This is a genomic window from Pseudomonas sp. 2hn (assembly GCF_019646095.1).
In the GTDB taxonomy this organism is placed as follows: domain Bacteria; phylum Pseudomonadota; class Gammaproteobacteria; order Pseudomonadales; family Pseudomonadaceae; genus Aquipseudomonas; species Aquipseudomonas peradeniyensis.
The window spans coordinates 733,288-960,018 of record NZ_CP081016.1 but is presented as its reverse complement, the minus strand read 5'-3'; the positions used below and the strand labels follow the sequence as shown (position 1 = coordinate 960,018).

At 65.2% G+C, this 226,731-nt stretch carries 198 protein-coding genes, 3 tRNA genes, 3 rRNA genes and 5 pseudogenes (2 of these 209 cut by a window edge); 99 read left to right on the top strand and 110 right to left on the bottom strand.

Annotation, left to right across the window (positions count from 1 at the left end):
- The 5 genes from secF to queA form a co-directional block, all read right to left on the bottom strand.
- Window positions 1-813, bottom strand: the 5' portion of a protein-coding gene (gene secF, locus K2O50_RS04470; protein ID WP_110735797.1) for a protein translocase subunit SecF. 96 nt of this gene lie to the left of the window's left edge; the window shows 813 of its 909 coding nt (coding positions 1-813); it begins with the start codon at window positions 811-813; its stop codon lies off the left edge, out of view.
- A 10-nt stretch (window positions 814-823) separates the two neighbouring features.
- The gene (secD, locus tag K2O50_RS04465) at window positions 824-2,686 is read right to left on the bottom strand and encodes a protein translocase subunit SecD (protein ID WP_050704351.1); all 1,863 of its coding nucleotides are present in this window, start codon (window positions 2,684-2,686) and stop codon (window positions 824-826) included.
- A 64-nt stretch (window positions 2,687-2,750) separates the two neighbouring features.
- Window positions 2,751-3,086, bottom strand: coding sequence for a preprotein translocase subunit YajC (yajC, locus tag K2O50_RS04460; protein WP_050704350.1), 336 nt, complete (start codon window positions 3,084-3,086; stop codon window positions 2,751-2,753).
- Between the two features lie 43 nt (window positions 3,087-3,129).
- Window positions 3,130-4,245, bottom strand: coding sequence for a tRNA guanosine(34) transglycosylase Tgt (gene tgt, locus K2O50_RS04455; protein WP_023629281.1), 1,116 nt, complete (start codon window positions 4,243-4,245; stop codon window positions 3,130-3,132).
- 14 nt (window positions 4,246-4,259) lie between these two features.
- Window positions 4,260-5,309: a tRNA preQ1(34) S-adenosylmethionine ribosyltransferase-isomerase QueA gene (queA, locus tag K2O50_RS04450; protein ID WP_050704349.1), complete on the bottom strand. Its 1,050-nt coding sequence runs from the start codon at window positions 5,307-5,309 to the stop codon at window positions 4,260-4,262.
- A 108-nt stretch (window positions 5,310-5,417) separates the two neighbouring features.
- Between queA and K2O50_RS04445 the strand changes: the two genes are divergently transcribed.
- From K2O50_RS04445 to K2O50_RS04435, 3 genes are all read left to right on the top strand, one after another.
- Window positions 5,418-5,502, top strand: a tRNA-Leu gene (locus K2O50_RS04445).
- A 585-nt stretch (window positions 5,503-6,087) separates the two neighbouring features.
- Window positions 6,088-6,567, top strand: a complete 480-nt coding sequence (locus K2O50_RS04440) for a GNAT family N-acetyltransferase (protein ID WP_050704348.1) — start codon at window positions 6,088-6,090, stop codon at window positions 6,565-6,567.
- A 204-nt stretch (window positions 6,568-6,771) separates the two neighbouring features.
- Complete coding sequence (locus tag K2O50_RS04435; RefSeq protein ID WP_050704347.1) at window positions 6,772-7,662, top strand: bestrophin family protein; 891 nt, start codon at window positions 6,772-6,774, stop codon at window positions 7,660-7,662.
- A gap of 15 nt (window positions 7,663-7,677) precedes the next feature.
- Here the strand turns inward: K2O50_RS04435 and K2O50_RS04430 are convergent, their stop codons facing one another.
- On the bottom strand, window positions 7,678-8,796 hold the full coding sequence (locus tag K2O50_RS04430) for a polysaccharide deacetylase family protein (RefSeq protein WP_050704354.1): 1,119 nt from the start codon (window positions 8,794-8,796) through the stop codon (window positions 7,678-7,680).
- A 149-nt stretch (window positions 8,797-8,945) separates the two neighbouring features.
- On the opposite strand from K2O50_RS04430, the gene yaaA reads away from it, so the two are divergent.
- From yaaA to K2O50_RS04355, 15 genes are all read left to right on the top strand, one after another.
- On the top strand, window positions 8,946-9,725 hold the full coding sequence (gene yaaA / locus K2O50_RS04425) for a peroxide stress protein YaaA (RefSeq protein WP_050704346.1): 780 nt from the start codon (window positions 8,946-8,948) through the stop codon (window positions 9,723-9,725).
- An 852-nt stretch (window positions 9,726-10,577) separates the two neighbouring features.
- A complete protein-coding gene (locus K2O50_RS04420) occupies window positions 10,578-11,894 on the top strand; it encodes a nucleotide sugar dehydrogenase (protein WP_050704345.1) in 1,317 nt (438 codons plus the stop codon).
- A 71-nt stretch (window positions 11,895-11,965) separates the two neighbouring features.
- Window positions 11,966-13,447 (top strand): glycosyltransferase family 2 protein, encoded by a 1,482-nt coding sequence (locus tag K2O50_RS04415; protein ID WP_050704344.1) that lies wholly within the window; start codon window positions 11,966-11,968, stop codon window positions 13,445-13,447.
- 34 nt (window positions 13,448-13,481) lie between these two features.
- A complete protein-coding gene (locus K2O50_RS04410) occupies window positions 13,482-14,648 on the top strand; it encodes an alginate biosynthesis protein Alg44 (RefSeq protein ID WP_050704343.1) in 1,167 nt (388 codons plus the stop codon).
- A 12-nt stretch (window positions 14,649-14,660) separates the two neighbouring features.
- On the top strand, window positions 14,661-16,196 hold the full coding sequence (gene algK / locus K2O50_RS04405; RefSeq protein ID WP_256205964.1) for an alginate biosynthesis TPR repeat lipoprotein AlgK: 1,536 nt from the start codon (window positions 14,661-14,663) through the stop codon (window positions 16,194-16,196).
- Window positions 16,193-17,671, top strand: coding sequence for an alginate export family protein (locus tag K2O50_RS04400; RefSeq protein WP_050704341.1), 1,479 nt, complete (start codon window positions 16,193-16,195; stop codon window positions 17,669-17,671). Before algK ends, K2O50_RS04400 begins: the two co-directional genes overlap by 4 nt.
- A gap of 19 nt (window positions 17,672-17,690) precedes the next feature.
- Window positions 17,691-19,247: a mannuronan 5-epimerase AlgG gene (gene algG / locus K2O50_RS04395; RefSeq protein WP_050704340.1), complete on the top strand. Its 1,557-nt coding sequence runs from the start codon at window positions 17,691-17,693 to the stop codon at window positions 19,245-19,247.
- 13 nt (window positions 19,248-19,260) lie between these two features.
- Window positions 19,261-20,706: an alginate O-acetyltransferase gene (locus tag K2O50_RS04390; RefSeq protein WP_050704339.1), complete on the top strand. Its 1,446-nt coding sequence runs from the start codon at window positions 19,261-19,263 to the stop codon at window positions 20,704-20,706.
- A 7-nt stretch (window positions 20,707-20,713) separates the two neighbouring features.
- Complete coding sequence (locus tag K2O50_RS04385; RefSeq protein ID WP_050704338.1) at window positions 20,714-21,817, top strand: mannuronate-specific alginate lyase; 1,104 nt, start codon at window positions 20,714-20,716, stop codon at window positions 21,815-21,817.
- 177 nt (window positions 21,818-21,994) lie between these two features.
- The gene (locus K2O50_RS04380) at window positions 21,995-23,452 is read left to right on the top strand and encodes an MBOAT family protein (protein WP_050704337.1); all 1,458 of its coding nucleotides are present in this window, start codon (window positions 21,995-21,997) and stop codon (window positions 23,450-23,452) included.
- 10 nt (window positions 23,453-23,462) lie between these two features.
- Window positions 23,463-24,620: an alginate O-acetyltransferase gene (locus K2O50_RS04375; protein WP_050704336.1), complete on the top strand. Its 1,158-nt coding sequence runs from the start codon at window positions 23,463-23,465 to the stop codon at window positions 24,618-24,620.
- 20 nt (window positions 24,621-24,640) lie between these two features.
- On the top strand, window positions 24,641-25,288 hold the full coding sequence (locus tag K2O50_RS04370) for an alginate O-acetyltransferase AlgF (RefSeq protein ID WP_028689561.1): 648 nt from the start codon (window positions 24,641-24,643) through the stop codon (window positions 25,286-25,288).
- Between the two features lie 35 nt (window positions 25,289-25,323).
- On the top strand, window positions 25,324-26,778 hold the full coding sequence (locus K2O50_RS04365) for a mannose-1-phosphate guanylyltransferase/mannose-6-phosphate isomerase (RefSeq protein WP_050704335.1): 1,455 nt from the start codon (window positions 25,324-25,326) through the stop codon (window positions 26,776-26,778).
- A gap of 176 nt (window positions 26,779-26,954) precedes the next feature.
- Window positions 26,955-27,419, top strand: a complete 465-nt coding sequence (locus K2O50_RS04360; protein WP_050704353.1) for a hypothetical protein — start codon at window positions 26,955-26,957, stop codon at window positions 27,417-27,419.
- 125 nt (window positions 27,420-27,544) lie between these two features.
- Window positions 27,545-28,357: an SDR family oxidoreductase gene (locus K2O50_RS04355; RefSeq protein WP_050704334.1), complete on the top strand. Its 813-nt coding sequence runs from the start codon at window positions 27,545-27,547 to the stop codon at window positions 28,355-28,357.
- Window positions 28,358-28,428: 71 nt separating this feature from the next.
- On the opposite strand, the gene K2O50_RS04350 is transcribed toward K2O50_RS04355, so the two are convergent.
- The 4 genes from K2O50_RS04350 to K2O50_RS04335 form a co-directional block, all read right to left on the bottom strand.
- Window positions 28,429-29,823, bottom strand: a complete 1,395-nt coding sequence (locus K2O50_RS04350; protein ID WP_050704333.1) for an efflux transporter outer membrane subunit — start codon at window positions 29,821-29,823, stop codon at window positions 28,429-28,431.
- Between the two features lie 149 nt (window positions 29,824-29,972).
- Complete coding sequence (locus tag K2O50_RS04345; RefSeq protein WP_050704332.1) at window positions 29,973-31,034, bottom strand: HlyD family secretion protein; 1,062 nt, start codon at window positions 31,032-31,034, stop codon at window positions 29,973-29,975.
- Between the two features lie 27 nt (window positions 31,035-31,061).
- Complete coding sequence (locus K2O50_RS04340; RefSeq protein WP_050704331.1) at window positions 31,062-32,603, bottom strand: MFS transporter; 1,542 nt, start codon at window positions 32,601-32,603, stop codon at window positions 31,062-31,064.
- Between the two features lie 215 nt (window positions 32,604-32,818).
- Window positions 32,819-33,724, bottom strand: a complete 906-nt coding sequence (locus tag K2O50_RS04335) for a LysR family transcriptional regulator (protein WP_050704330.1) — start codon at window positions 33,722-33,724, stop codon at window positions 32,819-32,821.
- Window positions 33,725-33,965: 241 nt separating this feature from the next.
- Between K2O50_RS04335 and K2O50_RS04330 the strand changes: the two genes are divergently transcribed.
- The 3 genes from K2O50_RS04330 to K2O50_RS04320 all read left to right on the top strand — a co-directional run bounded on the left by K2O50_RS04330 (window position 33,966) and on the right by K2O50_RS04320 (window position 35,342).
- Entirely contained in the window at window positions 33,966-34,412 is a 447-nt protein-coding gene (locus K2O50_RS04330) for a universal stress protein (RefSeq protein WP_052896297.1), read from the top strand.
- Window positions 34,413-34,521: 109 nt separating this feature from the next.
- Window positions 34,522-34,848 (top strand): type II toxin-antitoxin system PrlF family antitoxin, encoded by a 327-nt coding sequence (locus K2O50_RS04325; protein ID WP_050704328.1) that lies wholly within the window; start codon window positions 34,522-34,524, stop codon window positions 34,846-34,848.
- A complete protein-coding gene (locus K2O50_RS04320; RefSeq protein WP_050704327.1) occupies window positions 34,845-35,342 on the top strand; it encodes a type II toxin-antitoxin system YhaV family toxin in 498 nt (165 codons plus the stop codon). Before K2O50_RS04325 ends, K2O50_RS04320 begins: the two co-directional genes overlap by 4 nt.
- 44 nt (window positions 35,343-35,386) lie before the next feature.
- On the opposite strand, the gene K2O50_RS04315 is transcribed toward K2O50_RS04320, so the two are convergent.
- The 4 genes from K2O50_RS04315 to K2O50_RS04300 are packed head-to-tail and all read right to left on the bottom strand — an operon-like array spanning window position 35,387 to window position 40,148.
- Window positions 35,387-36,247: an HlyD family secretion protein gene (locus K2O50_RS04315; RefSeq protein WP_050704326.1), complete on the bottom strand. Its 861-nt coding sequence runs from the start codon at window positions 36,245-36,247 to the stop codon at window positions 35,387-35,389.
- 10 nt (window positions 36,248-36,257) lie between these two features.
- Window positions 36,258-36,458 (bottom strand): DUF1656 domain-containing protein, encoded by a 201-nt coding sequence (locus tag K2O50_RS04310; protein WP_028689551.1) that lies wholly within the window; start codon window positions 36,456-36,458, stop codon window positions 36,258-36,260.
- Window positions 36,448-38,625 carry an FUSC family protein gene (locus K2O50_RS04305; RefSeq protein WP_050704325.1) on the bottom strand — a complete coding sequence of 726 codons (2,178 nt, stop codon included), beginning with the start codon at window positions 38,623-38,625 and terminating at the stop codon, window positions 36,448-36,450. Before K2O50_RS04305 ends, K2O50_RS04310 begins: the two co-directional genes overlap by 11 nt.
- Window positions 38,622-40,148 carry an efflux transporter outer membrane subunit gene (locus tag K2O50_RS04300; RefSeq protein WP_050704324.1) on the bottom strand — a complete coding sequence of 509 codons (1,527 nt, stop codon included), beginning with the start codon at window positions 40,146-40,148 and terminating at the stop codon, window positions 38,622-38,624. The genes K2O50_RS04305 and K2O50_RS04300 overlap by 4 nt, the downstream gene beginning before the upstream one ends.
- A 180-nt stretch (window positions 40,149-40,328) precedes the next feature.
- Here K2O50_RS04300 and K2O50_RS04295 point away from each other — a divergent pair, with 180 nt between their 5' ends.
- Window positions 40,329-41,276: a LysR family transcriptional regulator gene (locus tag K2O50_RS04295; protein ID WP_028689548.1), complete on the top strand. Its 948-nt coding sequence runs from the start codon at window positions 40,329-40,331 to the stop codon at window positions 41,274-41,276.
- A gap of 225 nt (window positions 41,277-41,501) precedes the next feature.
- Complete coding sequence (locus K2O50_RS04290; RefSeq protein ID WP_050706840.1) at window positions 41,502-42,476, top strand: D-glycerate dehydrogenase; 975 nt, start codon at window positions 41,502-41,504, stop codon at window positions 42,474-42,476.
- Window positions 42,477-42,529: 53 nt separating this feature from the next.
- Here the strand turns inward: K2O50_RS04290 and K2O50_RS04285 are convergent, their stop codons facing one another.
- Window positions 42,530-43,432 carry a DMT family transporter gene (locus K2O50_RS04285; RefSeq protein WP_050706841.1) on the bottom strand — a complete coding sequence of 301 codons (903 nt, stop codon included), beginning with the start codon at window positions 43,430-43,432 and terminating at the stop codon, window positions 42,530-42,532.
- 222 nt (window positions 43,433-43,654) lie between these two features.
- On the opposite strand from K2O50_RS04285, the gene K2O50_RS04280 reads away from it, so the two are divergent.
- Window positions 43,655-44,530, top strand: coding sequence for an AraC family transcriptional regulator (locus tag K2O50_RS04280; protein ID WP_050706842.1), 876 nt, complete (start codon window positions 43,655-43,657; stop codon window positions 44,528-44,530).
- A 284-nt stretch (window positions 44,531-44,814) separates the two neighbouring features.
- Here the strand turns inward: K2O50_RS04280 and K2O50_RS04275 are convergent, their stop codons facing one another.
- The 6 genes from K2O50_RS04275 to K2O50_RS04250 all read right to left on the bottom strand — a co-directional run bounded on the left by K2O50_RS04275 (window position 44,815) and on the right by K2O50_RS04250 (window position 51,131).
- Window positions 44,815-47,217: a TonB-dependent receptor gene (locus K2O50_RS04275; protein WP_050706843.1), complete on the bottom strand. Its 2,403-nt coding sequence runs from the start codon at window positions 47,215-47,217 to the stop codon at window positions 44,815-44,817.
- Between the two features lie 199 nt (window positions 47,218-47,416).
- Window positions 47,417-48,388: a FecR family protein gene (locus tag K2O50_RS04270; protein WP_050706844.1), complete on the bottom strand. Its 972-nt coding sequence runs from the start codon at window positions 48,386-48,388 to the stop codon at window positions 47,417-47,419.
- Window positions 48,385-48,936, bottom strand: coding sequence for an RNA polymerase sigma factor (locus tag K2O50_RS04265; protein WP_050706845.1), 552 nt, complete (start codon window positions 48,934-48,936; stop codon window positions 48,385-48,387). The genes K2O50_RS04270 and K2O50_RS04265 overlap by 4 nt, the downstream gene beginning before the upstream one ends.
- Window positions 48,937-48,940: 4 nt before the next feature.
- Entirely contained in the window at window positions 48,941-49,267 is a 327-nt protein-coding gene (locus tag K2O50_RS04260) for a DUF3325 domain-containing protein (protein WP_050706846.1), read from the bottom strand.
- Complete coding sequence (locus tag K2O50_RS04255) at window positions 49,267-50,829, bottom strand: PepSY domain-containing protein (protein WP_050706847.1); 1,563 nt, start codon at window positions 50,827-50,829, stop codon at window positions 49,267-49,269. The genes K2O50_RS04260 and K2O50_RS04255 overlap by 1 nt, the downstream gene beginning before the upstream one ends.
- On the bottom strand, window positions 50,826-51,131 hold the full coding sequence (locus K2O50_RS04250) for a DUF3649 domain-containing protein (protein WP_050706848.1): 306 nt from the start codon (window positions 51,129-51,131) through the stop codon (window positions 50,826-50,828). Before K2O50_RS04250 ends, K2O50_RS04255 begins: the two co-directional genes overlap by 4 nt.
- A 179-nt stretch (window positions 51,132-51,310) precedes the next feature.
- Between K2O50_RS04250 and K2O50_RS04245 the strand changes: the two genes are divergently transcribed.
- From K2O50_RS04245 to fecA, 3 genes are all read left to right on the top strand, one after another.
- Window positions 51,311-51,805: a sigma-70 family RNA polymerase sigma factor gene (locus K2O50_RS04245; RefSeq protein ID WP_050706849.1), complete on the top strand. Its 495-nt coding sequence runs from the start codon at window positions 51,311-51,313 to the stop codon at window positions 51,803-51,805.
- Window positions 51,806-52,018: 213 nt separating this feature from the next.
- The gene (locus K2O50_RS04240) at window positions 52,019-52,945 is read left to right on the top strand and encodes a FecR domain-containing protein (protein ID WP_050706850.1); all 927 of its coding nucleotides are present in this window, start codon (window positions 52,019-52,021) and stop codon (window positions 52,943-52,945) included.
- Between the two features lie 121 nt (window positions 52,946-53,066).
- Window positions 53,067-55,376: a TonB-dependent Fe(3+) dicitrate receptor FecA gene (gene fecA / locus K2O50_RS04235; protein WP_050706851.1), complete on the top strand. Its 2,310-nt coding sequence runs from the start codon at window positions 53,067-53,069 to the stop codon at window positions 55,374-55,376.
- A 182-nt stretch (window positions 55,377-55,558) separates the two neighbouring features.
- Here fecA and K2O50_RS04230 read toward each other — a convergent pair whose 3' ends face one another.
- Together K2O50_RS04230 and K2O50_RS04225 are read right to left on the bottom strand one after the other, a co-directional pair.
- On the bottom strand, window positions 55,559-56,041 hold the full coding sequence (locus K2O50_RS04230; RefSeq protein ID WP_050706852.1) for a glutathione peroxidase: 483 nt from the start codon (window positions 56,039-56,041) through the stop codon (window positions 55,559-55,561).
- 146 nt (window positions 56,042-56,187) lie between these two features.
- Entirely contained in the window at window positions 56,188-56,673 is a 486-nt protein-coding gene (locus tag K2O50_RS04225) for a peptidylprolyl isomerase (protein ID WP_050706853.1), read from the bottom strand.
- Between K2O50_RS04225 and K2O50_RS04220 the strand changes: the two genes are divergently transcribed.
- Complete coding sequence (locus K2O50_RS04220; protein ID WP_050706898.1) at window positions 56,672-56,974, top strand: DUF3565 domain-containing protein; 303 nt, start codon at window positions 56,672-56,674, stop codon at window positions 56,972-56,974. The two genes, K2O50_RS04225 and K2O50_RS04220, sit on opposite strands and share 2 nt — an antisense overlap.
- 32 nt (window positions 56,975-57,006) lie before the next feature.
- The gene (gene pta, locus K2O50_RS04215; protein ID WP_050706854.1) at window positions 57,007-59,097 is read left to right on the top strand and encodes a phosphate acetyltransferase; all 2,091 of its coding nucleotides are present in this window, start codon (window positions 57,007-57,009) and stop codon (window positions 59,095-59,097) included.
- Between the two features lie 145 nt (window positions 59,098-59,242).
- On the opposite strand, the gene K2O50_RS04210 is transcribed toward pta, so the two are convergent.
- From K2O50_RS04210 to K2O50_RS04200, 3 genes are all read right to left on the bottom strand, one after another.
- Window positions 59,243-59,962, bottom strand: coding sequence for an OmpA family protein (locus K2O50_RS04210; RefSeq protein ID WP_028689530.1), 720 nt, complete (start codon window positions 59,960-59,962; stop codon window positions 59,243-59,245).
- A 95-nt stretch (window positions 59,963-60,057) separates the two neighbouring features.
- The gene (locus tag K2O50_RS04205; RefSeq protein ID WP_050706855.1) at window positions 60,058-60,699 is read right to left on the bottom strand and encodes an MBL fold metallo-hydrolase; all 642 of its coding nucleotides are present in this window, start codon (window positions 60,697-60,699) and stop codon (window positions 60,058-60,060) included.
- A gap of 115 nt (window positions 60,700-60,814) precedes the next feature.
- Complete coding sequence (locus tag K2O50_RS04200; RefSeq protein WP_050706856.1) at window positions 60,815-61,834, bottom strand: Glu/Leu/Phe/Val dehydrogenase dimerization domain-containing protein; 1,020 nt, start codon at window positions 61,832-61,834, stop codon at window positions 60,815-60,817.
- Between the two features lie 123 nt (window positions 61,835-61,957).
- On the opposite strand from K2O50_RS04200, the gene K2O50_RS04195 reads away from it, so the two are divergent.
- A complete protein-coding gene (locus K2O50_RS04195; protein WP_050706857.1) occupies window positions 61,958-62,764 on the top strand; it encodes a SirB1 family protein in 807 nt (268 codons plus the stop codon).
- Here K2O50_RS04195 and K2O50_RS04190 read toward each other — a convergent pair.
- The 4 genes from K2O50_RS04190 to hmgA are packed head-to-tail and all read right to left on the bottom strand — an operon-like array spanning window position 62,753 to window position 67,393.
- On the bottom strand, window positions 62,753-64,102 hold the full coding sequence (locus K2O50_RS04190) for an aromatic acid/H+ symport family MFS transporter (protein WP_050706858.1): 1,350 nt from the start codon (window positions 64,100-64,102) through the stop codon (window positions 62,753-62,755). The two genes, K2O50_RS04195 and K2O50_RS04190, sit on opposite strands and share 12 nt — an antisense overlap.
- Window positions 64,103-64,153: 51 nt before the next feature.
- Window positions 64,154-64,783 (bottom strand): maleylacetoacetate isomerase, encoded by a 630-nt coding sequence (gene maiA, locus K2O50_RS04185; RefSeq protein WP_050706859.1) that lies wholly within the window; start codon window positions 64,781-64,783, stop codon window positions 64,154-64,156.
- Window positions 64,784-64,795: 12 nt separating this feature from the next.
- Window positions 64,796-66,088 carry a fumarylacetoacetase gene (fahA, locus tag K2O50_RS04180; protein ID WP_050706860.1) on the bottom strand — a complete coding sequence of 431 codons (1,293 nt, stop codon included), beginning with the start codon at window positions 66,086-66,088 and terminating at the stop codon, window positions 64,796-64,798.
- A gap of 3 nt (window positions 66,089-66,091) precedes the next feature.
- Window positions 66,092-67,393, bottom strand: a complete 1,302-nt coding sequence (gene hmgA, locus K2O50_RS04175) for a homogentisate 1,2-dioxygenase (RefSeq protein WP_050706861.1) — start codon at window positions 67,391-67,393, stop codon at window positions 66,092-66,094.
- A gap of 189 nt (window positions 67,394-67,582) precedes the next feature.
- On the opposite strand from hmgA, the gene K2O50_RS04170 reads away from it, so the two are divergent.
- A complete protein-coding gene (locus K2O50_RS04170; protein ID WP_050706862.1) occupies window positions 67,583-68,365 on the top strand; it encodes an IclR family transcriptional regulator in 783 nt (260 codons plus the stop codon).
- A 536-nt stretch (window positions 68,366-68,901) separates the two neighbouring features.
- Here the strand turns inward: K2O50_RS04170 and K2O50_RS04165 are convergent.
- From K2O50_RS04165 to K2O50_RS04150, 4 genes are all read right to left on the bottom strand, one after another.
- A complete protein-coding gene (locus tag K2O50_RS04165) occupies window positions 68,902-69,816 on the bottom strand; it encodes an SDR family oxidoreductase (RefSeq protein WP_050706863.1) in 915 nt (304 codons plus the stop codon).
- A gap of 116 nt (window positions 69,817-69,932) precedes the next feature.
- Complete coding sequence (locus K2O50_RS04160) at window positions 69,933-70,838, bottom strand: alpha/beta fold hydrolase (RefSeq protein WP_050706864.1); 906 nt, start codon at window positions 70,836-70,838, stop codon at window positions 69,933-69,935.
- 173 nt (window positions 70,839-71,011) lie between these two features.
- Window positions 71,012-71,698, bottom strand: a complete 687-nt coding sequence (locus K2O50_RS04155; protein ID WP_050706865.1) for an LrgB family protein — start codon at window positions 71,696-71,698, stop codon at window positions 71,012-71,014.
- Window positions 71,688-72,074 carry a CidA/LrgA family protein gene (locus K2O50_RS04150; RefSeq protein WP_050706866.1) on the bottom strand — a complete coding sequence of 129 codons (387 nt, stop codon included), beginning with the start codon at window positions 72,072-72,074 and terminating at the stop codon, window positions 71,688-71,690. The genes K2O50_RS04155 and K2O50_RS04150 overlap by 11 nt, the downstream gene beginning before the upstream one ends.
- Before the next feature lie 102 nt (window positions 72,075-72,176).
- Between K2O50_RS04150 and K2O50_RS04145 the strand changes: the two genes are divergently transcribed.
- Window positions 72,177-73,058, top strand: a complete 882-nt coding sequence (locus tag K2O50_RS04145) for a LysR family transcriptional regulator (RefSeq protein ID WP_050706867.1) — start codon at window positions 72,177-72,179, stop codon at window positions 73,056-73,058.
- 320 nt (window positions 73,059-73,378) lie between these two features.
- On the opposite strand, the gene K2O50_RS04140 is transcribed toward K2O50_RS04145, so the two are convergent.
- Window positions 73,379-73,834: a flavodoxin gene (locus K2O50_RS04140; RefSeq protein ID WP_050706868.1), complete on the bottom strand. Its 456-nt coding sequence runs from the start codon at window positions 73,832-73,834 to the stop codon at window positions 73,379-73,381.
- 184 nt (window positions 73,835-74,018) lie between these two features.
- Between K2O50_RS04140 and K2O50_RS04135 the strand changes: the two genes are divergently transcribed.
- The 5 genes from K2O50_RS04135 to K2O50_RS04115 all read left to right on the top strand — a co-directional run bounded on the left by K2O50_RS04135 (window position 74,019) and on the right by K2O50_RS04115 (window position 76,776).
- A complete protein-coding gene (locus K2O50_RS04135; RefSeq protein ID WP_050706869.1) occupies window positions 74,019-74,642 on the top strand; it encodes a hypothetical protein in 624 nt (207 codons plus the stop codon).
- Window positions 74,643-74,790: 148 nt separating this feature from the next.
- On the top strand, window positions 74,791-75,363 hold the full coding sequence (locus tag K2O50_RS04130; protein ID WP_050706870.1) for an antibiotic biosynthesis monooxygenase: 573 nt from the start codon (window positions 74,791-74,793) through the stop codon (window positions 75,361-75,363).
- 76 nt (window positions 75,364-75,439) lie between these two features.
- Window positions 75,440-76,132, top strand: coding sequence for a dihydromonapterin reductase (gene folM / locus K2O50_RS04125; RefSeq protein ID WP_050706871.1), 693 nt, complete (start codon window positions 75,440-75,442; stop codon window positions 76,130-76,132).
- A gap of 13 nt (window positions 76,133-76,145) precedes the next feature.
- Window positions 76,146-76,442 carry a DUF1244 domain-containing protein gene (locus K2O50_RS04120; RefSeq protein ID WP_050706872.1) on the top strand — a complete coding sequence of 99 codons (297 nt, stop codon included), beginning with the start codon at window positions 76,146-76,148 and terminating at the stop codon, window positions 76,440-76,442.
- Window positions 76,435-76,776, top strand: coding sequence for a HopJ type III effector protein (locus K2O50_RS04115; protein WP_050706873.1), 342 nt, complete (start codon window positions 76,435-76,437; stop codon window positions 76,774-76,776). Before K2O50_RS04120 ends, K2O50_RS04115 begins: the two co-directional genes overlap by 8 nt.
- A gap of 79 nt (window positions 76,777-76,855) precedes the next feature.
- On the opposite strand, the gene K2O50_RS04110 is transcribed toward K2O50_RS04115, so the two are convergent.
- The 4 genes from K2O50_RS04110 to K2O50_RS04095 form a co-directional block, all read right to left on the bottom strand.
- Entirely contained in the window at window positions 76,856-77,764 is a 909-nt protein-coding gene (locus K2O50_RS04110; protein ID WP_050706874.1) for an alpha/beta fold hydrolase, read from the bottom strand.
- Between the two features lie 183 nt (window positions 77,765-77,947).
- A complete protein-coding gene (locus K2O50_RS04105; RefSeq protein ID WP_050706875.1) occupies window positions 77,948-78,634 on the bottom strand; it encodes a GNAT family N-acetyltransferase in 687 nt (228 codons plus the stop codon).
- Between the two features lie 167 nt (window positions 78,635-78,801).
- Window positions 78,802-80,001 carry an enoyl-ACP reductase FabV gene (gene fabV, locus K2O50_RS04100; protein WP_050706876.1) on the bottom strand — a complete coding sequence of 400 codons (1,200 nt, stop codon included), beginning with the start codon at window positions 79,999-80,001 and terminating at the stop codon, window positions 78,802-78,804.
- Between the two features lie 230 nt (window positions 80,002-80,231).
- Window positions 80,232-81,092, bottom strand: a complete 861-nt coding sequence (locus K2O50_RS04095; RefSeq protein WP_050706877.1) for a LysR substrate-binding domain-containing protein — start codon at window positions 81,090-81,092, stop codon at window positions 80,232-80,234.
- A 134-nt stretch (window positions 81,093-81,226) separates the two neighbouring features.
- Between K2O50_RS04095 and K2O50_RS04090 the strand changes: the two genes are divergently transcribed.
- The 5 genes from K2O50_RS04090 to K2O50_RS04070 all read left to right on the top strand — a co-directional run bounded on the left by K2O50_RS04090 (window position 81,227) and on the right by K2O50_RS04070 (window position 86,783).
- Window positions 81,227-82,276: an agmatine/peptidylarginine deiminase gene (locus tag K2O50_RS04090; RefSeq protein WP_050706878.1), complete on the top strand. Its 1,050-nt coding sequence runs from the start codon at window positions 81,227-81,229 to the stop codon at window positions 82,274-82,276.
- Window positions 82,273-83,169 carry an N-carbamoylputrescine amidase gene (aguB, locus tag K2O50_RS04085; RefSeq protein ID WP_050706879.1) on the top strand — a complete coding sequence of 299 codons (897 nt, stop codon included), beginning with the start codon at window positions 82,273-82,275 and terminating at the stop codon, window positions 83,167-83,169. The genes K2O50_RS04090 and aguB overlap by 4 nt, the downstream gene beginning before the upstream one ends.
- 3 nt (window positions 83,170-83,172) lie before the next feature.
- Window positions 83,173-84,267 carry an extracellular solute-binding protein gene (locus K2O50_RS04080; RefSeq protein ID WP_050706880.1) on the top strand — a complete coding sequence of 365 codons (1,095 nt, stop codon included), beginning with the start codon at window positions 83,173-83,175 and terminating at the stop codon, window positions 84,265-84,267.
- A 4-nt stretch (window positions 84,268-84,271) separates the two neighbouring features.
- The gene (locus K2O50_RS04075; RefSeq protein WP_050706881.1) at window positions 84,272-85,393 is read left to right on the top strand and encodes an agmatine/peptidylarginine deiminase; all 1,122 of its coding nucleotides are present in this window, start codon (window positions 84,272-84,274) and stop codon (window positions 85,391-85,393) included.
- Between the two features lie 211 nt (window positions 85,394-85,604).
- Window positions 85,605-86,783, top strand: coding sequence for an acetyl-CoA C-acetyltransferase (locus K2O50_RS04070; RefSeq protein ID WP_050706882.1), 1,179 nt, complete (start codon window positions 85,605-85,607; stop codon window positions 86,781-86,783).
- A gap of 66 nt (window positions 86,784-86,849) precedes the next feature.
- Here K2O50_RS04070 and rimI read toward each other — a convergent pair whose 3' ends face one another.
- Together rimI and K2O50_RS04060 are read right to left on the bottom strand one after the other, a co-directional pair.
- The gene (rimI, locus tag K2O50_RS04065) at window positions 86,850-87,305 is read right to left on the bottom strand and encodes a ribosomal protein S18-alanine N-acetyltransferase (RefSeq protein ID WP_050706883.1); all 456 of its coding nucleotides are present in this window, start codon (window positions 87,303-87,305) and stop codon (window positions 86,850-86,852) included.
- Window positions 87,302-88,093: a hypothetical protein gene (locus K2O50_RS04060; protein ID WP_050706884.1), complete on the bottom strand. Its 792-nt coding sequence runs from the start codon at window positions 88,091-88,093 to the stop codon at window positions 87,302-87,304. The genes rimI and K2O50_RS04060 overlap by 4 nt, the downstream gene beginning before the upstream one ends.
- A 287-nt stretch (window positions 88,094-88,380) precedes the next feature.
- Here K2O50_RS04060 and mksB point away from each other — a divergent pair, with 287 nt between their 5' ends.
- The 3 genes from mksB to mksF are packed head-to-tail and all read left to right on the top strand — an operon-like array spanning window position 88,381 to window position 93,195.
- The gene (mksB, locus tag K2O50_RS04055) at window positions 88,381-89,670 is read left to right on the top strand and encodes an Mks condensin complex protein MksB (protein ID WP_050706885.1); all 1,290 of its coding nucleotides are present in this window, start codon (window positions 88,381-88,383) and stop codon (window positions 89,668-89,670) included.
- Window positions 89,660-90,367, top strand: a complete 708-nt coding sequence (gene mksE, locus K2O50_RS04050) for an Mks condensin complex protein MksE (RefSeq protein WP_011532174.1) — start codon at window positions 89,660-89,662, stop codon at window positions 90,365-90,367. Before mksB ends, mksE begins: the two co-directional genes overlap by 11 nt.
- A complete protein-coding gene (gene mksF / locus K2O50_RS04045) occupies window positions 90,364-93,195 on the top strand; it encodes an Mks condensin complex protein MksF (protein ID WP_050706886.1) in 2,832 nt (943 codons plus the stop codon). The genes mksE and mksF overlap by 4 nt, the downstream gene beginning before the upstream one ends.
- A 98-nt stretch (window positions 93,196-93,293) precedes the next feature.
- Here mksF and K2O50_RS04040 read toward each other — a convergent pair whose 3' ends face one another.
- The 5 genes from K2O50_RS04040 to rplU all read right to left on the bottom strand — a co-directional run bounded on the left by K2O50_RS04040 (window position 93,294) and on the right by rplU (window position 96,991).
- Window positions 93,294-93,740 carry a CreA family protein gene (locus tag K2O50_RS04040; protein WP_050706887.1) on the bottom strand — a complete coding sequence of 149 codons (447 nt, stop codon included), beginning with the start codon at window positions 93,738-93,740 and terminating at the stop codon, window positions 93,294-93,296.
- A gap of 23 nt (window positions 93,741-93,763) precedes the next feature.
- Window positions 93,764-94,882 (bottom strand): glutamate 5-kinase, encoded by a 1,119-nt coding sequence (gene proB, locus K2O50_RS04035; protein ID WP_050706888.1) that lies wholly within the window; start codon window positions 94,880-94,882, stop codon window positions 93,764-93,766.
- 87 nt (window positions 94,883-94,969) lie between these two features.
- Window positions 94,970-96,193, bottom strand: coding sequence for an Obg family GTPase CgtA (cgtA, locus tag K2O50_RS04030; RefSeq protein ID WP_050706889.1), 1,224 nt, complete (start codon window positions 96,191-96,193; stop codon window positions 94,970-94,972).
- 188 nt (window positions 96,194-96,381) lie between these two features.
- Window positions 96,382-96,639 (bottom strand): 50S ribosomal protein L27, encoded by a 258-nt coding sequence (gene rpmA, locus K2O50_RS04025; protein ID WP_003247464.1) that lies wholly within the window; start codon window positions 96,637-96,639, stop codon window positions 96,382-96,384.
- A 37-nt stretch (window positions 96,640-96,676) separates the two neighbouring features.
- Entirely contained in the window at window positions 96,677-96,991 is a 315-nt protein-coding gene (rplU, locus tag K2O50_RS04020; protein ID WP_003247466.1) for a 50S ribosomal protein L21, read from the bottom strand.
- Between the two features lie 244 nt (window positions 96,992-97,235).
- Here rplU and K2O50_RS04015 point away from each other — a divergent pair, with 244 nt between their 5' ends.
- The 3 genes from K2O50_RS04015 to K2O50_RS04005 all read left to right on the top strand — a co-directional run bounded on the left by K2O50_RS04015 (window position 97,236) and on the right by K2O50_RS04005 (window position 99,098).
- Window positions 97,236-98,204, top strand: a complete 969-nt coding sequence (locus tag K2O50_RS04015) for a polyprenyl synthetase family protein (protein ID WP_050706890.1) — start codon at window positions 97,236-97,238, stop codon at window positions 98,202-98,204.
- Window positions 98,205-98,359: 155 nt separating this feature from the next.
- Entirely contained in the window at window positions 98,360-98,701 is a 342-nt protein-coding gene (locus tag K2O50_RS04010; protein WP_023382397.1) for a zinc ribbon domain-containing protein YjdM, read from the top strand.
- Between the two features lie 151 nt (window positions 98,702-98,852).
- Window positions 98,853-99,098, top strand: a complete 246-nt coding sequence (locus K2O50_RS04005; protein ID WP_028691179.1) for a hypothetical protein — start codon at window positions 98,853-98,855, stop codon at window positions 99,096-99,098.
- Window positions 99,099-99,174: 76 nt separating this feature from the next.
- Here K2O50_RS04005 and K2O50_RS04000 read toward each other — a convergent pair whose 3' ends face one another.
- From K2O50_RS04000 to K2O50_RS03980, 5 genes are all read right to left on the bottom strand, one after another.
- Complete coding sequence (locus K2O50_RS04000) at window positions 99,175-99,792, bottom strand: FKBP-type peptidyl-prolyl cis-trans isomerase (protein ID WP_050706891.1); 618 nt, start codon at window positions 99,790-99,792, stop codon at window positions 99,175-99,177.
- Window positions 99,793-99,877: 85 nt separating this feature from the next.
- Window positions 99,878-100,183 (bottom strand): DUF6482 family protein, encoded by a 306-nt coding sequence (locus K2O50_RS03995; protein WP_050706892.1) that lies wholly within the window; start codon window positions 100,181-100,183, stop codon window positions 99,878-99,880.
- Between the two features lie 179 nt (window positions 100,184-100,362).
- Window positions 100,363-100,851: a TIGR00645 family protein gene (locus K2O50_RS03990; protein WP_050706893.1), complete on the bottom strand. Its 489-nt coding sequence runs from the start codon at window positions 100,849-100,851 to the stop codon at window positions 100,363-100,365.
- A 243-nt stretch (window positions 100,852-101,094) separates the two neighbouring features.
- On the bottom strand, window positions 101,095-101,433 hold the full coding sequence (locus tag K2O50_RS03985) for a hypothetical protein (RefSeq protein WP_023631147.1): 339 nt from the start codon (window positions 101,431-101,433) through the stop codon (window positions 101,095-101,097).
- Window positions 101,434-101,596: 163 nt separating this feature from the next.
- The gene (locus tag K2O50_RS03980) at window positions 101,597-104,035 is read right to left on the bottom strand and encodes a Lon protease family protein (RefSeq protein ID WP_050706894.1); all 2,439 of its coding nucleotides are present in this window, start codon (window positions 104,033-104,035) and stop codon (window positions 101,597-101,599) included.
- Between the two features lie 254 nt (window positions 104,036-104,289).
- Between K2O50_RS03980 and K2O50_RS03975 the strand changes: the two genes are divergently transcribed.
- From K2O50_RS03975 to K2O50_RS03960, 4 genes are all read left to right on the top strand, one after another.
- Window positions 104,290-104,778 carry a DUF3015 domain-containing protein gene (locus K2O50_RS03975; RefSeq protein WP_028691183.1) on the top strand — a complete coding sequence of 163 codons (489 nt, stop codon included), beginning with the start codon at window positions 104,290-104,292 and terminating at the stop codon, window positions 104,776-104,778.
- 78 nt (window positions 104,779-104,856) lie between these two features.
- On the top strand, window positions 104,857-106,710 hold the full coding sequence (locus K2O50_RS03970; protein ID WP_050706895.1) for a DUF4105 domain-containing protein: 1,854 nt from the start codon (window positions 104,857-104,859) through the stop codon (window positions 106,708-106,710).
- 170 nt (window positions 106,711-106,880) lie between these two features.
- A complete protein-coding gene (locus tag K2O50_RS03965; RefSeq protein ID WP_050706896.1) occupies window positions 106,881-107,237 on the top strand; it encodes a hypothetical protein in 357 nt (118 codons plus the stop codon).
- A gap of 69 nt (window positions 107,238-107,306) precedes the next feature.
- Complete coding sequence (locus K2O50_RS03960; protein WP_220689973.1) at window positions 107,307-107,804, top strand: GreA/GreB family elongation factor; 498 nt, start codon at window positions 107,307-107,309, stop codon at window positions 107,802-107,804.
- A 117-nt stretch (window positions 107,805-107,921) separates the two neighbouring features.
- Here the strand turns inward: K2O50_RS03960 and gdhA are convergent, their stop codons facing one another.
- From gdhA to K2O50_RS03945, 3 genes are all read right to left on the bottom strand, one after another.
- Window positions 107,922-109,262, bottom strand: a complete 1,341-nt coding sequence (gene gdhA / locus K2O50_RS03955; RefSeq protein ID WP_050706899.1) for an NADP-specific glutamate dehydrogenase — start codon at window positions 109,260-109,262, stop codon at window positions 107,922-107,924.
- Between the two features lie 288 nt (window positions 109,263-109,550).
- Window positions 109,551-111,218, bottom strand: a complete 1,668-nt coding sequence (gene ettA / locus K2O50_RS03950) for an energy-dependent translational throttle protein EttA (protein ID WP_050706900.1) — start codon at window positions 111,216-111,218, stop codon at window positions 109,551-109,553.
- A gap of 228 nt (window positions 111,219-111,446) precedes the next feature.
- The gene (locus tag K2O50_RS03945) at window positions 111,447-111,839 is read right to left on the bottom strand and encodes a hypothetical protein (RefSeq protein ID WP_050706901.1); all 393 of its coding nucleotides are present in this window, start codon (window positions 111,837-111,839) and stop codon (window positions 111,447-111,449) included.
- Between the two features lie 252 nt (window positions 111,840-112,091).
- Here K2O50_RS03945 and K2O50_RS03940 point away from each other — a divergent pair, with 252 nt between their 5' ends.
- The 3 genes from K2O50_RS03940 (at window position 112,092) to K2O50_RS03930 (ending at window position 118,542) form a co-directional block, all read left to right on the top strand.
- The gene (locus tag K2O50_RS03940; RefSeq protein WP_050706902.1) at window positions 112,092-115,922 is read left to right on the top strand and encodes a GGDEF and EAL domain-containing protein; all 3,831 of its coding nucleotides are present in this window, start codon (window positions 112,092-112,094) and stop codon (window positions 115,920-115,922) included.
- Between the two features lie 309 nt (window positions 115,923-116,231).
- Window positions 116,232-117,485: a serine hydroxymethyltransferase gene (gene glyA / locus K2O50_RS03935; RefSeq protein ID WP_050706903.1), complete on the top strand. Its 1,254-nt coding sequence runs from the start codon at window positions 116,232-116,234 to the stop codon at window positions 117,483-117,485.
- Window positions 117,486-117,906: 421 nt separating this feature from the next.
- Complete coding sequence (locus tag K2O50_RS03930; protein WP_156329668.1) at window positions 117,907-118,542, top strand: hypothetical protein; 636 nt, start codon at window positions 117,907-117,909, stop codon at window positions 118,540-118,542.
- 418 nt (window positions 118,543-118,960) lie between these two features.
- On the opposite strand, the pseudogene K2O50_RS26580 reads toward K2O50_RS03930, so the two are convergent.
- Together K2O50_RS26580 and K2O50_RS03925 are read right to left on the bottom strand one after the other, a co-directional pair.
- Window positions 118,961-119,116, bottom strand: a pseudogene (locus K2O50_RS26580) (GTP-binding protein); the annotation flags it as partial.
- A pseudogene (locus K2O50_RS03925) lies at window positions 119,092-119,301 on the bottom strand (carbon starvation CstA family protein); the annotation flags it as partial. The pseudogenes K2O50_RS26580 and K2O50_RS03925, both read right to left, overlap by 25 nt.
- Window positions 119,302-119,705: 404 nt before the next feature.
- Between K2O50_RS03925 and K2O50_RS03920 the strand changes: the two are divergent.
- The gene (locus tag K2O50_RS03920) at window positions 119,706-120,956 is read left to right on the top strand and encodes an aminotransferase class I/II-fold pyridoxal phosphate-dependent enzyme (protein ID WP_371263158.1); all 1,251 of its coding nucleotides are present in this window, start codon (window positions 119,706-119,708) and stop codon (window positions 120,954-120,956) included.
- Window positions 120,953-121,936: pseudogene (locus tag K2O50_RS26850) on the top strand (MFS transporter); the annotation flags it as partial. The gene K2O50_RS03920 and the pseudogene K2O50_RS26850, both read left to right, overlap by 4 nt.
- Window positions 121,937-121,974: 38 nt before the next feature.
- On the opposite strand, the gene K2O50_RS26575 reads toward K2O50_RS26850, so the two are convergent.
- The 4 genes from K2O50_RS26575 to K2O50_RS03900 form a co-directional block, all read right to left on the bottom strand.
- Window positions 121,975-122,250 carry a hypothetical protein gene (locus K2O50_RS26575; protein ID WP_050706907.1) on the bottom strand — a complete coding sequence of 92 codons (276 nt, stop codon included), beginning with the start codon at window positions 122,248-122,250 and terminating at the stop codon, window positions 121,975-121,977.
- A 63-nt stretch (window positions 122,251-122,313) separates the two neighbouring features.
- Complete coding sequence (yjiA, locus tag K2O50_RS03910; RefSeq protein WP_050706908.1) at window positions 122,314-123,306, bottom strand: GTPase; 993 nt, start codon at window positions 123,304-123,306, stop codon at window positions 122,314-122,316.
- A gap of 78 nt (window positions 123,307-123,384) precedes the next feature.
- Entirely contained in the window at window positions 123,385-123,582 is a 198-nt protein-coding gene (locus tag K2O50_RS03905) for a YbdD/YjiX family protein (RefSeq protein WP_050706909.1), read from the bottom strand.
- Between the two features lie 13 nt (window positions 123,583-123,595).
- Window positions 123,596-125,662: a carbon starvation CstA family protein gene (locus K2O50_RS03900; RefSeq protein WP_050706910.1), complete on the bottom strand. Its 2,067-nt coding sequence runs from the start codon at window positions 125,660-125,662 to the stop codon at window positions 123,596-123,598.
- 166 nt (window positions 125,663-125,828) lie between these two features.
- Here K2O50_RS03900 and K2O50_RS03895 point away from each other — a divergent pair, with 166 nt between their 5' ends.
- Both K2O50_RS03895 and K2O50_RS03890 read left to right on the top strand, forming a co-directional pair.
- Entirely contained in the window at window positions 125,829-126,197 is a 369-nt protein-coding gene (locus K2O50_RS03895) for a PilZ domain-containing protein (protein ID WP_028691346.1), read from the top strand.
- A 261-nt stretch (window positions 126,198-126,458) separates the two neighbouring features.
- The gene (locus K2O50_RS03890) at window positions 126,459-127,976 is read left to right on the top strand and encodes a nucleobase:cation symporter-2 family protein (protein WP_050706911.1); all 1,518 of its coding nucleotides are present in this window, start codon (window positions 126,459-126,461) and stop codon (window positions 127,974-127,976) included.
- Window positions 127,977-128,306: 330 nt separating this feature from the next.
- Here the strand turns inward: K2O50_RS03890 and K2O50_RS03885 are convergent, their stop codons facing one another.
- From K2O50_RS03885 to radA, 8 genes are all read right to left on the bottom strand, one after another.
- The gene (locus tag K2O50_RS03885; RefSeq protein WP_050706912.1) at window positions 128,307-129,644 is read right to left on the bottom strand and encodes a TolC family outer membrane protein; all 1,338 of its coding nucleotides are present in this window, start codon (window positions 129,642-129,644) and stop codon (window positions 128,307-128,309) included.
- A 4-nt stretch (window positions 129,645-129,648) separates the two neighbouring features.
- A complete protein-coding gene (locus tag K2O50_RS03880; RefSeq protein WP_050706913.1) occupies window positions 129,649-130,980 on the bottom strand; it encodes an HlyD family type I secretion periplasmic adaptor subunit in 1,332 nt (443 codons plus the stop codon).
- A gap of 4 nt (window positions 130,981-130,984) precedes the next feature.
- Complete coding sequence (locus K2O50_RS03875; protein ID WP_050706914.1) at window positions 130,985-132,751, bottom strand: type I secretion system permease/ATPase; 1,767 nt, start codon at window positions 132,749-132,751, stop codon at window positions 130,985-130,987.
- Between the two features lie 169 nt (window positions 132,752-132,920).
- Entirely contained in the window at window positions 132,921-133,538 is a 618-nt protein-coding gene (locus K2O50_RS03870) for a heme acquisition protein HasA (protein WP_050706915.1), read from the bottom strand.
- 82 nt (window positions 133,539-133,620) lie between these two features.
- Window positions 133,621-136,290, bottom strand: coding sequence for a TonB-dependent receptor (locus tag K2O50_RS03865; RefSeq protein WP_256206022.1), 2,670 nt, complete (start codon window positions 136,288-136,290; stop codon window positions 133,621-133,623).
- 204 nt (window positions 136,291-136,494) lie between these two features.
- Complete coding sequence (locus K2O50_RS03860; RefSeq protein ID WP_050706917.1) at window positions 136,495-137,484, bottom strand: FecR domain-containing protein; 990 nt, start codon at window positions 137,482-137,484, stop codon at window positions 136,495-136,497.
- Between the two features lie 68 nt (window positions 137,485-137,552).
- Window positions 137,553-138,056, bottom strand: coding sequence for an RNA polymerase sigma factor (locus K2O50_RS03855; RefSeq protein WP_050706918.1), 504 nt, complete (start codon window positions 138,054-138,056; stop codon window positions 137,553-137,555).
- 72 nt (window positions 138,057-138,128) lie between these two features.
- Complete coding sequence (gene radA / locus K2O50_RS03850) at window positions 138,129-139,496, bottom strand: DNA repair protein RadA (protein ID WP_050706919.1); 1,368 nt, start codon at window positions 139,494-139,496, stop codon at window positions 138,129-138,131.
- A 179-nt stretch (window positions 139,497-139,675) separates the two neighbouring features.
- Here radA and mscL point away from each other — a divergent pair, with 179 nt between their 5' ends.
- The gene (gene mscL, locus K2O50_RS03845; protein ID WP_050706920.1) at window positions 139,676-140,089 is read left to right on the top strand and encodes a large-conductance mechanosensitive channel protein MscL; all 414 of its coding nucleotides are present in this window, start codon (window positions 139,676-139,678) and stop codon (window positions 140,087-140,089) included.
- 68 nt (window positions 140,090-140,157) lie between these two features.
- Here the strand turns inward: mscL and K2O50_RS03840 are convergent, their stop codons facing one another.
- The gene (locus K2O50_RS03840; protein WP_050706921.1) at window positions 140,158-140,934 is read right to left on the bottom strand and encodes a ferredoxin--NADP reductase; all 777 of its coding nucleotides are present in this window, start codon (window positions 140,932-140,934) and stop codon (window positions 140,158-140,160) included.
- 216 nt (window positions 140,935-141,150) lie between these two features.
- Here K2O50_RS03840 and K2O50_RS03835 point away from each other — a divergent pair, with 216 nt between their 5' ends.
- Entirely contained in the window at window positions 141,151-141,855 is a 705-nt protein-coding gene (locus tag K2O50_RS03835; RefSeq protein WP_050706922.1) for an autoinducer binding domain-containing protein, read from the top strand.
- A gap of 78 nt (window positions 141,856-141,933) precedes the next feature.
- Entirely contained in the window at window positions 141,934-143,058 is a 1,125-nt protein-coding gene (locus K2O50_RS03830; RefSeq protein WP_050706928.1) for a methyltransferase, read from the top strand.
- Window positions 143,059-143,149: 91 nt separating this feature from the next.
- Here K2O50_RS03830 and K2O50_RS03825 read toward each other — a convergent pair whose 3' ends face one another.
- Genes K2O50_RS03825 through K2O50_RS03815 form a run of 3 tightly spaced genes read right to left on the bottom strand, consistent with a single transcriptional unit; the run spans window position 143,150 to window position 145,748 of the window.
- Window positions 143,150-143,290: a DUF2474 domain-containing protein gene (locus K2O50_RS03825; protein ID WP_036986195.1), complete on the bottom strand. Its 141-nt coding sequence runs from the start codon at window positions 143,288-143,290 to the stop codon at window positions 143,150-143,152.
- 12 nt (window positions 143,291-143,302) lie between these two features.
- Window positions 143,303-144,310 carry a cytochrome d ubiquinol oxidase subunit II gene (cydB, locus tag K2O50_RS03820; protein WP_050706923.1) on the bottom strand — a complete coding sequence of 336 codons (1,008 nt, stop codon included), beginning with the start codon at window positions 144,308-144,310 and terminating at the stop codon, window positions 143,303-143,305.
- A gap of 1 nt (window position 144,311) precedes the next feature.
- A complete protein-coding gene (locus tag K2O50_RS03815) occupies window positions 144,312-145,748 on the bottom strand; it encodes a cytochrome ubiquinol oxidase subunit I (protein WP_050706924.1) in 1,437 nt (478 codons plus the stop codon).
- Between the two features lie 343 nt (window positions 145,749-146,091).
- Here K2O50_RS03815 and K2O50_RS03810 point away from each other — a divergent pair, with 343 nt between their 5' ends.
- From K2O50_RS03810 to trmA, 3 genes are all read left to right on the top strand, one after another.
- Complete coding sequence (locus K2O50_RS03810; protein ID WP_050706925.1) at window positions 146,092-147,312, top strand: MFS transporter; 1,221 nt, start codon at window positions 146,092-146,094, stop codon at window positions 147,310-147,312.
- Window positions 147,313-147,592: 280 nt separating this feature from the next.
- Window positions 147,593-148,888, top strand: a complete 1,296-nt coding sequence (locus K2O50_RS03805) for an NCS2 family permease (protein ID WP_050706926.1) — start codon at window positions 147,593-147,595, stop codon at window positions 148,886-148,888.
- Complete coding sequence (trmA, locus tag K2O50_RS03800) at window positions 148,885-149,970, top strand: tRNA (uridine(54)-C5)-methyltransferase TrmA (RefSeq protein WP_050706927.1); 1,086 nt, start codon at window positions 148,885-148,887, stop codon at window positions 149,968-149,970. Before K2O50_RS03805 ends, trmA begins: the two co-directional genes overlap by 4 nt.
- A 352-nt stretch (window positions 149,971-150,322) precedes the next feature.
- Here the strand turns inward: trmA and pcaG are convergent, their stop codons facing one another.
- Together pcaG and pcaH are read right to left on the bottom strand one after the other, a co-directional pair.
- Window positions 150,323-150,928 carry a protocatechuate 3,4-dioxygenase subunit alpha gene (gene pcaG / locus K2O50_RS03795; protein WP_050706929.1) on the bottom strand — a complete coding sequence of 202 codons (606 nt, stop codon included), beginning with the start codon at window positions 150,926-150,928 and terminating at the stop codon, window positions 150,323-150,325.
- 11 nt (window positions 150,929-150,939) lie between these two features.
- Window positions 150,940-151,659, bottom strand: coding sequence for a protocatechuate 3,4-dioxygenase subunit beta (gene pcaH / locus K2O50_RS03790; protein WP_050706930.1), 720 nt, complete (start codon window positions 151,657-151,659; stop codon window positions 150,940-150,942).
- Window positions 151,660-151,858: 199 nt separating this feature from the next.
- Between pcaH and K2O50_RS03785 the strand changes: the two genes are divergently transcribed.
- From K2O50_RS03785 to K2O50_RS26840, 3 genes and pseudogenes are all read left to right on the top strand, one after another.
- Window positions 151,859-152,743: a neutral zinc metallopeptidase gene (locus K2O50_RS03785; protein ID WP_050706931.1), complete on the top strand. Its 885-nt coding sequence runs from the start codon at window positions 151,859-151,861 to the stop codon at window positions 152,741-152,743.
- Window positions 152,744-153,106: 363 nt separating this feature from the next.
- Window positions 153,107-153,988 (top strand): annotated as a pseudogene (locus tag K2O50_RS26845) (methyl-accepting chemotaxis protein); the annotation flags it as partial.
- Between the two features lie 39 nt (window positions 153,989-154,027).
- Complete coding sequence (locus K2O50_RS26840; RefSeq protein ID WP_371877790.1) at window positions 154,028-154,891, top strand: methyl-accepting chemotaxis protein; 864 nt, start codon at window positions 154,028-154,030, stop codon at window positions 154,889-154,891.
- 80 nt (window positions 154,892-154,971) lie between these two features.
- Here the strand turns inward: K2O50_RS26840 and ggt are convergent, their stop codons facing one another.
- The 3 genes from ggt to K2O50_RS03765 all read right to left on the bottom strand — a co-directional run bounded on the left by ggt (window position 154,972) and on the right by K2O50_RS03765 (window position 158,360).
- The gene (gene ggt / locus K2O50_RS03775) at window positions 154,972-156,639 is read right to left on the bottom strand and encodes a gamma-glutamyltransferase (RefSeq protein WP_050706933.1); all 1,668 of its coding nucleotides are present in this window, start codon (window positions 156,637-156,639) and stop codon (window positions 154,972-154,974) included.
- A 118-nt stretch (window positions 156,640-156,757) separates the two neighbouring features.
- Window positions 156,758-157,654, bottom strand: coding sequence for a LysR family transcriptional regulator (locus K2O50_RS03770; RefSeq protein ID WP_050706934.1), 897 nt, complete (start codon window positions 157,652-157,654; stop codon window positions 156,758-156,760).
- A 115-nt stretch (window positions 157,655-157,769) separates the two neighbouring features.
- Entirely contained in the window at window positions 157,770-158,360 is a 591-nt protein-coding gene (locus K2O50_RS03765) for an NAD(P)H-dependent oxidoreductase (RefSeq protein ID WP_050706935.1), read from the bottom strand.
- Between the two features lie 160 nt (window positions 158,361-158,520).
- On the opposite strand from K2O50_RS03765, the gene K2O50_RS03760 reads away from it, so the two are divergent.
- Window positions 158,521-158,835, top strand: coding sequence for a putative quinol monooxygenase (locus tag K2O50_RS03760; RefSeq protein ID WP_050706936.1), 315 nt, complete (start codon window positions 158,521-158,523; stop codon window positions 158,833-158,835).
- Here the strand turns inward: K2O50_RS03760 and K2O50_RS03755 are convergent.
- Window positions 158,825-158,914: pseudogene (locus tag K2O50_RS03755) on the bottom strand (sulfite exporter TauE/SafE family protein); the annotation flags it as partial. The gene K2O50_RS03760 and the pseudogene K2O50_RS03755 overlap by 11 nt on opposite strands.
- Window positions 158,915-159,015: 101 nt before the next feature.
- Complete coding sequence (locus tag K2O50_RS03750; RefSeq protein ID WP_028691320.1) at window positions 159,016-159,423, bottom strand: type II toxin-antitoxin system HicB family antitoxin; 408 nt, start codon at window positions 159,421-159,423, stop codon at window positions 159,016-159,018.
- A 412-nt stretch (window positions 159,424-159,835) separates the two neighbouring features.
- Here K2O50_RS03750 and K2O50_RS03745 point away from each other — a divergent pair, with 412 nt between their 5' ends.
- From K2O50_RS03745 to K2O50_RS03715, 7 genes are all read left to right on the top strand, one after another.
- Entirely contained in the window at window positions 159,836-160,441 is a 606-nt protein-coding gene (locus K2O50_RS03745; RefSeq protein WP_050706949.1) for a CDP-alcohol phosphatidyltransferase family protein, read from the top strand.
- A 30-nt stretch (window positions 160,442-160,471) separates the two neighbouring features.
- On the top strand, window positions 160,472-162,226 hold the full coding sequence (locus tag K2O50_RS03740) for a bifunctional alpha/beta hydrolase/class I SAM-dependent methyltransferase (protein ID WP_050706937.1): 1,755 nt from the start codon (window positions 160,472-160,474) through the stop codon (window positions 162,224-162,226).
- Entirely contained in the window at window positions 162,226-163,602 is a 1,377-nt protein-coding gene (locus tag K2O50_RS03735) for a phosphatase PAP2/dual specificity phosphatase family protein (RefSeq protein ID WP_050706938.1), read from the top strand. Before K2O50_RS03740 ends, K2O50_RS03735 begins: the two co-directional genes overlap by 1 nt.
- Entirely contained in the window at window positions 163,599-164,018 is a 420-nt protein-coding gene (locus K2O50_RS03730) for a hypothetical protein (protein WP_050706939.1), read from the top strand. The genes K2O50_RS03735 and K2O50_RS03730 overlap by 4 nt, the downstream gene beginning before the upstream one ends.
- 10 nt (window positions 164,019-164,028) lie before the next feature.
- Complete coding sequence (locus K2O50_RS03725; RefSeq protein ID WP_050706940.1) at window positions 164,029-164,652, top strand: lysophospholipid acyltransferase family protein; 624 nt, start codon at window positions 164,029-164,031, stop codon at window positions 164,650-164,652.
- A gap of 1 nt (window position 164,653) precedes the next feature.
- A complete protein-coding gene (locus K2O50_RS03720) occupies window positions 164,654-165,586 on the top strand; it encodes a phosphatidate cytidylyltransferase (RefSeq protein ID WP_050706941.1) in 933 nt (310 codons plus the stop codon).
- Between the two features lie 140 nt (window positions 165,587-165,726).
- Window positions 165,727-166,071, top strand: coding sequence for a cupin domain-containing protein (locus K2O50_RS03715; RefSeq protein WP_023631693.1), 345 nt, complete (start codon window positions 165,727-165,729; stop codon window positions 166,069-166,071).
- 116 nt (window positions 166,072-166,187) lie between these two features.
- On the opposite strand, the gene mmsB is transcribed toward K2O50_RS03715, so the two are convergent.
- Together mmsB and K2O50_RS03705 are read right to left on the bottom strand one after the other, a co-directional pair.
- Entirely contained in the window at window positions 166,188-167,078 is an 891-nt protein-coding gene (mmsB, locus tag K2O50_RS03710) for a 3-hydroxyisobutyrate dehydrogenase (protein ID WP_050706942.1), read from the bottom strand.
- Between the two features lie 10 nt (window positions 167,079-167,088).
- Window positions 167,089-168,615: a CoA-acylating methylmalonate-semialdehyde dehydrogenase gene (locus K2O50_RS03705; protein WP_050706943.1), complete on the bottom strand. Its 1,527-nt coding sequence runs from the start codon at window positions 168,613-168,615 to the stop codon at window positions 167,089-167,091.
- Window positions 168,616-168,746: 131 nt separating this feature from the next.
- On the opposite strand from K2O50_RS03705, the gene K2O50_RS03700 reads away from it, so the two are divergent.
- Window positions 168,747-169,697, top strand: coding sequence for a LysR family transcriptional regulator (locus tag K2O50_RS03700; RefSeq protein ID WP_031316500.1), 951 nt, complete (start codon window positions 168,747-168,749; stop codon window positions 169,695-169,697).
- 66 nt (window positions 169,698-169,763) lie between these two features.
- Here K2O50_RS03700 and K2O50_RS03695 read toward each other — a convergent pair whose 3' ends face one another.
- The 13 genes from K2O50_RS03695 to K2O50_RS03635 all read right to left on the bottom strand — a co-directional run bounded on the left by K2O50_RS03695 (window position 169,764) and on the right by K2O50_RS03635 (window position 190,431).
- The gene (locus K2O50_RS03695; RefSeq protein WP_052896095.1) at window positions 169,764-170,264 is read right to left on the bottom strand and encodes an OmpA family protein; all 501 of its coding nucleotides are present in this window, start codon (window positions 170,262-170,264) and stop codon (window positions 169,764-169,766) included.
- A gap of 3 nt (window positions 170,265-170,267) precedes the next feature.
- Complete coding sequence (locus tag K2O50_RS03690; RefSeq protein WP_050706944.1) at window positions 170,268-171,539, bottom strand: diguanylate cyclase domain-containing protein; 1,272 nt, start codon at window positions 171,537-171,539, stop codon at window positions 170,268-170,270.
- Entirely contained in the window at window positions 171,536-172,111 is a 576-nt protein-coding gene (locus tag K2O50_RS03685; protein ID WP_050706945.1) for a YfiR family protein, read from the bottom strand. Before K2O50_RS03685 ends, K2O50_RS03690 begins: the two co-directional genes overlap by 4 nt.
- Window positions 172,112-172,180: 69 nt before the next feature.
- A complete protein-coding gene (gene recD, locus K2O50_RS03680; RefSeq protein WP_050706946.1) occupies window positions 172,181-174,256 on the bottom strand; it encodes an exodeoxyribonuclease V subunit alpha in 2,076 nt (691 codons plus the stop codon).
- Window positions 174,253-177,924 carry an exodeoxyribonuclease V subunit beta gene (recB, locus tag K2O50_RS03675; RefSeq protein ID WP_050706947.1) on the bottom strand — a complete coding sequence of 1,224 codons (3,672 nt, stop codon included), beginning with the start codon at window positions 177,922-177,924 and terminating at the stop codon, window positions 174,253-174,255. Before recB ends, recD begins: the two co-directional genes overlap by 4 nt.
- A complete protein-coding gene (recC, locus tag K2O50_RS03670; RefSeq protein ID WP_050706948.1) occupies window positions 177,921-181,400 on the bottom strand; it encodes an exodeoxyribonuclease V subunit gamma in 3,480 nt (1,159 codons plus the stop codon). The genes recB and recC overlap by 4 nt, the downstream gene beginning before the upstream one ends.
- A gap of 251 nt (window positions 181,401-181,651) precedes the next feature.
- Window positions 181,652-181,767: ribosomal RNA gene (rrf, locus tag K2O50_RS03665) — 5S ribosomal RNA — on the bottom strand.
- 131 nt (window positions 181,768-181,898) lie between these two features.
- Window positions 181,899-184,791: ribosomal RNA gene (locus K2O50_RS03660) — 23S ribosomal RNA — on the bottom strand.
- A gap of 242 nt (window positions 184,792-185,033) precedes the next feature.
- Window positions 185,034-185,109 (bottom strand) — tRNA-Ala (locus K2O50_RS03655).
- A gap of 96 nt (window positions 185,110-185,205) precedes the next feature.
- Window positions 185,206-185,282: transfer RNA gene (locus tag K2O50_RS03650), tRNA-Ile, on the bottom strand.
- 87 nt (window positions 185,283-185,369) lie between these two features.
- Window positions 185,370-186,906: ribosomal RNA gene (locus K2O50_RS03645) — 16S ribosomal RNA — on the bottom strand.
- Together the 16S, 23S and 5S rRNA genes with 2 tRNA genes alongside form the textbook arrangement of a ribosomal RNA operon.
- 613 nt (window positions 186,907-187,519) lie before the next feature.
- Window positions 187,520-189,013 (bottom strand): CoA-acylating methylmalonate-semialdehyde dehydrogenase, encoded by a 1,494-nt coding sequence (locus K2O50_RS03640; protein ID WP_050703641.1) that lies wholly within the window; start codon window positions 189,011-189,013, stop codon window positions 187,520-187,522.
- 71 nt (window positions 189,014-189,084) lie between these two features.
- Window positions 189,085-190,431 carry an aspartate aminotransferase family protein gene (locus tag K2O50_RS03635; RefSeq protein WP_050703640.1) on the bottom strand — a complete coding sequence of 449 codons (1,347 nt, stop codon included), beginning with the start codon at window positions 190,429-190,431 and terminating at the stop codon, window positions 189,085-189,087.
- Between the two features lie 119 nt (window positions 190,432-190,550).
- Between K2O50_RS03635 and K2O50_RS03630 the strand changes: the two genes are divergently transcribed.
- The 5 genes from K2O50_RS03630 to K2O50_RS03610 all read left to right on the top strand — a co-directional run bounded on the left by K2O50_RS03630 (window position 190,551) and on the right by K2O50_RS03610 (window position 194,980).
- Entirely contained in the window at window positions 190,551-191,468 is a 918-nt protein-coding gene (locus K2O50_RS03630; protein WP_050703639.1) for a LysR family transcriptional regulator, read from the top strand.
- An 85-nt stretch (window positions 191,469-191,553) separates the two neighbouring features.
- Window positions 191,554-192,216, top strand: a complete 663-nt coding sequence (locus K2O50_RS03625; protein ID WP_023629633.1) for a TetR/AcrR family transcriptional regulator — start codon at window positions 191,554-191,556, stop codon at window positions 192,214-192,216.
- 9 nt (window positions 192,217-192,225) lie between these two features.
- Entirely contained in the window at window positions 192,226-192,810 is a 585-nt protein-coding gene (locus K2O50_RS03620) for a YigZ family protein (protein WP_050703638.1), read from the top strand.
- A gap of 445 nt (window positions 192,811-193,255) precedes the next feature.
- A complete protein-coding gene (locus K2O50_RS03615) occupies window positions 193,256-193,942 on the top strand; it encodes an SDR family oxidoreductase (RefSeq protein WP_050703637.1) in 687 nt (228 codons plus the stop codon).
- 87 nt (window positions 193,943-194,029) lie between these two features.
- Window positions 194,030-194,980, top strand: a complete 951-nt coding sequence (locus tag K2O50_RS03610; protein WP_050703636.1) for an adenosine deaminase — start codon at window positions 194,030-194,032, stop codon at window positions 194,978-194,980.
- Here the strand turns inward: K2O50_RS03610 and K2O50_RS03605 are convergent.
- A complete protein-coding gene (locus K2O50_RS03605) occupies window positions 194,977-195,687 on the bottom strand; it encodes a helix-turn-helix transcriptional regulator (protein WP_050703635.1) in 711 nt (236 codons plus the stop codon). The genes K2O50_RS03610 and K2O50_RS03605 overlap by 4 nt on opposite strands.
- A gap of 490 nt (window positions 195,688-196,177) precedes the next feature.
- On the opposite strand from K2O50_RS03605, the gene K2O50_RS03600 reads away from it, so the two are divergent.
- Entirely contained in the window at window positions 196,178-196,375 is a 198-nt protein-coding gene (locus K2O50_RS03600; protein WP_082337625.1) for a hypothetical protein, read from the top strand.
- On the opposite strand, the gene K2O50_RS03595 is transcribed toward K2O50_RS03600, so the two are convergent.
- A complete protein-coding gene (locus K2O50_RS03595) occupies window positions 196,326-197,507 on the bottom strand; it encodes a multidrug effflux MFS transporter (RefSeq protein WP_050703634.1) in 1,182 nt (393 codons plus the stop codon). The two genes, K2O50_RS03600 and K2O50_RS03595, sit on opposite strands and share 50 nt — an antisense overlap.
- A 247-nt stretch (window positions 197,508-197,754) precedes the next feature.
- Window positions 197,755-197,952 (bottom strand): heavy-metal-associated domain-containing protein, encoded by a 198-nt coding sequence (locus K2O50_RS03590; RefSeq protein WP_050703633.1) that lies wholly within the window; start codon window positions 197,950-197,952, stop codon window positions 197,755-197,757.
- Between the two features lie 146 nt (window positions 197,953-198,098).
- On the opposite strand from K2O50_RS03590, the gene K2O50_RS03585 reads away from it, so the two are divergent.
- From K2O50_RS03585 to cueR, 3 genes are read left to right on the top strand one after another with little or no spacing between them, the layout of a single operon-like run.
- Complete coding sequence (locus K2O50_RS03585) at window positions 198,099-198,485, top strand: hypothetical protein (RefSeq protein WP_050703632.1); 387 nt, start codon at window positions 198,099-198,101, stop codon at window positions 198,483-198,485.
- Between the two features lie 54 nt (window positions 198,486-198,539).
- Window positions 198,540-200,939 (top strand): heavy metal translocating P-type ATPase, encoded by a 2,400-nt coding sequence (locus tag K2O50_RS03580; protein WP_050703631.1) that lies wholly within the window; start codon window positions 198,540-198,542, stop codon window positions 200,937-200,939.
- Complete coding sequence (gene cueR, locus K2O50_RS03575) at window positions 200,936-201,340, top strand: Cu(I)-responsive transcriptional regulator (RefSeq protein WP_050703630.1); 405 nt, start codon at window positions 200,936-200,938, stop codon at window positions 201,338-201,340. Before K2O50_RS03580 ends, cueR begins: the two co-directional genes overlap by 4 nt.
- Before the next feature lie 159 nt (window positions 201,341-201,499).
- Here cueR and K2O50_RS03570 read toward each other — a convergent pair whose 3' ends face one another.
- On the bottom strand, window positions 201,500-202,276 hold the full coding sequence (locus tag K2O50_RS03570) for a helix-turn-helix transcriptional regulator (protein WP_050703629.1): 777 nt from the start codon (window positions 202,274-202,276) through the stop codon (window positions 201,500-201,502).
- A 48-nt stretch (window positions 202,277-202,324) separates the two neighbouring features.
- Window positions 202,325-203,602 (bottom strand): acetyl-CoA C-acetyltransferase, encoded by a 1,278-nt coding sequence (locus K2O50_RS03565; RefSeq protein WP_050703628.1) that lies wholly within the window; start codon window positions 203,600-203,602, stop codon window positions 202,325-202,327.
- Between the two features lie 117 nt (window positions 203,603-203,719).
- On the opposite strand from K2O50_RS03565, the gene K2O50_RS03560 reads away from it, so the two are divergent.
- From K2O50_RS03560 to K2O50_RS03530, 7 genes are all read left to right on the top strand, one after another.
- Entirely contained in the window at window positions 203,720-205,072 is a 1,353-nt protein-coding gene (locus K2O50_RS03560; protein ID WP_050703627.1) for a 3-oxoacyl-ACP reductase, read from the top strand.
- 2 nt (window positions 205,073-205,074) lie between these two features.
- A complete protein-coding gene (locus K2O50_RS03555; protein ID WP_050703626.1) occupies window positions 205,075-205,926 on the top strand; it encodes a MaoC family dehydratase in 852 nt (283 codons plus the stop codon).
- Between the two features lie 56 nt (window positions 205,927-205,982).
- Window positions 205,983-206,288, top strand: coding sequence for a MazG-like family protein (locus tag K2O50_RS03550; RefSeq protein ID WP_050703625.1), 306 nt, complete (start codon window positions 205,983-205,985; stop codon window positions 206,286-206,288).
- Window positions 206,285-207,034, top strand: coding sequence for a methyltransferase domain-containing protein (locus K2O50_RS03545; protein WP_050703624.1), 750 nt, complete (start codon window positions 206,285-206,287; stop codon window positions 207,032-207,034). Before K2O50_RS03550 ends, K2O50_RS03545 begins: the two co-directional genes overlap by 4 nt.
- Before the next feature lie 20 nt (window positions 207,035-207,054).
- Window positions 207,055-207,687 carry a DUF4136 domain-containing protein gene (locus K2O50_RS03540; RefSeq protein ID WP_050703623.1) on the top strand — a complete coding sequence of 211 codons (633 nt, stop codon included), beginning with the start codon at window positions 207,055-207,057 and terminating at the stop codon, window positions 207,685-207,687.
- A 19-nt stretch (window positions 207,688-207,706) separates the two neighbouring features.
- Window positions 207,707-208,267 (top strand): DUF4136 domain-containing protein, encoded by a 561-nt coding sequence (locus K2O50_RS03535; RefSeq protein ID WP_050703622.1) that lies wholly within the window; start codon window positions 207,707-207,709, stop codon window positions 208,265-208,267.
- 232 nt (window positions 208,268-208,499) lie between these two features.
- Window positions 208,500-210,449, top strand: a complete 1,950-nt coding sequence (locus K2O50_RS03530; protein WP_256205958.1) for a pilus assembly protein TadG-related protein — start codon at window positions 208,500-208,502, stop codon at window positions 210,447-210,449.
- On the opposite strand, the gene K2O50_RS03525 is transcribed toward K2O50_RS03530, so the two are convergent.
- Together K2O50_RS03525 and K2O50_RS03520 are read right to left on the bottom strand one after the other, a co-directional pair.
- Complete coding sequence (locus K2O50_RS03525) at window positions 210,434-213,019, bottom strand: PAS domain-containing sensor histidine kinase (RefSeq protein WP_050703643.1); 2,586 nt, start codon at window positions 213,017-213,019, stop codon at window positions 210,434-210,436. The genes K2O50_RS03530 and K2O50_RS03525 overlap by 16 nt on opposite strands.
- A 47-nt stretch (window positions 213,020-213,066) precedes the next feature.
- Window positions 213,067-213,510 (bottom strand): TadE/TadG family type IV pilus assembly protein, encoded by a 444-nt coding sequence (locus K2O50_RS03520; protein WP_050703621.1) that lies wholly within the window; start codon window positions 213,508-213,510, stop codon window positions 213,067-213,069.
- A 75-nt stretch (window positions 213,511-213,585) separates the two neighbouring features.
- Between K2O50_RS03520 and K2O50_RS03515 the strand changes: the two genes are divergently transcribed.
- Window positions 213,586-214,056, top strand: coding sequence for a prepilin peptidase (locus tag K2O50_RS03515; protein ID WP_028691368.1), 471 nt, complete (start codon window positions 213,586-213,588; stop codon window positions 214,054-214,056).
- Between the two features lie 113 nt (window positions 214,057-214,169).
- Window positions 214,170-214,952 (top strand): response regulator transcription factor, encoded by a 783-nt coding sequence (locus K2O50_RS03510; RefSeq protein WP_189657100.1) that lies wholly within the window; start codon window positions 214,170-214,172, stop codon window positions 214,950-214,952.
- A 138-nt stretch (window positions 214,953-215,090) separates the two neighbouring features.
- Here K2O50_RS03510 and K2O50_RS03505 read toward each other — a convergent pair whose 3' ends face one another.
- Genes K2O50_RS03505 through cpaB form a run of 6 tightly spaced genes read right to left on the bottom strand, consistent with a single transcriptional unit; the run spans window position 215,091 to window position 220,454 of the window.
- A complete protein-coding gene (locus K2O50_RS03505; RefSeq protein WP_050703619.1) occupies window positions 215,091-215,978 on the bottom strand; it encodes a type II secretion system F family protein in 888 nt (295 codons plus the stop codon).
- A 2-nt stretch (window positions 215,979-215,980) separates the two neighbouring features.
- Complete coding sequence (locus K2O50_RS03500; protein WP_050703618.1) at window positions 215,981-216,862, bottom strand: type II secretion system F family protein; 882 nt, start codon at window positions 216,860-216,862, stop codon at window positions 215,981-215,983.
- Window positions 216,859-218,115, bottom strand: a complete 1,257-nt coding sequence (locus K2O50_RS03495) for a CpaF family protein (protein ID WP_028691362.1) — start codon at window positions 218,113-218,115, stop codon at window positions 216,859-216,861. Before K2O50_RS03495 ends, K2O50_RS03500 begins: the two co-directional genes overlap by 4 nt.
- The gene (locus K2O50_RS03490; RefSeq protein WP_050703617.1) at window positions 218,112-219,302 is read right to left on the bottom strand and encodes a pilus assembly protein; all 1,191 of its coding nucleotides are present in this window, start codon (window positions 219,300-219,302) and stop codon (window positions 218,112-218,114) included. Before K2O50_RS03490 ends, K2O50_RS03495 begins: the two co-directional genes overlap by 4 nt.
- The gene (locus tag K2O50_RS03485) at window positions 219,299-219,487 is read right to left on the bottom strand and encodes a hypothetical protein (protein ID WP_156329575.1); all 189 of its coding nucleotides are present in this window, start codon (window positions 219,485-219,487) and stop codon (window positions 219,299-219,301) included. The genes K2O50_RS03490 and K2O50_RS03485 overlap by 4 nt, the downstream gene beginning before the upstream one ends.
- Window positions 219,488-219,506: 19 nt before the next feature.
- Window positions 219,507-220,454: a Flp pilus assembly protein CpaB gene (gene cpaB, locus K2O50_RS03480; RefSeq protein ID WP_050703616.1), complete on the bottom strand. Its 948-nt coding sequence runs from the start codon at window positions 220,452-220,454 to the stop codon at window positions 219,507-219,509.
- Window positions 220,455-220,743: 289 nt separating this feature from the next.
- Between cpaB and K2O50_RS03475 the strand changes: the two genes are divergently transcribed.
- On the top strand, window positions 220,744-220,926 hold the full coding sequence (locus K2O50_RS03475; protein WP_050703615.1) for a Flp family type IVb pilin: 183 nt from the start codon (window positions 220,744-220,746) through the stop codon (window positions 220,924-220,926).
- A gap of 47 nt (window positions 220,927-220,973) precedes the next feature.
- Window positions 220,974-221,381, top strand: coding sequence for a response regulator (locus K2O50_RS03470; RefSeq protein ID WP_050703614.1), 408 nt, complete (start codon window positions 220,974-220,976; stop codon window positions 221,379-221,381).
- Between the two features lie 127 nt (window positions 221,382-221,508).
- Here K2O50_RS03470 and K2O50_RS03465 read toward each other — a convergent pair whose 3' ends face one another.
- Window positions 221,509-223,179 carry a ShlB/FhaC/HecB family hemolysin secretion/activation protein gene (locus K2O50_RS03465; protein WP_050703613.1) on the bottom strand — a complete coding sequence of 557 codons (1,671 nt, stop codon included), beginning with the start codon at window positions 223,177-223,179 and terminating at the stop codon, window positions 221,509-221,511.
- 86 nt (window positions 223,180-223,265) lie between these two features.
- Entirely contained in the window at window positions 223,266-224,813 is a 1,548-nt protein-coding gene (locus K2O50_RS03460) for a collagen-like triple helix repeat-containing protein (protein ID WP_050703612.1), read from the bottom strand.
- Between the two features lie 645 nt (window positions 224,814-225,458).
- Between K2O50_RS03460 and K2O50_RS03455 the strand changes: the two genes are divergently transcribed.
- Complete coding sequence (locus K2O50_RS03455; RefSeq protein WP_050703611.1) at window positions 225,459-225,701, top strand: hypothetical protein; 243 nt, start codon at window positions 225,459-225,461, stop codon at window positions 225,699-225,701.
- A 119-nt stretch (window positions 225,702-225,820) separates the two neighbouring features.
- Window positions 225,821-226,084 carry a DUF3077 domain-containing protein gene (locus tag K2O50_RS03450; RefSeq protein ID WP_050703610.1) on the top strand — a complete coding sequence of 88 codons (264 nt, stop codon included), beginning with the start codon at window positions 225,821-225,823 and terminating at the stop codon, window positions 226,082-226,084.
- A gap of 144 nt (window positions 226,085-226,228) precedes the next feature.
- Here K2O50_RS03450 and pbpC read toward each other — a convergent pair whose 3' ends face one another.
- A protein-coding gene (gene pbpC / locus K2O50_RS03445; protein ID WP_050703609.1) for a peptidoglycan glycosyltransferase PbpC crosses the window boundary here: on the bottom strand, window positions 226,229-226,731 show its final stretch. It continues 1,846 nt past the right edge of the window; the window shows 503 of its 2,349 coding nt (coding positions 1,847-2,349); its start codon lies beyond the right edge, outside the window — the gene reads right to left on this strand; the stop codon is at window positions 226,229-226,231.

Here is a 226,731-nt window from a genome sequence, read left to right as displayed (position 1 = left end):
CGACGAGTAGGTACCCGCCATGACGCCGATGAACAGCGCCAGGGAGAAGCCGAACAGGTTGTCGCCGCCGAAGAACAGCAGCGCGGCGATGGCCAGCAAGGTCGACACCGAGGTGGCAACGGTCCGCAGCAGGGTCTGGGTGGTCGAGATGTTGATGTTCTCGATCAGCGAGGCCTTGCGCAGCACGCGGAAGTTCTCGCGCACCCGGTCGAACACGACGATGGTGTCGTTGAGCGAGTAGCCGATGATCGCCAGCACCGCCGCCAGCACCGTCAGGTCGAAGGTGATCTGGAAGAACGACAGGATGCCCAGGGTGACCACCACGTCGTGGATCAGCGAGATGATCGCGCCCACGGCGAACTTCCACTGGAAGCGGAACGCCAGGTAGATGAGGATGCCGCCCAGTGCCAGGAGCATGCCGAGGCCGCCCTGGTCACGCAGCTCCTCGCCCACCTGCGGGCCAACGAACTCGACGCGCTTGACCGTGGCCGGGTTGTCGCCGCCGATCTTCTGCAGTGCCTCGGCCACGCGGTTGCCCAACTGCGGGTCATCGCCCGGCATGCGCACCAGCAGGTCGGTGGTGGCGCCGAAGCTCTGCACCACGGCATCGTGGAAGCCGGAGCCGACCAGCTCGGTACGGACCTTTTCCAGGTCCGCCGGACGCTCGTAGGTGAGCTCGATCAGCGTACCGCCGGTGAAGTCCAGGCCGAAGTTCAGGCCCTTGTGCCACCAGCTGAACAGCGCCAGCACGGTGAGGAGCACGGTAATGGCGAACGCGACATTGCGCACGCCCATGAAGTTGATGGTTTTCATCGCAGCTCCCTCAAACCCACAGCTTCTTGATGTCACGCCCGCCGCAGGTCAGGTTGACCAGTGCGCGGGTCACCATGACGGCGGTGAACATCGAGGTGAAAATCCCGAGGGACATGGTGACCGCGAAGCCCTTGACCGGGCCGGTACCCATGGCGAACAGGATGCCGCCGACCAGCAGGGTGGTCAGGTTGGCGTCGACGATCGCCGAGTAGGCGCGGTTGAAACCTTCGTGGATGGCGCGCTGCACCGACATGCCGGCGGCGATCTCTTCGCGGATACGCGAGAAGATCAGCACGTTGGCGTCCACCGCCATGCCCATGGTCAGCACGATACCCGCGATACCCGGCAGGGTCAGGGTGGCGCCCAGCAGCGACATCAGCGCCAGCAGCAGGACCATGTTGCCCGCCAGGGCGATGGTCGCCAGCACACCGAAGGCGCGATAGATGGCGATGATGAACAGCGAGACGAACAGCATGCCCCACAGGGATGCATCGATACCCTTGGTGATGTTGTCGGCACCCAGGCTTGGGCCAATGGTACGTTCTTCAGCGAAGTACATCGGCGCGGCCAGGCCACCGGCACGCAGCAGCAGGGCCAGTTCGGACGATTCGCCCTGGCCGTTCAGGCCGGTGATGCGGAACTGGCTGCCCAGCGGCGACTGGATGGTCGCCAGGCTGATGATCTTCTTCTCTTCCTGGAAGGTCTGCACCGCGACTTCTTTCTCGACGCCGTCGACCACCTGCTTCTGGTAGCGGGTGACCGGCTTCTGCTCGATGAAGATCACCGCCATGCTGCGCCCGACGTTGGTACGGGTGGCGCGGCTCATCAGCTCGCCGCCGTGGCCGTCGAGGCGGATATTCACCTGCGGGCGACCGTGCTCGTCGAAGCTGGCCTGGGCGTCGGTGACCTGGTCACCGGTGATGATCAGGCCACGCTCGACCGCAGCGGAGCGGCCGCCTTCGCGGAACTCGAACACCTCGGTGGTAGCCTTGGACGCGCCCGGCTCGGCACCGAAGCGGAACTCCAGGTTGGCGGTCTTGCCGAGGATACGCTTGGCTTCGGCGGTGTCCTGCACGCCCGGCAGCTCGACCACGATGCGGTTGGCGCCCTGGCGCTGGACCAGCGGCTCGGCCACGCCCAGCTCGTTGACCCGGTTGCGCACGGTGGTCAGGTTCTGCTTGATCGAGTATTCGCGGATCTCGGCGACTTTCGCCTGGGTCAGCGCCAGACGCAGCACGGCGAGCTCGTTGCGCTCGGTGGTGGTCAGGTCGAAGTCATTGAAATTCTTGCGGATCAGGCTGCGGGCCTGTTCGCGGGTAGCATCGTCGGCGAAGCCCAGCATGATGCCGCCGTCCTGCTGGGGCAGGCTGCGGTAGCGGACGCGCTCTTTGCGCAGCAAGGTCTTGACCTCGCCTTCGTAGACTTTCATGCGAGCGGTCATGGCCTTGTCCATGTCCACTTCCAGCAGGAAGTGCACACCACCGGACAGGTCCAGGCCCAGCTTCATCGGGCTGGCACCCAGGTTGCGCAGCCACTGCGGAGTGGTCTGGGCCAGGTTCAGGGCCACGACATAGTCGTCGCCGAGGGTCTTGCGCGCCACATCCTTGGCCGGCAGCTGTGCTTCCTGGTTGGTCAGACGCACCAGCGCACTGCCCTTCTCGCCCAGGCTGCCGCCTTTGACGGCGATACCGGCATCGGTCAGCGCCTTGGTCACGCGATCGAGGTCGGCCTGGCTCACATGCAGGGCGGAGCTGGCGCCGCTGATCTGCACCGCCGGATCATCCGGATAGAGGTTGGGTGCGGAATAAATGAAGCCGACCGCCAGTACCACCACGATCAGCAGGTATTTCCACAGAGGGTATTTGTTCAGCATCACGCCGCCCGTTCAAGACGCGGGGCGCTTTGCGCGCCCCGACTGGAAAAATGAAACCGGTAACTCAGATAGCCTTGAGCGTACCTTTCGGCAGGGTCGCCGCCACGGCGCCCTTCTGGAACTTCAGCTCGACGTTGTCGGACACTTCCAGGACCACGAAGTCGTCGGCAACCTTGACGATCTTGCCGGCGATGCCGCCGGTGGTGACCACTTCGTCACCTTTTTGCAGGTTGCTCAGCAGGTTTTTCTGCTCTTTGGCACGCTTGGCCTGCGGGCGCCAGATCATCAGGTAGAAGATGACCAGGAAGCCGACCAGGAAGATCCACTCGAAGCCGGTACCGGCTGGGCCGGCGGCTGGGGCTGCTGCGTCCGCGTAAGCGGCGGGAATCAAGAAGCTCATTGGGCACTCCTAATGGATATTTTCTAATAATGGATGCGAACAGTCAGTCCAAGGGCGGCACAGGCAGCCCGCGCTTGGCGTAGAAGGCGTCGACAAAGGCGGCCAATTTACCCTGTTGAATAGCCTCGCGTAAACCGGCCATCAAGCGCTGGTAATGGCGCAAGTTGTGGATGGTATTCAGCATGCTGCTCAACATTTCGCCGCACTTGTCCAGATGATGCAGATAGGCGCGGGAGAAGTTGGTGCAGGTATAGCAATCGCAGGTCGGATCCAGCGGCGATTCATCGTGGCGATGGAACGCGTTGCGGATCTTGATCACCCCGGTATCGACGAACAGATGGCCGTTGCGCGCATTGCGCGTGGGCATCACGCAGTCGAACATGTCGACGCCGCGGCGCACACCCTCTACAAGATCTTCCGGCTTGCCTACCCCCATAAGGTAACGAGGTTTGTCAGCCGGCATCTGCGCAGGCAGGTAGTCCAGCACCTTGATCATCTCGTGCTTGGGCTCGCCCACCGACAGGCCGCCGATGGCCAGGCCATCGAAGTCGATGTTGACCAGCGCTTCCAGCGAGCGCATGCGCAGGTCCTGGTACATGCCGCCCTGGACGATGCCGAACAGCGCCGCGGTGTTGTCGCCGTGGGCGTTCTTCGAGCGCTGGGCCCAGCGCAGCGACAGCTCCATGGAGGTGCGCGCCACGTCGTGCTCGGCCGGGTACGGGGTGCACTCGTCGAAGATCATCACGATGTCCGAGCCCAGGTCGCGCTGGACCTGCATGGACTCCTCGGGGCCCATGAACACCTTGGAACCGTCCACTGGCGACGCGAAGGTCACGCCTTCCTCCTTGATCTTGCGCATGGCGCCCAGGCTGAACACCTGGAAACCACCGGAATCAGTGAGGATAGGGCCTTTCCATTGCATGAAGTCGTGCAGGCCGTTGTGTTTCTTGATGACCTCGGTACCCGGGCGCAGCCACAGGTGGAAGGTGTTGCCGAGGATGATCTCGGCGCCGATCGCCTCGATGTCACGCGGCAGCATGCCCTTGACCGTGCCGTAGGTGCCCACCGGCATGAAGGCCGGGGTCTCGACGGTGCCACGGGGGAAGGTCAGCCGGCCACGACGGGCCTTGCCGTCGGTGGCCAGCAGTTCGAACGACATTCGACAGGTGCGACTCATGCTTGATCCTCTGGGCCGCGTGGCGCCGGATTGCGGGTGATGAACATGGCATCACCGTAACTGAAGAAGCGGTACCCGTTCTCGACCGCTGCCGCATAGGCAGCCATGGTCTCGGGGTAACCGGCGAAGGCCGAGACCAGCATCAGCAGCGTGGACTCCGGCAGGTGGAAGTTGGTGACCAGGCAATCGACCACATGGAACGGCCGGCCCGGGAAGATGAAGATGTCGGTGTCGCCGCTGAAAGCCTTGAGCTCGCCATCGCGCGCCGCGCTCTCCAGCGAACGCACGCTGGTGGTGCCCACGGCGATCACCCGGCCGCCACGGGCGCGGCACGCAGCGACGGCGTCGACCACGTCCTGGCTGACTTCGAGCCACTCTTTGTGCATGGTGTGGTCTTCGATCTTGTCGACCCGCACCGGCTGGAAGGTGCCGGCGCCCACGTGCAGGGTGACGAAGGCGCGCTCGACGCCCTTGGCGGCGATCTTCGCCAGCAGCGCTTCGTCGAAGTGCAGGCCGGCGGTGGGCGCGGCCACGGCGCCGGCGCGCTCGGCGTAGACGGTCTGATAGCGCTCGCGGTCGGCGCCCTCGTCGGGACGGTCGATGTACGGCGGCAGCGGCATATGGCCGACGCGCTCGAGCAGCGGCAACACCTCTTCGCTGAAGCGCAGTTCGAACAGCGTGTCGTGGCGGGCGACCATCTCGGCCTCGCCACCGCCGTCGATGAGGATCTGCGTGCCCTCTTTCGGCGCCTTGCTGGCACGCACATGGGCCAGCACGCGGTGGCTGTCAAGCACGCGCTCGACCAGCACTTCCAGCTTGCCGCCGGAGGCTTTCTGGCCGAACAGGCGCGCCGGGATCACCCGGGTGTTGTTGAACACCATCAGGTCGCCCGGGCGCAGGTACTCGAGCAGATCGGTGAACTGCTTGTGGGCCAGCGTGCCGCTGGGGCCATCGAGCACCAGCAGGCGGCTGCCATGGCGCTCGGCCAGAGGGTGGCGGGCGATCAGGGAATCGGGGAGTTCGAAAGAAAAATCGGCGACGCGCATGATGATGTTCGGTTCGACAGGGCCGCAAAGTTTAGCCCAATGCGTGAAAATTGACCATGAAAGCCGATTGACCGACCCAAGGCACCTCTCTATACTGCGGCGCCACAAGCCCTGATGGCGGAATTGGTAGACGCGGCGGATTCAAAATCCGTTTTCGAAAGGAGTGGGAGTTCGAGTCTCCCTCGGGGCACCAAGATCCAGAAAAAACCGACCTTATGGTCGGTTTTTTTGTGCTTGTCGATTGCGGCATCCATCGCTTACGCGGCCCCTGTAGGAGATCATCCAGCCCTTCGGGCTACGCTGTCTCGCAGGTAACAGAGTTCCTGCGTGGGAGCGGGCTTGCCCCGCGATCACCGGCGCAGCCGGTGCCAAACGTCGCATCGCGGGGCAAGCCCGCTCCCACGCTGCCCCAGTCAAATCAAAGAATTGTGTTTTGCTCCATGAGAGCGGCCTTGTGTCGTGAAAGGGCTGCACAGCAGCCCCGGCGATTCCAGCGACATGATCAGGATCCTGGGGCCGCGCTGCGGCCCTTTCGCGACACAAGGCCGCTCCTACAAAAAACGTGCAAGCCTAGCGACTTCGAGCTCGTTTTACGCCGAGTACTCTAAGGCCTCCCCCACTCCCAGCAGTCCATTTCCCAAACCTAGCCAAGCCTTTACGACAGTCCTGACTGCACAGAAAATCACACTTGGTGCAATTTACTGTAGAGCCACAGCATTGACTTCATGTTACCGACCGCACAGGGTAAGTAGCTTCTAGCCCCATCGGAACATTCCCCGTGCCACTAAGCCATCGCCCTGTCCAACCTGCCGACATCGCCACGCTCTGTAGTTTCCCTCAAAGCGCGGACGAACTCTTCTATATGTTCCCCAAAGCCACTTACCCGCTCACATCCGCGCAACTGAGCGAAGCCATCGCCCAGCGCAGCGGTTCGACGGTGATCGAGGCTGACGGGGCGATCGTTGGCTTCGCCAATTTCTATAAGGCTGAATATGACGGAGTCTGCGCGCTAGGTAATGTGGTGGTGGCCCCGACCGCGCGAGGCCAAGGTGTGGCGCGCTACCTTGTGCAATGCATGATCGCCCTGGCTCGCGAAGATTTCGCGGCGCGGGAGATCTGGGTGTCGTGTTTCAACCATAACACCGCTGGGCTGCTGCTTTATCCACAGCTGGGTTTTGTGCCGTTCGGGATCGAGGAGCGGCGGGCGCCGGATGGGTCCCGGGTAGCGCTGGTGCAGATGAAGCAGGTGTTGGGCTGAGGTTGAGGTGGTTTACGGGGTGCTCGGTATGGCCTGGATTGGGGGTGCGTTGCAGCCCATCGCGGGGCAAGCCCGCTCCTACAATCGCCCGCGAAACCTTTGAGCGATCGGTAAATTCCCGTTACACCCTGCGTCAAATCCCACCGAACCTTGCCCCTCCCGCGACGTCGGAACCTGCATCCCCCGCATCGAGGTTCCCCCCACGTGAAAGCCCTCCTCGCCCGCAAATACCGCCTGGTGGTCAAGACCTTCGGCTACATCGGCTGGTCGCTGTTCTGGCTGCTGATCTGGGACGTGCTGGTCACCATCGACTTCATGCTGTTCTTCAACAGCAAGTTCAGCCTGCCGCTGATCCCGCTCACCCTGCTGGGCTCGGCGCTGGTGGTGCTGGTGAGCTTTCGCAACAGCAGCGCCTACAACCGCTGGTGGGAGGCGCGCACGCTGTGGGGCGCGCTGGTGAACAGTTCGCGCAGCTTCGCCCGGCAGGTGCTGACGCTGGTCGACGATCCGGCCGACGGGCCGAACCCGGTGAAGGCGACCTTGCTGCGCCGGCATATCGCCTACGTGAACTGCCTGGCGGCGCACCTCAAGGGCGAGCAGTGCCCGGATGAGCTGATGGCCTTCATACCACCCGGGGAGTTCGAGCGGCGCAATCGTTCGAACAATTTCGCCAACGACATCCTCGGCGGCTCGGCGGCCTTGCTGGCCCAGGAATACCAGGCCGGGCGCCTGGACAGCATTCGCCTGGCGCGGCTGGAATCGACCCTGGTGGACCTGTCCAACGCCCAGGGCGGGATGGAGCGGATCGCCAATACGCCGCTGCCCTATCCTTATGTGTACTTCCCGCGGCTGTTCATCACGTTGTTCTGCCTGATCGTGCCGGTGGGGCTGGTGGAGTCGCTGGGCTGGTTCACGCCGCTGGCCTCGACGGTGGTCGGCTTCATGCTGCTGGCCATCGAGCGGATCGGCACGGACCTGCAGAGCCCGTTCCGCTTCAGCGAGCACCAGATCCCGATGGACACGATCTGCGAGACGATCGAACGCAACCTGGAGTCGATGCAACGGGAGGCGCAATGCGGCGCCTTGGCGCACTGATCCGCCCGCTCTCCTTTATTCCCGCCGAGCATACTCCCGACAATCCTCCCAACCGATCCCGCTCTGGGCCGTGTGCTGCAACAGCCACTCCAGCGCCGGCTGCGTCTTGGGCTGGTTGTCGCGGAACTGGATCACGCCCTTGCGCCACAGCAGCATCAGCGTCAGCACCCGCTGTGCCGAGGCTTCGGCGGTCAGCGGCCCGTCATCCTGGGCATCGATGTCCCACAGCGAAACCTGCATCTGCTGGCTGTCCATGAATGCCTCGCCATCGGCGCGGCGCTGGCCGTAGGGCGGGCGGAACAAGGGCACGTACTGCTCCGCCAGGTCGGCCTGGACCCGCGCCTGGCTGCGCCGCAGCGAGTCCTGCCAGTCCTGCCACTGGGCGTGGGAGCGGTACTCCCACCCCTGGATACCCACGCACTGGCCGGCATACAGCTCATTCACCGGGCCGGCGTCGCGACGTTGCTGCAGGCGATTGCCGAGGACGAAGAATATCCCGTCGAGCTTCTGCCGCCGCAGGTAGTCAGCCACCGCATCGGTGCTGCCGCCCTGGGGCCCTGGGCCGCCGGCGAAGGTCAGGAGGAACATCCGGTCGTTGAGTTCCTCGCCATTGCGCTCGCGACCGGACAGCTTGGCCACCTCGCTGGTGGTCTGCGGGAACAGCGCGGCCTTGCGCAACTGCTCATCCAGGTATCGAGTGTGGAACTGGTGACTGGGCTCGACCCATCCGGTATAGAACGTGCCGACATCCTCGGCGAAAACGGCGGACTGCGTGCGCAGGTCGGCCATGGACTCGACCGGGTAGCAGAACGAGGCATCCTGCTCGCAACTCTTCTGCGCCTGTTGATAACTTGTCCACAGGCGCTGCCACAGACGTGCCCGTACGGCCCGCACGACGGTCAGGTTGATCTGACGCAGGCCCAGCCGGCTCTTGAGCGCCTGCTCGTCGAGCATCTCGCTTTCGTGCAGCACCCGGGCGAACGACAGGATCTCCGCCCGCGACGCCACGTCGAACAGCGTCGGGCTGTCCAGCTGTTCGGGCCACAGCTCACGGTCGAAACTGACGAAATCCGCCGGGGCCGCCTGCGCGCCCAGGCTGAGCAGCCCGGCGAACAGGGCAAACGCGATACGCACGATGAGCAATCTCCTTGAAGGCATGGCGCGCACTATAGCGCGACCGCCTGCGGTTTAATGTGGCGATGTTCGGTGACTATCGTCGCCATAGTTTGGCGTTGTGCCAGCGGCCCCGTAGAATTCGCCCGACGATTCCAGGAGCCGACCCGATGCTGACGGTGATTTCCCCCGCCAAGACCCTCGACTACGACACCCCGCCGGTAACCCAGCGCCACACCCTGCCCCAGTACCTGGACGATTCCCAGGAACTGATCGTGCAACTGCGCGAACTGGCGCCGGCGCAGATCGCCGAGCTGATGCACCTCTCCGACAAGCTCGCCGGCCTCAACGCCGCACGCTTCGGCAGCTGGACCCCTGATTTCACCCCGGCCAACGCCAAGCAGGCACTGCTGGCGTTCAAGGGCGACGTGTACACCGGGCTCGACGCCGAGAGCCTGGGCGAGGACGACTTCAGCTACGCCCAGGACCACCTGCGCATGCTCTCGGGCCTGTACGGCCTGCTGCGTCCGCTGGACCTGATGCAGCCCTACCGCCTGGAGATGGGCACCAAGCTGGCCAATGCCCGCGGCAAGGACCTGTACGCCTTCTGGGGCACGCGCATCAGCGAATGGCTGAACCAGGCCCTGGCCGACCAGGGTGACGACGTGCTGCTGAACCTGGCCAGCAACGAGTACTTCAGCGCGGTGAAGAAGAGCGCGCTGAAGGCGCGGGTGATCGACGTCGACTTCAAGGACCTGAAGAACGGCCAGTACAAGATCATCAGCTTCTACGCCAAGAAGGCCCGCGGGATGATGAGCCGCTTCGTGATCCAGGAGCGGATCAACGATCCGGAGCAGCTCAAGCGCTTTGATGTGCAGGGTTACTACTACAGTGCCGAGCAGTCGAAGCCGGATCATCTGGTGTTCCTGCGCGATCACGCTGAGGGCTGATGGCCCAGGGGGGCGCTTTGCGCCCCTTTCGCGGCACAAGGCCGCTCCTACAGGGACCGCGCTGTTCTCTGTAGGAGCGGCCTTGTGCCGCGAAAGGGCTGCGAAGCAGCCCCCCTCGCCCTGCAACAGGGCACGCTTGCGCTTGAAGATCGCCAAATAACAGACGCCAAAAAACCATCTACCCTATCCTTATTGCAAAACGCCATAAGACCGTTCGTAGTTTTTTGACGAAAATTGAAAAAAATTTTCGCATGCTGGCCTAAAACCATCCCCCTGCGATTTCGCCCTTTATATACGGGGACGAAACTGCCGCGTGCTATCAGATTGAAAGTATTTCCCTCTGAAAAAATATTTAGAAATCTTTCATCGTGACGAAACCGCCCCCGGAACTTCTGCCAAGGGAGATGGCTCATAGCACCCGTAACGAGTTTCAAGCGCCCGGCGTGAGAGATGACTTACAGATGACAAAGGGCCGCCATTCTCAGCCGGCCTGAAAACTTCAACGGCGGTACAGGAAGTGCCAAAAGCCATGATCCATGCAGGAGACAAGCGCCCCTAAAATTCGTCCTAGTGGTTGATTTCAAAGGATTTATCCACTTGAAAAAACAAGCACAGCACTTCACCAACGGTGAATTGCAATAAAGACGGCTGCATTTCAGGGCACGCCTTTTTAATACTGGCCTTTGACTGCCAACTTTGAGTGCATAACTTTTTGCGCTCCGGATTTATTCATGCCTGCGTTCGGTGAAGTGTCAATTCGCCATGGATCCGTGCGCCCGAAAACTGCTGGTCAATCAACCCGGTCGGCTCTTCGCTGAAGGGCTGGCGTGATAAACACACGAGGTGAATGCGATGCGTATCAGCATCTTTGGTTTGGGTTATGTGGGTGCAGTCTGTGCAGGTTGCCTGTCGGCACGAGGCCACGAAGTGATTGGTGTGGACGTGTCCAGCACCAAGATCGACCTGATCAACAAGGGCAAGTCGCCCATCGTCGAACCGGGCCTGGAAGAGCTGCTGCAGCAAGGCATCGCCAACGGCCGCCTGCGCGGCACCACCGACTTCGCCGAGGCCATCCGTGCCAGCGACGTGTCGATGATCTGCGTCGGCACGCCGAGCAAGAAGAACGGCGACCTGGGCCTGGAATACATCGAGTCGGTGTGCCGCGAGATCGGCTACGTGCTGCGCGACAAGGCCAGCCGTCACACCGTGGTGGTGCGCAGCACCGTGCTTCCGGGCACCGTGAAGAACGTGGTCATTCCGATTCTGGAAGACTGCTCGGGCAAGAAGGCCGGCGTCGACTTCGGCGTCGCGGTCAACCCTGAGTTCCTGCGCGAAAGCACCGCGATCAAGGACTATGACCAGCCACCGATGACCGTCATCGGCGAGCTGGACAGCGCCAGCGGCGACGTGCTGCAGGCCCTGTACGAAGAGCTCGACGCGCCGATCATCCGCAAGCCGGTCGAAGTGGCCGAGATGATCAAGTACACCTGCAACGTCTGGCACGCGACCAAGGTCACCTTCGCCAACGAGATCGGCAACATCGCCAAGGCCGTCGGCGTCGATGGTCGCGAGGTGATGGACGTGGTCTGTCAGGACAAGGCGCTGAACCTGTCGCAGTACTACATGCGCCCGGGCTTCGCCTTTGGCGGTTCGTGCCTGCCGAAGGACGTGCGCGCCCTTACCTACCGCGCCGCCAGCCTCGACGTGCGCGCCCCGCTGCTCGACTCGCTGATGCGCAGCAACGAATCCCAGGTGCAGAACGCCTTCGACATCATCGAGAGCCACGACAAGCGCAAGGTCGCCCTGCTCGGCCTTTCGTTCAAGGCCGGCACCGACGACCTGCGCGAAAGCCCGCTGGTGGAGCTGGCCGAACGCCTGATCGGCAAGGGCTACCAGCTCGACATCTACGACCAGAACGTCGAGTACGCCCGTGTCCACGGCGCCAACAAGGACTACATCGAGTCGAAGATCCCCCACGTTTCCTCCTTGCTCAATGCCAACTTCGAGCAGGTGGTGGACAACGCCGAGATCATCATCCTGGGCAACCGTGACGAGCAGTTCCGTGCCCTGGCCCAGCAGGCGCCGGAAGGCAAGCAGGTGATCGACCTGGTCGGCTTCATGAGCAAGCCGACCTGCGCCACCAGCCGCACCGAAGGTATCTGCTGGTAAACCCGGTCGGGCGGCGCGTCCCTCCCCAGCGCGCCGCCCGCCCTCCCCCGAATTCTCGACGGATGCCGAACATGCAAAGGTTCCAGACCATGCTGCTGCAATGCGCCGGCTGGCTGCTCTACATGAGCCTGCTCATGCTGATCGCCCTGGCCCTGCCCAGCGATATCTTCGACTCGCAGTCGAAGCACTTCATCTTCCTGGTCGGTGCCGTCGGCATCTGGCGTTACTCCATGGGCGCCACCCATTTCATCCGCGGCATGATCTTCCTGTACATCGTGTACCCCTACCTGCGCCGCAAGGTGCGCAAGCTGGGCCAGGCGGCCGACCCGTCGCACGTGTACCTGATGGTCACCAGCTTTCGCATCGAGGCCCTGACCACCGCCCAGGTGTACAGCTCGGTGATCCGCGAGGCGATCGACTGCGGCTTCCCCACCACCGTTGTCTGCTCGCTGGTGGAGAAGTCCGACGAGTTGCTGGTGAAAAGCCTGTGGGCCAAGTACAACCCGCCGTCCCGCGTGACTCTGGACATCGTGCGCATCGCCGGCACCGGCAAGCGTGACGGCCTGGCTTATGGTTTCCGCGCCATCTCGCGGATGCTGCCGGATGAAAACGCCGTGGTGGCGGTGATCGACGGCGACACCGTGCTGGCCGAGGGCGTGGTGCGCAAGACCGTGCCATGGTTCCGCCTGTACCCCAACGTCGGTGGCCTGACCACCAACGAGTTCTGCGAAGTCCGTGGCGGCTACATCATGAGCGAGTGGCACAAGCTGCGCTTCGCCCAGCGTCACATCAACATGTGCTCCATGGCCCTGTCCAAGCGCGTGCTGACCATGACCGGGCGCATGTCGATGTTCCGCGCAAGCGTGGTGACCAACCCCGAGTTCATCGCCGACGTCGAGAGCGACTCGCTGATGCACTGGCGCCTGGGCCGCTTCAAGTTCCTCACCGGCGACGACAAGTCCAGCTGGTTCAGCCTGATGCGCCTGGGCTACGACACCTTCTACGTGCCCGATGCCGCGATCAACACGGTCGAGCACCCGCCGGAAAAAAGCTTCGTCAAGGCCAGCCGCAAGCTGATGTACCGCTGGTACGGCAACAACCTGCGGCAGAACTCCCGCGCCCTGGGCCTGGGCCTCAAGCGCCTGGGACTGTTCACCAGCATCGTGCTGCTCGACCAGCGCGTGTCGATGTGGACCAGCCTGCTGGGCCTGACCGTGGCGGTGATCGCCAGCTTCAAGTTCGGCCTGCAGTTCCTGCTGGTGTACCTGCTGTGGATCGGCATCACCCGCCTGATTCTCACCGTCATGCTGCTGTGCTCGGGCCACAACGTCGGCCCGGCCTACCCGCTGATTCTCTATTACAACCAGATCGTCGGCGCGGTGATGAAGATCTACGTGTTCTTCCGCCTCGACAGGCAGTCCTGGACCCGCCAGCCCACTGCCCTCAAGCGCGACCTCGCAAGTTTTCAACAATGGTTCAACACCTGGTCCTCGCGGACCATGACCTTCTCGGCCGCGAGCATCTTCGTCGCCGTGCTGTTCATGGTCGTGTGAGCCCCCGGATCGGACAACAGGAACGAATATCGCCATGAATACCGCCGTGAACGTCAATGTCGTGCATGAATCCGAAGCGCAGCGCCAGCACGCCCGGGTGCGCATCCCCGCCAAGCTCCGCTACCTGGACGGCAACCGCGAAGCGCACGAGGTGAAGGTCGACGACCTGTCCGCCGGAGGCCTGTCCTTCCACGCGAAGAAACCGCTGCCTGAAGGCGAAGTGCTGCGCGGTCGCCTGCAGTTCGTGGTCGACAACCTCGGCCTGTCGATGGACGTCGAACTGCTGGTGCGTACCAGCAGCCGCGAGACCGCCCGCACCGGCGCCGAGTTCCAGAACCTCGAACCGCGCGACATCGCCACCCTGCGCCACATCATCACCAGCCACCTGTCCGGCGAGCTGATCAGCGTCGGCGACGTGCTCAGTACTCTGCAGCGCGACAACTTCACCAAGGCGCGCAAGCAGAAGGACGGTGGCTCGGGCCTTTCCGCCTTCGGCCGCCTGCGCGCGGTCAGCGTGACCGCCGGGGTGTTCGTGGTCGGCCTGGTGGCCTTCGGCTTCGTCGCCAAGTCGCTGTACGGCCTGTACTTCGTCAGCCATGCCGAGGCCGGCGTGGTCGCGGTGCCCACCACCAACGTCACCATGCCCCGCGACGGCAGTCTGCAGAGCCTGGTGGAAAGCGGCGCGACCGTGGCCAAGGGCGCACCGCTGGCGACCTTCAACACCAGCATGCTCGACCTGCTCAAGGGCCACCTGGACGACTCGCAGCTGGAGCCGGCCAAGGTCGAGGAGCTGTTCGGCAAGCAGCTCTCCGGCACCCTCACCAGCCCGTGCGACTGCGTGGTCTCGCGCCAGCTGGTGGATGACGGCCAGTACGCCAGCAAGGGCCAGCCGGTGTTCGCGCTGATCCCGCGCACCAGCGTCCCGACCATCGAGGCGCGCTTCAGCTATCGCCAGTTCGACGAAGTGAAGCCGGGTACCCGGGTCAACTTCCAGATCGCCGGCGAGGACGAAGTGCGCACCGGACGGATCACCGGCAGCTCCAGCCTGGACACCGACAACCTGGCCTCCGACATCCGCGTGCAGATCAAGCCCGACGGCGGCCTGCCGGCCGAGCTCGCCGGGCGCCCGGCCGCGGTCAACAGCGACCGTGGCCCGTCGCTGAACTGGCTGATCGACAAGGCCGTGGCCCGTGGGTTGTAAGAGGATCGGACGATGAAACCTTTGAATGGTTTTTCTCCTGCTGGAGTGGCGTCGCCTGGATCGCGGCACAAGGCCGCTCCTACAGGGACCGCGCCGCACCCTGTAGGAGCGGGCTTGCCCCGCGATCGAGCGCAAAGCGCTCGCCCCTACACCTGGTGCACCCTGGCCCTGGCCATCACCCTGGCCGGCTGCGCCGGCCTGCCCGACCAGCGCCTGGCCAATGAAGCGCTCAAGCGCGGCGACACCGCCACCGCCGAGCGCAACTACAAGGCCCTGGCCGACCTCGGCTACAGCGATGCCCAGGTAGGCCTGGCCGATATCCAGGTCGCCACCCGCGACCCGGCGCAACTCAAGGAGGCCGAAGCCACCTATCGCGCCGCCGCCGCCACCTCGCCCCGCGCCCAGGCACGTCTTGGCCGCCTGCTGGTGGCCAAGCCCGACAGCACCCAGGCCGAGCGCGAGGAGGCCGAAACCCTGCTCAAGCACGCCGCACAACAGGGCGAAAGCAACACCCTGATCCCGCTGGCGATGCTTTACCTGCAGTACCCGCAGAGCTTCCCCAAGGTCAACGCCCAGCAGCAGATCGACCAGTGGCGCGCCGCCGGCAACCCCGAGGCGGGCCTGGCCCAGGTCCTGCTGTACCGCACCCAGGGCACGTACGACCAGCACCTGGGCGATGTGGAGAAAATCTGCAAGGCGGCGCTGGCCAGCACTGACATCTGCTATGTCGAACTGGCTACCGTCTACCAGAAACGCGCCCAGCCCGACCAGCAGGCCGCCCTGCTCGAACAACTGAAGGCCGCCCATGCCCGTGGCGCCGTCCCGGCCACCCGGGTCGACAGCGTCGCCCGCGTGCTGGCCGACCGCAGCCTCGGCCAGACCGACGAGAAGACCGCCAAGGACCTGCTCGAACACATCGCCCCGGCCAACCCGGCCTCGTGGGTGAGCCTGGCGCAACTGCTCTACGACTTCCCCGAACTGGGCGACACCGACCAGTTGATGGCCTACATCGACAAGGGCCGCGAGGCCGAACAGCCCCGCGCCGAACTGCTGCTGGGCCGCCTCTACTACGAAGGCAAGACCGTGCCCGCCGACGCCCAGAAAGCCCAGGAGCACCTGCAGGCCGCCGCCGATGCCGGCGAGGTCAGCGCCGACTACTACCTCGGCCAGCTCTACCGCCGTGGCTACCTGGGTCAGGTCGAGCCGCAGAAGGCCGTGGACCACCTGCTGGCCGCCGCCCGCGGCGGCCAGAACAGCGCCGACTACGCCCTGGCCCAGCTGTTCAGCGAAGGCCACGGCATCCGCCCGGCACCGACCAATGCTTGGGTGTTCGCCCAGCTCTCACAGGTCAACCCGACCCCGCAGTCGACCGAACTGCTGCAACAACTCGACCAGCAGCTCACGCCCGACCAGCGCAGCCAGGCGCAGAACCTGCTGGCGCAGGAGAAGCAGGCACGCGGCAGCATGGCCCAGGGCGCCAACAGCACCCTGGCCATCGAAGCGCTGCAGGACGAGAAAGACGACGTAGACGCCGAGGATTCGCTATGACGCTCAACCCCTTCGTGAAAGCCGGCATCGGCCTGGGCTTCGCCCTGCTGTGGTCGATGCCGACCCTGGCGGCCGAAACCGCGCAGAAGAACTTCGGCCTCGACGTGAAGATCACCGGCCAGTCCGAGGACGACCGCGACCTGGGCACCCGCTCCGGCGGCGACGTCAACGGCCTGGGCCTGGACCTGCGGCCTTGGGTGTACGGCGAGCGCGGCCACTGGAGCGCCTTCGCCATGGGCCAGGCGGTGGCCGCCACCGACATCATCGAGACCGACACCCTGCGCCAGAACGACGACGGCACCACCAGCGACAACGGTGACGACAGCCGCAAGCCGGACAAGAGCTACCTGGCCATGCGCGAGTTCTGGATCGGCTACAGCGGCCTGACCCCCTACCCCGGCGAGCAGCTGCGCTTCGGCCGCCAGCGCCTGCGCAGCGACGACGGCATGTGGCGCGACACCAATATCGAGGCGCTGAACTGGACCTTCGACACCACCCTGCTCAAGGCCGACCTGGGCGTGGCCCAGCGCTTCAGCGAATACCGCACCGACCTCACCGAGCTGGCCCCGGAGGACAAGGACCGCACCCACGTCTACGGCAACGTCGCCACGCAGTGGACACCCGGCCACTGGGTCGGCCTGCGCGCCCACCACACTCATGACGGCGGCAGCCTGAAAAGCCCCGGCGAAACCGTCGACGCCCTCGACAAGACCCGCACGGGCGACCTGACCTGGCTGGGCCTGGAGGCCAACAGCGACGCCTACAACTGGCGCAACGACCATACCGTCAACTACTGGGGCAGCGTCACCTGGCTGACCGGCGATCGCGACACCCTCAGCAGCCAGGCGGTGGGCAACGACCAGGTCGCCACCGGCAAGCAGAGCGGCGACGTCAACGCCTGGGCCACCGACCTCGGCATCCGCCTGCGCCTGGACCCGCAATGGCAGGTCGGCGCGGCCTATGCCCGGGGCAGCGGCGGTGGCGGCAGCGACGGTTCGAACAACTTCGAGCAGACCGGCCTTGAGAGCAACCGCTCCAACTTTACCGGCACCCGCTCGCGCGTGCACCGCTTCGGCGAGGCGTTCCGCGGCGAGCTGGGCAACCTGCAGGCGGCCACCCTGTTCGCCTCCTGGCAGCTGCGCGACGACTACGACGCCAGCTTCATCTACCACAAGTTCTGGCGCGTCGACGGCAAGCAGAACATCGGCTCCAGCGGCATCAACGCGGTGGTCGATGACGGCGGCATCAGCCGTCCGCTGGTGCAGGGCGAGAAAGACCTGGGCCAGGAGATGGACGTGGTCGTCACCAAGTACTTCAAGCAAGGCCTGCTGCCGGCCTCGATCAGCCAGTCGATCGATGAGCCGTCGGCCCTGGTGCGCTTGCGTGCCGGCGTGTTCAAGCCGGGCGACGCCTATGGCAAAGAGGCCGACTCGTACATGCATCGCGCCTTCGTCGACGTGATCTGGCGCTACTGAGGCCGGGAGGGGATTTGACATGAACCTGCACCCGAACCTTCGCCACAGCCTGCTGGCCAGCGCCCTGCTGCTGGCCGCAGGCCTGGCCCAGGCCGCCGAGCCGGAAATGGCCAAGGGGCTGCAACAGGCCAAGACCTACACCGTTGCCAGTGCGCCGATCGAGCCGCTGCTGATGGACCCGCCCAAGCTGCCCGACCTGTCCGGCTACACCGCCGAGGCCGTGCAGAAGAAGATCGACCGCCGCCACAAAGGCAAGGTCAGCGTGCGCCGCATGCTCCAGGAGGACACCCTCAAGGAGTTCATCGGCGGCGACAACAAGGGCGCCGAGTGGGTGCGTCGCCAGCACGGCATTCCCCAGGCGATCTTCGTCGACGACGGGCATGTCGACCTGGTGGAACTGAGCAAAAAGGTGCCCGACCAGTACCTGCGCGAGACCGCGCCGGGCGTCTACCTCGCGCGCCTGCCAATCGTGGTCGGGCGCAAGGGCGTGCTGGAGATCGACGGCAAGGTCAAGGAACTGCGCCTGTCCGAAGAAGGTGGGTCGTTCATCGTCAACGACGGCAAGCTGTTCGTCAGCGATACCCGGGTGACCGGCTGGCGCGAGCAAGCCAACGGCCCGGCGACCTTCCGCAAGCCCGACGAATTCCGCCCGTTCCTGCTCAGCTGGGGCGGCACCGAGACCTATATCGTCAACAGCAAGATGGCCAGCTTCGGCTACGCCAAGTCCAAGTCGTACGGCGTGAGCATCTCGCAGTACACGCCGAACATGGCCAAGCAGATGGGCCGCCCGGAACCCACCGGCTGGATCATCGGCTCCGAGTTCAGCGACATGTGGTACGGCTTCTACTGCTACGAAACCCAGGACTTCGTGATCAAGGATTCGACCTACCGCGACAACATCGTCTACGGCATCGACCCCCACGACCGTTCGCACCGCCTGATCATCGCCGGCAACACCGTGTACGGCACCAAGAAGAAGCACGGGATCATCGTTTCGCGCGAGGTCAACGACAGCTGGATCATCAACAACAAGAGCTACGACAACAAGCTCTCGGGCGTGGTGATCGACCGCAACAGCGTCAACAACCTGATCGCCTACAACGAGATCTACCGCAACCACACCGACGGCATCACCCTGTACGAGAGCGGCGACAACCTGATCTGGGGCAACAAGCTGATCAACAACCGTCGCCACGGCATCCGCGTGCGCAACAGCGTGAACATCCGCCTGTACGAGAACGTCGCCATGGCCAACGGCCTGGTGGGCGTGTACGGGCACATCAAGGACCTCTCCGACACCGACCGCGACATCGCCCTCGACCCGTTCGACACCAAGGTGTCGCTGATCGTGGTCGGCGGCGAGCTGGCGGCCAACGGCTCCGGCCCGCTGTCGATCGATTCGCCCCTGTCGGTGGAGCTGTACAAGGTGTCGATGCTGATGCCGCGCAAGGCCAACGGCATCAGCTTCAACGGCGTGCTCGGCGAGCGCCAGGACGAAATCCTCGACCTGCTGGTACGCCAGCAGAAGGCCGTGCTGATCGACCCGGTCGAACGCCAGACCGAAATGATCGACTAAGGAAGCCCAGACCATGACTCCACACCTGATGAAACTGCTGGGCCTGTCCGCCGCCCTCCTGGCCATCAGCCAGGGCGTGCGCGCCGAAGAGGTCAAGGCGCCGACCTTCAGCGCCGAGCCCTGCTGCCAGCTGTGCCCCGAGGCCCACGACGCCAGCCGCTACACCACGCGCTACCAGCAGAACTTCACCACCCTGGTGCAGGCCCAGGGCGACTGGCTGTTCCGTACCCGCGAAGACCTGCGCACCGAGTTCGACACCACCCCGGGCGGCTACAAGCGCCTGCAGCAGGTGCACGACGCGTTCAAGAAGCGCGGCGTCGAGCTGGTGGTGGTGTACCAGCCGACCCGTGGCCTGGTGAACCGCAACATGCTCAAGCCCGAGGAGAAAGCCGCCTTCGATTACCAGAAGGCCCTGCGCAACTACCAGGCCATGCTCCAGCGCTTCGCCAAGATGGGCTACAACGTGCCCGACCTGTCGCCGCTGACCAACGAGCAACTGGCCGCGGCCGACCAGGGCAAGGACTTCTACTTCCGTGGCGACCAGCACTGGACGCCCTACGGCGCCGAGCGCGCGGCGAAGATCGTCGCCGATACCGTGCACCAGATGCCGGCCTTCGAAGGCATCCCGCGCAAGGAATTCGAGACCAAAAAATCCGGACGCATGGGCAAGACCGGCACCCTGCACAACGTCGCCGGCCAGCTGTGCGGCACCAGCTACGCGGTGCAGTACATGGACCAGTTCGCCACCGAACCCAAGGGCGGCGCCAGCGGCGGCGACGACCTGTTCGGCGATTCGGGCAACGCGCAGATCACCCTGGTCGGCACCAGCCACAGCGGCAAGAACTACAACTTCTCGGGCTTCCTCGAGCAGTACATCGGTGCCGACGTGCTCAACGTCGCCTTCCCCGGCGGCGGCCTGGAAGGCTCGATGATCCAGTACCTGGGCAGCGAGGAGTTCCAGAACAACCCGCCGAAGATCCTGGTCTGGGAGTTCTCCCCGCTCTACCGCCTGGACCAGGAAACCATCTGGCGACAGATCCTCGGCCTGCTCGACGACGGCTGCGACGACCGTCCCGCGCAGATGAGCGCCAGCGCCACCCTCAAGCCGGGCAAGAACGAGCTGATGGTCAACGGCAAGAATGGCGTGATCAAGGACCTGGTCAACCGCAACCACCAGCTCGACATCAAGTTCGAGGACACCTCGGTGAAAGTGCTGCAGGCCACCCTGTGGTACCTCAACGGCCGCCACGAGGACATCAAGATCGAGAAGCCCGAGACCTCCGACACCGATGGGCGCTTCGTCTTCCAGATGCGCGAGGACGAAGACTGGGCAGGCCAGAACCTGCTCGCCCTGGAGGTCCAGGGGCCGGAAAGCGGCACGCAGAAAGTCGAAGCCAAACTCTGCAAACGCAACAACTTCGCCAGCCCCGCGCAGCACACCGCGCAGGCCGGCCAGTGAGGCAAGCATGACAGCCATCCACCGCAAGACCGCACCCGCCCTGCTCGCCCTCGCCCTGTTCGGCGGGGCGGCGCAGGCCGCGCTGGTACCGCCCCAGGGGTACTACGAGGGCATCGAGAAACTGAAGACCGGCGACGGCAATTTCCGCTGCGAGGCCGCGCCCAAGCCCTACACCGGCGCGTTGGTGTTTCGCAGCAAGTACGAGGGGTCCGACAAAGCCCGGGCGACCCTCAATGCTGCTTCAGAAAAGGCCTTTCGCAAGTCCACCGAGGACATCACCACCCTCGAGAAGGGCGTGAGCAAGATGGTCGGCCAGTACATGCGCGATGGCCGCCCCGCGCAGCTGGACTGCGCCCTGACCTGGCTCGACACCTGGGCACGCGCCGATGCGCTGATGTCCACCGACTACAACCACACCGGCAAGTCCATGCGCAAATGGGCGCTGGGCAGCATGAGCGGGTCGTGGCTGCGCCTGAAGTTCTCCAACTCGCAGCCACTGGCCGCGCACAGGGCCGAGGCCGAGCAGATCGAGAAATGGTTCGTGCGCCTGGCGCGGCAGACCGTGCGCGACTGGAGCGACCTGCCGCTGGAGAAGATCAACAACCACAGCTACTGGGCGGCCTGGTCGGTGATGGCCACCGCGGTGGCCACCGACCGCCAGGACCTCTTCGACTGGGCGGTGAAGGAATACAAGGTCGGCGCCAACCAGGTCGATGAACAGGGCTTTTTGCCCAACGAGCTCAAGCGCCGCCAGCGCGCCCTGGCCTACCACAACTACGCCCTGCCGCCGCTGGCGATGATCGCCAGCTTCGCCCAGGCCAACGGCGTGGACCTGCGCAAGGAAAACAACTTCGCCCTGCAGCGCCTCGGCGAAGGCGTGCTGGCCGGTGCCCGCGATCCTGTTCATTTCAACACTCGCGCCGGCGTGAAGCAGGACCTCAAGGACCTGAAGATCGACAGCAAGTACGCCTGGCTCGAGCCATGGTGCGCGCTGTACCAGTGCGTCGGCGACACCCTCGAGCGCAAGCATGACATGCAGCCGTTCAACAGTTTCAGGCTGGGTGGGGATGTGACGCGGGTCTATGACCCGCAAGCCGAACAGAAAAAGTAAGTCGTTTGCGTGGGAGCGGGCTTGCCCCGCGATGAGGCCCGCAAGGGCAATGGTGTTGGCTCTGCCGACGCCATCGCGGGGCAAGCCCGCTCCCACGCCATGGTGATCTTCCACATTCGTGTGGGGGGTTTGGGGGGCGCTGTGCCCCGGATGCTGTGAACAACAAGGAGAACCGGGATGGTCTTCTCGTCCAACGTGTTCCTGTTCCTGTTCCTGCCGGTTTTCCTCGGCTTGTACTACGTGAGCGGGAACCGCTATCGCAACCTGCTGCTGCTGGTTGCCAGCTACATCTTCTACGCCTGGTGGCGGGTGGACTTCCTCGCCCTGTTCGCCGGGGTCACCCTGTGGAACTACTGGATCGGCCTGAAGGTCGGCGCCGCCGGCGTGCGCACCAAGCCCGCGCAGCGCTGGCTGCTGCTTGGCGTGGGCGTCGACCTGTGCATCCTCGGCTACTTCAAGTACGCCAACTTCGGCGTCGACAGCCTCAACGCGATCATGACCTCGATGGGGCTGGAGCCGTTCATCCTCACCCACGTGTTGCTGCCGATCGGCATCTCGTTCTACATCTTCGAGTCGATCAGCTACATCATCGACGTGTACCGCGGCGACACCCCGGCCACCCGCAACCTGATCGACTTCGCCGCCTTCGTGGCGATCTTCCCGCACCTGATCGCCGGCCCCGTGCTGCGCTTCAAGGACCTGGTCGACCAGTTCAACAACCGCACCCACACCCTGGACAAGTTCTCCGAAGGCTGCACCCGCTTCATGCAGGGCTTCATCAAGAAAGTGTTCATCGCCGACACCCTGGCGGTGGTCGCCGACCACTGCTTCGCCCTGGAGAACCCCACCACCGGTGACGCCTGGCTCGGCGCGCTGGCCTATACCGCGCAGCTGTACTTCGACTTCTCCGGCTACAGCGACATGGCCATCGGCCTGGGCCTGATGATGGGCTTTCGCTTCATGGAGAACTTCAAGCAACCCTACATCAGCCAGTCGATCACCGAGTTCTGGCGGCGCTGGCACATCAGCCTGTCGACCTGGCTGCGCGACTACCTGTACATCACCCTGGGCGGCAACCGCAAAGGCACCTTCAACACCTACCGCAACCTGTTCCTGACCATGCTGCTGGGCGGGCTGTGGCACGGCGCCAACTTCACCTACATCATCTGGGGCGCCTGGCACGGCCTGTGGCTGGCCATCGAGCGCGCACTGGGGCTGGACACCAACCCGCAGCGCTTCAACCCGGTGAAATGGGCCTTCACCTTCCTCCTGGTGGTGGTCGGCTGGGTGATCTTCCGCGCCGAGAACCTGCACGTGGCGGCGCGCATGTACGGCGCCATGTTCAGCTTCGGCGACTGGCAGCTGTCGGAACTCAACCGCGCCAACCTCACCGGCCTGCAGGTGGCCACGCTGATCGTCGCCTACCTGACCCTGGCGTTCTTCGGCCTGCGCGACTTCTACCGCAATGCAACGCCCGCGCCCAAGGCCACCCCGGTACAGGTGAACGCCGACGGCTCGGTGGGCCTGGACTGGACGCGGATCATGACCCGTACCCTGGTCCTGCTGCTGTTCGCCGCCTCGGTGCTCAAGCTCTCGGCGCAGAGCTACTCACCGTTCCTCTACTTCCAGTTCTGAGGCCTGAATCATGAACCGGACACTTCGCATCACCTATTCGCTGACGTTCATGGGCCTGCTGGTCGGGCTGGGCGCATGGTCGGTCGGCGGGCTGGAAAGTTTCAACCGCACAGGGCAGATGACCCTGCTCGACGGCAAGCTCGCCAAGGCTGCCGAAACCCACTACGACGAGCAGTTCCCGATCAAGCGCGTTGGCACCAACCTGTGGGCCGCGCTGGACTTCAAACTGTTCAACGAAGGCCGCCCCGGCGTGGTGCTGGGCCGCGACCAGTGGCTGTTCACCGACGAGGAGTTCAAACCCACCGCCGGCGCCGAGCAACTGATGCAGGACAACCTGGCGTTGGTGCGCGGCATCCGTGACACCCTGCAGCGCCACGGCAGCCAACTGGTGCTGGCGATCGTGCCGGCCAAGGCGCGCCTGTACGCCGAGTACCTCGGCAAGGAGGCGCCGGCCAGCCTGCACGACGAGCTGTTCAATCGTTTCCACGCCCAGGCGCGCCAGGCCAATGTGTTCGCCCCCGACCTGCTGGCGCCACTGGAGCAGGCCAAGGCCCGCGGCCAGGTGTTCCTGCGCACCGACACCCACTGGACGCCCATGGGCGCCGAGGTGGTCGCGCAGTCCATCGCCGAGGCGGTCAGCCGTCAGAACCTGCTCGACGGCGAACCCCAGGCGTTTATCACCGAGGCCGGCGCCACCGCGCCGTACAAGGGTGACCTGACCAACTTCCTGCCGCTGGATCCGTTGTTCAGCAACCTGCTGCCGACCCCGGACAACCTGCAGCAGCGCAAGACCCACCCGGTGCAGGCCGAGGGCGAAGGCGACGACGCGCTGTTCGCCGACAGCCGGATCCCGGTGGCGCTGGTGGGCACCAGCTACAGCGCCAACCCGCACTGGAACTTCCTCGGCGCCCTGCAGCAGGCGTTGCGCAGCGACGTCGCCAATTACGCCGAGGACGGCCACGGCCCGCTGCTGCCGATGCTCAAGTACCTGCAGAGCGACGCTTTCAAGAACGCCCCGCCACAGGTCGTGGTGTGGGAATTCCCGGAACGGTATCTGCCAATGAAGAACGACCTCAGCGCCTTCGATCCGCAGTGGATCGCGCAGCTGAAGAAATCCCGTCAATCCGAAGAAAACCTGGCCCTGTCGTCCAATCGGACGGACCACTGAAGATAGAGAGGAATACGCACATGACCACCAAGACTTCCATTGCCAAAGCCCTCACCCTCGCCGCCGGCCTGTCCCTGGCCTCGCTGCAGGCCTTCGCCGGCGCCGATGCCGCCCTCTATGGCCCGAGCGCGCCGAAGGGCTCGACCTTCGTGCGCCTGTACAACGCCGCCGGCAGCCCCGCCGCCGCATCGGTCGGCAACACCCAGATCAAGCAGGTCGGCGCCCAGGCCAGCAGCGACTTCAGCTTCCTGCCCGGCGGTGACTACACCGCCCAGGTCGGCGGCAAGAGCGTCCCGGTGAAGCTCGCCGCCGACAAGTACTACACCCTGGTCAACAGCAGCAGCGGCAACCCGCAGCTGATCGAGGAGCCGCCGTTCAAGAACAAGCAGAAGGCCCTGGTGCGGGTGCAGAACCTCAGCGACCAGTCGCTGACCCTGAAGACCGCCGACGGCAAGACCGAAGTGGTAAGCCCCGTGGCCGCCAAGGGCCGTGGCGAGCGCGAGATCAACCCGGTCAAGGTCAACCTGGCCCTGTATCAAGGCGACAAGAAAGTCGGCGACGTCAAACCCGTCGCCCTGGCGCGCGGCGAAGCCGCCGTGCTGTATGTCACCGGTTCCGGCAACAGCCTGTCGCCGGTGTGGGTCACTCGCCCCGTGGCTAGCAACTGATTCCCCTGCCTCTAAACGACTATTGGAGAAACATGATGATCCCGGTAATTCTTTCTGGTGGTAGCGGTTCGCGTCTGTGGCCTCTGTCGCGCAAGCAGTTCCCCAAGCAGTTCCTGGCCCTGACCGGCGAGCACACCCTGTTCCAGCAGACCATCGAGCGCCTGGTGTTCGACGGCATGGACACCCCCATCGTGGTCTGCAACAAGGACCACAAGTTCATCGTCCAGGAGCAGCTGAATGCACTGAAGCTGGAAACCCAGGCCATCCTCATGGAGCCGTTCGGCCGCAACACCGCGCCGGCGGTGGCCATGACCGCGATGAAGCTGGTCAACGAAGGCCGTGACGAGCTGATGCTGGTTCTGCCGGCAGACCACGTGATCGAGGACCAGAAGGCCCTGCAGCGCGCACTGGCCCTGGCCACCGTGGCCGCCGAGCGCGGCGAGATGGTGCTGTTCGGCGTGCCGGCGACCAAGCCCGAGACCGGCTACGGCTACATTCGCTCCAGCCAGGACGCGCTGCTGCCCGAAGGCGTGGCGCGGGTCGCGCAGTTCGTCGAGAAACCTGACGAGAAGCGCGCCAACGAGTTCGTCCGCGCCGGCGGCTACTTCTGGAACAGCGGCATGTTCCTTTTCCGCGCCAGCCGCTTCCTCGAAGAGCTGAAAAAGCACGACCCGGACATCTACGACACCTGCCTGCTGGCCCTGGAGCGCAGCCAGGAGGACGCCGATGCGTTGAGCATCGACGAAGCCACCTTCGCCTGCTGCCCGGACAACTCCATCGACTACGCGGTGATGGAAAAGACCCAGCGCGCCTGCGTGGTGCCGCTGTCGGCCGGCTGGAGCGATGTCGGCTGCTGGTCGTCGCTGTGGGACGTGCACGAGAAGGACGCCGACGGCAACGTCACCAAGGGCGATGTGGTGGTGCAGGACAGCCGCAACTGCATGATCCACGGCAACGGCAAGCTGGTGTCGGTGATCGGCCTTGAGAACATCGTGGTGGTCGAGACCAAGGACGCCATGATGATCGCCCACAAGGACAAGGTTCAGGGGGTCAAGCAGTTGGTCAACACCCTCGACGCCCAGGGCCGCACGGAAACCCAGAACCACCTGGAGGTGTACCGCCCGTGGGGCTCGTACGACTCGGTGGACATGGGCGGGCGTTTCCAGGTCAAACACATCACCGTCAAGCCCGGCGCCAGCCTGTCGCTGCAGATGCACCATCACCGTGCCGAGCACTGGATCGTGGTGTCCGGCACCGCCGAAGTGACCTGCGACGAGAACGTGTTCCTGCTCACCGAGAACCAGTCCACGTATATCCCCATCGCCTCGGTGCACCGCCTGCGCAACCCGGGCAAGATCCCGCTGGAGATCATCGAGGTGCAGTCCGGGAGCTACCTGGGCGAGGATGATATCGAACGCTTCGAGGATGTGTATGGGCGGACTTCCACCCCGGTCGAGCGTGGGGTTTCGGTGAAGACCATCGCGCAGTAAAACGTTGGGACCGCTTCGCGGTCCATCGCGGCACAAGGCCGCTCCTACAAGGGAATGCGATCCTCTGTAGGAGCGGCCTTGTGCCGCGAAAGGAGGGCCAAGCCCTCCCGCTTTTGAGCCAACACCCTTTTCCCGCTACGATGATCGAACCCCTTGCCACCAAGGCCTGCCCCACCATGATCATCGGTGCCCTGCTCGTCCTCACCTGGCTGGTCCTGCTGCTGCGCTACCCGGCCAAGGCCCTGCCGATTTCCATGGCTGGCGTCTGTGGCCTGGGGCTGGTGGCGCTGTACGTGGTCTGGCAGGACACCCGCGAAGCCTCGCAACTGGCCCGCCTCGATATCCGCCTGGTCTACGCCCCCGACCAGTGCCCCGCCGACCGTGCCCTGCAGGTGCGCATGAAGAACGGCAACAAAGTCCCGCTCAGTGAACTGCGCTGGCGCGTCGGCGCCTATGCCCCTGGTGATACCGTGAACCTGGCCGAGAACACCTACGCCGCCCCGCGCTATCGTGGCCCCGGCGAGTTGCAGCCGGGCGCCGAATGGAGCGATTGCCTGCCATTGCCGCCACTGCGCTCGGGCTATCGGCCACAAACGCTGGAGTTTCGTGCCGAGCATCTGCAAGGTACATTCGCCAATTGAGCCCGCCTCATCGCGGGGCAAGCCCGCTCCCACGACACCGGCCCATAGCATCGTAGGAGCGGGCTTGCCCCGCGATGAGGCCGGTAGCCACGCCCCCCATGTCCAACTGAACACAGGCCCGCCCCATGCCCACCGTCCTGATCACCGGTTGTTCCAGCGGCATCGGCCGCGCCCTGGCCGACGCCTTCCGCGATGCCGGCCATGAAGTCTGGGCCACCGCCCGCAAGCAGCAGGATGTCGAACAGCTGACCGCCGCCGGCTTCAATTCCCGGCAACTGGATGTGAATGACGCCGAAGCCCTCGCCCGCTTGGCCGAGGAACTGCCAAACCTCGATATCCTGATCAACAACGCCGGCTACGGCGCCATGGGCCCGCTGCTCGACGGCGGCGTCGAGGCCATGCGCCAGCAATTCGAGACCAACGTCTTCGCCCTGGTCGGCGTGACCCAGGCACTGTTCCCGCTGCTGCGCCGTTCCCGTGGGCTGGTGGTGAACATCGGCAGCGTGTCAGGCGTGCTGGTAACGCCCTTCGCCGGTGCCTACTGTGCATCCAAGGCCGCCGTGCACGGGCTGAGCGATGCCCTGCGCCTGGAGCTGGCGCCTTTTGGGATCAGGGTCATGGAGGTGCAGCCGGGCGCGATCGCCTCGCAGTTCGCCAGCAATGCGCAGCAGCAGGCCGAACAGGTACTGGCGAGCGGTTCGCCGTGGTGGCCGTTGCGTGAGCAGGTGCAGGCGCGGGCTCGGGCGTCGCAGGATCGGCCGACGTCGGCGGCGGTGTTCGCCCAGGGGTTGCTGGCGGCGACGCGCAAATCGCCTGTGCCTGCGCTGGTGCGTATCGGCAATGGCAGCACGGCCTTGCCGTTGATGGCCCGCCTGTTGCCACAGCGCCTGCTGGATTGGGTGTTGCGCAAGCGCTTCGGTTTGTTGCGACCGCTCTGACGTCATCGCGGGGCAAGTCGCATCGGCGCACCGCCGCTCCCACGCATACCTGGGAGCCCCCGCGATACTGCTCAGACCTGGTCGAACGCCTGCCAGCCGCCACCCAGCGCCTTGTACAGCCCCACCAGCGCCTGCGACACCGCCGCCGAGCTGTCGATCCACTGCTCCTCGCTGGCCAGCAATGCCGACTGCACCGTCAGCACGTTGAGAAAGTCCACCGCCCCTTCCACATACTGGCGCTGCGCGGTCTCCAGGGCGATGCGGTTCTGCCGCACCGCCTCGGCCAGGTGATCGCGGCGCAACTGGCTGGCGTTGTACAGGCGCAGCACATCGTCGATCTCATGCCAGGCGCCGAGCACCACCTTGCGGTAGTTCAGCGCCGCCTCCTGCTGCTGGGCCTCGCGCAGCTCCAGCTGGCCCTTGAGCCGTCCGCCCTCGAAGATCGGCAACGACAGTTGCGGCCCGAAGGCGAACCGGCGCGAATCCCAGGCCCCGAAATCGGACAACTGCATGGCCTGGAAACCAACACTCCCGGACAAGCGAATGCTCGGGTAGAAATCGGCCTTGGCCACGCCGATGCTGGCGGTGGCGGCATGCAACCGGGCCTCGGCCTGGCGAATATCCGGGCGGCGTTCGGCCAGCTCCGACGGCACGCCGATGGCGAAGCGCTGCTGCGGCGCGGGCAGCTTACCGTCCGGCAGCAACTGTGCCTGCAAGCTGCGCGGCGGCTCGGCGGCGAGCAGGCTCAGGGCATTGATCAGGTCGTCGCGGCGCGCCTCCAGGGTTGGCAGGCGCGCCTCGATCGACGCTACCTGGGCGCTGGCCTGGGCGACATCGAGCCGGGTGGCGACACCTTCAGCCTGCCGGCCTTCGGACAGCTTCAGGCTGTGCCGGGCGACCTTGAGGTTGTCCTGGGTGATTTCCAGGGTGTGCTGCACGGCTCGCAGCTGGATGTAGTTGCCAGCGGTTTCCGACAACAGCGCCAGCAGCACGCCACGGCGGTCGTTCTCGGCGACCGCCACGGTCGCGTCGGCGGCCTCGATCTGACGGCGCACGCGCCCCCACAGGTCCAGCTCCCAGCCGGCGACAAGGTCGCCCTGCCACAGGTTATACGCCGACTTGCCGGCCTTGCCGGAGGGGTCGTTCAACCCTTCTGCACTGTTGCGCGCCCGGCTGTAGCCCGCATTTGCATCCACCGAAGGCATCTCGTCAGCCGCCACGGTGCTGCGCAAGGCGCGGCTCTGCAGCAGGCGGGCACTGGCCATCTGCAGGTCGAGGTTGCGCTCGGCGACCTTCTGGATCAATGCGCTCAGCTGGGCGTCGTGGAAGCTGTCCCACCAGCGCAGTTCCAGCGGACCGGCTACCGGCTGGCTGGCCGCGGCCTCACCTTGCAGCGAGGCCCAATCCTGAGGCGCTTCGCTGGACGGGCTCTGGAAGTCCGGTCCGAGGGTGCAGCCGGCCAGCATTGCGGCCAGCAGCAAGGGGGCCGCTACGCGCCCCTTTCGCGGCACAAGGCCGCTCCTACAGGCGACCGCGATCCTCTGTAGGAGCGGCCTTGTGTCGCGAAAGGGCTGGGCAGCAGCCCCGGCGCTCTCAATTCTTTCAACCACAATGCTCATCGCGCGGTCACCTCTTTACCCGCCAACTTGTCGCCCTGGGTATCGATGACCGCCTCCACCGACATGCCCACCCGCAGGCGCTCCAGCAACGGCTGGCCGTCATCGAAGACGATCTTCACCGGAATGCGCTGCACCACCTTGGTGAAGTTGCCGGTGGCGTTGTCCGGCTTCACCGCGGCGAAGGTCACCCCCGTGGCCGGGGCGATGCTCTCGACGCGGCCGTGGAGTTTCTCGCCGGAGAAGGTATCGACGCTGATGCTTACCGGCTGGCCCGGCTGCACGTGGGTCAGCTGGGTCTCCTGGAAGTTGCCGACGATGTAGGCGCGCTCCAGCGGCACCACCGACAACAGCCGCGCGCCCGGGTTTACGTAGGCGCCGACGCGCAGGGCGCGCTCGCCGACCATGCCGTCCACTGGCGCGGTGATGCGGGTGTAGGACAGGTCCAGCTGGGCTTTCTCCAGGCCGGCCTCGGCCCGTTTCAACTGACCGTCGGCACTGGCAACCTGGGCGCCGAGGATATCCACCTGCTTGCGCGTCGCCACCAACGCCGCCTGGGTGTTGGCCAGCCGGGCACGGGCCTGGTCGACGCCACTGCGCGCTTGCTGGGCATTCTGCACAGTGCCGGCGCCCTGCTCGGCCAGGCGGCTGTAGCGGGTCACTTCGTGATCGGCGAATGCCGCCTCGGCCTGGGCCGCCTTCACTGCGGCCTCGGCCTGGGCGATCAGCGAAGCCTGGCGCTCAAGGGTGGCGCGGGCATCCAGGCTCTGCGCCCTGGCCACCAGCAACTGGGCCTGGGCCGCGTCGAGGGCGGCCTGGTAGTCGCGCGGGTCGATGGTCGCCAGTAACTGGCCGGCCTTCACCTGCTGGTTGTCCTCTACCAGCACCTCCTTGATGAAGCCCGCCACCTTCGGCGCGACCACGGTGTAGTCGGCGGTCACATAGGCGTCGTTGGTGCTCTGGCGATGGTCGCTGCCGAACATCCAGGGGCCGACGATGGCGGCCAGCACGGCCACGGCGAGCACCGAGCCAATAAGGATTGTCTTGCGCTTGTTGGTCATTTCAAGGTCTCGGATTCATCCACGGATTCAGGCCACCGCACGCGGCGGGAAGATCCGGGTAGGCACGAAGGGGATCAGGCAGATCAGGGCGACGGCGATGCCCGCCATCACCAGGTACAGGTCGGCCGAGGTCAGTACCAGGGCCTGTTCATGGATGCGCTTGGCCAAGCCAGTGGTGTTGTCGTCGATCAGTGGCGCGTTGCCCAGGCTGTCGACCAGGTGATTGGAGTGAAAATGCCGGCGCACGGTGCCCAGGGCATCGAGCAGGCCGCCGGCGATCACCGCCGACAGGCCCTTGACCGTGTTGAACCAGGCAGAGGCGAACGGGCCTTCCTGCGGGGTCATGCCATTGGTGGAAAGCATCAGCAGCGGCAGCACCGCCATGGGCTGACCGAACACCTGCAGCAGGTAGAACGGATAGAAATCGCCGCGGATCCACTGCGAGGTCAGCAGGCTGCTGCCCACGCACGAAACCGCCAGCATGGCCAGGCCCGTCGCCAGCACCCAGCGGCAGTCCACCGCGCGGATGTTGCACAGCGCCGCGGTCAACGGTAGGGCGATCAGCTGCGGCATGGCCACCAGCATCATCAACGGGCTGGTCTGCGCCGGGCGATAGCCCTGGATCTGCGCCAGGTAGGCGGACGGAATGCTGCCCACCCCCGAAAGCACGATCAGCACCCCGGCCAGGGTCACCAGGGCGAAGCTCAGGTTGCGCCGCGTGAGCATGCGCAACTGGAAGAACGGCAGCGGCTCGGACCATTCGTTGAACATGAACAGCACCAGCAGCAACACGCCACCGCCGAGCAGCCAGCAGATCTGCGGCGAGTCGAACCAGCCCCAGCGGTCGCCCAGCGACAGCCCGAGGACGATGCAACTGATCGCCGGCAGGCCGAGCAGCACGCCGCGCCAGTCCAGTTGCCTGAAACGCTCGAGGCGCAGCGGATCCTGGGGCAGGCCCCAGCCGACGCAGGCGATCGCCAGCAGCGAGGGCAGGATGATCTGCCAGAACGCCCACTGCCAGCCGACGTATTCGGTCCACAGGCCCGCCAACGGCGTGCCGAGGTTCGGCCCGAAGGTGGCGGTCAGGGCGTAGCAGGCCAGGCCGTAGACCTTGATGCCCGGCGGCAGGAAACGCAGCGCCACGCTCATCAGCATCGGTGGCAAGGCGCCCGAGGCGAAGCCCTGCAGCACGCGCAGCAGCATCAGGCTGTGCAGGTTGGGCGCGAAGGGTTGAATCAGGCCGAGCACGGCGAACACGCCGACGGCGCTCATGGTGAAGCGGCGCAACGAGAAGGTGGTGGCCAGCCAGGGCGCGAAGGCCATGGCCGAGACCGAGGCGGCGGCATAGACCGCCAGCAGCCAGGCACCTTCGTCGGCGCCGATGCCCATGGCGCCACGAATGTCGCTCAGGGAAATCTTGGTCACCGCCTCGTTGAGCCCGGCGCACAGCACCGCCAGCAACACGCCGAACAGCCCGACCACCACCCGCAGGCCGAACGCCGTCTGCGCGGGGGCGGCCGGTGCGGGGGCAGCGGCCAGCGCGGCGGAGGGCGCGGTCAGGGAACTCATGGATAGACATCTCCAGCAACAAATTCAGGGCTGGAGCAAGTCTATGAAGGTCGAATGCTGACGAAAACTGACTTGTTGGCAGGTTTATGTTGCGTCAGACGCAATCCACCGGAATCGGCGGCGCTTTCTTCGCGGGTAAACCCGCTCCTACAGGTTCATTGCTGCACTTGGATCCTGTGGGAGCGGGTTTACCCGCGAAGAAGGCGCCGCCAATATCAAGGCTCCCCCGCGCAGCAGGCGCGCATGGTCTGGCGCAACCAGCGATGCGCCGGGTCGTTGTCGAAACGCGGATGCCAGGCCTGCATCACCCGCACCCGCTCCAGCGGCACCGGGATCTCGAACGAGCGCAGCGGCAGGCCGAACTTGGTCACGCTGCCGAGGATGTTCGCCGGCATCGGCAGGATCAGGTCCGACTCCGGCAACGAGAACATCGCCGAATGGAAACTCGGCGTGATCAGCGCCACCCTGCGCTGCACGCCATGGGCGCCCAGTTCCACGTCGATCGGCCCATTGGCCCGTCCGCGTCGCGACACGCTGATCTGCGGATAGCGGGCAAAGCGCTGCGGGGTGATCTCGGCGTCGAAGATCGGGTGGTCGGCCCGCGCCAGCCCGACGAACCAGGTGTCGAACAGGCTCTGCACCTTGATCTCCGGCCCCATGTCGATGCTCGAACTGACCACCAGGTCGATCTGTCCGTGGCGCAGCACCAGGTCGTCGTCGCCCTGGTGCTCGGGGACGAAGCGCAGCACGGTGTTCGGCGCCTGCTCGAGCATCATGTGCAGCAGGCGCGCGCCATACAGGGCGATGAACAGGTCGTTGGTGCGGATATTGAAGGCCCGGTCGAGGTTCGGCAGGTCGACCTCGTCGCCACTGCGAAACACCAGACCGGCCTGTTCCACCAGCGCTCGTACCTGGTCGCGCAGGGCCAGCGCCCGGGGCGTCGGTACCAGGCCACGGCCGGCGCGCACCAGGATCGGGTCGCCCATGGCCTCGCGGATGCGCCCCAGCGTGCGGCTCATGGCCGCCGGGCTCAGGTTCATGCGCTGGGCGGCGCCGACCACGCTGCCTTCGTCAAGCAGGGCGTCGAGGGCGACGAGCAGATTCATGTCCGGGAGTTGCATGGCCGTTTTCCGTGACAGCTGTGGGAAACGCGATGGTATCAGGTTGGTGGATTGCGTCAGGCGCAATGGCACCGTGCGTGAAGGGCCATTTATCCCGGCCGGTCAATGCTTCAGCCTGTACCGGCCCGATCGCGGGCCAAGCCCGCTCCCACGCCAGCCACACAAGGTTCGTGGGAGCGGGCTTGCCCCGCGATGGGGAGATTAGGTTTCTACAAATGTCACCACCCTGCAAGGAACCCCCATGCCCCGCCCGGTCCTGATCGCCATCGACGCCTCCCCCGCCAGCCACGCCCTGCTCGACCTCGCCCGTCGTTACTGCCGCCCGGGCGAACACACCCTGCACGTGCTGCTGGCCATCGACGCTACCTTTGCCGTGCACGACCACCGTGCGGCCTACACCGAGGAAGAGTTGGAAGAATACCCCGCCGCCTGCGACGAACAGCAACTGGCCGAGCACGCCGTGAACAGCGCCGTGGGCACCCTGCGCGAAGCCGGGTTCGACAGCCTGGGCTGCATGGTCGCCGGCCAGCCGGTGGAGGTGATCGTCGCCAAGGCCCGGGAGCTTGAATGCGAGCTGATCATCATCGGCCACCGCCACCTGTCACGGGTCGGAAGGCTGTTGGACCCCTCGATCAGTGCCAAGGTCATCGACCGGGTGCAGGTGCCCGTGCTGGTCGGGGCTGCCTGAGCCCGAATAGCCGTTGATCAGGCAGTACACACGAGGTAATGCAATTGCATTGACCAGGTAATGCACTCGCATTACCTTGCTTGATACTACCCCTCGCGGACCTACGATCATGGCCACTACCTTCGAAGCCGAGTCGACCCTGACCGAGCGTTACCAGACCACGGTCCCCGAAACCGTTCGCCGTGCCTTGGGCCTGAAAAAGCGTGACAAGATTCACTACTCGATCCGCCCTGACGGAGCGGTGATACTGACCCGCGCAGAGACAGCCGAGGAAGACCCCGCCGTAGGGCAGTTCCTGGATTTCCTGGCCCGGGATATCGCCACCAATCCGCAACGATTGAAGGTTGTCGATGCAGAGCTCGTCGCTCGCCTGGATGCACTGGTGGGCGACGTTGAAATCGATCTCGATCAACCTCTCTCGGCGGACGATGAATGACTGAAACGAGGCGCAAACCTCTTTGCGTGCATGGCTGGAGCGTGTTCGCCCACCCCCTCTTTCTCGACAAGCTGGAGGCACTCATCGATGAAGTCGAAGTGCTTCAGAAGAAGGATCCGGTCGGCTACGTAAAGAAAAATGCGGCAAAACGATTGAAGGCCGTCAGACGCTTGGCCTTCGACGTCATTGCCCAGGCGCCTGGCAACCCTGACCATCGAATGGGCGGCACACTGGGCGCGGAACACAAGCACTGGTTTCGCGCAAAGTTCTTTCAGCAATACCGCTTGTTTTATCGCTATCACGCCTCCAGCAAGATCATCGTGTTGGCGTGGGTGAACGATGACGACAGCAAGCGCGCTTACGAAAGCAGTGACGATGCCTACAAAGTGTTCCGTCGCATGCTGGGCAGCGGACACCCTCCTGATGACTGGGACCAGCTGTTGCAGGAAGCGACCGCGGCAACAGCTCGATTCAACGCCACCCTCAAGCGCTGACACCTGCCCGCCAATCCAGCGATGGAGCCAGCGCAGTAACCCGATCAGTCCTCGCTCGGCTTGACCACCACCGTACAGGTCGTCCCCGCCGCCAGCAGGAACCCGTCCGGCACTTCATCGATATGGATCCGCACCGGCACCCGCTGCGCCAAACGCACCCAGTTGAAGGTCGGGTTCACGTCGGCGATCAGCTCACGGCTCTGCGGGTTGTCACGGTCGTAGATGCCACGGGCAATGCTCTCCACATGCCCTTTGATCCGCTCGCCGCTCATCATCTGCAGCTCGGCAACATCGCCCACCTTCACATGGGGCAGCTTGGTCTCCTCGAAGAAGCCGTACACCCAGAACGACTGCTCATCCACAACCGCCATCACCGCCTCGCCGGTGCGGGCGTAATCGCCCTTATGGATGTTCAGGTTGGTCACATAGCCATCGACGGTGGCGACGATCTGCGTGCGCTTGAGGTTCAGCTCGGCGGCCGCCAGCTGGGCCTGGGCGTGCTGGTAGTCGGCCAGCGCCGAATCGGCGATGTTGCTGGCGTCGTCGCGGTTCTCTTTCGAGATCACCAGGTTGTCCAGGTCGGCTCGGCGCTTGGCATTCACCTTGCGCATTTCCCAGGTGGCCTTGCGCGAGGCCACCAGCGCCTTGGCCTGGTCCACCGCCAGCTGATAGTGCTCGGGGTCGATGCGGATCAGCACGTCGCCCTTCTTCACCCGCTGGTTGTCCTTGACCGGCACGTCCACCACATAGCCCGGCACATCGGCGGCAACGTTGATGATGTCGGCGCGCACCCGGCCGTCGCGGGTCCACGGCGTGGTCATGTAGTGCAGCCACAACTGACGGCCGATCGCCACGGCAGCGGCCAGCACCAGCAGGGTGGCGATCAGGCTGAAGAACTTTTTCATTGCAGGATTCTCACCAGTAGAGCGACAGCGCCAGGGCGCCGAACAGGCAGACGAACAGCGACAGGCGCAGCAGCGCCGGGTGCCAGAAGAAGCGATAGCCATCAACGCTTGCGATGAACCGGTCCAGGCCCCAGGCCAGGCCCAGGGCGAACAGGAACATCAAGGTCATGGTGGGCATGTACACGCCATGGAAGGCGATCTCACGGGGCATGGTGCAATCCTTTCGCCGGGGCCAGCGGCGACTGTGGGTCGAGCAGGGAGGAACGGATGAAGTGCAGGTAGCTCTGCGCCCGGCGCAGCACCGAGGTGTCGAAGTGCCGGGCGAAGGGTTCGTCGGTGGCCTGCACGCGGCTGATGGCGTGGTCCACCGCCACCAGGGCGCGCTCGTGGTTGCTGGCGCTGGGTTGCAGGAACAACCGCGCCAGCGCCCGGCCCATCACGCGGATGGCCTGGCGCCAGGGCTGCGACTCGGCGTACGCCGGGTGGATCGGCGCGCGATCCTGCTCCTTGCGCAGCTCAATGATGGCGTGGCCAACCTCCAGTACGGTGAACATCCAGCCCATCAGCTCGCTCTGCACCTGCGGCTTGCCGGCGGCCAGGCCATAGGCCTGGTGCAGCAGGTCGCGGGTGCGGCTCTCGAACGCCGAGCCCAACCCGCGCAGGCGCCCGCCGATGGCGAACAGCACCTGCTCGCGCAGCTCCTGCTCCAGGCGGCTCCACAGCCAGCGGCTGTTGGGCGGCAGGATGATCGCCCCGGCTGCGGCGCAGACGAACATGCCGATGACCATGCCGATGTAGTCGTTGATGAAGGTATAGGGGTCATAAATGGTCAGGTTGTTCGGCACCGAACCGATGGCGAAGAACACTAGCAGGCCCAGGCCATAACCGGCATAGGCCGGGCGCGAGGCGAGGAACGCGCCAAGCACGAACACCGGCGCCAACACCATGCACAGCAGCGCAAAACCGTCGATCCAGGGGAACACGAAGAAGGTCTCGAAGAACCCGACGAAGGCGCCGATCGCCGTGCCGCAGGCCATCTGGAACGACATGCGCTTGGGGTTCGGCGAGGCCGCCGACAGGCCCACGGTGACCGTGGCGATCAAGGTCATCATGGCGCCGCTGGGCCAGTCACTGAGCAGCCAGTAGCTGCCCAGCAACAGCAGCACCGCCGAGGCGCGCACGCCGGCGGCCAGCGATACCAGCCAGCTGGTCTGGGCCACGTAGGGTTCGTCCCACTGTTCGCGTTCGTGCTTGTGCACGGCCAGCGAGGCGTGGGTCTCGGCGTAGCTGTACATCTCGTCGACGAAGCGGTAGAGCAGCTCGAAGGCGGTATGGAAGTCGAGCAGGTCGGATTCGCTCGGGTTGGTCTCCAGGTACTCGGCGCGAAGGCCACGCACCTGGGCCTGCAGGCCTTCCTTGTAGGTGCCCAGCTCCAGTGCCAGGCGCAAGGCATCGGCGTCGGTCAGAGCCCGACCGACATAGGGCTGCAGCAGCTCGGCCAGGGTGTCCAGGCCGGGCTCGATGGCGCCGACGATCTGCAACGGGCCACGGGCGCGCAGTCGCTCCAGCAACCGGTGCAAGGCATTGAAGCGCGTGGTGATGGCCATGAACTCGCTGTTCATCCGCACCAGGCGGCCGGAGCGTCGGCGCATGTGCGGGTCTTCGAAGGCGGTGACGTTGCGCAGGCTCTCCAGGCCCACCGCCTCGGCGACGAAGCGCACGTTGCTGGTCTCGAAGCGGTCGCGCTGGCTGTCGCCGCGCAGGGCCTCGACCACCACCCCGGCGAACACGCCGAAGCGCTGGTACAGGGCGTTGCGCATGGCGGCACTGGCCGACTGCGGCAGGATCGCGGCGCTGACGAAAGTCGAGACCAGAATCCCCAGGGCGATCTCCAGCACCCGCCACACCGCCGCCATGAACGCCTGGTCAGGGTGCTGCAGCACCGGCAGGCCGATCATCGCCGCCGTGTAGCCGGCCAGCACGAAGCCATAGGCGCGGAAGGTGCGGTAGCGCATGGCCCCCGCCGAGCACAAGCCGACCCACAGCGCCAGGCTGGGCAGGAACAGCTCGGTGTTCTGCGGGAAGATCGCTATCAGCGCGACCATCATCGCCGAGCCGGCCAGGGTGCCGAGCACCCGGTAGAAGCTCTTGGCGAACACATGGCCGCTCTGCGGCTGCATGACGATGAACACGGTGATCATCGCCGTGCGCGGCTGCGGCAGCTCCAGGCGCATGGCCAGCCACAGGGTGATGAACGCGGCGGCCAGCACCTTGAAGATGTAGACCCAGGTGACCCCGTCGGTGCGCGACCAGGCGAAGAAGCCCCGGCGCCACTCCAGGCTCCGCAGCCAGCGCAGGGGCAAGCTCGATGTGCTCATTCGGCGTGGTCCGGCTGGTCGAAGATGGCCAGGGTGGCCGGCGTTTTCGGGGCGGCCTGGCGTTCTTGATCAGGCACATCCTTGCCCGCCTCCAGGCCGCCGCCCAGGGCGGTGACCAGCTCGGCATGGGCGGTCAGGCGCGCGGCCTGCACCTGCTGCTGCACCTGTTGCTGGCGGAACAGCAGGGTCTGGGCGTTGAGCACGTTGAGGTAATCGGTCAGGCCACGCTGGAAAGCGACGGTGGCGATGTCGTAGGTCTTCTGCGCGGCGGCCACCGATTCGGCGGCGAAATGCGCCTGCTCCTTCATCGACTCGCGGCGGATCAGTTGGTCTGAGATGTTCTTCAGCGCGCCGATCACCGTCTGGTTGTAGCGCGCCACGGCCACGTCATAGCCGGCCGAGGCCACGCCCAGCTGCGAGCGCAGGCGACCGCCGTCGAAGATCGGCAGGCTGATGGCCGGCCCCACGTTGTAGTTGAACTTGCGCCCGGTGAGGAACTCCAGCGGGCCGCCACCGGTGGCCATGAAGCCAAGGCCGCCGACCAGGTCGACGTTGGGGAAGAAGCCGGCGTGGGCCACGTCGATGCCACGGGCCTGGGCCGCCACCTGCCAGCGACTGGCGACCACGTCGGGGCGCTGGCCGACCAATTCGGCGGGCAGGTTCGACGGCAGTTTCAGCGGCGCGCCGAGGGTCAGGGTCGGGCGTTGCAGCTTCGCGCCCTCCCCCGGTCCCTTGCCGGCCAGGGCGGCCAGCTGGTTGCGGGTCAGGGCGATCTCCTCGTTGAGGCTGTCGATCTGGCGGTGGGTTTCCGGCAGCGGCGCCTCGGCCTGGCTGACCTCGAAATGGGTGCCGATGCCACCGTCGAGGCGGCGCTTGGCCAGGGCGAGGATCTGCTCCTGCTGCGCAAGCTCGGCCTGGACGATATCGCGCCGGGCGTAGTGCAGGCTGAGCTGGATATAGGCGCGCACCACGTTGTTCTCCAGCTCCAGCTGAGCCTGGCGCGCCTCGGCGACGCTCATGTGCGCCTGGTCCACGGCCTGCTCGCTGGCATTGCGCTCGCGGCCCCACAGGTCCAGGGCGTAGCTGAAACCGATGGCGGCATTGTTGTCCCAGGTGTTGGCGCCGGACAGCGCGCCCGGGCCGTAGAACTGATCCTCGGGCCAGTTGTGGCGCTTGAGGGTGGCGTTGCCGTTGGCCTGCAGTTTTTCCGCCGACTCGACCACGCCGGCCATGGCCTTGGCTTCCCGCACCCGGGCGGCGGCCATGGCCATGCTCGGACTGCCGGCCAGGGCCTGGGCGATCCAGGCGTCCAGCTGCGGGTCGCCGTAGGCGCGCCACCATTGCTGGGCCGGCCAGTGGGCGTCGCGCGCGGCCTCGCGGATCGCGGCGTCGGTGGTCAGTTGGTTGGCTTGGAGGGTCTTGCTTTGCGGGGCGATGCCCCAGGTTCCGATACAGCCGCTCAAGGTGAGACAAAGGGCACAGGCACTGAACGCATGGAGCGCTCTGATGTGGCGACGCGGCACAGCTGCGATTTCCCGAGGAAGAGGTGGAGGGGCCGGGCAATTCTAGGGGCGGGTTTCATTGGCGATAAGCGCATATTCCTGCGAATCTTTGTTACCAAAACAGCGATAATCCGGCTTTAGTCGGAAGCGAAATTCCGCAACTTCATGTCACAATTTTGTCCTCTAAACCGAGAGTGACCCATGGACACCCTGCAAAACATGCGTGCTTTCAGTTGCGTGGCCCAGCTCGGCAGCTTCACCGCTGCCGCGGCGCAACTGGATACGACCACCGCGAACGTGTCGCGGGCGGTCTCCAACCTGGAAGCCCATCTGCAAACCCGCCTGCTCAACCGCACCACCCGGCGCATCGCGCTGACCGAGGCTGGCAAGCGCTACCTGATGCGCTGCGAACAGATTCTTACCTACGTGGAAGAAGCCGAGGCCGAGGCCAGCGACGCCCACGCCCGCCCCGCGGGGCAGTTGAAGGTGCATTCGATGACCGGCGTCGGCCAGCACTTCGTGGTCGACGCCATCGCCCGCTACCGCGAGTCGCACCCGGACGTGACCTTCGACCTGACCATGGCCAACCGCGTGCCCGACCTGCTGGACGAGGGCTACGACGTGTCCATCGTGCTGGCCAGCGAGCTGCCGGACTCGGGCTTCGTCTCCCAGCGCCTGGGCATCACCTACAGCATCGTCTGCGCCTCGCCCGAGTACGTGGCCCGTCACGGCAGCGCGCACAAGCCGGCCGACCTGCTCAAGCATGCCTGCCTGCGCATGGTCAGCCCGGTGATCCCGCTGGAGAAGTGGCTGTTCGACGGGCCGGAAGGCCAGGAGATGGTCAACATCACCACCTCGCCGTTCCAGGTCAACTCGGCGGACGCGATGAAGACCGCGATCCGCAGCGGCATGGGCGTGGGCGTGCTGCCGATCTATTCGGCCATCGACGGCCTGCGCGATGGCAGCCTGGTGCGGATCATGCCGGAGTACCGCCTGCAGGAGCTGAACCTGTACGCGATCTACCCGTCGCGCCAGTACCTGGATGCCAAGATCAAGACCTGGGTCGAGTACCTGCGCAATTCGCTGCCGGAGATTCTTGCCGCCCATGAGGCCGACCTGAAGACCCATGAGCTGCTGATCGCCAACTGAAAAAAGCGGCTGCATTGGGGGTAAGGACAATGGTAGGTTGCTAACCATTGATTCCAGCGTCTGGCAGACAGGGTCATGGGAGGGCTTCGCCCTCCATCGCGGCACAAGGCCGCTCCTACAGGGTTACGCGGTACCTGTAGGAGCGGCCTTGTGCCGCGAAAGGGCCGCACAGCGGCCCCGCTCTTCTGCCCGGCTCCACCTCACGCCTTGCAGAGAAGCAGCCCGATGAAAAAGACCGTCCTGGCCTTCAGCCGCATCACGCCAGCCATGGCCGAACGCCTGCAACAAGACTTCAACGTGATCGTGCCGAACCCGAAACGCGGCGACATCAGCGCCCAGTTCAACGAGGCCCTGCCCGAGGCCCACGGCCTGATCGGGGTCGGTCGCAAGCTCGGCCGCGCGCAGCTCGAAGGCGCGGGCAAGCTGGAGGTGGTGTCCAGCGTCTCGGTCGGCTACGACAACTACGACCTGGACTACTTCAACGAGCGCGGCATCGCCCTGACCAACACCCCCGACGTGCTCACCGAAAGCACCGCCGACCTGGGCTTTGCCCTGATCATGGGCTGCGCTCGGCGCACCGCCGAGCTGGATGCCTGGACCAAGGCCGGCCACTGGCAGGCCACCGTCGGCCCGGCGCAGTTCGGCTGCGATGTGCACGGCAAGACGCTGGGTATCGTCGGCATGGGCAACATCGGCGCGGCCATCGCCCGTCGTGGCCGCTTCGGTTTCAACATGCAGGTGCTGTACACCGGCAACAGTCGCAAGACCGCGCTGGAACAGGAACTGGGCGCGCAGTTCCGCAGCCTGGACGCATTGCTGGGCGAAGCCGATTTCGTCTGCCTGGTGGTGCCGCTGTCCGAGGCAACCCGCAAGCTGATCGGCGCCCGCGAGCTGCAACTGATGAAGCCCAGCGCGTTCCTGGTCAATATCGCCCGGGGACCTGTAGTGGATGAGGCGGCGCTGGTCGAGGCACTGCGCAATGGCACCATTCGCGGCGCCGGGCTGGATGTGTACGAAAAGGAGCCGCTCGCCGATTCGCCGCTGTTCAAGCTGCCCAACGCCCTGACCCTGCCGCACATCGGCTCGGCCACCGCCGAGACCCGCGAGGCCATGGCCAACCGTGCGCTGGACAACCTGCGGGCGGCGTTGCTGGGTGAGCGGCCGCGGGACCTGGTGAATCCGCAGGTGTGGAAGGGCTGAGCTTTTCAGCCCGAGTTACCTAACCTGTCGCGGGGTACCGCGATGGGACAAGGTTACTTGACTGCCAGCACGCCTTCGACCGGCCTGGATTTCGGCTTGCGGAACACCAGCACATTCCCCGCCATTACCGCTACCAGGCCCAGCAACGCCGGCGCCGTCCATTGGTAGCCCTCGGCGAATGCCGACACATTCAACGCCACCAGCGGGAACAGCACGGTGCAATAGGCTGCCCGCTCCGGCCCCATGCGTCCGACCAGGGTCAGGTAGGCGGTGAAGGCGATAACCGAACCCGGGATCACCAGGTACAGCAGCGAGCCGATGTAGCGGGCGTTCCATTCCATGTCGAAGGGGATGCCCTTGACCAGGCAGTACGCCGCCAGCATCGAGGCGCCATAGAGCATGCCCCAGGCATTGGTGGTCATCGGCTTGAGCCCGGCCTTCTGCTGCACGCTGGACAGCATGTTGCCGGCCGAGAAGCACAGCGTGCCGAGCAGGCCCAATCCCAGGCCGTACAAGGTCTCGCGGCTGGCGGCGTGGTGCGAGAGTTCCGGCCAGAACAGCAGTCCCAGACCGAGCAGGCCCAAGGCGCCGCCACCGAGCACATTGGCGGCGATCTTCTGGCCGAAGAAGATCCGGGCGTTGATGGCGTTCCACAAGGTGGCGGTGGAGAACACCACGGCGATCAGGCCGGTGGCAACCCACTGGCTGGCGGTAAGGAAGCACATGAAATTGACGCAGAACAGGCACAAGCCCTGGGCCAGGCATACCAGGTGACCACGCCGGTTCATCGGTTGCAGGCGGCGGGTGAGCAGCAGGAAGGCGAACAGGATCAGCCCGGCCAAGGCGAAGCGGTAGACGATCGACACCGGGATGGCAACCTCGCCCAGCTGCAGTTTCAGGGCGATCCAGGTGGTGCCCCAGATCAGGACGGTGAGCAGGTAGAGCGACAGGTTCATGATGGACTCCCTCGACAGGTATCAGGCCTATCGCGGGGCAAGCTGCTCCCACAGGGCGCATTGCGACCTCGGTGGGAGCGGGCTTGCCCCGCGATGAAAACCCCATGAGCCCAGTTTCTTGCGCCATCGCTGTTCGGCGCTTGCATAAACTTGCGCTTTTCCTCCCCGGCTAGCTGCCATCCCGGCGCCGGCGCAGTACGATGGCCAGCAGAGGAACCGCCCATGCCCCCACTCGATCACCTGCAGGTCTTCAACGTCCTGAACGCCTCGCCCCACGCCCGGCTGGAGCTGAGCGCGCAGCTGGGCGACGGGCTGGCGGCGGCCTTGTGGAGCAACCGCGACGATGCCCGCGACTACCAGGCGCCCAGCCATCACACACTGTCGTGCTACATCGCCGACGGCACCGGCACCTTCCGCCGCCAGCGCCCCAGTGATCGCGGCGCGCCGGACAAGCTGTGCGTGATGCCCGCCGGCCATGAGTCGAACTGGATAATCAACGGCTCGATCCGCCTGGCCCACCTGTACATCAGCGAGGAACAGTTCGCCCTCGGCTGCACCCGCCTGCTGGACCGCGAGCCGCGGGAGATGCAACTGCGCGAGGCGACCTTCCTCGACGACCCGCAGCAGGCCCGACGCTTTCGCGAGCTGATCGGCCTGGACTGGGCCGAGCCCGGCGAACGCCTGCTGGCCAGCAGCCTGGCCCACGACATCATCGACCACGCCGTGCTCAACCAGGTCGGCCTGCGCCAGGGCCTCAAGCTCAAGGGCGGACTGGCACCGCACCAGCGCCGGCAACTGGTGGACTATATCGAGGCCAACCTCGACCAACCGCTGACCTTGGGGGAGCTGGCGCTGCGCTGCAACCTGTCCGAGTACCACTTCGCGCGGATGTTCCGGGCGAGCTTTGGACTGCCGCCGCATCAGTACCTGCTGGCCCGGCGGCTGCAGCGGGCGTGCCGGTTGCTGCGCATGGGCACGTTGCCTTTGGGCGAGGTGGCGTTGCTGTGCGGGTTTGCCAGTGCCAGTCATTTCAGCAACCGGTTCAGGCAGGCGCTGGGGGCGACGCCGGGGGCGTATCGGGCGGCGTTCGCCAGTTGAATACTGGGGCCGCTTTGCGGCCCGTTCGCGGCACGAGGCCGCTCTCATGGAGCAAAACATAATTCTTTGATTTGACTGGGGCAGCGTGGGAGCGGGCTTGCCCCGCGATGCGGCGTTTGGCACCGGCTTCGCCGGTGATCGCGGGCAAGCCCGCTCCCACGCTGGAACCTTGTTCCCTGCGCGACAGCGCAGCCCGGAAGGCTGTGTGATCTCCTACAGGAGACCGCGTACCTCTGTAGGAGCGGCCTCGTGCCGCGAAAGGACCGCAAAGCGGTCCCGGCGATCTAGAACTCCAAGGTGCTCGACAAGCTCACCTGCCGCGCATCCCCCACCGCGACGAAATACCGGTTCACCGCCGAGCTGTAATACACCTTGTCGAACAGGTTCTTCACGTTCAGCTGCAACCGCACCTTGTGCTCGTCCAGTTTCGTTTCATAGCTGGCAAAGGCATCCGCCACCGTGTACGCCGGCAGGTCGAAGTCATTGGTGGCGTTCCCCGCACGTTCACCCACATAGCGCGCACCGGCCCCCAGCCTCAGGCGATCACCGCCGAACAAGCTGCCATAGTCATACACCGCCGACAGCGAACCACTGTGCCGGGCGACGTTCTGCAGGCGATTGCCCTTGAGCTGCGGGTCCTTGGTCACCTCGGCGTCGGTGAAGGCGTAGGCGCCGATCAGGCTCCAGCGCTCGCTGAGCTGGCCGGTCAGGTCCAGCTCGACGCCCCGTGAGCGCACTTCGCCCGCGTTGCTGTAGAGAATGGTGCCCGGCAGGGTGTCGCCGTCGGCCACCAGCACGTTGCGCTTGGTGATGTCGAACAACGCCAGGGTACCCGTCAGCGCCCCCGGCACATCGAGCTTGGCCCCGATTTCCCAGGACTTGCCCTCCTCCGGCGCGATGCCTGAGTCCAGGGTCAGGGTGCGACCACCGCCGATGCTCAGCGGGGCGATGGTCGAGTTGGGCTTGAACGACTCGCTGTAGCTGCCATAGAACGACAACTGGTCATCGACCTTGTACACCACGCCCGCATGGGGCACCCAGGTCTGGTCGCTGGTGTCGGTGTTGACGTTGAACGGCCGGCCGCGACCGGCGTACTGGTCGTATTGCTGGAAGCGCCCGCCGGCCACCAGGATCCAGTGCTCGTCCAGGTGCCAGGCGTCCTGCAGGAACAGCGAATCGGTGCGCAGCTTGTCGGTCTGGTCGCTGTCGCTGGCGCGCACGCTGGTGCCTTCCACTTCGCGGCCATAGACCGGGTTCAGGTAGCTGAAGGTCGAGCGGCTGTTCTGGCGGATCAGGTCGGCGCGGTAGACCTTGCGGTCCTCGTGGTCGACACCGACCACCAGGTCGTGGCGCATGCCCGCCAGCTCAACGCTGCCGTTGAGGCTGAGGGTGGCGAACTGGTCGCGGCTCAGGGCGCCCTGGGTGCCATCGATGCTGCGTGACAGCGTGCCCTTGCTTTCATCCACGCCGGTCACGCGGACCTGGCTGGCGTCGTAGGTCTCGCGGTTGAAGCTGTAGCCGAAGTGCAGTTTCCAGTCGTCGGCCAGGCGATGATCGACCTCCAGGCGGTACAGGTCGGAGCGACCCTCCATATCGTTGAACGGCTCGTCGAGGCGGCGGGTGGCGGGAATGTTCAACGGGTGGCCGTCACTGCCAAAGGCGGTGCCACGGTCGAACGGGTAGAGAAACTCGCGGTGCTCATAGGCCAGCACCACCTGGGTGTCCTCGCCGTACCAGGCCAGCGACGGCGCCACCAGCGACTCGCGGTGCACCCCGTAGTTGCGCCAGTAGTCCTCGTCCTCGTGATCGACGATCAGGCGGTAGGCCAGGTTGCTGTCACCCAGCGCCCCGGTGCTGTCCAGGCCGCCGCCGCTGCCGTTCTTGCCGCTGCCGTAGGTCGAGCCCCGCAGGGTCAGGGCGTTGTACTGCTGCAATTGCGGGCGCTTGCTGACCACGTTGATCACCCCACCCGGGTCCTGGATGCCATACAGCAGCGACGCCGGCCCCTTGAGCACCTCGACCCGCTCGGTACTGGCGTTGAGGGCGCGGCCCTGCACGATCGGCATGCCGTCGCGCATGATCGAGCCGTCGCGGTTGTCACCGAAGCCGCGCTTCATCACGGTGTCGGCGGTGCCGCCGAAGTTGTTGCCCTGGGTGATGCCGCTGACGTTGTACAGCGCATCGTCCAGGTTGCGCGGCGCCTGGTCGCGGATCACCTGGGCCGGGACCACGTTGACGGCCTGGGGGATGTCCAGCGTCGCGCCCTGGCCGCGCATGATCGAGGCACTGTCCGGCGGCTGATAGCTGTAGTCATCCAGCTGTGAGTTGATGGTGGTGGCCTGCAGGTTCAGCGCGCCGGAGGTGTCGAGCGGCTCCAGGGTCAGGGTGCGGGCATCGATCCGGCGCCAGGCCAGGCCCGAGTTGCCGAGCAACTGCTGCAGCGCCTGGTCGGCGTCGAAGGTGCCGTTGAGTGCCGGGGCCTGCACATCCGGCAGGGCCAGGGTGTAGACCACGCTCTGCCCGGTCGCGCGGCTGAAGGCGTTGAGTGCCTGGGCCAGCGGCTGGCTTGGCTGGGCGAAGCTGTAGACCTGGCTCTGCTGCGCGGCCAGGGCCTGGGGCACGATGGCGATAGCGGGCAGGGAGCAGAGGCCGAACCAGAGCGGGACGCAACGCGGGGTGAACTTCATGGACGCGGACCTGTGAGAGGGATGATCGTTTGCGAATGAATCGCACTTCCACTCACTACACGGATGCCGTGGGGGGATACCTCATCACCTGATCGAAAAATTTTTGCTTTACCGACGTCTTCGCGGGACAAGCCCGCTCCTACAGGGACCGCGCAAGCCTCGTGGGAGCGGGCTTGCCCCGCGATGGCGTCGGAACAGGTCAACGCAAGACGGTCAGCCGACCCAGCACCGTCTGCCGCGAGAAGCCCATCACCTTGCCCAGCGAATCCAGCGCCGCTAGTGGTTCCGCCACCGGGAAACTGCCACTGACCCTGCGCTGCCCCAGCTCCCCGTCGAGCAACAGGATCCGCCCGGGGTAGTAACGCCCCAGGTCCTCGATCACCTGCGCCAACGGCACCTGGTAATAGTTCAGCCAGCCCTGGCGCCAGGCCAGGCGGCTGTCGCTGTCCACCGCCTCGACCCCGCCGGCCACGCCGCCGGCATAGGCCAGTTGCTGGTTGGCCGTCAGCTCGCGGGCCGCCTGTCCTTGGGCCGGCGTCACCGCCACCCGCCCGCTGCGCACGGTGACCTGGGCGCCATCGCCCTGCCCGCGCACCTCGAACTGGGTCCCCAGCACTCGCACTTCACCGCCCTGGGCATCTACCAGGAACTGCTCGCCGGTATGGGTCACCTCGAAGAACGCGGCGCCGCGCAGCAACCGCACGCGCCGTTCGCCCTGGGCAAAATCCACCGCCACGGCAGTGCCGGCATCCAGGGTCAGCCGCGAATGATCGGCCAAGGTCACCTGCCGCACCTGCGCGCCGCTGGTGTAGTCGGCACGCAGGTCCTGCAGCCAGAACTGCGGCTGCCAGCCCGCCGCGCATCCCAGCGCCAGCACAAGACACGCTGCCACCGCCAGGCCGCGCCACGGCCGCTTGCGCGCGGGTCGGCGCATGGCGTCCAGATATTGTTGCAGGCCCTCTCGCTCCTCGAGTGCCAGCCGCGCCGCCGGTGCTTCGCTGAGGCGCCACAGCGCCTGGGCCTCGACATAGGCCTGGCGATGGGCCGGGCTCTCCAGCAACCAGCGCTTGAACGCCGCGCCCTCGGCTTGCGCCGGCTGCTGCTGGATGCGCCCCAGCCAGCGCAGGGCGGCCTGGGACTGTGCGGCAGTGATCGGCTGTTCAAGACTCATCGACGGGCGCTCCCTGGCCGGCGCAGTGGGGACGCGGGTTCGGCGACGCTCGCCTTGCACGCTTCGAGGGCGCGCATCATATGCTTTTCCACCGCGCTCTGGGACAACTGCATGGCCTTGGCGATCTCGCCGTAGGTGCAGCCATGGATGCGGTTGAGCAGGAAGATCTGCCGCGTGCGCTCGGGCAAAGCCCGCAGGGCCATCTCGATACGCTGCAGGTCGTGGTCGACCTCCAGGGCCTGCTCGGGGGCCTGGCTGCCCTGCGGCTCATCGGGGTCGTGCAGGCCTTCGGCGGCCCGGTCGCGGCTGCCTTCGCTGCGCAGGTAGTCGATGGCCAGGTTGCTGGCGCTGCGCAGCAGGTAGGTGTCGAGCGCCTCGACCTTCACCTCGGGGCGCCGCCAGAAGCGCAGGAACAGGTCCTGGACCAGGTCCGACGCCGTGGCGCGGCAGCCGACGCGCCGGCTGACCAGCGCCTCCATGCGCGCGCGCTGGGCCAGGAATACCTGGACAAAACGCGCCCGACCGCCGCCAGCCTCGGAGTCGCTCAAGGGCCTAGACCGCCAACACGGCCAGCAGTGGCCCGAGCACCAGGCTGGCGAGCGCCGCCCCGAGCAGCAGGCGCGGCTGGTACGGCAGGCCGAACACCCACAACGTAACCCCGGCCATCAGCAAGGCGATCCATTCCACCAGGCCCAGGGCCCAGCCGCGCCCGTGCACGGCAAGGATCAACGACAGCAGCAGCAAGGCCCAGCCCGCGACCTTCAAGGCTCGTAGTTGCCGGCCCGTGGGCTTGCGCCCGAGCAGGTCGTTGAAATGCTTTTCCATGGCCAGGCACAGGCCGGCGAAACCGGCGAAGCCCATCAGCGCGATCCCCAGCATCAGCTCGCCTCCACGGTCTTGGCGGCACGTGGCGCACGCTTGGCGACCGCCTTGGGCGCACGCAGCATCTTGCCGGCAGCCCAGGCCAGGAACAGGCCAGTGGCCAGCGCCGTCAGGTCGAAACCGGCCATCGCCCAGTCACCCGCGGCGATGGAGTGATCCAGGCCCTTGTCGGTGATCAGCGCGTTGAGCAGCGGCAGCACGACGAACGCCAGCGCCCCCAGGGTCAGTTGTTCGCCCCAGGCACGGCGCCCGCTGCGCAACATGGCGTGGAGCAATGAGGCGCCCCAGGCCAGGAAGAAAGCATTGATCTCCCAGTCGGCCCGCCCATCCATGGCCGTAGGCAGCAGGCGATTGGCCCAGAAGAACGCCGCCACGCCCAGCAACAGGCCGCTCATGCTGGCGATGTTCAGCACTTCGACCAGGCGCAGCTCGCCGGGCATGCGCTCGCTCTTGGCATGCTTGAGCTGGCGCTTGCCCAGCCACATCACCAGCCCCGTGCCGATCACCGCTGTGCCGGCCACGCCGAAGGCGAAGTACAGCCAGCGCAGCCAGGGCCCGGCGAAATTGCCCATGTGCAGGCCGACGAAGGTGAAGGAGGTGGTCATCGCCGCGCTTTCCGGCGCGCCGCGACGCAGCAGCTCGCCGCTGACGCCATCGAAGGTCCAGATGGCGCTGCGCTGGTAGGCGACGCTGTCGGCCGAGGCGCGGGTGAAGGTGACCCGGGCGTTGCGGTCGCCGGGATTGTGCACCTGGATGTAGCCCATGCGCGCCCCCGGCGCCTGTTCCTGGACCTTGGCGTACAGTTCGGTCAGTGGCGCCAGCGGCGCGGCCTGGGCCGCCGCCTTGGGGACTTCGTCGCGGCCGAACACATCGTTGAAATAGCCGCTGCTGTCGCCGTAGCTGGCCAGGATGCTGGCCGGCATGACCATGTACATGAAGATCACCAGACTGCTGTAGCTGATCATCAGGTGGAACGGCAGCACCAGCACGCCGATGGCGTTGTGGCCATCGAGCCAGGAGCGCTGGCCCTTGCCCGGGCGGAAGGTGAAGAACTCCTTGAAGATCTTCTTATGGGTGATGATCCCGGTGACCAGCCCCAGCAGCATGATGAAGGCGCAGAAGGTCGACAGCCAGCGACCCCAGGGGTGGGGCATCTGCAACTGGAAGTGGAAGCGGTAGAAGAACTCGCCGCCACGGCTGTCACGGGCCTCGACCGCCTCGCCGGTGCGGGCGTCGAGTTCCTTGTCGGTGAAACCCCGGCGCCCGCCGCCGTTCGGGTCGCGCCAGCTGACGCTCAGCGCCGCCTCGCGCTCGCTGGGCAGGCGGATGAACCAGGTGCTGGCGTGGCCGGCATTGGATTCCAGGTATCGCTGGGCAAGGCCAAGACTGCTCACCGGGTCGAGCGGATGGCTCTGCACCTCGGGCTGGGTCCAGTGGCTGATTTCTTCCTTGAAGTACGACAGCGTCCCGGTAAGGAAGATGGCGAACAGCAGCCAGCCGAAGATCAGGCCGGTCCAGGTGTGCAGCCAGGCCATGGCCTGGCGGAAGCCTTCTTTCATGGCAGGTTCATCCAGTAGGCCAGTGCGTTGATCAGCCCCAGCGCCAGGCTTGGCAGCAGCATGCCCAACCAGGCGCGCCAGGCGCTGCGGCAGGCGAAGCACCAGATGAAGGCGATCAGGTAGAAGAGGAACGACAGCATCATCCCGGTCATCGTCGCGTCGGCCTGGGTCATCGGCGCAAGCAGGGTGATGCAGACACTGGCCATCGACGCCAGCAGGTAACCGCCCAGCAACGCGGCCAGGCTGCGTGAGGTCACGGCCAGGCGGTAGCTCAGGGGAAGGCCGGCGGCTTTACTCTTCATGGCGAGGGTCCGGGAAATGGGGCTGCAATACTAATGATTTCAATTCTCATAAGCAAAGCATGCCGGCACCAGCGGTACGCCTGCCTTGCGTCGGCAGCGATTGCCGAACACCGACGGCATGAATACAATGCGAACAATTCTTACTTCCAGTTGCGCTTTGCGGCGCCGGAGTCGTATCGGTGTCCAGTGCCCTCTCTTCCACCGTCGAAGGCCTCTACCACGCCCATCACGGTTGGCTGACCGGCTGGCTGCGACGGCGCCTGGGCTGCCCGCAGAGTGCCGCCGACCTGGCCCAGGACACCTACCTGCGCCTGCTGCAGGCCCGCGAGACGCCGCAGCTGATCGAACCCCGTGCCTTCCTCACCACCGTGGCCAAGCGTGTGCTGTGCAACCACTTCCGCCGCCAGGAACTGGAGCGCGCCTATCTCGAGGCCCTGGCCCAACTGCCCGAGCAGGTGGCCCCCAGCGAGGAAGACAAAGCCATCATCCTCGATACCTTGCTCGAACTCGACCGCCTGCTAGATAGCCTGCCGCCGCTGGTCAAGCGCGCCTTCCTGCTGGCCCAGGTCGATGGCCTGGGCCAGGGCGAGATCGCCCGCGAGCTGCGCATTTCCCTGGCGACGGTCAAGCGCTACCTGCACAAGGCGGCCTTGCGCTGCTATTTCGCCCTGTGAATCCTGCCTTTCAAGGTTTTGCGATGTTTGAGATATGACTGATCCAATTCGAGATTGCTGGGGTCGCTTTGCGACCCTTTCGCGGCACAAGGCCGCTCCTACAGGGGGCGCGGTCGCCTGTAGGAGCGGCCTTGTGCCGCGAAAGGGCTGCAAAGCAGCCCCGGCAAATCCAAACCGGACGCCAATTCTCAATACGCTGAAAGGGCTGCCCCTGTGAACGCAGCCTTTTCCTCGCAAATCGCCGAACAGGCGGTGCACTGGCTGATCGAGTCGCAGAGCGACGACTTCGACCAACACCAGGCCCTGGAGCGCTGGCTGCAGGCCGACAGCGAACATCAGCGGGCCTGGGCCCATATCCAGCAGGTCAACCAGCGCCTGCGCGGCGTCACCGCTCCGGTGGTCCACGCCACCCTGCAGGCGCCGCCGTCGCCGGCCAGACGTCGCGCCCTCAAGGCGCTACTGCTGGTAGGGGTGGCCAGTGCCGCCGGGCTCGGCCTGCAACAACACAATCCGCTACCAGGACTGACGGCCGACTACCGCAGTCCGGTCGGCCAGCGCCGCCGTCTGACCCTCGACGACGGCAGCCAGTTGCACCTGAACACCCGCAGCGCCGCCGATGTGCGCTTCGATGGCCGGCAGCGCCTGGTGCGCTTGCAGGAAGGCGAACTGCTGCTCGAGGTGAGCAACGATCCACGGCCACTGCGCCTGGCCACGGCCCAGGGCGAGTTGCATCTGCACAGCGGACGCTTCGACGTCCGTCAGTTCGACGGTTTCAGCCTGGTATCGGTGTTCAGCGGCAGCGCCAGCGTGGCCGGCACACCGCTGCTGGCCGGGCACCAGGCGCGCTTCGCCCGTGGCGGCTGGCAGGCGGTCGCACCGCTGGACCCCAACCGGGCGGCGTGGGTGGAAGGTATGTTGGTGGTGTCACAGATGCGCCTGGGTGACTTTCTCGCCGAGCTGTCGCGGTATCGACTCGGGCAGTTGGGATGCAGCGAGCGGGTGGCGGATTTACGGATTTCCGGATCGTATCCGCTGGCAGACAGTGAGCGGATCCTGGAGATGCTGGAAGTGACGCTGCCGGTGAAGGTGCGACGGTTCACCCGGTACTGGGTGTCGCTCGAGGCGGCGTCAACGGGCTGAGAGGCAAGCCCGCTTCCACGAATCCCGACTCCAACCCAAATTTATTTCATTTCTGTTGAGCCATTTCCCGAACCTCGCGTGACAGAGAAGACAGACCCCCTTGTCACAGGACCTCCGTCACATGCCCCTGCGCCTCAGTCCCCTCGCCTACGCCCTGATCCTCGCCGCCCCGCTCGCCCTGGCCGGCGAACCCCGCGGCTATCACATCGCTCCTGGCACACTGGAACAGGCCCTGAACCAGTTCGGTCGCGAAAGTGGCGCGCTGATCTCGTTCAGCCCGGGCCTCACCCAGGGCCTGAGCAGCCCCGGCCTGGAAGGCCAGTACGAGGTCGGCCAGGGGCTCGATGCCCTGCTGCGCGGCACTGGCCTGCAGGCGCGCCTGGAGACCGACAACGCCTACAGCCTGCAACCGCTGCCGGCCACGGGCAGCAATGCCCCGGTCGAGCTGGGCGCCTCGACCGTGGTCGGCGACTGGCTGGCCGAGGCCCGCCAGGACAACGTCTTCGAGCACCCAGGCGCCCGCGACGTGGTGCGCCGCGAGGAATTCGAACGCAGCGGCGCCAGCAGCGCCCGCGAAGTGCTCAACCGCATTCCCGGCGTCAACGCTCCGGAGAACAACGGTACCGGCAGCCACGACCTGGCGCTGAACTTCGGCATCCGTGGCCTGAACCCACGCCTGGCCTCGCGCTCCACCGTGCTGATGGACGGCATTCCGGTGCCCTTCGCGCCCTACGGCCAGCCGCAGCTGTCGCTGGCGCCGATCAGCCTGGGCAACATGGACGCCGTGGACGTGGTGCGCGGCGGCGGCGCGGTGCGCTACGGGCCGCAGAACGTCGGCGGCATCGTCAACTTCGTCACCCGCGCCATCCCTGAAGAAGCCACCTTCAAGGCAGCGATGCAGAACCAGATCAGCCCGTCGTCCAGCCAGGATGGCCTGAAGAACAGCGCCAACCTGCTGATCGGTGGCACCAATGCCAACGGCCTCGGCGGCGCCCTGCTCTACTCCGGCACCCGGGGCAGCGACTGGCGCGAGCACAGCAATACGCAGATCGACGACCTGATGCTCAAGGGCAAGCTGCAACTGGACGACGCCAACAGCCTGCACGCCATGGCCCAGTACTACGAGGGCGAAGCCGAGATGCCCGGCGGCCTGAGCACCGCCGCCTTCGACGCCGACCCGTACCAGTCGACCCGCCTCAAAGACAAGTTCTGGGGCCGCCGCACCCTGTTCAACCTGGGCTACGACTACAAGCAGGACAACCGCCAGTTCAGCGTCAACAGCTTCTTCACCAAGACCCTGCGCAGCGGCTACCTCGACCAGGGCAGCTTCGTCTCGATGTCGCCACGCGAGTACTGGGTACGCGGCATCGAGACCCGCTTCTCGCAGGGCCTGGCCTTGGGCGACAGCTGGCACGAACTGGGCATCGGCTACCGCTACGTCAACGAGGCCGGGCATGAACTGCGCTACCGCGAGCCGGTCAACGGCGCCCTGCCGACCACCGCCAGCCGCAACGACCGCGACACCCGCGGCAGCACCGAAGCCCACGCCATCTACCTGGATGATCGCATCGACATCGGCCGCTGGACCATCACCCCGGGCATCCGCTACGAGATGATCGACTCCGAGCAGAGCAACAAGCTCAACGGCCAGCAGTACCAGGGCAGCTACAACACCGCCCTGCCGGCCCTGAACGTGATGTACCACCTCACCGACAATTGGAACCTCTACGCCAATACCGAAGGCTCGTTCGGCAGCGTGCAGTACAGCCAGATGCCCAACCGTGTCAGCAGCGGCGAAGTGAAGCCGGAGAAGGCGCGCACCTGGGAAGTCGGCACCCGCTACGACAATGGCGACCTGCAGGCCGAGATCGGCGCCTTCCTGATCAACTTCGACAACCAGTACGAAAGCAACCAGACCAACGACTCGGTGATCGCCCGCGGCGAAACCCGCCACCAGGGCATCGAGACCAGCGTGCGCTACGCCCTCGACGGCCTGAGCCCGGCCCTGGCCGGCTTCGACGTGCACGCCGGCTACGCCTTCGTCGATGCCAGCATCCGCGAGGACGGCCCGAACAAGGGCAACCAGGTACCGTTCTCGTCCCGCCACAAGGGCACGCTGGGGATCGGCTACACCGAAGGCCCGTGGCAGTTGAACCTGGACAGCAGCTTCCAGAGCAGCCAGTACGCCGACAACGCCAACACCGCCAGCGAGAGCGCCGACGGCAGCACCGGGCGCATCCCCGGCTACATGCTGGTCAGCACCCGCGCCGGCTATGACTTCGGCCCTGCGCTTTCGAACCTGAAGGTGGCGGTGGGGGTGAAGAACCTGTTCAACCGCGAGTACTACACCCGCTCGTTCGACGACAACAACAAGGGCAAGTACGTGGGTGAGCCGCGGACGTTGTATGTGCAGACGTCGGTAGCGTTCTGACGGCCTAGGGCAGAGGTGGATGACGCCGTTCCCTCTGTAGGAGCGGCCTTGCCGAGGCGTCGGACCGGCCGGAAAGGGCCGCGAAGCGGCCCCGGCAATATTGGCTGCGTAGCTGAAATCCTGGGGCTGCTACGCAGCCCTTTCGCGGCACAAGGCCGCTCCTACAGGAGTGTGGGTGCAGATCAGGCCAGCGCCTTCTCGATCGCCTGCACCACGGTCGGATCATCCGGCGCGGTACGCGGGGCGAAACGCGCCAATACACGGCCATCCTTGCCAACCAGGAACTTCTCGAAGTTCCAGGTGATATCGCCGGGGAACTCGGCCCCTTCACCCGCCAGCAGGCGATACAGCGAATGACGCTGTGGCCCGTTGACCTCGAGCTTGGCGCCCAGCGGGAAGCTCACCCCATAGTTGAGGCTGCAGAATTCCTGGATTTCCTTCTCGCTGCCAGGTTCCTGGCCGGCGAACTGGTTGCACGGCAGGCCCAGCACATTGAAGCCCTTGTCCCGGTAATCCTGATACAGGTTCTCCAGGGCCTTGTACTGCGGCGTCAGCCCGCACTTGGAGGCGACATTGACCACCAGCACCACCTGGCCCTTGAACGGGGCCAGCGGCAGGTCCTCGCCGTTCAACGCCTTCAACGTCAGGTCGTGAAATGCACTCATGATGAAATCCCCTCTCAGGTTCCCGATTGCCGCTGGGGCGAATCCCGCCCACTAAAAAGGCGCGCGGCCAAACCGTCCACCCTCCTGAGGAGGGCAAGTCCGGCTTGCCCGAGCGCCTGGCGACTCTCTGAGCTTAGCGCAGAAAATCAGTGGTGATGACCACCTTCACCGTGGATGTGACGGTGAGCGATTTCTTCTTCGCTGGCGTCACGCACGTCGACGACCTTGACCTTGAAGTTCAGGCGCTGGCCGGCCAGCGGGTGGTTGCCGTCGACGGTGACGTCGTCGCCGTCGATGTCGCGGATGGTGACGATCTGCATCTGGCCGTCCGGCGCCGAGGCGTGGAACTGCATGCCGACTTCCAGTTGGTCGACGCCTTCGAACATGCTGCGGTTCAGGGTGCTGACCAGTTCGGCCGAGTACTCGCCGTAGGCTTCTTCCGGTTCGATGGCAACGGTCAGCTCGTCACCGGCCTGCTTGCCTTCCAGGGCTTTTTCCAGGCCCGGGATGATGTTGGCGGCACCGTGCAGGTAGACCAGCGGCGCACCACCGGCGGAGCTGTCGATGACCTCACCAGCGTCGTTGGTGAGGGTATAGTCGATGGAGACAGCCTTGTTGGCGGCGATCAGCATGGGGCAAGACCTTTTGCAAAAGAATGTAGAACGGACAAGTGTAACCAACGCATCGACCGATTGCGAACGCGACTCGGACCAAGGGCCGCCCATCAGTCGGATCACCGACTTCCACCTCGACGAAGAGGGCCACTGGGTGGTCGAGCTGTCCTGCGGCCATACCCAGCACCTGCGCCACCAGCCGCCGTGGCAGGCGCGGCCCTGGGTGCTCGATGCCGACGAGCGCGCCCGGCGCATCGGCCAGGTATTCGCCTGCGGCTGGTGCGCACAGGGGGCGGTTAGCGATACCCTTGGTCGCTGAATTCCTTGCACCGCTTATTTCGAGAAGCACGCATGCAGACATTTTTCATCGCGCCGACCGACTTCGGTGTCGGCCTGACCTCCATCAGCCTGGGCCTGGTCCGCACCCTGGAGCGCGCCGGGCTCAAGGTCGGCTTCTTCAAGCCGATCGCCCAGCCGCACCCCGGCGACACCGGCCCGGAGCGTTCCAGCGAACTGGTCGCCCGCACCCACGGCATCAAGCCACCCACGCCCCTGAGCCTGGGCCATGTCGAGCGCATGCTCGGTGACGGCCAGCTCGACGAGCTGCTCGAGGAAATCATCCGCCTCTACCAGCAGGCCTGCGTCGGCAAGGACGTGGTGGTGGTCGAGGGCATGGTGCCGACCCGCCATGCCAGCTATGCCGCCCGGGTCAACCTGCACCTGGCCAAGAGCCTGGACGCCGAAGTGATCCTGGTATCGGCGCCGGAGAACGAGGTACTGAGCGAGCTGTCCGGCCGCGTCGAGCTGCAGGCCCAGTTGTTCGGCGGCCCGCGCGACCCAAAGGTGCTCGGGGTGATCCTCAACAAGGTGCGCACCGACGAAAGCATGGCCGACTTCGCCACGCGCCTGCGCGAGCATTCGCCGCTGCTGCGCGGCAACGACTTCCGCCTGCTCGGCTGCATCCCCTACCAGGCCGAGCTCAACGCCCCGCGAACCCGCGACGTGGCCGAGCTGCTCGGTGCCCAGGTACTCAACGCCGGCGACTACGACCAGCGGCGCATGAGCAAGATCATCATCTGCGCCCGCACCGTGGCCAACACCGTGCCGCTGCTGACCTCCGGCACCCTGGTGGTGACGCCGGGCGATCGCGACGACATCATCCTCGCCGTGTGCATGGCCGCGATCAACGGCGTGCCCCTGGCGGGCCTGTTGCTGACCAGCGACAGCAAGCCCGACCCGCGCATCCTCGAGCTGTGCCGCGGCGCCCTGCAGGCCGGCCTGCCGATCCTGTCGGTGAGCACCGGCTCCTACGACACCGCCAACCAGCTCAACTCGCTGAACCGCGAGATCCCGGTGGACGACCGCGAGCGCGCCGAGTTCATCACCGACTTCGTCGCCAGCCAGCTGGACGCCGCCTGGCTGCACCAGCGTTGCGGCACGCCACGGGAACTGCGCCTGTCGCCGGCGGTGTTCCGCTACCAGTTGATCCAGCGCGCCCAACAGGCCAACAAGCGCATCGTCCTGCCCGAGGGCGCCGAGCCCCTGCTGGTGCAGGCCGCCGCCCTGTGCCAGGCCCGTGGCATCGCCCGCTGCGTGCTGCTGGCCAAGCCCGAGGACGTGCAGGCCGTGGCCCGCGCCCAGGGCATCAGCCTGCCACCGGACCTGGAGGTGCTCGACCCCGAACTGATCCGTGGCCGCTATGTCGAACCGATGGTCGAGCTGCGCAAGAGCAAGAACCTCAACGCGCCAATGGCCGAACAGCAACTGGAAGACCCGGTGGTGATCGGCACCATGATGCTGGCCCTCGGCGAAGTGGACGGCCTGGTCTCCGGCCTGGTGCACTCCACCGCCAACACCATCCGCCCGGCCTTGCAGCTGATCAAGACCGCGCCGGGCAGCAGCCTGGTGTCATCGGTGTTCTTCATGCTGTTCCCCGACCAGGTGCTGGTCTACGGCGACTGCGTGATGAACCCGCACCCCAGTGCCGCCGAGCTGGCCGAGATCGCCCGGCAGAGCGCCGAGTCCGCTGAATCGTTCGGCATCGCGCCACGGGTGGCGATGCTCAGCTATTCCAGCGATTCGGCGGCCAGCGACGAGGAAGTGGAAAAGGTGCGCGAGGCCACGCGCCTGGCGCAACAGGCCGAGCACGACCTGGTGATCGACGGGCCGTTGCAGTACGACGCCGCCGCCAACCCCGAGATAGCCCGGCAACTGGCGCCGTCGAGCCCGGTGGCCGGACGTGCCACGGTGTTCGTGTTCCCCGACCTGAACACCGGCAACACCACCCACAAGGCGGTGCAGCGCAGCGCCGACTGCGTCAGCCTCGGGCCGATGCTGCAAGGGCTGCGCAAGCCGGTCAACGACCTGCCCCGTGGGGCGCAGGTGGACGATATCGTGCATACCATTGCGTTGACGGCGATTCAGGCCAGTACCGAGCGCTGAAAACAGATGGGGCCGCTACGCGCCCCTTCGCGGGTAAACCCGCTCCCACAGGTATCGCGCAAGGCCAAAGTCATGCACAAACCCTGTGGGAGCGGGTTTACCCGCGAAGGGCTGCGAAGCAGCCCCATCTGTTCAGAACTACAAATTATGGGTACTGCTGCACAGTCCCCTGCTGGTCATACTGCTGACCCGGGATCGGCTTCAGGTTGACCTCGACCCGGCGGTTCTGCGCACGGCCATTGGCGTCGGCGTTGCTGGCGATCGGCTGGTCCGGCCCCATGCCACGCACGCTGACCCGCGACGAATCCACGCCTTGGGAAGTCAGGTAGGTACTGACCGCCTGGGCACGGCGCTGCGACAGGTCCATGTTGTGCTGGCGGCTGCCGGTGCTGTCGGTGAAGCCCACCACCTCGATGGTGTTCTGGTTGAACTGCTTGAACGAGTTGGCCAGGTTGTTCAGCGGCGAGTAGAAGCTTGGGGAAATGTTCGCCGAATCGGTGGCGAAGGTGATGTTGCCCGGCATGATCAGCTTGATCTGGTCGCCCTGGCGCTGCACCTCGACGCCGGTGTTGGCCATCTTCGCCCGCAGTTCGGCTTCCTGCTTGTCGGCGTAGTAGCCGTAGCCGGCGGCAGCGGCGCCCACCGCGGCGGCGCCGATCAGCGCGCCCTTGCCGCGGTTGTTGTGATCGATGGCGGCACCGGCGATGGCGCCGGCCAGCGCGCCCAGGCCACCGTACTTGGCGGTCTTGCTCATCCCTGTGGAGCCCTGCGCCTGGCCCTGGTTGTCATACGGGTTGGGGCTGGCACAACCGGACATCAGGGCGGCGGCGGTAGCGACGATAATCAGACGACGCATGGTGAACATGGACAAGCTCCTACTGAAATTCAAAAGTGCAGCGGATCGACTACGGATCTATGCCAGCCTTGGATTGCAGCGCAGCGGAAAAATTCCATGAAACCTCAGGCACGCACGAACGGATTCTCGCGCATCTCGTCGCCGAGGCGGGTGTCCGGGCCATGACCGGTCACCACGATGGCTTCCTCATCCAGGCGGTACAGCCGTTCCTTGATGGAACGAACGATAGCCCGCTGATCGCCACCCCACAAATCGGTGCGCCCGACGCCACGGCGGAACAGGGTATCGCCGGCGATCAGCAACTTGTGCTCGGCGAACCAGAAACTCATCGAGCCCGGCGTATGCCCTGGGGTGTGCAAGGCCACGCCGCAACCGCAGGCCAGCTCCTCGTCGTCGCTCAGCCAGCGATCCGGCGACGGCACCGGCGTGTAGGGCATGCCGAACATCTGGCACTGCATTTCCAGGTTTTCCCACAGCGGCTGGTCGGCCTTGTGCAGGTGCAGCGTGGCACCGGTCAGTTCCTTGAGCTTGCCCGAGGCGAGGAAATGGTCGAAGTGAGCATGAGTGTGGATGATGCTCACCAGGGTCAGGCCGTGGTGCTGCAGGCGGGCGAGGATCTTCTGCTCGTCGCCGCCCGGATCGACGACGATGGCCTTCTTGCTGAGCGGGTCGCCGATCAGGGTGCAGTTGCACTGCAGCGGGCCGACGGGGAAGGTTTCACGAATAAGGGTGGGTAATGGGTTCATGTCTACCTGGGAACATCAAAGATGACGACCGCTCGGAGTCGCCCTGCGCAATAAGACGGAGGTCCTTTCGATGGTATTGAGGAACGATCTTCACCACAAGCGGCCGGTCCGAGCCTCAGCCATACAGCAACCGCTCCGCCAACATCTGCGCCACCCTTGCCGGCGAGCGTTTTTCCGCCTGGGCATGGGCGAACACCTCGGTCAGGCGCGTGGGAATTCGCGCCAGGTGCGCGGTGATGGTGCCCACGGCCTCACCCCGATGGGTCAACGCCACATAGATCAACCCGCCCGCGTTGATCACGTAGTCCGGCGCGTACAGGATCCCCCGGCTCTCCAGCTGGTCGGCCACCTGCAAGGTGGTCAGCTGGTTGTTCGCCGACCCGGCCACCGCCGCACAGCGCAGCTGCATCACGCTCTGCCCGTTGAGCACCGGCCCCACGCCACAGGGCGCGAAGATGTCGCACGGGGTGCTGATCAAGGCCTCGTGGGCCACCGGGTGGGCACTGAACTGCTCCACCGCCAGGCGCACCTTGCCCGGGTCCAGGTCGCTGACCAGCAACTCGGCGCCCGCCGCGTGCAGTTGCTCGGCCAGGGCATAGCCCACGTTGCCCAGGCCCTGCACCGCCACCCGCAGGCCCTCCAGGTTGTCGCTGCCCAGCCGGGCCATGGAGGTGGCGCGAATGCCGGCGAACACGCCCATGGCCGCATGGGGCGACGGGTCGCCCGAAGCAGTGGTGCTGGTCACGTAGGGAGTGGACTGGGCGATACAGTCCATGTCGAGGGTCGAGGTGCCGCTGTCCACCGCCGTGATGAAACGCCCCTGGAGACTGTCGACGAAACGTCCGAAGGCCTCGAACAGCGCCGCGCGGTTTTCCACATGCGGATTGCGCACGATCACCGCCTTGCCACCGCCCATCGGCAGCCCGGCCAGGGCCGCCTTGTAGCTCATGCCCTGGGCCAGGCGAATGGCGTCGGTCATGGCGCTCTCGTCGTCGGCATAGGGCAGGTAGCGGCAGCCGCCCATGGCTGGGCCCAGCTGTTCGCTGTGGATCACCACCACGGCCTTCAGGCCCGTGGGCGGGTCGATGAACAGGTGCAGTGACTGGGCGCGGGTGCTTTGCATGAGCTCGAACATAGACGGGCTCCCCAAAGAGGTGCTCCTACCAGTATAAACAGGTCGAGGCCGGACACCGCACGGGCGGACCACTGGACGAAAAGCCGCGCCAGGGCTACAAGTTAAGCGTGATGGAGAGGTCCCATGAACCCACGCCAAGCCTGCCTGGCCTGCCTGGAACGCGAGCCGGTCGCCCTGCTGGAAGCCGCCCTGTGGATCGCCGCCGAGCATGATGGCACTGTCGACCCCACGGCCGGCCTGGCTCGGCTGCACGAACTGCAACGCGACATCAGCACCAGCCTGCCGATACTGCCGCTCAACGAGTTGGCCCAACCCTTGCTGCGCCAGCTCAACGCCCTGGGCTTCCAGCAGGACGAGTACCACCCGCTGCGACCGCAGGCGGCCCTGATGGACAAGGTGCTGCAGCGCCGCCGCGGCCAGCCGTTGCTGCTGGCCATCCTCGCCCTGGAACTGGCGCGCCGTCTGTCGATTCCGCTGGAGGGCGTCAACTTCCCCGGCCACTTCCTGCTGCGCGTCCCCGGCGCCGATCATCTGCTCGACCCCTGCGGAGGCCGACGCCTCTATCCCAGCGACTGCCGCGAACTGCTCGCCCGCCAGTACGGCCCGCAGATGCCGCTGAGCGCCGAGCACCTGCGCAGCGCCTCGCCGATGCAGATGCTCCAGCGCCTGTCGCGCAACCTGCGCCAGTTGCATACCAGCAACGACAACGACCTGGCCGCGCTGGTCGATGCCGAACGGGTCATGCAACTGGGTCCGGTGCAGGTCAGCGACTACCTGGCCCGCGCGACGCTGTACCAGCACCTGGACTGCCCCCAGGCCGAACGCTTCGACCTGGAGCATGCCCTGCTGCTGACCGACGACCCGCTGCAGCGCCTGAAACTCAGCGAACGCCTCGGTCAGTTGCCCAGCGGCAAGCGCTCAATCCATTAGCGCTTCACCCTTGGGCGCCACTTCACGTGGCCGTGGCGCCCGCACCTGGCTGACCAGCAGCGCCCCAAGCAATGCCGGGATGGCGCAGAAGAAGAAGATCTGCTCCACCGGCATGTGCAGGGTCAGCAGCAAGCTGCCGATAAGCGGTCCAAGGATCGAGCCGAAGCGCCCGACGCCCAGCGCCCAGCCGGTACCGGTGGCGCGCACCTGGGCCGGGTAAAAGTTGCTGACGAAGGCATTGAGCGTCAGCTGGCCACCGATGATGCAGAAGCCTGCGGCGAATACGCTGGGGACCAGCCAGCGCGGGTCGTCGTGGTTGAGGCCGACCAGCACGCTGAATACTGCCGCCCCTAGCAATACGCCAGCCAACAGGCGGGCCTTGTTCTTCATTCGGTCGGCGCACCAGGCCAGGCACACCGCGCCGAAGGTGCCGGCGAACAGGAACAGCGAGGTGACCAGGTTGGCCTGGTTCAACGCCAGCCCGCTTTCCTGCAACAGCGACGGTAGCCAACTGATCATGAAGTACAACAGGATCAGGCTGACGAAGAAGGTACCCCACAGCAGCAAGGTCGGCCGGGCGAAACCGTCGCGGAACAACGCCACCATGGTGAGCTTGCTATCCGCTGGCTCATCGGTGGCGACCTGCGCCGCCGGCACCTGCCAGCCCGGCAGCAGGCGGGTAGTAATCCTTTGCAACCGGGCATACGGCGGCGCATCGCGCAGCAGGCGCGGCAGCGACTCGGGCAGGTACAAGGCCAGGAACGGGATCAACAGCAGCGGCGCCACGCCGCCGGCAAGGAACACCGCCTGCCAACCGTAATGGTCGATGAAGCCCGCAGCGACGAATCCCCCCGCCGCGCCGCCCAGGGAGAAGCCACAGGCCGCCAGAGTGACCATCAGGGTGCGCAGTCGAGGCGGCGCATAGTCGGCCATCAGCGCCATGGCGCTGGGCATGGCGCCGCCCATGCCGATGCCGCAGAGAAAGCGCGCCAGCATCAGGCTGTCGAGCGAGGAGGCGAACACCATCAGCACCGTCAGGCTGGCGTACAGCAGCACGCAGCACAGCAGCACACGGCGCACGCCGAAGCGGTCAGCCAGTGGCGTCACCGCCAGCGAACCGACCGTCAGCCCCAGCAGGTTGGCGCTGAACACCGGCCCGAAGGCGGCCTTTTCCAGCCCCCAGTCCTGGGCCAGCGCGGGGATCACATAGCCCAGCACCTGGGCGTCATAACCATCGGTGACCAACAGCAGGATCAACAGCAGCAGCAGGCGCCACTGGTAGGGTGACACCGGGCGCGCGTCGAGCGCCGCGCGAAAGCTGGCTATCTGGTTGTGCATCGCAAGGTCCCTGTCTTTTGTTGTTATGAGTGCAGGTGCGGGCGGTGGCGATCAGTCGGGCGTGTCGGGCTGCCTCGCCGGGTGGGCCTGGTGGAAGGCCGGGTGCTGCTCGGCCAGGGCGGCCACCCGGCGGATGCGCGGGTAGCCGCCGAGGTCGATGTTGAAGCGCTCGGCCGCGTACAGCTGCGGGATCAGGTAGACGTCGGCGAGGCCCGGCGTCGCTCCGAAGCAGAAGCCGTCATCGCCGATCAGTTGCTCCACCGCCGCCAGCCCCTGGCTGATCCAGTGGCCGATCCACTGGTTGACCTGGGCCTCGTCGTGCCCCAGCTGACGCAGCTGGTTGAGCACGCTGACGTTGTGCAACGGGTGGATATCGCAACCGATGATCGCCGCCACGCCGCGCACCCTGGCCCGGGCTTCGGCCACACGGGGCAGCAGTGGCGTTTCGGGGAAGGCTTCCTCCAGGTACTCGATGATCGCCGGCGACTGCACCAGCAGTTCGCCGCTCTCCAGGCGCAGAGCCGGCACCCGACCCTGGGGGTTGAGCGCCAGGTAGTCCGCGCCGCGCTGCTCGCCCTTGAGCAGGTTTACCGGCAGGGCCTGGTAGTCCAGGCCCTTGAGCGCCAGGGCGATGCGCACCCGATACGACGAGGTGGAGCGGTAGTAGGTGAACAGTTCCATCGCCCTGCCCCCTCAGTTGGCCGCGACGATGGTGCCGCGGCATTCGCCGAAGCCGATGCTGGCCACGCCCTCGCGCACGCAACGGGCACGCAGGATGATCTCGTCACCGTCCTCGAGGAACTTGCGCACCTCGCCGCTGGCCAGCTCCACCGGGTGCTTGCCGCCCTCGGTGATCTCCAGCAGGCTGCCGAACGAACCCGGCGCGGCGCCCGACAGGGTGCCCGAGCCGAACAGGTCGCCCGGTTGCAGCTGGCAGCCGTTGACGCTGTGGTGGGCAACCATCTGCGCCACGGTCCAGTACATGCTGCGGGTGCTGCTCAAGGTCAGGCGATGAGCCGGCAGGTTCTGCTCGCGCATGCGCTCGGTCAGCAGCAGCACTTCCAGCTCGATGTCGAAGGCGCCGGCGGCCTGGTCGCGCTTGTCCAGCAGGTACGACAACGGCTGCGGGTCACCCTCCGGACGGGCCGGCTGGGCGCAGCGGAACGGCTCCAGGGCCTCGGCGGTGACCACCCACGGCGACACCGTGGTGATGAAGCTCTTGGACAGGAACGGGCCCAGCGGCTGGTATTCCCAGGCCTGGATATCCCGCGCCGACCAGTCGTTGAGCAGGCAGAAGCCGGCCACGTGCTCGGCGGCATCGCCCACCGGGATCGGCTGGCCCATGTCGTTGCCCTGGCCGATCCAGATGCCCAGCTCCAGTTCGTAGTCCAGGCGCGCGCAAGGGCCGAAGCTCGGCTCGGTCTGGCCCGCCGGCAGGGTCTGGCCCTTGGGGCGGCGTACATCGGCGCCGGAGGCACGGATGGTCGAGGCGCGGCCGTGGTAGCCGATCGGCACGTGCTTGTAGTTGGGCAGCAGCGGGTTGTCCGGGCGGAACAGCTTGCCGACGTTCTTGGCATGCTCGATGCCGACATAGAAGTCGGTGTAGTCACCGATCTTCGCCGGCAGGTGCAGCTGGCATTCGCGGGCCGGGTACAGCGCGGCCTTCAGCGCAGCCTGGTGCTCGCTGCCCTCGCCCAGCAGTGCCAGCAGGCGCTCGCGCAGGGCCACACGGGCCGCGCGGCCGAGGGCGAAGAAGGCATTCAGCGCGCCACCTGCGGTGGCTTCGACGGCGGCCTTGGCCGCGCCGTCGAACAGGCCGGCGGCCAGCACGGCCTCCAGGTCGAGGATCGCGTCGCCGATGGCCACGCCGCAACGTGGCGCCTGCCCTGGACGGCTGAAGATGCCCAGGGGCAGGTTCTGCAGCGGGAAGTCGCGGTGCCCGTTGGCGTGCTCGACCCAGCTGCGGGCAATGGCGGTGTGGTTCATCGGTTATCTCCGGTTCGGGTTGAAGGTGCTCGGCAAGGTGGCCCAGCAACTATCGTAGTCGGCCTGCAATTGCGGGCTTTCGAGGGCCTGGCGGCTCGGACGCAGCACCTGGCTGGTCTCGAACATGAAGGCCATGGTGTTGTCGATCTTGTGCGGCGCCAGGTCCACCGAGATGGCCTTGTCGCAGGTCTCGGCGTCCGGACCGTGGGCGCTCATCACCCCGTGCAGCGAGGCGCCGCCGGGCAGGAAGCCTTCGGCCTTGGCGTCGTAGGCGCCGTGGATCAGGCCCATGAACTCGTTCATCAGGTTGCGGTGGAACCATGGTGGACGGAAGGTGTTCTCGGCCACCATCCAGCGCGGCGGGAAGATCACGAAGTCCATGTTGGCCATGCCGTGCACGCTGGTGGGCGAGGTCAGCACGGTGAAGATCGACGGGTCGGGATGGTCGAAGCTGACCGTGCCGATGGTGTTGAAGCGGCGCAGGTCGTACTTGTACGGCACGTTGCTGCCGTGCCAGGCGACCACGTCCAGCGGCGAATGCTGCAGCTCGCAGGCCCAGTGTTCGCCGAGGAACTTCTGCACCAGCTGCACCGGGCCGGTGCTTTCTTCGTAATGGGCGACCGGGGTGAGGAAGTCACGCGGGTTGGCCAGGCCGTTGCTGCCGATCGGGCCGAGGTCCGGAATGCGCAGCGGCGCGCCGTGGTTCTCGGCGATGTAGCCACGGGCCTGGGCATCGAGCAGTTCGACACGGAACTTCATGCCCCGCGGGATCACCGCGATCTCCAGCGGCCCGACTTCGAGCACGCCCAGCTCGGTGGCGATGCGCAGGCGACCTTGTTCAGGCACCAGCAGCAGCTCGCCGTCGGCATTGAAGAACACCCGCTCCATGGAACGGTTGGCGCGGTAGATGTAGATGCTCACGCCAGCCGGTTTCTCCGATGCCGAGTTGGCCACCATCGGCAGCCAGCCATCGATGAAGTCGGTCGGCTCGGACGGGATCGGCTGGGGGCTCCAGCGCAGGCGATTGGGGTTGATGGCGCCCAGCGCGCCGGTCAGCGGCTGGCGCTCCAGGCGCTCGAAGCGCGGGTGCAGCGCCGACGGACGAATGCGGTACAGCCAGGTACGGCGCAGTTCGCTGCGGGTCATGGTGAAGGCGGTGCCCGACAGCAGCTCGGCGTACAGCCCGTAGGGGGCCTTCTGCGGCGAGTTCTGCCCGACCGGCAGGGCGCCGGGCAAGGCTTCGCTGGCGAATTCGTTGCCGAAGCCGCTCAGGTACTCGAGTTCAGGGGAAGTGTCGCGGGTCATCGGTGCCTCCGGGCTGCTGGGAGCCGTTGCGGGCAGCTGGCTGCGGGCCCGATCCTGAAACCGGCACCAAGGGCGGCAGCGCGTCTGCATTGTTTTTATCGTAATCAGATTACGAATAACGTAATTTGCCCGCGCGCAGGCGTCAAGCTATAAAGGCGCCACCCCAAGAAATCCGCATAGAAGTCCCCCATGGCCAAAGCCAGCAGCAGCGCCGACAACGGCAAACAGAAGGTCCGCTCGGCGGAAGTCGGCACCGACATCCTCAAGGCCCTGGCCGAGCTCTCCCCCTCCACCTCGCTGTCGCGCCTGGCCGAGCATGTCGAGATGCCGGCAAGCAAGGTGCACCGTTACCTGCAGGCGCTGATCGCCAGTGGCTTCGCCGAGCAGGATCCGGCCACCAACCACTATGGGCTGGGCCGCGAGGCGTTGCGGGTAGGCATGGCGGCCCTGGGCAGCATCGATGTGCTGAAGGTGGCCGCGCTGCCGCTGTCGCAGCTGCGCGACGAGCTCAACGAAAGCTGCTTCATCGCCGTGTGGGGCAACCAGGGCGCGACCGTGGTGAGCATCGAGCCGGCGGTGCGGGCGGTGACGGTGGTGACCCAGATCGGCTCGGTGCTGCCGTTGCTGAGTTCGTCCACCGGGCTGGTGTTCGCTGCCCATCTGCCCGAGCGGGAGACCGTGGAGCTGCGCGACCAGGAACTGGCCACGCTCGGCCAGACGGCGGCCGACTATGCGCCCCTGCTGGAACAGATCCGCCAGCGCGGCCTGCACCATGTGCACGGGTTGCTGATGCCGGGGGTGGATGCGCTGTCCGCGCCGGTGTTCAACGCCATGGGCCAGATCGCCGCGGTGATGACCGTGGTCGGGCCGACCTCGATCTTCCATGCCGACGAGCACGGCCCGGCTGCCCGGCGCCTGCTCGCCGCCACCCAGGCCACCAGCTGGCGGATGGGATACGGCGCGGATCAGTGAAAGGGCTTACAAAGCATTACGGATTTTCACTGCACAGGCTGGCTATAGTCCGCCTTGCACTTTTACCCGAAACGTAAAGGTGAATGTCATAAGCCGCTATTTTTCCCACGGGATCAAGCGCTTATTCTGATCTCACTGGCCGGCACGAAGGGCTCTCCCCCCCGCCTTTCGGGCCCGCCCAGGTTCACCGACGTTGATTTTGAAGCTCCTTGATCTAACGTCTCGATTGGCCGCTGCGATTGCAGCGGCCTTTTTTATTTGTGCAAGAATCGCCTGGCGGAGCCTGGTGGGAATGGGCAGGCTGAGTGCGGGCTGCGTGCGAACGAGGCTGCGTAGGAGCGGGTATGCGAGCGAGACCGCGTGGGAGCGGGCTTGCCCCGCGATCACGGGCGAAGCCCGTGCCATGTGGCGCCGTTGCCTGGACCGGCCTCATCGCGGGGCAAGCCCGCTCCCACGCATACCCCGCTCGCATGCCCGCTCACAAGCCTGCTCACATGCCACGCACGCAAACCCGACCATGCCGTGATACGCGCGCCTCAACCCAACGGATACTTCTGCAGGTTCGCCATCATCTGCTGCAACGCCTGCAGGCTGTCCTGCGGATGCCCGGCGCCCTCGAAGTCGCCGATCCGCGCCCAGTTGTCCGCCACCTGCTCGGGCGTGAACCCTTCGCGCGGGTCAAACCCCACGCCCTGACTGCGCTCCCAGCGCACCTTGCCGACCCAGCCGCCGCCCACCTCGAACAGCTCGCCGCTGTCCTGGCACTGATCGCTCCCCAGGTACACCACCAGTGGGCTGATCAGCTCGGGTTGCAGCCGCTCGAACACCTGCGGCGGGATCAGCCCCTCGGTCATGCGCGTGCCGCCGGTCGGGGCGATGGCGTTGACCAGGATGCCGTGCTTGCGGCCCTCGATGGCCAGGGTGCGGGTCAGCCCGTAGAGGCCGAGCTTGGCCATGCCGTAGTTGGCCTGGCCGAAGTTGCCGTAGATGCCCGAGGTGGACGAGGTGAAGATCACCCGCCCCCAGTTCTGCGCCCGCAGGTGCGGCCAGGCGGCGTGGGTGACCTTGTAGGCGCCCTCGACGTGCACGCGGTAGACCAGGTCCCAGTCGCTGTCCTCCATCTTGTGGAAGGTCTTGTCGCGCAGGATGCCGGCGTTGTTGACCAGCACATCGACCCGGCCGAAGGTGTCCAGGGCTTGCTCGACGATGCGCGCGCCGTCAGTGACCGAGTCATGGTTGGCGATCGCCGAACCGCCCGCGGCGCGGATCTCCTCCACCACGCGGTCGGCCGCCGAGGCGTTGGCGCCTTCGCCATGGGTCGACCCGCCCAGGTCATTGACCACCACGTGCGCACCGCGCGCGGCGAACAGCAACGCATGGGCCCGGCCCAGGCCGCCACCGGCCCCCGTGACGATCACCACTCGATCCTGCAGACGTACTGGTTCGCTCATGCTCAAGGCTCCTGGCAATGAAAGGATGCAACGCAGTCTCCGTCAGCCGCCGGGGCCGGGCAATCAAGCGCACCATGGCGAATGCCGCCCGATAACGCCTGGCGATGATCGCCCGGTCAGGACCAGGCGACCTTCAGCGGCACATAGCTCATCGGTTGTTCACGAAAGGCCAGGTAGTGGCGCAGCACCTGCACCGGCGCCTCGGTATGCGGGTAATGGCCGATGCCCTGCAGCACCACGGTATCCGGCTCCGGCACCAGTTCGCGGTAACGTTCGACCATGTGCGCGCCGGACAGCGGATCCACCGCGCCATTGATGAAGCGCAGCGGCACGCCCGGGCGTTGCAGCGCCGCGACCCAGCGTTCGCGCTGGGCCCTGCGCTCGGGCAGGAAGCTGATGAGCCGATGCAGGATGCGTGGGCCGCGATTGGAGGCGATCAGGCTCCAGTAGTCGTCCAGGGCGCTTTCGCTGGGGTGGGTGCAGGGGCCGTAGACCTGGGTGACGTTGCGCACCAGGTCGTCGCGCCCGAACGAGCGCCCGACCAGCCAGCCCAGGCGGCTGAGCAGCAGCTTCTGCACCAGCAGCACGCGGCAGCTCTCGGGGAACAGCCCGCTGTTGAGGAACACGCAACTGGCCACCTCGAGCCGCCGCTCATGGTGCCTGGCCAGCAGTTCCTGGGCGACGCTGCCACCATAGTCATGGGCCAGCAGGTGCAGCGGCTGGTCGATGCGCAGGTGCGCCAGCAACGCCTGCTGCAGGTCGGCCTGCTCGAGCAGGCTGTAGTTGTGGTCCGCGGGCTTGGCCGAGTCGCCGAAGCCGAGCATGTCGCAGGCCACCACGCGAAAACGCTGGGTCAGGGGTGCCCACAGGTAGTGCCAATCCCAGCTGGCCGTGGGGAAACCGTGAAGCAATAGCAGGGGCTCTCCTTGCCCTGCCGTCCAGTAGCGGATGCTCTGGCCCCGGAAGGTGAAACCCTGGCTCCGGGTGCGCCAGACGCACAATGGAATCTCGGCCAGTGGCATCACGGTCGTCCCGGTGGATAAGTGTCGGAAGAGGGCAAGGCTGCGTTCATTGCATGTCACCTCGGCACATACATGTGCTCTCTATGTCGAGGCTCAGTCTAGAAGCCTATACGAAGGTGATAAGTCGCCTTGGCAGCCAGCCTGATGACCGTGCGAGTCAGTGGCACGAACGGTCAGATCAACTTCATCAGCAGCGGCGCAGCCAGCAGGTTGAGCAACCCGGTCAGGACCATGACCAGCCCGGCCACCGAGCCCTCCTCGCGGCCGACCTCCTGGGCCCGGCTGACGCCCGCGCCATGGGCGCCGACGCCGAACAGCGCGCCCCGCGCCAACGGCGTGCGCAGTGGCAACCAGCGCAGCAGGATGCCGCCGAACATGGCCCCGAGCACGCCGGTGAACATCACGAACACCGCCGTCAGCTCCGGCACACCGCCCAGGTCCTGGGCCACCGGCATGGCGAACGGCGTGGTGATCGAACGCGGCAGCAGCGACAGGCTGACCGCCTCGTCCAGCGCCAGCAAGTGCGCCAGCGCCCAGGAACTGCCGATCGAGGCCACGCTGCCGGCCAGCATGCCCACCAGCAGTGCCGGCCAGTGCCGCGCCAGCAATGCCCGTTGCTGCCAGATCGGCACCGCAAAAGCCACCGTGACCGGGCCCAGCACGCCCATCAGCCAGTGGGTGTTGCGAGCGTACTCGGCGTAGGCGGTGTGCAGCGGCACCGCCACCGCAAGCAGCAGCGCCGGCACCAGGATCAGCGGCGACAGCAGGTAGCGCCCGCTGCGCCGATACAGCCAGCGGCTGCCCAGGTAGGCGCCCAGGGTCAGCACCAGCCAGAACAGCGGCATGGGTTCAAGGCTCATGGCGCAGCCTCCAGCGGCACACCAGTTCCACGGTCAGCGCGGTGACCACCATCACCAGCAGGGTGCTCAGGGCGATCACCAGCAGGATACGCCAGCCTTCGCTGCGCAGCAGGCTGCCGTAGTCCAGCAGGCTCATCAGCGCCGGGATGAAGAACAGCAGCATCTCGGCCATCAGCCAGCCGGCGCCCAGTTGCAGGGTGGCCGGCTTGAGCACACCGGTAGCGAACAGCACCAGCAGCAACGCCAGGCCCATCACCCCGGCGGGGATCGGCCAGGCCAGCCAGGCGGCCAGTTGCCCACCGATCAGGAACAGGGCCAGCAGCACCGCCAGCTCGGCGAGCAGGCGCAGGGTTTTCTTCAGCAATGCAGGATTCATGGGCGGGGGTTCCTCGACAACGTGCCCATTGTAGAATTCGCGCACCTAGGCCAGAAGCGAATTGTTAGACTGACAGCCATTCCAGAATGGAATTCAGTGATCATGGAATTCAAACAACTGCGCAGTTTCATCGAAGTCGTCCACAAGGGCGGCTTCACCCAGGCGGCGACCACCCTGCACATCAGCCAGTCGGCGGTGAGCAAGCAGGTCGCCCAGCTGGAACAGGATATCGGCCAGCCCCTGCTGGAGCGCCAGGGTTCGCAGTTGCTGCTGACCGCCGCCGGGCGCATCGTCCTTGAGCGGGGCGAGGCGCTGTTGCGCCAGCGCCAGGAGCTGCAGAGCGAACTGGACGACCTCAGCCAGATGGCCCGCGGCGAGCTGCGCCTTGGTCTGCCGTTACTGGGCAGCGACGCGCTGTTCGCCGGATTGTTCGCCGAGTACCGGCGGCGGCATCCGAACATCTCGATCCAGCTGCTCGAAGGCGGCAGCCGCATGGTCGAGCAGGCGGTGAAAAGTGGCGAGCTGGAACTGGGCGGCAGCCTGACGCCGAACGATCCGGCGTTCGACTACCAACCCTTTTGCAACGAGCCGCTGGAGGCCCTGCTGCCCGCCGACCACGCGCTGGCCGGGCAAGCCGACGTCGCCCTGGCGCAACTGGCTGACACGCCGTTCCTGCTGTACCAGCGCAGCTTCGTGTTGAACGATCGGTTGCTCAGTGCCTGCCAGCAGGAGGGCTTCACGCCCAGGGAGGGCGGACGCAGCGGCCAGGCGGACTTTCTCGCCGCGCTGGTGGCGGCCGGTCAAGGCGTGGTGCTGCTGCCGGCGATCGTCGCGCGGGCGCTGGAGCGGCCCGGGGTGGTGCGTTTGCCGTTGCGGGCGCCTGAGTACCTGCGTTGGGACATCGCCTTCATCTGGCGGCGCGGGGCTTATCTGTCGCGGGCGGCGCAGGCGTGGCTGGCGTTGTTGCGTGAACAGAACGACTGACGCGAACGTGTAGGAGCGGCCTTGTGCCGCGAAAGGGCCGCAAAGCGGCCCCAGGTACTGAGCGTCTACACGTAAATGGCTGCCGCCCTTTCGCGGCACAAGGCCGCTCTCATGGAACAAAACATAATTCTTTGATTTGACTGGGGCAGCGTGGGAGCGGGCTTGCCCCGCGATGCGGCGTTTGGCACCGGCTTCGCCGGTGATCGCGGGGCAAGTCGCATCGGCGCACCGCCGCTCCCACGCTGGAACCCTGTTCCCTGCACGACAGCGCGGCCCGGAGGCTGTGTGATCTCCTACAGGGACCGCCGAGCCTCAGAAGATTAGCCTTTAAGGACAGCCACAAACTCCGCCAGCCACGGCTCGGCATCGGTCTCCGGCGTTACCGTCTCGCTGGCATCGAGCCGCAGCATCGGCAGCACCTCGTTCACCCCCAGCTCGGCAAACAGCTCGCGCATCTGCTCGCCGCCGCCGCAGTAGGTGTCGCCATAGCTCGAGTCGCCCAGGCCGATCACCGCCCCGGGCAAACCACGCCAGGCCGCCGGCAACACATCGCGAATGGTGCTGTACAGCGGCATCAGGCTGTCGGGCAGCTCACCCATGCCAGTGGTCGAGGTCACCGCCAGCAGCGCGTCCGGGGCGAAGCCTTCGATGTCCTGCAGGGTGGCGCGGGCGGCGTGCCAGGCTTCAAGGCCGGCGGCCTTGAGCAGCGACTCGGCGTGACGGGCGACTTCTTCGGCGGTGCCGTAGACCGAACCGGAAATAATGGCGACTTTCATCGGGTGAGGATTCCGAAACTGAGTGAAAACGTAGGATACTAGCACTCGACAGTGGCAAAAGGCCGCCTATGCCTAAAGTCACACACTTCAGGATTATCCGACGAATGACCGGAACGAAGCGTATTGCCCACTGTCGACAGCCGTGAAGAAATCGCCCTTACCGATCGCCCCTTCGAGTTCGACCATGCAAGCAGACGCCCTACTCTCCCAGGACGAACTGGATTTCATCCAGGACATGCAGCATTCGCCCCAACTGAACCTGGCCGACCCCATGTCGAGCCTGCTGGTCAATGGCGACCGTCGTCTGAAGGACCTGCTCACCCGCCTGGTGGCCAACGAGCAGGTAACCCTGCAGGCCAGCTTCAACAACCAGCAACTGAGCTTCCCCCTGCAACTGGTCGAGGATGAATTCCACGCCCTGCACCTGCAACTGGGCTCGCCGGACATCTACGAGGACGGCCCCATGCTGCGACCCTGGCGCCTGTCGCTGGAGCAGCCGAGCGCCCTGCTCGACGACCATGGCCAGGCCAGCGATCTGTGGGTGCGTGACATCTCGTTCAAGGGCGTGCTGCTGGAAGTCCGTGGCCGGCGCGAGGCGCCGTCCCACTTCAAGCTGCGCTTCGCCGCCGCGGATATCCCGCCGATCGGCCTGCATGGCGTGCTGCGCCGGCGCATCGGCCCGCGCCTGGCCGCCTATGACCTGTCGCACAGCCCGGCCGAAGAAATCGAACGCCTGCGCGAGTACATCCTGCAGGCCCACCGCCAGGCCCACCCCGAGCTGCACGCCCAGGCTCCCGCCGCCTTCTGACGACCGTCCAGCCGCTGAAACTGACCGGTCATGGGTGATCGCGCATAATCTGCGCCCGATTCTTGCAAGCACGCCTGCGCCGCCCACCACCCCGGGCCGCATGCCAAGGGGCCGGCTACCCGCCAGCCCCGTCGCCAGGAGATACACGATGTCTACCCCACCCGTCACCCTGATGGTGTCGCGCCGCGCCGCCTGTGGCCGCTACCAGGACCTGCTGGCCTGGCTGCATGAAGGCGAGCAGCTGGCCACCGACTTCCCCGGTTACCTGGGCTCGGGCATCCTCGCGCCGCCGGCCGAGGGCGATGAATTCCAGATCATCTTCCGCTTCACCGACGAGCAGACCCTGCACGCCTGGGAGCATTCCGCCTCGCGCCGAGCCTGGCTTGAGCGTGGCGACGGCCTGTTCGAACGCCCCAAAGAGAGGCGCGTGAGCGGCATCGACGACTGGTTCGGCACCAATACGGTGCAGAAACCGCCGCGCTGGAAACAGGCCACGGCCATCTGGCTGGCGTTCTTCCCGGTCTCGCTGCTGTTCAACCTGCTGTTCGGCCACTGGCTGGCAGCGCTGGAACTGCTGCCCCGCGTACTGCTCAGCACCCTGGCCCTGACCCCCTTGATGGTGTACCTGTTCATCCCACTGTCCACCCGCCTGCTGGCCGGCTGGCTGAACGCCGCGCCGCATGCCCCGAGCGACCGCGCCCAGGGGCTGCGCAGCCGCTGAGGCACGGGCTCGCAAGGCCGCGCAGTTCGGGTATGCTGGGGCATCACGCACGGACAGACGAACAGACCGCCCGCACATGAACAGCCCAATCCTCATCACCGGCGCCAGCCAGCGCGTCGGGCTGGCCCTGGCCCTGGAGCTGGCCCAGGCCGGCCATACGGTGGTCAGCGCCAGCCGCAGCCTGCATGCCCAGGCGGCCCACCCGAACATCCGGCAGTTCCAGGCCGACCTGACCCGCAGCGAAGACCGCCAGGCCCTGATCGACCACCTGCACGGCCACTACGACGGCCTGCGTGCGATCATCCACAACGCCTCGCTGTGGCTCGACGATGGCCTGGACAACCTCGACACCATGTTCCGCCTGCACGTCGAGGCGCCCTACCACCTCAACCTGGCCCTCGGCGAGTGGCTGAACAAGGTGGACAAGGCCGATATCATCCACATCTGCGACGAGACCTCCTCGCGCGGCAGCAAGAGCCATATCGGCTACGCCGCGACCAAGGCCGCGCTGCAGAACATGGTGCTGTCGTTCGCCGAAAAGTACGCGCCCAAGGTGCGCGTCAACGGTATCCTGCCGGGCCTCTTGATCCTCAAGGAAGGCGGCGACGAGCAGTACCGCCAGCAGACCCTGAAAAAGGCCCTGCTCGAATTCGAACCCGGCGCCCGCCCGCTGATCGACGCCGTGCTGTTCCTGCTCGAAAGCCAGTACAGCACCGGCAGCCAGGTGGTCATCAACGGTGGCCGCCATCTGAAGAACCGCATGACCTGAAGAGACACCGCCCATGACCCCGCAACAACAGCTCGAACTCGAAGCCGCCGCGTTCCGGCGCCTGGTCGACCATCTGCAGAAGCGCACCGACGTGCAGAACATCGACCTGATGAACCTCTCCGGCTTCTGCCGCAACTGCCTGTCGAAATGGCTCAAGGCCGCCGCCGACGATCGCCAGATCGAGCTGAGCCTGGATGATGCCCGCGAGCAGGTGTACGGCATGCCCTACGCCGAGTGGAAAGCCCAACACCAGAAAGAAGCCAGCGCCGAGCAACAGGCGGCGTTCGAACAAGGAAAACCTCGTGACTGACCTGAACACCCTGCGCAGCAGCCTCGCCAGCGGCGAACACGTTTTCGCCGAGACCCTGGCGTTCATCGCCGCGAACTACAGCTACCAACCCCAGGCCTTCGACAACGGCGACGTGCACAACGCCGCCGGGCAGAACGAAGGTTCGTGCAAGACCCTGGGCCTGGCGCTGCTGGAAGGGCTGAGCGACCAAGAGGCGCTGCTGGCCTTCGGCGAGCACTACCGCAGCGTGGTGGCCACCCCCGAGGGCAGCGACCATGGCAACATCCGTGCGCTGATCAAGCATGGTTTGGCCGGCGTGAAGTTCACCGCCCAGCCGTTGGCGCGCCTGGCCTAATAGCGTGTCATGCCCAAGTCCGCTCCAGTTTCTGTGGGAGCGGCGGTGCGCCGATGCGACTTGCCCCGCGATGAGACCCTCACCTGATAACGCTACCCGGCACCTGGTCCCCCAATCGCCCTTCTCGTAACCACTCAAGTGCAATCGGCCACAAACTTTCACGAAACCTATCGTGAAAGAACGCGAAATGCCCGATCTCCTCCACCGAGATATCCACAGGCGCCACCCGCAGGTGCCGACGCTCGGCCTGGCGCAGGTACCCCAACAACCGCTCGGTGGCCGCCACCGTGCCGAACGGATCATCGGTCAGGCTGACGGCCAGGGTCGCCGCCCGCACCTGTTCGAACGGCACCGCCTCGAGCAGGCGCCCGCTGGGGCGGTGTTCGTAGCGCGGCGTGCGGGTGCTCCAGTCACGCACCACCCCGGCCGGGGTGTCCTCCAGCCAGCCCAGGCGCTTGCCGGGGAAGTAGCCGAACAGCCGGGTCAAAAGCGGCATCAGCACATGCCATTTGCCGAACAGCTGCCAACGCTGCTCCGCCGCATAGTCACGCCAGTAGGCGAACTGCGCCCCCACCAGCACCGCATGGCGCACCTGCCCCGCCGACGGCGCCAGCCCCAGCGCCCAGCCGCCGAAACTGTGGCCGACTACATGCACCGGCTGGCCCGGATGCTCGGCGGCGGCCAGTTGCAGCATCGCCTCGAAGTCCAGCCGCCCCCAGTCGCTCCAGGACGCCTGGAAACCACGCAGCGTGGCCGGGCGCGACTCGCCGATGCCGCGGTAGTCGTAGGTGAGCACGTCGAAACCCTGGGCGAACAGGTAGTCGGCGAAGCGCGAGTAGTAACGGCAGCGCACCGAGGTGGCAGCGTTGATGATCACCAGCGCTCGCCCGGGATCGGGTTCGGCGTGGCGCCAACGGAATCCGCCGAGGCTGTAGCCGTCGGCGGCGACATGACGAAAGGCACAGGCGGGTTGGGTGAGGCTGCTCATGGCGCGCTCCCTGCGGCGTCGCGCCATGCTGGCGGACGGGCTGTTGTCGTGCGCCCACGCTAGCAAAAAAATCGGTGGCTGTACCGGCCCTATCGCGGGGCAAGCCCGCTCCCACGCTACTCAGAACTAGCCAAGGTAGCGTGGGAGCGGCGGTGCGCCGCTGCGACTTGCCCCGCGATAGGTTCAAGCAGTCGGCAAGGCCCCCGCCACACCCGGCTTGCGCAACACCGCCAGGCGCGAGCCGTCGTAGCGGGTCTCGCGGAACAGCTTCCAGCGGCCGAACAGGCCGTACACATGCATCACCCGCCCCTGCTCGTGGTAGCCCATGCGCAGGTGCAGCTTCATGGCCGGCACATTGTGGGTCTCCACCACGTCCACCACCTTGTGGCAGCCTTTCTCACGCATGGCGTTCCACAGCTCGACCTGGGCCGTCACCGATAGCTCGCTGCCGAAGTAGGGCCGGGTCATCTCGCCGCCGAACTCGAAGAATTCGCCCGGTTTCACCGGAAAGGTGCAACCGTAGTAGTGCTTGTCGTGATAGTCGACCACGCTGGCCCAGATGAAGGCCACGGCGTCGCCCTGCTCGTCCAGGTACATGTGCCCGGTGTGCCCTTCGGCGGCCAGTTCACGCATGGTCTCGACGCGGTCGCCGAAATTCGCGGCGAAGGCGTCGGCGTTGGCGGTGGTGATCTGCACCAGGGTGACCGGCGTGTGGGCCTTGAGGCTGTAGGGAGGCACCGGACTGATCAGGTCGCGTTCCATCCACAACAATTCCCAGTGGAAGAACACGTAACGTTCGAACAAGGTCTTGAAGGTGCGCTTGAGGCCCTTCTGGCGAATGCGTTCTTGTAGTTTTTGCAGCGCGCCCATTGCTCCCTCCTCGGCCCCGGCGGAATTGCCAGGCCAATAGCTGGGGTATAGATCAGGCGGAGCGTGCTCATGGCCAAGGGCCATTGGGTGATTTGTTTCAGAATATTAACAAGTCGTCGGCGGGAACCGCGCAGCCGTCATCAACGGCTGCGCGGTCAAGGACTTGCTTACAGCTCGATGCAGTCGAACCGTACGTCGGTGGCCACGTCTTCGTCGTAGTTGACGTCAGCGCGCTCGAAGCCGAACAGGTTGAGGAACTGCTTCTTGTAGCCCGCGTAATCGGTCAGCTCGAACAGGTTTTCGGTGGTGACTTTGGGCCACATCGCACGGCAGGCGTCCTGCACGTCATCACGCAGTTCCCAGTCGTCCAGACGCAGGCGGCCTTCGTCGTCCAGGGCAGCCGGCGCACCATCCGCACGGTACATGCGGTCGCGGAACATGCGGTCCAGCTGGTTCTGGGTACCTTCGTGAATACCCTTCTCCTGCATGATCTTGAAGACCATCGACAGGTACAGCGGCATCACCGGGATCGCCGAGCTGGCCTGGGTGACGACCGACTTCAGCACCGCAACGTTGGCACTGCCACCGACTTTCTTGCCCAGGCGCTGGGCGGTTTCGTCCAGGTCCTGCTTGGCCTTGCCCAGCGCGCCGTCCCAGTAGATCGGCCAGGTGATGTCGGACCCGATGTAGCTGAAGGCCACGGTGCGGGCCTGCGGCGCCAGCACGCCGGCGGCGTTCAGGGCGTCGATCCACAGCTCCCAGTCCTGGCCACCCATCACGGTGACGGTGTCCTGGATTTCCTGCTCGGTGGCCGGCTCGATGCTGGCCTCGATGATGATGTCCTTGTTGGTGTCGATGGCGGTCGACTTGTACGGCTGGCCGATCGGCTTCAGTGCCGAACGCACCAGCTCACCGGTCTGCGGCAGCTTGCGCACCGGCGAGGCCAGGGAGTAGATGACCAGGTCGACCTGGCCGCCCATTTCGTTCTTGATCAGCTCGATCACTTTGGCGCGGGCTTCGTCGGAGAAGGCGTCACCGTTGATCGACTTGCTGTACAGGCCTTCGGCCTTGGCGAACTTGTCGAAGGCGGCGGCGTTGTACCAGCCGGCGGTACCGGCCTTGGTCTCGGTGCCCGGCTTTTCGAAGAACACGCCCAGGGTATCGGCCTTGAAGCCGAACGCCGCGGTGATGCGCGCGGCCAGGCCGTAGCCGCTGGAGGCGCCGATCACCAGGACTTTCTTCGGACCATCCTCGCGCACGCCCAGCTTGCGGGTGGCTTCGATCTGGTCACGGACGTTGAGCTCGCAGCCCTTGGGGTGAGTCGTGGTGCAGATGAAACCGCGAACCTTGGGATGAATGATGGCCAATGTCTGTACCTCGTCAGGTTTAGGCTGGGACAGCGCCCGGATTCGGGGCACTGCCGTTTGATCTAGAGGGTGAGACTACCCTCGTGGGATATCCGACACATATTACGGGGTGATTCAAAATCCTCGAACATTTTGTAGGAGCGGCCTTGTGCCGCGAAAGGGCCGCGAAGCGGCCCCGACAATTTCAGCGATCCTCCGAAATCTGGGGCTGCTGCGCAGCCCTTTCGCGCCTACAGGGACGGTGCTGGCCGCAGGGCTTCGCGCAACCACGCGAGAAACTGCCGCGCCAATGGATCCTCCTGGCTTTCCCAATGCACCAGGCAGCTCCACACCGGCCCGCGTACGCGCTGTGCCGACAAGGGCCGCAAACGTCCCTCGTCGACCATCCGCTGTGCCAGCAACTGACTGACCAGGGCGATCCCCAGCCCCTCGCCCGCCGCCTCCAGCAGCAGCCCCGGGTCGGAGAAATTCAGCCCCTTGCCCTGCTGCCCCACCTCCTCGCCGCCCTCCAGCTGCCAGTGACTCCAGTCCATCTCGCGCTCGCCGTGCAAGGTCGTGCGCCCGGTCTCGGGCAACGTCGGGTGACAGGCCGGATACAGCGTGTCCTGGTGTAGCACGGTGAAGCTGCATTCAGCCTGCGGCCCGATATCGTCGCGAATCGCCAGGTCGATGGTCTCGTTGGCCATGTCCGGCACCTCGAAACTGGTGAACAGCCACAGGTCCACATCCGGGTGACGCTGATGGAAATCCGCCAGGCGCGGTAACAGCCAATGCCGGGCGAAGGCCGGGGTAGTGTTGACCACCAATTGGTTGGGCTTGCGGTATTGGTCAAGGCGACGAATCCCCACCGCCAGCTGCTGCAGCAAGGCTTGGGTGGTGCTGAGCAGGTCATGCCCGGCGTCGGTCAGGCTGACACTGCGCCCGCTGCGGTGAAACAACGGTTGTTCCAGGTAACTCTCCAGGCTGCGGATCTGCTGGCTGATCGCCGACTGGGTGAGGTTCAGGGCCTCGGCGGCCTTGTGGAAGCTGCCCAGGCGGGCGGCGGCTTCGAAGCCGCGCAGGGCGTTGAGCGGGGGCCAGTGTTTGAGCATGCTGATAAGCCTGACTGATCAGAAATACGCTAAATCTATCGTTTGTCGCTGCGGTTTCCCAGCCATAACATGGGCAGCAACACCCGCGACGGCGGGCTTCGTTGATAAAAATCCCTAATAGATCGGAGTTCACTATGACCCTGTCCCGCGACAGCGGCTGGCGCATGCCTGCCGAATGGGCCCGCCACGCCGCCACCTGGATGATCTGGCCACACAACAAGCCGCTGTGGGAGTCGGGCTGGGGCGTGACCCTGGCCGACGTGCAGCGCGACTATGCCCGCGTGGCCGCCGCCATCGCCCGCTTCGAGCCGGTGAAGATGGTGGTCGACCCCTCGGCCATGGCCATGGCCCGCGAACTGTGCGGCCCCGGCATCGAGCTGGTCGAACTGGCCGTCGACGACAGCTGGTGCCGCGACAGCGGTCCGACCTTCCTCATCCACCCGCAGCAGGGCGTGGCCGGCCTGAGCTGGCGCTTCAACGCCTGGGGCGACAAGTCCGAGCATGGCAAGGACCGCAGCCTGGCCCGGCGCATCCTCGACCACCTCGGCCTCGAAGGCCTGAGCACCCCGCTGTGCAACGAAGGCGGCGCCATCCACGTCGACGGCGAAGGCACGCTGATCACCACCGAGTCGGTGCTGCTCAACCCCAACCGCAACCCAGGCCTGAGCAAGGCCGATTTCGAGGACTGCTTCGCCCGCCTGCTGGGCATCCGCAAGACCATCTGGCTGCCGGGTGACCCACAGTACGTCACCGGCGACATGACCGACGGCCATGTCGATGGCGTGTGCGCCTTCGCCCGCCCCGGCGTGCTGCTGGTGGACGCCACCCACGACCAGGGTTCGGTGTACGCCGAAGTGGCCCGCGAGAACCGTCGCGCCCTGGAACTGGCCACCGACGCCCAGGGCCGCTCGTTCGAGCTGCTCGACCTGTACGAGGCCACGGCGGCCGTGGATACCGAGGCCGAGGTGTTCTGCGCCTCGTACACCAACTTCTACCTGGCCAACGGCGCAGTGATCATGCCGGCCTACGGGATCGACGCCGACCAGGCCGCCGCGCAGCAGCTGGCCCTGGCCTTCCCCGGCCGCGAAGTCGTGCCGGTGCGCATCGACCACATCGCCCACGGCGGCGGCGGCATCCACTGCATCACCCAGCAGCAGCCGGCCTGGCAGGGAGCCCGCCCATGAGCACCTTGCGCATCGCCACCACGCAGATGGCCTGCAGCTGGGACCTGGCCGCCAACCTCGAGCGCGCCGAGCAGCTGGTGCGCCAGGCCGCCGCCCAGGGCGCCCAGGTGATCCTGCTGCAAGAGCTGTTCGCCACCCCGTACTTCTGCATCGAGCAGTGCCACAGCCACCAGTCACTGGCCCAGGACTACCACGACAGCCCGCTGCTCAAACGCTTCGCCGCCCTGGCCAAGGAGCTGGGCGTGGTGCTGCCGCTGAGCTGGTACGAGCGCGCCGGCAATGCCTTCTTCAACTCGCTGACCGTGGCCGACGCCGACGGTCGCCTGCTGGGGGTGTACCGCAAGACCCACATCCCCAACGCCATCGGCTACCAGGAAAAGGAATACTTCAGCCCCGGCGATACCGGTTTCAAGGTCTGGGACACCGCCTTCGGCCGCCTGGGCATCGGCATCTGCTGGGACCAGTGGTTCCCCGAGACCGCCCGCTGCCTGGCGCTGATGGGCGCCGAGGTGCTGCTGTTCCCCACCGCCATCGGCTCGGAGCCGGGCGCCGCCGAGCTGGACTCGCGTGACCATTGGCAGATGGCCATGCGCGGCCACGCCGCCGCCAACCTGCTGCCGGTGGTGGCCGCCAACCGCGTCGGCCATGAAGTGGCGCGCAGCGACGACAACCTGTCGATGCGTTTCTACGGTTCATCGTTCATCTGCGACCACAAGGGCGCGATGCTGCAAGAGGCCGACCGCGACAGCAGCGGCGTCTGGCTGCACGACCTGGACCTGGAACGCATGCGCGAGGACCGCCTGACCTGGGGCATCTACCGCGACCGTCGCCCCAGCATGTACGCGCCGTTGCTCAGCCTGGACGGCCGCACCCCACAGACCGCGAGGGCCTGAACCATGCCAAGCCGTCCATCGAAACTGCTCGCCATCGCCGCCCTGCTGGCCTGCGCCGGCGTCGCCCAGGCCGAGCAGGACGCCCTGCGCCTGTACAACTGGGCCGACTATTTTGCCGAGGACACCCTCAAGCGCTTCACCGCCGAGACCGGCATCCCGGTGATCTACGACGTCATGGACGGCAGCGAAGTGCTCGAGGCCAAGCTGATGTCCGGGCGCAGCGGCTATGACCTGGTATTCCCCGGCGACACCGTGGCCGAACGGCTGATGCGTGCCGGCAGCCTGCAAGCCCTTGATCGCAAGCAACTGACCGCGCTCGACGATATCGAGCCCGGCCTGCGCCAGCTGCACGACCGCTACCCCAAGGCCAGCCAGGCCACCGTGCCCTACACCTGGGGCACCATCGGCCTGACCATGGATGCGAAGAAGATCCGCGAGCGCATGCCCGACGCCCCGCTGGACAGCCTCGACCTGCTGTTCAAGCCGGAGCTGGCGGCCAAGTTCGCCGACTGCGGCATCTCGATGATCGACTCGCCCGACGAAGTGCTGGCCGTGGTGCTCCACTACCTGGGCCGTGAGCCGCGCAGCGCCAAGCGCGAGGACCTGGCCGCCGCCAGCGAGCTGCTCAAGGGCATCCGCCCCTATGTGCGCAAGCTGCAGTCGCAACCGGTCACCGAGCTGGTCAATGGCAACACCTGCCTGTCGCTGGGCTACAGCGGCGACGTGATCCAGGCCCAGCGCACCGCGGAGGCCGCCGGCAAGGCCATCGACTTCCAGTACCGCGTGCCCCGCGAAGGCACCACGGTGTGGATGGACACCATGGCCATCCCCGCCGACGCCAAGCACCCGGAATACGCCTATCGTTTCATCAACTTCGTCATGAGCCCGGAGAACATGGCCGCGATCAGCAATTTCACCGGCTACCCCACCGCCAGCGCCAAGGCCCGCCCCCTGGTGGATGCGCGCCTGCGTGACAACCCGGACATCTTCCTCGGCGATGCCACCTACACCCGGCTGATCCCGGGCAAGGACATCCCCCAGGCCGACATGCGTGCGCGCATGCGCGTCTGGACCCGCTTCAAGACTGCACAGGACTGACCCCATGCCTACTCGCCGTACCTTCCTCCAGCACATGAGCGTCGTCGCCGGCCTCGGCGCCGCCGCCAGCTTTGGCCTGCCGTTTGGCGGCAACAGCGCCCGCGCCGCCGAACCGGGCCGCTGGTTCATGCCCGACGAAGGCGAAAAGCACGCACGCGCCTACATCGCCTTTGGCGCCCAGGACGCCATCTGGGAAGACTTCACCGAAGACGTCCAGGCCGCGCTCGGGCGCATCGCCCGGGCCATCGCCGCGTTCCAGCCGGTGACGGTGTTCTGCCGCGCCAGCGAGCGCGACATCGCCGAGGAGGAATGCGGCAGCCACAACATCACCTATGTCGAGAGCGAGCTGGACGATATCTGGATGCGCGACATCGGCGCCAACTTCGTGGTCGACGACGGCGTGCTGGGCGCGGTGGACTTCAACTTCAACGGCTGGGGCGGCAAGCAGCAGCACCGCTACGACGCCAAGCTCGCGGCCCGCGTCGCCAGGCTGGCCGGCGCCCAGTACCAGCAGAGCGAACTGGTGGGCGAAGGCGGCGGTATCGAAGTGGACGGCCACGGCACCGGGATCATGACCGAGAGCAGCTGGATCAACAGCAACCGCAACCCGGGCTGGAGCAAGGCCCAGGTCGAGGCCGAACTGAAGGAACGCCTGGGGCTGCGCAAGATCATCTGGCTGCCGGGCATCAAGGGCAAGGACATCACCGACGCCCATGTGGACTTCTATGCGCGCTTCGCGGCGCCCGGCGTGGTGGTGGCGAACCTGGACAACGATCCGGATTCCTACGACCACGAGGTGACTCTCGAGCACCTGGAAATCCTGCGCAACGCCACCGATGCCGACGAGCGCAAGCTGGAGATCCACACGATTTCGCCGCCACTGAAGCCACGGCGCAGCAAGTTCAACGATGACAACCCGGACTTCGCGGCAGGGTACATCAACTACTTCGTCATCAACGGCGCGGTGATTGCGCCGCAGTTTGGTGATCGCAGTGCCGACGAGAAGGCCCGGGCGTTGCTGGTGAAGCTGTATCCGGGGCGCAAGGTGGTGCAGCTGGATATCGATGCGATTGCCGCGGGAGGGGGCGGGATTCACTGCGTTACCAACCAGTGCCCGGCGGTGTAGAGACGATCATCGCGTGGCAAGTCGGGGCTCATCGGACCGCCTTCGCCCCGTCACCATCGGCCAGCCAAGCCTGGCCCTGCCCGATTGAAGGCTCCACCGCGCACCAATCATTCATTTGAATTTCAGAACAATGGCAAAGAAAAACAAACTTCTCAAATAAGCCCCGGGCGGGGATGCTGTGAGGAGCACGCCCGCATCCCGGAGAACAACAATGAACGAAGTCGTCATCGTCGCCGCCACCCGCACTGCCATCGGCAGTTTCCAGGGGGCCCTGGCCAACGTGTCCGCCGTGGAGCTGGGCGCCGCCGTGATCCGCCAGCTGCTGGCCCAGACCCAGCTGGACCCGGCCCAGGTCGACGAAGTGATCCTCGGTCAGGTGCTCACCGCCGGGGCCGGCCAGAACCCCGCACGCCAGGCCGCGGTCAAGGCCGGCCTGCCGTTCGAGGTCCCGGCGCTGACCCTGAACAAGGTCTGCGGCTCGGGCCTCAAGGCCCTGCACCTGGCTGCCCAGGCCATCCGCTGTGGCGACGCCGAGGTGGTGATCGCCGGCGGCCAGGAGAGCATGAGCCTGGCGCCCTACGTGATGCCTTCGGCGCGCACCGGCCAGCGCATGGGCCACGGCCAGCTGATCGACAGCATGATCAGCGATGGCCTGTGGGACGCCTTCAACGACTACCACATGGGTATCACCGCCGAGAACCTGGTGGACAAGTACGCCCTCACCCGTGAACAACAGGATGCCTTCGCCGCCGAGTCGCAGCGCAAGGCCGTGGCCGCCATCGAGGCCGGGCGCTTCAAGGACGAGATCACCCCGATCCACATCCCGCAGAAAAAAGGCGAGCCGTTGGTGTTCGACACCGACGAGCAGCCCCGCCCCGGCACCACTGCCGAATCCCTGGGCAAGCTGCGCGCCGCGTTCAAGAAAGACGGCAGCGTCACCGCCGGCAACGCCTCCAGCCTCAACGACGGTGCCGCCGCGGTGCTGCTGATGAGCGCCAGCAAGGCCAAGGCCCTGGGCCTGCCGGTACTGGCGAAGATCGCCGCCTACGCCAGCGCCGGCGTGGACCCGGCGATCATGGGCATCGGCCCGGTGTCGGCGACCCAGCGCTGCCTGGACAAGGCCGGCTGGCAATTGGCCGACCTGGATCTGATCGAGGCCAACGAAGCCTTTGCCGCCCAAGCATTGGCGGTGGGCAAACAGCTGGAATGGGATGCGGCGAAGGTCAACGTCAACGGCGGCGCCATCGCCCTGGGCCACCCGATCGGCGCCTCGGGCTGTCGAGTGCTGGTGACCCTGCTGCACGAGATGATCAAGCGCGATGCGAAGAAGGGCTTGGCGACCCTCTGCATCGGCGGCGGTCAGGGCGTAGCCCTGGCAATCGAGCGTTGATTCTCGCCGCCTGAACCTCAGCCGTCGCCAGGCACTGGCTTGAACCGGTGCCCGCGGCGGCGCGCCTCAGTCCTCCAGCAACGTACAGGCCATCACCAGCGCGTCTTCGCGCCCACCCGCCACCGGATAGTAGTCTCGACGCCGGCCGATCTCGTTGAACCCATAGCGCTCGTACAGGCGATAGGCCGACTGGTTGCTGGCGCGCACTTCGAGGAAGCACTCGCGGCCATTGAGCTGGTAGGCCCGCGCCATCAGGTGCTCGAGCAGGCGCAAGCCCAGCCCGCAGCCCTGGTTCTCCGGCTTGACGGTAATGTTGAGCAGGTGCGCCTCGTCGATGATCACGTTGATCACGCCATGGCCGACCTGCTGCTGGCCAACGAACATCAGCCACACTTCATAGGACTTCAGCGCATCCAGGAAGATGCCGCGGGTCCAGGGGTGGCTGAAGGCGGCATATTCGATCTTAAGCAGGGCATCCAGATCCGCCTCGGTTGCCGGGCGGAAACTGATCGAGTCACTCATTCAACGCTCTTCCAGCGCGCCATCAGCTGGCGCATGGCTTTCCAGACGTCCGCCTTGCGTTGCGGCTCGTCCATCAACAGTTCAAGGCCGGGCAAGGCCCAGGCGTTGCCGAGCAGGTCGACCTCGAGTTCTTGGTAGTAGGCTTGGGCATCGGCCTGGCCGGCGAAGCGGATGGCCGGCAGGCCGAGCAGCCACAGGCAGGTGCACGGCGCCTCTTCCAGGCGCGCGGCGATGAAACCCTGGACGAAGTCGCGGGCGGCGTCCGGGCCTTGGTCCATGTTGCCGCGCATCAGCAGCGGCCAGCGCACCGGCTCGCCGATGATCTGCGGGGCATCCGGCAAGCCGGCGGCGCGCAGCATGTCCTTGAGCAGCAGGTAGGACGGGTCGCGGCTCTGGAACGGCTGGCCGGTGGCCAGCTCGACCAGCAGCAGGCAACTGCCAGCGCGCAGCAACTGCAGGGCGAAGCGTGGTGGCGGCACCGGCGCCGGGCGTGGCGCAGGGGCCTCCTGCTCGGCCTCGACCGGCTTGGCGGCCGGTTTTGGCGCGCTGCCCGGGCGCGGGATTTCGATCTTCGGCCGCTCGGCACGCGCCTGGGGGGCCACCGGGGTGGCGCTCGGCGCAGGTGCGGGGGCGGCCGGACGCACCTCGAAGTCGACGTCCTCGACCGGCGCCACCGGCAACAGCAGCTCCGGCCGCGACGGGGCGGCGAACGGCAGTTCGGCGCGCGGCAGCCAGTGCACCACTTGCATGGCGGACAGGTAGGCGCGGCGGCGGGACTCGATCAGCAAGGCGCGGGTATCCGGGGATAGACGAAACAGTCGGGCATTCTAACGCCGTTGGCAGCATCGTGGCGCAACAGGTCGACGGAATTTTACTGCCTGCACTGGCCCTTTCGCGGGTAAACCCGCTCCCACAGAGGGCGTGCAGGCCCTGTGGGAGCGGGTTTACCCGCGAAAGGGCCAGTGCAGGCCACCCTGTAACTCGGGTTATCCCCCATTACAGACCAAGGGGTGAAAACCTCCCCCCCGGATGCAGTACAATCGCCCCTTTTATTTGGCAACGAGTCGACCCGCCAATGATCGAACCCAAGCGCGTCCTGCGCGCCCTAGCCGAACACTGGGCCTTGATCGAGCCGCTGTGCGAGCGCTTCGACCAGGGCACCCTGAGCCTGGTCGAGCTGCGCCAGCAGCTGGCCCGCCAGCAGGTGGAAAGCACCCCGCAGGACATCACCCAGCTGCTCGACGTGTGGATTCGCCTGGACATCCTGGTCCCGGTGGCCAAGAGCCCGAACCGTTTCGAGCTCAACGCGCAGATCCACGACTTCCTCGCCTACCTGCGCCGCGAACACCGGCTGGGCCTGTGCCTGGAGATCGAGGCCTACCTGCGCCACCTGGAACGCCTGGCCGGGCATATCCAGGACGCCTTCGACAACCGCGACAGCGACGATCTGGCGCGTCAGCTGCGCTTGCTCGACATGCGCGTGCGCGATGTACTGAAGAAGCTCGACAACGACGAACAGGCGCTGGTGGCCGTGGCCGAACGGGCCAAGACCAGCAACCGGCAGATCCCCCTGCGCCAGCGCTACGCCGAAGTACTGGCGACCTGGGACGAGTACGTCGAGCCGATGATCCAGCTGGTCAACGCCGACGGCGCCTTCGAGCAGGGCGTGCGCAAGGTCGAGACCGTGCTGCTGCGCCTTTTGGGCGAGCAGGCGCGCCTGGGCCACCTGGTCGACGACGACATGCTGCTGCGCACCCACGCGCGCATCCTCGAAATGCAGACCAGCGCCCAGCTGACCCTGCGTCACGCCCGCGAACTGCTGCTGCCGCTGCGCGAAGAAGCGCGCCGGCACAACGCCGTGACCCGTGGCGCCGCCCTGGCCTTGTCGGTGATCCGCAAGAAGGGCATCGACGCCGTGCCGCAGGCGGCCATGCCGCTGTTCACCCGCCCGCAGAGCACCTTCCTTGGCAGCGCCAGCCAAGTCGAGGCCTACGTCTACGCCCTGGCTCGCTTCGAGCCCAAGCCTGCGCGCTTCCCCAAGGCACACAAGACGCAAAAGGGCCCGCTGCCCCGCGCCCCGCGCACGGTCAAGGAAATGCTCGAGCGCTGCGAGGACGCCCTGCCGCTGCCGGACCTGATGGTCTGGCTGCTGGAACAGGAGCCCGAGGGCGCCACCGACGAGCTGCTGTACTGGTTCTCGCGCCTGTCGCGGGAAAAGCGCTTCAGCCGCGAGCGCCTCGATCGCCAGCAGTACCTTACCCGCGAACACCTGGTCAGCCTGCGCTCCTTCGCCCTGACCTCCAGCCGCGACAACAAGCCGGCGACCCCGACCGAATCCACCGCGAGCCCCGTCCATGCATCTTGATCTTTCCGAACTGTCCCAGCTCGCGCCGATCTTCCGCGAGCTGTTCAAGGGCTTCCACATCAGCCGCCGCGACCCGGAGCTGTACGCCCAGCTGTCGAACTTCCAGGACCAGTACCGCACCCTGTTCAAGGCCCTGGGCTTCGAGCTGGTCTGCGACACCCGCGGCTTCTACTACTTCGTCCCCGAGCAGGCCGCCGCGCAGGTCAACAAGACCGCCCAGCGCCTGTCGCTGTTCACCTTCATCCTGGTCGAGCACCTGGCCGACCAGGGCCGCGACCCGATGGCCGTGCTCGACGGCGGCAGCATCGGCCGCGACGAACTGCCATCGCTGCTGGACAAGTACCGCGACCTGTTCCTGCAGGCCGAAGTGCAGACCGTCGACGAGCTCGAAGAAAAGATCATGCGCCGCATGACCCAGCTGGGCTTCGCCTTCGAAGAGGGCGGCATCTACCGCTTCATGCCGCCGATGCACCGTTTCCTCGACGTGTGCCTGTCGGTCCAGCAGGACCGCGACCTGGCCGCCACCCTGCACAGCGACCTGCCGCTGCCGGTGCCCGTGCTGGTGGTGGAAGAAACCCCCGAGGAACTCAACCGCACCGACGACCCGCTCGACCTCACCCCGTTCGACGGCGAGGAAAGCGAAGAGGACGCCCTGGCCCGGGCGATCCGCGAAGAGCAACAGGAGATTGACGCATGAGCCAGGAACGCTACGGCATCCGCCGCTTCGCACTGCTCAACACCGCCGGCTACAGCCTCGGCCTGTTCCCCCTGGAACACCCGCTGTCGGTCTACGGCGCCAACAACCTGGGTAAATCGGCGTCGATCAACGCCCTGCAGTTCCCGATCCTGGCGCGCATGTCCGACATGAGCTTCGGCAAGTACAGCCTGGAGCAGTCGCGCCGCTTCTACTTCGCCAGCGACACCAGCTACATCCTCACCGAACTGAACCTGCCCCACGGTCCGCACGTGATCGGCGTGGTCGGTCGCGGCCCGGGCGGCGGCTTCGGCCACCAGTTCTTCGCCTACCAGGGCGAGCTGGACCTGGCCCACTACCAGAAAGACGACACCTGCCTGCGCCAGAAGGAGCTGTTCACCAACCTCGAGCGTCATGGCCTGAAAGCCTACGAGCTCAAGCCGGACGAGCTGCGTCGGTTGCTGGTCGGTGGCCACACCTCGGTGCCGCTGGACCTGACCCTGATCCCGCTGCGCTCGACCAGCGAGCAGAGCCTGAAGACCTTCCGCGCGCTGTTCATCAACCTGCTGCACATGCGCGAGATCACCGCCGCCAAGCTCAAGCAGCTGTTCCTCGACGCCTTCGAGCACAGCCTGCGCTCGGGCAGCGTCGACTACATCGCCGCCTGCGAAGAGGCCTTCCGCGACGTACGCCGCATGGAGGGCGACTACAACGCCCTGGTGGCCGCAGGTCCCCTGGTCGAAGCCCTGGCCGGCGGCGTGGCCCAGCGCGACATCCTGCGTGGCAAGCTGCACCGTATTTCGCCCCTTCTCGACAACCTGCTGGGCACCTGGCAGGAATACGCCATGGCGCGCAAGGAAGAGCTGACCATCCAGGCCGAGCACTACCGTGGCGAGCAGGACCGCCTGCAGAACGACCAGCGCGGCGGCACCCAGGAGCTGATGCGCCTGGAGCGCGAGATCACCGGTATCCAGCGTTGGCTGGGTGAGCTGTCGGTGCTCAAGCACCGCTTCGCCCTGGTCACCGACGTCAAGGTACTGGAGCAGCAGCTGCTGGCCGCCAAGGACGCCCACGACGAACTGGCCGGCGCCCTGGCCCAGTCGCGGCAGTTCTCCGCCGAGGACCTCGACGAGCGCGTGCGCGACCTGGAAAAACGCGTGAAGGCGGTCAAGCAGCAGCTCGACCACGCCGACAACAACAGCTATGCCCGCCTGCGCGAAGAGTTCTCGCAGCAGGACGTCGACCGCCTGATGCGCCTGTTCAACGGCGCGCTGTTCAGCCTGCCGCTGGGCGACCGCGGCATCGAGCTGGACGACAGCGACGTCTGGGTGAAGACCCTCGAAGGCGTGCTCGACCGCTTCAAGGGCGAACGCTTCGAAGTGCCGGGCCTGTCCATCGACATCTCGCACATCGACCCGCCCGCGCTGCAGGCCCTGGCCGACCGCGCCGCCCTGCGCGACCAGAAGGAGCGTCTGGAAAAAGAACTCAAGCAGCTCAAGACCCAGCAGGCCGTGGCCCTCGACCGCGCCGCCAGCAAGGCGCAGACCGAGGCCCTGTACCAGCAGGTGCTGGATGCGCAGAAGGCCCTGGAAGACTTCCGCCGCACCGAGACCCTGGCTGCCGAAGAGCCGGAGAAGATGGAGCAACTGGGCCAGTTGGAAGCCGCCCAGGACGAGCTCAAGCGCTCCAGCGACGCCTTCACCGAACGCGTCCAGCAGCTGTCGGCCAAGCTGCAGCTGGTGGGCCGGCAGATCGCCGACCTCGAAGCCAAGCAGCGCACCCTGGAGGACGCCCTGCGTCGTCGCCAGTTGCTGCCGGCCGACCTGCCGTTCGGCACGCCGTTCATGGAGGCTATCGACGACTCCATGGACAACCTGCTGCCGCTGCTCAACGACTACCAGGACAGCTGGCAGGCGCTGCAACGGGTGGACAACCAGATCGAGGCGCTGTACGCCCAGGTGCGCCTCAAGGGCGTGGCCAAGTTCGACAGCGAAGACGACATGGAGCGCCGCCTGCAGCTGTTGATCAACGCCTACTCGCACCGCACCGAGGAAGCGCTGACCCTGGCCAAGGCCCGCCGCGCCGCAGTCACCGACATCGCCCGGACCCTGCGCAACATCCGCAGCGACTACGACAGCCTCGAGCACCAGCTGGCGCTGTTCAACCGCGAGATCAACAAGCGCCAGGTGTCCAACCTGGAGAGCTTCCGCGTGGTGCTGGCACCGAACAAGGAAGCGCTCCGGCACATCGACCAGATCATCCACAGCGCCGGCCAGTACGAGGAAGGCGAGACGCTGTCGGTGTTCGACCTGACCCAGAGCGCCGAGCAGGATCACAAGAACGAAGAGGCCAAGGAGTACCTGGCACGACTGGTGGCAGCCAACCATAACCAGCTGGGCCTGAAGGACCTGTTCGAGCTGGCCTTCGAGATCACCAAGATCAACAGCCAGCCGGTGATCCACGCCGACATCGACGGCGCCGCGTCCAACGGCACCACCATGACCATCAAGGCGCTGACCAACATGTACCTGTTGCTGCACCTGATGGACCGCGACCTGGCCGGGCGCATTCGCCTGCCGTACTACCTCGACGAGGCGGCGGACATCGACGAACGCAACCAGGCAGCGTTGCTGGAGACCAGCCAGCAGCTGGGCTTCGTGCCGATCCTGGCGAGCGTGAAGCCGCAGGTATCGGCGCGGGTGGCGATCGACCTGGAAGGCGGCAGCGGGCCGAACGGCATCTACATCGACGAGGCGGACTGGAAGTACATCAGCCGTCGCGACGAAGTGAAGGCCATTGTGCGCGAGGATGAAACCGAAGAACTGGCCTAATTCAGCCGGTAAAGCATCGCGGGGCAAGCCCGCTCCCACGCCAGCACACAAATAATGGCGTGGGAGCGGGCTTGCCCCGCGATCATTTCAACCGGTTTTTACTGCTGTGCCCAAGGCACGATCGGAATCGCCGTCACCGCATTCTGCGGGCTGCCTTCGATCACCCGGTCGCTGTACACCAGGTACACCAGCGTATTGCGCTTCTTGTCGAGAAAACGCACCACCTGCATGGTCTTGAACACCAGCGAGGTGCGCTCCTTGAACACCTCCTCGCCATCTTTCAGCTCACCCTTGAAGTGGATCGGCCCGACCTGACGACAGGCGATCGACGCCTCGGCACGGTCCTCGGCCAAACCCAACCCACCTTTCAAGCCGCCGGTCTTGGCCCGCGACAGGTAGCAGGTCACGCCGTCGACCTTCGGGTCATCGAAGGCCTCGACTACGATCCGATCATTCGGCCCGACGAACTTGAACACGGTGGACACCTGGCCGATCTCCTCGGCCCCGGCCAGCATCGGCAGCAGCAGCGCCGTCACGGCAAACATCCTTTTCAGCACAGTGACCTCCTTCAGACCAGGACCAGGTTATCGCGGTGCACCAGCTCAGGCTCGGCGCTGTAGCCCAGCAGGCTCTCGATGGCATCGGACGGCTGGCCGATGATCTTTTGCGCCTCCAGGGCGCTGTAGTTGGCCAGGCCACGGGCCACTTCCAGGCCGTCGGGGCCGACGCAGACCACCATCTCGCCACGACGGAAGCTGCCCTGCACGGTCTTCACGCCGACCGGCAGCAGGCTCTTGTTCGATTCGCGCAAGGCCTTCACGGCACCGTCGTCGAGCACCAGGGTGCCACGGGTCTGCAGGTGACCAGCCAGCCACTGCTTGCGTGCGGCAAGCATGCCGCGCTCGGGCGACAGCAGGGTGCCCAGGCGCTCGCCGGCCTTCAGGCGATCCAGCACGCGCTCGATACGGCCACCGATGATGATGGTGTGGGCACCGGAACGGGCGGCCAGGCGCGCGGCGCGCAGCTTGGTCTGCATGCCGCCACGGCCCAGGGCGCCACCGGTACCGCCGGCCACGGCGTCCAGCGACGGGTCGTCGGCACGGGCTTCGTAGATCAGCTGGGCTTCGGGGTTGTTGCGCGGGTCTGCGTCGAACATGCCGTCACGGTCGGTGAGGATCACCAGCAGGTCGGCTTCCACCAGGTTGGCCACCAGGGCGGCCAAGGTGTCGTTGTCGCCGAAGCGGATCTCGTCGGTGACCACGGTGTCGTTCTCGTTGATCACCGGCACCACGCCCAGGTCGACCAGGGTGCGCAGGGTGCTGCGGGCATTGAGGTAGCGCTTGCGGTCGGAGAGGTCGTCGTGGGTCAGCAAGATCTGCGCGGTGTGCTTGCCGTGCTCGCCGAAGCTCGACTCCCAGGCCTGCACCAGGCGCATCTGGCCGATCGAGGCGGCGGCCTGCAGCTCGTTCATCGCGCTCGGTCGCGAGGTCCAGCCCAGCTGGCTCATGCCGGCGGCCACGGCCCCGGAGGAGACCAGCACCAGTTCCACGCCCGCTTCACGCAGGGCCACCATCTGCTCGACCCATATCGCCATGGCGCCGCGGTCGAGGCCCTTGCCATCGGCGGTCAGCAGCGCGCTGCCGATCTTCACGACCCAGCGCTTGGCGCCAGTCACCTTGCTTCGCATCTTCTCTTCCAACCTATGTCGAATCTGTAGATACCGTGGATACAAAAACGCCGCTCCAGAGAGCGGCGTTCAGTGTACTGCAACCGATCAGTCGCGCACGTAAATGATTTCCGGGCCGTCTTCGTCGTCCTCGAAATCATCCCAGTCGTCATCGTCGCCGATGTCGTGCACGCTCTTGACGCCGGTGCGGCGCAGGGTGCGGGCGTCATCCAGGGCCTGCAGCTGGGCACGGGCCTCGTCTTCGATGCGCTGGTCGAGCTCGGCCAGTTCCTCGGCGTAGGCCGGGTCGTTGGCCAGGCGGTCGGCGCGGTCTTCGAGGTAGCGCATCAGGTCGTGGCTGAGCTTCTCGGTGCCCTGCTTGGCGATGGCCGAGATCACATAGACCGGCCCCTCCCAGTTCAGGCGCTCGACCACTTCCTTGACGCGCTCGTCACGCTCGTCGTCCATGATCATGTCGGCCTTGTTCAGCACCAGCCAGCGCTCACGGTCGACCAGCGCCGGGCTGAACTGCGCCAGCTCGTTGATGATGATCTCGGCGGCATCGGCCGGGCTGCTGCCGTCCAGCGGCGCCAGGTCGACCAGGTGCAGCAGCACGCGGGTACGGGCCAGGTGCTTGAGGAAGCGGATCCCCAGGCCGGCACCTTCGGAAGCGCCTTCGATCAGGCCGGGGATGTCGGCGATGACGAAGCTCTTCCAGCGGTCGACGCTGACCACGCCCAGGTTCGGCACCAGGGTGGTGAACGGGTAGTCGGCGACTTTCGGCTTGGCGGCCGAGACCGAACGGATGAAGGTGCTCTTGCCGGCGTTCGGCAGGCCGAGCAGGCCGACGTCGGCCAGAACCTTCATTTCCATCTTCAGGTCGCGCTGATCGCCGGGCTTGCCCGGGGTGGTCTGGCGCGGCGCACGGTTGGTGCTGGACTTGAAGCGGGTGTTGCCCAGGCCGTGCCAGCCGCCCTGGGCGACCATCAGCTTCTGGCCCGGGGTGATCAGGTCACCGATGACTTCCTGGGTGGCTGCGTCGATCACGGTGGTGCCCACCGGCACGCGCAGGAACAGGTCGTCGCCCTTCTTGCCGGTGCAGTCGGTGCTGCCGCCGTTGGAGCCGCGCTGGGCTTCGTGGTGGCGGGTGTAGCGATAGTCGACGAGGGTGTTGAGGTTCTCGTCGGCCACCATGTACACCGAACCGCCGTCGCCACCGTCACCGCCGTTGGGACCGCCGTTCTCGATGAATTTCTCGCGGCGGAAGCTCATGCAACCGTTGCCGCCGTCACCGGCCTTAACCCGGATCGATACTTCGTCTACAAACTTCATTCAAAACCGCCTCTCGTCGGATGACGAGTCGAAAACCAGAAAACCATGAGGCTCTTGCGAAGATGAGCGCGGCGGCCCCGTACGAACCAGAAACCAACGCCGGCAGCCCATTCAAACAGCTTTGCAAGAGGCTCACCACAAACGAAAAAGCCCCGTCGCATGACGGGGCTTCTGGAGCGACGTCGCGATTAAGCGGCGACGATGCTCACGTAACGGCGCATGAACTCGCCTTTCTTCTCGAACTTGATCACGCCTTCGATCTTGGCGAACAGGGTGTGATCCTTGCCCATGCCAACGCCGTAGCCAGCGTGGAATTCGGTGCCGCGCTGACGGACGATGATGTTGCCCGGCTTGATCACCTGGCCGCCATACATCTTCACGCCAAGGCGTTTAGATTCTGAGTCGCGACCGTTACGAGTACTACCACCAGCCTTCTTGTGAGCCATGGTTCAATTCTCCAATAAATTCAGGGGATCGGGGCGATTAAGCCTGGATACCGGTGATTTTGATTTCGGTGAACCACTGGCGGTGGCCCATGCGCTTCATGTGGTGCTTACGACGACGGAACTTGATGATGCGAACCTTGTCGTGGCGGCCTTGCGAAACGACTTCGGCCACTACTTTAGCACCAGCAACAACTGGAGCGCCGATGGTGACTTCTTCACCATTGGCGACCAGCAGGACGCGATCGAAGGTCACGGATTCGCCAGTGGCGACTTCCAGTTTTTCGATCTTGAGGAATTCACCTTCAGCGACTTTGTACTGCTTGCCGCCGGTAACGATTACTGCGTAAGACATGGTATTTCTCCGATAATCCTGCTCACCCAGCGCTTTATATGATGAGTATTGGCTGGCATGGCTGCACAGGGCTGGAACGGCCCGGTGCAATTGCGTAAGGCAGGTGCTGCCCAGGAAGTTAGGGTGCGCGATTGTACGCAACCCCATAAATGCTTGCAAGTACCGGCCCGGGGCCACGGCCACCGCGCCTTGACACACCGGGACCTGCGACCTAGCATGCCGCGCAACCTCAATGGAGCAGCCGATGCAACCCCAATCCTTCTACCGCGCGGTAGCTGATGATTTCAGCGCCGTCGACGAGATCATCAAGAAGCAGCTGACCTCGCGCGTCCCGCTGGTATCGAAGATCGGCGACTATATCACGTCCGCCGGCGGCAAGCGCCTGCGCCCGCTGCTGGTGCTGCTGTGCGGCAAGGCCCTGGGCCGCGAAGGCGACGACCTGCGCCTGCTGGCAGCGACCATCGAGTTCCTGCACACCGCCACCCTGCTGCACGACGACGTGGTCGACATGTCCGGCATGCGCCGTGGCCGCTCCACCGCCAACGCCCTGTGGGGCAACGCGCCGAGCGTGCTGGTGGGCGACTTCCTCTATTCGCGCTCGTTCGAGATGATGGTCGAGCTGGGCTCGATGCCGGTCATGCAGATCCTCTCCAAGGCCACCCGGGTGATCGCCGAGGGTGAAGTGCTGCAGCTGTCGCGCGTGCGCGACGCCAGCACCACCGAAGAGGTGTACATGGACGTCATCCGCGGCAAGACCGCGATGCTGTTCGAGGCCTCGACCCACAGCGCCGCCGCGCTGGCCGGCGCCACCGACGAGCAGCGCGAAGCCCTGCGCACCTTCGGCGACCACCTGGGCGTGGCCTTCCAGCTGGTCGACGACCTGCTGGACTACAAGGGCGACTCCGAGACCCTGGGCAAGAACGTCGGCGACGACCTGGCCGAAGGCAAGCCGACCCTGCCGCTGATCTACACCATGCGCGAAGGCACCCCGGAGCAGGCCGCGCTGGTGCGCCAGGCGATCCAGAAAGGCGGCCTGGAAGACCTGGAGCAGATCCGCATCGCCGTCGAGGCGTCCGGCGCCCTGGCCTACACCGCGCAGATGGCCCGCGACTACGTCGCCCGTGCCATCGCCTGCCTGGAAGTGCTGCCGGCCAGCGAGTACCGGGATGCCCTGGTCGAGCTGAGCGAGTTCGCGGTCGCACGCACCCACTGATTCATCGCAACACCCTCATCGCGGGGCAAGCCCGCTCCCACGAAGCCTGTAGCGCTTTTGTGGGAGCGGGCTTGCCCCGCGATGCATTTGTGCAGCCAGCACCAAAACCTTATACAATGTGCGCCTTTACCCGCCTGTACTTGAAAGGAAACGCCGTGAGCACTCTGCCACCCTGCCCCAAATGCAACTCCGAATACACCTATGAGGATGGCACCCAACTGATCTGCCCCGAATGCGCCCACGAGTGGTCGGCCAGCGGCGAAGCCGAAGCCGCCAGCGACGACGTGGTGAAGAAGGATTCGGTCGGCAACGTCCTGCAGGACGGCGACACCGTCACCGTGATCAAGGACCTCAAGGTCAAGGGATCGTCCCTGGTGGTCAAGGTCGGTACCAAGGTCAAGAACATCCGTCTGTGCGATGGCGACCACGACATCGACTGCAAGATCGACGGCATCGGCGCGATGAAGCTCAAGTCCGAGTTCGTGCGCAAGGTCTGATCCCCTGCCCCTCGGGGCTGCCCAGCGGGCGGCCCTGACAGATCCTGCAACAGGATCGCCTGCACCATTCGGAAGATTTCTTCCAATAGTCCCTTGCTATTTTGATAATAAGAATTATTCTCATTGGAAACGCTATCCAAGGAGAATAGCCATGACCTATCTGATCGACGCCTGGCTCGACCGCCCCCACCCCTACCTGCGCATCCTGCATCGCGAGACCGGCGAAGTGTGCGCCGTGCTCGAGGAAGACGCGCTCGACGAACTGCGTGACCAGGGTGACCTGGACCTCACGGGGCTGAATTCGAGTGAACCCGGGGTGCTCAAGGAGCTGGTGAGGAATCTGTTTCTGTTCTGCTATGCGCGGGCGTTGCGCCCGGGGGGAACGGATTGGAACTGAAAGGCATCGCGGGGCAAGCCCGCTCCCACGAGGTAGCAGAGCACCAGTGGGAGCGGGCTTGCCCCGCGATCAGGCATTACAGAACGTCGAGCAGCTCGACGTCGAACACCAGGGTGCTGTGCGGCGGGATGCTGCCGACGCCCTGGGCGCCGTAGGCCAGCTCGCTCGGCACGTACAGACGCCATTTGCTGCCGGCGTTCATCAGCTGCAGGGCCTCGGTCCAGCCGGCGATCACGCCACCGACCGGGAATTCGGCTGGCTGGCCGCGATCGTAGGAGCTGTCGAACACGGTGCCGTCGATCAGGGTACCGTGGTAGTGGGTACGCACGTTGTCTTCGCGGGTCGGCTTGGCGCCCTCGCCTGCGGTCAGCACTTCGTACTGCAGGCCCGAGGCCAGGGTCACGATGCCTTCGCGCTTGGCGTTGAAGGCCAGGAAGTCCTTGCCGGCGGCAGCGGCGGCTTCGGCCTTGGCAGCGGCTTCGGCCTGCATCACTTCGCGGATGACCTTGAAGGCGGCCGACAGGTCTTCTTCGCTGACGCGGCTGTCAGCGCCGTTGAAGGCGTCGGTCAGGCCGGCAACGATAGCGTTCAGGTTGACGCCTGGTGGCGGGTTGTCACGCAGCTGGCCGCCCAGCTGGCGGCCGATGCCGTAGCTGACGCGGGATTCGTCGGTGGACAGGTTGAGTTCGGACATTGGCTTGCTCCGCTTAAGGGCGCACTGCATCCGCGCCCTAATGAAAAGGGCGAGCAGCCTAGCACACTGGTGCCGCGCGAAGCAGCTACCAGGCCGAACGCTGGGAAATCGGGACCTTGAGGTCTTCTTCCGGGTGCAGGCCCAGGCCGCACATCTCATCCTGCACGGACCAGTGCACCAGGTTCATCGACAGCAGGGGAAGCGCTTGCAGGAGCCGACGCGCATCTTCGACAGAGTGCACAAGCAGACGCTTGCCACGCGCATCGTCCAATGGGTGGGCACGGCCCTTGACCCGGGCCTCGAGCAGGTAGTCACCGCCTTCGATGGCGATCAGGTTGAGTTCGTCGACATGGCCAGCCCTGGCCTCGGTATTGAGCTGATGCAGGTTCATGGGCGTACCTCGCTGCGGGAACCACGCATGAGTGCTCATTTTTTGTACAGAACCTTGGATTAGACAAGGCACCGCTCGTCAGTTGCAGCGCATTGCCTTCTTCGCGGGTAAACCCGCTCCCACAGGGTTGGCAGAGAACCTGTGGGAGCGGGTTTACCCGCGAATGGCCCTTGCAGGCATCAGTGCTTGGTAATGCGATCCAGGTAACCCATGACGAACGCCGAGATGACGAAGGTCATATGGATGATCACGTACCACATCAGGTAGTCGGTGGAGATGTTCTGCGCATCCATGAACACCCGCAGCAGGTGGATCGAGGAGATGGCGACGATGGACGCGGCGACTTTCATCTTCAGCGAAGAGGAGTCCATCTTGCCCAGCCAGTTGAGCTTTTCCTTGCTGTCGTCGATGTCCAGTTGCGAGACGAAGTTCTCGTAGCCGGAGATCATCACCATCACCAGCAAACCGCCGACCAGCGACATGTCGATCAGCGACAGGATCACCAGGATCAGGTCGGCTTCGGCGAGGCTGAAGACGTTGGGCAGGACATGGATGATTTCCTGGAAGAACTTCAGGGCCAGTGCCAGCAGGCCCAGCGAGAGGCCGAAATAGATAGGGGCGAGCAGCCAGCGCGAGGCATACATCGCGTTTTCGAGGATACGTTCCATGGACAGTAGGGGGACTCGTGAAGTGACTGGAATAGCGAGCGCGAGTATAGCCAGCCACCTGTGACAGCAAAAGCCTGCGGTCGGTTGCCGCAGTGCATCGTGCGAGCAGCCTTTGTGGAGGCGACTTCGTGGGAGCGGGCTTGCACAGCGATGGCGCCAGCCACGCTGTCACAATGGCCAGGTCGGGCCTTTATCGCGGGGCAAGCCCGCTCCCACGGGAACCTGGTTGCACAGGAAAAACGCTCAGGTCTCCGGATGGAACTGATAGTCCCCAAGATTGCGGCACCGCTCACCGTTGATCCGACGCAACTGCGCCTGCAGGTGCAGGCACCAGATCTGCGGGTCTTCCGCGACCTGATAGCCATGAAGGGTGAGGCTGTCGACGATGGCGTTCATCACCGACTCGGCCACCATCGGCCCATGGAACGGGCCCTGGGCCTTGATCGCCGAGGGTTGTTCACCGGCCATGCCGGCGGCGAACAGCAAGGTCCACATGCCGTTGTCCCCGGCCAGCGGACGGATGCTGCATTCGATGCGGGTCACCAGGCCCAGGCACTGGCGGGTGAGGCTGAGGTTGCGCATGGCGGCGTCCCCTCTGTAAAGCCCTGTTCAGCCTGAAACCCTCAGGCTGTTTCCATCCTGAACCCTGACAACGTCCTTAAGTTCCACTTTAGCCGACCCGAGGAAAAAGTTGGAAAACCGGCGCTGAACGGTAGCACATGGCCGCCAACGCCGGTTTATTGACTCAAGCAGGCTTGGCCTGGGCGATGACCTCCTCCATGCGCTCCTTCTCGGCCTCCTTGATCTCTTCCTCGCTGATCATCTCGGCGATCACCCGCAGGCGCTCGACCACCCGGGCATTGACGCTGCCCTCGGCGAACTCGCCCTTGTCGTCGACCGCGCCGGCTTCCTCGCCGACCAGCAGGCTCAGCGCCTCGTCGGCCTGGCTGACGGCGTAGACATGGAAGCGCCCGGCCTCGACCGCCTGTACCACCCGCTCGTCGAGCATCAACGTGGCGACGTTGGCCCGCGGGATGATCACGCCCTGCTCGCCGGTCAGGCCACGGGCCTCGCAGAGGCGGAAGAAGCCTTCGATCTTCTCGTTGACCCCGCCGACCGCCTGTACCTCGCCGAACTGGTTGATCGAGCCGGTGATGGCGAAGCACTGCTTGAGCGGGGTGCGCGACAGCGCCGAGATCAACGTGCAGGCCTCGCCCAGCGAGGCGCTGTCGCCGTCGACGTAGCCGTAGGACTGCTCCAGGGCGATGCTCGCCGAAATAGCCAGGGGGAACTCCTGGGCATAGCGGCTGCCCAGGTAGCCGGTGAGGATCATCACCCCCTTGGAGTGGATCGGCTGACCGAGGTTGACCTCGCGCTCGATGTCGACGATGCCGCTGCCACCCGGATAGACCGTGGCGGAAATCCGCGCTGGCATGCCGAACGCCGAATCACCGACCTCGAGCACGGTCAGGCCGTTGCACTTGCCGATTGCCGCGCCTTCGGTATCGATCAGGATGATCCCGGCGAGCATGTCGTCGAGCACCCGCTGCGAGACCCGCCCGGTGCGCTGAGCCTTGGCCTTGAGCGCGCGCTCGATGTGGCCGGCGTCGGTCATGGCCTCGTTGGCCAGCTGGCGGATGAAATCCGCCTCGCTGACCAGCTGGAACAAATCGCCGATCCGCGCCGACAGCCGCGACTGGTTCTCGGCCAGGCGCGCGCTGTAGGTGGCCAGGCGCGCCACCGCGTCACTGGTCAGCGGCGCCATGCCTTCTTCGTTGGTGCGGGTGCGCAACAGCTGGGCGAACTGCTCCAGGTTCTCGTCAACCATCGGCATGTCTTCGTCGAAGTCCACCAGCACCCGGAACATCTCCTGGAAGTCCGAGTCGTGGTCCTGCAGCGCGTAGTACAGCTGGCGCGAGCCGATGATCACCAGCTTGACGCTGAGCGGGATCACCTGCGGCGTCAGGCTGACGGTGGCGACGCGGCCCAGTTCGCCCAGCGGCGACTCCATCTTCAGCTTGCGCGATTGCAGGGCGCGCTTGAGGGCGTCCCAGACGAACGGCTCGCCGAGCATCTTCTCCGCTTCCAGGATCAGGAAGCCGCCATTGGCGCGGTGCAATGCCCCCGCGCGCAGCTGGCGGTAGGAGGTGTACAACGCGCCCTGGTCGGTGCTGTATTCGATGCGGCCGAACAGGTTGTCGTAAGTCGGATGCGGCTCGAACACCACCGGCGCCCCGCCCTTTCCGGGATGGCCAACCACCAGGTTGGGCGCGTACTGCTCTTCGAGCATCTTGCGCGCCACGGCGTCGGTCTTGCTGTCGTCGACCAGCTGTTCGACCACGGTGCGCAGCAGGTTCAACTGCATCGATTGCAAGTAGGCGCACACCGCGGCGTTTTCCGCGTATTTCTCCGACAGCGGCGCCAGCAGCGGCTGCAGGGCGAGGGTGATGGTCTCTTCATTGAGCTGGCGCAACTGGTTGCTCGACTCGCGCTTCCACTGCGGCAGGCTGGACAGCTCCTCGTTCAGCCGGTCCTCGAGCGCGGCGATGTCTTCATGGAAGCGCTCGCGCACCTCCTCCGGCAGTTGGGCAAACTCGGCCTCGTCCAGCGCCTTGCCATCTGCCATGGGGGTGAAGGCGACATTGCTGCTGTCGCGGTACAACGCCACGTCCTTTTCCAGCGAGGCCCGCTCGATCACGTCCAGCGCCCGGTCGTAGCGCTGGTTGAAGGCGCGGTCGATGGCGCTCTTCTTCTGCTGGTACGACGGGTGCTCGAACACCGCCGGGAAGGTGGCCAGCAGGTTGTCGATCAGCCCGTTCATGTCGTTGATGAACTCATGGGCGCTGCCGGACGGCAGCTCCAGGGCACGGGGCTCGCGGGAGTCCTCGAAGTTGTTGACGTACAGCCAGTCGGCCGGGGTGTGCTGGCGCTTGCCTTCTGCCTTGAGGTAACGCTTGACGAACGAGAAACGGCCCGTGCCGGGCTCGCCCATCACATACACGTTGTAACCGGGGCGTGGCATGGCCACGCCGAACTGCAGGGCCTCGACGGCACGCTCCTGGCCCAGGACGCCACGAAACGGCTCCAGGTCGTCGGTGTTGGAGAAAGCGAACTGTTCAGCGGAGAAACGCCGGGTCAGGGCTTCGGGCGCGAGACGCAGGCGCGAGGCGACAGGATCGGGCATTGGGTTTCCTTACTTCGGCGGGGCGGATGAAAGGCATTCTGGCGCTGCCAGCGCGCAGCGGCAAGGCTCCGTGGGACTTTATGTCACAGCCCAACATGGCCGATCGCGCAAGCAATTTTTCGCAATAAACAACGCAACCTTTGGATCGTGCCTAAACTCCAAGCTGCGCAGGGGGATGGAAATCCTCCCGCCTTGGCAACTACGTTGCCAGAACCCTGACCATTGGTACGTCACTTGAGAAAGAGAACAACGCTATGAAACGGATTCTTCTGGGTACTCTGTTCGCCGCTGTCTCGATCAACGCCATGGCCGAAGCGCCGGGCGGCCCGAACTGCGGCTGGGGCAACCTGCTGTTCGAGGGCCAGCGCGGCACACCGGCCCACTTCCTGGCTTCCACCACCAACGGCACCTCCGGCAACGCAACCTTCGGCATGACCTCGGGCACCAACGGCTGCTCGACCAAGGCCGCGCTCACCTATGGCGGCAAATCCTGGTTTGCCATGAACGGCATGATGAACGAGCTCTCCGAAGACATGGCCCAGGGCCAGGGCGAAGCCCTGACCACCTATGCCGTGGTCCTCGGTGTGGCCCCTGAAGACCGCGCGCGCTTCGCCGCCGTCACCCACGAGCACTTCCAGCAGATCTTCAGCAGCGCCGACGTGACTGCCGAAACTGTCCACTCCAACACCCTGGCCGTGCTCAAGAGCGACCCACAACTGGCCAAGTACGCCACCGAGGCTTAAGTACCACGCCTCCCGCCCCGGCAGCGGGGCGGGCTTGGCGCTTCACCTTCCGGCATCATCAGGATGTAGTTGCCCGACATGTTCAAACGCCTCGCTCCCCTGGCGCTGCTCGTCAGCGCACCGATTCATGCCGCGCCACAGCTCGACCCGGCCCGCGTCCAGCAGTTGGCGGCCACGCCCTACTGGATCGCCCTCGGGCACTACGAAACCGCCAAGCTCGGCGGCTGGCGCAGCTATGTGGACGACAAACGCTATTTCCTCGCCGAGGATGGCGCCCACCATCCCGACCAGGAGCTGCAGGCCACCGTCGCCGCCCTGTACGCCCCAACCAGCCTGGGCGACAAGCATGCCCAATGCGTGTTCCCCGCGCGTACCCGCTGGCTGCGCGAACAGCTGAACCTCAGCGACCTGCCGAGCCCGGACTGCCAGGAGTTCAAGACCTGGTACACATCCATCGACCCGCACAGCGCGACGCTGATCTTCCCGGCGGCCTATCTCAACAGCCCGTCGTCGATGTTCGGCCACACGCTGCTGCGTATCGACCAGTCCAACACCCGTCGCGACGACACCACGCTGCTCAGCTACGCGATCAACTTCGGCGCCTATATCGAAGGCAGCGACAACAGCATCCTCTACGCCTGGAAAGGCCTGATGGGCGGTTATCCCGGGCTGTTCGCGATGATGCCCTACCAAGAGAAGCTGTCCGAGTACCGCAGCCTGGAAAACCGCGACCTTTGGGAATACCAGTTGGACCTGACGCCCGAGGAGACCGGACGCATGGTCGAGCACGTGTGGGAGCTCAAGCAGATCAAGTTCGACTACTTCTTCTTCGACGAGAACTGCTCCTACCGCCTGCTGGAACTGCTGCAGGTGGCGCGCCCGAGCCTGGACCTGACCTCGCAGTTCCCGCTGACCGCCATTCCCACCGACACGGTCAAGGCGGTCAAGCAATCGGGGTTGGTCTCCGATGTGCGCTACCGCCCCTCCCGCGAGCGCGAACTGCTGGCCCGCGCCGAGCCGCTGGACCATGAGGAAAAACAGCAGGTGCTGGCCATCAGCGCCGATACCGCTCAGTTGCAGAGCCCCGACTTCACCGCCCTGCCCCGCGAACGCCAGGCGCTGGTGCAGGATGCCGCCTATCGCCTGGAGCGCTACCGGGCCAACGGCCAGGAACGCGACCCGGCCCAGGCCGCGCGCAGTTTCGAGCTGCTCAGGGCGATCAACCGCAACCCGCCGCCACCGCTGGCGATCGAGCGCCCAGGCCTGCCCGAGGACGGCCATCAGTCGCGCACCTGGCAACTGGGCGTCGGCAGCCGCGAAGACCGCGCCTATGCCGAGTACGGCCTGCGCATGGCCTACCACGACCTCAACGACAACCTGTACGGCTTCCCGCTGGGCGCGCAGATCGAGATCCTCCAGCTCAAGCTGCGCCAGTACGAGGGCAACGACTGGCAGGTGCAGCGCCTGGACCTGGCCACCATCCGCTCACTGACCCCACGCAATGAGTTGCTCAAGCCCTGGTCGTGGCAGGTTGCCGGGGGCCTGGAGCGGGTGCCGGGCAAGCACGACGACGAGGTGCTGGTCAGTCATGTCAATGGCGGCGCTGGCGGTACCTGGCAGCTGGGCGACGACCTGCTTGGCTTCGCCCTGGGCACAGTGCGGGTGGAACACCACAATGATTTCGCCGAATTCATTTCGCCCGCGGCCGGGTTCAATGGCGGGCTGCTATGGCGCAATGGGCTGGGCAACCTGACCTTGGAGGCCAAGGGTGACTACTTCACCAATGGCGAGGTAAGGCGCAGCATCAGCCTGAACCAGCAGTGGGAAATCAGCCGGGACCTGGGGCTGAGGTTGAGCGCTTCGCGGCAGTTCAGTCATCTGGCCACGGCGCAGAACGAGGTGATGCTGGAGCTCAAGTGGTACCAATACTGATCAACGTGACCTTCCTCGTGGAAGCGGGCTTGCCCCGCGATATGTCTGCTGGCTTATCGCGGGGCAAGCCCGCTCCCACGACTGCGCCGCAATCCTTCGACAGCGTTTTGACATCGCGCCGACAATTCACCCCCTAGACTTTCCACCATTACGTCAAAGGTCTTGTGGATATGTCGCGGTATTGGTTGGGCCTGTGTGTCGCATTGCTGCTGGCGGGATGCGAGACCACCCATGAACAGATGGTCAACCAGGGCTATCCCCCCGCCTACGCCGACGGCTTCCAGGACGGCTGCAGCAGCGGTCGCCAGGCCGCCGGGCTGATGGCCGGCGACTTTCGCAAGGATGTCCCGCGCTACCTGCACAACCGCCAGTACGAAAGCGGCTGGGACGACGGCTTTCGCCAGTGCCACGCGATGCAGTCCAACGAAGACCTGCGCGAATACCGCGAACGCTACTGGGACGAGCGCGACCGCGAGTGGCAGCAGGAAAAGGACCAGGACGCCGCCCGCGCCTATCGCCGCAAGTGACGTCGCAAACGGACAACCGATGCAACCCACAACCTGCCACCATGGTCTCCAGTACAAGGAGGCCCCTGTATGAGCCGAGCATTCGTCAACGAGGACCAGGCCGCCGCCCAGGCCAGCCAGCCGGTGGAGCGACGGGTCAGCGACCAGCCCAACTATGTCACCGCCACCGGTCTTGCCCAGTTGCAGCAACGACTGGCCGCGCTCAATGCGTTGCGCGGCGAACTGCAGGCGCAGGGCGAGCGGGCCGACCAACAGCGATTGGCCGATACCGAGCGCGACCTGCGCTACTTCAACGCCCGCGTACAAAGTGCGCAGGTGGTGCCTGCGGCCACGTCCACGGAGAAGGTACAGATTGGCAGCCGGGTGCGATTCGTCGATGAGGATGGCCGGGAGCATCAGGTGCAACTGGTGGGTGAGGACCAGGCTGACGCGGTGCATGGATTGATCAATTGGGGTTCACCGCTGGGGCGGGCGTTGCTGGGGGCCGGGCCTGGGGATGAGGTGTTGTGGCGAAGGCCGGCGGGGGATCAGATGATCGAGATTATTGGAATCGAGGTTGAGGGTTGAGGGGCTGCTTTGCAGCCCTTTCGCGGCACAAGGCCGTTCCTACAGGAATGCGCAATACCCTGTAGGAGCGGCCTTGTGCCGCGAAAGGGCCGCAGAGCGGCCCCCTGCGATCCGAGATCAGACCACGCCCTGCGCCAGCATGGCATCGGCGACCTTCACGAAGCCCGCGATGTTGGCGCCTTTCACATAGTTGATGCTGCCATCAGCCTCTTCCCCATAATGCACGCACGCATGGTGGATCGACTGCATGATGTGGTGCAGCTTGCTGTCCACCTCGCCCGCGGTCCACAGCAGGCGCATGGCGTTCTGCGACATCTCCAGACCCGACACGGCCACGCCGCCGGCGTTGGAAGCCTTGCCCGGCGCATAGAGGATGCCGGCCTCGATGAAGATATCCACAGCCTCCAGGGTGGTCGGCATGTTGGCCCCCTCGGCCACGCAGATGCAGCCGTTGCGCAGCAGGGTACGGGCGTCCTCGGCGTTCAGTTCGTTCTGGGTGGCGCATGGCAGGGCGATGTCGCACGGCAGGGACCATGGTGTCTGGCCCTTGCGGAACTCCAGGCCGAACTGCACGGCCAGCTCGCTGAGACGTCCGCGCTTGACGTTCTTCAGCTCCATCAGCGCATCCCATTGCGCGTCGCTCAGGCCGGCTTCGCAGAACAGCGTGCCTTCGGAGTCGGACAGCGAGATCACCTTGCCGCCCAGGTCCATGACCTTGCGCGCGGCGTACTGGGCGACGTTACCGGAGCCGGAGATTGCCACGCGGCGACCGTCGATGCGCTTGTCCTGGCGCTTGAGCATCTCTTCGGCGAAGTACACGCAACCGTAGCCGGTGGCCTCCGGGCGGATCAGGCTGCCGCCGTAGGTCATGCCCTTGCCGGTCAGCACCGAGGTGAACTGGTTGGCCAGGCGCTTGTACTGTCCGAACAGGAAGCCGATCTCGCGGGCGCCGACACCAATGTCACCGGCCGGCACGTCAAGGTCGGCACCGATGTGACGGTACAGCTCGCTCATGAACGCCTGGCAGAAGCGCATCACTTCGGCGTCGCTCTTGCCCTTCGGGTCGAAGTCCGAACCACCCTTGCCGCCGCCCATGGGCAGCGACGTCAGCGAGTTCTTGAACACCTGCTCGAAGGCCAGGAACTTGAGCACGCCCAGGTTCACCGACGGGTGGAAGCGCAGGCCGCCCTTGTACGGGCCGATGGCGCTGCTCATCTGGATGCGGTAGCCGCGGTTGACCTGGACCTTGCCCTGGTCATCGACCCACGACACGCGGAACAGCACGGCGCGCTCGGGCTCGACCATGCGCTCGAGAATACCGGCCTTGAGGTAGTGAGGGTTTTGTTCGAGGAACGGCCACAGGCTGCGTAGCACTTCTTCCACGGCCTGGTGGAATTCGGGCTGGGCCGGATCGCGCTGCTGCAGGCGGGCCAGGAAATCGTCGACAGATTCGATCATGGTAGACATCTCACCAAGAGGGATTGTTTTTGGTTTTTTCCCGAATGTACCAAGAACCAATCGCACTGGAACAGGGCGAGATGTCGTTTTTATGAAATTATTTGGTGCATTTTCTATAAGTGTATACAGAATCAATGACTGGTTCGTGGGAGCGGGCTTGCCCCGCGATTGCCTGAACGCGAGCCATCGCGGGGCAAGCCCGCTCCTACGCGAACAACGACAAACAGCATCTTCCAGGCACAAAAATGGGGCCCCGAAGGGCCCCATTACGGTGCGGCGAAAACCGGCTTACTGTGCCAGTTTCTTGTGACGCACACGGTGCGGCTGGGCAGCGGCGTCGCCCAGGCGCTTCTTGCGGTCGGCTTCGTACTCGGTGTAGTTGCCCTCGAAGAACACCACGCTCGAGTCGTCCTCGTATGCCAGGATGTGAGTGGCCACACGGTCCAGGAACCAACGGTCGTGGGAAATCACGATGGCGGCGCCGGGGAAGTCCAGCAGGGCTTCTTCCAGGGAACGCAGGGTTTCGACGTCGAGGTCGTTGGACGGTTCGTCGAGCAGCAGGACGTTGCCGCCCTCCTTCAGGGTCAGGGCCAGGTGCAGGCGGCCACGCTCACCACCGGAGAGGTCCTTGACGAACTTCTGCTGGTCGCCGCCCTTGAAGTTGAAGCGGCCGACGTAGGTGCGCGACGGGATCTCGTAGCTGCCGATGCGGATCTGGTCGGAACCGTCGGAGATCTGCTGGAACACGGTCTTGCTGCCGTCCAGGTCCTCGCGGCTCTGGTCGACGCAGGCCAGCTGCACGGTTTCACCGATCTCGATGCTGCCCGAGTCCGGCTGCTCCTTGCCCATCAGCATGCGGAACAGGGTCGACTTACCGGCACCGTTGCCGCCGATCACGCCGACGATGGCGCCCTTGGGCATGGCGAACGACAGGTTGTCGATCAGCACGCGATCGCCGTAGCCCTTGGTGACGTTCTTGAACTCGATGACCTTGTCGCCCAGGCGTGGACCGGCCGGGATGTAGATCTCGTTGGTCTCGCTGCGTTTCTGGAATTCCTGCGACTGCATCTCTTCGAAGCGCTGCAGACGGGCCTTGGACTTGGACTGGCGGGCTTTCGCGCCTTTGCGCACCCACTCCAGTTCCTCTTTCATGGCCTTCTCGTGGGCGCTCTGCTGCTTGGATTCCTGGGCCAGACGCTCCGACTTGGCCTCCAGCCAGCCCGAGTAGTTGCCTTCGTACGGGATGCCGGCGCCGCGGTCCAGTTCGAGGATCCAGCCGGCGACGTTGTCGAGGAAGTAACGGTCGTGGGTGATCGCCACCACGGTGCCGGGGAAGTCGTGGAGGAAACGCTCAAGCCAGGCCACCGAGTCGGCGTCCAGGTGGTTGGTCGGTTCGTCCAGCAGCAGCATGTCGGGAGCCGACAGCAGCAGGCGGCACAGGGCCACGCGGCGCTTCTCGCCACCGGACAGGTGCTCGATCCTGGCGTCCCAGGCCGGCAGGCGCAAGGCGTCGGCGGCGACGTCCAGCTGACGCTCCAGGTTATGGCCGTCGGCGGCCTGCAGGATGGCCTCGAGCTTGGCCTGCTCGGCGGCCAGCTTGTCGAAGTCGGCGTCCGGGTCGGCGTAGGCGGCATAGACCTCGTCCAGGCGGGCCTGGGCGTCCTTGATCACGCTGACCGCTTCCTCGACCACTTCACGCACGGTCTTGGTCGGATCCAGCTGCGGCTCCTGGGGCAGGTAGCCGACGTTGATGTCGGGCATCGGACGGGCTTCGCCGTCGAATTCCTTGTCGACGCCCGCCATGATCCGCAGCAGGGTCGATTTACCCGCGCCGTTCAGGCCCAGCACGCCGATCTTGGCGCCAGGGAAGAACGACAGGGAAATGTTCTTGAGAATTTCCCGCTTCGGCGGCACGACCTTGCTCAGCCGATGCATGGTGTAGACGTATTGAGCCAAAACCAAGCCCTCTATCAGATAGGTAAAGACACGCGCCCCGGCATGGGCCAGGGGGATGTGATTACGGGGTGTCGTTGAACAAAGTGGGCCATTCTACGCCAACTCGCGGCGTTGCACAGATGGGTAGATGGCGGCGCCGTTCGGCGGCTATCGCGGGTCAAGCCCGCTCCCACGCCAAGGTGTTGTTGCGTGGGAGCGGACTTGACCCGCGATCGAGGTGACGCAGGCTCAGACGTGCGCTTGCTTGACCTTGCCACGCGGCAGGCGGCAACGGTCCGACTGCTCGGCCAGGCGCGCGGCCCAGGCGGCCTTGACGCTGAAGCCGCCGCTGCGGGCAGGTTTTTCAGCAGCCTTGGCGGCGGGCTTGCTCGCGACCTTGGCGGGCGCGGCAGCAGGCTTGGCAGGCGCCGGGGCGACGGCCTCGATGGCGGGCTTGGCCTGCTTGCGCAGTTCGGCCAGCGACGGCGTCTTGTTGGCACTGGCGGCAGCCGTGTCCGGCTTGGCCAGCGAACGCTGGCAGGTCTTGCAGGATACGTCCTCGGTCACGGCAGTGCTGACCAGGGTCTGACTGCTGCGCCCACAGGCGGAATCGAGGCCATTGGTGGAATAGTGGGTAACCAAAACCGTACATCTCCGTTGCGTTGACTATGAAGCGGGCGGCATTCTCGCACAGGTTGCAGGGGCTTGCCGAACCGACATGACCGGCTGCCGGGCGGGTCGCCGACAAGCAGACTGGCACTTTGCCATGTTTGCGGGCATGCTAGTCGGCTTCTCGCGTGCGTCTTATAGTGCGCCCAGCGACCACGGCACGCGCCGTGCATGCTGCGAGGACGCAACCCCTGCCATCGCCAGCCAAATCGCAGGACCCAACGCTTGACCAATCTCACGCAACCGTCATCCCTGCGGCCTGCCGATACCTCGGCCGGCACACACCTGCGTGGCTCGCTCAAGGGGGCGCTGGCCCTGCTCGCCCTGGTTTTGCTGGGTTTGCTGTTGTGGCAACTGTTCGCCCAGTTCCGCCATACCCAGGCCGACCTGCGCCAGCACAGCCTGGCGACCAGCGCCGAACTGGCCGATCACCTGAGCCTGAACATGGCACTCAAGGCCCAGCAATCGCTGAACCTGGTCCAGCCTTACGTCAAACCACCGGCGCCCGCCGCCCTGCCGAGCCTGATCAGCACCTTGCAGGCGCGCCTGCCGGCCTTGCGCGACCTCGCCTGGCTCGACGCCACCGGGCAGGTGCGCAGTGACAGCCTCGACGGCACGCCGGACCGTCAGTTGATTGACGACCTCCTGCAACTGAATCAGGGCCGCGGCTTCTTCTATGGCAACGGTGCCGACAACCAGCGGGTGTACCTGCTGCTGCGCCAGCCGACCGAGCAGGACCGCGGCTACTGGCTGCTGCGCCTGAGCCCGGACTACTACCAGGAGCTGACCCGCCACCTGGACGGCCCCACCCATCCCCTGTGGCTGCTGGAAAACAGCCGCAGCGGCGAGATCATCCAGCACCACGGCCAGCGCCAGACCAGCAACGAGCCGTTGCAGAGCGTGATGCTCGCGTTCATCGATAACAGCACCTGGCAGCTGCGCGGCCTGTTCGACGCCGGCCTTGCCCGTGACCAACTGCTGCCGGCGCTGATCGGCAAGTGCGTGCTGGTGCTGTTCTGCGCCCTGCTGCCGGTGCTGGCGCTGATCAACATGCGCCGCCGCCAGCGCGCCCTGCAGGAAGATCGCCGACGCTACCAGGAAATTTTCGAGGGCACCGGCGTGGCCCTGTGCGTGCTCGACCTCTCCAGCCTGCCCGGCCAGCTCGACCGCTACCACCTGCGCAACCGCGCCGCGCTCAAGCAGAGCCTGGCGCTGGACACCAGGCTGCGCCGCACGCTGCTGGCGGAACTGAAGATCACCGAGATCAACCAGGTGGCGCGCCAGCTGCTCAACGTCGACTGCCACGAAGGCGCCTGGCAGCGCCTGATCGAGGGCAGCGGCGACAGCCGCGACAGTGTCGGCATGCAGTTGATCGACGCGCTGATCGAAGAACGCCAGCAGCTTGAACTGGAAGTGCGCCTGCCCGCCCCGCTGGGCGGTGAGCTGCACCTGTGGCTGATGGCCCGCCTGCCCCAGCAGCGTCGCGACTACCAGGCGGTGATCCTGAGCATCAGCGACATCACCAGCCGCAAGCAGGTGGAACTGTCGCTGCTGGAACGCGAAGGCTTCTGGTCGGACGTGGTGCGCACCGTGCCAGACCAGCTCTACGTGCAGGACGTCAACAGCCAGCGGATGATCTTCAGCAACCGCCACCTTGGCCAGACCCTGGGCTACGACCGCGTGGAGCTGGCACAGATGGGCGACCGCTTCTGGGAAATGCTCCTGCACCCCGGCGACGCCGAGCACTACCGCGCCCTGCGCCGGCAGCAGCGCGATACCAGCTACGGCGAGTCGCTGCACTGCCAGCTGCGCTTCCGTCACCGTGACGGCGGCTGGCGCTGCTACGACATCCGCGAGCAGGTGCTGACCCGCGACAGCGAGGGCCTGGTCACCCGCATCATCGGCGTGGGCAAGGACGTCACCGTGCAGATCGAGGCCAGCGAGTCCCTGCGCGACAGCGAGCAGCGCTACCGCATGCTCGCCGAGAGCATCAGCGACGTGATCTTCTCCACCGACAGCCAACTGCAGCTGAACTACGTCAGCCCCTCGGTGCAGGCGGTGCTGGGCTACCAGGCCGACTGGATCTTCGCCAATGGCTGGCAGTCGATCGTCGCCAACCCCGCCCAGCTCAGCGGCGTCTACAACCTGTTGGAGCGGGTCAGCAAGGTGCTGGGCGACAGTGAGCAACTGGCCCAGTTGCGCAGCACCCTGCCCACCCAGCTGTTCCTGTTCGACTGCCTGCGCGCCGATGGCCGCAAGATCCCCATCGAGCTGCGCCTGGTGCTGGTGTGGGACGAACACGAGCGCTTCGAGGGCGTGCTCGGCGTGGGCCGCGACATCAGCCAGCAGCGCCGCGCCGAAAAAGACCTGCGCATGGCCGCGACAGTGTTCGAACACTCCACCTCGGCGATCCTCATCACTGACCCGGCCGGCTATATCGTCCAGGCCAACGAGGCCTTCAGCCGGGTCAGCGGCTATGCCGTGGCCGAAGTGCTCGACCAGCTGCCCGGCATGCTCACTGTCGAACAGCAGCAGAGCGCCCAGCTGGGCTACGTGCTCAAGCAGCTGAGCCAGCGCGGCACCTGGGAAGGCGAGGTCTGGCTCAAGCGCCGCAACGGCGAGCACTACCCGGCGTGGGTGGGCATCACTGCAGTACTCGACGACGAGGGCGACCTGGCCAGCTACGTGTGCTTCTTCACCGACATCAGCGAGCGCAAGGCCAGCGAACAGCGCATCCACCGCCTGGCCTACTATGACGCCCTGACCCACCTGCCCAACCGCACGCTGTTCCAGGATCGCCTGTACACCGCCCTGCAACAGGCCGAACGGCACAAGGCCTGGGTGGTGCTGATGTTCCTCGACCTCGACCGTTTCAAGCCGATCAACGACTCCCTCGGCCATGCCGCGGGCGACCGCATGCTCAAGGACATGGCCGAGCGCCTGCTGGCCTGCGTCGACGACGACGACACCGTGGCGCGCATGGGCGGCGACGAATTCACCCTGCTGCTGCAGCCCAAGGCCAGCCGCGAGCAGGCGCTCAACCGGGCCATCCATGTCGCCGAGAACATCCTCGAGGGGCTGGTCACGCCGTTCGTCCTGGAAAACCGCGAGTTCTTCGTCACCGCCAGTATCGGCATCGCCCTGAGCCCGCAGGACGGCAGCGAGCTCAGCCAGCTGATGAAAAACGCCGACACGGCGATGTACCACGCCAAGGAGCGCGGCAAGAACAACTTCCAGTTCTACCAGACGGACATGAACGCCAGCGCCCTGGAGCGCCTGGAGCTGGAAAGCGACCTGCGCCATGCCCTGGAACAGAACGAGTTCATCCTCTACTACCAGCCGCAGTTCAGCGGCGACGGCAAGCGCCTGACCGGCGCCGAGGCGCTGCTGCGCTGGCGCCACCCGACCCGCGGCCTGGTGCCGCCGGGCGACTTCATCCCGGTGATCGAGGAACTGGGCCTGGTGGTCGACGTCGGCGACTGGGTGCTGCGCGAGGCCTGCCGCCAGCTCAAGGCCTGGCACAAGGAGAAGGTGCGGGTGCCGAAGGTGTCGGTGAACATTTCCGCCCGGCAGTTCTCCGACGGCCAGCTGGGCACGCGCATCGCCACCATCCTCGAGGAAACCGGATTGCCCCCGGCCTGCCTGGAGCTGGAGCTGACCGAGAGCATCCTGATGCGCGAGGTCAACGAGGCCATGCAGATCCTCGACAGCCTGAAGAACCTCGGCCTGAGCATCGCGGTCGACGACTTCGGCACCGGCTACTCGTCGCTCAACTACCTCAAGCAGTTCCCCATCGACGTGCTCAAGATCGACCGCACCTTCGTCGACGGCCTGCCCGAGGGTGAGCAGGACGCGCAGATCGCCCGGGCGATCATCGCCATGGCCCACAGCCTCAACCTGGCGGTGATCGCCGAGGGCGTGGAAACCCACGAGCAGCTGGAGTTCCTGCGCGAGCATGGCTGCGACGAGGTACAGGGCTACCTGTTCGGCCGGCCGATGCCGGCCAACCAGTTCGAGGCGCAGTTCAGCAACGAGACGTTGTTCATGTTCCAGTGACCGCAGAAGCACACGGCCCCTGTAGGAGCGGCCTTGTGCCGCGAAAGGACCGCAAGGCGGTCCCTGCGATCTTTGAGCCAACGCCAAAATCCTGGGGCTGCTACGCAGCCCTTTCGCGACACAAGGCCGCTCCTACAAGGGCACGGCGCAGCGCCGAAAAACCGGACCCCGAAGTCAACTCCAGCCCAGAAACGGCGCGGGTTGCAACATGAGGGCCATTGGTCCGCGACTTGATGCCACTTCATATGCCAGCGGCGAATCAATCGGTTAGAATGCACCCCCAATTCTGCCCGATCCTTGAGGACCGCCATGTTCAGCCGTGATTTGACCATTGCCAAGTACGACGCCGAGCTCTTCGAAGCCATGCAGCAAGAAGCCCTGCGCCAGGAAGAGCATATCGAGCTGATCGCTTCGGAAAACTACACCAGCCCGGCGGTCATGGAGGCCCAGGGTTCGGTACTGACCAACAAGTACGCTGAAGGCTACCCAGGCAAGCGCTACTACGGTGGTTGCGAGTACGTCGACGTCGTCGAGCAGCTGGCCATCGACCGCGCCAAGGAGCTGTTCGGCGCCGACTACGCCAACGTCCAGCCGCACGCCGGCTCCCAGGCCAACGCCGCCGTCTACCTGGCCCTGCTGTCGGCCGGTGACACCATCCTGGGCATGAGCCTGGCCCACGGCGGTCACCTGACCCACGGCGCCAGCGTCTCCTCCTCGGGCAAGCTGTACAACGCCATCCAGTACGGCATCGACGCCAACGGCCTGATCAACTACGACGAAGTCGAGGCACTGGCCCTGGAGCACAAGCCGAAGATGATCGTCGCCGGCTTCTCCGCCTACTCGCAGGTCCTGGACTTCCCACGCTTCCGTGAAATCGCCGACAAGGTCGGTGCCTACCTGTTCGTCGACATGGCCCACGTGGCTGGCCTGGTCGCCGCTGGCGTGTACCCGAACCCTGTTCCGTTCGCCGACGTGGTCACCACCACCACCCACAAGACCCTGCGCGGTCCACGTGGCGGCCTGATCCTGGCCCGCGCCAACGCCGACATCGAGAAGAAGCTGAACTCCGCGGTCTTCCCGGGCGCCCAGGGCGGCCCGCTGGAGCACGTCATCGCCGCCAAGGCGATCTGCTTCAAGGAAGCGCTGCAGCCTGAGTTCAAGGCCTACCAGCAGCAAGTGGTGAAGAACGCCCAGGCCATGGCCGAAGTGTTCATCGAGCGTGGTTTCGACGTCGTCTCCGGCGGCACCCAGAACCACCTGTTCCTGCTGTCGCTGATCAAGCAGGAAATCTCCGGTAAGGACGCCGACGCCGCCTTGGGCAAGGCCTTCATCACCGTCAACAAGAACTCGGTCCCGAACGACCCACGTTCGCCGTTCGTCACCTCGGGCCTGCGTTTCGGCACCCCAGCCGTCACCACCCGTGGCTTCAAGGAAGCCGAGTGCCGCGAACTGGCCGGCTGGATCTGCGACATCCTGGCCGACCTGAACAACGAAGCGGTAATCGACGCCGTGCGTGAGAAGGTCAAGGCCATCTGCAAGAGGCTGCCGGTGTACGGCAACTGATTGGCGGACGCCTGATGTGAAAAAGCCCGGCCAAGCACCTTGAGTCAGTCTTTTAAAACTGACTCACTGTCCCTTGATGCGTAGGCTGAACAGTCCGATGCTTGGTAACGAGCATCGGACTTTTTTGTCGGCCAGGACCGTAGATGGGCCCAGTCAATCTAGCTAGCTGGAGCGCCCAATGCAGTATGCCCTTCGGCTAAATACTAATTTGTACACGTAAGAACTCAAATTTAGCCATATGAAAATGGCGACAGTACCTCATACGAATATAAGGCAGCGAAAAACGCGCCACCAAAAAGCACAAAACCACTAAACACGACACTTCCACTTAAAGATTGTCACCTGACAATTTTACCAGGTTTCACTCAATAGAAAATTTGATAGCTTGATATCTCCGAAGAATGATGAAAGGAGAATCATCATGGAAGAACCCAGCAAAGAAGAGCGGCGCGAGAAGTCTTTTTTTGCAACTGTATTTATCAGCGCAAGCCAAAAACCTAGTAACTGGACATTCGAATACCCCACTAAAGCGACTTCCTACTCAGGGGGAGGCGGAAAATATATCGGCGGCGGCGGCGTCGGCGAAAGCTCAGGCTATAAATATAAAGATTCCAGCTACATTGTTTCCAGCACGCATCCAAACGATACAAGGATGTACTTCCGCTACTCAGTAGAAGATGGAGCCCATGGTGGCTTTACAATAGTATCCCCCGACGATCAGTGGATTTACGTTACGAACTCAGGCTACCTTAAAAAAACCAACAAAAGCACTTGGTGTCGAATTTTCAAACTATTTGATGCCAGCACACACAAAGAGCTATTGTATGACGACCTGAAAAGTTTGAAAGAGGTTGAAGTCATCATAAGAACTTACAGCGGAAGCTTGACAATTGATGATAAAAAGGGAACTTCTGTAGGCGCCCACCACTGGAACTACATTCGTGCCTATAACGTATTAAAATCTTTGGGAAGGGACCCGAAATTCACTTTGAAAAATATTGAATTCAATCTAACCCCTCCGCCAGTAAGACCATCAAGAGAAGATTCATATATTTGAAAGCCTGAATTACCGGTGAGTTTCCGTAGCACTGTATACCCACGGTAAGCAGCACCACGTCGACGCACCGGTTTTTTGTATGCTGTTCAAAGAACGTCGGGCAGCCCACAAGCCTCATGTACCGTCTGATTCTGAGTTTTAATTCCCCACACAAAGCTTGAGCGTGATTTGCAGCCATGCTCATTTTCATTCACAGAATGCTCCGAAGCATTTATTCAAACCTACTGCATCGTTGATGAAGTATTAAAGCCCCAGCATGCATATCAATGTTGAGCACCAAACTTCAATGCTACATTCGATATATCTCCGACCAAACCGTCGCCCACGCAAGCCCATCGAACCCTGGGTCCTGGTAATCTCACTTGGTTGCCCCCTAAAAAGTAAAGCGGAAAGTCTCGCCGCAAAGTGAAAAATTAAGCTAATTACTTTGAATAGCGCCATAACTCAACGCCTCAAACCCCGCCCGGATCTTCTCCTCCGGCAGTTCATCTGCAATGAATACCATCACGCTTTCCCGCGCTCCGCCGTCCTTCCACTCGGTGTCCCAATCAAAGCCATAGAGCTTGAGCCCCCCTGGGCCAGGAAACCGACCGCCGGGTTCGGGTCGAACAGCTTGATCAGGCCCGCGGTGGTGGTGCAGATCAGCAGCCACACGGCCGGCAGCAGGGTGACCCAGACGTAGCGCTGGCGCTTCATCTTGATCAGCACCACGGTGCCGAGCATCAGGGCGATGCCGGCGAGCATCTGGTTGGAGATGCCTGATGTGAAAAGCCGGGCCATGTGCCTAATGCCAGTCAGTTAGCGCTTCATCGCACTTATTGGGGCTGCTTTGCAGCCCTTCGCGGGTAAACCCGCTCCCACAGGATCGCGCAAACGCTGAATCGAACGCTGTACCTGTGGGAGCGGGTTTACCCGCGAAGGGTCACGCAGCGACCCCAATTGGCTTAACTGACTGGCATTAGGCCATGTGCCGGGCTTTTTTGTGCCTTGTGTGGACGCATGCATATCCTACAAAACCTTGAACGTGATTGTTTAATTCTCCGCTACACACCAAGGTATTTCTGACGCTCTTCTCGGAGAATTACCTCGGTCAAAACACCCGGCTTCGGACATACCGACGCTTTCCTGCAATGCACACTGCTTGCTCCACACCATTGCAGGAAGTGTTTGACATGGCAGTCACTCGAAATCGATTCACCAATTACAGGAGCATGATTCAAAAGTCCGAGCCGGACTGGCAGGCATCGTATGCCAAGCATCTTTCCGGATTGCAGGTGCAGCCCATCGCCAGAAATCTACTTCAGGACCAACACGGCAGGACGCTGCAACACTTCTGTACGACCTCCTATCTTGGGCTGGACTACCACCCGGATATCCTCCAAGGGGCGATCGAAGAGTTGGAAAATTCGCGCACCCTACGTATCGCCAACTCGCGCAATCGCTGCCAGCTTCAAGTGCTAGACCAATATGAGGCTGAACTGTCCGAACTGTTTGGATGCGCGTCTCTGGCCACATTGTCATGCAGCGCAGCAAGCTCTGGAGTATTGCCTCTTGTTGCCGCAGGCATTTTCACCGATGGAATGTCGCCCCATATGGTGTTCGACAAGTTTGCCCACTACTCCCTGAACCATATCAAAGCAGCTTGTGCGGATGAGACCGAGGTCCAGACGCTTCCCCATAACGATATGGACCAGCTCGAGAGCATCTGCAGGCAACATGGAAGGGTTGCCTATGTTACAGACGGCTACTACAGCATGGGCGGGACGGCACACATGGACGCCTTGCTGTACCTCAAGGAGCGCTACGGTTTGTTCTTGTACTTGGACGACTCACATGCCCTTTCTACGGTAGGTGTTTTTGGGCAGGGCTTTGTCAGGGGGCAACTACAGGAGCTGGATGAAGGGGTCATCATTGTAGCGTCCTTGGGGAAAGCATTTGCCGCAAGCGGTGGCCTGGTCATGCTGGCAAATACCCAACAGAAACGCCTTGTACAAAGATATGGCGGTCCTACCAACTGGTCCCAAAGTCTCAATGCCGCAGCTATCGGTGCAGGCCGGGCCTCCGCCCGACTTCACTCCAGCCCTCTGCTGAATACGCTGCAGCAAGCGTTGAGAAACAACATCGAACTGTTCGACAGGCTTTTGCCCACACCTCATGCTGGATCAACATCTCCCATCAGGCTAATACCGCTTGGAGAGGCTGAAGATGCCATTGCTGCGTCGACCTTCCTGGCCAACAACGGGTTCCTCACCTCAGCCGTCTTCTTTCCTGTCGTACCCAAGAATGCTGCAGCACTGCGCATTACGCTCAGAGCAGATATGCAGCCTGGGGAAATCGAGAGCTTCTGCCGGAGTGTCGCTGAGTACCTGGACAGCAACCCTGCCATCGCCCATTTACTGAACACTCAGCCATGACCAAACGGCGAATTCTCTACTTCAGTTGCTTAGCCGTACTGTTGTGCCAGTCGGGTATAACCTTCTACCTACCCATGCTCCCGGCCATTGCTGACGATCTGAATGCAACAGATGAATTCGCCGCACTCAGCCTGAGCCTGTTTCTCGGAGGAATGGGGGCATGCGTAATGCTATGGGGTCGGTTGGGGGTCACTCTCGGTTCAAGCCGTATGCTGACCTGGACGCTACTACTCTACGGCTGTTGCACATTTCTGCTCGCAGTATCACCCGTTGCCTGGGCATTTCTTGTTCTACGCCTGCTTCAGGGAGCCCTGGCAGGCGGCATATCAGTTGCCGCTCGTGCGTTGCTGGTCGAACAGTATGATGGCAAGGATCTGACACGCGCATATAGCAGCCTTTCACTTTGCTTCGTACTCTCACTCGGGGCCTCCCAGTTTATCGGAGCGATGATTGCTACGCTCACGAACTGGCGAGTGGCCATGCTGCTCATCGCGATGCCCTGTGTACTCATGGCAACACTGAAAGGCTGGAATATCGCAGCTCAGCACATAGTTCTCCCGTGCCGAACAGATGAGAGTACCCATCTCCATAAGCTCATTGTGCAACCACGCTTCATTCTACCTGTGCTTGCTGGAGGTTTTGGGTACTCCATCATCGTCGTATTTAGCAGTACAGCGCCCTTGCTTCTCCAGCAGTCCTTCAACTGGTCCATGTGGGAATATGGGCTATTGGGATGGCCAATCAGCATTGCCTATCTGCTCGGCACTCGTCTGGCAAGCACCCTTGCAACCGGTAACAACGAAGTAACGATGCTTCGATTTTCGAGCGCTTTGCTGTTACTTGGCGCACTCATCATGCTTATTGCATCATCACTGTTGAAAAACTCGGCTTACGCGATCTGGCTACCCTATTGCCTGATGCTTGTAGCTCAGGGAATGGCATACCCAGTGAGTCTGTCACTGGCAAGCAGGCAGTCAACAGGAGCTGCTTCTCCTGCCATGGCACTGATCGCTCTTGTTCACCAACTGCTGGCTGCCCTGACGAACTTGATATCCAGCGCCGTGGGCACAAGCCCCACTGTGCTGGTTATGTTATGCGCTGGGTTGGCGTCACTCGCCTGGTTGGCAACGCGCTCCAGCCCCTGAACGCCATCGTCGCTTGCGATGTGAATCTTCTTGATGCATTGCATCAATTGCCAGATAAGCACCTGCTTGAGTGCCGCCTCAGATACCACTTCAGCCAGGCCCTCCTCCAAAAGGAAGTCATCAAAATCCGTCCCTTTGTGAAGGTTCATTCGGTCTTCCTCGCTTGAGTAAGTAGAGGTAAAAAAATGCCGCCATAAGGCGGCATTAGCAAGTCAGATACTTCTGACTCCCTCGTGACTCAACGCCTCAAACCCTATCCGAATCTTCTCCTCCGGCAACTCATCGGCGATAAACACCATCACGCTTTCGCGATTCTCGCCTTCCTTCCACTCGGCGTCCCAGTCAAACCCGTACAGCTTCAGCACCCCTTGGAACACCAGGCGGCGGTCCTCACCGGCAATGTTCAGTACCCCCTTGTAGCGCAGCAATTGCTTGCCGTGCTCTTCCAGCAGCTCGTTCATGAAGTCGCTGAGCCGATCGATGTCCAACGGCGTTTCGGTGCGCAGCACCAACGTCGAGATACGGTCAGGGGTAGCGGGCTTGAGCAGCGGGCGCAAAGTGGGCTTGAGGCTGATGCCCAGGTCCGGGTTGAGGTTGAAGCCGCGCACATCGAGTAGCTCGGCCAGGTCGATGCGGCCGTGCTCGACCACGCGGATCGCCGCACGGCCATTGATGCGCGCCAGGCGCTCGCGCAGGGCGTCGACCACCTGTGGCTCGACCAGGTCGGTCTTGCTCAGCAGCAGGCGGTCGGCGAAGCCGACCTGGGCCTGGGCGATGGCCTGCGTCAGGTGCAGCTCGGCGTGGGCGGTGTCGATCAGGGTGATGATGCCGTCGAGGATATAGCGCTCGCGCAACTCTTCATCGATGAAGAAGGTCTGCGCCACCGGCGCCGGGTCGGCAAGGCCGGTGCATTCGATGACCAGGCGATCGAAGGCGATTTCACCGGCGTCCAGCCGTTCGAGCAGCAGGTACAGGGCCCGGGTCAGGTCGCCATGGATGCTGCAGCACACGCAGCCGTTGGCCAGGGTCATGACCTGCACCGGTTCATCGCCCAGCAGCTGGCTGTCGATGCCGGCCTCGCTGAATTCGTTCTCGATCACGGCGAGCTTCAGGCCATGCTCGGCCTTGAGCATGTGCTTGAGCAATGTGGTCTTGCCGGCGCCAAGGAAGCCGGTCAGCACGGTAACGGGAATCGGCGTTTGCACGCGGTTGTCTCCTGCAGCTGAAAATGAAAGTGGGAGCCCGGTTGCCCGGGCTCCCACTGGTTCACGCGTGTCGCGGGTTCAACAGCACTTGGGCCCGGACTTGCCACCATAGCGCGCTTCCTGGCGCTCGCGGAAGAACGCCTCGTAGCTCATCACCGGCTTGTCCGGGTGCTTCTTCTGCATGTGCTCGACATAGTTGTCGTAGTCGGGCATGCCGACCATCAGGCGGGCGGCCTGCCCCAGGTACTTACCCAGTCGACCCAGGTCGTTGAACATCGCGGCGGTCCTCTCAAGCGTCAGGCAGGGCCTGGAACGGGGTTTCCTTGTCGCTGCGCTCCTTGCGACCCAAGGCGGCGAGGCCGACCTTGACGGCGAAGAACAGCACGCTGAACACCACCACCAGGAACAGCACGGTCAGGCCGGCGTTGGTGTAGGCGTTGAAGATCACGTGCTGCATCTGGCCGATGTCCTTGGCCGGGGCCAGCACCTGGCCGGCGTCCAGCGCGGTGCTGTACTTCTTGGCCAGGGCCAGGAAGCCGACCGCCGGGTTCGGGTCGAACAGCTTGATCAGGCCCGCGGTGGTGGTGCAGATCAGCAGCCACACGGCCGGCAGCAGGGTGACCCAGACGTAGCGCTGGCGCTTCATCTTGATCAGCACCACGGTGCCGAGCATCAGGGCGATGCCGGCGAGCATCTGGTTGGAGATGCCGAACAGCGGCCACAGGGTGTTGATGCCACCCAGCGGGTCGATCACGCCCTGGTACAGCAGGTAGCCCCACAGCGCCACGCAACCGGCGGTGCCGATCAGGTTGGCGGTCCACGACTCGGTGCGTTTCAGCGCTGGCACGAAGCTGCCCAGCAGGTCCTGCAGCATGAAGCGTCCGGCACGGGTACCGGCGTCCACGGCGGTGAGGATGAACAGTGCCTCGAACAGAATGGCGAAGTGGTACCAGAACGCCATGGTGTTCTCGCCCGGCAGCACCTGGTGGAGGATCTGCGCGATACCGACCGCCAGGGTCGGCGCACCGCCGGCACGGGCCAGGATGGTGTGCTCGCCGATGTCGCGGGCGGTGGCCTCGAGCTGCTCGGGAGTGATCATGAAGCCCCAGCTGCTGACGGTCTGCGCCACCGAGACGACGTCGGCACCGACCACCGCGGCCGGGCTGTTCATGGCGAAGTACACGCCCGGCTCGATCACCGAGGCGGCGACCATGGCCATGATGGCGACGAACGACTCCATGAGCATGCCGCCGTAGCCGATGTAGCGGGCGTTGGTTTCGTTGTCCAGCAGCTTGGGCGTGGTCCCCGAGGAGATCAGCGCGTGGAAGCCGGACACCGCGCCGCAGGCGATGGTGATGAACAGGAACGGGAACAGGGTGCCCTTCCACACCGGGCCGGTGCCGTCGGTGAACTGGGTCAGCGCCGGCATCTTCAGTTCGGGCGCGATGATCAGGATGCCGATGGCCAGGCCGACGATGGTGCCGATCTTGAGGAAGGTCGACAGGTAGTCACGCGGCGCCAGCACCAGCCACACCGGCAGCACGGCGGCGACGAAACCGTAGCCGACCAGCATCCAGGTGATCTGCACGCCGGTGAAGGTGAACGCCGGGCCCCACACCGGATCCGCGGCGATCTGCCCCCCCAGCCAGATCGACAGCAGCAGCAGGACCACGCCGATGACCGAGATCTCGCCGATGCGGCCCGGACGGATGTAGCGCATGTAGATGCCCATGAACATCGCGATCGGGATGGTCGCCATCACCGTGAACATGCCCCACGGGCTCTCGGCCAGGGCCTTGACCACGATCAGCGCCAGCACCGCGAGGATGATGATCATGATCAGGAAGCAGCCGAACAGGGCGATGGTGCCGGGGATGCGGCCCATTTCCTCGCGGACCATGTCGCCCAGCGAGCGGCCGTTGCGGCGTGTGGAGAGGAACAGGACCATGAAGTCCTGCACCGCGCCGGCCAGCACCACGCCGGCGATCAGCCACAGCGTGCCGGGCAGGTAGCCCATCTGCGCGGCGAGCACCGGGCCCACGAGCGGGCCGGCGCCGGCGATGGCGGCGAAGTGATGACCGAAGAGAATGTGCTTGTTGGTCGGGACGTAGTCCAGGCCATCGTTGTTGAGTACCGCGGGCGTGGCCCGGCGGGGGTCGAGCTGCATCACCTTGGTGGCGATGAACAGGCTGTAGTAACGGTAGGCGACCAGGTAGAGGGCCACTGCCGCGACCACGATCCACAAGGCGTTGATCGCCTCACCGCGACGCAGGGCAACCACACCCAGCGCGCAGGCCCCTATGACTGCCAGCGCCAGCCACGGAATGTGGCGTAGCAGGCTATTATTGTTGTTCATGGTTTACTTCCAGCTGGTGGATTGGAAAGACCGCCCATCGAGTCTAGGGCGAGTCATCGCGCATTGCCACACTTGCTTTGGTCTAGAGCCTCTGCGGCCAGATTGCGGTACCTGATACGGCAACATAACCCACTATAGTCAGGTTGAACCCCCGAGGGCTTTTCCCATGAGCGACCACGACGAACGCCGCCGCTTTCAACGCATCGCCTTCGATGCCCCCACTGAACTGCGCCAGGGCGAGCGGCGCTGGCCGGTGAAACTGCTCGACCTGTCGCTCAAGGGCCTGCTGATCGAGCGCCCCGATCCCTGGAATGCCGACCTCACCCAGGACTTCGAAGCGATCATCCACCTCAACGACAAGAAGACCCAGGTGCTGATGCAGGTCGAACTGCGCCACGAGGAGCCGAGCCGTCTGGGTTTCATCTGCCTGCACATCGATATCGATTCGATGACCCATCTGCACCGTCTGGTGGAACTGAACGTGGGTGACAGCACCGAAATGATGCGCGAGCTGCGCGAACTCATCGAAGATTGATATCTCTTAGCCTGCTATCTATCTGGCTGTGACGGCTTTCCTGTCCAGCCAGACAGCTTTCCTACACTCGCCAGCCTGTTTGTACACACCCCTCTGGAACAGCCTCCTGCATGTTGGAACGCAACCTGCATCCAGGTTTCACGCACCCTGGACGCACCCGTTCCGTCGCTACGATCAAAACTTTGTATACAATTTTTGTGGCAATTTTTTGTGGTAGTTGTCTACAGTAGCGGCACAACAATAAACAGAGAGCCTGCTCCAATGACCACGTCCCCCAGCACGTCTCCCGCCCCGCGCCCCGAGGACGAAAACCTCGGCCTTGGCGCCAACCTGGCCTACGGGCTGCAGCATGTCCTGACCATGTATGGAGGGATCGTCGCCGTACCCCTGATCCTCGGCCAGGCCGCCGGCCTGGCCCCGGCGGAAATCGGCCTGCTGATCGCCGCCTCGCTGTTCGCCGGGGGCCTGGCGACGTTGCTGCAGACCCTTGGCCTGCCGTTCTTCGGTTGCCAGCTGCCACTGGTGCAGGGCGTATCGTTCGCCGGCGTGGCGACCATGGGTGCGATCCTCGGCAGCCAGAGCGGTGGCGGCTTGCCTTCGGTGCTGGGCGCGGTGATGGCGGCGTCGCTCATCGGTTTCCTGATCACCCCGGTGTTCTCGCGCATCACCAAGTTCTTCCCGCCGCTGGTCACCGGCATCGTCATCACCACCATCGGCCTGACCCTGATGCCCGTGGCCGCACGCTGGGTGATGGGCGGCAACAGCGCCTCGCCGGAGTTCGGCAGCGTGGCCAACATCGGCCTGGCCGGGCTGACCTTCGCCATCGTCCTGCTGCTGAGCAAGCTGGGCAGCGCGAGCATCTCGCGCCTGTCGATCCTCCTGGCCATGGTCGCCGGCACCCTGATTGCCTGGGCGCTGGGCATGACCGACTTCAGCAAGGTCACCGAAGGCCCGATCTTCGCCTTCCCCACGCCGTTCCACTTCGGCATGCCGACCTTCCATATCGCCGCGATCCTGTCGATGTGCATCGTGATCATGGTGACCCTGGTGGAAACCTCGGCGGACATCCTCGCGGTGGGTGAGATCATCGACACCAAGGTCGACTCCAAGCGCCTGGGCAATGGCCTGCGCGCCGACATGGCGTCGAGCATCCTGGCGCCGATCTTCGGCTCGTTCACCCAGAGCGCCTTCGCCCAGAACGTCGGCCTGGTGGCCGTGACCGGGGTGAAAAGCCGCTACGTGGTGGCCACCGGCGGGGTGATCCTGGTGGTGCTGGGCCTGCTGCCGATCATGGGCCGGGTCATCGCCGCGGTACCGACCCCGGTCCTGGGTGGCGCGGGCATCGTGCTGTTCGGCACCGTGGCGGCCAGCGGCATCCGCACCCTGTCCAAGGTCAACTACAAGAACAACGTCAACCTGATCATCGTCGCCGCCTCGCTGGGCTTCGGCATGATCCCGATCGCGGCGCCGACCTTCTACCACAACTTCCCGAGCTGGTTCGAAACCATCTTCCACTCCGGCATCAGCTCGGCGGCGATCATGGCCATCCTGCTGAACCTGATCTTCAACCACTTCACCACCGGCAATTCAGAGAACCAGTCGGTGTTCGCCGCGGCCTACGAGCGCACCATCCAGTACTCGGACATCTCGGCCCTGCGCGATGGCGACTACTTCAAGGACGGCAAGCTGTTCGACGCCGATGGCAACGAGGTTCCGGTACTGGAACTCGACGAGCACGGCAACGAGGCGCCCAGGCGCAAGGCGGTTGCCGAACACTGATCGCTGACCAGGATGGTCATCGAGGGGGAGCCGACGCGCATCGTCGGCTCCCTTTTTTCGTCTGGTGCATACGTGGTAGCGGGAGTTGTGGGAGCAACTGTCTTGCTGAGTTTTCTCAACTGGCGTGATCTCTGTAGGAGCGGCCTTGCCGAGGCGTCGGACCGGTCGGAAAGGGCCGCAAAGCGGCCCCAGCGATATCTGCAACTACGCTGAAATCCCGGGGCTGCTGCGCAGCCCTTTCCGACCGGTCCGACGCCTCGGCAAGGCCGCTCCTACAGGTTGGCGTAGAACCTGTGGGGCCCGCTCCCACGATTGATCCGCTGAGTTGCCCTAGCCGTGCGCCACGAAATACCGGTTCAACACGTTCAGATCCCCCGCCTCCAACACCCCCGCCAGATAGCGCAGCTGCAACCACGCCCGCAGGTACTCATGCCGTGCCTGCGCCAGGTCGCGCCTGGCACCGAACAGCTGCTGCTCGGCGTCCAGCACATCGAGGTTGACCCGTTCCCCTCCCCGCACGCTCTTGCGCGTGGCCTGCACCAGGGCCGAGGCCGCCTTCACCGCCAGGTCGTAGGCGCGGATCTTCGCCGTGCCGCTGGCGCACAGGTTGAACTGCCGGCGCAGCTGGTTGAGCGTGTCGCGCAACTGCGCATCCAGCTCGAAACCCGCGGCATCACGCTGGGCCCGGGCCTGGCGCACCGACGCCTGTACACCGCCCCCGGCAAACAACGGCACGCTCAACTGCAGGCCGATGCTGTCGGTGTCGTAACGCTGGTTGTAGCTGCTCTCGGAGCTGGAACTGGAAATGCCCTTACTGGCATAGGCACTCAACGAAGGCAGGTGCCCGGCCCGTTGCCGCTCGATGTTCTGCTCGGCGACTTCCAGCCCATGGCGCTGGCTGGCCAGCTCGGCGTTGTGGGCGACGGCCAGGTCGCGCCAGGGCTCGAAACGCGTGGGCGTGAGTGGCTGGACACGGAAATCGCCGGTCATCGGTGCCAGGTCCTCGACCGCCACCGGTTCGCCAATGATCGCCTGCAAGGCGCGCAGCGCCGCATCGAGATTGTCGCCAGCCTCGATTTCCTGGGCCTGGGCCAGCTCGTAGCGTGCGCGGGTTTCCAGTACATCGGTACGGGTGCCCTCGCCGCCCTTGAGCAGTCGCTCGTTGAGAGTCAGCTGCTCGGCGTAGGTGCGTCGCTGGGCCTGGGCCAGGGCGATCTGCTCGTTGGCGAACAACGCTTCGCTGTAGGCGCCGAACAGACGCACCATCAACTCCTGGCCACGGCCGCGATAGCGCTCATCGGCCAGGGCGGCCTGGGCCACGCCACGGCGGTAATCGCTCCAGGCGGCATAGTCGAACAACGGCTGCTCGAGAGTCAGGGTCGAACTGTAGCTGCGGTAGTCGCGCTGGGTGGTCACATCACCGAACTGACTGCGTTGGGTCACCTCGGAATCGTTGCGGGCGCGGTTGTAGCGGTACGACAGCCTCGGCAGCAGGCCGGCGCGACCGATCGCCAGGTTCTCGAGCCCGGCCTCGCGCTCGGCGATGGAACCCTGCCAGGTGGGATCGTTACGCAAGGCCAGGGCATAGGCGTCGCCCAGGTCCAGAGCCTGCGCCGACAGACTCGTGAACAACAGCAGCGGGCAGGCGGCACGCAAAAGCACGGACATCCCCTTATTCCTCGGCCAGGGCGACATGCACCCGGTCAGCCAATGGTTTGAAAAGGTAGTTGAGCATCGAGCGCTCGCCGGTTCGCACGAAGGCCTCCACCGGCATGCCCGGGCGGATATCCAGGCCGGCCAGTTGGCCAAGGCCCTGCTCGCTGACCTTGATGCGCACCTGGTAGTAGGGCTGCTGGGTCTTTTCGTCGAGCAGGCGGTCGGCGGAGACGAGGGTCACCTCGCCATCCACCCGCGGCGTGGTGCTCTGGTTGAAGGCGACGAACATCAGTTCCACCGGCAGCCCCGGGCGCAGGCGGTCGACCATGTCCACCGAAGCGCGGGCGTCGACCAGCAACGGCGCATCGCGCGGCACGATCTCCATCAGTTGCTGGCCACGGGCGATGACACCGCCGTTGGTGAACACGCTCAGACCAACCACCGTGCCGGCCACGGGAGCCCGCACCTGGGTATGGGCCAGCTCGAATTCGGCGCTGCGCAGACGGTTGTCCAGGTCCTCGGCGCTGGCCAGCAGCTCGGCGAGCTGCTGGCGCACCTCGTTCTGGTACTCCTGCTGGCGCTGGCCGATGCGCAGCTTGAGTTCCAGCACCTGGCGCCGGGTGCGGCCGATGCTGCCGAAGTCCTCGGCGATCGAGCCGTTGACCTGGGCCAGCAGCCGCTCACTGTCGAGCAGGCGATTGCGGGCGATGTAGCCATCCCGAGCCAGTTCGCGCAAGCCGCGCAGTTGCTCGTCCAGCGCGTCACGCTGGGCCTGTTTGCTGGCCAGCGAGCCTTGCAGGCCCTGCAGCGAGGCTTCGGCGCCGGCGATGCTCTCGCGCAGGCCGCCAAGCTCCATCTCCAGCGCCTGGGCGCGGCTGCTGCGCAGTTGCCGCTGGCTCTCCAGCACCGTGGCCACCCAGGCGCTGGCAGCCTGGTCACGCAGGCCTTGGGGGAATTCGATCGAAGCCCTGCCATCGCGCTCGGCCAGCAGGCGCGCCTCGGCGGCGCGGGCGTTGACGTACTGCACCCGCAGCGAACCGACCTGGGCCTGGGCCTGGGTCGGGTCCATGCTCAGCACGACCTGACCGGCGCTCACCGTGTCGCCGTCACGCACCAGCAACTGCTCGATCACCCCGCCCGTGGGGTGCTGCACGGCCTGTCGGCTACCGGCGACCATCACGCTGCCGCTGACCGGCACGCCTTTGTCCAGCGGCGCCAGCGCGGCCCACAGGAGGAAACCGCCGAAACCTGCCAGCACCAGCCAGCGGCCCACCCGGCCCGGGCGGTGTTCGTCGAGGCTGAGCAGGCTCGCCTCGGTCTTTTGCGTGGAGAGGGCGTATACGCTCATGAAGTCAGGCTCTTGGCTGGCCGAAGGTGACGCTCAGGCCGATAGGGTTGCGTGTGGAGGATGGCCCGACGGGGGCGGGAGCCGGCCGGGCGGCCCGCTGTGCGTCCTGCAGCACCCGGGCGGTGGGGCCGAAGGCCTGCAACTGGCCGCCCTTGAGCATCAGCAGGTTGTCCAGGCCGGCCAGCAGCGAGGACTTGTGGGTGATCAGGATCAACGTGCGCTTGTGCTCGCGCAGCCTGGCAAGGGCCTCGACCAACGCCAGCTCCCCAGCCTCATCGAGATTGGAATTGGGCTCGTCGAGCACGATCAGCGCCGGCAGCCCATACAACGCCCGCGCCAGGCCGATGCGCTGGCGCTGGCCGCCGGACAGGCCCAGCCCGCTTTCCCCCAGCAGCGTGTCATAGCCTCCCGGCAGCTTGAGGATCATGTCGTGCACCCCCGCCAGCTGCGCCGCGGCCACCACCTGCTGGGCATCCACCGCGCCGAGCCGGGCGATGTTGTCGGCGATGCTGCCGGCGAACAGCTGCACGTCCTGGGGCAGGTAACCGATATGCTGGCCCAGCGCGCCACGGTCCCAGACCCTCAGGTCCGCGCCATCCAGGCGGACCTTGCCGCTCGCCGGGGCAACTGCGCCGACCAGCAGCCGCGCCAGGGTCGACTTGCCCGAGCCGGACGGGCCGATGATCCCCAGTGACTCACCCGCCGGCAGTTCGAAGCCCAGGTTGTTCAGGCACAGACGGCTGCTGCCCGGCTGCGTCGCCCCCACCTGCTCAAGTGTCAGCTTGCCGAGCGGCGCCGGCAGCGGCGTACCCGCCGGGCGCGGCGGCTGGGTCCGCAGCAGCTCGCTGAGGCGCTGATAGGCCAGGCGCGCACCACTCCATTGGCGCCAGGCACCGATCAACTGGTCAATGGGTGCCAGCACCCGGGCCATGAGGATGGAACCGGCGATCATCATCCCCGGCGTGATCAACTGCTCGATGGCCAGCCAGGCCCCCAGGCCGAGCACCAGCGACTGCAGGGCCAGGCGCACGGTCTTGGTCAGCGCGGTAACCGCCGCGGTACGCTCGCTGCCCAGGTTCTGCCGGGCCAGGAAGCCATGGTGCAGGCGCGCCCAGCGCTGGCGCACCGGCGCCAGCATGCCCATGGCCTCGATCACCTCGGCGTTGCGCAGGTTGGCGCTGGCCTCCAGGCCGGCCTGCTGCGACAGCTGCCCGGCCTCGGCAAACGGCGCCTGGGTCAGGCGCTCGTTGACCCAGGCCAGCAGCGTCAGCAGCACCGCCCCCAGCAGCGCCATCAGGCCGAGCCATGGGCTGAACATGAACATCACCAGCAGGTACACCGGGAACCACGGCGCGTCGAAGAACGCGAACAGGGCCTGGCCGGTGGCGAACTGGCGCAGCGCGGTCAGGTCGGCGAGCATCTGCCCCGCGGCGCCCTTGTGCCCGGCCAGGCTGGCCTCGTAGGCGGCCTGGAACACCCGTGGGTTGAGGTCCATGTCCATGCGCGTGCCCAGGCGGATCACCACCTGGCTGCGCAGCCACTCCAGCAGGCCCATGAAGGCGAACACCCCGAGCACCATGAGGCTGAGCATCAGCAAGGTCATCTCGTTGCGCGACGACAGGACCCGGTCGTAGACCTGCAGCATGTACAGCGCCGGGGCCAGCATCAGCACGTTGATCACCGCGGTGAACAGCGCAACGTTGCCAAGCCCGGCACGGCAGGCCCTGAGCGCCCGCAGCACTTCGTTGGCCGCGGCGGGAGCGGTTCGCATTTGTTGGAAACCTCATAGAAGGCGCCGACCGGTGATTGCATTCGCCCTGTCGTCGCCACAGAATTCGCACCGCCGCAGCCTGGGCCCGGCAAAGACACGGGCTGCGGGGTAAGTGCATCAGATCAGCGAATGGCGGGGTGACCTTCCATTCGCTTTTTCATGCCTGCGCTCAGGCCGCCAGGGCCAGATCCTCGGGCAGCGCCTGCACGCCGACCGCTTCGGCGGCAGCGGCGTGGGCCGGGCCAGCGGCCAGGGCCGCACCGATCTCGGCGAAGGTACTGTTGGTGGAGACGCCATAACCGGCCAGCAGGTTGTCCAGCACGCCTTCCAGGGCCGAGGTGTTGCCCTGCATCAGGCCGTAGATCACGCTCTGCACTTCGTTGCCGGCACGCCCGGCGCCTTGCGCGGCGTCCAGATCCAGGCCGTTGAAGCTGACCACGTAGTTGCCCAGGCTGAAGTCGCTGCCGCTGCCGCCACCGAGCACTTCACCCAGGGAGACGTTGTCCAGCGAGCCCCACAGGTAGTGGTTGAGGTTGTCGCCCGGGGCCTTGGACGGGTCGAACACATAGTGCAGACCGTTGGCGCTGTCGCTGTCGGCAATGAAGGCGTAGTCCGAGTTGTTGCGACCGTGGGTGGCGTACTGGTCGCCATCGAAGGTGCCGTTGCTGAAGCCGCCGGTGTTGCTGTAGCCATGGCCGGCGGTGACGAAGCCGGCACTCCAGAAGGCCAGGTAGTCGTCGACGGTCGAGCTGGCGAAGGCGGCGTCGTAGTTAACGGAAAGGGTCATGACGGTTCCTCGTTGTTGCACAGTGATGACGAAGGCGCGTTCCGTGCCTTCGCGTCGCCCGAAATGGGCAAACCCGGTTGGTTCAGAAGCGGTACTCGAGCATGCCGCTCAAGGTGCGGCCGCGGGCCAGCGACAGGTTGTTGCCGTCGCCCATGGCCACGAAGTAGGCCTCGTCGGTGGCGTTCTCCAACGACAGGGCCAGGTTCAGGCTGGGGGTCATCCAGTAGCTGGCGTAGAGGTCGTAGACCGTGTACTGCGGCCATTGGGCCTGGTCGATCTGGTTGTAGGTATGGCTCTTGAGGTTCTCGCCGTTGCCTTCGCTGTAGCGCACGCGCATGCCCACATCCAGGGTGCGTTCGAGCAGGCGCATGCCCAGGGTCAGGGCGCCACGGTCGGCGGGCATGTACGAAGCGTTGCCCATGATGTCGCCGCAACTGACGATACTGTTGGTGTCTGCGGCGCCCTCGGCGCGTGATACGCGCACCGGCAGCATGATGATGCGGCTGCCCACCCGCACCGGGCGCATGACGGTGCCGGCGCTGACCAGACGCTGTGCGCCCCCCATGTAGAACTGGTTGGAACAGAACTCGTTGCTGCCGATCATGTGGGTGTAGCTGAGCTGGCCGTAGTAGGCACCGGCATCGTAGTCCAGGCTGTATTCCACGCCGCGAAAGCGCGTGGTCTCCAGGTTGTTCTGGTAGGCCGAACGGCCCAGGGCGATGCCTGCCACGCTGCTGCCGGGCAGCGAGACATTGGTGTCGAGGAACGAGAAGTTGTCGATGCGCGTATCGAAGTAGGCGACCTTGGCGCCGAAGCGGTCGCCGTCGTGCAGCAGCGACTCCTTGAAGATGTTCAGCCCCAGCTCCCAGTTGTGCGACTCCTCGGCCTTGAGGAACGGGTTGGGGTAGACCATCTCGGCACTGCCGCCGGCATGCGGACGGCCGCTCATGAACACTTCGGTCACCGCTGGCGGGCGCCAGCCACGGCCCCAGCGGGTGTAGACCTGTAACCAGTCCGGCCCGGGCTTGAGCGCGATGCCGAAGGTCGGTGAGAAGCGGCCCTCCTCGGTATCCTCGTCGAAGATCATGTGGGTCTGCTGGCGGGTAAGGCCGACCTCGGTGACGCCCTCGGGGTACATCCAGGTGGTGACGCCGGTCTTGCCGCTCAGGCGATAACGGTCATAGCGCAGCCCGGCATCCAGGGTGAGCCAATCGTCATGCTCGTAGGTGAGCTTGCCGAACAGGCTGGCCATCACCCGCTTGCCCTTGGGGTTGGCGCCCTGCACGTAGGGTAGCGACTCCACCTCGTTGGCCGCGGCGACGCGCTCGGTGCTGGGGCGAAAGCTGTCCTGGAACAACTCGGTGCCGTAGTTGAAGCTCAGGGTATCAGCCTGCCCCAGGTGCCAACGCGAGGTGTTCTGCAGCTGCAGGCCCCAGGTGTCGGTCTGGAAGCGGTCGGTGTAGGCCTCGACACGGTTGCCGGTGGCGGCGCTGGACAGGTTGTCGGCGTTCCAACGGTCCTGGCGGGTGGTCACGTAGTACAGCTTGGCCTTGAAGTCGATCAGGTCGTTGTCCGGGGTGAAGCTGTAGTCCAGTGCGGCATTCTTCGCATTGATGTCGTTGGTGCCGGTGACCCGGTAGTAATAGCGGTTGGCGTTGCTGTCGTTGTAGGTCCAGGCGTCCTTGCTGTCGGTGTCGGTCTCGATGTAGCTGAACTGCAGGCGCTGGTCGTCGGCGAAGTTGAGGCCGAGCTTGAACAGCTGTGAGCGGGTCACGCTGTCCATCGCTCCCACTTCACCATGCAGCCAGCTCTTCCAGGCCTCGCGATTCTCCAGCTTGCCGCGGATCTGCGTGCCCAGGTTGTCGGCGTTCTGCGTACCGCTGCGGTAGTTGCCGAAATGCCGCTCACTGTGGCCAAGCAGGATATCGCCGGCTTCATTGCCGACGGCGAACAGTGCACTGCCATTGAAGTAGGTGCCGTTGCCCAACTCGCCGATACCGTGGCCGGCGCGCAGGCGACCACCGATCTCCTTGCCCGGCCCGAGCAGGTCACGGGCATCGACGGTGTTGAAGCTGGCGATGCCGCCGATCACCCCGGCACCGCCCATGCCGGCCGAGGTGCCCTTGTCGATCTCGACACCCTGGATGAACTCCGGGTCGATGAACATCACGCCGTTGCGCTGCTGGTGGCCGTTGACGTTGAAGTTCTGGCGCATGCCGTCGATGTTCATATTGACCCGGCCATAGTCCTGCACGCCGCGGATGTTCACCGACAATCCGGGATCACGCTGGTTGACGGCGGTATACACGCCTGGGGTCTGCTCAAGCAGGTCGGCGGCATGACGAGGGGCGCGCTGCTCGATCTGCTCACGGGTAATGACACTCACCGATCGCGGGGTCTGGTACACCCAATCACCATCGCGCTGCGAATCGACATGGGTCGCGCCCAGCTCCAGCGCCTCGCCGTCCTGGACGATTCGCTCCAGGCCGACCTGCCCGGCGGCACTGAAGCGGTAGCGTACTGGCGTGCCGCGCAGCAGTTGGCGCAGGCCCTCTTCGGCCGGGTAGCTGCCCTGCAGCCCTTCGCTGCGCAGGCCGGCCAGCTTGCGGCTGTCGAAGAACACCTGCACACCGGACTGCTCGGCGTAGGCCAGTACCGCGCTGTCGAGCGACTGGGCCGGAATATCGAAACGCACCAGGTTGCGGCTGGCGATGCTTGGCGAATCGGCGGCGTGTGCCTGGCCGATCCCCATCGGCAATGCACAGCTGCCCAGGACCAGGCTGCCGGCCAGGGCGAGGCGGCCCAGAGGGCGCAAGGGTTGTTGTCGTGGCGTGCTCACTGCGGTTGCTCGTCCGTTGTTGGCGTTTTCTAGTAATGAAAATCAATCTCAACAATCAGACGTGCTGCGCAGGAAAAGTCAGTAAATAAAATTGAAAGTATTTTGCCGAAGCCGCATTCAGTACAGCACGGCCAAGCCTGGAAGCTTGATCAGCCGGGCCTTGAGCTCGTCACCGAGCACCACCGGGGCGGTGCCTAGCTGGTCGAGGCGGAATACGCCGCTGACCTCACGCCGGGCCAGTGCGTCACTGGCGACTACCAGCCGGCCTGCACGGTAGCGATTGAGCCGGGCGACCACCTCGGCGAGCGGCTGGCGTTCGAATACCAGCACGCCGCGCTGCCAGTCCGTGGCTCGCCGCAGATCGTGACCCGGCCAGGGTCGTACCCCCTTGTGCTGGTCATAGCGCAGGCTCTCGCCCTGCTCCAGTAACTGACTGGCCTGCCCCTGCAACGGCGGCACCTGCAGGTCGACCGCGACGCTGTGCTCCAGCATGCCGACCCAGCCCCCCTCACCCGCCGCGCCAACCACGAAGCGTGTACCGAGGGCGCGGCTGGTAGCCCCGGCGTATTCGACCACGAATGGGCGTGCGTCCCGGGACGTGACCGGTACGGCAGTGAAGATGGCCTCACCGGACAACAGGCGCACGCGGCGTTCTTGATCGTCGAAGGCAAGCTGGACGGCGCTGCGGCTGTCCAGTTCGACCTGGCTGCCATCGGGCAGGGTCACCCGACGCACCTCGCCGATACCCGTGAGGTAGTCCGCGCGCCAGCCTAGCCAGGCCTGCGGCCCTTGCTGCACGGCCAGCACGGCCAGCAACAGCGCCGCCGCGCTGGCGACAGCCCGGCGCAACCGAGGCCGCCGTCGCCGCATCGGGCTGCCCTGGAGGGGAGTCGTGGGGCGAGCGCTCGAGACGGCGGGCAAGCTTGCCAATAGCCCAAGGTCAGCCCAGGTGGCCTGGGCGAACCCATAGGCACGGGCGTGCCGGGGATCGCTGGCGCACCACTGGTCCAAGGCGTGCTGCTGCGCCGGGCCCAGGGGACCGGCCTGCTGCAGTACCACCCACTCGGCGGCCTGCTCGCGGATGGCTTGCTCGTTCTGGCTGCTCACACGGTTCTCTCGCGATCTGGTTATGTCTGGGCTGACGTCTGAGGCGGCATTTGTCAGTAAACCGTTGGTCATTCGGTTTCCTGCAGGCACTGCATCACATAGGCCAGGGCCTTGGCCAGATGCTTTTGCACCGAGCTGTCGGAGATCCCCAGGTGCCGGGCGACCTCGGCGTGGGTCATGCCTTCCAGGCGGTTGAGGCGAAAGATTTCCCGGGTGCGTTCAGGCAGCTCGCCGAGGATCGCCTGCAGGCGACGCAGGTGCTGCTCGCGCACGGCCTGCTCCTCGAGCCCGGGGCCGTCCTCGACGATCGCCTCGAAGGCTTCATGGGGCACCGTGTCGGTCTTGCGCCGCTGCTGCTGGCGCACGTGATCGATCATCAGGTTGTGCGCCGTGCGGTACAGGTAGGCCTGGGCGTTTTCGATCGGCTCGTGACGTTGCTGCTCGGCCAGGCGCAGGAAACTGTCCTGCACCAAGTCGGCCGCCAGCTGCGGGTCGCGCACCTTGCGCGAGAGCAGGCCCTGAAGATTTTTCGCGTGCTTTGTGAACAGCCGCTTGAGGTCGAACTCCGCCACACGCTCTCCATGGGGTGGTCGCAAGGTGGCGGTATGCTACTGGTTATTGAGAATCACTTGCAAGAAACAGCATTATTCGAAGAGTGCATCCAGCGCCTGTTCCAGACGGGTCACGGCAATCACCTGCAACCCGGCGGGCGCTTCCTTCGGCGCATTGCCCTTGGGCACGATGGCGCGCTTGAAGCCATGCTTGGCCGCCTCTTTCAGGCGCTCCTGGCCACTGGGTACCGGGCGCACCTCGCCCGACAGGCCGATCTCGCCGAACACCAGCAGGCCATGGGCCAACGGACGATTGCGCAGGCTCGACATGACCGCGGCCAGCAACGCCAGGTCCGAGGCGGTTTCGAGCACCTTCACGCCGCCAACGACGTTGAGGAACACGTCCTGGTCATGGGTGGGAATACCGCCGTGCCGGTGCAGCACCGCCAGCAGCATGGCCAGGCGGTTCTGGTCCAGGCCCAGGGTCACCCGTCGCGGGTTGGCAAGGTGGCTGTCGTCGACCAATGCCTGGACCTCCACCAGCATCGGCCGGGTACCTTCCCAGGTGGCCATGACCACGCTGCCAGGTACTTCTTCCTGGGTGCGATTGAGGAAGATCGCCGACGGGTTGGAGACTTCCTTCAGACCACGGTCGGTCATGCCGAACACACCCAGTTCGTTGACCGCGCCGAAGCGGTTCTTTACCGCGCGCAGCAGGCGCAGGCGGCCATCGGACTCGCCCTCGAAATACAGCACGGTATCGACCATGTGCTCGAGCACCCGAGGCCCGGCCAGCGAGCCTTCCTTGGTGACGTGGCCGACCAGGAAGATCGCCGTGCCGCTCTGCTTGGCGTAGCGCACCAGCAACGCCGTGCTCTCGCGCACCTGGGCGACACCGCCCGGGGCCGACTGCAACTGCTCGGTGAAGATAGTCTGGATCGAGTCGATGACCATTACTCGCGGTTTTTCCTGGCGGGCGGTGGCGATGATGGTCTCGATGCAGGTTTCGGTCATGACCTTGAGCTGGTCCTGGGGCAGCCCCAGGCGCCGGGAACGCATGGCCACCTGCTGCTGCGACTCCTCGCCGGTGACATAGAGCGCCGGCATCTGCGTGGCGATGTTGCACAGGGTTTGCAGGAGGATGGTGGACTTGCCGATCCCCGGGTCACCGCCGATCAGCACCACCGAGCCGTCCACCAGGCCTCCGCCGAGCACGCGGTCGAGTTCGGTGCTGCTGGTGGTGAAGCGCGGGATCTCCTCGACGCTGACTTCGGCCAGGGTCTTGATCTGTGCCTGCTGCCCGGTCCAGCCGGCACGTCCGCTCGGCGCCGCGGCGCCGCCGCTCTCGATCATGGTCTCGACCAGGGTGTTCCAGGCCCCGCAGTCAGCGCACTGGCCGGCCCATTTGGGGAAGGTCGCGCCGCACTCTGTGCAGCCATACAAACGCTTGGCCTTGGCCATGGGCGGGTCTCCTGGAAAAAACCGCCATGATAGCCGAACACGGACGTGTCCCGGAGGCCGCGGCGGGCGACCAAACTATTCGCGCTAAACACAGTCTGTAGCTGCGAACGTCACGCATGAAGCGTTTTAGTGGCTTACACTGCGTTTACCTCTCTCCATTCGTAACAAAGGAATACAGCATGGGCATGCTCAGTGAATTCAAGGCCTTCGCGGTCAAGGGAAATGTCGTCGACATGGCGGTAGGTATCATCATCGGCGCGGCGTTCGGCAAGATCGTCTCTTCCTTTGTCGGCGACGTGATCATGCCCCCCATCGGCCTGCTGATCGGCGGCGTGGACTTCAGCGACCTGGCGATCACGCTCAAGGCCGCCGAAGGCGATGTGCCGGCAGTGGTAATGGCCTATGGCAAATTCATCCAGACCATCCTCGACTTCATCATCGTCGCCTTCGCCATCTTCATGGGCGTGAAGGTGATCAACCGCCTCAAGCGCGAAGAGGCCGTGGCACCGACCGCACCGCCAGTGCCAAGCGCCGAGGAAACCCTGCTGACCGAGATTCGCGACCTGCTCAAGGCGCAGAACCGCCAGCCCTGAAGCACAAAACGGCTGGGGCCGCTTTGCGGCGGCCCCAGTGACGACGATCCAACAGGCGCTGTTGTGCCTTACCAGTAGTTCTCCACCGCCACCTGCCCCGGCCGCTTGCTCAGGCTCAGCTGCAGGTCACGCGCCTTGAGCACCTTGCGCGTCTCGTCGATCATCTGCGGGTTGCCGCACAGCATGATCCGCGAATGCTCCGGCGACAGCTCAAGCCCCGCCGCCTTTTCCAGCTCACCGTTCTCGATCAGCGTGGTGATCCGCGCATTCAATGCGCCCGGATGTTGCTCTCGGGTGACCACAGGTATGAACTGTAACTTGCCCGCGAACTCCGCCAGGTAGTCGCGTTGCTCCAGCGCGGCGATCTCGTCCACGTACGCCAGCTCCTTCGCCTCGCGCACCGAGTACACCAGCTTGATGTTGTCGAAGCGCTCCCAGGCCTCGAAGTCCTGCAGGATCGACATGAACGGCGCAATGCCGGTGCCGGTGGCCAGCAGCCACAGGTCGCGACCACCGACGAAACGGTCCAGGGTCAGGTAACCGAACGCCTGGCGGTCGATCAGCAGGGTGTCGCCCTCGCCCAGGCGGCTCAGCTCACTGGTGAACTCGCCTCCCGGCACCACGATGGAGAAGAAGTCGAGGAACTCGTCGTGGGGCGCGCTGACCATGGAATAGGCGCGCCAGGCGACGCTGCCATCGGCCTTGCTCACGCCCAGGCGGGCGAACTGCCCGGCGCGGAAGCGGAATCCGGCATCACGGGTAACACGCAGGGAAAACAGGTTGGGCGTCAGGGGCTGGACGTCGAGCAGGGTCTGGCGGGTATATTTGTCGGCGCTGGCGGTCATGACGGGCTCCATGGAACAGATGCGCGTAGTGTCGCGCAAAGCAGCGGAGATAAACACCGTCGGTTTGTAAGGTATCGCCTGGGACTGCGCGCAATCAGCTAAGAAAATACGCCAGCTATAACAAAAAAACCCAGCACAGAGTTAGGGGATTTCCTACACTTCGCTTCGTGCGTTACCTACATTGGATCCAGCGAGAAGCAGAAGGGAGCTTCATCGATGCCACACTGGAAGACGGAAGATCTCCAGCAATTGCTGGACGAGCGCGAGCCCAAGCAGATTTTCGCATGCGCCGTGGACCTGATACAGAAGCTCGACATGGAGTATCTGGGGCTGACGCTGCATCTGCATGCTTGCGCCAAGGGTCCACAGGTAATTCTCTACAATAACTACCCCAAAAGCTGGAATGATCGTTACCAGAACGAGAATTTCATCAGTATGGATCCGACAATATTAAAGTGCCACCTTGGCGAGCTGCCTTTTGTCTGGAGCGACGATCTCTTCCGCGACGTCCCACACCTGCGCGAGGAAGCTCATGCGCACGGGCTGACCTACGGCTGGACCCAGTCAACGCATGACCTGCGGCATAACGAAAGCCACTTGAGCGTGTCCCGGCGTTCCCGCGCCATCGACGACGAAGAACACTACGAAAAGTGCGCTGCGACGATGTGGCTGTGCAACACGTTGCACTCGCTGCTCAGCGAATATCACCTGACTCACCTCTACGGACTCAGCGTGCGTGAACTGGAAGTGATGGACTGGTGCGCGAAAGGCAAAATTGCCGAGGACATTGCCAAGATCCTGCGTTTATCGACCAGCACTGTGAACTTCCATATCCGCAGTTCCATCGAGAAGACAAACGCCGCCAATAAAACCCATGCCGTCGCCAAGCTGATCGAATCCAAACAGATCAGTCCCAGATAATGGCTCGAAATCTGTAGAATCGCGTACCTCATGTCCATCGCGCCCCGCGATGACCAGCACCACCTTGAGCCGTACGCCATGCCCCTGTTCAACAGCCCCTTCGCCGACCTCGACCTGATCCGCCAGCCGGCCCAGGCCAACGACCCGCTGCTGGCCTTCGACGCCGCCGACCAGTACCTGCTGGAACACCTGGCCGCCCAGGCACCGCAGGCGAGCTGCAAGGTGCTGGTGCTCAACGACAGCTTCGGCGCCCTGGCCGCGAGCCTCGCAGGGCATGTGCAGGTGAGCAGCAGCGGCGACTCGCACCTGGCGCACCTGGCCCTGGAGAAGAACCTGGCGGGTAACGGCAAGCCGTTCGACAGCGTGCCCTTCATCCCGGCCAGCGAGACCTTCCAAGGCCCGTTCGACCGCGTGCTGGTGCGCGTGCCCAAGACCCTGGCCCTGCTCGAGGAACAGCTGATCCGCCTGCAGGGCCAACTGGCGCCCGGCGCCCAGGTGATCGCCGGGGCCATGATCAAGCACCTGCCCCGCGCCGCCGGCGACCTGATGGAGAAGTACATCGGCCCGGTCCAGGCTTCGCTGGCGCAGAAGAAGGCCCGTCTGCTGATCGCCACCGTCGCCGAACGCCCGGCCGCACGCTCCCCCTACCCCAGCCGCTACCTTCTGGACAGCCCGGCCCTGGAACTGCTCAACCACGCCAACGTGTTCTGCCGCGAAGGCCTGGACATCGGCACCCGCGCCTTCCTGCCACACCTGCCACGGGACCTGGGCCGCGTCCGGGTCGCCGATCTGGGCTGTGGCAATGGCGTGCTGGCGATCGCTTGCGCCCTGGCCAACCCGGATGCGCAGTTCACTCTGGTCGACGAGTCGTACATGGCGGTGCAGTCGGCACGGGAGAACTGGCAGGCGGCGCTGGGCGGGCGCGAAGTGACGATCAGGGCCGCGGATGGTCTGGCCGGCCAGGAGAAACAATCGCTGGACGTGGTGCTGTGCAACCCGCCATTCCACCAGCAACAGGTGGTCGGCGACTTCCTCGCCTGGCGCATGTTCCAACAGGCCCGGGAGGCGCTGGAAGTCGGTGGGGCGCTGTACATCGTCGGCAACCGCCACCTGGGCTATCACAGCAAGCTGGCGCGGCTGTTCCGAGGGGTCGAGCAGGTGGCGGCGACGCCGAAGTTCGTGGTGCTCAAAGCCCGTAAATAAGCGCCCTCAAGTAAACGAAAAAAGCCCGCCCCTACTGGTACTGTAGGAGCGGGCTTGCCCCGCGATCGGGCTGCAAGGCAGCCCTTGCAACCTAGTGAGTACTAAGGCCTGCCGCACTCATGAACATGCGCATGCCATAAGCCACCACCCCAAGCGCCGCCACGCTCAGCCCCCAGATCAGCACCAGCCAACCCAGGCGTTGCCACAGCGGCTTTTTCTCTTCGACGTTCATCACGATGCGCTCCTAGTGATAGCCGTCTTCATGGGTCACCTTGCCGCGGAACACGTAGTAGCTCCAGTAGGTGTAGCCAAGGATGAACGGCAGGATGAACAGCGTGCCCACCAACATGAAGCCCTGGCTCTGCGGCGGCGCCGCAGCGTCCCAGATGCTGATCGACGGCGGAATGATGTTCGGCCACAGGCTGATGCCCAGCCCGCTGTAGCCCAGGAAGATCAGCACCAGGGTCAGCAGGAACGGCGTGTAATGGGCATTGCGCGCCACCGCCCGCAGCAGGCCGTAGAAGGTCACCAGCACCAGGATCGGCACCGGCATGAACCAGACCAGGTTGGGCATGCTGAACCAGCGCTCGGCGATCTGCGGGTAGGCGATCGGCGTCCACAGGCTGACGATGCCGATCACCGCCAGCAGCACCAGCGCCAGGGGGCGAGCCATGTCGTGCATCTTCTGCTGCAACGGCCCTTCGGTCTTCATGATCAGCCAGGTGCAGCCCAGCAGGGTGTAGGCGACGATCAGGCCCAGGCCGCTGAACAGCGTGAACGGCGTCAGCCAGTCCAGGGTGCCGCCTACGAACTTGCGGTCGACCACCTTGAAGCCCTCGATGAAGGCACCCAGGGCCACGCCCTGGAAGAAGGTCGCCACCAGCGACCCCCAGATGAACGCCTTGTCCCAGATATGGCGTTTGTTGGCCCGGGCCTTGAAGCGAAACTCGAAGGCCACGCCACGGAAGATCAGGCCCACCAGCATCAGGATCAACGGCAGGTACAGCGCCTCCAGCACCACCGAGTAGGCCAGCGGGAAGGCGCCGAACAACGCCGCGCCGCCCAGCACCAGCCAGGTCTCGTTGCCGTCCCATACCGGGGCGACGGTGTTCATCATCACATCACGGTCCCGCTCGTCCTGGACGAACGGGAAGAGCATGCCGATTCCCAGGTCGAAACCATCCATCACCACGTACATCATGACGCCGAAGATGATGATCACGGCCCAGATCAGCGGAAGATCGATACCCATCTCAGTTCCCCTTGCTCAGGCTGCTGGACTCGGCCTCATGGCCATCATCGGCGGCGGACAGTGGCCGCGCCGGCGTGCGTTTCTGGCCAGGGCCTCCGGGGGGCTGCGTGTCGCCCTCGCCTGTGTGCGGACCTTTGCGCACCAGACGCATCATGTAGCCGAGCCCAGTACCGAACAGGGCGAAATAGACCACCACGAACATCACCAGGGTGAAGCCAAGTTGCGTATAGCTGTGGTTGGACACGCCATCGGCGGTACGCATCAGGCCGTAGACAACCCATGGCTGGCGACCGATTTCCGTGGTGAACCACCCTGCCAGGATGGCGATCAATCCGGATGGCCCCATCCACAAGGCCAGATGCAGGAATGGCCGGCAACTGTACAAAGTGCCACGCTTACGCAGCCAGAGGCTCCACAGGCCAACGAAGATCATCAGCATGCCCAGCCCGACCATGACCCGGAACGACCAGAATACGATGGTCGAGTTGGGTCGATCCTCAGGTGGGAAGTCCTTCATCGCCGGGACCTGCTTGTCCAGGCTGTGGGTGAGGATCAGGCTGCCGAGCGCCGGGATCTCGACCTTGAAGCGCGTGGTCTCGGCCTGCATGTCGGGAATGCCGAACAGAATCAGCGGGGTCGGCTCGCCGGGCTTGTTCTCCCAATGGCCTTCGATGGCCGCGATCTTCACCGGCTGGTGCTTGAGGGTGTTCAAGCCATGGAAGTCACCGATCACCGCCTGCACCGGCGCGACGATCAACGCCATCCACATGGCCATCGACAGCATCTTGCGCACCGCCGGGTTGTCGCGCCCGCGCAGCAGGTGCCAGGCGGCCGAGGCGCCGACGAAGAACGCGGTGGCGACGAAGGCCGCGGTGGCCATGTGCATCAGCCGGTAGGGGAAGGACGGGTTGAAGATCACCGCGAACCAGTCCACCGGGATCACCTGGCCATTGACGATCTCGTAGCCCTGGGGCGTCTGCATCCAGCTGTTGGAGGCGAGGATCCAGAACGTCGACACCAGCGTGCCCAGCGCCACCATGCACGTGGCGAAGAAGTGCAGGCCACGGCCGACTCGATTCCAGCCGAACAGCATGACGCCAAGGAAACCGGCCTCGAGGAAGAAGGCGGTCAAGACCTCGTAAGTAAGTAATGGACCGGTGATGGACCCGGCAAAGTCGGAGAACTGGCTCCAGTTGGTGCCGAACTGGTAGGCCATGACCAGGCCCGAGACCACGCCCATGCCGAAGTTGACGGCGAAGATCTTCGACCAGAAGTGGTAGAGGTCACGGTAGGTGTTGTCGGCGGTCTTCAGCCAAAGGCCTTCGAGGACCGCCAGGTAGCTCGCCAGGCCAATGGTGATGGCCGGGAACAGGATGTGAAAGGACACGGTAAAGGCAAACTGGATTCGGGCGAGCTCTAAGGCTTCCAATCCGAACATGGTGCTTCCTCTTCAGGTAATCCGGCGACCGGGCTCGTGGCCTGTCGCCCACTGCCCCCACGGGTATCGAGTGCGGCGCGTTGGAATTGTTCTGTTCGATCGCGGGGATTCCGGCCCAAGGGCCAAGATCGTTGCATCTGGAACGATTGATCCAGATCAACGACTGAATGGAAGCATAGTCCCGAATGACCCATCCGGATGTGTGGTCGATTGCCGCGTGACCTGTTGCCTCACCCTCTTTTTTAGCGTGTGAGAAGTTGATCCGCGCGGCTTTCAGCAACTATTTGTTACAAACAGATGTTACTCTGCTGGCCCCTCTATCTCCGAGGCTGCAGGCTCCCCGATGTCCGATTCCGCCCCGCAATTACTGCGCCATCACCGCCCCTTCCTCGCCTTCTGGCTGGCCCGCGTATTCACCGCCAGCGGCTTCCAGATGCTTACCGTGGCCATCGGCTGGCACCTCTACCAGCTCACCGGCAATGTGCTCGACCTGGGCCTGGTCGGGCTGGTCGAGTTCGCCCCGCGGGTGCTGTTCATGCTGCACACCGGGCATGTCGCCGACCGCTACGACCGGCGCAAGGTCGCCGCCCTGTGCCAGACCCTGCAGGCGCTGATCGCCCTGGCGCTGGCCGTGGGCAGCTTTACCGACAACGTCAGCCGAGAGCTGATCTTCGTGCTGGCCTTCCTGCTGGGTGCCGCCCGCTCGTTCGAGATGCCGGCGACCCAGGCCCTGCTGCCCAACGTGGTGCCACCCGGGCTGTTCCCGCGTGCGGTGGCGGCCTCTGCATCGGCGTCCCAGGCGGCGACCATCGTCGCCCCGGCGGTGGGCGGCCTGCTCTACGCCCTCGGCAGCACCTGGGTCTACGGTCCGACCGTAGTCCTCTATCTCATTGCCTGCCTTTTGACCCTGAGCCTCGATGCCCGTCGGCAGCAGCCGCAGCCAGGCAGGGCCAGCCTCGACTCGCTGCTGGCCGGGATCCGCTTCATCCGCAGTCGTCCGGATATCCTCGGCGCGATCTCGCTGGACCTGTTCGCCGTGCTGCTCGGCGGCGCCACCGCGCTGCTGCCGGTGTTCGCCAAGGACATCCTGCTGACCGGCGCCTGGGGCCTGGGCCTGTTGCGCTCGGCGCCCGCCGTCGGGGCATTGCTGATGTCGTTGTGGCTGGCGCGCTTTCCGGTGGAGCGCAAGGTGGGTCTGACCATGTTCACCGCAGTGGGCATATTTGGCGTGGCGACCATCGCTTTCGGCCTGTCCACTTCGTTCTGGTTCTCCCTGGCGGTACTGGTGGTGCTGGGCGCGGCGGACATGATCAGCATGGTCATCCGCAGCGCCTTCGTGCAACTGGAGACGCCGGACGAGATGCGTGGCCGGGTGAGCGCGGTGAACGGGCTGTTCATCGGTGCCTCGAACCAGCTCGGCGAGTTCGAGTCAGGTGTTACCGCGCACTGGTTTGGCACAGTGCCAGCGGTGGTGCTCGGTGGCGTGGGCACGCTGGTGGTGACCGGGGTGTGGATGAAGCTGTTCCCGACGCTTACCCATCGGGACCGGATGCATAACAACTGATCGTTTGCCTGTACCGGCCTCTTCGCGGGTAAACCCGCTCCCACAGGGATCGCGCCGCCCTCAGGGCCTGTGAAATACCTGTGGGAGCGGGTTTACCCGCGAAAGGGCCGGCACAGGCTACAGAAAAACCCTCTCCCCAATGGCCATAGGCCCCCGCCATCCTTGCTGGTATGATGCGCGGCTTTTTTCCGCCCCACACAAAACCACGGTATCCGGTACGGTCTGTGCTTTGCTGTTGGGGTCGATACATTCACGGCGCGAGGGCGCCCGGGGAGCAGGCATGCTGGAAAGGCTGTTTCAACTAAAAGCACACGACACCAATGTGCGCACCGAGATTCTCGCGGGCGTCACCACCTTCCTGGCCATGGCCTACATCCTGTTCGTCAACCCGAGCATCCTCGGCGAGACCGGCATGGACAAGGGCGCGCTGTTCGTCGCCACGTGCCTGGCCGCGGCCATCGGCTCGGTGACCATGGGCATCATCGCCAACTACCCGATCGCCCTGGCGCCGGGCATGGGCCTGAACGCCTTCTTCACCTACACCGTGGTCCTGCACATGGGCCACACCTGGCAGGTGGCGCTGGGCGCGGTGTTCCTCTCGGCGGTGCTGTTCTTCCTGCTGTCGATCTTCCGCATCCGCGAGTGGATCGTGAACAGCATCCCGCTGCCGCTGCGCTCGGCGATCGCCGCCGGCATCGGCCTGTTCCTGGCGCTGATCGCCCTGCATAATGCGGGCATCGTCGTCGATAACCCGGCCACCCTGGTGGGCCTGGGCGACCTCAGCAAACCGGCGCCGATCCTCGCCACCCTGGGCTTCTTCCTGATTGTCGCCCTCGAGTCGCTGAAGGTCCGCGGCGCGGTGCTGATCGGCATCCTGGCGGTGACCGTGGCCTCGATCGCGGTGGGCGTCACCCCGTTCGGCGGCGTGGTCTCGATGCCGCCGTCGCTGGCCCCGACCTTCCTGCAGCTGGACATCGCCGGCGCCCTCGACGTCGGCCTGATCAGCGTGATCTTCGCCTTCCTGTTCGTCGACCTGTTCGACAACTCCGGCACCCTGATCGGCGTGGCCAAGCGCGCCGGCCTGATGGGCAAGGACGGCCACATGCCGAAGATGGGCCGCGCCCTGATTGCCGACAGTACCGCCGCCATGGCCGGTTCCCTGCTGGGCACCTCGACCACCACCAGCTACATCGAGTCGGCGGCGGGCGTGAGCGCCGGCGGGCGCACCGGCCTGACCGCCATCGTGGTCGCCGTGCTGTTCCTGCTGGCGCTGTTCTTCGCCCCGCTGGCCGGCAGCGTGCCGGCCTTCGCCACCGCGCCGGCGCTGCTGTTCGTCGCCGTGCTGATGGCCTCGGGCCTGGCCGAGATCAACTGGGATGACGTCACCGAAGCCGCGCCGGTGGTGGTGACCGCCCTGGCCATGCCGCTGACCTACTCGATCGCCAACGGCATCGCCTTCGGCTTCATCGCCTGGACCGCCATCAAGCTGATCTCCGGCCGTCACCGCGACCTGAACCCGGCGCTGGTGATCCTGTCGATCCTGTTCGTCATCAAGCTGGGCTGGTTCCCCGCATGAGTGCTGTCCTGGATCCTTCCCAATACGACGCGCAACTGGCGGCCAAGGCCGCCCGCCTGCGCGAGCTGCTGGCACCGTTTGGCGCGCCGGAGCCGGCGGTATTCGACTCGCCGCGCGAGCACTATCGCCTGCGCGCCGAGTTCCGCCTGTGGCGCGAGGACGGCCAGCGCCATTACGCGATGTTTGCGCCGGGCGAGAAGCACAAGGCGATCCTGATCGACGACTTCCCCATCGCCAGCGAGCGCATCAATGAACTGATGCCACGCCTGAAGGCCGCCTGGCAGGGCAACGAGGCACTCGACAATCGCTTGTTCCAGGTCGAGTTCCTCACCACCCTGGCCGGTGACGCAATGGTCACCCTGTGCTATCACCGCCCTCTGGACGAAGCCTGGGAAGCGGCCGCGCAGCAACTGGCCAGCGACCTGAACGTCAGCGTGATCGGCCGCTCCAAGGGCAAGCGCGTGGTGATCGGCCGTGACTACGCCGTGGAGAAACTCGACATCGCCGGGCGCACCTTCAGCTATCGCCAGCCCGAAGGCGCCTTCACCCAGCCCAACGGCGCGGTGAACCAGAAGATGCTCGGCTGGGCCTTCGAGGCCATGGGCGAGCGCCAGGACGACCTGCTGGAGCTGTACTGCGGCAACGGCAACTTCACCCTGCCGCTGGCCACCCGCGCGCGCCAGGTGCTGGCCACCGAGATCAGCAAGACCTCAGTCAACGCTGCCTTGCACAACCTCGACGAGAACGGCGTGGACAACGTGCGCCTGGTGCGCCTGTCGGCCGAGGAGCTGACCCAGGCGCTGAACGAGGTCCGACCGTTCCGCCGCCTGGAAGGGATCGACCTGAAAAGCTACGACTTCGGCACCGTGTTCGTCGACCCGCCGCGCGCCGGCATGGACCCGGACACCTGCGAGCTGACCCGCCGCTTCGAGCGCATCTTGTACATCTCGTGCAACCCGCAAACCCTGGCGCAGAACATCGCCCAACTGCACGATACCCACCGTATCGAGCGCTGCGCGCTGTTTGACCAGTTCCCATATACCCACCATATGGAAAGCGGCGTCCTGCTGGTTCGGCGCTGAAACGCCCGCAGGGCAGGCTCCTACACGCTGTATGTGTGTAGGAGCGGCCTTGTGCCGCGAAAGGGTCGCGTAGCGACCCCTGGATTTCAGCGTTTACACATCAATCGCCGGGGCCGCTCTGCGGCCCTTTCCGGCCGGTCCGACGCCTCGGCAAGGCCGCTCTCATGGAACAAAACACAACTCTTTGATTTGACTGGAGCGTGGGAGCGGGCTTGCCCCGCGATGCGGCGTTTGGCACCGGCTACGCCGGTGATCGCGGGGCAAGCCCGCTCCCACGCTGGAACTCTGTTCCATGCGCGACAGCGTAGCCCGAAGGGCTGGGCGATCTCCTACAGAGATCGCGTAAAGGCCTTCAGAAATCGAAGAACACCGTCTCCCCTTCCCCCTGGATACGGATGTCGAAACGATACGCCGTCTTCCCCTCCACCTCGCAACGCCTGGCGATCAGCGTCTCGCGCCGCTGCGGCTGCTCGATCAGGTTGAGCACCGGGCACCGGGCGTTCGCCTCGCCCTCGTCATCGAAGTACAGCCGGGTATGCAGGTGGATGTTGATCCCCCGGGCAAACAGGCTGATGTTGATGTGCGGCGCCATCGGCACGCCCGCGGCATTGTTCACCACACCCGGCTTGACCGTGTGCAGCGTCCATTCGCCGGCGTCGAAGGTGGTCGCGGTACGACCGAAGCTGTTGAAAGCGTTCTCCAGGTTGAATTCATCCTGGTAGTGGCCATCGGCATCGGCCTGCCAGATTTCCAGGAACGAATCGCGCACCAGGTGGCCGTTGCCGTCGTACACCTGGCCGAGCAAGAGGATATGCTCGCCCGGCGCATCCGGCCTGGCCAGGCGGTTCCAGATTTCCTGGTCGCGGGTCGGGTTACCCGCCGCCTCCAGGGCCAGGCCGATGTGCACGTAGGGGCCGGCGGTCTGCGAAGGGGTTTCCGGCAGCAGTTCGATAGGCATGACGGGCCTCCTCAGCGGTTTTCGAAGTGGGTCTGGCGCTGGCCGCGCAGGACGATGTCGAAGCGGTAGGCCAGGCAATCCATGGGGTTGGCGTGGCTCATGTCGAGCCTGGCGATCAGCCGCTGGACCGCCTCGGGGTTGGCGATCGACTTGACGATCGGGCACAGCGGAATCAGCGGATCGCCCTCGAAGTACAGCTGGGTGATCAGCTTGGTGGCGATCGACGGCCCGCTGACGGAGAAGTGGATATGCGCCGGGCGCCAGTCGTTGGGGCCGTTGCGCCACGGGTACGGACCGGGCTTGATGGTGCGGAAGCTGTAATAGCCGTCGCGGTCGGTCAGGCAACGGCCGACACCGCCGAAGTTCGGGTCCAGCGGCGCCAGGTAGCGGTCGTTCTTGTGCCGGTAGCGGCCGCCGGCATTGGCCTGCCACATCTCCACCAAGGTATTGGGCACCGGTTTGCCATACTGGTCGACAACGCGCCCGGCGACGATGATGCGCTCGCCGATCGGCAGGCCGCCGTGGCTGAAGTTGAGCAGCAGGTCGTGGTCGTGCTCGCCGAAGCGCAGATGGGAAAAGTCCGGGCCGGTACTTTCGCTGATCGACTGCGGGATGCTGACCAGCGCCTGGCGCGGCGAACGCGCCACCGAGGTCTTGTAGTCGGGGGTGAAGGCCTTGGGGTGCCAGTTGCGATCACGGATCACGAAGCGGCTGGTGTCCTGGGCGGGCATGCCGGTTTCCTCTCTTGGAATTGTCGAGCGCCTGGGCGTGCCAGGCGGACTTGCAGTTTCCGGCAGGCCAATCGGGATGAATATTGAATTCAGCGGTCTTAGCCATAACCATTTGGTTATGCATCAGCGACCGAGGCGACGCCGGTGGCAGCGCTGAACTAATCTTTGACTTCATGTTTCACAAACCGGAGAGCTCTACATGGAATGGCGAAAAGGCCGACGCAGCGACAACGTGGTCGATGCCCGCGGCGAAGGGGGCGGCGGCGGCATGCGCTTCGGCGGCGGCAAGGGCCTGGGGCTCGGCGCCATCCTGCTGATCGTCGGCATCGGCTGGCTCACCGGGCAGGACCCGTTGCAGATCCTCGGCCAGCTGGCCGGGCAGATGGAGCAGCAGCAGACCGCACCGGCCAACGTCGACGGCAAGGCCCCGCCGGCCAACGACGAGCAGGCCGAGTTCGTCGCCTCGATCCTCGGCGACACCGAGGACACCTGGAAGGCGCTGTTCGCCCAGGCCGGCAAGCAGTACCGCGATCCCAAGCTGGTGCTGTTCAGTGGCCAGGTCAATTCCGCCTGCGGCTTCGCCTCGTCGGCGGTCGGGCCGTTCTACTGCCCGGGTGACCAGCGCGTGTACCTGGACATGACCTTCTTCCGCGAAATGGAAACCCGCTTCAAGGCCGCCGGCGACTTCGCCCAGGCCTACGTGATCGCCCACGAAATCGGCCACCACGTGCAGACCCTGCTCGGCGTCTCGGCCAAGGTCGACGCCGCGCGCCGCAATGGCCAGCGCATGGAAGGCGACAACGGCCTGCTGGTACGCCAGGAACTGCAGGCTGACTGCCTGGCCGGGGTCTGGGCCTACCAGGCGCAGAAACGCCTGAACTGGCTGGAGCCGGGGGATGTGGAAGAGGCGCTGAACGCCGCCAATGCCATCGGTGACGATCGCCTGCAGCAGCAGGGGCAAGGCCGGGTCGTACCCGACTCGTTCACCCACGGTACTTCGCAACAGCGTGTGCGCTGGTTCAAGGCCGGGTTTTCCAGTGGCGACGTGAACCAATGCGACACCTTCAGCGCGCGTAGCCTTTGATATCACGCGCAGCCCAGTGCGCGCCCGCCGGTGCGCACTGGGTGTGCCCCCGCGATTGACCACATCAAAAACACAAACGTATTCAACAAGTTACAAATTTGCTGAAAAAGCGTTTCAGCTTCTCCCTGCTTTGCCGATAAGTCCTACACAAATCTGCGGGCTATCTGACAACAACAACGCCCAGCTTTTGAGATCAAGTGAGCGAAATCATTCTCTGGGAGAGCGTGCATGAACAGTTGGTTCGCCAATATCAGCGTCAACCTCAAACTCGGCCTGGGCTTCGGCCTGGTCCTGGTCCTGACCGGCCTGCTGGCCCTGACCGGCTGGAACAGCCTGGGCAGCCTCATCGACCGCAGCAACTGGATGAGCGACATCACCCAGCTCAACAGTGACCTGACCAACCTGCGCGTGGCCCGCCTGCAGTGGATGCTGACCAACGGCGACGACGCCTCGGCGGCCAATGTCCAGGCCAAGCTCGACGCCTTCGGCAGCCAGCAGCAGCACCTGGTCAACACTTTTAAGAGCCCCGAGAACCTCAAGCTGCTGCGCGAGCAGGGCCAGAGCATCAGCGAATACCGGATCTCGCTGGAAAAAATGCGCCAAGGCTACAAGACCACCCTCGCTGCCCGTGAATCGATGAACCAGGCCGCAGCCCGCGCCAATGACGCCATCGAGGCGATCAGCAGCGCCGTGCTGTCCAGCTCCGAGAGCGATGCCAGCCGCCTGGCCCAGTACCTGCTGATCAGCAAGGCCAAGCAACAGCTGGTGCAAGTGCGCCTGGATGTACGCAGCTACATCGCCGACCTGACCAGCGAAGCCGAGCAGGCCGCCCTGCGCCAGCTGGAAAACGCCCTGAATGAAATCGACAGCCTCAAGCGTCAGCTGCCGGGCGAAGCCTCGCGCATCCAGCAGTTCGAAAGCGCCGTGCTGGCCTACCGCGACGCCGTGCGCCAGTTCCGCGACGCCACCGCCGCCATCGGCGTGGCCCGTGCCGAAATGACCGTGCAGGGCGCCGACATCGTCAAGCGCAGCGACGAGCTGTACAAGATCCAGATCGAACGCCGTGACGACGAAAGCGTCCAGGCCCGCAGCCTGCAGACCACCGCCACCCTGCTGGCGCTGCTGGTCGGCGTGCTTGCCGCGTTCATCATCACCCGCCAAATCACCCGCCCGCTGCGCGAGACCATGGACGTGGTCAACCGCATCGCCAGCGGCGACCTCACCCAGGAACTGTGTGTCACCCGTCGCGACGAACTGGGCGCCCTGCAGCAGGGCATCGCCCGCATGGGCACCACCCTGCGCGACCTGATCACCGGCATCCGCGACGGCGTCACCCAGATCGCCAGCGCCGCCGAGGAGCTGTCGGCGGTGACCGAGCAGACCAGCGCCGGCGCCAACAGCCAGAAGGTCGAGACCGACCAGGTGGCCACCGCCATGCACGAGATGGCCGCCACCGTCCAGGAAGTCGCGCGCAACGCCGAGCAGGCCTCCCACGCGGCGACCAACGCCGACGATGAAGCCCGGGTCGGCGACAAGGTGGTGGGTGAAGCCATCAGCCAGATCGAACGCCTGGCCCATGAAGTGCACCGCTCCACCGAGGCGATGACCCTGCTGCAGCAGGAAAGCCAGAAGATCGGCAGCGTCATGGACGTGATCAAGTCGGTGGCCGAGCAGACCAACCTGCTGGCGCTCAACGCCGCCATCGAGGCGGCCCGTGCCGGCGAGGCCGGTCGTGGCTTTGCCGTGGTGGCCGACGAGGTCCGTGGCCTGGCCCAGCGCACCCAGCAGTCCACCGAAGAGATCGAAGGCCTGATCGCCAGCCTGCAGCACGGTACCCAACAGGTCGCCGAAGTGATGAACGGCAGCCGCAGCCTGACCGACAGCAGCGTCGAGCTGGCGCGCAAGGCCGGTGGTTCGCTGGAGAGCATCACCCGCACGGTGTCGAACATCCAGTCGATGAACCAGCAGATCGCCGCCGCCGCCGAGCAGCAGAGCGCCGTGGCCGAAGAGATCAGCCGCAGCATCCTCAACGTGCGCGACGTGTCGGAGCAGACCGCCGCGGCCAGCGACGAGACCGCCGCCTCCAGCGTCGAGCTGGCACGCCTGGGTGGTCACCTGCAGACCCTGGTCAGCCAGTTCCGCGTCTGACCCTGTAACGCATCGCGGGGCAAGCCCGCTCCCACCAATCCGTGGGAGCGGGCTTGCCCCGCGATCATTTCACCCCAGCCTTATCTGACGATCATCCCCACCCCGCGCCCACGCGGATCGGAAGCGGTCTCCAGCTTCTCCCCGGTGACCCGGATCGCCTGGATGTCGCCCATCTCCCAGCCCTGGTCTTCCAGCACGTAGCCCATCTTCTTCAGGTCGTCCGCCACCTTGCCGGTGAGCGGCGCATAGCTGTCGAAGTAGATCGTATCCTTGGGCAGCAACTGGTGATGCACGCGCTGCGCCGCCACCGCCTTCTCCAGCGGCATGCCGTAGTCATACAGGTTGTTCATCACCTGGAAGATCGAGGTGAAGATCCGCGAACCGCCCGGCGTGCCCAGTACCAGGGCCACCTTGCCATCGCGGGTCACCAGGCTCGGGCTCATCGACGAGAGCATGCGCTTGCCCGGCGCGATGGCGTTGGCATCGCCGCCGACCACGCCAAAGGCATTGGCCGCCCCCGGCTTGGCGCTGAAGTCGTCCATCTCGTCGTTGAGCAGGAAGCCCGCACCCTTGACCACCACGCCACTGCCATAGTCGAGGTTGAGGGTGTAGGTGTTGCTCACCGCGTTGCCCTGCTTGTCGACGATGGAGAAGTGCGTGGTCTGGTGCGGTTCCAGCCCCGGCTTGACCTTGTCGGTCTCGGAGATCGCGTTCGGGTTGACCTGGGCGGCGCGCTTGGCCAGGTAGTCCTTGGCCACCAGTTGGTCGACCGGGACCTTGGTGAAGGCCGGGTCACCGAGGTAGTCGGCGCGGTCGGCGAACACGCGTTTCTCGATCTCGGCCAGCAGGTGGATGTACTTGGCCGAGTTGTGCTCGACGCCCTTGAAGTCCGCCGCGCGGTCTTCCTTGATGCCCAGCAGCTGGGCCAGGGCGACGCCGCCGGAGCTTGGCGGCGGCGCGGTGTAGACCACATTGCCGCGCCAGTTGATGGCGATCGGGTCGCGCCACACGGCCTTGTAGTCCTTGAGGTCATCCTTGGTGATCAGGCCCTTGTCGGCCTGCATCTGCGCCACCAGCAGGTCGGCGGTCTTGCCCTGGTAGAACTCGCTGACGCCCTTGTCGGCGATGCGCTCCAGGGTCTGCGCCAGCTCCGGCTGCTTGAACAGCTCGCCGACCTTCATGTGGCCGAAGTAGTCGTTGAAGTTGGTGGCGGTCTTGAACAGGCCCTGGGCGTCGTCGCGGTACTGGTACTGCTTCTGGGCGATCTTGAAGCCGTTCTGCGCATAGCCGATGGCAGGCGTCAGCAGCTCGCTCCACTTGAGCTTGCCGAACTTCTGGTGCGCCTCCCACAGCCCCATCACCGTACCCGGCACACCGGCGGCGCGCACGCCGACCAGGCTGAGGTTCTCGATCACCTCGCCCTTGTCGTCCAGGTACATGGTCTTGGTCGCGGCCTTCGGCGCCACTTCGCGGTAGTCGAGGAAGTAGGGCTTGCCGTCGACGAACAAGGTCATGAAGCCGCCGCCGCCGATGTTGCCGGCTTCGGGGTAGGTCACGGCCAGGGTGAAGGCGGTGGCGACGGCGGCGTCCACCGCGTTGCCGCCCTTCTTGAGGATGTCGGCGGCCACCTGTGCGCCATATTGATCAGGCGCGGCTACCGCGCCGCCTTCCAGCGTTACGGCAAAGGCGGAGGAACAGCTCAGGATCGCGACCCCGAGGGCCAGCGGCTGGAACATGACGATACGCATGCGCACTTCCTTGGTGTTGTTTTTGTTGATCAGTCATTAAGGCCGAAGCCCTCCGACTAAGCAAACACCATTGCAGGATCGCGCCGCCTTCGGACAGACGCTGTCGCGTTCAGGCAACTCAGCAGGCGTAGGCGGCCAGCTTCTTCTGGATAAAATCGAGGAAGCACTGGATGCGCAGGGCCAGCTGGGTGTTGCGGTAGTAGACCGCGTGGATCGGCTGGCGATAGCCGTTGTTGTGCTCGCCGAGCAGCACCTGCAGGCGGCCGGCGCGGATATCCTCGTGAGTCATGAAATGCGACAGGCTGACGATGCCTTCGCCGGCGATCGCCAGCTGACGCAGGGTTTCACCACTGGATGCGAGCAACTGCGGGCGGATCGCCCAGTGGTCGCCCTGGGCATGTCGCAATGGCCAGCGGTTGAGTGATTCCAAGGTGCTGAAGCCGAGCAGGCAATGTTGGTCGAGATCCTCGACCCGTTGCGGTACGCCGTAGCGCGCCAGGTAATCGGGGCTGGCGAGCACCTGCACCGGGCTGCAGCCCAGCGAGCGGGCATGCAGGCTGGAGTCGGACAGCTCGCCGATGCGGATGGCCACGTCGGTACTCTGTTCCAGCAGGTCGATGATCAGGTCGTCGGTGTTCAACTCCAGTTCGATGCCGGGGTATTGCCGGCGGAATTCGCCGATCCACGGCAGGATCGCGTGCAGCATGAACGGCGCGGCGGCGTTGATGCGCAGGCGCCCGGACGGGGTCTGGCGGTTCATCGACAGACGCTCTTCCATGTCGTCCATCTGCTCGAGGATCAGCCGCGCGCGCTCGAGAAAGAAGCGCCCTTCCTCGGTCAGGTCCATGCGCCGGGTGGTGCGGTTGACCAGGGTAGTGCCCAGCTTGCCCTCCAGCCGCGACAGGGTGCGGCTGACGGCCGACGGGGTCTGGCCGATCTGCTCGGCGGCGGCGGAGATCGAGCCGCTGTCGATGACGGCGACGAAGACCTGGAGTTCTTCGGAGCGAGTTTTCACACGAAAGGACCTGATTGGAGAATGCCGTGATTGATAGCTGCTGAGCCAGGCATGCGCAAGCAGTTAGTCCATCGCGGGCTCGTGGGAGCGGGCTTGCCCCGCGATGGCCCGCGACTCAATTACCCTTGCCGAACACCTCGTCCAGGTGCTGCTCGTACGCCGCCAGCGCCGCCGGCACATCCGGCCGCTTCATCACATCGACGGCGAGGAAGGTCGGCAACCCGCTCATGCCGAGGAACTGATTGGCCTTGTGGAACGGGAAGTACACCGCATCCACGCCCTTGCCTTCGAAGAAGTCACTGGGGTCATCGAACGCCTGCTGGGGCGCGTTCCAGGTCAGCGACAGCATGTACTGCTTGCCCTGGACCAGGCCACCGCTGCCGTACTTCTGCGAGGCATCGGAGCGGGTACGGCCGTCGTTGGCATACAGGCTGCCGTGGCCGGCGGTGAACACCTCGTCGATGTACTTCTTCACCGTCCACGGCGCGCCCATCCACCAACCGGGCATCTGGTAGATCACCACGTCGGCCCAGAGGAATTTCTCCACCTCGGCCTGGACGTCGTAGCCACCGTCGATGAAGGTTTCCCGCACATCGAAGCCGGCACGGTCCAGATGGGCCAGCGCGGCGTCGTGCAGGGTCTGGTTGAGGCGGCCGTCGGAGTGGGCGAAGCGTTTGCCACCGTTGAGCAGGAGGATCTTTTTCATGGGAGGGTCAGCCCTGTAAGTGAAGTTGCCGGCAGGTTAGGCACTCACGGGGCGGGGAAACAGCGGGTCCAGGGCAAAATACATTTGCCTGCGAATCACGAATGGTAAACATATTGTTGATTTAGAATCTGCTCACCCTCCTCACTTACCGAGATCTGCCATGAGCGAGCAACACGCCTTCATCCTCAAAGCCAAGACCCGCCCGGAACAGTCCGAGGCCTTCGAACAACTGTTCCGTCCCTACGTCGAACCCAGCCGCCAGGAGCCGGGCTGCATCGAGTACCACATGCTGCGCGACAAGGAAGACCCGAGCCTGTTCGTGTTCTTCGAGGTCTGGGCGAGCAAGGCGGCCCTGGACGTGCACTCGGCGCTGCCGCACATGGCCGCGTTCTTCGAAAAGCGCATGGATTACCTGGAGCGCGACTTTGATATCCAGATGATCGACATGCTCAGCGCTTCGTCCGCTAACCGCTGATCAACTGGTGCGTGCCCAGTAGCGCCAGGCCGATGAAGAAGCAGCGCTTGAACAGCGCTGCGCTGATCCGCTGGTGTTGGTAATGCCCCTGGTACATCCGCTGGACACCCATGATGAGGCAGGTTTCAACGCCAGTCTGGGCCATGAGGATGTGTCTGAATATGATCGGGGCGCGCAGGCTCAGTACACCTCAGCCAGTTCGCGCAGCGCCGCCGAAGCCAGGAATGCGGAGCGTGAAGCGTAGCGATTATCCTGCTTCACCCTGTCGTCGATTCGTTGCAACAGGTTCCTGGGCAACGTCGCACTAAAACGTACCGCCGTCCCCAGGTATGGCGTTGCGTCGAAGTCCACCAACGCCCAGAGGCCGCCTGCATACTCTGGGTTGTCCACATGCACATCCATTTCCTGCACCTGCGGCAGGGGCGCGCCATCGGCCACCAGCCCTTCATAATGCAGCGCCAGCGCCTCCTGAATGTTCTCCAGTGCCTGGGGGACCGTGGCGCCTGCGGAAAAACAGCCAGGTACATCGGGAATGGTGACGCCGTAATAGGTCTCACGGGACTTGTGCAGGACAACAAGCAGGTTCATCGGCTCTCTCGCTTTGTCGAGCTGCCATGGTTGGGCATCTGCCGGGCAGCGTTTCCGGTCGGTGAACTGCGAAACTAGAACGTTCAGCCGCCTCCTCGCAATGTGCCAGGCGGCAGTGAAACAAGTTTCGGAAATGAACTACAGCCGAGTACCGAAACGCGCTGTGCGGCCCATCGCGGGGCAAGCCCGCTCCTACAACGATTGCGCCAAATCTGTAGGAGATTGTCCTGCCAATTGCACAACCCTGCCTTCGCGAAGAACAGTGTGGGAGCGGGCTTGCCCTGCGATCAATGCCGGCAAAGGCCACCTCGATTACCTCGTCCTCCTCACAACTCCACTACGCTCCCCTTGCCGCCCCCCCGCCTGATTCCCCACAATCGCGTCCATGCCGCACCACGACAGGGAATTCAACGTGCCATCGATCTACCAGCTCAAACCCCGCTTCCAGGCGTTGCTGCGCCCTGCCGTCCAGCGCCTGTTCGACCGCGGCGTCACCGCCAACCAGGTCACGGTCACCGCTGCCGCGGTTTCCGTCCTGCTGGGCCTGCTGCTGGCCTGGCTGCCCCAGATCACCTGGCTGTTCCTGTTGATCCCGGTATGGATGCTGCTACGCATGGCGCTGAACGCGGTCGACGGCATGCTGGCCCGGGAGTTTGGCCAACAGTCCAAACTCGGCGCCTACCTCAATGAACTGTGCGACGTGATCGCCGACACCGCCCTCTACCTGCCCTTCGCCCTGCTGCCGGGCGTTTCGCCGACACTGGTGGTGCTGGTGGTGGTGTTCGCGGTGATCAGCGAATACGCCGGGGTGATGGGCCCGTTGGCCGGCGCATCACGCCGCTACGATGGGCCGATGGGCAAGAGCGACCGGGCCTTCGCCTTCGGCGTGCTGGGTACCGGCGTGGGCTTCGGGCTGCTGGGCGCGACCTGGATCAACGGCCTGCTGCTGGTCATCCTGCTGCTCTCGCTCTATACCCTCTACAACCGGGTTCGCCACGGCCTGGCCGAAACCCGCTGAGCCCCTCGCTGCCGGACAAGGATATTCGCCATGCGCCAAGCGCAATCGCTGCACTTCTGCACCCATGACGGCGTCGAGCTGCACTATCGCCACTGGCCCGCCACTCGTAATGAACACCAACCGCGCCGGGCCGTGGTGATGTTCCATCGCGGCCACGAGCACGGCGGGCGCATGGCCCACCTGGCCGATGAACTGGACATGCCCGGCTACGACTTCTTCGCCTGGGACGCCCGTGGCCATGGGCAGTCGCCGGGGGCTCGCGGCGACAGTCCGGGCTTCGCCACCAGCGTGCGCGATGTGCAGACTTTCATTGAGCACATCCAGACACAGCACGGCATTGCCGAGGCCGACATGGTGGTGCTGGCGCAGAGCGTCGGTGCGGTACTGGTCGCCACCTGGGCCCACGACTATGCGCCCAGGGTACGTTGCCTGGTGCTCGCCTCGCCGGCCTTCAAGGTCAAGCTCTACGTGCCCTTTGCCCGCCCCGGACTGAAGCTGATGAAGGCCCTGCGCGGCAACTTTTTCGTCAACAGCTACGTCAAGCCACGCCTGCTGACCCACGACCCGGAACGGGTCATGTCCTATGTCGCCGACCCGCTGATCAGCCGGCCCATCTCCGTCACCATGCTGCTGGGCCTGTACGACGCCGCCGACCGCGTGGTCGCCGATGCCCAGGCGATCCAGGTGCCGACGCAGCTGCTGATCTCCGGCGCCGACCTGGTGGTCGAGCGCAAGCCGCAGGAGCAGTTCTTCGACCGCCTGGGCAGCGCACGCAAAGAGAAGCACATCCTCCCCGGCTTCTTCCACGACACCCTCGGCGAACGCGACCGCGCCCACGCCCTGGCGCGGATCGAGCGCTTCGTCGCGCACTGCTTCAACGCACCACAGGCGCAGCCTTCGCTGCTCGATGCCGACAAGAGCGGCGCCAGCTGCGCCGAGGCCGAGAGCCTGGCCACGCCATTGCCGCGCCATTCGCCACGCGACCTCTACTGGCGCGCCACCCGCGCCGGCCTGCGCTTGGGCAAAGGCTTTTCCGAAGGGGTGAAGCTGGGCTTCGACACCGGTTTCGACTCGGGCTCGACCCTCGACTACGTCTACCGCAACACCCCGACCGGCAAGGGCAAGCTGGGCGAGCTGATCGACCGCAACTACCTGGATGCCATCGGCTGGCGTGGTATCCGCCAGCGCAAGCTGAACGTCGAGGAACTGCTGCGCCTGGCCATCGCCCGCCTGCGTGAACAACAGCGCTCGGTGCATATCGTCGATATCGCCGCCGGCCATGGCCGTTACATCCTTGAAGCGCTGCAAGGCCTGCAACAATTGCCCGACTCGATCCTGCTGCGCGACTACAGCGAACTGAACGTGCAACAGGGCAACGCCTTGATCAGCGAAAAAGGCCTGGCCGAGATCGCGCGTTTCGTCCAGGGCGATGCCTTCGACCGCCAGAGCCTGGCCGCTCTCAGCCCGCATCCGACACTGGCGGTGGTCTCGGGCCTATACGAACTGTTCCCCAGCAACGAGCTGGTCGGCAACTCGCTGGCGGGACTGGCCGACGCGATCGAGGACGGCGGCTACCTGGTCTACACCGGTCAGCCCTGGCACCCGCAGCTGGAGATGATCGCCCGCGCCCTGACCAGCCACCGTGGCGGCCAGGCCTGGGTGATGCGCCGGCGCAGCCAGGCGGAGATGGACCAGCTGGTCGAAGCAGCAGGGTTCCGCAAGATTACCCAGCGCATCGACGAGTGGGGCATCTTCAGCGTCAGCCTGGCCCAGCGGGTGCGCTGATGGCCCGTGAAGCCGGCCTGGTCCGACGGGGTATCCTGTGGCTGTTGCTGCTCGGGCCGTTCTTCTTCCTCAGCTACGGCCTGGCCAACACCTATACCGCCGGCCGCGATGATATCGGCAGCCTGGTGTTTGCCTGGGAGCGGCAGATGCCGCTGTGGCCCTGGACGATCATCCCGTACTGGTCGATCGACCTGCTGTACGGGCTGTCGTTCCTGCTGCCGCGCTCGCGTTCGGAGATGGATCGCCATGCCCTGGCGCTGCTGACGGCGCAACTGATCTGCGTGGCCAGCTTCCTGCTCTGGCCGCTGCGCTTCACCTTCGAGCGCCCTGAGCTGTCAGGGCTGTTCGGCTGGCTGTTCGATGTGCTGATGGGCTTCGACAAGCCCTACAACCAGGCGCCCTCGCTGCACATCGCGTTGCTGGTGATCATCTGGACGATGTTCGCCCGGCATACCCGGCATCCCGTCTGGCGCCGGGTGGTGCATGGCTGGATGGGGCTGATCGGGCTGTCGGTGCTTACCACCTGGCAGCATCACTTCATCGATGTGCCGACCGGGGCACTGGCGGGGTTCATTTGCCTGTGGCTGTGGCCGCACAGTGGCCCGTTGCCCTGGCGCCAGGCACGTCTGGCGCAGGATCCGAAACGTTGGCGCCTAGCGCTGCGCTATGGCCTGGGCGCGGCCGTGCTGGGGCTACTGGCAATGAAGGTCGGCGGTGGCGGGTTGTGGTTGCTGTGGCCGGCGCTGTCGTTACTGCTGGTGGCGCTGAACTATGCCCTGTTCGGCGCCGCAGGTTTCCAGAAAGGCGCCGACGGGCGGCTGTCCGTGGCCGTCACCTGGCTGCTGGCGCCTTACCTGCTGGGCGCCTGGGTCAATTCGCGGCTATGGACCTGGCGGCATCCGCAGGCGGATGAGGTGGCCGATGGCGTGTATCTCGGCAGAGTGCCGGGGCGCACTGAGGCGTCTGCGTTCGCGGCGATTGTCGACCTGAGCGCGGAACTGCCCTGTCTTGCTGTCCCTCAACAGAGCATCGCGGGGCAAGCCCGCTCCCACAACGCGGCTTGCCCCACGATGAAGACGCTGACAACACCACAGGACTACCAGAGCCTGCCGACCCTGGACCTGATTGCCCCAGACCGGGAAATCCTGCAACAGGCCGCCAAGGCCATCGCACACCGCCATCAACAGGGCCCGCTGCTGGTCTGCTGCGCCTTGGGCTACTCGCGCAGCGCCAGCGCCGTCGCCGCCTGGCTGCTGCTCAGCGGCCACTGTGCCAGTGCCGACCAGGCCGAGGCACTGATTCGCCAGGCGCGCCCCGGCGTGGTCCTGCATCCGGCCCACCGCCTGGCACTGCATCACCTGGAGGCCCAGCCATGAGGTTGCATCTCGTCGCCAGCCTGCTCGCCCGTGGCCGCCAGCTGGAGCGCCTGTCTGACGGTCTGACCCTGCTGGCCCTGGCCTGCACCCTGGCACCGCTGCTCGGCCTGCCATTGGCGCCGCTGTCCCATCTGCTCTGTGGCCTGTTGCTGCTGCTCGGCCTTGCCCACAAGTATTGGGCCCTGCGCGTCGCCCTGGATGCCGACCTGTTCGCCCGCCTCGCCGCCAGTAGCGACCTGCCCGCCGACACCCAGGCCCTGGACCACGCCCTGTTCGACCTGCGCCTCAAGCCTGCGGCCAGCGACCCGCGCGACTGGCCGACCCGCAGCCGGGCCGCCCTGGCCCTGCTGCAGCGCCAGGCCCTGTGCCTGGCCCTGCAGGTCGCAATAATGCTAACCCTCCCCTTCACCGGATAAGACCAATGCCATGCTCGCCAGCCTGACCGCCTTCGTCATCACCTCCGCCGCCCGCCTGATCACCGGCGCCCGCGCCTTGTGGCTGGGCTGCACGCCGCAACCGGTGCAGCGCCTGTACTTCGCCAACCACAGCAGCCATGGCGACTTCGTGCTGCTGTGGGCCGCGTTGCCCGAACCGCTGCGCCGCCGCACCCGCCCTGTGGCGGGCGCCGACTACTGGTGCAAGCCGGGGATCCGCGACTTCCTGATCCGTAAGGTGTTCAACGGCGTGCTGATCGACCGCCAGCACGGCACGGGCGAGGGCAACCCACTGCAACCGGTGCTCGATGCCTTCGCCCAGGGCGACTCGCTGATCTTCTTCCCGGAAGGCACGCGCAACCTGACCGACGACCCGTTGCTGGCGTTCAAGAGCGGCCTGTTCCACCTGGCCTCGGCCAACCCCCAGGTCGAGCTGGTGCCGGTATGGATCGCCAACCTCAACCGGGTCATGCCCAAGGGCCGCGCCCTGCCGCTGCCGCTGCTGTGCACCCTGAGCTTCGGCGAGCCGCTGCACCTGCAGCCGGACGAGGGCAAGCACGCCTTTCTCGAGCGGGCCCGCCAGGCCCTGCTGAACCTGGCCCCGAAGGAAGCCTGAGATGGATCACAACACCCTGTCGCTGTTCGCCGGCATCGGCGCCCTGCTGCTGCTCGCCAGCCTGATCGGCCGTCTGCTCAAATGGCGCGCCGGCCCCGCGCCGCACTCGGTAATCGACAACCTCAACGCGCGCATCAACGCCTGGTGGGTGATGGTGCTGGTGATCGGCATCGCCTTCCTGTTCGGCAAGTACGGCGTGATCGTGCTGTTCTACGGCGTGTCGTTCTATGCCCTGCGCGAGTTCATGACCCTCACCCCGACCCGACGCAGCGACTACCCGGCGCTGGTGGCGGCGTTCTATGTGGCGCTGCCGGTGCAGTACCTGCTGATCGCCATGGACTGGTATGGGCTGTTCAGCATCTTCATCCCGGTATACCTGTTCCTGTTGCTGCCGATCCTGGCCAGCTTCGGCGGCGACACCACGCGCTTCCTCGAGCGCGCCTCCAAGGTGCAGTGGGGGCTGATGATCGCGGTGTACTGCGTGTCGTCGGTGCCGGCGTTGATGACCCTGGACATCCCCGGCTACGAGGGCCGTAACCTGCTGCTGATCGCCTGGCTGATCCTGGTGGTGCAGATCAGCGACGTGCTGCAGTACGTGTGCGGCAAGCTGTTCGGCAAGCGCAAGGTGGCGCCGAACCTGTCGCCGTCGAAGACCGTCGAAGGCCTGGCCGGCGGCGTGGCGCTGGCCACCCTGGTCGGCGCCCTGCTGTGCTGGATCACCCCGTTCACCTTCTGGCAGGCGGCACTGATGGCCTTGACCGTCAATGCCATGGGCTTCTTCGGCGGGCTGGTGATGTCGGCGATCAAGCGCGACCGCGGCGTGAAGGACTGGGGCCACATGATCGAAGGCCACGGCGGCATGCTCGACCGCATGGACTCAGTATGCTTCGCCGCGCCGGTGTTCTTCCACTTCGTGCGTTACTGGTGGGCGTGAGCCACTGACTGTCCACAACCTGCAAGGCCCGAGTCCTGACATTGCGCGGGCAGACAGCTGGGCGTCGACCCCAGGCAACTGCCCGTCCGATGATGACTCTATGGTGACGCGTCATCTCACTTGTTGCCTGGAGCCACGCCATGTCCGATTTCATCACCGTCCTGCGCGAAACCTGCCCGACCCCGGTGGTCGACGCGACCAAGTGGAAGCGCATCGGCGGCGACCCGCACACCGTCAACCTCAACGCCTACCTGTCCGCCGACGGCAGCAAGATCATGGGCACTTGGATCTGCACCCCGGGCAAGTTCGAGGTCAACTACGAGAAGTGGGAGTACTGCCACTTCCTCGATGGCTATTGCATCGTCACGCCAGAGGGTGAAGAGCCGAAGCATCTGAAAGCAGGGGATGTGTTCGTAATCGAACCGGGGATGAAGGGAACCTGGGAAGTGGTCGAGACGGTGCGCAAGTACTTCGTCTTCGCCTGACCCGCTCCCACGCCCACACAGCGGGCAAAAAAAATCGCGAACCCGATGTCCCTTCCCCAAGGTGCGCAGTTACAAGGGGAAGGGCCACCCGGCCCGCGATCAAGTCCACTCGCTCGTCAATCCTTCTTGCGGTACCCCTCGACGATCGCCGAGAAATCCTTGCCGCCTTCGCCGCGCAGGCTCATGGCCTGGTACAGCTGCTGGGCCACGGCGCCGAGGATCACCGGCTGGTGCGCCTGGCGCGCGGCCTCGGTGGCCAGCCCCAGGTCCTTGAGCATCAGCTCGGCACCGAAGCCGCCGGTGTAGCCGCGCGAAGCCGGGGCGGTCTCGATGATGCCCGGCCACGGGTTGTAGGTGTCCGAACTCCAGCAACGCCCGGTGGAGCTGTTGATGATGCCGGCCAGCACCTTGGTGTCGATGCCCAGCGCATTGCCCAGGGCCATGGCCTCGGAAACACCGATCATCGAGATGCCCAGCAGCAGGTTGTTGCAGATCTTGGCGATCTGCCCGGTACCGACCTCGCCACAGTGCACGATATTGCGGCCCATCTGCGCCAGCACCGGCTGGAGCGTGGCGAACAGCTCGGCGCTGGCACCGACCATGAAGGTCAGGGTGCCGGCCGCCGCGCCGCCGGTGCCGCCGGAGACCGGCGCATCGCCCATGTCGATACCCTTGGCCGCCGCAGCCTTGGAGACCTCACGGGCGGTCTGCGGGTCGATGGTGCTGCAGTCCACGGTCGGGGTGCCGGGGCGGATGCCGGCCAGCACGCCGGTTTCTTCATCCAGGTACACACCGCGCACATGGGCGGCGGCCGGCAGCATGGTGATCACCAGCTCGCTGTTGGCGGCGGCGTCCTTGGGCGACGTGCTGACCTGGCCGCCCAGCTCGGCGAGTTCGGCCAGCACGGTCTTGTTCAGGTCGAACAGGTTCAGCTGGTGCCCGGCCTTGATCAGGTTGCGGGCCATGGGCGCGCCCATGTTGCCCAGGCCGATGAAAGCGATACGCATGGCGTTCTCCTTAGCGCAGGCTGATGGTGGTGTTCACACCGTCATTGACGCTGTCATCGTCGAACCAGCGGGCGGTGACGGTCTTGGTCTGAGTGTAGAACTGCACCACCTGCTTGCCGTACGGGCCGAGGTCGCCGAGCTTGGAGCCGCGGGAACCGGTGAAGCTGAAGAACGGCACCGGCACCGGGATCGGGATGTTGATGCCGACCTGGCCGATATCGATCTCGCTCTGGAACTTGCGCGCCGCCGCGCCGCTCTGGGTGAACAGGCCGGTGCCGTTACCGAACGGGTTGGCGTTGACCAGGGCGATGGCCTCGTCGAGGGTATCGACCTCCAGGGTCACCAGTACCGGGCCGAAGATTTCCTGGGTGTAGACCTGCATGTCGGTCTTCACCCCGGAGAACAGGGTCGGGCCGACGAAGTTGCCCTGCTCGTAGCCCGGCACCTTCACGTCGCGGCCATCCAGTTCAAGCTTGGCGCCTTCCTTGATACCGCTTTCGATCAGGCCCAGCACACGCTCCTTGGCGCGCTTGGAGACCACCGGGCCAACATCGGTGCCTGGCTCGTTGCCGGCGTTGACCTTGAGCTTGCTCGCCGCTTCCTTGATATCCGGCAGCCATTCGCGGGCCTTGCCCACCAGCACCGCCACCGAGGTGGCCATGCAGCGCTGGCCGGCCGCGCCGAAGGCGGCGCCGACCAGGGCATTGATGGTCTGGGTGCGGTTGGCGTCGGGCAGCACCACGGCGTGGTTCTTGGCGCCCATCATCGACTGCACGCGCTTGCCGTGCTGGCTGCCCAGGTTGTAGACGTGGGTACCGACCTCGGTCGAGCCGACGAACGAGATCGCCTTGATGTCCTGGTGGGTGCAGATCGTGTCGACCACCTGCTTGCCACCGTGCACCACGTTGAGCACGCCGGCCGGGATGCCAGCTTCCAGCGCCAGCTCGACCAGCATCATGGTCGACAGTGGGTCCTGCTCGGACGGCTTGAGCACGAAGGTGTTGCCGCAGACGATGGCCATCGGGAACATCCACAGCGGGATCATCGCCGGGAAGTTGAACGGGGTGATGCCGGCGCACACGCCGATCGGCTGGCGCAGGGTGTAGGTGTCGACACCGCCGGCGACGTTCTCGGCGAACTCGCCCATCTGCAGGGTGCCGATGGAGGCGGCGTGCTCGACCACTTCCAGGCCACGGAAAATATCGCCCTCGGCGTCAGCAATGGTCTTGCCCTGCTCGGCGCTGAGGGTCACGGCGATGCGCTTGCTGTGTTCGCGGATCAGCGCCTGCAGCTTGAGCATGATGCGCATGCGCGCGCCGATCGGGGTGTCGCGCCAGGTCTTGAAGGCGCGCTCGGCGGCGGCCACGGCGGCGTTGACTTCCTCGACGGTGGCGAACGGCACCCGCGCCAGCACTTGCTGGGTCGCCGGGTTGACGATGTCACGCCATTCGGTGGTCTTGGACTCGACCCATTGGCCATCGATCAGCAGCTTGACCTGCTCGACCTTGGTCTGGTCGGGCGTCTGGGGTGCGTTCATCTGCGCTCTCCTTGGAATTATTGTCGGAACGAGGACGCCTACGCCGCAGCGAACGGGGTGGCGCTCAGGGGCTGAGTTCGAGTATAGATGTGCAAACATCCAACAAGAATGCACAAAAAAACCGGATCATCATGCAAAAAGACCTCACCTCCCTGAGCGCGCTGAACTGGGACGACCTCAAGTTCTTTCTTGAGGTGGCGCGCACCCGCAAGGCCAGCAGTGCGGCCAAGCGCCTGGCCGTGGACTACACCACGGTGTCGCGGCGCATCGGCTCACTGGAAGGGGCGCTGGGCACTTTGCTGTTCGAAAAATCACGGACCAACGGCTTCGTCCTCACCGCCGAGGGCCAGCGCCTGCTGGGCTATGCCGAGTCGATCGAGAGCACCCTGCACATGGCCTGCGAGCAGGTCTCGGGGTCGGGCGTGGCGTTGTCGGGGCATGTGCGCATGGGCTGCACCGAAGGCTTCGGCAGTTTCTTCGTCACTCCGCAGTTGAGCCATTTCGTCGATGCCTGGCCGGCGATCTCGGTGGATATCCTGCCGCTGCCGCACTTCATCAGCCTGTCCAAGCGCGAGGCCGATATCGTCATCGCCCTGGAGCGCCCGGAACATGGCCCTTACGTGTGCTGCAAGCTGTGCGACTACCGCCTGCGCCTGTATGCCACCCAGGACTACCTCGACAGCCACGAGCCGATTCGCGAGATCGCCGACCTGGGGCGCCATCCGTTCATCAGCTACGTGGACGACCTGGCGTTCAGCTCGGAGCTGCTGTACCTGGCCAACCTGATCCCCAACGCCAACGCACACCTGCGCAGCACCAGCGTGATCGCCCAGTACACGGCGGCGTTGCAGGGGCGCGGGCTGGCGATCCTGCCGTGCTTCCTGGCGGCGCAGGACCCGAGACTGGTGACGGTGTTGCCGGAGCAGATCGAGGTGACGCGGCAGTTCTGGATGTACTGCCGGGAGGATCTGCGCAAGTTGAAGCGGATCACGCTGCTGTGGGATTACATCCGCGAGGTGACCGAGGCCAATGCGCCGTTGCTCATGGGGGAGACGCGGGAGATGAAGTTTGCTCGGGATTGAGGGTACACATCATCGCGGGGCAAGCCCGCTCCCACGTTTGGACCAGCTTGCCACGCGATGCGTGCCTCAATCCGACGCCACCACGATCGACACCCGCCGATTTTCCATGCGCCCTGCCGCGGTGCGGTTGTCCGCCACCGGCTGGCTGCTGCCCATGCCGCGGGTCTGGATGTTCTGCGGCTGCATGCCGATGCCGATCAACGCCTTGGCCACACTCTGGGCACGGCGTTCGGAGAGCTGCTGGTTGTAGGCGGCCTTGCCCGAAGCGTCGGCATGGCCGTCGATGCGCACGCGCTGGATATCCACCGACAACAGCGCCTTGCCGATACGCTCGACGATCGACTCGCTGGCGCTGTTGAGGCTGTCCAGGTCACTGCCGAACAGCACCTTTCCCGACAAGTCGAACGCCCAGCCCTCGTCGGTCGGGGCGAAACCCTCGCGCTTGAGCACGGCGACCTGCTCGGGGGTCAGCCCCTTTGGCGGCACGCTCTGGCAGCCGGCCAGGGTCAGCAGCGCCAGCAGCAGGGTGAATAATGGGAAACGCAGCACGGAAAAACGCTTGGTCACGGTTCAGCTCCTGTTCTTTGCATCAGGGGCGCAGCGTTCCGTCTGCGCCACTTGCCAATGGCCACGGCGATTGCGCTTGGCCTGGTACATCGCCGCATCGGCGGCATTGAGCAGACTGGCCGGGTCGCGGCCGTCGTCCGGGTAATAGGCGATACCGACGCTCAGCGAGGTGGTCAGGCTGGTGCCATCCTCCAGCTGCACCGGCAGCTTCATGCTGGCGACGATCTTCTCGGCGATGCGCTTGGCATCCTCGCGCGAGTGCAGCGGCGTCAGCAGCACGGCGAACTCATCGCCGCCCAGGCGCGCCACCAGGTCATGCTCGCGCAGTTGTGCACGCACGCGGTTGGCCACGCTGATCAGCACTTCGTCCCCCACCGCATGGCCGAGGCTATCGTTGATCTGCTTGAAGTGGTCGCTATCGAGGAACAACAGCGCCAGGTGGTCTTCGCTACGCGCGGCATTGCGCAGGCTGCGGCTCAACCGCCCTTCGAAGAAGGCGCGGTTGGGCAGGCCGGTGAGGCTGTCATGGCTTGCCTGGTGGGCGAGGCTTTCGTTCTCGCTCTGCAGGTGGCTCTGCCAGACCTCCAGCTCGTCGAGCAGGGCATTGAAGTCATTGCCCAGTTCGTTGAGTTCGGCGATCTGGGTTTGCGGTACCCGCCGGTCGAAACTGCGCTCGCGCCGCGCGGCATGGGCGACGCTGGCCAGGTTGCGCAAGGGGCGGATGATGTCGCCGAACAGGCGTCGCGACAGGTACAGCGCCAGCACCGCGCTGAGCACCGTGCACACCAGGATGCCCACCAGGCCGCTGAGCAGGAAGCGCACCAGGCTGCCGCCCTGCCCGGTCAGCTCGATATGACCGACCCGCTGGCCCATGTGCTGCACCGGCATGCTGATCGGCTCCTCCAGCAGGCTGCGCGCCACTTGCGACTGCAACTGCGCCATTACCCCCTGCTCGTCGCGTTGCCAGTGGGCGAGCAGGTCGCCATCGTTGTCGTACACCTTGGCGTCGGCCACTTCCTCGGTGGAGGCGATCAGCGCCAGGGCCTCGTTGGCCGCGGCACTGTCGTCGAACACCACGGCGGCCTCGACGGTGTAGTTGATGGAGCGGGCGATCAGGTGCAGGTTATGGTTGGCATACACGCGCAACGCCGCCACCCCGAGCAGGGTCACCAGCACCCCGGCCAACCCCGCGGCGAGCAAGGCCACGCCCAGATGACCCCGCCCGAGCACGGCGCGAAGGGTCGGCCGGCTGAAGCGCCTGGCTGAACGTTTCATGGCTGCCCCGCCCGCCGTCGCGACAACTGCAGCACGCTGGGATGGATGCGCACGCCGCTGCGCGCCACCGAGTCGAGGTTGACGTCGAACGCCACCTGCTGGTCGCCGACCCGCAGGCAGAACAGGCTCCCCACCGTGCACGGATCGTCGGCCTCGCTGATGCTCAGCACCGGGTGGCCGTTGATCCGCTGGAACAATCGCTCACGTTGCTGCTTGTCGAGCTTGCCGAGGTAGATGGCGTCGCAGGCACTGGCCACGCTGGGGTCGTCGGCAAGCAGGCGGCGCACCTGCAGGGGTTGCCCGGACTGCTGCAAATTCCCCTTGATGAGGTCGTCGGCGTATTCGGTCGGGCCGACCAGGCACAGGCGCAGGGGATTGGGGTCGGCAGGCCAGCGGGCGTAGCTGAGGATGCCCAGCACGACCTGAGTCACGGCCTTGGCCCGTTGCTGCACCTGCGCCTGCGATACGGCATTGCCCGCCCAGGCGGGCGCGCCGTTCGACAACAGCATGGCCATCAGCAACGAGAGCGCACAGCCCTTCACGCGTCCCAGGGCCGAGACAGCCACTGTCATGGGGGGAAATCTCACAAAATGTTTGCGGATAATGCCGCAACGATAGCATATCGGCGGCAAACTCCAGAGTCAGACTTGCTCCAGCATCAGCCCCGAGACCCGGCGGACCTTGCGCCCCACTGCCTCCTCGAACACCCCGGCGCGCGGCTCGATCAGGCTGAAGCAATGCTTGGCGCGGGTGATCCCGGTGTACACCAGTTCCTTGGTCAGCACCGGGTTCAGCGCATCGGGCAGCACCAGTGCGGTATGGCTGAATTCCGAGCCCTGGGACTTGTGCACGGTCATGGCGAACACCGTTTCCACCTCGCTGAGACGGCTGGGCAGGACGAAGCGCACCCCGCCGCTGCCATCGTTGCGCGGGAAGGCCACGCGCAGCAGCGCCTCGCCCTGATCGTCCGGCAGGCGTAGGGCGATGCCGATATCGCCGTTCATCAGCCCGAGGCCATAGTCGTTGCGGGTGACCAGTACCGGGCGACCCTCGTACCAGGGTTGCTGGCTGTCGATCAGCCCGGCGTTGTGCAGCACCCGGGCGACCCGCTCGTTGAGGCCTTCGACGCCCCAGGCGCCCTTGCGCACGGCGCAGAGCAACTGGAAGGCCTCGAAGCTGTGCAGCACCTCCGCCGCCCAGCGCTCCCAACGCGGATCGTCGCCTGGCGTGCCCGGCGGCGGGCGCAGCCGACCGATGGTACGCAGGTAGCCGCGATACCCTTGTGGCCCCTCGGAACCTTGGTTGAGGCCATCGAGCAGCAGGCGGTCGAAGCGTTTGTCATGCTCGCCGCCCAGGGTCAGACAATGGACATCCGCCGGTCGGGTCGCCAGCAGCGCACGCGCCTCCAGGGCTTGCTGGCGATTGACCAGGCGCGCCAACTGGCCGATGCCGCTGCCTTCACCGAAGCGCCGCGAGTGGCGCAGCATCACGATCTGCTGGGCCAGCGGGTTGCGCTGGCCATCGCCCGGCCTCAGGCCTATGTCGGCCAGCGACTGTCCGCCCACCTGCTCCAGCCAGGCCAGGGTCTGCGGCCAGTAGCAGCCGTCCTCGGCATCGCGGCACAGGTCGCCCAGCACCGCCCCGGCCTCCACCGAAGCGAGCTGGTCCTTGTCGCCCAGCAGCACCAGCCGCGCGTTGGCCGGCAGGGCATCGAGCAGATTGGCCATCATCTCCAGGTCGATCATCGAGGCTTCATCGACCACCAGCACATCCAGGGGCAACGGGTTGCCGGCATGATGGCGGAAGTGCCGAGAGCCCGGGCGGCTACCCAGCAGGCGGTGCACGGTGCTAACTTCGGTGGGGATCTGCGCCCGCACCGCGCCATCCACCTGCAAGCGCTCCACCTGCTGGCCGATAGACTCGGTGAGGCGTGCCGCGGCCTTGCCGGTCGGCGCCGCCAGGCGGATGCGCAGCGGCCGGCCTTGTTCGACCGCAGGGCCCTGCAACAGCGCCAGCAGGCGTACCACGGTGGTGGTCTTGCCGGTCCCGGGGCCGCCGGTGATGACACTGAAACCGGCACGGGTGGCCAAGGCGCAGGCCAGCTTCTGCCAGTCCACCTCGCCTGCGGTCGAGCCACCTTCGAACAGTTGCGCCAGGCGTAGTGCCAGGTCGGCCGGCTGCGGCTGAAGGCGCGCCAAGCGCTCATGCAGGGCGTTGTCGATGCGTCGCTCGTAGGTCCAATAGCGGCGCAGGTACAGGCGCTCGCCGCTGACCACCAATGGCCGGGCACGCTGCTCGACGGTATCGCCGGTGGCAACCAGGGGGCTCTCGGCGATCCGCTGCAACCAGGTGCCCAGGTCGAGGCTGGCCAGCAGTTGCGAAGGCAGCAGCAACGGCCCGGCCAGGGCATCGCCTTCCGGTGGCAGCGACAGGGCGAAATCCGGCTCGGCGAGGGTCTGTTGCAGGTCGAGGCAGACATGGCCATGACCCAGCTGGTGGCTGGCCAGGGCGGCGGCCAGCAGCACCAGCGGATCGCTGCCCGGCGCCCGCTCCTCGAGGAAACTCACGAAGGCCCGGTCCAGGGCGCGCAGCCAGCCACGCTCGACCCAGCGATCGAGCAATGCCAGCAGGTCATGACTGTGGCGCAGCGGCGCCAGGGCGCTCAGGTGCTCGGCCTGCAAGGGCGTGGGCAGCAGGTCGTCGAGGTTGCGGCTCATGGCGTGGCTCCGGCAAACAGGTCCTGTTGAGCGGGTTCTTGCTCACCCCGGAACATCGCGTCGAGCTGTTCGATCAGCGCCCGGGGCGGCCGCGCATGATACAGCCCGTGGCCGGCCGAGGTGACGCCACGCAGGAAGATGAACACGGCGCCGCCTACGTGCCGATCGTAGTCGTAGTCGGGCAGGCGCGCGCGCAGCTGGCGATGCAGGGCCAGCAGGTAGAGCACGTACTGCAGATCGTAGCGGTGCTCGAGGATTGCCTGCTCCATGGCCAAGGCGCCGTAGGCCTCGGCGTCGGGGCCGAGCCAGTTCGACTTGTAGTCGGCCACGTAGTAGCGCCCGTCGAGCTCGAAGGCCAGGTCGATGAAACCCTTGAACATGCCGTTGAGCACGGTCGGCTGGGCGGCCGCCCGCGTCATCCCAACGTGGGTGTGGCGCGCCACCAGATGGTCGAGGCGCACCGCGTCGACCTGATGGCTGGCGAACCAGAACTCCATTTCGACCTGGTAGCGCTCGAGGCCTGCGAGGGTCAAGGTAGCCCCTTGCAAAAGCATGGGCTGGACCAGCAGTTGCTGCAGCCACTGGGTCAGCGTGGGAATCCAACCGGTCCAGTCGCGTCGGTTGCAGCGCTGGCCCACCGTGCGCTCGATCACCTGCCCTTGGGCAGCGACCTCGGCGAATCCTTCGCGCCCCGCCCATTCCAGCAGGCCATGAAGGAAGGTGCCCGGATTCGGACCACGGGGGAAGCGGTGGATATCACCCGCCTGCGCCGGCACCTCACGCAGCGACTGGCTGTCCAGCACCTCGTCGTCCAGCAGTTGCTGGGCCTGGGAGCTGTCGGCGACCAGGGTCTGGTCGCCGACCCGCAAGGCACTGTAGGAAGCGATCCACCAGTGTTCCGCAGCGGCCCGACGAGGTTTGCGCGGCGGCAGCAGCTCGCGCTGGCTGTCCGGCGTGCGGTAGCACAGGGCCTGGACCTCAGGCAGTGGACCCTGGGTGATGGCCGGGTTGCCAGCCGCCAGGGTGGCGAGCCATTCGCCCAGCTGACTGGAAGCCGCCAACGGCAGGCCACCGCCCAGCAGGTAGCCCAAGGCCGAACGATGCAGCTGCGAACTGCGCTGGGTGCCGCGCTTGAGGTCGGCAACGCCCAGCCAGCAGGCATGCTGGGCACGGGTCAGGGCGACGTAGAGCAGGCGCAGGTCCTCGGCCAGGCGTTCGTCGTCGGCGCGCTCGATCTGCTCGGCATTCGGGGTCAGGGTCAGGTGCGCCGTACCCTGGTCGTCGTGCCAGCCCAGGGGCAGGCGCTGGCCATCCACCGGCTTGCTGGTGCAGATGAACGGCAGGTACACCAAGGAGTATTCCAGGCCCTTGGACTTGTGGATGGTCACCACCTTGACCAGTTGCTCGTCGCTTTCCAGGCGCAGGATCTGCTCTTCTCCGGCCTGCCCGGCGTTGGCCAGGTGCTCGGTGAGATGGCGGATCAGCGCCTGCTCGCCATCCAGCTCGCCTGCGGCCTGCTGCAGCAGTTCGGCCAGGTGCAGCAGGTTGGTCAGCACCCGTTCGCCGTCGCTGCGGCCCATCAGCGCCCGCGGCAGCTGGAAGTCGTGCAGCAGGCGGCGCAGCATCGGCAGCACGCCCTGACGCTGCCAGGTGTCGCGGTAGCGGCGAAAACGCATCACCCAGCTTTCCCAGACCCGCTCGTCCTGGTTCAGGCGCTCCAGTTCGATAAGCGGCAGGTCGAGGGTCAGGCTGGCCAGGGCGGCCTTGAGCATGCGCTCCGAGTCCGGCTCGGCGCAGGCCTTGAGCCAGGCCAGCAGGTCATGGGCCTCCTGGGCGGCGAACACCGAGTCCTTGTCCGACAGGTATACGCTGCGCACGTCGCGGGCCGCCAGTTCGGCGCGGACCATCTGGGCCTCGCGACCGTCGCGCACCAGGATGGCGATATCGGAAGGCAGGCAGGGCCGCAGCTTGCCGGCGGCATCGGCGAACCCGCTGACGCCTTGCTGACCACCTTCGAGCAGCTCGACGATATGGCTGGCGCAACTGGCCGCCAGTTGCTGGCGATACGCTGTGCTGGACACCGGCTCGTCGCTCTCCAGCTGCCAGCAATGCAGGGCCGCGCTGGGCTGTCCGGCGATCAGCAGTTGCTCGCCACGGCCTTTGGCGCGCACTTCGACGAAGGGCAGCGGATTATCGCCCTGGGCCCGGAACAGGAAGGCGCCACGGCCTTCGGCTCGGTCCTCGGCCTGGAGGAATACCCGATTCACCGCCGCGACCATGGCCTGGCTGGAGCGGTAGTTGGTGTCCAGGCTGTGCAGCCGTCCGGCAGTGGCGCGGCGCGCGGCCAGGTAGGTGAAGATGTCGGCGCCACGGAAGGCGTAGATCGCCTGCTTGGGGTCGCCGATCATGAACAGGCCGGTGTCAGGGTTGTTCTCGGTGATGCGGTAGATGCGCTCGAAGATCCCGTACTGGACGGGGTCGGTGTCCTGGAACTCGTCGATCAACGCGACCGGGAACTGCTCGCGGATCAGCGCGGCCAGGCGCTCGCCGGAGTCGCTGCCCAGGGCATGCTCCAGGCGCAGCAGCATGTCGTCGAAGCCCATTTCGGCGCGACGACGTTTCTCCACCTCGAAGCGCGCCGAAACCCAGGCGGCGGCATGCTCCAGCAACCGTGCATCGGGGCTGGCCAGCCCCTGCAACTGCTCGCGCAAGGATTCCATGGCCCGCAGTGCCGGGTGCTGCGGCGGCTCGCCGGACTTCCAGGCCTCGGCCAGTCCTGCGGGCGTCAGGCGGGTGAAGCCGGTGCCCAGGTCCAGCTCCATGGCCTGCTCATCACCGGCCCAGGCCCGCAGCTTGTCGAACCAGGGTTCGAAATAGCGTGCCTGCAACTTGCGCCCGTCGGCCTGCTTGGCCGCCACGGCATCGCGGCAGATCTGCTGCAGCTCGTCGGCCCAGGCGCCCCAGGGCGCCTTGAGCTGCGCCAGTTGTTCCGTACGCTGGCGCAGGGTCGCCTCGATCAAAGTCTGCGGGTCTTGCGCGTCCTCCTGGCCACGAACACGGCCGAACAGGGGCCTGATCCTTGGCAGCAAGGCATCGGGGCTGCCCCAGTTGCCGCGCACCCAGGCCAGCGACTCACCGCGCATGCCGTAGCAGAAGCGCCGCCAGTAGTCGCGCATGACCTGGCCCAGCAGTTCGCTGTGATCGGTCTCCAGGCTCTGGGTGAACAGGCTGCCGCTGTCGAAGGCGTGCTCACGCAACATGCGCTGGCACCAGCCGTGGATGGTCGAGACGGCGGCCTCGTCCATCCACTGCACGGCGATCTCCAGGCGGCTGGCGCAGCGTGGCCATTGCTCCTGTGGATAATCGTCGCGCAGCAGGTGCAGCAGCGGGTCGGCATCGTCCAGCTCACTGCGGAAGAAGCGCGCCGCTTCGGCCAGGCGCGCGCGGATACGCTCGCGCAGCTCCTTGGTGGCCGCGTCGGTGAAAGTCACCACGAGGATCTGCGGTGGCAGCAGCTCGCAGCTGAAACCCCGTTCACCGCCATGCCCGAGGATCAGCCGCAGGTACAGGGCCGAAATGGTGAACGTCTTGCCGGTACCGGCGCTGGCTTCGATCAGCTGGCTGCCGTGCAGTGGGAAACTCAGCGCCAGGGGGCGGGCTTGGGTCATTGGGCGTTCTCCGGGTTACCCAGGGTCTGCCAGGGCGCTGCGAACAGGGGGCGATACAAGGCTTCGCACCAGCCTTCGAAGGTTTCGTCGAGGGCCAGCGCGGCGAAGTCACGGTACTGGCGGGCCAAGGCCAGGCTTTCGCTGCGCTCGCCGAAGCTGTTCTGGCCGTCACCCTCATAGGCGCGGATGGCTGCGGCCACGGCCTTGTCCGGATCCTCCTGGGCCAGCCAGGCGAAGGCGGTCTTGGCCGCCACCGGCAAAGGGGCGTTCATGCCCGCCTGGCGTGCCACCAACAGTTCGCCCAGGCGCTCTGCCGCCTCACTCTGGGGCAACGGGGCCAACAGCAGGGTCAGGTCACTGGCCACCAACGCGCTATGCAGCGGATAGCCCGAGGCGCAGGCGGCAAGGTGCATGACCCAGGCCGGCACCAGTCGGTGCCACTTCAGGCTGTTGCGCCCGGCACTGAGGGTGTTGGGCACGGTGGCGATGCTCAGCAGGCTCTGGTCCTCGGCCTGGTACACCCGGCCGAGCCAGCCCTCCAGGCGCAGCGGCCCGTGTTCGAAATGGATCGGCAGGGCACCCTCGACCAGGGTCGGCCAGCGTTGCAGCAGTTGCCGATGACGTTGCAGCAGGTCCGGCAGTGGCTGGATCAGCTCGGCCTGCAAGGCTTCGCCGAAGCCTGCCAGCGGCAGCATCCCGCAGGCCTGGAGGCGTCGGGCCTGGGCCTGCAGCGCCCGCTCGGCGTTGTCTGGATCGGCCAGCGCGGCGCCGAGCAGGCTTTCGCTCAGGCCGTAGCGTTGCAGGGCGTCCAGCACGAACGGCTCCTCGTCCGGGGGCGGTGCCTCCAGAGCCTCGAAGAACACTTTCAGACGCTGGCTGAAGAAATGCCGGACCGGATGGCGCAGGAAGTCCTGAAGCTGCACCAGATTGAGCGGCTCATCGCTGACGTAGGCCGACAGTGCGGTAGGCGCTTGCGCTTCATCCACGGCCTGGTGCAACGCCAACCACTCATGGGCGAAGCTGAACAACGGGCTGCCCTTCTGGAAATAGCGCTGGCTGAACGGCTGCAACGGATGCTCCTGGGTCAGGGCATGCAACAGCTGCTGTCCAGGGTCGTCGCGTTGGCCGGTCTTGGCGCCGGCGAGCTGCCAGCCGGCGGCCAGGTGATCGCGCAGTTGCCCGATCAACACCGAGGACGGGCGCTCGCTGTTGTCGCGGATGCTGCGCCCGACCCAGCTGACGTAGAGCTGGTCACGTGCCGAGAGCAGGGCCTCGAGCAACAGGTAACGGTCATCCTCGCGGCGGGAACGGTCCCCTGGCCGGTAATCGCTGGCCATCAGATCGAAGTCGAGGGGCGGCTGGGCACGCGGGTAGTCGCCGTCATTCATGCCCAGCAGGCAGACCACCCTGAACGGAATGGCACGCATGGGCATCAGAGTGCAGAAGTTCACCGAGCCGGCCAGGAAGCGCTGGGACAACTTGCCCTGGTCCAGCCCGGACAGCCAGGCTTCGCGCACCACGGTCAGTGGCAGCAGGTCGTGCAGGCCGACCGCGTCACAGGTTTCCAGCCAGGTGTCGCGCAGGTCCTGCAGCTGCACCAGGAGCAGTTCGTCGTGCTCGTTCTCGGCCAGGAAGAAGATCTGCAGCAACGCATGCAGCCGTGCCCCCCACTCCGTTGCCGAGGCCGGCTGTGAGAGCGCCTGGCAGGCAATGTCCAGGGCATCGAGCAACGCGACCAAAGGGCCGATCAACGCGGCATCGAGGCCACCGATCTCATCGTACGGCTCGATACCGTCACAGCCTTCGCCCACGCCGACCGCGTACCCCAGCAGCATGCGTCGCAAGCCGAAGCGCCAACTGTTCTGCTCAAGCCCCTCAGGCAGGCCGAAGCTGGCGCGTTGCTCGGCACTCAATCCCCAACGGATGCCTGCCCCTTCGATCCAACGGTGCAGGGTCGGCAGGTCGCTTTCCTGGATGGCGAAGCGAGCGCGCACTGCCGGCACGTCCAGCAGGTCGAGCACTTCGCTGACGGCGAAACGGCTGTCAGGCAGCTTGAGCAGATGCTCCAGGGCGATCAGCAACGGGTCGCGACCACGCTGGCCCTGGTCGGTCAGGGTGAACGGGATGTAGCGCGGATCGGTGCGATCGAGCTGGCCGAACACCGCGCGGATATGCGGTGCGTAGGTGTCGATGGCCGGCAGCATGACGATGACGTCGCGGGGTCGCAGCGTGGGGTCGGCACTGAAGCGGGCCAGCAACTGATCGTGCAGGATCTCCACTTCGCGCTGCGGACTGTGGGCCAAGTGGAAGCGCACGGAACGGTCCTTGCCCGGATCAACCGCCGGCCATTGCTCGCGGGTCTCGGCCAGGGGGCGCAGTTCGAGGATGTCGTCCTGCAACTGGTTGAGCAGGGTCTTAGGCTCACCTTCGCTGAACAGGTCGATGCGTCCGTCGCTGAACACGCCCTGGTAACTGCCGGGATCGTCGTAGCTGTCGAGCAGGTTGATATAGTCGCGCCCCTGCTTGCCCCAGGCCGCCAACAGCGGGTGCGCATGCTGGTGCAGTAGCTCGTCGTCCAGTTGCAGGGGCATGCCCTGCTTGCGTTGCTGGCGTTTGTACTGGTGTCGCAGCAGGTCCTTGTCGGCGACGATATCGCCCCAGTGATGGCGGCAAGGGTTGTGCACGCACAGCAGTACCTGGCTGAAGCGGGCCAGGCCTGCCAGGGCCTCGAGGATCTGGGCCGGCAGCGACGAGATGCCGAACACGATCAGCCGTGCCGGCAGCCCGGCGGGGGCCTGCTCCAGGCCGTTGATCCGCTCGATGAAACGTTGGTGCACGCCGGCCCGGCTCTGGGCCATGCCCGCCTCGCCGACGTCCTCGAGCAGAATCCGCCATAGCTCGGCCTGCCAGCGATTGCCGGCGGCCAGCGGCTTGCGCTCGCCACGTGCGGTGTTGAGCACATGGGCGCCACTTGCCCAGTCCTTCAACCAGTCGGCGCGGTAGACCTGATACTGGTCGAACAGGTCGGCAAGGCGCTCGGCCAACTGGTAGCGCTTGCGCAGGTCGCTGTCATCGGTGAGAAAGCGGCGCAGGGGCTCGAAGTGCGGGCGTTCGATCACTTCCGGGAGCAGGCGCATCAGGCGCCAGGTCAGGGGCGCCTTGTCCAGCAGTGACACCTCGGGGATTTCGTCGCGCCCCAGCACGCGGCGGTACAGCTGCCACATGAAGCTGCCCGGAAGCTGCACATCGATGGCGGCGGCGATCCCGCAACCGCCCTGGTCGTCGTCCTGTGGATCCTCGGCCAGGGCCAGTTTCAACCATTGGGCGATACCGTTGCTCTGCACCAGGGCGATTTCGTTTTCCAGCGGCGCCAGGGGGTAACGGCGCATCACGCTCACCACCAGATTGCGCAAGTCGTCCAGGCGGTTGCCCTGGACGATCATGAAGCCTGGGTGAAGTGAGGTGGTCTGGGGCATTGGCTGGTCTCGGGGAGCGGGTTGGTGCAGAAGGAGAACCTTATCACGGAGGCGATTGACGCGGTCGAGGGCCTCCGTGGGCGCGGGCTTGTCGGAACGCCGCACCGCCCGGATAAGGCCAGATCAGGCCGTGAGGTTATCCGGGCATGCGCCATCGCGGGGCAAGCCCGCTCCCACGCCAGATTTCTTTACCAGGATGGAAAAGACAAAACCCCTACCTGCTCGCGCAGATAGGGGTTTTGCGAAATGAATCTTGACGATGACCTACTCTCACATGGGGAAACCCCACACTACCATCGGCGATGCATCGTTTCACTGCTGAGTTCGGGATGGGATCAGGTGGTTCCAATGCTCTATGGTCGTCAAGAAATTCTGTTGCCAGAACATCCAGATGGATACTCCAGCGAATTCGGATATGTGAATTTGTGAAGCTGCGAACTTTCGGTTCTTTCGTCTTCACCACCGCAATCTGCGCTTTGCAAATTGCTTGGGTGTTATATGGTCAAGCCTCACGGGCAATTAGTATTGGTTAGCTCAACGCCTCACAGCGCTTACACACCCAACCTATCAACGTCGTAGTCTTCGACGGCCCTTCAGGGAGCTCAAGGCTCCAGTGAGATCTCATCTTGAGGCAAGTTTCCCGCTTAGATGCTTTCAGCGGTTATCTCTTCCGAACATAGCTACCCGGCAATGCCACTGGCGTGACAACCGGAACACCAGAGGTTCGTCCACTCCGGTCCTCTCGTACTAGGAGCAGCCCCTCTCAAATCTCAAACGTCCACGGCAGATAGGGACCGAACTGTCTCACGACGTTCTAAACCCAGCTCGCGTACCACTTTAAATGGCGAACAGCCATACCCTTGGGACCGGCTTCAGCCCCAGGATGTGATGAGCCGACATCGAGGTGCCAAACACCGCCGTCGATATGAACTCTTGGGCGGTATCAGCCTGTTATCCCCGGAGTACCTTTTATCCGTTGAGCGATGGCCCTTCCATACAGAACCACCGGATCACTAAGACCTACTTTCGTACCTGCTCGACGTGTGTGTCTCGCAGTCAAGCGCGCTTTTGCCTTTATACTCTACGACCGATTTCCGACCGGTCTGAGCGCACCTTCGTACTCCTCCGTTACTCTTTGGGAGGAGACCGCCCCAGTCAAACTACCCACCATACACTGTCCTCGATCCGGATAACGGACCTGAGTTAGAACCTCAAGGTTGCCAGGGTGGTATTTCAAGGATGGCTCCATGAGAACTGGCGTCCCCACTTCAAAGCCTCCCACCTATCCTACACAAGCAAGCTCAAAGTCCAGTGCAAAGCTATAGTAAAGGTTCACGGGGTCTTTCCGTCTAGCCGCGGATACACTGCATCTTCACAGCGATTTCAATTTCACTGAGTCTCGGGTGGAGACAGCGCCGCCATCGTTACGCCATTCGTGCAGGTCGGAACTTACCCGACAAGGAATTTCGCTACCTTAGGACCGTTATAGTTACGGCCGCCGTTTACCGGGGCTTCGATCAAGAGCTTCGCTTGCGCTAACCCCATCAATTAACCTTCCGGCACCGGGCAGGCGTCACACCCTATACGTCCACTTTCGTGTTTGCAGAGTGCTGTGTTTTTAATAAACAGTCGCAGCGGCCTGGTATCTTCGACCGGCGTGGGCTTACGCAGCAAGTGCTTCACCCTCACCGGCGCACCTTCTCCCGAAGTTACGGTGCCATTTTGCCTAGTTCCTTCACCCGAGTTCTCTCAAGCGCCTTGGTATTCTCTACCTAACCACCTGTGTCGGTTTGGGGTACGGTTCCCAGTTATCTGAAGCTTAGGAGCTTTTCTTGGAAGCATGGCATCAACCACTTCGCGCTCTAAAGAGCACTCGTCATCAGCTCTCGGCCTTGAGATCCCGGATTTGCCTAAGATCTCAGCCTACCACCTTAAACTTGGACAACCAACGCCAAGCTGGCCTAGCCTTCTCCGTCCCTCCATCGCAATAACTGGAAGTACAGGAATATTAACCTGTTTTCCATCGACTACGCTTTTCAGCCTCGCCTTAGGGACCGACTAACCCTGCGTCGATTAACGTTGCGCAGGAAACCTTGGTCTTTCGGCGTGCGAGTTTTTCACTCGCATTGTCGTTACTCATGTCAGCATTCGCACTTCTGATACCTCCAGCAAGCTTCTCAACTCACCTTCACAGGCTTACAGAACGCTCCTCTACCGCATCACCAGAGGTGATACCCGTAGCTTCGGTGCATGGTTTGAGCCCCGTTACATCTTCCGCGCAGGCCGACTCGACTAGTGAGCTATTACGCTTTCTTTAAAGGGTGGCTGCTTCTAAGCCAACCTCCTAGCTGTCTAAGCCTTCCCACATCGTTTCCCACTTAACCATGACTTTGGGACCTTAGCTGACGGTCTGGGTTGTTTCCCTTTTCACGACGGACGTTAGCACCCGCCGTGTGTCTCCCATGCTCGGCACTTGTAGGTATTCGGAGTTTGCATCGGTTTGGTAAGTCGGGATGACCCCCTAGCCGAAACAGTGCTCTACCCCCTACAGTGATACATGAGGCGCTACCTAAATAGCTTTCGAGGAGAACCAGCTATCTCCGAGCTTGATTAGCCTTTCACTCCGATCCACAGGTCATCCGCTAACTTTTCAACGGTAGTCGGTTCGGTCCTCCAGTCAGTGTTACCTAACCTTCAACCTGCCCATGGATAGATCGCCCGGTTTCGGGTCTATACCCAGCGACTAAAGCGCCCTATTAAGACTCGCTTTCGCTACGCCTCCCCTATTCGGTTAAGCTCGCCACTGAATATAAGTCGCTGACCCATTATACAAAAGGTACGCAGTCACCTAACGAAGTAGGCTCCCACTGCTTGTACGCATACGGTTTCAGGTTCTATTTCACTCCCCTCTCCGGGGTTCTTTTCGCCTTTCCCTCACGGTACTGGTTCACTATCGGTCAGTCAGTAGTATTTAGCCTTGGAGGATGGTCCCCCCATGTTCAGACAAAGTTTCTCGTGCTCCGTCCTACTCGATTTCACTGGCAAGAGATTTTCGTGTACGGGGCTATCACCCACTATGGCCGCACTTTCCAGAGCGTTCCACTAATCTCAAACCAGCTTAAGGGCTGGTCCCCGTTCGCTCGCCACTACTAAGGGAATCTCGGTTGATTTCTTTTCCTCAGGGTACTTAGATGTTTCAGTTCCCCTGGTTCGCCTCTTGCACCTATGTATTCAGTACAAGATAACCAGCTTATGCTGGCTGGGTTCCCCCATTCAGAGATCTCTGGATCACAGTCTGTTTGCCGACTCCCCAAAGCTTATCGCAGGCTACCACGTCTTTCATCGCCTCTGACTGCCAAGGCATCCACCGTATGCGCTTCTTCACTTGACCATATAACCCCAAGCAATCTGGTTATACTGTGAAGACGACATTCGCCGAAAATTCGCATTTCGCTCATTGCTGAGCAGAACTCACAAATTTTACCTTAGCCTGAATAACCAGCAGTGAAACTGGTATTCAGTCTATCTATCACATATCCGAATTTTTAAAGAACGATCTGACAAAAGTCAGAAATCAACATTCATCGCCGAATGTTCATTTCTAAGTTCTGATCAAGTAGACACAACAGAAAGTGGTGGAGCCAAGCGGGATCGAACCGCTGACCTCCTGCGTGCAAGGCAGGCGCTCTCCCAGCTGAGCTATGGCCCCGCATATTGGTAGGTCTGGGCAGATTTGAACTGCAGAATAGCCGTCCTCACCACTCTTTACCCAGAGGCGTGGGGTGCTCTACATTCCAACCAAAATTGGTAGGTCTGGGCAGATTTGAACTGCCGACCTCACCCTTATCAGGGGTGCGCTCTAACCAACTGAGCTACAGACCTAAGGGTAAAACTTTGGGTCTTGATCGTCTTTACATCATGAATCAAGCAATTCGTGTGGGAGCTCATCAGCAGGCTGATGTCTTCGATTAAGGAGGTGATCCAGCCGCAGGTTCCCCTACGGCTACCTTGTTACGACTTCACCCCAGTCATGAATCACACCGTGGTAACCGTCCTCCCGAAGGTTAGACTAGCTACTTCTGGTGCAACCCACTCCCATGGTGTGACGGGCGGTGTGTACAAGGCCCGGGAACGTATTCACCGCAACATTCTGATTTGCGATTACTAGCGATTCCGACTTCACGCAGTCGAGTTGCAGACTGCGATCCGGACTACGATCGGTTTTGTGAGATTAGCTCCACCTCGCGGCTTGGCAACCCTCTGTACCGACCATTGTAGCACGTGTGTAGCCCAGGCCGTAAGGGCCATGATGACTTGACGTCATCCCCACCTTCCTCCGGTTTGTCACCGGCAGTCTCCTTAGAGTGCCCACCATAACGTGCTGGTAACTAAGGACAAGGGTTGCGCTCGTTACGGGACTTAACCCAACATCTCACGACACGAGCTGACGACAGCCATGCAGCACCTGTGTCAGAGTTCCCGAAGGCACCAATCCATCTCTGGAAAGTTCTCTGCATGTCAAGGCCTGGTAAGGTTCTTCGCGTTGCTTCGAATTAAACCACATGCTCCACCGCTTGTGCGGGCCCCCGTCAATTCATTTGAGTTTTAACCTTGCGGCCGTACTCCCCAGGCGGTCAACTTAATGCGTTAGCTGCGCCACTAAAATCTCAAGGATTCCAACGGCTAGTTGACATCGTTTACGGCGTGGACTACCAGGGTATCTAATCCTGTTTGCTCCCCACGCTTTCGCACCTCAGTGTCAGTATCAGTCCAGGTGGTCGCCTTCGCCACTGGTGTTCCTTCCTATATCTACGCATTTCACCGCTACACAGGAAATTCCACCACCCTCTACCATACTCTAGCTCGCCAGTTTTGGATGCAGTTCCCAGGTTGAGCCCGGGGCTTTCACATCCAACTTAACGAACCACCTACGCGCGCTTTACGCCCAGTAATTCCGATTAACGCTTGCACCCTCTGTATTACCGCGGCTGCTGGCACAGAGTTAGCCGGTGCTTATTCTGTCGGTAACGTCAAAACAGCAAGGTATTAACTTACTGCCCTTCCTCCCAACTTAAAGTGCTTTACAATCCGAAGACCTTCTTCACACACGCGGCATGGCTGGATCAGGCTTTCGCCCATTGTCCAATATTCCCCACTGCTGCCTCCCGTAGGAGTCTGGACCGTGTCTCAGTTCCAGTGTGACTGATCATCCTCTCAGACCAGTTACGGATCGTCGCCTAGGTGAGCCATTACCTCACCTACTAGCTAATCCGACCTAGGCTCATCTGATAGCGCAAGGCCCGAAGGTCCCCTGCTTTCTCCCGTAGGACGTATGCGGTATTAGCGTTCCTTTCGAAACGTTGTCCCCCACTACCAGGCAGATTCCTAGGCATTACTCACCCGTCCGCCGCTGAATCAAGGAGCAAGCTCCCGTCATCCGCTCGACTTGCATGTGTTAGGCCTGCCGCCAGCGTTCAATCTGAGCCATGATCAAACTCTTCAGTTCAATACTGCTTGGGTTTTTAAGAAACCCTAAACTTGGCTCAGCAATCTCAAATGACTATGTGATTTCTCGCATGGCCACTTGTGATGCTGATAATCTTGGCGACTATCAGTCCGTACTCACAAGCACCCACACGAATTGCTTGATTCAATTTGTTAAAGAGCGTTTGGTTAAGCGCTTTTCGTCTCAACCGAGGCGCGCATTCTACGCTTTCCTCATTTCGTGTCAAGCGTTTATTTTGAAGTTTTTCGTTTCACTTCAAACACTTGACTCGCTGCGATCTCTCGTAGCGGGAGGCGAATCATACAGCGTTACAACCTGCTGTCAACTGCCTTTTTCACCGCTGCCGATCAGGTGATCGAAGCACCTCCGATACCACCTGAAACGTTCAACCTATTGATTAACAAGAGGTTTTTCGTTTCGACTACGTCGGAAGTGGGGCGCATTATAAGGGGATCTGACAGGGCGTCAACCGTTAATTTCATGAAAGTGAAATATCGGGGGGAAAACACCGCGCCGGGGCTGCCAGGTGTTCGCCACACCCCTAGCACCTATATAAGCAGCCAAGAAACAAAACGGGGCGGCCTGTCGGCCGCCCCGCTTTCATCCCTGTGCCTTACAGGCTCGGGAACGCAAACTGCGAAGCCTCATGGCTGGCCCGCTGTGGCCAGCGCTGGGTGATCGCCTTGCGACGGGTATAGAAGCGCACACCGTCCGGGCCATAGGCATGCAGGTCGCCAAACAGCGAACGCTTCCAGCCACCGAAGCTGTGGTACGCCACCGGTACCGGCAGCGGTACGTTGACGCCGACCATGCCCACTTCGATCTCGTCGCAGAACAGCCGCGCCGCCTCACCGTCACGGGTGAAGATGCAGGTACCGTTGCCGTACTCGTGCTCGTTGATCAGTTGCATGGCCTGTTCCAGGCTGTTCACACGCACCACGCACAGCACCGGGCCGAAGATTTCTTCCTTATAGATGCGCATCTCGGGGGTGACCTTGTCGAACAGGGTGCCGCCGACAAAATAGCCATCCTCGTTACCGGCCACACGGTAACCACGGCCATCGACCACCAGCTTGGCGCCAGCGGCAACGCCGTCATCGATGTACCCCACCACCTTGTCACGCGCGGCGGCGGTCACCAGTGGGCCCATGTCCAGGCCACAGGAAGTGCCGGCACCGATCTTCAGCGCCTTGATCTGCGGCTCCAGCTTGGCGATCAGCGCATCGGCCACCTGGTCGCCGACACACACCGCCACCGAGATGGCCATGCAGCGTTCGCCGCAGGAACCGTAGGCCGCGCCCATCAGCGCGCTGACGGCATTGTCCAGGTCGGCGTCTGGCATCAGCACCGCATGGTTCTTCGCGCCACCCAGGGCCTGGACGCGCTTGCCGCGCTTGGTGCCCTCGGCATAGATGTACTCGGCGATCGGGGTCGAACCGACGAAGCTCAGGGCCTTGACCTCCGGTGCCTCGATCAGCGCATCGACCGCTTCCTTGTCGCCATGCACGACATTGAGGATGCCCTTCGGCAGGCCGGCTTCCAGCAGCAGCTGGGCGATGTACAGGGTCGAGCTCGGATCACGCTCGGACGGCTTGAGGATGAAGGCGTTGCCGCAGGCGATGGCCAGCGGGTACATCCACAGCGGCACCATGGCCGGGAAGTTGAACGGGGTGATGCCGGCGACGATGCCCAGCGGCTGGAAGTCGGACCAGGCGTCGATGTTCGGGCCGACGTTGCGGCTGTACTCACCCTTGAGCAGCTCAGGGGCGGCGCAGGCGAACTCGACGTTCTCGATGCCGCGCTTGAGTTCGCCAGCGGCGTCCTCCACGGTCTTGCCGTGCTCCTCGCTGATCATCTGCGAGATCTTCGCCTCGTTCTGCTCCAGCAACTGCTTGAAGCGGAACATCACCTGGGCGCGCTTGGCCGGCGGGGTGTTGCGCCAGGCCGGGAAGGCGGCCTTGGCCGAATCGATGGCCTGCTGGATGGTGGCGCGGCTGGCCAGTTCGACCTTGCGCACGGCCTGGCCGGTGGACGGGTTGAAGACATCGGCGGTGCGCTCGCCCTTGGTGACCAGCTCGCCGTGGATCAGGTGCTGAACAATGCTCATGCAGAACTCCAGATAAAGAAGGTAGAGACAGGCGCGTGGTACTCACGCGCCCGACGTCAAAATCAGAAAAGTCAGTCGACCTTGTTCAGGGCTTCGCCCACCGCGTCGAACAGGCGATCCAGCTCTTGCGGCTGGGTGTTGAAGGTTGGCCCGAACTGCAGGGTGTCGCCACCGAAGCGCACATAGAAGCCGGCTTGCCACAGCTTCATGGCCGCCTCGTACGGACGGACGATGGCATCACCGTCGCGCGCGGCGATCTGGATGGCGCCGGCCAGGCCATAGTTGCGGATGTCGACGACGTTCTTCGTCCCCTTGATGCCGTGCAACAGCTTCTCGAAGTGCGGCGCCAGCTCGGCGGCGGACTGCACCAGGCTTTCCTTTTGCAGCAGGTCCAGCGCGGCGATACCGGCGGCGCAGGCGACCGGGTGCGCCGAGTAGGTGTAGCCGTGGGGGAATTCCACCGCGTACTCGGGGGTCGGCTGGTTCATGAAGGTCTGGTAGATCTCGCTGGTGGCGATCACCGCGCCCATCGGGATAGCGCCGTTGGTGACCTGCTTGGCGATGCACATCAGGTCCGGGGTGACACCGAAGGCTTCGGCGCCGGTCATCGCGCCCATGCGGCCGAAGCCGGTGATCACTTCGTCGAAGATCAGCAGGATGTTGTGCTGGCTGCAGATCTCGCGCAGGCGCTTGAGGTAGCCCTTCGGCGGCGGCAGCACACCGGCGGAACCGGCCAGCGGCTCGACGATCACCGCGGCGATGTTCGAGGCGTCATGCAACTCGATCAGCTTGAGCATCTCGTCGGCCAGGGCGATACCGCCCTCTTCCGGCATGCCCTTGCTGAACACGTTGGCCGGCAGCACGGTGTGTGGCAGGTGGTCGACATCCAGCAACTGGCCGAACAGCTTGCGGTTGCCGTTGACGCCGCCCAGGCTGGTACCGGCGATGTTCACGCCGTGGTAGCCGCGGGCACGGCCGATGATCTTGGTCTTGGTGGCCTGGCCCTTCAGGCGCCAGTAGGCGCGGACCATCTTCAGCGCGGTGTCGGCGCACTCGGAACCGGAGTTGGTGAAGAACACGTGGTTCAGGTCGCCCGGCACCAGGTCGACGATCTTCTCGGCCAGCTGGAACGACAGCGGGTGGCCAAACTGGAAGGCCGGCGAATAATCGAGGGTGGCGACCTGGCGGGCCACCGCCTCGCTGATCTCCTTGCGGGTATGCCCGGCACCGCAGGTCCACAGGCCCGAGAGGGCGTCGAACACCTTGCGGCCCTTGTCGTCGACCAGGTAGTTGCCTTCGGCCGCCACGATCAGCCGCGGGTCGCGCTGGAAGTTGCGGTTGGCGGTGTACGGCATCCAGTGGGCGTCCAGCTTGAGCTGGCTGGCCAGACCGGCCTGGGCGGTTTCGGGCATGTTCATCGGGCGATTCCTCGGAAGACGATTAGGCAACGATGGGTGTTGTTGCAGCTAAATTGTCACGGCGATAAAGTTCGAAAAACCCAGCATTTCTAATCTTCAGTCAGCGGATAACTAAACTAATGAGCCGACGCCCCGATCCCCTCGCCCAGGTCAGCGATTTCGACATCCGCCTGCTGAAAATCTACCGCAGCGTCGTCGAATGCGGCGGCTTCTCGGCGGCGGAGAACGTGCTGGGGATCGGCCGCTCGGCGATCAGCCAGCAGATGAACGACCTCGAGCAACGCCTGGGGCTGCGTCTATGCCAACGAGGCCGCGCCGGTTTTTCGCTGACCGAGGAAGGCCGCGAGGTCTACCATTCGGCGCTGCAGTTGCTCAGCGCCCTGGAAACCTTTCGCACCGAAGTGAACGGCCTGCACCAGCACCTGCGCGGCGAACTGAACATCGGCCTCACCGACAACCTGGTGACCCTGCCGCACATGCGCATCACCCACGCCCTGGCCGAACTGAAGGACCGTGGCCCTGACGTACACATCCAGATCCGCATGATCGCGCCCAGCCAAGTCGAGCAGGGCGTGCTCGACGGCAGCCTGCATGTCGGCGTGGTGCCGCAGACCAGCCCGCTCTCCGGGCTTGAATACCAGCCGCTGTACAGCGAGCGCTCGCTGCTCTACTGCGCGGTCGGCCATCCGCTGTTCTATGCCGATGACCAGCAGATCGACGACGATCGCCTCAATGACCAGGATGCGATCGCCCCGACCTTCCGCCTGCCGGCCGAGATCCAGGCCCATTACCAGGCCCTGCGCTGCACCGCCAGCGCCTCGGACCGCGAAGGCATGGCCTTCCTCATCCTCACCGGGCGCTACATCGGCTACCTGCCCGACCATTACGCGATGTTCTGGGTGCAGCAAGGGCGCCTGCGTGCGCTCAAGCCCGCCCAGCGCTTCTATGACCTGGGGCTGAGTTGGGTGACGCGCAAGGGCCGCCGGCCGAACCTGGTGCTGGAAAGCTTCCTCGAGAGTCTGGCTGCGACACGTTGATACGCATCTCTACCGCTAATGCTTGTCACTTCGGCACAGGCAGGTAATCTGTCGGACATCCGTAACGACCCGCCCGGAATCGTCCATGACCCTAGAAGTCCCTGCGCATCGCTCCCCCGCCTCGGGCAAGCCCGCCGGCCGCATTCGCCAGAAGAACGAGCAGGCCATCATCCAGGCCGCCGAAGACGAGTTCGCCCGGCACGGCTACAAGGGCACGAGCATGAACACCATCGCGCTCAAGGCCGGGCTGCCCAAGGCCAACCTGCACTACTACTTCACCAACAAGCTGGGCCTGTACATCGCGGTGCTGAGCAACATCATCGAGCTGTGGGACAGCACCTTCAACGCCCTGAGCGTGGAGGACGACCCGGCCGAGGCGCTCAGCCAGTACATCCGCACCAAGATGGAGTTCTCCCGGCGCAACCCGCAGGCCTCGCGAATCTTCGCCATGGAAGTGATCAGCGGCGGCGAATGCCTGAGCGAGTACTTCAGCGCCGACTACCGCGAATGGTTCCGCGGCCGTGCCGCGGTGTTCCAGGCCTGGATGGACGCCGGCAAGATGGACCGGGTAGACCCTGTGCACCTGATCTTCCTGCTCTGGGGCAGCACCCAGCACTACGCCGACTTCGCCACCCAGATCTGCCAGGTGACCGGCCGCAGCCGGCTGACCAAGCAGGACATGGAAGACGCCAGCAACAACCTTATCCACATCATTCTCAAAGGCTGCGGCATCAGCACGCCCGCCTGACCCGGACTTATGCCTTCTACCCTGCTCGAGCTCTGCGAGTTCCGCGAGGAAATCCGCAAGAGCCGCTTCATCACCCTCGCCGGCCCGATCAGCAGCCCGGCCGAGGCCATGGCCTTCATCGAACGCCACAGCGACCTGGCGGCCACCCACAACTGCTGGGCCTGGAAGCTCGGCGGCCAATACCGCAGCAGCGACGACGGCGAGCCTGGCGGCACGGCCGGGCGCCCGATCCTTGCCGCCATCGAGGCCCAGGACTGCGACCAGGTGGTGGTCCTGGTGATCCGCTGGTACGGCGGCATCCAGCTCGGCACCGGTGGCCTGGCCCGGGCCTATGGCGGCGGCGCCAACAAGTGCCTGCAGCAAGCGCCCAAGCGCTTGCTGGTACAGCGCAGCGAGTTCATCTGCAGTTGCACCTTCAGCGAACTGGCGCTGGTCAAGCTGCGCCTGGGCGAAGTCGACGGCCTGGTGCTGGACGAGCAGTTCACCGCCAACGGCGTCGACCTGCGCATCGCCCTGGGTGACAGCCACCTCGAGGTGCTGCAGCAGCAGCTCGCCGACCTGAGCCGCGGGCGCATCCTGCTGGAACGGGCCTGAGCGTTGCCCACAACTGCTGTGGGCCTGCCTGTGGATAAGCTTGGGGCACTCCGCTGCAGGCCTTGTTCGGCAAGGCCTGCAGTATATTGAGCATATTTTGATCACATTTGTGTGACATTAACCCAAGTCACTGAAAGCGTGTGAGTTATCCCCAGTCAGTAGCGACTGCGTTCCCTGAAACGGGCATTTTCAGGCTGTCGCGCTTGCACACAATTACTGTGGAGCGGCCTGTGGATAACCCGTGAACCACCCTGTCAGACCCCGTCTCCATAGGCCTTTCAGACCTTCGATCATTTTTTGACCAGCCGCGACAGGGCAGCCGACCTCTTCCTGGTTTATGCTCGTCACCCAGGCCCTCCCAGTGGAGGGCAACCGCCACGTTGCCGCGCGACAAGCGAACCTGTGCCCAGCACCGCTCGCCGCGCTCTTGATATGGAGTATCGCTATGACCGCCAACAAGACCGCCCTCATCATCGGCGCCTCCCGAGGCCTCGGCCTGGGCCTGGTGCAACGCCTGCGCGAAGACGGCTGGAACGTCGTCGCCACCGTGCGCGACCCGCAACAGCCGGGTGCGCTGGGCGAAGTCTCCGGGGTGCGCATCGAGCGCCTGGAGATGAACGACACCGCCCAGCTCGACGGGCTCAAGCAACGCCTGCAAGGCGAAGTCTTCGACCTGGTGTTCGTCAACGCCGGGGTGATGGGCCCGCTGCCGCAGGATCTGGAAAGCGTGCAGGTACGGCAGATCGGCGACCTGTTCATGACCAACGCCGTGGCGCCGATCCGTGTGGCCCGCCGCCTGGCCGGCCAGGTGCGCGAAGGCAGCGGCGTGCTGGCCTTCATGAGCTCGATCCTGGGTAGCGTGACCATCCCCGACGGTGGCGAAGTCTGCCTGTACAAGGCCAGCAAGGCCGCGCTCAACTCGATGATCAACAGCTTCGTGGTCGACCTGCAGCGCCCCGACCTGGCCGTGCTGGCCATGCACCCGGGCTGGGTGAAGACCGACATGGGCGGCGAGAACGCCGAGATCGACGTGCTCACCAGCACCCGTGGCATGCTCGAGCAGATCAAGGCCCAGAGCGGCAACGGTGGCCTGCGCTTCATCAACTACAAGGGCGAGGCGCTCATCTGGTAAACCCGGGCGATACCGGCCTGGGTGGGCGCATTGCCCGGCCAGGCCCTGTAGAATGGCGGCCAACCGTACCTGATCGAGATTGCACACATGTATGAATGGCTGAACGCCTTGCCCAAGGCGGAACTGCACATGCACCTGGAGGGCTCGCTGGAGCCCGAACTGCTGTTCGCCCTGGCCGAACGCAACAAGATCGCCCTGCCCTGGGCGGACGTCGAGACCCTGCGCAGCGCCTATGCCTTCAACAACCTGCAGGAATTCCTCGACCTCTACTACCAGGGCGCCGATGTCCTGCGCACCGAGCAGGACTTCTACGACCTGACCTGGGCCTACCTGAAGCGCTGCAAGGCGCAGAACGTCATTCACACCGAGCCGTTCTTCGACCCGCAGACCCATACCGACCGGGGCATCCCGTTCGAGGTGGTGCTCGATGGCATCAACCGGGCCTTGAAGGATGGTCGCGAGCAGCTGGGCATCAGCAGCGGCCTGATCCTCAGCTTCCTGCGCCACCTGAGCGAAGACGAAGCGCACAAGACCCTGGACCAGGCCCTGCCGTTCCGCGACGCGTTCGTCGCCGTGGGCCTGGACAGCTCGGAAAAAGGCCATCCGCCGAGCAAGTTCCAGCGCGTCTTCGACCGCGCCCGCAGCGAAGGCTTCCTGACCGTGGCCCATGCCGGCGAGGAAGGCCCGCCCGAGTACATCTGGGAAGCCCTCGACCTGCTGAAGATCCAGCGGATCGACCACGGCGTGCGCGCCATCGAGGACGAGCGCCTGATGCAGCGCATCATCGACGAGCAGATCCCGCTGACCGTCTGCCCACTGTCCAACACCAAACTGTGCGTATTCGAACATATGGGCCAGCACAACATCCTCGACATGCTCGAGCGTGGCGTGAAGGTCACGGTCAACTCCGATGATCCGGCCTACTTCGGTGGCTATGTCACCGAGAACTTCCACGCCCTGCACCAGCACCTGGGCATGACCCAGGACCAGGCACGCCGCCTGGCGCAGAACAGCCTGGACGCGCGCCTGGTCCGCTAGCCGGCCTGTCGGGCCGGGAGGCAGGCGATCGCGTTGATCTGCTGCTGGCCGAGCGGTGTGAGCTGCACCGCCCGGCTGCCCTCCTGTTCACGCACCCAGCCCGACTGGGTGAACAGCCGAAGCAGGGCCTTGCCCAGGCAACCGCCCAGGTGCGGGCCCTGATCGTTCCATTTGCTGCAGTGGCAAATCACGCAGCCGTGCCGGTCACCGGCAGCCAGCGCGTCGATGAACACCCCCAGCGCCTCCAGATGCTCCTTGCCCTCCTGGCTCACCGACAGGTACTGCTCGCTCCCCTCCAACCAACCGGCCACATGCAGGCGGTGGAGCAGCGCGGCGGCCACTTCGCCGCCCAGGTGGTCGCCACACAGGCGCGCCTTGCGCATCGACAGGGGAATCTGCAGCGTCGTGCCCTGCTCTGCCGGTGAGCGGCTCGCCAGTTGAACGCTGGCCAGCGCCTCCACGGCGGTGCCGACCTCCGGCGTGGCCAGGCGGAAGAAGCGCTTGCGGCCACGCGCCTCGTGCCTGAGCAGCCCGGCACTGGACAACAGCGACAGGTGCGCGCAGGCCGACGAGGTGCTCAAGCCGGTGAGCACGGCAAGCTCGTCCGCCGCACGCGGGGTGCCATCGATCAACGCCCACAACATGGCGCTGCGCTTGGGATCGGCCATCAGGTTGGCGACCTGACTGATGCTGCGGACTGCGTTCATGAACCTGAAGCTCCCTGATGAATCCCGCCTGCTGGCGAACGCCGCAGATGCCCTGCCTCCGGCGTGGGCAAGCGCGGGATGGTTCGTGTGCCGGATGATCGGCGCCAGCCGCGCAAAACGCTCACGCCACGCTGGTCGCCGGAGGCAGTATAAGCCGCTGGAAGGCGCTCGCTGTGAGGGAGGCATGGCCCAGGCGGGTCGGCATTCGCCTCCCAAAAAACGTTCTGAAAGATGCGTCTGTCAGAGCGATAGACGGCTGATCCTGCTCATCCCCCGTACTACCGTGGCTGTAGCGGGAACGAAGCTGACAGCTGCTATCAGGGGGCTCGATATGTCCGACAGTGAAGGGGAATATTTCCGCCTTGCAAAACAGAAGGTCTCCCTACTTCAGACCGTCATGACCGTCAGTCAGGGTACTGACCCTGGTCATGGCACGGGGCGGGGGCAGCGCTACACTAGATCCGCTCCCGCTCACTGGAGGTGGATCGCGATGAAGATTGTCGTCAGTGCGTCGAACCGGAATCCCGCCTGCCCCTGGCAGGTCCAGCTCGACCAGCATGTGGTGAGTTTCCGTAGCGAGGCCGAGGCACGGTCGTTCGTTGCCCTGCTGGAGGCGCGCCTCAACGCGCCCCACCCGCTCACGCAGGCCGGCTGGCCTGCAGGCGCCGGGTCAGCATTGCGACACTGACCACCAGCGCGCCGCACAGGCTGATCACCAGCGCCATGGGCACCGCGCTGCCGTCATGCAGCACCCCGACCAGCGCCGCCGCGCCCGCGGCGACGCTGAACTGCAGGCAGCCCATCAGGGCCGAGGCACTGCCCGCACGCGTACCTTGCCCGCTCATGGCGCAGGCCGAGGCGTTGGGGATGATGCAGCCGAGGCTGGCGATGCACACGAACAGCGGCACCAGCAATGGCCAGAGCTGTGCCGGGCGCAACGCCGCGACCACCAGCAGCGCCAGCGCCGCCACCAGGTACAACCACACCGCTCGCGCCAGCAGGAACGCCGGGCCGCGCTTGGCCAGCAGCCGCGCATTGACCTGGGCCATCAGGATGAAGCCGGCGGCGTTGGTGCCGAACAACCAGCCGTAGTGCTCGGGCGGCACACCGTAGAGTTTGATGAACACGAACGGCGAACCGGCGATGTAGGCGAACATCCCGGCGATGGCGATGCCACCGGTCAGTGCATGGCCGACAAACACCCGGTCGCCGAGCAGGCTCAGGTACTGGCGCAGCGCGCCCGACAGCGGCTGGCGCGGTATATGGGCCGGCAGGCTTTCCGGCAGGCCCAGGCCGACCGCCAGCAGGCACGCCGCGCTGAACAACCCCAGGGCGAGGAAGATCGACTGCCAACCTGCCACGTTGACCAGCACGCCACCGAGCATCGGCGCGAGGATCGGCGCCAGGCCCATCACCAGCATCAGCTGCGAGAACACCTTGGCCGAGGCCACCGCGTCACACTTGTCGCTGACGATCGCCCGCGACAGCACCATGCCGGCGCAGCCACCCAGGGCCTGGACGAACCGCGCCAGGATCAAGCTGTCGAGATTGGGCGCATAGGCGCAGGCCAGCGACGCCATGGTGAACAGGCCGACGCCGAACAGCAGCGGCAGGCGCCGGCCGAAACGGTCGGCCACCGGCCCGTAGGCGAGCTGACCCAGGGACAGGCCGAGGAAGTAGGCGGCCAGGGTGGCCTGCACATGCTTTTCGTCGGTGCCGAAGGCATGCGCCATGGCCGGGAAGGCCGGCAGATAGAAGTCGATCGCCAGAGGCCCGAACGCACTGAGGGCGCCGAGAATCAGCAAGGTTCGCAGGTTCATGGAGAATCCATAGCAGGCTAAGCAAGTTCGCTAGTCTACCTGCACTGGATCACCCGGCGTTGAAAACCTTTGTAATAATTGATCTGAGTGTCCTGTAGGAAAAGGCAGAGAACAGGGTTGCAGCAGAATCGGCGTGGGAGGATCAGCGTGGGAGCGGGCTTGCCCCGCGATGAGGCCAGCCAGGCCAACATCATTGCCTGTTCTGGCGCCATCGCGGGGCAAGCCCGCTCCTACAGAGGTTGCCTTATCAGGCCACTTCGGCCTGATACCCCTCTTCACGAATCGCCGCGAGGATCCGATCCGCCGCCAGGGCACTCTCCACCCGCACCTGCCGCGCCGCCAGGTCCACTTCCACCCGCGCCGCCGCATCCTGCTCCTGCACCGCGCGGGTCACGCCCTTCACGCAATGGCCACAGGTCATGCCTTGCACATTGAATACTTGCATCGAGGTTGCCTCCTTGTGGGTTTTGCCCAGTCTCAGCCTTGCCATCGGGGCAAGGTCAAGTTCCGCGGAAAACGGCCGGGCTGGAAATCCGCGCGCGGCTCGGCCAAGCTGCGCCTTTGACGATTTTGGCAAGCAGGAGATTTTTCATGATCAGGGCAGCATTGGGCCTCGTCGGATTGCTGGGCGCACTGGCCGTCGTGCCACCGGCCAGCGCCGAGGGCAATTCGGACTACAGCGTGCTGATCATTTCCCGGGAACGCCTGGAGGTGGCCACCAGCTGCGAGATCGGCATCTACCTCAATGACCAGCTGTCCGGCCGCCTGTTCCAGGAACAGGCGACCTCGTTCAACCTGCCGCCGGGCCCCGTCGATGTGCGCCTGCGCCTGTTGCCCGGGCAGGTACCCGGCTGCGCCCCCGGCGTCGAGGACCAGCGCAGCACGCGGCTGACCCTGCAGGCGGGCCAGATCAACAAATACCGGATCGCCATGGGGCACAATGGCCTGGTGCTCAAGAGAGCCGGCCTGGGCTATTGACCTTGCCCGCATGGCAAGGTTGATGCTGGAGGCCTGTCCACGGAGGAGAGAGCCATGCCCGCATCCACCACCTTCGACCTGCCGATCGGCGGCATGACCTGCGCCAGCTGCGCAGGTCGGGTCGAACGCGCCCTGCGCAAGGTCACCGGTACCGAACACGTCAGCGTCAACCTCGCCACCGAGCAGGCCCGGGTCCAGGCCCCGGCCGACAGCCTGCCAGCGCTGGTCGACGCGGTGCGCGACGCCGGCTACAGCGTCCCCACCCGCACCCTCGAACTGCAGATCGGCGGCATGACCTGCGCCAGCTGCGCCGGCCGGGTCGAGCGCGCCCTCGGCAAGCTGCCGGGGGTCGAGCAGGTCAGCGTCAACCTGGCCAGCGAACGCGCCCACCTTGAGGTGCTCGAGGGCGTCGACGACGGCGCGCTGATCGCTGCGGTCGAGAAGGCCGGTTACAGCGCCACCCTGCCGCTTGCCAGCCACGATGACCAGGCACAGGCCCGACGCCGCCTGCGCAACGAACGCCTGGCGGTCGCCGCCGCCCTGCTGCTGGCACTGCCACTGGTGCTGCCAATGCTGGTGCAACCGTTCGGCCTGCACTGGATGCTGCCGGCATGGGCGCAGTTCCTGCTGGCCACCCCGGTGCAGTTCATCCTTGGCACGCGCTTCTACGTCGCCGCCTGGAAGGCCGTGCGCGCCGGCGCCGGCAACATGGACCTGCTGGTCGCCCTGGGCACCAGCGCCGGCTACGGCCTGAGCCTGTACCAATGGGCCAATGCGCACAGCGGCATGGAGCCGCACCTGTACTTCGAAGCCTCGGCGGTGGTGATCGCCCTGGTGCTGCTGGGCAAGTACCTGGAAAGCCGCGCCAAGCGCCAGACCGCCAGCGCCATCCGGGCACTGGAAGCCCTGCGTCCGGAACGCGCCGTGCGGGTTATCGACGGGCGCGAGGAAGACGTCGCCATCAGCCAGCTGCGCCTCGACGATGTGGTGCTGGTCAAGCCCGGCGAACGCTTCCCGGTCGATGGCCAGGTGCTCGAAGGCAGCAGCCACGCCGACGAAGCCCTGATCAGCGGTGAAAGCCTGCCGGTGCCCAAGCAGCCCGGCGACGCGGTGACCGGTGGCGCCATCAACGGCGAAGGCCGCCTGCTGGTGAAGACCCTGGCGCTGGGCACCGAGACCGTGCTCGCCCGCATCATCCGCCTGGTCGAGGACGCCCAGGCGGCCAAGGCGCCGATCCAGAAGCTGGTCGACCGGGTCAGCCAGGTGTTCGTCCCCGCAGTGCTGGTACTGGCCCTGGTCACTTTGGTCGGCTGGTGGCTGGCCGGCGCACCGCTGGAAACCGCGCTGATCAACGCCGTCGCCGTGCTGGTGATTGCCTGCCCCTGCGCCTTGGGCCTGGCCACACCTGCGGCGATCATGGCCGGCACCGGCGTCGCCGCCCGCCACGGCATCCTGATCAAGGACGCCGAAGCACTGGAGCGCGCCCATGCGGTCAACCGCGTGGTGTTCGACAAGACCGGCACCCTCACCTCCGGCAGCCCGCGCATCGTCCATCAGCAGGCCAGCAGCGGCGATGACAACGAACTGCTGCGCCTGGCCGGCGCCCTGCAACGCGGCAGCGAGCACCCGTTGGCCAAGGCGGTGTTCGACGCCTGCGCCGAACGCAATCTTGACGTACCGCAAGTGACCGACAGCCAGTCCCTCACCGGCCGTGGCATCGCCGGCCAGGTGGACGGCCGCGAGCTGGCCCTGGGCAACCGCCGCCTGCTCGACGAGAGCCAACTGCTGCCGGGCGAACTGGCAGCCAGCGCCCAGGCCTGGGAGGCCGAAGGACGCACCTTGTCCTGGCTGATCGAGCGCGGCAGCCAGCCTCGCGTGCTAGGCCTGTTCGCCTTTGGCGACAGCCTCAAGCCCGGCGCCGGCCAGGCCATCGCCGCCTTGCATGCGCGCCACATCAGCAGCCACCTGCTGACCGGCGACAACCGCGGCAGCGCCAAGGTGGTGGCCGAGGCCCTCGGCATCGACGACGTGCACGCCGAGGTGCTGCCGGCGGACAAGGCCGCCACGGTGGCCGCGCTCAAGCAACAGGGCGTGGTGGCCATGGTCGGCGACGGCATCAACGATGCCCCGGCGCTGGCGGCCGCCGACATCGGCATCGCCATGGGCGGTGGCACCGACGTGGCCATGCAGGCGGCCGGCATCACCCTGATGCGCGGCGACCCGCGCCTGGTACCTGCCGCCCTGGAGATCAGCCGCAAGACCTACGCGAAGATCCGCCAGAACCTGTTCTGGGCATTCATCTACAACCTGATCGGCATCCCCCTGGCCGCGCTGGGCTACCTCAATCCGGTGCTGGCCGGCGCCGCCATGGCGCTGTCCAGCGTCAGCGTGGTGAGCAATGCCCTGTGGCTGAAGACCTGGAAACCCACCGCCATCGACCAGGAGGCCCCATGAACATCGGCCAGGCCGCCCGCCGCAGCGGGCTCAGCGCCAAGATGATCCGCTACTACGAGTCCATCGGCCTGCTGCGCCCCGCCACGCGCAGCGAAAGCGGCTACCGGCTGTACCAGCAGGAGGACCTGCACAGCCTGGCGTTCATCAAGCGCTCGCGGGACCTGGGCTTTTCCCTGGAGGAAGTCGCCAGGCTGCTGACCCTGTGGCAGGACCGCCAGCGTGCCAGCGCCGACGTGAAGGCCCTGGCCATGCAGCATATCGAGGCGCTGAACAAGCGCATCGAGGAGCTGGTAAGCCTGCGCGACACCCTCGGCGAGCTGGTGGCCCACTGCCAGGGCGACGACCGGCCGGACTGTCCGATCCTCAAGGACCTGGCCAATGGCAGCGGGTGCTGTCACTGATGGCCCAGCCATCTCATGAACCTCGTGGGAGCGGGCTTGCCCCGCGATGCGCTGCATGGCACCGGCGTTGCCGGTGATCGCGGGGCCAGCCCGCTCCCACGCTGGTGATGCTGCAACGAGGTGGTGCCAGTTCGACGGGGTGGTTTTTCCCAGCACCACCTACAGCCGCAGCTCCCCCGGGGTCGCGCCGAACAGCTGGCGGAACGCGGCGATATAGGCCGAGGTCGAGTCATACCCGCAGCCCAGCGCGGCCTGGGTGACGCTCTCCCCGGCTTCCAGCAGCGCCAGCGACGACAGCAGGCGCATGCGCTGGCGCCAGTTGCGAAAGCTCAGCCCCGTCTCGCGCTGGAACAGGCGCATCAAGGTCTTTTCCGACACCCCGAGTTGCACCGCCCACTGCTGCAGGGTCTGGGGCTGGTCGGGGGCGGCGATCAAGCCGTTGCACAACGCCAGCAGGCCCGGGTGACGTGGCAGTGGCAGCGAGAATCCCACCTGCGGCAGGGTGCGCAGCTGGTCCAGCAACACGGCCACCAGCCGCGCCTCGGCACTGTCGCCTTCCGGGTAGTTCACCGCGAAAGTGCAGAACTGCTTGATCAGTTCCCGCGCCAGCGGCGTGACCTCCAGTACCCGGCACTCACCCGGCGCCCAGGGGCAGGCGTCGCGGCGCACGTACAGGCTGCGCATCTCGGCCTGCATCGAGGTCAGAACTTCGTGCTCGGTGCCGGCCGGGATCCACACCCCCCACTGCGGCGGGGCGAAGTAGCTGCCGTCGCTGGTATAGACACCAAGCACGCCGCTGATGGCATAGGAGAACTGCACCCAGTCATGCTGGTGACGGGTGGTCCAGGACCCGGCGCCCAGGCTCTCGGCACGGGCGTAGAGCGGCCTGGGCAGGTGGTCCAGAGCGGGAATGGGGCGCGGTCCGGTGATCGACATGTTGAGGCCTGGTGTCTCGGGTCGGACAAGGGTACCAGCCATCGCCGCCTAGCGTTCGACGATCGCAGTCACCCCCTGTCCGCCCGCCGCGCAGATCGAGATCAGGCCACGCCCCTTGCCACGCTCGCTGAGCAGCTTGGCCATGTTCGCCAGTATCCGCCCTCCCGTCGCCGCGAACGGATGCCCCGCAGCCAGCGAGCTGCCCTTCACATTCAGCCTGGCGCGATCGATCGACCCCAATGGCCCTTCGAGCCCCAGGCGCGTGCGGCAGTAGTCGGCATCCTCCCAGGCCTTGAGGGTGCACAGCACCTGCGCGGCGAAGGCTTCGTGGATCTCGTAGAAGTCGAAATCCTGCAAGGTCAGGCCATTGCGCGCCAGCAGCCGCGGCACCGCGTACGCCGGCGCCATCAGCAGGCCTTCCTGGCCATGGACGAAATCGACCGCCGCCGCCTCGCCGTCCACCAGGTAGGCCTGCACCTTCAGCCCCTGTGCCTCGGCCCAGGTCTCGCTGCCGAGCAGCACCAGCGAGGCGCCATCGGTCAACGGCGTGGAGTTGCCCGGCGTGAGCGTGCCCAGGCCGCTGCGCTCGAACACCGGCTTGAGCTTGGCCAACTGCTCCAGGGTCAGGTCGGCGCGCAGGTTGTTGTCCCGGGTCAGACCGAGGTAGGGGGTGAGCAGGTCGTCGTGCCAGCCCTCGCGGTAGGACGCCGCCAGGTGCTGATGGCTGAGCAGAGCCAGCTCATCCTGCTCCTCGCGGCCGATCTGCCAGGTCTGCGCCATGCGTTCGCAGTGCTCGCCCATCGAAAGCCCCGTGCGTGGCTCGCCATTGCGCGGCAACTCGGGCTTGAGCAGGCCCGGGCGCAGTTTCAGGAAGGGCTTGAGACGTTCGCCGAGGGTCTTGCCGCGGTTGGCCTGCAGCAGGATCTGCCGCAGCCCCTCGCTCACCGCGATAGGCGCGTCCGAGGTGGTGTCGACGCCCCCGGCGATGCCACTGTCGATCTGCCCGAGGGCGATCTTGTTGGCCACCAGCAACGCTGCTTCCAGGCCGGTGCCGCAGGCCTGCTGGATGTCGTAGGCCGGCGTCTGCGGCGACAGCCTCGAGCCCAGCACGCACTCGCGGGTCAGGTTCATGTCACGCGAATGCTTGAGCACCGCGCCGGCCGCCACTTCGCCCAGGCGCAGGCCGTGCAGCCGGTAACGCTCCACCAGGCCCTCGAGGGCCGCCGTGAGCATCGCCTGGTTGCTGGCCTTGGCGTAGGCGCCGTTGGAGCGGGCGAAAGGAATCCGGTTGCCCCCCAGGATCGCGACCCGGCGAATTGACTGCATGCCTGTATTCCTCCTGAAACAATTTGATCCTTAAGCCTAGGTTCTTTTCGCGCATTCGAACGACCCTGCCACAAACTTGGTCCACACTTGCATGCTTGCCTTCAGGGAGAACCGTACATGAGCGACCGCTATCTGGGCTTTGCCAACTCCACCCTCGGACGAAAACTGGTCGATGCCCTCGGCCTGCCCCGCCCGGTGCCGCTGGAACGCTGGCAGGCCGGACGCCTGCGCCCCATCGAGGGCGCGCTGGTGCTGGGCGGTGGGCCGCTGGCAGACCAGGTAGCGGCGATCGCTCCGCGCCTGACTGCCGACTGCTATGGCTTCGGCAGCGAAGCGCTCGAAGTCCCTGCCTGGGTCGCGGGCCTGGGGCCGAAGCTCAAGGCGGTGGTGTTCGATGCCAGTCACCTGTCCGACAGCGATGACCTCAAGCAGTTGCGCGAATTTTTCCAACCCCTGCTGCGCAGCCTGGCCTCCAGCGCCCACGTGGTGATCCTGGGGCGTGCGCCAGAAGCCATGGCCGATGCGCAGGCCAGCGTCGCCCAGCGGGCCCTCGAAGGCTTCAGCCGCTCGCTGGCCAAGGAACTGCGCAATGGCGCCACGGCCAACCTGCTGTATGTCGCCGAAGGCGCCGAAAGCCAGCTCGAGGGCGCGCTGCGCTTCTTCCTTTCGCCCAAGAGCGCATTCGTTTCCGGCCAGGTCCTGCGCCTGGCGCCCTGCGCCGCCCAGGTGCAAGACTGGACCCGACCGCTGGCCGGTCGCCACGCCCTGGTCACCGGCGCCGCCCGGGGCATCGGCGCGGCGATTGCCGAGACCCTGGCCCGGGACGGCGCCGAGGTGACGCTGCTCGATGTACCCCAGGCCCAGCGCGACCTCGACGCCCTCGCCGCGCGCCTGGGCGGCCGCGCCCTGGCGCTGGACATCTGCGCCGCCGGTGCCGCCGCGCAACTGCTCGAAGCCCTGCCCCAGGGCCTGGATATCGTTGTGCACAACGCCGGCATCACCCGCGACAAGACCCTCGCCAACATGACCCCGGAGTACTGGGACGCGGTGCTGGCCGTCAACCTCAAGGCGCCCCAGGTGCTGACCGAGGCGCTGTTCGAGGGCGGCAAGCTGCACGCGGATGCGCGCATCACCCTGCTCGCCTCGGTCAGCGGCATCGCCGGCAACCGCGGCCAGTCCAACTATGCGGCCAGCAAGGCCGGGCTGATCGGCTTCGCCCAGGCCTGGGCGCCACGCCTGGCCGAACAGGGCGCCAGCATCAACGCGGTGGCGCCGGGCTTCATCGAAACGCACATGACCGCGGCCATGCCCATGGGCCTGCGCGAGGCCGGCCGGCGTCTGAGCTCGCTGGGCCAGGGCGGTTTGCCGCAGGACGTCGCCGAAGCCATCGCCTGGCTCAGCCAGCCGGGCTCGGGCGCGGTCAATGGCCAGGCCTTGCGGGTCTGCGGCCAGGCCTTGATGGGAGCCTGACCATGACCCGACCCTGGCACGACCTGCACAGCCCCGACTCACGACTGAGCCTGTACCTGCGCGCCCTCGGCAAACGCAAGATCCGTGGCAGCCAGCTGCCGGAGCAGGGCCTGCGCTGCTATCTGCGGGTCGATCCCGCCAACCTGGCGGCCTACCGCCGGCTCTGCCACTTCGCCGACGACGGCCGCCTGCCGGGTACCTACCCGCACATCATGGCCTTCAGTTTGCAACTGCAGCTGCTCACCGCCGAGGATTTTCCCTTCCCACTGCTGGGGCTGGTGCACCTGCACAACAGCCTGCAGGTGCTGCGCCCCCTGGGCGGCATCGACGGGCTGCGCTTCGCGGTGTATGCCGACAACCTGCAACCCCATGAAAAGGGCGGCACCTTCGACCTGGTGACCGAGGCCGAGGACGGCCTCGGCATGCTCTGGCGCGAGACCAGCCGCATGCTGGTGCGCGGCCTCAAGCTCGAGGCACCGGTGGCGGACCTGGCCGAGACAACGCCCGTCGCGTTGCCCGAGGCCACCCGCTGGTATGCCGACGGCGATATCGGCCGACGCTACGCCAGGGTCTGCGGCGACTACAACCCGATCCACCTGAGCAGCCTCACGGCACGCCTGTTCGGCTTCCCCAGGGCCATCGCCCATGGCATGTGGAGCAAGGCCATGGCGCTGGCGGCTTTGCAGGGGCACCTGCCCAAGGCCGGGTATGCCTTTTCGGTGGACTTCCACAAACCGGTGCGCCTGCCTTCGGAGGTGATACTGAGCGCCAGCGAGGCGGGGCCAAGCGGCGAGCTGCGCCTGGATGGCCACGGCGGGCTGCTGCACATGCTCGGCAGTTGGCGCACGCTCTGATCGGGCTTGCTTTGCAAGGCACCTCGCCGGAAGCTATGCGCCACGAGGAGACCCCGATGAACCTGCAAGAACTGACCGAGCGCCTGCACCGCATCCGCGACACCAACGACTGGCGGGTATTCCACAGCCCGAAGAACCTGGCCATGGCCGCCAGCGTCGAAATGGCCGAGCTGGTGGAGATCTTCCAGTGGCTGACAGAGGATGAGTCCCGCCAGCTGCCCGCCGACAAGCTCGCCCACGCCGGCCAGGAAGTCGGCGATATCGTCCTCTACCTGTTGCTGCTGTGCAGCGAACTGGGCCTGGACATGGACGAGGTGGTGCGGGCCAAGCTCGCCGACAGCGAGAGGCGCTTCGCAAAATGAACGACCGTCACTTCGATGAATTGGCCAGCCGCTTCGCCGAGAAGATCTACGGCGGCGCCAAGGGCGCCATCCGCCTGGCGGTACTCCAGGCCGACCTGGCCGAGGCCCTGCCCGATCGTCCGCTGCGGGTGCTCGATATCGGCGCGGGCCTCGGTCACATGGCCCTGTGGCTGGCCCAGCGCGGCCACCAGGTGACCCTCGCCGAACCCGCCGCGCCGATGCTCGACGGCGCCCGCGCACGCTTCGCCGAGGCCGGCCAGCAGGCGACCTTCATCCAGGCACCCTGGCAGGAACTGCTCGGCCAACTCACCGAACCCTACGACCTGGTGCTGTGCCATGCCGTGCTCGAATGGCTGGCCGAACCCGAGAGCATCCTGCCGGTGCTGCACCAGCTGACCGCACCGGGCGGCTGGCTGTCGCTGGCCTTCTACAACCGCGACGCGCTGGTCTACCGCAACCTGCTCAAGGGCCATTTCCGCAAGCTGCGGCACAATCGCCTGGCCGGTGAAAAGCAGAGCCTCACGCCACAGAAACCACTTGATCCGCGCGAGCTCAGGGCGCAACTTGAAGCGCTGTGGCAGGTCGAAAGCGAGAGCGGCGTACGGGTATTCCACGACTACATGCCCAAGGAGTTCCAGGACAAGGCCGAGCTGCTCGACCTGCTGGAGATGGAACTGGCGCACCGCCGCCACCCCAGCTTCGCCGGCCTGGGCCGCTACCTGCACTGGATGTGCCGCCCCCACTGACCCGCTCGCCAGGAGGATCCATGCCGTACCGTCTGCTCTGCCTGGCCCTGCTCCCCCTCACCCTGGCCGCCTGCCAGGGCAGCAACCCCTATGTCGCCAGCGGCAAGCCGCTGCCGCCGGCGCCGCCCCAGGCCGCCAAGACCTTCGATGCCAGCGCCTATCCCGCGCCGGCACGCGACTACGGCCGTTACCGCAGCTGGAGCTGGCGCAACAACCAGCCACCCGGGGGCCTGGTCAACGCGACGCCGGGCCAGCTGGCCGACGCGGTGAGCGGCGCCCTCGACCAGCACGGCCTGCGCCCGGCGCACAATGCGCCCGCCGACCTGCTGGTCAGCGCCGACGTGCGCCTGGAACGGCGCCTGCGCCAGGTGCGCGACTACGACTACGATCCCTATTACGGTCCCTACCCTTACGGCGGCGTCGGCTACGGTGGCTATCGCAACGGCTATGGCGGCTACGCCAGCGTGCCGATCGTGCGCACCTACGAAGTCGAGGTGATGGTGGTGCGCATCGACCTGTTCGATGCCCGCAACGGCCAGCCGGTGTGGAGCGCCAGCGCCGAAAGCGGCAGCGACAAGGACTCGCCGCGTGAACGCGAAAGCGCCCTGCGCGAGTCGGTGAGCAAGGCGATGAGCGGCTATCCTCCCAGCTAACCTCCCACGGAGAACCATCATGTTGCGCCGTCTCGTTCTACTGTCCTTCGCCCTGCTGCTGGCCGCCTGTTCGAGCAACAACGTGCAGCACGACTTCGATGCCAGCCGCGACTTCGCCGCCTACCGCAGCTGGGCCTGGCAGGAGCCGGGCCTGCAATATCGCCCGGACGATCCGCGGATCAAGAGCGACCTGACCGAACAGCGCATTCGCCAGGCAGTCGCCGGCCAGCTCGACCAGCGCGGCCTGCGCCCGGTCCAGGGCAATGCCCGGGCGGATGTGAAGGTGCGCGCCTACCTGATCGTCGAGGACCGCCAGCAGCAGATCACCACCAACTACGGCGGTGCCTGGGGTGGCTACTGGGGCGGTTACTGGGGTGGGCCGATGTACAACGAGACGCGCAGCGTCGACTACAAGGTGGCGACCATCCAGGTCGACCTGTTCGACGGCCGTGACGGCAAGCTGGTATGGCGCGGCAGCGCCGAGCAGATCATGAACAACTACCCGCCCAGCCCGCAGGAGCGTAATGCTGCGATCCAGAAGACCGTGACCCAGGTGCTGAGCAACTATCCGCCACATTGAAACCTGAGCGCCCCCTGTAGGAGCGGCCTTGCGCCGCGAAAGGGCCGCACAGCGGCCCCAGCGATCTATGCATGAACGCTGAAATCCAGGGGCTGCTGCGCAGCCCTTTCGCGGCACAAGGCCGCTCCTACAGGGTGTCGAGCGCAGTAAACAAGGCAACTTGCCATCACCTTGACTACACTCCTTGCACCGCCGCCGCGCTGCCGGGCCACAGGCCGGCAAAGGAGTGCCCGTGGTTCCCCGTTCCGCTGTGCGCCAACGTGGCGCGATCGGCCTGATGGCCGCGCTGACCATGGGCCTGGCCCTGGTGTTAATGCTCCTGACCGTCGACAGCGGCCGTCTCTACCTCGAACAACGCAAGCTGCAGCGCATCGCCGACATGGCCGCCCTGGAAGCCGCCGAGCACGGCGGAGTCTGCAGCGGCAGCGGCCCGCAGGCCTCCGCCCTGGCCCGCACCGCAGCCACCCGCAACGGCCACTCGCCCCTCAATCCACTGATCGCCAGCTGCGGCTACCTGCGCACCGGCATCGACAACCTGCGCACCTTCACCGCCGACAACGTGCGTAACGAGGCGATCAAGGTCGAGGTCAGCAACGTGGTGGTCACCAGCGTCGCCGGCGGGGTATACGCGCTGGTCCAGGGCGGTGCCATCGCCCGCACCACCACACTCCGTGCCAGCGCGGTCGCCGCCAGCCCAGGGCCGCCCCAGGCGATGTTGAGCATTCGTACCACACTCCTGCAAGTCAACTCGATGCAATCAGCCGTTCTCAACGCGCTGCTGAAGGCCATCGGTGCAAGCACCCAACTCAGCGTGCTGGGCTGGCAAGGTATCGCCGATACCCAGCTCAACCTGCTCAGCTATACCGACGCACTGTCGACCGAACTGCACCTGGACCTGGGGGACTACCAGCAATTGCTGAACCTGGAGACCACTACCGAGAAGCTGTTGGACGTTGCCGTCAAGGTGCTCCAACAAAGTGGGGCCACTGCGCAGGTGACCGGCAACCTGCTCAAGCTTGCGGCAGACCTGACGGGGCCGATAACGCTGGGTGAGCTGCTGAATCTCCAGACCGGGACGGTCCAGGCGGGCCTGGATGCGAACGTTCAACTGCTGCAGCTGGTGCAAGCCATGATTCAGGTGGCGGCGAAGCGGCAAGCCGTGAATGCCGAAATCCCTATCAATGCATTGGGGCTGGTCAACGGTCGCGTGTACCTCAAGGTGATCGACCCTCAGCAAACCTCTGCCGCGGGTGACCCGCGTACCGATGAGTTGCGTGTTCATACAGCCCAGATCCGGGCGCTGGTCTCCCTCGACCTGCCCCTGCTGAGCGGCATCGCCGGGCTGCTCAACGCGGTGCTGGACCTGGCGGCACCCTTGACCAACGTGCTCAACAACCTGCTCAGCCTGAACCTGCTGGGCACCGTGCAATCGTTGACCTGCGCCCTGGGCATTCCGTGCAAGGTCAGCGACATCAAGCTGCTGGACGGCCAGGTGCATATCGATATCGGCATCGAAGTCGCCGAAGGCAGCAGCCGCCTGCGCCCGGCACCGCCCGACAACTACACCTGCACCCCGAAGAGCCTGACCACCCTCACCCAGCGCTCGGCGGCGAAGATCGCCATCGGCAGGTTCGATTCCCCGGCGGATTTCCTCAGCAACGGCACTACCGTGGTCAAGGCCCTGCCGGTCATCGATATCGGCACCAATGTCTGCAGCCGCCTGCTGATCCTGCCGCCGTCCTGCGGTACACGGGTGCCCTATGCCGGTGGCGGCATCGGCCTGCGGGTGGACAGCAAGCTGCTGGGCAGTGGCCCGGTGGAAAAGACGCTGCTGTTCAGCGGCGCCCATGCCCCGACCGAAATCGGCCAGGAACCTGCCTACCAAGCCATGGACAGCGACCAGGCCCAGGTGGTGGCGAGCCTGTCCGACACCCTGGCGGGCATCCACCTGGAAGCCTACAAGCCCACCGGCAATGGCGGCCTTGGTCAGGTGCTGGTGCTCACCGCCGGGCTGCTGGACGGGGTGAAGAACATCCTCGAGCCGGTCATCAAGAACCTGCTCAGCCCCCTGCTCGATCCCCTGGTCAACGGCTTGCTCAAGGTGCTGGGGATCGACCTGCTCGACGCCCAGGTCGGCACCAACCTCAGTTGCGCCAGCGGCCACACTCAACTGGTGCTGTGAAGGGGCAGCTCGACCCGCAAGCACGCACCCTCGGCGCCGTTGTCCACGCTCAGGCAGCCGCCCATCTGGCTGACGATGCCATGGCTGACCGACAGACCCAGCCCGGTGCCGACCCCGGCCGGCTTGGTGGTGAAGAAGGGTTCGAAGATCCGCTCGTGCAGTTGCGGATCGATCCCGCCGGCGTTGTCCTCCACCAGCAGCGACAGGCCCCCGCCATGCAGCGCCTGGCGTACCCGGATCCATGGCTGCGCCACCTGCTTTTCCAGCAAGGCGTCACGGGCATTGACCATCAGGTTGATCAGCACCTGTTCCAGCTGATCCTGATGCCCGAGCACCTGCGCCAGGGCCTCGGGCGGCTCCAGGCGCAGCGTCACGCCCTTGCCGCGCAGGCCTTCCTCGAGCAACGCCCGGGCGCCTTCCACCGCGGCCCAGGCGGCGAAGGGCTCGCGCTCGACCGCCGAGCGCCGGCCATACACCCGCATATGATCGACAAGACGGGCGGCCCGCTCGACCTGGGCCTCGATACGGCGCAGCTTGTCCTCCAGGTAGGCCTGATCGGCGGCACCGTTCTCCAGGCGCTTGAGGGTGTTGGCCACCGCCATGCGCATCACGTTGAGCGGCTGGTTGATCTCGTGCAGCAGCCCGGTGGCCAGCTCGCCGAGGGTCGCCATCTTCGCGCCCTGCAGCAGTTGCTGCTGGCTGCGCCGCACCTCGGTGTTGTCGCGGCCCACGGCCTGGACCTCCAGCAGGTTGCCCTCGGCGTCGAACAACCCACGGTCGGCCCAGACCCACCAGGCATGCTCGCGACCGGGCAGTTGCAAGCAGATCTCCGCGCTGCTCACCGGCTGCTCCGGTGTCAGCGCCCGCAGGCGCAGGAGGAAGGCCTCGCGCTGGCCGGCGGACAACCACTGCCCCAGGTCCGCGCCCTGCAACTGCTCGGGCATGCAGCCCAGGTAGTCGGCCAGGGGCCGATTGCCGAACAGCACGGTCAGGTCCGGGCGATAACGACAGATCATCGCCGGCGAGTCCTCCACCAGCACGCGGTAGCGCTCCTCGCTCTGGCGCATGCGCTCGGCGGCTTCAGTGGCCTCGCTGACGTCCAGCCACAGGCCGACCACCTCCAGCGGCTGGCCGAGGTCGTCACGCAGCAGGCGGGCCTCGTCGAGCATCCAGTGATAGCCGCCAAGGTGATCGCGCAGGCGATAGCGGCAACGCACCTGGCCATCACGCAACAGGCCGCGGGTGCGCTCCAGCCACAGCGGGCGGTCGTCCGGATGCACCGCCAGGCCCGGCTGGCGCGCCTGTTCGCTGTCGGCCGCCCAGCCCAGCAACGGCGCCAGGCTGGCGCTGTAGAAATCGCTGTGCAGCGCGCCTTCGGCATAGCGCTGCACGTAGATCACCGCGGGCGAGCGGGCGATGAGGTTCTCCAGCCGAGCACGGGCCGCGCCGGCCTGCTGCTCCTGGGCCTTGAGGGCGCTGATATCGAGCAGGAAGCCGCGCAATTGGCCGCCCTGGCCCTGCCCGGCCCAATGCAGCCAGCGCGGCGGCGCCAGGGGATCGGGGTCCGGCACACGCACGCTCAGGCTCAGCGCCTGCCCGTCACGAGCCTGGTCCAGGGCCAGTTGCGCCGGCTCGCGGTCCGCCGGGTGCAGGCGGGCGAGCCATTGGCCAAGGCTGACCCGGTTCGCCAACCCGAGGCTCGCGGCCAGGGCCGGGTCCAGCTGCAGCTCGCCGTGCGCCGGCCACTCCCACCACCCCGCGCCCAGCTGGCGCTGCAGGTCATCGAGGTGATGGGCCTGGTGCTGCAGTTGCTGGCGGCGATGGCGCACCAGCAGCGGCTCGGTCAAGGTCCGCACCAGCGCCAGGGCCATGTCGACCGGGGGCGCCTGCCGCGCCCCGGCGCACAGCACCCAGGCCTCGGCCTCCAGGCCCTGACGATAGGGCACCAGAAACAGTGACGCAGCACCGCACAGGGCAAGCAACTCGGGGTCGTCATCGACCCCGATCAGGGTATGGGCCGGCCAACGCTCCAGGCGCTCGCGCAGCTTGCGATCATCAGGCCAGGGCCAGGTCTCGTCGCTGCTGGCGTAGTGGCGCCAGCCCCCCGCCTCGCGCAGCATCAGCCGTAGCGCGGCCGCCTGCCAGTGCTCGGCCAGGCTGTACAACTGTTCGCGGGTCGTCTGTAGCAGGCGCTCGCTGCCGCATTCGCGCAGAGCGTGGCCGATCTCGCCGAGCAGGGGGCGCTGACGGTCCCAGCGCTGTTCGCGCAGCAGGTCGCCGATGTCGAAAAGCTGCAGCATCCAGCCCTGTTCATGGCGCTGCAGCCAGCCACGGGTGTGCAACGCATGCCCCATGACGGTATGGAAGTCCAGGTCCAGGGGCTGGCCCTGCCAGTCGGCGGGTTGCCCTTCGAGCACCAGCCAGCTATGGCGCTCCAGATAATCGTGCACCCGCGCACCCGCCTGAGCGGGAAGTGCCAGCAGGCTGCGCAGCGGACCGGCCAGGCGCAGCACCCGCGCCTGGTCGTCGAGCCACAGCTGCAGGCCGATGGCCGGTGTCACCTCGGGCATCTGGGCCGGGACCGGCGCGGCGAACCAGCGATCAAACAGGCCACCACTCACAGTTGCAGGCTCGCCTGGGCCTGTAACCGCGCGGGCAGCTTCGGTACGTCACCGACCACCGGCAGCACCAGCGTCGGCAGCACCTGCGTCAGGCGCGAGCGCGGGTAGTCGATCACCACCGTGAGCACCTTGTCCGCGCCAACGGTGACCCGGGTGTCGGTAAGCACACTGAACCCCAGCGCGCTGGGCATCCATGCCAACTGCTGGCCGATCACCTGGCGGGCCAGCCCCTGCACGTCCAGCTCGTAGGTCTGGCTGGTCGGGTCCACGGCCACGCAGCGGCGCACGGCCTCGCTGCTGGCCTGGTTGAACGACTGCAGCATCAGCATCGGCAAGGCGTAGCTGACCAGCCCATAGAACACCGCGAAAAACACCATGAATACCGCGACAAACTCGATGGCTGCCGCGCCTTTTTGCCGTCCCGCCGGGCCTGCTTTCATGATCGCGTCTACCCTGACTGTGAGACCTGTCTGAAAGCATAGAACCGTTCAACGAATAGGGATGGCAATTTGCCAATGCAAAGCATTGTTCTCCTGATGTGGCTTGCCTTGTGCACCGAACAAGATGTCCGTGAACGGCAAATCTCCAACGCCCTGACCCTCGGGGTCGCGGCGTGCGCCCTGGCCTGGCTGTTCGCCACCGGACGCAGCTGGATCGGCGCCGACGCCAGCGAAGCCGGCTGGGCCCTGGCCATCGTCATGCTGCTCACCCTGCCCGGCTATATGCTCGGCCGCTTCGGCGCCGGCGACGTCAAGCTGATGGGCGCCCTGGCCCTGGCCACCAGCCCGCAGTACGTGCTCGGCACCTTCATCGGCGCCGGGGTCACCGTGCTGGCCTGGATGTTCGGCCGACGGCGCCTGTGGACCCTGCTCAATCCCAAGGTGAAAAAGCGCTTGCAGGCGCTGGCCGAACAGGTCGGCGACAAGCAGCCCTTTGCTCCGTACGTGCTGGCCGGTTTCCTGCTGACGGCCGTCTGGATCCAATAACCGACCGCTGGGTCGCTTCCATGAGCTAGATGCATGTACATAATTGCAAAGTGCGACTACTTTTCTACCTGCCAGAGCCTCTGGCCCGGGAGCAGAGCCGATACAACAGGGAGTTGATCGTGAACAAATCTGTCAGTGAGGTGAAAGTGCTGGTGGTCGACGACCAGCCAGTGATCGTCGAAGAGTTGTGCGAGTTTCTCGAAAGCGAAGGCTACCGCTGCGTCCCCGCCCATTCCACCGGGCAGGCCATCGACTGCTACAAGGCCGACGAGACCATCGGCCTGATCCTCTGCGACCTGCACATGCCCGAGCGCGATGGCATCGAGCTGGTCCGCACCCTCAAGCAGATCGCCGGGCCGCAGCGCATGTTCGAGGCGATCATGCTGACCGGCCGCGCCGACAAGCAGGACGTGATCCGCGCCTTGCGCGAGGGCTTCGCCGACTACTACCAGAAACCCATGGACCTGGACGAACTGCTCGAGGGCGTGCGCCGCCAGGAAGCGGCGCTGCTCGAACGGCGCCGCAATTTCCGCGAGCTGGGCAGCCTCAACCAGCGCCTGCAGGAGCTGGCCGAGTCCATCGACGATCTCTACCAGGACCTGGAAAAAGCCCGGGGCCAGGGCACCCACCGCCGCGCCAGCGACGCCGAGGAGGGCGAGGCGGAGCTGCCCGCCGCCTTCGAGAAGCTGTCACCGCGCCAGCTTGAAGTGGCCCGGCTGGTGAGCAAGGGCAAGACCAACTACCAGATCGCCTGCGAGCTGGGCATCACCGAGAACACGGTGAAGCTGTACGTGTCACAGGTGCTGCGCCTGACCCACATGCACAACCGCACGCAGCTGGCGCTGGCGTTGACCCCGCGTTCGTCGCCGGTGCATCAGCGGTTTACCACGCATTGACCTTGTGCTTTGTAGGAGATCACACAGCCCCTACTGGCTACGCTGTCGCGCAGGGAGCAGGGTTCCAGCGTTGATGTCGAGATTGCGGGGCCGCTCTGCGGCCCATTCGCGGCACCAGGCCGCTCCTACACTGCATGTTCATGAACCCAAGGCCCGCGCCAGGGCGGAAAAACCTGGCCCGGCCAGGACGATCAGCAACGCCGGGAACAGGAACACCATCATCACCGCCGACATCTTCGCCGACATCTTCGACACCCGTTCCTGCAAGCCAGTCAGGCGCCGGTCGTCGAGCAGCTCCTTGAGCGCCAGCAGTGACTTCATCGAGCCACTGCCCTGCACCAGCAGTTGCTGGAGGATGACGCAGGTGTCGATCAGCTCGTCCACCGCCAGCAGGCGCGCGGTCTTTTCCAGCTCCGGGCCCAGGGCCAGGCCGGAATCGACCCGCTGCAGGACCAGGCGCAATTCGTCGCTGATGTTCGGCACCAGGCTACGGCCTTCATAGGCCAGCACCCGCAGGGCCTGCTCCACCGCCAGCCCGGTTTCGAAGAGGATGCGCAGCAGCGGGATCAGCAGGCTCACCTCCTGGGCGATCTGCCGCTGACGCCGCGCCGCCGCCAGCACCAGCAGGCGCTTGGGCAGCAGGTAGCCCGCGCCCATCGCGCAGAGCACCAGCACGCCCCAGTGCCCGCGGTTTTCCACGGGCAAGCCATGGGCCAGCAGCAGCGCCACGCTCACCGCCAGCAGCGGCAAGCCCAGCTGCACGGCGGCGAACAGCGCCCGTTGCCGGCTGCGCCGCCAGCCCAGGCGATCGAGCAGCGCCTGGGTCTCGCCATCCAGCCGTTGCAGGCGCCGCCCCAACGGGCTGCTGCCCAGCCACTGCAACCAGTCACCGAGCCGCTCGTCACGGGCCAATCGCCCCTGCAGACGCCGCGCCACCCGCTGCCCGGCCCGCCACTGCCGGGCGGCCTGCAAGGCCAGCAGCACGAACGCGGCGAACAGGAACAGCGCGCAGAGCAACATGGCCATGCTCACAGGCTCCTCATCATGCGCCACAACACCAGGCAGCCGACGGCCTGCAGGGCAAAGGCAAACAGCAGCATCAGCTGACCGCTGCGGTCGTGCCACATGGCCAGCAGGTAGGTGGGGTTGGCGAACAGGAAGTAGCCGACCATGGCCAGCGGCAGCGCGCCGAGGATCCACGCGGTGATGCGCGTCTCGCCGGTCATGGCGCGCAGTTGCCGGTCGCCCTGCTCGTGCTCGCGGATCAGCTTGATCAGGTTCTCCATCAGCTCGCTGGCATTGCCGCCGTGGCGCTGATTGATGCGCAGCCCCAGGGCGAACATGCGCAGTTCGGCCTGGCCATAGAGTTCGGCGAGTTCGTTGACCGCATCCTCCAGCGGCACGCCCAGTTGCACGTTGCGCCGCACCCGCAGCATCGCCGAGCGCAGCGGCTCGCGGGTGCTGTCGACGCCGCCGAGCACCGCCTCGTTCAGGGTGCGACCGGCCTTGAGGCTGCGCACGCTGTAGTCGAGCAGGCCGGGCAGTTGCTGGACGATCTGCAGCAGGCGCCGCCGGCAGCGCCAGGCCAGGTAGAGGTGACCGAGCAGCGGCAGGCCGAACAGCACCATCGACGCCGCCACCCAACCCGCAACCAGACCGGCGAGCAGGGTCAGCGCCAGCCAGGCGAACAGCCACGGCCTGGGGGAAAAGTCGGCATGGGCCAGGCCCGCCCGCTGCAGCAGCGGGTCGAGCCAGTCGCGCCGGGCTTTGCCGCTGCGCACGGCGCGGTAGGCCCGGCCCAGGCGTTCGAGGATGCGCTCCTCGCCGCGCTTGTACAGGCCCAGGCGCAACAGCAGCAGCGCCATGCCCAGGCACAAGGGTGACAGCGCCAGCAGCAGCGGGCCCATCACAGCACACCCTCGTGGCGCAGCTTGTTGCCGGCCGGGTTAGGCGCCTCGCGCAGGAAGCCGTCGCCGCTGCGCCGGTCGAGGCGGAACAAGGTGTTGGTGACATACACATCGTCACGCACGCCGACCACCTCCAGCACTTCGCTGACGCAGCGTCGGCCATCGGCCAGGCGGGTCAGCTGGATCACCACGTCCAGCGCCGCACAGATCATCTGCCGCAGGGTCTTCTCGGCCACCTGCCGACCGGTCAGGCCGACCAGGGTCTCCAGGCGCAGCAACGCGTCCTGGGCAGTGTTGGCATGCACCGTGCTCATCGAGCCGTCGTGGCCGGTGTTCATCGCGGTCATCACATCGAGCACCTCGGCGCCGCGGATCTCGCCGAGGATGATGCGGTCGGGGCGCATGCGCAGGGCGTTGCGAATCAGCTCGCTGGCCTTGATCTCGCCATGGCCCTCGGCATTCGGCGGGCGGGTTTCCAGGCGCACCACATGCGGGTGGTGCAGTTGCAGTTCGGCCACGTCCTCGATGGTCACCAGGCGCTCCTGGGGCGCGATCATCTGGCTGAGGATATTGAGCAAAGTGGTCTTGCCGGTGCCGGTGCCGCCGCTGACCAGAATGTTGCAGCGCCGGCCCACGGCGCGTTCGAGGAAGTCGTAGATCGGCTGGTCGATGGCCCGGGTGGCCAGCAAGTCGGCGCTCTTGAGCATGTCCTGGCGGAACTTGCGGATCGACAGGCAAGGCCCGTCCAGGGCCACCGGCGGGATGATCGCGTTGACCCGGCTGCCGTCGGGCATGCGCGCGTCGACCATCGGCGACGACTCGTCCAGGCGCCGCCCGAGGGGCGCGAGGATGCGCTGCATAACTCGTTCGACATGATGGGCGTCGATGAAGCGCAGGTCGGTCTGCTGCAGCAACCCCGCCCGCTCGACAAACACCCGGTATGGGCCGTTGACCAGGATCTCGGTAACGCTCGGGTCGCGCAGCAGCACCTCCAGCGGCCCATAGCCGGTCAGCTCGTCGACGATCTCCTCGGCCAGGCGCTCCATCTCGTAGCGCGACAACGCCAGGCGCAGGCGCGCCACATAGTCGCCCACCTGTTCCAGGACGAACTGCGCCAGCACCGGGCGCGCCCCCTCGAGCAGGTTGCGGCCGCTGTCCTCGATGGCGTCGATGACATGCCGGTGCAGGGCGCGCTTGAGCACCTGCGGATCGCTGGCCGCATGGCGCGGTCCGCCAAAGGGTTCTTCGTTGCTCATCGGTTGCCCCATAGCCGGTTGAGCCAGCCCTGGCCTGTCGGCGCCAGGTTTTCCGAACGCTGCGCCAGGCGTTCACCCAAGCCGCGCAAGGCCTGGGTCAGGCCTTCGCGTGGAGCCAGCTCGAACAGGCTCAGGCCCTGGTTCTTGGCGTTAAGGCGCACCTCCGGGCTGTAGGGCATGACCTTGAGCAAGGCCAGCCCGTAGCGTTTGGCCAGGGCATCTGCATCCGGCGCCACATGGCGCAGGTAGCGGTCCACCAGCAAACTGGCATGCTCCAGCTTGATGCCGCGGTCGCGCCACTGTTCGAGCACGTCCAGATTGCGCCGGCAGTCGAGGATGTTCTGGTCGGTGTAGACGATCAGCTTGTCGCAGTGGCTGACGATGGTGCGCAGGGCCTCGCTGTCGGCCTGGCCGGTGAGGTTCACGACGATGTGCTGGAAGTGCTGGCGCAAGGCGCCGAGCAGCATGTACAGCTCGGCGGCGCTGGACTGTTCCAGGGCCTCGTCGTTGTCGGCGTAGGCGAGGATGCGCAGGCCGCCCTTGTCGCGGGTGAAGGCGCTGTCGATCAGGGTCGTGTCGAGCCGGCGCAGATGGCGCAGTGCATCACCGAAATGGAACGAGGCCTCCAGCCCCAGCAGCGCCAGGCTGTCGCCCCGGGGCAGGCCGAGGTCGAGCAGCAGGGTCTGCTGGCCGCTGTCCTGCACCACCCGCGCCAGGTGCGTGGTGAGCAGCGCGCCGTCGGCGCCGCGCTGGGTGCCGAAGAGCACGGTCAGGCCGCCCAGGCTGGGGTTGCTGGTGACTGTCGGCAGGCGCTTGCCCAGGCGCCGCACCAGCCCTGCCACCTCGCTGGCCCGCGAACCGTAGGCGACGAAGTCGCGGGCGCCGGCGCGCATGGCGTGCAGCACCAGCTGGTTGTCCATGCCGTCGCCGAGGGCGACGATGGCCAGCATCGGCTTGGCTTCGAGCATGCCCTCGATCAGCGCGCACTGGCCGATCAGTTGCTCGCGGTCCAGGCCAATGAACACCAGGTTGCTGAAGGTCATGTCGACCAGCGCCAGCAGCTCGTCGAGGTTCGGGCTGCTGGCACCGATCACCTGCCCCAGCGGCGCCAGCGCGCCCTGCAGCCAGTGCAGGTCCTCGTCGGTGCGGGTCAAGGCCAGGTAGGTCTGGTTCAGGCTTTCGTTCATTGGGACAACCCGCCATGGACCCAGACGATGGTGAAGACGCTGTTGTCGAGGGGAATGCCGGGCGAGCCGATCAGGCTGTGCAACTGACCGAACGCCGTGCACCCCTTGGCCGCCGCCTGCGCCGTCGGCGCCAGCAGGGGCAGGGTCAATCCGCCTCGTGGAGTAACACGCAAAGAACTACGCATGGATCGCATCCTTGCCGGTTCAGGGAGACTTGTTGTTATCGCCGCTCTGGGCGCCGCGAATGATCTGCATCGTCGGCGCACCGGCCGCGGCGGCGACCGCCTGGCTGGCCAGGGGCACCTGGGACAGCTGACTGAAGCGATAGAGGTCGCGGTTGGCGCGCTGCAGCTGCGAGCTGGCATCCTGGCCGGACCAGTAGGCCGCCAGCAGGGGCTCGTCGGCGCTGCGCACCGCCAGGCGCAAAGTCCCGGCCTGGGCCGCCAGCATCAGACGGCTGGCCAAAGCTTCGGGCACGGCCAGGCTCACGGTGCGGGTGGTGTTGCTGTTCAGCGATTGCTGCTCGCGCCGGGCCTTCTGTTCTTCGGCCGTTTGCGCAGGGCGCCCGTCGTTGGCCAGCCCGGTCTGCTGGTCGACGCTGAGCACGCGCAAGGCCCGCAGCACCACCTGGGCGGAGGACTGCGGGTTGTTGTTCTCTTCACGCAGGAACAGCAGCACGTCGACGAAGTCTCCTGGGCGCAACTGCCCGGCGGCGGCGCTCACATCGTCGACGGCCACCGCCACGGCGCGCTCGTGGGGGCGGATCATCCGCGCCAGCGGGCCACCGGCCTGGAAGCTCGACTCGTCCAGCCAACTGCCTGCCGCCAAGGGACGGGAGCTGCGACGTCCGAGCACCTGGTCGAGTTGCTGGAAGGCGCCGGCGGGTACCACCTGCAGACGTTCGACCAGCACATCATCCTCGCTCAAGGGGGTGTTGGCCGGTACCGCCCTGCGCAGCACCACGATGGGTGAACGTGGCGGTTCGGGAGGAGCGACGGGGACCGGCGCGGCGGGAATCACCGCTTCACCGGAGGGGGGCAATGGCGCCGGCGCCGGTTCGGCCGGATGGCTCAAACGCAGGCCCCAGTAACCGGCGAGCAAGGCCGCGATCAGGAACAGGCCGGCGAGGATCATGGTCAGGCGACTGCTCATCTGCGCTCTCCCCTACGCCTGGGACCAATGATGGCAAAAGGTAACTATTTCGCTATTGGACGGTAGCTGAGCCGCAATCTTTCGCCATTACCTGTACCGCATTTTTAGAGCCATGAAATTGACGCGTCGGCAAAACAAAAACTTAGCACCGCCAATTACAACCAATACTTTTGGATTAATGCTTTCTTACATTTGCAGGTCGCCACAGCTTGGCGATGCTCTGATGGCAAAGGGGTATCACTTATCAAGCCCCGCCGACCGGCGCCCATCGAGCGCAAGGAGTAGTGCCATGCTGCTGCAACAGATCCTCATCCATGTGAAGACTTTCCTCCAGCGCAAGGACGGCGCCTCCGGTATCGAATACGCCGTGATCGCGGCCATGGTGGCGGTGGTGCTGGCCGGCTTCGTCACGCCGATCTCGACCGAGGTGTCGGCGATCATGACCACCATCCAGACCGCGATCACCCAGTGATCGCGCAGCACCTGCATGACGTGTAGTCCCACAGCCTGGAGCCGACCATGCCGACCTCTTCCTTGCGTCAACAGATCCTGCTGGTGGACGACGAGGAAGAGGCCCTGCTGGAGCTGGCCGAGCTGCTGGAGAACGAAGGTTTCTGTTGCCACACCGCCACCTCGGTGCGCGGCGCCCTGCAGCAGCTGACCCGCCACCCCGATGTCGCCCTGGTGATCACCGACCTGCGTATGCCCGAGGAGAGCGGCCTGGGCCTGGTGCAGCGCCTGCGCGACCACACCGCGCGCCAGCATTTGCCGGTGATCGTCATGTCCGGGCATGCCGACATGGACGATGTCAGCGACCTGCTGCGCTTGCAGGTGCTCGACCTGTTCCGCAAGCCGATCTATCACGCGCGCCTGCTCGAGACGCTGGAGAACCTGTTTCCCAAGCCGTTGATGCAGGCCGTTAAATAGCTGGAGCTACCCCCCTGTAGGAGCGGCCTTGTGCCGCGAAATGGCCGCAAAGCGGCCCCTCGATTTCGGCAGCGCCGCGACATTAGCTGGGGCCGCTACGCGTCCCTTTCGCGGCACAAGGCCGCTCCTACAATTGATAACTGAAACTCAGGTTCAGCCGTGGCCGCCGGTTGAAGCTGTCCAGGGCGATGTCCGACATCGGCTTGGCCACCTCGACAGCGATGTTGTAGTAGCGCATATCGCCAAACCGCAACCCCAGCGCCGCCGATGACATTTTCGTGTCCTTCACGTCCAGCTCGTTGAACCAGGCCCGCGCCGTGTCGAGCGCCACATACGGCTGCACGACCTTGAGCCATCCACCGTCGCGGTGGAAGCTGTAGTTGACCTCGTAGGCCAGCCCCCAGCCTTTGTCGCCCGAGCCCTGGTCACTGGGGTAACCGCGCCCGAAGTTCTGCCCGCCGAACACCGCCCGCTCACTGTCGGGCAGGCTGTCATTGCTCCAGTAGGCTGCCGCCGAGGCCACGCCCTGCCAGTTGTCGGTGAAGTTGTCGCTCTGCACGCCCGATACCCTCAGGCGCAGAAAGTCCAGGTCGTAATCGGCATTGGTGTTCGCCCCCAGCCGATCGAGCCCCTGGTAGACCCCGGCACTGAGGATGCGCAGTCGCCCCGCCTCGGCCTTGCGCCAGTCGCCTTCGAAGGACAGCGCGCGAATGTCGGTCTCGCTGTCCAGCCGCAACGGAAAGCCCACCACCTGGTAGTCGATTTGGTCGTTGACCACATAGAAGCGCCCGACCACCTCCAGCCATTCGCTGGGCGAGGCGATCAACGACTGGCTGATGCCCACCGAGTAGCGTTCATTCTCGCGGTGCTGGGTCAGGTCGATGCCATTGTCCAGGCGGATGCGCGCCTTGGGGTCGCTGCGATAGCGCGAGGCTGACAGCAACAGCTTCGAACCCTCGGCATCGAGGAACTGGCTGTAGTCGAGGCGGTAGTAATGCTCCTTGTCCTCGCCGGGCGGCACCAGCACGCTGGCGCTCAGCTGCTCGGCAAAACGGGTCTGCGCGTTGCTGCTGGCACCGAGTAGCGCCTGCAGGTCGTCGCGGCTGCCGTCGTTGAGGCTCAGGGTGGTGGTAAACGGTTTGCGCGAGACCTGGGCCAGCAGCCGGGTCGCGCCATCGGTGGTGGCCGGGGGCGGCACCTGGGCCTGGAAGGTCACTCCGGGGATACGCCCGGCCAGGCTGGTATAGCGCTCGAAGCTTTCGCGGGTCAGCGGGCGCTCGGCCTTGAGGCGCTCCATCAGCTGGTCCAGGTAAGCCCGCGCCGCGCCGATATCGCCCTCGACCTGATAGTCGTGGATATAGCCCTCCACCAGCACCACCCGCACCCGGCCATCGACGAAGTCCTGGGGCGGCAGGTAGGCATACGACAGCAGGTAGCCGTCCTGCTGGTAGCGCTGGGTCAGGCGGCGGGTGACCTCGATCAGCTCGGCGAGGGTCACCTCGCTACCGATCAGCGGCTGGTAGTGCTCGCGCAGGTCGCTCAGGGGGTAGACGGTACCGCCCTCGAAGCGCACCTTGCGCACCGCCACCCGCGTGCTCATCAGCAACGGCGATTGCCGTGCGTTGTCCACGGTGGGTATGCGCAGGCCGGCGGGGCCGGGACGATAGGCGTCCACCGGGAGGTTCGGCGTGGGCAGGCGGCGCTCGGTCTCGTTGCTGTTGAGGAAACTCGGCAAGGGCTCGGCCCGGGCCAGGCTGGCCACGGACAGCGCCAGCATCGTCACCAGCCATCGGCGCATTCGGACACTCCATGATCCACGGGTGGCAGGGTGACCGACCGGCGCGCGCCGGTCGGTCTCGCTCACCTTGAGCGTAGCCCGTCGCGTCAGCGCTGCCCGCCTGCCAGGGCGCCTGTCACCCCACTTAGCGCACCGCCGAGGCCACCGCCCTGCGTGCCGTTGGCATTGACCAAGGTGCCGGCCTGGCCGACCGTTGCGCCCACCGCCGTCACCGTCGCGCCCAGCTGGCTGACCGTCGGGTTGGCCGTGGCGCCGGTCAATTGCGTGCCGACGGTGCCCACCGCGCCACCGACCTGGTTCAGCAACCCGGCCACCGGTGCTCCCGCGCCTGTGCTGGCGCCGACCTGCTGGGTCACGCTGGACACACCGGCGACCACTGGATTGAGCCCGGAGCCCACCTGCTGAGTCAGCGCTGCGGCAGGGGTGCCTGCAGCTGTGTTGGTCACGCCGTTGCCGCCGAGCACCGGGCCCAGGCTGGCGACGCTGTTGCCCGCCTGCACCATGCTGCCGCCGATACCACTTATGGTCGGGCTGCCAATACTCGCGGCCAGGCCGCTACCGGCACCGGCCACTACGCCGCCAGCGGTTTCCAGCAGCCCAGTGCGCGGGCCGCCGGTAACAGGCGCCAGCCCGCTGGCGGTGCTCACGGAGGTGCCAGTGTTAGCGACCGCCTGCCCGAGCGTGGAGCCCAGTGGATTGCCCGTGCCAGCCAGTTGCAGGCCGGCCTGGTTCAAGGCGGTGCCGGTTTGATTCAACGTCTGGTTGAGCGGGCCGGCGAGCCCGGTCTGCCGGGTGACGTTGGCCGTGGTGTTTTCCACCAGCGAGACCACCGGCACCAGGGCATCGCTCGCGCCTTGGGTCGCCCCGGCCAGTGGGCCGCTGGTGCCAACCGGCGAGAGGGTGTTGCCAAGCATCGTCACGGCCTGGCCAACCCGGTCGACGCCCTGCCCGGCCCCGGCGACCAGCTGGTTGACCACCGGTACCTGCTCGACCGGCCCGTTGCTGGCCAGGCCGGTCACGCCCTGGCCAAGGCCAGAGACGCCCGTGCCCAGGTCGGCGGTGGCCGCGCCGACCACCCCGACCGTGGTGCCCACGGCATTGTTGCCGGTGCCCAGTTGCCCCAGGCCGTCGCTCAGGCCACTGCCGACACTGTTCACCGCGTTGCCGGTGGACGACACCAGTGTGCCCACGCCGCCAGTCAGCGAGGTGTCGCCGGCAATGGGCAGCGAGCCGATCACCTGGCCGAGGTTGCTCACGCCGTCGCCAACGCCGGAGACGGTGTTGCCCAACTGATCGACCACCTGGCCGGTGACCAGGGCGGTGGGCGTGGTGCCACCGCCGGTGCCGCCATCGCCGCCGCCGGGCGTGGTGCCGCCGCCGGAGCCGCCGCTGCCTCCACCCGTGCCTGCGCTGCCATCGCCCGGGGTGCTGCCACCACCACCGGTGCCTGCGCCACCGTCACCGGCCCCGCCGCCCGCGCCTCCAGCTCCCGCGCCTGCGCCCGTGCCGCCGTCGGCCGAGGAGCCGTCGACCTCGCTGTGATGCCCGCCACCGCCACTGCTGCAACCGGTAAGGCCCAGGGACATGACCATCGTCAGCGCCGTTGCGGCCTTGATCCACGCTTGAGTGTTCATGGGAAGACTCCCGCTGCTGGTTGTTGTGCTTGCTACCAGCAGTGAAAGCCGAGGGGGGCGGGACGGGTAGATTACAACTTGGTGTTAGTACCTGTGGGAGAGGGCTGGGGGTGGAGCATAAGCGTATGAATTTCAGTTAGTTTCGTTTGGTGGACAGCGCACAGTGTCGAAAGAGCTAGTCATAAATCATTAGTACGGGTGGCCGACAGAATGCTGGGGCCGCTACGCGCCCCTTTCGCGGCACAAGGCCGCTCCTACAGGAATTGCGTTCCCTTTGTAGGAGCGGCCTTGTGCCGCGAAAGGGCTGCAAAGCAGCCCCTGCGATTTCGAATAGATCGCCGATTTATAAGACTTTCCCCATTCCCTGTAGTCCATTTCCCAAACATACTCCCAAGCCCTTTCAAGCCATTGCGGTGGTCTGGGTTGGCCTCTAGTCTCGGGCAGTCGCGGCACAATCAGCGACCGGCTTTGACAGGCCGCTCTGAACAAAACCGCATGGCGCTGTTTTATGGCGGCTGTGCGTGGGGCACCTCGTGTGCGCCGGTTTCTGGTCTTGTTCACCGGTCTGTCAACCCATGTACAGCTGCCACCTTCTTGTTTGACAGCAACCGGTGGTGGTCCTTATTCACGAACAGGACCTTGACCATGCTTAAGATCGTTCCAGATCCACCCCACAACCCCCACTCCCTCGAAGACACCCTCATCCAGGCCACCGAGTACGCCCTGTGCGCCTTGACCGTGGCCCATCACGCCATACAGCTCAAACCCAGGTCGCCGGCTGCCGTGTTGATGATGGCGTCGATGCATGAAATGGAGTCGCTGCGTGTGTTGCTCGAAGCGGCGTTGATCCAGGTACAGATGCCGGCGCAGGCGCCGACGTTGCATTAAGCCCAATCGCGGGGCAAGCCCGCTCCCACGCCAGCACTCAGTAGGCCTCGGCTACGTGGGAGCGGGCTTGCCCCGCGATGGCGCCCGCACAGGCACCGACCCTTTCAGGGAGAAAAATCATGACCACAGATAACACCTCCACCACCGCCGGCAAGACCAAGTTCTACCAAGGCGAAGGCATGACCGACCCACTGTTCTGCATCGAGCCCGGCATCCCCTGCCAGCACGCCCGCGACCAGGCCTCGGAGCTGATGGGCTGCGTGCGCGACCTGACCATCACCGGGATCATGGAGGAAAAGCCCCAACTGCTCTGGGCCTCTTACTACCTGAGCGCACTGGCCAAGGCGCTGATGGATGATGCCGAACTCGGCATGAAGCACTGAGATTTGTGCAGTCAGTGCCGACCTCTTCGCGGGTAAACCCGCTCCCACAGTGGTCACCTGTGCCTCAAGGCCAGCGCAGTACCTGTGGGAGCGGTTTTACCCGCGAAGCAGGCGCCTCGGTGTTCGAGAGGATGCGAGCTCGACTCACTCACTGACCTGAAACGCCACCCGCGCCGTCTCGCCGCTTTCATCCAACGCACTCAACTCGATGCTGCCGGCCTGTTCGAAACGCACCGGCAGACTGTCCTGCCCCTGGGTCTCGCCCAGCGGCTGGCCATTGAGGAACCACCAGCGCCGCCCCGCACCGCCCAGGGCCGTCACCCGCAGTTGCAAAGGCTCGTGACTGGTAGCCGGGCGGCGCAGGTTGTCGCCGGCACGCACACCGACGATCGACAGCGGCGGCGCACTGGCCACCTGCTGTGGCGGGCAGGCCGGATCCACCGCGGGCAGCCGCGCCGCACGGCGCTCGGCCCGGGGCAGCCAGGGTTCCAGCGGGGCCGGCCACAAGGCAACATCGTGGGCCTTGACCCCGGGGCACCCGGCATCGACGCGCAGTCCCTGGTCGTTGAGCCATACCGTCTCGCGCAAACCCAGCCCCAGAGGCTGGTCGGCCGCCAGCAAGGTCGGCGGGGTGGTGCCGTCCAGGG

Excerpts from the sequence above, each read along its gene's own strand:
- K2O50_RS03705 (WP_050706943.1), bottom strand. The coding sequence starts at position 168,615 with ATGAACGCACCCCAGACGCCCGACCAGACCAAGGTCGAGCAGGTCAAG.
- K2O50_RS04155 (WP_050706865.1), bottom strand. The coding sequence starts at position 71,698 with ATGAGCCTTGAACCCATGCCGCTGTTCTGGCTGGTGCTGACCCTGGGC.
- K2O50_RS04320 (WP_050704327.1), top strand. The coding sequence starts at position 34,845 with ATGACTGAAACGAGGCGCAAACCTCTTTGCGTGCATGGCTGGAGCGTG.
- K2O50_RS04260 (WP_050706846.1), bottom strand. The coding sequence starts at position 49,267 with ATGCTGGGGATCGCGCTGATGGGCTTCGCCGGTTTCGCCGGCCTGTGC.
- K2O50_RS04070 (WP_050706882.1), top strand. The coding sequence starts at position 85,605 with ATGAACGAAGTCGTCATCGTCGCCGCCACCCGCACTGCCATCGGCAGT.
- K2O50_RS04345 (WP_050704332.1), bottom strand. The coding sequence starts at position 31,034 with ATGACCAACAAGCGCAAGACAATCCTTATTGGCTCGGTGCTCGCCGTG.
- K2O50_RS03875 (WP_050706914.1), bottom strand. The coding sequence starts at position 132,751 with ATGCGAACCGCTCCCGCCGCGGCCAACGAAGTGCTGCGGGCGCTCAGG.
- mscL (WP_050706920.1), top strand. The coding sequence starts at position 139,676 with ATGGGCATGCTCAGTGAATTCAAGGCCTTCGCGGTCAAGGGAAATGTC.
- K2O50_RS03970 (WP_050706895.1), top strand. The coding sequence starts at position 104,857 with ATGTTCAAACGCCTCGCTCCCCTGGCGCTGCTCGTCAGCGCACCGATT.
- K2O50_RS03975 (WP_028691183.1), top strand. The coding sequence starts at position 104,290 with ATGAAACGGATTCTTCTGGGTACTCTGTTCGCCGCTGTCTCGATCAAC.
- K2O50_RS03595 (WP_050703634.1), bottom strand. The coding sequence starts at position 197,507 with ATGAACCTGCGAACCTTGCTGATTCTCGGCGCCCTCAGTGCGTTCGGG.
- K2O50_RS03485 (WP_156329575.1), bottom strand. The coding sequence starts at position 219,487 with ATGCGTAGTTCTTTGCGTGTTACTCCACGAGGCGGATTGACCCTGCCC.
- K2O50_RS03825 (WP_036986195.1), bottom strand. The coding sequence starts at position 143,290 with ATGAACGTCGAAGAGAAAAAGCCGCTGTGGCAACGCCTGGGTTGGCTG.
- folM (WP_050706871.1), top strand. The coding sequence starts at position 75,440 with ATGAACAGCCCAATCCTCATCACCGGCGCCAGCCAGCGCGTCGGGCTG.
- K2O50_RS03555 (WP_050703626.1), top strand. The coding sequence starts at position 205,075 with ATGACCCGACCCTGGCACGACCTGCACAGCCCCGACTCACGACTGAGC.
- tgt (WP_023629281.1), bottom strand. The coding sequence starts at position 4,245 with ATGTCGTTCGAACTGCTGGCCACCGACGGCAAGGCCCGTCGTGGCCGG.
- K2O50_RS03865 (WP_256206022.1), bottom strand. The coding sequence starts at position 136,290 with ATGGGGATCGGCCAGGCACACGCCGCCGATTCGCCAAGCATCGCCAGC.
- rplU (WP_003247466.1), bottom strand. The coding sequence starts at position 96,991 with ATGTCTTACGCAGTAATCGTTACCGGCGGCAAGCAGTACAAAGTCGCT.
- K2O50_RS03600 (WP_082337625.1), top strand. The coding sequence starts at position 196,178 with ATGAAGATTGTCGTCAGTGCGTCGAACCGGAATCCCGCCTGCCCCTGG.
- cpaB (WP_050703616.1), bottom strand. The coding sequence starts at position 220,454 with ATGAGCAGTCGCCTGACCATGATCCTCGCCGGCCTGTTCCTGATCGCG.
- cgtA (WP_050706889.1), bottom strand. The coding sequence starts at position 96,193 with ATGAAGTTTGTAGACGAAGTATCGATCCGGGTTAAGGCCGGTGACGGC.
- K2O50_RS04275 (WP_050706843.1), bottom strand. The coding sequence starts at position 47,217 with ATGAAGTTCACCCCGCGTTGCGTCCCGCTCTGGTTCGGCCTCTGCTCC.
- maiA (WP_050706859.1), bottom strand. The coding sequence starts at position 64,783 with ATGGAACTGTTCACCTACTACCGCTCCACCTCGTCGTATCGGGTGCGC.
- K2O50_RS04335 (WP_050704330.1), bottom strand. The coding sequence starts at position 33,724 with ATGCAACTCCCGGACATGAATCTGCTCGTCGCCCTCGACGCCCTGCTT.
- K2O50_RS04015 (WP_050706890.1), top strand. The coding sequence starts at position 97,236 with ATGCAACCCCAATCCTTCTACCGCGCGGTAGCTGATGATTTCAGCGCC.
- gdhA (WP_050706899.1), bottom strand. The coding sequence starts at position 109,262 with ATGATCGAATCTGTCGACGATTTCCTGGCCCGCCTGCAGCAGCGCGAT.
- K2O50_RS03615 (WP_050703637.1), top strand. The coding sequence starts at position 193,256 with ATGACCGCCAACAAGACCGCCCTCATCATCGGCGCCTCCCGAGGCCTC.
- K2O50_RS03905 (WP_050706909.1), bottom strand. The coding sequence starts at position 123,582 with ATGTTCAACGACCTGGGTCGACTGGGTAAGTACCTGGGGCAGGCCGCC.
- proB (WP_050706888.1), bottom strand. The coding sequence starts at position 94,882 with ATGCGAAGCAAGGTGACTGGCGCCAAGCGCTGGGTCGTGAAGATCGGC.
- K2O50_RS04220 (WP_050706898.1), top strand. The coding sequence starts at position 56,672 with ATGGGGCAAGACCTTTTGCAAAAGAATGTAGAACGGACAAGTGTAACC.
- K2O50_RS04310 (WP_028689551.1), bottom strand. The coding sequence starts at position 36,458 with ATGCCCCGTGAGATCGCCTTCCATGGCGTGTACATGCCCACCATGACC.
- K2O50_RS04255 (WP_050706847.1), bottom strand. The coding sequence starts at position 50,829 with ATGAAAGAAGGCTTCCGCCAGGCCATGGCCTGGCTGCACACCTGGACC.
- K2O50_RS03635 (WP_050703640.1), bottom strand. The coding sequence starts at position 190,431 with ATGAACATGCCCGAAACCGCCCAGGCCGGTCTGGCCAGCCAGCTCAAG.
- K2O50_RS03810 (WP_050706925.1), top strand. The coding sequence starts at position 146,092 with ATGTCCGATTCCGCCCCGCAATTACTGCGCCATCACCGCCCCTTCCTC.
- K2O50_RS03590 (WP_050703633.1), bottom strand. The coding sequence starts at position 197,952 with ATGCAAGTATTCAATGTGCAAGGCATGACCTGTGGCCATTGCGTGAAG.
- K2O50_RS04290 (WP_050706840.1), top strand. The coding sequence starts at position 41,502 with ATGAAAAAGACCGTCCTGGCCTTCAGCCGCATCACGCCAGCCATGGCC.
- fahA (WP_050706860.1), bottom strand. The coding sequence starts at position 66,088 with ATGAACCACACCGCCATTGCCCGCAGCTGGGTCGAGCACGCCAACGGG.
- K2O50_RS04350 (WP_050704333.1), bottom strand. The coding sequence starts at position 29,823 with ATGCTGGCCGGCTGCACCCTCGGACCGGACTTCCAGAGCCCGTCCAGC.
- K2O50_RS03890 (WP_050706911.1), top strand. The coding sequence starts at position 126,459 with ATGACCACGTCCCCCAGCACGTCTCCCGCCCCGCGCCCCGAGGACGAA.
- K2O50_RS04040 (WP_050706887.1), bottom strand. The coding sequence starts at position 93,740 with ATGTTTGCCGTGACGGCGCTGCTGCTGCCGATGCTGGCCGGGGCCGAG.
- K2O50_RS03470 (WP_050703614.1), top strand. The coding sequence starts at position 220,974 with ATGCCGACCTCTTCCTTGCGTCAACAGATCCTGCTGGTGGACGACGAG.
- K2O50_RS03560 (WP_050703627.1), top strand. The coding sequence starts at position 203,720 with ATGAGCGACCGCTATCTGGGCTTTGCCAACTCCACCCTCGGACGAAAA.
- K2O50_RS04370 (WP_028689561.1), top strand. The coding sequence starts at position 24,641 with ATGACCACCAAGACTTCCATTGCCAAAGCCCTCACCCTCGCCGCCGGC.
- K2O50_RS04000 (WP_050706891.1), bottom strand. The coding sequence starts at position 99,792 with ATGTCCGAACTCAACCTGTCCACCGACGAATCCCGCGTCAGCTACGGC.
- K2O50_RS03550 (WP_050703625.1), top strand. The coding sequence starts at position 205,983 with ATGAACCTGCAAGAACTGACCGAGCGCCTGCACCGCATCCGCGACACC.
- K2O50_RS04325 (WP_050704328.1), top strand. The coding sequence starts at position 34,522 with ATGGCCACTACCTTCGAAGCCGAGTCGACCCTGACCGAGCGTTACCAG.
- K2O50_RS03735 (WP_050706938.1), top strand. The coding sequence starts at position 162,226 with ATGGCCCGTGAAGCCGGCCTGGTCCGACGGGGTATCCTGTGGCTGTTG.
- K2O50_RS04160 (WP_050706864.1), bottom strand. The coding sequence starts at position 70,838 with ATGCCACTGGCCGAGATTCCATTGTGCGTCTGGCGCACCCGGAGCCAG.
- K2O50_RS04075 (WP_050706881.1), top strand. The coding sequence starts at position 84,272 with ATGCCTACTCGCCGTACCTTCCTCCAGCACATGAGCGTCGTCGCCGGC.
- K2O50_RS04150 (WP_050706866.1), bottom strand. The coding sequence starts at position 72,074 with ATGAATCCTGCATTGCTGAAGAAAACCCTGCGCCTGCTCGCCGAGCTG.
- K2O50_RS03750 (WP_028691320.1), bottom strand. The coding sequence starts at position 159,423 with ATGAACCTGCTTGTTGTCCTGCACAAGTCCCGTGAGACCTATTACGGC.
- K2O50_RS26575 (WP_050706907.1), bottom strand. The coding sequence starts at position 122,250 with ATGAACCTTCACAAAGGGACGGATTTTGATGACTTCCTTTTGGAGGAG.
- K2O50_RS03930 (WP_156329668.1), top strand. The coding sequence starts at position 117,907 with ATGGAAGAACCCAGCAAAGAAGAGCGGCGCGAGAAGTCTTTTTTTGCA.
- K2O50_RS03565 (WP_050703628.1), bottom strand. The coding sequence starts at position 203,602 with ATGCAGTCAATTCGCCGGGTCGCGATCCTGGGGGGCAACCGGATTCCT.
- K2O50_RS03540 (WP_050703623.1), top strand. The coding sequence starts at position 207,055 with ATGCCGTACCGTCTGCTCTGCCTGGCCCTGCTCCCCCTCACCCTGGCC.
- K2O50_RS03525 (WP_050703643.1), bottom strand. The coding sequence starts at position 213,019 with ATGCCCGAGGTGACACCGGCCATCGGCCTGCAGCTGTGGCTCGACGAC.
- K2O50_RS03985 (WP_023631147.1), bottom strand. The coding sequence starts at position 101,433 with ATGCGCAACCTCAGCCTCACCCGCCAGTGCCTGGGCCTGGTGACCCGC.
- K2O50_RS03900 (WP_050706910.1), bottom strand. The coding sequence starts at position 125,662 with ATGAACAACAATAATAGCCTGCTACGCCACATTCCGTGGCTGGCGCTG.
- K2O50_RS03870 (WP_050706915.1), bottom strand. The coding sequence starts at position 133,538 with ATGACCCTTTCCGTTAACTACGACGCCGCCTTCGCCAGCTCGACCGTC.
- cueR (WP_050703630.1), top strand. The coding sequence starts at position 200,936 with ATGAACATCGGCCAGGCCGCCCGCCGCAGCGGGCTCAGCGCCAAGATG.
- K2O50_RS03475 (WP_050703615.1), top strand. The coding sequence starts at position 220,744 with ATGCTGCTGCAACAGATCCTCATCCATGTGAAGACTTTCCTCCAGCGC.
- recD (WP_050706946.1), bottom strand. The coding sequence starts at position 174,256 with ATGAGCCGCAACCTCGACGACCTGCTGCCCACGCCCTTGCAGGCCGAG.
- K2O50_RS03720 (WP_050706941.1), top strand. The coding sequence starts at position 164,654 with ATGGATCACAACACCCTGTCGCTGTTCGCCGGCATCGGCGCCCTGCTG.
- K2O50_RS04330 (WP_052896297.1), top strand. The coding sequence starts at position 33,966 with ATGCCCCGCCCGGTCCTGATCGCCATCGACGCCTCCCCCGCCAGCCAC.
- K2O50_RS04340 (WP_050704331.1), bottom strand. The coding sequence starts at position 32,603 with ATGAGTTCCCTGACCGCGCCCTCCGCCGCGCTGGCCGCTGCCCCCGCA.
- cydB (WP_050706923.1), bottom strand. The coding sequence starts at position 144,310 with ATGGGTATCGATCTTCCGCTGATCTGGGCCGTGATCATCATCTTCGGC.
- K2O50_RS04285 (WP_050706841.1), bottom strand. The coding sequence starts at position 43,432 with ATGAACCTGTCGCTCTACCTGCTCACCGTCCTGATCTGGGGCACCACC.
- K2O50_RS04140 (WP_050706868.1), bottom strand. The coding sequence starts at position 73,834 with ATGAAAGTCGCCATTATTTCCGGTTCGGTCTACGGCACCGCCGAAGAA.
- K2O50_RS04280 (WP_050706842.1), top strand. The coding sequence starts at position 43,655 with ATGCCCCCACTCGATCACCTGCAGGTCTTCAACGTCCTGAACGCCTCG.
- K2O50_RS04385 (WP_050704338.1), top strand. The coding sequence starts at position 20,714 with ATGACAGCCATCCACCGCAAGACCGCACCCGCCCTGCTCGCCCTCGCC.
- K2O50_RS03545 (WP_050703624.1), top strand. The coding sequence starts at position 206,285 with ATGAACGACCGTCACTTCGATGAATTGGCCAGCCGCTTCGCCGAGAAG.
- aguB (WP_050706879.1), top strand. The coding sequence starts at position 82,273 with ATGAGCACCTTGCGCATCGCCACCACGCAGATGGCCTGCAGCTGGGAC.
- K2O50_RS03805 (WP_050706926.1), top strand. The coding sequence starts at position 147,593 with ATGCTGGAAAGGCTGTTTCAACTAAAAGCACACGACACCAATGTGCGC.
- K2O50_RS04410 (WP_050704343.1), top strand. The coding sequence starts at position 13,482 with ATGAATACCGCCGTGAACGTCAATGTCGTGCATGAATCCGAAGCGCAG.
- algG (WP_050704340.1), top strand. The coding sequence starts at position 17,691 with ATGAACCTGCACCCGAACCTTCGCCACAGCCTGCTGGCCAGCGCCCTG.
- K2O50_RS03610 (WP_050703636.1), top strand. The coding sequence starts at position 194,030 with ATGTATGAATGGCTGAACGCCTTGCCCAAGGCGGAACTGCACATGCAC.
- mmsB (WP_050706942.1), bottom strand. The coding sequence starts at position 167,078 with ATGCGTATCGCTTTCATCGGCCTGGGCAACATGGGCGCGCCCATGGCC.
- K2O50_RS03640 (WP_050703641.1), bottom strand. The coding sequence starts at position 189,013 with ATGAGCATTGTTCAGCACCTGATCCACGGCGAGCTGGTCACCAAGGGC.
- K2O50_RS03965 (WP_050706896.1), top strand. The coding sequence starts at position 106,881 with ATGTCGCGGTATTGGTTGGGCCTGTGTGTCGCATTGCTGCTGGCGGGA.
- K2O50_RS04095 (WP_050706877.1), bottom strand. The coding sequence starts at position 81,092 with ATGCTCAAACACTGGCCCCCGCTCAACGCCCTGCGCGGCTTCGAAGCC.
- K2O50_RS04420 (WP_050704345.1), top strand. The coding sequence starts at position 10,578 with ATGCGTATCAGCATCTTTGGTTTGGGTTATGTGGGTGCAGTCTGTGCA.
- fecA (WP_050706851.1), top strand. The coding sequence starts at position 53,067 with ATGCCCCTGCGCCTCAGTCCCCTCGCCTACGCCCTGATCCTCGCCGCC.
- pcaG (WP_050706929.1), bottom strand. The coding sequence starts at position 150,928 with ATGCCTATCGAACTGCTGCCGGAAACCCCTTCGCAGACCGCCGGCCCC.
- K2O50_RS04315 (WP_050704326.1), bottom strand. The coding sequence starts at position 36,247 with ATGAAAAAGTTCTTCAGCCTGATCGCCACCCTGCTGGTGCTGGCCGCT.
- K2O50_RS26840 (WP_371877790.1), top strand. The coding sequence starts at position 154,028 with ATGGGCACCACCCTGCGCGACCTGATCACCGGCATCCGCGACGGCGTC.
- K2O50_RS03980 (WP_050706894.1), bottom strand. The coding sequence starts at position 104,035 with ATGCCCGATCCTGTCGCCTCGCGCCTGCGTCTCGCGCCCGAAGCCCTG.
- K2O50_RS04165 (WP_050706863.1), bottom strand. The coding sequence starts at position 69,816 with ATGAGCGAACCAGTACGTCTGCAGGATCGAGTGGTGATCGTCACGGGG.
- yaaA (WP_050704346.1), top strand. The coding sequence starts at position 8,946 with ATGCTGACGGTGATTTCCCCCGCCAAGACCCTCGACTACGACACCCCG.
- mksB (WP_050706885.1), top strand. The coding sequence starts at position 88,381 with ATGATCGAACCCAAGCGCGTCCTGCGCGCCCTAGCCGAACACTGGGCC.
- mksF (WP_050706886.1), top strand. The coding sequence starts at position 90,364 with ATGAGCCAGGAACGCTACGGCATCCGCCGCTTCGCACTGCTCAACACC.
- K2O50_RS04130 (WP_050706870.1), top strand. The coding sequence starts at position 74,791 with ATGTCTACCCCACCCGTCACCCTGATGGTGTCGCGCCGCGCCGCCTGT.
- K2O50_RS03765 (WP_050706935.1), bottom strand. The coding sequence starts at position 158,360 with ATGAAAAAGATCCTCCTGCTCAACGGTGGCAAACGCTTCGCCCACTCC.
- radA (WP_050706919.1), bottom strand. The coding sequence starts at position 139,496 with ATGGCCAAGGCCAAGCGTTTGTATGGCTGCACAGAGTGCGGCGCGACC.
- K2O50_RS04250 (WP_050706848.1), bottom strand. The coding sequence starts at position 51,131 with ATGAAGAGTAAAGCCGCCGGCCTTCCCCTGAGCTACCGCCTGGCCGTG.
- K2O50_RS03465 (WP_050703613.1), bottom strand. The coding sequence starts at position 223,179 with ATGCGCCGATGGCTGGTGACGATGCTGGCGCTGTCCGTGGCCAGCCTG.
- K2O50_RS03840 (WP_050706921.1), bottom strand. The coding sequence starts at position 140,934 with ATGACCGCCAGCGCCGACAAATATACCCGCCAGACCCTGCTCGACGTC.
- K2O50_RS04120 (WP_050706872.1), top strand. The coding sequence starts at position 76,146 with ATGACCCCGCAACAACAGCTCGAACTCGAAGCCGCCGCGTTCCGGCGC.
- K2O50_RS04205 (WP_050706855.1), bottom strand. The coding sequence starts at position 60,699 with ATGAACCCATTACCCACCCTTATTCGTGAAACCTTCCCCGTCGGCCCG.
- K2O50_RS04295 (WP_028689548.1), top strand. The coding sequence starts at position 40,329 with ATGGACACCCTGCAAAACATGCGTGCTTTCAGTTGCGTGGCCCAGCTC.
- recC (WP_050706948.1), bottom strand. The coding sequence starts at position 181,400 with ATGCCCCAGACCACCTCACTTCACCCAGGCTTCATGATCGTCCAGGGC.
- K2O50_RS03885 (WP_050706912.1), bottom strand. The coding sequence starts at position 129,644 with ATGTCCGTGCTTTTGCGTGCCGCCTGCCCGCTGCTGTTGTTCACGAGT.
- K2O50_RS04360 (WP_050704353.1), top strand. The coding sequence starts at position 26,955 with ATGATCATCGGTGCCCTGCTCGTCCTCACCTGGCTGGTCCTGCTGCTG.
- K2O50_RS04195 (WP_050706857.1), top strand. The coding sequence starts at position 61,958 with ATGAACCCACGCCAAGCCTGCCTGGCCTGCCTGGAACGCGAGCCGGTC.
- K2O50_RS04210 (WP_028689530.1), bottom strand. The coding sequence starts at position 59,962 with ATGTTCACCATGCGTCGTCTGATTATCGTCGCTACCGCCGCCGCCCTG.
- K2O50_RS03880 (WP_050706913.1), bottom strand. The coding sequence starts at position 130,980 with ATGAGCGTATACGCCCTCTCCACGCAAAAGACCGAGGCGAGCCTGCTC.
- K2O50_RS03730 (WP_050706939.1), top strand. The coding sequence starts at position 163,599 with ATGAGGTTGCATCTCGTCGCCAGCCTGCTCGCCCGTGGCCGCCAGCTG.
- glyA (WP_050706903.1), top strand. The coding sequence starts at position 116,232 with ATGTTCAGCCGTGATTTGACCATTGCCAAGTACGACGCCGAGCTCTTC.
- rpmA (WP_003247464.1), bottom strand. The coding sequence starts at position 96,639 with ATGGCTCACAAGAAGGCTGGTGGTAGTACTCGTAACGGTCGCGACTCA.
- K2O50_RS03460 (WP_050703612.1), bottom strand. The coding sequence starts at position 224,813 with ATGAACACTCAAGCGTGGATCAAGGCCGCAACGGCGCTGACGATGGTC.
- ggt (WP_050706933.1), bottom strand. The coding sequence starts at position 156,639 with ATGCGTATCGTCATGTTCCAGCCGCTGGCCCTCGGGGTCGCGATCCTG.
- K2O50_RS04365 (WP_050704335.1), top strand. The coding sequence starts at position 25,324 with ATGATCCCGGTAATTCTTTCTGGTGGTAGCGGTTCGCGTCTGTGGCCT.
- K2O50_RS04170 (WP_050706862.1), top strand. The coding sequence starts at position 67,583 with ATGGCCAAAGCCAGCAGCAGCGCCGACAACGGCAAACAGAAGGTCCGC.
- hmgA (WP_050706861.1), bottom strand. The coding sequence starts at position 67,393 with ATGACCCGCGACACTTCCCCTGAACTCGAGTACCTGAGCGGCTTCGGC.
- K2O50_RS03495 (WP_028691362.1), bottom strand. The coding sequence starts at position 218,115 with ATGAGCAACGAAGAACCCTTTGGCGGACCGCGCCATGCGGCCAGCGAT.
- K2O50_RS03620 (WP_050703638.1), top strand. The coding sequence starts at position 192,226 with ATGCCTTCTACCCTGCTCGAGCTCTGCGAGTTCCGCGAGGAAATCCGC.
- K2O50_RS04375 (WP_050704336.1), top strand. The coding sequence starts at position 23,463 with ATGAACCGGACACTTCGCATCACCTATTCGCTGACGTTCATGGGCCTG.
- K2O50_RS04080 (WP_050706880.1), top strand. The coding sequence starts at position 83,173 with ATGCCAAGCCGTCCATCGAAACTGCTCGCCATCGCCGCCCTGCTGGCC.
- K2O50_RS03760 (WP_050706936.1), top strand. The coding sequence starts at position 158,521 with ATGAGCGAGCAACACGCCTTCATCCTCAAAGCCAAGACCCGCCCGGAA.
- pcaH (WP_050706930.1), bottom strand. The coding sequence starts at position 151,659 with ATGCCCGCCCAGGACACCAGCCGCTTCGTGATCCGTGATCGCAACTGG.
- K2O50_RS03895 (WP_028691346.1), top strand. The coding sequence starts at position 125,829 with ATGAGCGACCACGACGAACGCCGCCGCTTTCAACGCATCGCCTTCGAT.
- K2O50_RS04390 (WP_050704339.1), top strand. The coding sequence starts at position 19,261 with ATGACTCCACACCTGATGAAACTGCTGGGCCTGTCCGCCGCCCTCCTG.
- K2O50_RS03515 (WP_028691368.1), top strand. The coding sequence starts at position 213,586 with ATGCAAAGCATTGTTCTCCTGATGTGGCTTGCCTTGTGCACCGAACAA.
- K2O50_RS04190 (WP_050706858.1), bottom strand. The coding sequence starts at position 64,102 with ATGCACAACCAGATAGCCAGCTTTCGCGCGGCGCTCGACGCGCGCCCG.
- K2O50_RS03520 (WP_050703621.1), bottom strand. The coding sequence starts at position 213,510 with ATGAAAGCAGGCCCGGCGGGACGGCAAAAAGGCGCGGCAGCCATCGAG.
- K2O50_RS04415 (WP_050704344.1), top strand. The coding sequence starts at position 11,966 with ATGCAAAGGTTCCAGACCATGCTGCTGCAATGCGCCGGCTGGCTGCTC.
- K2O50_RS03995 (WP_050706892.1), bottom strand. The coding sequence starts at position 100,183 with ATGAACCTGCATCAGCTCAATACCGAGGCCAGGGCTGGCCATGTCGAC.
- K2O50_RS03580 (WP_050703631.1), top strand. The coding sequence starts at position 198,540 with ATGCCCGCATCCACCACCTTCGACCTGCCGATCGGCGGCATGACCTGC.
- K2O50_RS03685 (WP_050706945.1), bottom strand. The coding sequence starts at position 172,111 with ATGACAGTGGCTGTCTCGGCCCTGGGACGCGTGAAGGGCTGTGCGCTC.
- yajC (WP_050704350.1), bottom strand. The coding sequence starts at position 3,086 with ATGAGCTTCTTGATTCCCGCCGCTTACGCGGACGCAGCAGCCCCAGCC.
- K2O50_RS03835 (WP_050706922.1), top strand. The coding sequence starts at position 141,151 with ATGCCACACTGGAAGACGGAAGATCTCCAGCAATTGCTGGACGAGCGC.
- K2O50_RS03725 (WP_050706940.1), top strand. The coding sequence starts at position 164,029 with ATGCTCGCCAGCCTGACCGCCTTCGTCATCACCTCCGCCGCCCGCCTG.
- K2O50_RS04145 (WP_050706867.1), top strand. The coding sequence starts at position 72,177 with ATGGAATTCAAACAACTGCGCAGTTTCATCGAAGTCGTCCACAAGGGC.
- K2O50_RS04230 (WP_050706852.1), bottom strand. The coding sequence starts at position 56,041 with ATGAGTGCATTTCACGACCTGACGTTGAAGGCGTTGAACGGCGAGGAC.
- K2O50_RS04305 (WP_050704325.1), bottom strand. The coding sequence starts at position 38,625 with ATGAGCACATCGAGCTTGCCCCTGCGCTGGCTGCGGAGCCTGGAGTGG.
- K2O50_RS03700 (WP_031316500.1), top strand. The coding sequence starts at position 168,747 with ATGCAAAAAGACCTCACCTCCCTGAGCGCGCTGAACTGGGACGACCTC.
- K2O50_RS03535 (WP_050703622.1), top strand. The coding sequence starts at position 207,707 with ATGTTGCGCCGTCTCGTTCTACTGTCCTTCGCCCTGCTGCTGGCCGCC.
- K2O50_RS03490 (WP_050703617.1), bottom strand. The coding sequence starts at position 219,302 with ATGAACGAAAGCCTGAACCAGACCTACCTGGCCTTGACCCGCACCGAC.
- K2O50_RS03625 (WP_023629633.1), top strand. The coding sequence starts at position 191,554 with ATGACCCTAGAAGTCCCTGCGCATCGCTCCCCCGCCTCGGGCAAGCCC.
- trmA (WP_050706927.1), top strand. The coding sequence starts at position 148,885 with ATGAGTGCTGTCCTGGATCCTTCCCAATACGACGCGCAACTGGCGGCC.
- K2O50_RS03815 (WP_050706924.1), bottom strand. The coding sequence starts at position 145,748 with ATGTTCGGATTGGAAGCCTTAGAGCTCGCCCGAATCCAGTTTGCCTTT.
- K2O50_RS03785 (WP_050706931.1), top strand. The coding sequence starts at position 151,859 with ATGGAATGGCGAAAAGGCCGACGCAGCGACAACGTGGTCGATGCCCGC.
- K2O50_RS03450 (WP_050703610.1), top strand. The coding sequence starts at position 225,821 with ATGACCACAGATAACACCTCCACCACCGCCGGCAAGACCAAGTTCTAC.
- K2O50_RS04110 (WP_050706874.1), bottom strand. The coding sequence starts at position 77,764 with ATGAGCAGCCTCACCCAACCCGCCTGTGCCTTTCGTCATGTCGCCGCC.
- K2O50_RS04135 (WP_050706869.1), top strand. The coding sequence starts at position 74,019 with ATGCAAGCAGACGCCCTACTCTCCCAGGACGAACTGGATTTCATCCAG.
- secD (WP_050704351.1), bottom strand. The coding sequence starts at position 2,686 with ATGCTGAACAAATACCCTCTGTGGAAATACCTGCTGATCGTGGTGGTA.
- pta (WP_050706854.1), top strand. The coding sequence starts at position 57,007 with ATGCAGACATTTTTCATCGCGCCGACCGACTTCGGTGTCGGCCTGACC.
- K2O50_RS03585 (WP_050703632.1), top strand. The coding sequence starts at position 198,099 with ATGATCAGGGCAGCATTGGGCCTCGTCGGATTGCTGGGCGCACTGGCC.
- K2O50_RS04090 (WP_050706878.1), top strand. The coding sequence starts at position 81,227 with ATGACCCTGTCCCGCGACAGCGGCTGGCGCATGCCTGCCGAATGGGCC.
- K2O50_RS03740 (WP_050706937.1), top strand. The coding sequence starts at position 160,472 with ATGCGCCAAGCGCAATCGCTGCACTTCTGCACCCATGACGGCGTCGAG.
- K2O50_RS03630 (WP_050703639.1), top strand. The coding sequence starts at position 190,551 with ATGAGCCGACGCCCCGATCCCCTCGCCCAGGTCAGCGATTTCGACATC.
- algK (WP_256205964.1), top strand. The coding sequence starts at position 14,661 with ATGAAACCTTTGAATGGTTTTTCTCCTGCTGGAGTGGCGTCGCCTGGA.
- K2O50_RS04005 (WP_028691179.1), top strand. The coding sequence starts at position 98,853 with ATGACCTATCTGATCGACGCCTGGCTCGACCGCCCCCACCCCTACCTG.
- K2O50_RS04270 (WP_050706844.1), bottom strand. The coding sequence starts at position 48,388 with ATGAGTCTTGAACAGCCGATCACTGCCGCACAGTCCCAGGCCGCCCTG.
- K2O50_RS04105 (WP_050706875.1), bottom strand. The coding sequence starts at position 78,634 with ATGGGCGCGCTGCAAAAACTACAAGAACGCATTCGCCAGAAGGGCCTC.
- K2O50_RS03455 (WP_050703611.1), top strand. The coding sequence starts at position 225,459 with ATGCTTAAGATCGTTCCAGATCCACCCCACAACCCCCACTCCCTCGAA.
- mksE (WP_011532174.1), top strand. The coding sequence starts at position 89,660 with ATGCATCTTGATCTTTCCGAACTGTCCCAGCTCGCGCCGATCTTCCGC.
- queA (WP_050704349.1), bottom strand. The coding sequence starts at position 5,309 with ATGCGCGTCGCCGATTTTTCTTTCGAACTCCCCGATTCCCTGATCGCC.
- K2O50_RS03990 (WP_050706893.1), bottom strand. The coding sequence starts at position 100,851 with ATGGAACGTATCCTCGAAAACGCGATGTATGCCTCGCGCTGGCTGCTC.
- K2O50_RS04355 (WP_050704334.1), top strand. The coding sequence starts at position 27,545 with ATGCCCACCGTCCTGATCACCGGTTGTTCCAGCGGCATCGGCCGCGCC.
- rimI (WP_050706883.1), bottom strand. The coding sequence starts at position 87,305 with ATGAGTGACTCGATCAGTTTCCGCCCGGCAACCGAGGCGGATCTGGAT.
- recB (WP_050706947.1), bottom strand. The coding sequence starts at position 177,924 with ATGACCCAAGCCCGCCCCCTGGCGCTGAGTTTCCCACTGCACGGCAGC.
- K2O50_RS04200 (WP_050706856.1), bottom strand. The coding sequence starts at position 61,834 with ATGTTCGAGCTCATGCAAAGCACCCGCGCCCAGTCACTGCACCTGTTC.
- K2O50_RS03960 (WP_220689973.1), top strand. The coding sequence starts at position 107,307 with ATGAGCCGAGCATTCGTCAACGAGGACCAGGCCGCCGCCCAGGCCAGC.
- K2O50_RS04400 (WP_050704341.1), top strand. The coding sequence starts at position 16,193 with ATGACGCTCAACCCCTTCGTGAAAGCCGGCATCGGCCTGGGCTTCGCC.
- K2O50_RS03505 (WP_050703619.1), bottom strand. The coding sequence starts at position 215,978 with ATGGCCATGTTGCTCTGCGCGCTGTTCCTGTTCGCCGCGTTCGTGCTG.
- K2O50_RS04380 (WP_050704337.1), top strand. The coding sequence starts at position 21,995 with ATGGTCTTCTCGTCCAACGTGTTCCTGTTCCTGTTCCTGCCGGTTTTC.
- K2O50_RS03570 (WP_050703629.1), bottom strand. The coding sequence starts at position 202,276 with ATGTCGATCACCGGACCGCGCCCCATTCCCGCTCTGGACCACCTGCCC.
- K2O50_RS04225 (WP_050706853.1), bottom strand. The coding sequence starts at position 56,673 with ATGCTGATCGCCGCCAACAAGGCTGTCTCCATCGACTATACCCTCACC.
- K2O50_RS03605 (WP_050703635.1), bottom strand. The coding sequence starts at position 195,687 with ATGAACGCAGTCCGCAGCATCAGTCAGGTCGCCAACCTGATGGCCGAT.
- K2O50_RS03715 (WP_023631693.1), top strand. The coding sequence starts at position 165,727 with ATGTCCGATTTCATCACCGTCCTGCGCGAAACCTGCCCGACCCCGGTG.
- K2O50_RS03830 (WP_050706928.1), top strand. The coding sequence starts at position 141,934 with ATGCCCCTGTTCAACAGCCCCTTCGCCGACCTCGACCTGATCCGCCAG.
- K2O50_RS03690 (WP_050706944.1), bottom strand. The coding sequence starts at position 171,539 with ATGAAACGTTCAGCCAGGCGCTTCAGCCGGCCGACCCTTCGCGCCGTG.